Below are 230,686 nucleotides of genomic sequence, written 5' to 3' on the forward strand. Positions count from 1 at the left end.
TAGGACAAGAGATCTAACTTTAAGGGGTGCATTTTTAATAAAACAGGAATTAATTATTGGGGTAGCTCAAAAACGATCACTTTCCGATTTGCTGGGTCTAATATTCATGGTTTTTTCGAGTCTGTTGAAAAGGATGCTGAACCCTCGCATAGTGAGATAGAGGTGTGATTTTGCGCTTTGGACAGTAGCACGACTCGCACTTGGTGTGTTACTGCCGTTGTCTGGGGTGCATTTCTCCGCTAATATTATTTGTATCTATTTTTTTCTAAAGTAAGTTATACGGGCTATTAGAAAGGAATCTTTAAACATGATTTTAATTGTGGAAGATGAAATAGCTATCTCTCGTGTCTTATCTGCCTATTTGCAAAAGGCTGAATTTACGGTGGAACATGCCTATGATGGAGAGGAAGCATTAGCAAAATTTGATCAACTAGAGCCAGAGCTTGTCTTATTAGATGTGATGCTTCCTAAAGGGGATGGGTGGGAAGTATTAAAACAAATACGAAGCAAAAGTCCATGTCCGGTAATTATGATAACAGCATTAGGTAAGTTAGACGAAAGACTTACGGGACTCGATCATGGAGCAGATGATTATATTAGCAAACCATTTGAACCAAAAGAAGTGGTTGCACGTGTACGTGCTGTTTTACGTCGGTATAATCAGATTTTAGAAGAAAAGGATGCTATATATTATGGTGGATTAAAGCTTGATTTTCATGCTCACATCGTTACATTGCATGGAGAAAAACTAGAACTAACTCCGCGTGATTTATCATTACTATTGTTTTTAGCGAAAAATCCCAATCAAGCATTTACGAGAGAACAATTGTTAGATCATGTATGGGGAACCAATTTTGATGGAAGTGATCGATCTGTAGACTTAGCAGTGAAGCGACTACGGAAAGCACTATGCAAGTGGTCAAAAAAAGAAGGAGAAATTGTTACCTTACGAGGAGTGGGTTATCAATTATATGTTCATTCAAAATAATGCAAACGAGAGGCGGATACCCTTAATTAAGCATTGGACGAGACGTTATGTACTCATCTTACTTTTATGTTTAATGATTGTGGGATTGGTTTCGAATTATTGGATGAAATCATTGCAAATAGAAGATCGATTAACTTTTCTAAAGTTTTTTGCTAGAGACCTTGCTGAAAATCAACCTCCGCTGAATCAGACGAAAACTCCAAATAGCGATATAGATGCATCAAATCATAATGACTTTGATGAAAACATTCGCAAGCGAAAAGAAAGATTTATCGATTCAAAAGCACAAGTGATTAATGAAAAAGCATATATCCAAATTTCCAATCAGTATGGCAGTGTTATCTTCCAAAATCAAGAGGTAAAAGATCCTGAAATTGAAGCTATCCTTTCTAATCAAAAATTAGTGACGTCAGAAGCCATCGAAACAATACATACAAAGAGTGTAGGGACGTTGTATCATATTTCAGAACCAATTCGTAAAGGTAACAAGGTAAATGGAAATCTTTATTTGTTTATATCAGAGAAAGATCTTTTGGGGGATATTTCCACAGATTTATGTTTAACTTGGCTCCTTATTATTGTATTACTAGGCATTTCGGGTTTTTTCGTTATTTATTGGTTATCAAAACGATTAACTCGGCCTATCCGTAAAGTAGCCGATGCAGCATCACAAATACGCAAAGGAAATTATCAAGTTACATTATCAGAAGAAGAAATTAGAGAAAAAGAAATATATGAGTTAGTTTCTTCGTTTAAAGAAATGGCTGTTCGCTTAAAAAAACTAGAAGAAATACGTACAGAATTATTAGCAGGTGTAACACATGAATTGAAAACGCCTATTACCTCGATCAGTGGTTTAATACAAGCTGTGAAAGATCGGGTTGTAGATGGTGAAGAAGTCGAGGAATTTTTAGATATTTCGATTGCTGAATCAAAAAGACTAGAAAATATGATCGAAGATTTGCTGGATTTTAATTCCTATGCTGTTGGTGCACTTCAGGTGAAACTAGAAAAGATGAATATGAATGAATTACTTAAAGAAGTGATTCATCATTGGCAAGTAACAAATAGAGATGATTCCACCGAAGTGACTGTTTCCCTACCGGAAAATATACTTTGGGCGCATGGGGATCGTCTAAGAATTCAGCAAATATTATTTAATCTATTGCGTAATAGTCAAGCAGCTTGTAAAGAAGATGGAATGATTAAATTAAAATTATATCAAGATAGTAAGGAAATGATCTCCGTTGATGTAATGGATACAGGCTGTGGAATTTCATTGGATGAACAACCGTTTATCTTTGAACGTTTTTTTCGCGGTGCTGCTAAAAAGGATCGAGTGAGAGGGCTGGGACTTGGTCTGCCTTTTAGCAAAATGCTGGCAAAAGCGCAGAAGGGAATTTTAGTTCTAAAAGAAAGCTCGTCTGATGGAACTATTTTTACGCTCCTACTTCCAAAAGCCAATAAGACATAACAAGGACTATTCAAAAATTATTCAAAAATGTAAATCGTTTGGACATATACCTGACTTATTCCTCTTATATAGTTACTCATGTCTTCAAAACAAGGAGGTTATATATCATGAAAAAACAAATCATCACGATAGCATTAGCAGGAGTTGTATCACTCGGAGGATTAGGTGCTGCTGGCACTTCACATGCAGCGCCCCTTGACCAGCAGCCAGTGAAAAAAGTTGAAGTCAAACATCAAACTCCATTACCAGGGAAGATAAAAACAAAAAAACCAGAGCCAACGCCAGTAAAAAAACATAGAAAACCCGTTCCTGTAAGAAAACATAGAAAACATTTTCCAGCGGGAAAGCATAGAAAACACTTTCCAGTAAGAAAACATAGAAAGCATCATGTACCAGTAAGAAAGCATAGAAAACATCATGTATTAATAAAACATGCTCCAATCCTAACACCTAAAAAAACATCCTAACACCAGTAAATAAGAAGTGAAATCAAAACAGTGCCGAATCAATCAGCACTGTTTTTTTATTAACTTAAGAAAAAAGTTGAGCAACTGACGATGCCTTTTGATTTCATCACAATCCCTCCAATTTGTGAAATATGTTCTTCTTAAAAAATTTTTTGCAAGTCGTAGTAGCAGTTTCTAATTCCTTCTAAATAATGGATTTACTTGATTGTATCGTCCTTTCTTTTACAAATTGAAAGTAATAGAGAAGTAAAATTCCGATATATAGAATAGCAAGGACGAAGAAAATATTGCTGTAAATGAATCCACTAGCATAGTGATTGAAAGGATTCCACTGAACATTTGCATTAAAATCGATTAATTTGCCGTATATCCCAGAAGCCATCCCTCCCGCGATGAAATTTAACATCCCTACTAATCCCATACCAATGCCTGCTTGTTCTTTTGGTAATGTCATGACAATCGAATTAGAAATTGCAATCATAATAAAGGTTTGTCCCACATTTCCTAAAATTAGAAAAAGAGCAAGGAAAATAGGGGATATTCCCGAAAAGGTTGACAGTAATAGAAAACAACTAATAAGCAGCAGAGAGGAAATAATAAAAAGATACGGATTTCCTTTTTTATCAGCCAATTTTCCACCAAAAGTCCCAAGAATTGCAGAAGCTACTGCAGCAGGAACCATAGCAAATCCAGTCCAACTCGAAGACAAATGATGCACATCAGATAAAAATAAGGGACTTAAAAAATAAAGGGAAGTACCGATTCCATTTATGAGAAAAGCTATCATAAGCCCAAGCGTATACGTTTTGTTTTTAAAAATCTTTGGTTGTACAAAAGGTTCGGCTGTAACCTTGATTCTTATGATAAATAATGCTAATGATAGAAATCCTCCTAAAAGGTAACCCCATGCACCAGTAATACCAAGTAAAATAAGCGAAACGCTTGCAGCTAGTAAGGTCCCGCCAACCCCATCGAATTTACCAAAGGTAGTTTGCTTTTCCTCTATTAAATATTTTCGATATGCAGGTAATGTAAATAGGATAAGTAGAGGTATGATAAATAGCCAACGCCAATTGAATTTGCTGACAATAAGTGCAGAAATGACAGGTCCAATTGCACTGCCAAGTGCCAAACCTACAAATGCCATCCCCATAGCTGATCCTCTACGTTCTGCGGGGAAGTACCTGAGTGGTATCAACATAGCAGTAGCCGGGATAGTTCCAGCACCCAAAGCTTGCATACATCTACCCAGCAATACCATCCAAAAAGCTTGTGAAGCAAAACCTGCAAGACATCCAAGGGCAAAAGTGATCAAACCAAATGTTAATAAATTTTTGAGTTGAAAACGATCTGCTAATTTTCCATAGATAGCTGTTCCTATCCCATATATCAAAGAATAGCAGGAGGTAACCCAGCTTACTTGGGCAGTAGTAAGATGAAATTCTTCACGAAGCTGTGGCAGGACAAAGTTGAACATTAAAGCACTCATGGCGGAAAAAGTTAGGGTAAACATCAAGACACGCATTAGTTTCATTTCAGTTTGTGAAGGAAGTTTATTTTCCATGATCACTGACCACCTTTGTAATATGACTGTCAGTAGTGACTGTCATTTTGTTTAAAAAACAACTAGGGTGTTAATGCCCTAGCAAATGTTTGTACACTTGTTTGAATAAATTTGTCCAACGTAACAGTTGGAAAACTTTTATCAGCATCTAAATTGTTTAAAAATGCTCCAAAGTTCATCATCATAAAGGAGATCGCTTGCAGTTCAAAGTCTGTATGAATGATTTTCCCTTTTTTATGCATGTTCTTAAAATAGAGAGTCAATATTTTTAACAGTTGGCGAGGATGCTGTTGTGTTTTTTCTAGGAAACCGGGAAGTGTATTTCCTTCTTTGATCGCGATCATGATCATTTTTCGATTTTGATTCATAATTCGATGATAGGTTTTGCTGATTAATAGTAAGTCTGTTTCTAAATCGCCAGTTAGTTTTTTATGAAAGGTATCCTCCATTTCTTCCGAATAATGAAATCGATCAAAAGCAGTTTCTAGAAGGTTTTGCTTGCTTCCAAAATGCCGAAATAGCGTTTTTTCACTCAATCCAGCCGTTGTTGCGATCTCTTGTGTCGTAACGCTTTTGTATCCTTTTTGTGAAATCAAGTCTATTGCAGTAAGTAACATTTTATCTTTATTGCTGATTTTTATACTGCTGGGCAAGCTATTATCACCACCGCTAGTAATGTCAGTACTGACTGTAATTAATACTAATTCATTTCTTAACACTTGTCAATATAAATGGTGATTCATGATAATTTTTCTCTTCGTAATACAAAAGAATCCTCTATGGATTCTTTTGTACTTTCATCTATTGATTGTTCTGTTTGTCTTCCCACTCACTTCGTAATAACCCCATGATGATTCGGTCATAGCTGCTGCCATCTCGAAGTACAGCTGAGCGCATTCTTCCTTCTATTATAAAGCCAGCTTTTTCATAAGTTTTGATCGCAGCATCGTTATATTCAATAACATCAAGCCCTACACGATTCAAATTAAGTTCGTGGAAAGCATAGCGCAGCATTACCTGTATGGCATCTCTTCCAAGTCCTCTGCGGCGATATTTTGGATCTCCAATGCCAATTGCCAAAAGCCCTGTTTGATTGTTCCATTCAATGGAATGCAAGGCAATGAATCCGATGAGAACATCGTTTTCCAGCGTTCGTATAGCAAATTGAAAGCCATTTGGCATTCGACTTTGCAAGCGGTCTGGAGCTTGTATTTCGTTTAGTGTTTTTGGATAGGCAATATCGGTATCCAATTTCCGAAGTGTATCTGCATCTTCATACCAAGGTAACATTTCCATTGCATCATCTGCTCGAAACGAAGTCAATCGCACTTGGCTGCCATGAAAAAGTGAAGTTTGCTTTAATGTCATCTCTTTATCCCTCTTTTTTTATAAAAATTATCACCTCAGTTGTTGACGAAACGTTAATCCCAATCATTGGCATCCATTCCTTTATGTAAGATGTAATAATTTTAAATCGATTTTCTTTTTATTTCAATGAAAAACAAATATAAGAGAGCCAAAAATATGTTATTCCAAGTCTTGTTTCGTTTGGAATGCTATTCTTGTCTCACTATCTTGGGAAATGAGAGTGAGCAGATCATCTAACTCAAGGAATACTTGCCACTTTTCTTTTTTGGAAATATCACTAATGTGCTGTACTATTTGGTCCTCTAAGTCTGTTAACCGTGTTCCTCTCCATACTTTGTCTGCAAGGCTTACGATCCAATCCTCTATAGTAGTTACTTTGCTTGTCCAAGATGAATGGGTGTAGGTAAATCTAGCAAGAGATGCTTTCATACCCTGTTCGATTAAAAGTTGATAACCTAACTTTTCATGAGTAGAGCCTGGTTTTGTGATCTCATCTGTAGCGATTACTTTTCCAATATCATGTGTAGCAGCTCCAAAAAGAACGGCATTCTCGTCAAACTCTATCTGTGGATAATTTTTGTGAAGCCAAATGGTGATAGTTTTGGCGACATCGTATACCAAGCTTAAATGTGCTAGTAATCGAGGAGGTATTTTGTGTTTGCCAGTAAGCTTAGAAATGATAGGGGAAAGATCAGTAGGATTCATATTTTTACTCCTTAGCAGTTTTCTACATTTTATCTGATATCAAGGATCTGCCATATACCTTTTTGAGCACAACAAAAAAACACATTTAACTTCAGGAATGTGTTGTACACTTTCGATATTTACTCCTAAAACGACGGTGGCGCTCTAGATCACTTCCGGGATTTCCACATACGCTGTGTATAGAAGAGTGATCTCCCAGAGGAGGGAACCGAAGCCTTCGAGAGGAGTCTCAGGGTCGTGGCCTTCGTTGATCTTCTCGATTGCTCCATTGATCTTGGTACATAGAGCGTTTGTCCGATCATAGTCAGGACTTTTCTGGATCAGTTCGATCAAATCCTCACGATTCTACATCACATCGATCTTTGCTTGGTTATCGTCATGAAGCGGCAGAACAGCCTGGAACGCTGGTTCCAGATCGTGCAGGAGAGAGGTCAGCCTCTTCTGGATTTCTGATTCGAGTTGCTCCTTGATCGACTGGAGTGTCGAGTTCTTCTCTTCTGTCCTTCGAATCTTGGCCTTGATCTCTGCGATTTGGGCCACAAACGGACCAAAATTCCTCAAAATTAGCTCCACTTCGTGCAGAAAGGGACATTTGGTTTCATTATAGCCAATCGAATTTAAATATTTCAAATAAAAATATCCATCATACTTGCATGCCGTAATTTTTTCTTTTTCGTCAAAAGAATCAAAAATAGTTAGGCAAGTTTCAACAGACTTAGCAATATATATCTTTTATACTGCTTACGAAGGCCAAGGGAGAGAGGAGAGGGACTAGCTGGTTGTATATGCAGATGTCGTATTTGTTTTAAATGGTTGTATCGACTTTCTCTTACTGTGGCTGACCTCGGGCATACGGAAGGAGAGAACGACGGTACTTCGTTTGTTCTCTGCATCCCTTATCGGTGGTCTGTATGCAACTCTTCACCTGTGGCCTAATTTTACGCTAGCCTATACGCTTCCGGTTAAAATTTTGTCTTCCATCTTGATGATTTGGATCGTATTTGGTTATCGCAATCCGTTTGTATTTCTCCGAACCTTAGGAGTTTTCTACTTTATTTGTTTTGTGACAGGCGGAGCGATGGTCGCACTGCATTATTTGCTTGCAGGGGATGCACAAGTAGCTGGTGGGATATTGTTTACTGAGACAAAAGGGTGGGGATCTCCTGTCTCTTGGGTTTTTATTATGATTGGTTTTCCACTCGTTTGGCTTTATACCAAGTTTTCCTTCCAATCAATGAAAGAACGAGATCAGATTGAGCAGTATATGACTGCTGTTCGCATCCAAATACAAGGCAAAAGTTTTGAGTGCACTGGATTGGTAGATACTGGAAATCAACTGAGGGACCCCATTTCACGGGTACCTGTCATGTTAGTAGAAATGAAGCAGTTGATCGAATTTGTTCCCGAAGAAGTATATCAGATGTTTCTTTCAAAAGATTGGGAGCAGAGTTGGAGTGAGATTCCACCAGAGTGGATGGTCAAAATAAGAATTATCCCATATCGTGCAGCGAGAACCGATAGTGATATGATGATTGCTTTTAAACCAGATCAGGTAGAGATATGGAAAGAAGATCAGTGGAATAATGTTGGGAAAATCCTCATAGGAATAGATGTCGGGCAATTATCTACTGATGGTTCCTATCAGGCGATTATTCATCCTTCCTGTTTATCCATTGTTAGTTAAGGAGGTAGTCATATTGTTAGTCAAATGGAGATTGTTTGCACAATTGTTCTGGTACCGTTTCCTTATACACATGGGACTGCGTGGACGTGAAATTTACTACATTGGTGGAAGTGAAGCACTGCCCCCTCCATTATCGAGAGAAGAAGAAGAGCATTTACTCGTTCGGCTTCCAAGTGGGGATGCAGCAGTACGGGCAATGTTGATCGAGCGAAACTTGCGGCTGGTTGTCTATATTGCTCGAAAGTTTGAAAATACTGGAATCAATATTGAAGATCTGGTTTCGATTGGAACGATCGGTCTTATCAAAGCTGTCAATACATTTGATCCTAGTAAAAAAATCAAACTAGCTACCTATGCATCGCGTTGCATTGAAAATGAAATCCTCATGTTTCTGCGTCGTAATAATAAAATCCGTTCAGAAGTATCATTCGATGAACCTCTAAACACCGATTGGGATGGCAATGAATTGTTGCTATCAGATATTTTGGGAACGGAAAATGACACGATCTATCGTGATATAGAGGACCAAGTCGACAAGAAAATTTTACGTTTGGCGCTCGATAGTTTAACGGAACGAGAACGAAAAATTATGGTTTTGCGTTTTGGATTAAATGGCGGGGAAGAGAAAACACAAAAAGATGTTGCAGATATGTTGGGCATTTCACAATCTTATATTTCTCGACTGGAAAAAAGAATAATCAAACGATTACGCAAAGAGTTCAATAAGATGGTCTAGGGAAATCCTTGTATTCCTTTGTTTTTTATCTGATGACATAAGAGGATGACTACTAACACAAATTAGTTAATTTACATTTTATGTATTTGAATTATATTTTTCCCTCTGAAGGAGATACTTAACATGATTTCATCCTGAGGAGGGACTTTTCTTGGCGCGAAACAAAGTAGAAATTTGTGGAGTAGATACATCCAAATTACCAGTCCTAAAAAACCAGGAAATGAGAGAGCTGTTTCGCGAGTATCAGGCAGGAGATTTGGATTCCAGGGAAAAGCTAGTGAGTGGGAATCTCCGTTTGGTCCTGAGTGTTATTCAGCGATTCCATAACCGTGGGGAATGTGTAGATGATCTCTTTCAAGTAGGCTGTATAGGTCTGATGAAAGCGATTGATAACTTTGATTTAGGTCAAAATGTCAAGTTTTCTACCTATGCCGTTCCGATGATCATCGGGGAAATCCGTCGTTATTTACGAGATAATAACCCTATTCGAGTATCACGCTCTTTGCGAGATATTGCCTATAAAGCACTGCAAATGAGGGACAACCTTACCAACAGGCATTCCCGTGAACCCACCGTTCAAGAAATATCCAAAGCATTAGGTGTTCCCAAAGAAGATGTCGTCTTTGCTCTAGATGCTATTCAAGATCCAGTTTCATTGTTTGAACCCGTCTTTCAAGATGGGGGAGACCCGATTTATGTGATGGATCAAATTAGTGATGAGAAAGCAAAAGATATTCAATGGGTAGAAGAAATCGCTTTAAAAGAAGCGCTCGCTAGGTTAAATGACCGGGAAAAAATGATCTTATCTATGCGTTTTTTTGAAGGAAAGACACAGATGGAAGTTGCCGATGAGATCGGTATCTCCCAAGCTCAAGTCTCTCGCTTGGAAAAAGCGGCGATTCATCAAATGCATCGCTATGTTACATAAATAAAAGTGGATTTAACATAACTTAGATAGATGAAAAACAGCAAACCAGTGCTATATAGCACTGGTTTTAAAATTGACTATTTCGGGGAGGGTCTTTATCCTCTGACCGCGGTCGCTTATGATGTTTTGTTTCGGCGATACATTACTATTCCGATAATGAGGAGAGTAGCTCCAACTACAATCATAAGGGGATAGCTGGTAGCTGTTTTGGGTAGTGCTCCACCATTTGATACAGCTTTAGTCGTATCATTTGTAGTTTTAGTAGGTTGTGGTTTTGTGTCTGTATTTGAGTTACCAGGGTTAGGTTTAGGATTTTCCGTATTGTTATCATTACCTGGTGTTTGAGTAGAAGCGTTTTTTACATTAAACATTTTAGCGTAATCAAATTTGATAACTTCATCGTCATGCATGTGGCCATTAAAATAGAAGGTTACTTTATATGTTCCATCTTTGAAATCGGGAAAAGCATGGGAAAATTTGAATCCATCTACATCTTTCTTACTATACTTGCCAACTACTTTTCCTTTTTCATCTTGTACCTTTATCTTCCAATCTCCGCGCAACTTATCGATATTGGTTACATTAATTTTAAATCGATCTTTTCCTTTGATCGAATTATCATAGGTGATTTTTAGACCAAAGATTTTAAATTGATCTGTCAAGGTCATTTCTTTCCCATCTACTTTACCCGAAAAATCAACCTTCACATTCAACGCGTCCCCAAACTTATATCCTTTTTTCAAAGGAATATTTAGAGAGGTTCCATTATGCTGTTTGGATGCTTGCTGGACTCCATTGTAATAATAAGTCCAAGTTCCTTCTGCTATTGTCGCATTTTCTATTGTTGCTGTTAGTTGTTTTTTCTTTGTATTTATATCGGTAATCTTCAACTTTACATGATCATCTTGTTTTTGCACTTGCTGATTAGAATTTAAATTATCCGTTACATTCTGAATGATGTTGTTATTATTCGTATTGGATTCAGCAAAAATGGTAGATGGAGCATTAGAAATCAAGAAAAAAGTAAAAAGAAAAGTAATCAAAGGAATAGTAAATCTTTTCATGTAGGTACCTCCTGTAGTCCTTATTTCAAATAGTTAAGTATATGATTCTTTTTCTCCCCCTATATGCCTACTATATGTGTAATGAAACGATTGATCTATTGGTAAATCATACATTTTAATAGGAAAATTTGTAATTCCAAAATAATGACACCATTAAAATTCATAATTGGATAACTTTTTGGTTGCTGAGTGCTATCTCTTGTGTCTAGTACGTGATAGGGGATTTATTGAATTCGAAAATATTGTTTTAAAAGTTTTTTTATCGAGCCTGTTGCATTATTCGTCTCAAAAGCGCAGATGTGCACCTCAGACAAGGGCACAAGTCTCGCTAGGTCGCTGTGCTCCTAGTCTCGCTTTGTGTGGGTGGAGCGTCCTTTGTGTTTTTTCAACAACAGACGCGGAAAACACACATCAAGCGACCTTATCCAGTGTTCTTCAAATCTATTTATGCAACAGCCTCTATCATAAAGAGAATAAACACTTTCTAAATTTGATCAAAAGAAGGGAAGAGTGTTTAACGAGAATGTAGCTTCATATATATAATTTATATGGTTGACATTGGGGAGTTGCGGATATGATGAAGATATCAGAGTTACAGGCAAAAGATGTAGTCAATATTGCGGATGGAAAGAAATTAGGGCAGATTCAGGACTTGGAGCTTGATTTAAAACAAGGGCTCATCAAGGCTATTGTTGTCCCGACAGAGCAGAAGTTGTTCAGCTGGTTATCAAGCGGGCAGGAAGTAGTCATCCCATGGAATCAAATTGTAAAAATTGGTTCAGATGTTATATTGGTTCGTTTAGGTAACAGATACCAAGAAATGGATGCTTATACACAAAAATAACAAGATTCCTTAATAGGAATCACTTTTTTGTTTTGGTGTAGTCTCTTTTGAAATGTTAAGATAAGACATAGGAGGCTATCTGCATGGAACCATTTGTATTATATAGTAAAAATCATCCCTATTTGCATTTAGCGCAATGGGAATCAACCTTTCCACACTTGGTTGTTGGTATGAGTACACGAACCGAGGAGAATCGAAATTATGCTTTACATGTTGGAAATGATCCCGAACAAGTAATTACCAATCGGCAAGGCTTGGCAAAGTCTTTATCTTTTCCTTTTGAAAGTTGGACTTGTGGAGAACAAGTTCATCAAGATCATATTGAATTGGTTACAAGTGCTGACCGCGGAAAAGGAAGGGAAACACGAGATTCTGCGTTCGCTTGTACAGATGGACTTATCACGGATGAGTCTGATATATTGTTAGCCTCATTTTATGCAGATTGTGTACCTCTTTTCTTTTATAGCCCTGATCTGGATATGATTGGGGTCGCTCACGCAGGATGGAAAGGTACTGCGGCCAACATTGGTGTGAGCATGATAAAAAAATTTCTCAAGTTAGGAGCGGATAAAAAACAAATTTTGGCAGCAATAGGTCCATCTATTGGCAATTGTTGTTATGAAGTAGATGACCGTGTGATGGAACCGCTTTATCAGTTGTTGCCAAAAGCATTTGAAGAGTCTATATTTATACCTACAACACAAGGACATTATCGCCTAGACCTAAAGAAAGCAAATCAACATTTACTTTTATCTATAGGACTGGCCCATGAGCAGATTTTGGTAAGTAATCGATGTACCCAATGTGAAGAAACTCTGTTTTTTTCTCATCGAAGAGAGGCAGCAAACGCAGGGAGAATGGTTGCTTTTATTGGGAAAAAAAGGAGTAAGGAATGATAGAGATGGAACATTTTTCAAAAAGGATTGCGGAAATTAGGCATCGTGTTGAAAAAGCATGTGAACGTGCCGGTCGTAGTCCTGATGAAGTAAATATAGTAGCTGTTACCAAATATGTCGATACAGAAATAACCAATCAAGTGATGAATGCTGGATGTCTGCATATTGGAGAAAGTCGTGTGCAACAAGCAGTGCCAAAATGGAAACAGCTTGGAGACAGAGGGACTTGGCATTTCATCGGCCATCTTCAGAGGAACAAAGCAAAAGATATTGTTGGACGTTTTGAATATTTACATGCATTAGAAAGTTTACAGCTGGCAGCTGAATTAGATAAAAGATGTGCTGCGCTATCGACTAAGATAAAATGCTTTATTCAAGTAAATGTATCTGGAGAAAAAACAAAATTTGGAATTTCTCCTGCCGAATTAAATGATTTTGCAGGGTCAATGGCGAATTTTTCACATATTGAGCTTGCGGGTCTGATGACTATGGCACCAAATACTCCTGATCGAGAAGAAGTGCGACCCGTTTTTCGGGAGTTGAGACACTTGCAAAAAGAGTTACAGCGCCAGCAATTTGCTGTCCCACATTTATCGATGGGCATGTCGCAAGATTTTGAGGTAGCTATCGAAGAAGGAGCTACTTTTGTGCGATTAGGTTCTATTCTAGTGGGGACAAGCTCTTAGACGCCCGGTAGGGAGGAGAGGATTGTGACAATTATGGGAAGATTTATGAATTTTTTCGGAATGAATGATGATGATGAACAGTTCGAAGAGATGGATCTAGATAGAGAGCCAAACAATAATGCAAAAGGAAAGAGCAACATTGTGTCTCTACATACACAAAAAAATATTCGTTTGATATTGATCGAGCCACGTGTATTTGAAGAAACACAAGAGATTGCGGATAATTTGAAAAGTCATCGTCCAGTTGTAGTAAATTTACATCGGGTAAGACGTGATCAGGCCAAACGTGTAATCGATTTTTTAAGTGGTACTGTTTATGCACTGGGTGGTTCGATTCAAAGAGTAGGGGATCATATTTTCATTTGCACTCCTGCCAATGTTGATGTACAGGGAACGATTACGGAGATCATGAACGACGATACTTTTTAAAATTCTTAGTTGAGGTGACTTTAAGCCATGATTTTACTCGATTATATACCTACTATTATTAAATGGGCTTTTAACGTCTTTGAGATTCTACTCATTATATACATTCTTATGTCTTGGGTCCCTCAAGCTAAAGATTCCCCAATTGGCATCGTAATCGGCAATATAGTAGAGCCATATCTGAGTATATTTCGCCGCTTTATCCCGCCAATTGGTATGATAGATTTTTCTCCAATTGTTGCCATTTTTGCCCTTAAATTTGTACAGATTGGACTACTGACCGTTTGGTTTTGGATTGTTTCTCTCATATAGGAGTTTGGGCTATGGAAGATCATCAACTTTTTACTCATTTTCGCAAAGAGGAACATGCTTTTGTAGAGCGGGGACTCGATTGGATTTATCAGGTATCTAGGAAGCACCAAGTAGTGCTCACTCCATTTTTAGATCCAAGAGAACAGTATATTTTAACTACACTGGTTAATCGAGAGAATCAAGATATTCGTATGGAAAAAGATGGTGGATATATAAATGCTGAAAGATGTCGTGTTTGTATATATCCTGAATATCTCTTTCCGAACGAAGATGATTTTTCTCTTGTTTATTTAAGTTTAGATAGTGAATTTTCATTGGAGCATAGAGAAGTTCTCGGCTCTCTGCTTGGACTTGGTATTCAGCGTTATATGCTAGGAGATATTTTACCTAAATCTAATGGTGCAGATGTCATAATAGCAAAAGAAATGAAAGATTATGTGATTGGTACCTTGACAAAAGTGGGAAGAAAGGGGATTATCATTTCGGAGATTGCTCGTGATCAACTTTGGACTGAGCAACAACAAGAAATGGAGCAACAAACTGTTGTCTCTTCTTTACGCTTAGATACCATCATTGCAGCTGTTTGTCGAATTTCTCGTTCTAAATCTGTTGATTTAGTTCGATTAGGTAAGTGCAAGGTGAATTGGCAAACGATCGATCAAGCTGGTTATATTGTCACAACGGGTGATGTCATTTCCGTTAGAGGTTATGGTAGAATTCGACTGAACGAAGTGCGAGAACCGACGAAAAAAGGGAGGTTTCCTATACGATATTTACGCAATCTCTAGCTGTTTCCAGTTATTTCTACATTGCTAGGTGGTAAATAAGCAGGATATCTGTTAATATTGTCGAATAGGGAAGGCATGCGATAGACCATACAGGAGGTATGCTTAGATTAAGAGAGAGAAATCTTTCTAGTAACTAACTATAATCCTAAGTGGTACTACCTTTGTCTGTGATCGGGACTAATTCTAGAGCATGCAGTTAATTTGGAGGTGCATTCATGCTAACGACGACTGAGATACACAGCAAAGAGTTTAAACGCTCTTTTCGTGGTTATGATGTCGATGAGGTTAATGATTTCCTAGATCAGATTATACGAGATTATGATTTGATTATTAGGGAAAAAATGGAATTAGAACAACAAGTGGAAGAGTTGCAAGCTGAATTAGAGAGAGTTATGGAAGGCGAGTCCATGTACGCTAATTCGCAACAACAACAACCAGTTCAAGAAGTTCCAGTTCAACAAACCCCGTCTCGCTTTGCTGCGGATAATTCTATGAATTCCTTGCAACCAACAGCAGCAGCGCTGACCTCGATGGAACAAAGCATCCATAAGTCGATTCGAGTTGCGCAAGAAGTGGCTGACGAAGTTCGTCTAAATGCGAAAAAAGAAGCCGAACTTATTGTGCAGGAAGCGGAGAAAAATGCAGACCGTATCATCAACGAAGCTCTTACCAAAGCTCGTGCGATACACACTGAATTGCTTGATTTGAAACAAAAAGCTACCATCTATCGCACTCGATTCCGTACCTTGGTTCAATCTCATCTTGACATTTTGGACAACTCCGATTGGAACGCACTAGAAGAAATTGAACAAGGGCTTGACGAACATGATAAACAACTTGAACAATTATCAGAAGTAGACGATAATCAAGACTATATGATTGATAATACACTACCAACTATTCAACATGATTTTAACGATGAAGATGCTTTAGTAATGGATGAAGTTGCAGTTTCTTATATGGAAGAGGAAGAAGAACCTCGCCGTGAATTACGTAGAACTTCACGTAAATTGAAGAAGAAAGCAATGTTCTAGTCAAAGGTATGGATTGGGACAAGTAGCTAGAAATACTCTTTTGACCAGCGAACTAGGGATGGTGCAAGCCTAGTAAAGAGTTTCTATGCTATATCACCCAGGAACTGTTCGCCTGAACTTCAAAAATCGATAAGTAAGGTGAGACGTTTAACTCTCGTTAACGAGTTATGAGGTAGTGGCAATAAATGTCACTATGAATTTGGGTGGTACCACGAGAACCTTCTCGTCCTATGGGATAGAGAAGGTTTTTTATTTTATTGTAAAGGATTGGGAATATGGCCGATTATAGTAAAACCCTCCAGTTACCAAAAACTGCTTTTCCGATGAGAGGAAATTTGCCTAACAAAGAACCAGAACGTCAGAAACGTTGGAAAGAAGAAAAAATTTATCAGCAAGTTTTGCAAAAACGTCAAGGTGCTCCTAAATTCATCTTGCATGATGGACCTCCTTATGCAAACGGAGACCTGCATATTGGACATGCTTTAAATAAAATCTTAAAAGATTTTATTGTTCGTTATAAATCACTTGCTGGGTTCGATGCTCCATATATTCCAGGTTGGGACACACATGGGCTGCCAATTGAGCATGCGATTGTCACCAAGAAAAAAGTAGATAGAAGATCAGTCGATATTCCAACTTTTCGAGATCTCTGTACAGACTATGCGTTATCATTTGTAGAACGTCAAAAATCCCAGTTTGAACGATTGGGTGTACGTGGAGATTGGGAAAATCCGTATATCACACTTAAACCTGAATATGAAGCGGAACAAATTCGTTTATTTGGAGACATGATGGCAAAAGGCCATATTTATCGTGGGATGAAGGCTATCTATTGGTCCCCTTCTTCTGAGACTGCACTTGCCGAAGCAGAAATTGAATATCATGACAAACGATCTGCATCTATTTATGTTGCCTTTCCAGTAGTGGAAACCGCAGGTGTTTTTCCAGAAGGAAGCGAAGTAGTGATCTGGACAACCACTCCTTGGACTATCCCAGCAAATCTCGGAATAGCCTTAAACGAAAATTTTTCCTATAGCCTTGTCGAAACTGGAGATAGAAAACTCGTATTAGCTACTGACTTGGTTCCATCTGTAATGAAAACGATCGAGGTAGAAGATTATAAAATAACGGATAGTTGGCAAGGGAAAGAACTAGCTGGTGTTGTTTGTCGTCATCCATTTTATGATCGAAAAAGCCCTTTAGTGTTTGGAGACCACGTTACATTAGATGCTGGTACAGGTTTTGTTCATACTGCACCAGGGCATGGGGAAGACGACTTCTGGTTAGGTAAGAAATACAATTTAGGTGTGCTTTCTCCTATTGATGGAAAAGGGAAATATACGGATCAAGCACCTGGATTTGAAGGTATTTACTACGAAGATGGGAATAAAAAAGTTACGGAAAAATTAGAAGAAGTAGGAGCTCTATTAAAACTCACTTTTATCACACACTCTTATCCTCATGATTGGAGAACCAAAAAACCGATTATCTATCGTGCTACAGAACAATGGTTTGCCTCTATCGATGGATTCCGAGAAGAGATGTTAGAGCAAATCAAACAAGTAAAGTGGACTCCAGAGTGGGGAGAAGTAAGGCTGTCTAATATGATTGCCGACCGTGGAGACTGGTGTATTTCCCGTCAGCGCGTTTGGGGTGTACCACTGCCGATCTTCTATTGTACTTCTTGTAACCATCCTCATATCAATGAAGAAACGATTGAATTTATCGCTGAGTTATTTGCTAGGGAAGGTTCGAATGCATGGTATAAAAAAGATGTAGCTGAGTTAATGCCAGAAGGTCACGTTTGCGAACAATGCGGCGGTAAAGAGTTTGTAAAAGAAACAGATACGATGGATGTATGGTTTGACTCTGGCAGCAGCCATCGTGCAGTGCTCACTCAGCGTGAGGAGACCGTATGGCCTGCTGATCTGTATTTAGAAGGCTCGGATCAGTACCGTGGCTGGTTCAACTCTTCTCTTTCTACAGCCGTAGCGACAACAGGACGTGCACCATATAAAGGAGTGCTTAGTCACGGATTTACCCTTGACGGGGAAGGACGCAAGATGTCAAAATCACTTGGCAACGTCATCGATCCTGCCAAAGTGATGAAACAATATGGAGCCGATATTTTAAGACTTTGGGTAGCTTCTTCCGATTATCAAGCTGATTTCCGTGTCTCCGATGAAATCTTGAAACAAATCGCGGAAGTATATCGTAAGCTTCGTAATACGTTCCGGTTCTTGCTTGGAAACTTAGCGGACTTTGATCCTAGAGCGCAGCGAGTAGCCGTAGATCAAATGGATGAATTAGAGAAATATGTGCTCATCAAGCTGCAATCATTAGTAGACCGTGTGACCAAAGGCTATGAGAAATATGATTTCAATCAGGTCTATACCAATATTCATCAATTTTGCACTGTATTTCTCTCGCAGTTTTATCTCGATGTACGGAAAGATCGATTGTATGTGGAAGCGCCAAATTCTGTTCCCCGCCGAGCAACACAGACCGTTTTACATGAGCTATTGGTGACACTCGTTAAATTATTAGCACCCATTATCCCGCATACAGCAGATGAAGTATGGGAATATGTTGCTGGTGAGAAAGAAGCAAGTGTTGAGTTAACGGATTTTCCAGTTGTTCAAGAGGATCGGCTGGATACTGCATTAGAAAAGAAATGGGATCAGTTTTTAACCCTTCGTGATACCGTATTAAAAGCGTTGGAAGAAGCGCGTGCCGCTAAGACCATTGGTAACTCGTTGGTAGCAAAAGTAGAGATTACCCCAGGTTTTGAAGCTGCAACACTGCTAAATCAAATTCCAGAACTCAAAGATTTGTTTATCGTATCGGATGTCGAAATGAATCCTGTATCTGGGGATGTAGAAACGATTGAAGTAAAAGTAACTGCTGCATCGGGAGAAAAATGTGAGCGTTGCTGGGTAATTTCTCCTTCTGTAGGTCAAAATGAACACCATCCGACACTTTGTGATCGTTGTGCTCCGATTGTAGAAGAGAATTTTCAAGACTTAGAAGTGTAAAGTGGAAAAGCCATTATCTTTAGTGATAATGGCTTTTTAGTTGAAGTAATTTTAAGGTGAATATAAAAAGGTACTTAAATCATTTTTTGTTTAAGGATTTTGTGGTTCATAAGAATGTTGAACCAAAAGCTAAGAAATCCTAATAGACCTCATTTATATAAAGACTACGTTTATTATCAGCCCCGCTGAGAAATAGTAGACTATTCCCCTAGCGGGGGAGAGGTGGATGAATGATTGTCATCCGCCTCCCCTTGCTGGAGGACACAGGAGGGTCACCATTCCCCGACATACTCGCCATCAACCTCCACCGCCGGAGGGAGGTCGACGTCGTCGTAGAGGTCGACAGTGATGTTCTGTCCTGTGTAGAGTTTGTTGTCTCTGCCCACACTACGGTACTCGGCCGGCTTGTTGGGATCGGTTGATTTGGTGGTGAGTTGGGACCAACCGACCTTGATTTTCTCTCCCTTGAGCGTATGCTTTTTGCTTTTGGCAGAAGCATTACCTTTCAGCCAGATGACGCCATCGACCTTAATGGACTTCGCTTTGCAGTCGTACCCGTACCTCTTCATGTAGGCGAGACGTTCTCCGACACTGGTTATCTCTTCAATGTCTCCACACTCAGAGAACTTTGTCGAGCCCCAGATGGTCGTCTCACAATTCAGTGTGGTGGTCACCTTACCGATGACACTTCTGATTCGCCCATTACGGATGGTGGTGATGTTGTTCGGGTGTTCTGGAACCTCCACCCCAAGTTCTAGGATTTCCACGACATGTTTCGGTTTCCAGCCGATACGATCTTTGCTCCCATAGTAGCCCTTGCAGCTGCCGCGGACAATGATGTCTTCGTCGAACTGGATGGAACCCTCAGCACGCACCCGAAGGTGAGCAAGACTTTCGTCCAGCTCATAGGTCTCATAGGTTCCGTCGATTTTGACGATCTCGTCGCCCTTACGAACGACAGTGCCGCTTGCCTGGACCGTCCCGTCGAAGAACTCGATCTTGGCACCGATCAGTGTTTCCGTGCCGTTTTCGTTCAATCACCGGTCGGTGGCCGTCCACCCGTAGGTGGTGGTCTTACCCTCCAGGACAAGGTCGATGGTAACCATGTCTCCCCCTTCAAGGAATGTTGTGCTCCAGCAGATTGTACAAATATTATACTATTTTGATATAGAAAACAAAATATACCTAGTTTTCGATCATAACGCATCAAATGTACGATTTATTTAGACTCTCGCATTTTCCACGATAAGTGATTATAGTAGAGCTTTTTCTTGCATTATTCATGTAGAACACACGAGATGGATAATATAAAAATAGGAAGGAACGTGAATCAAGATAATTCTAATTTACTAACTTTTACAGTTAAAAGGATTAACTGTAAAATAATGAACAGGTATTGCGGAAAGGAGTAACAAATGGATATTCGCAAAGGAACAATGGATGATCTAAACAAAATCGTAGAAATGTATATTATCGCCAGACGTGACCTTCAAGAAAATGACATTCACCAATGGGATTACAATGATCCCAGTATTCAGATGTTACAAGAAGATATAAAAAAGGGAAACTTGTATGTCGCGGTTCAAAAGGAAGATATCCTTGGTTCTATTGTTTTAGACGAAGAAAAAGAACCTGAACATGAAGATGTCGATTGGGCTGTAGAAGAGGGCAAAGCTCTTTATTTGCATCGGTTAGTGGTTCACTTGGACTTCCAAGGAGAAGGCACGGGAAAAGCTTTAATGGAATTTGCTGATCAGTATGCCAAAGAGCGTGGTTATACTTCTATTCGCCTCGATGCTTATGAAGAAAATGAAGTAGCTAGAGGGTTGTACGAGAAGTTTGGATATAAAGAGATGGGGCAAGTCTATTTTCCAAGAAGGGAAGTACCTTTTTATAGCTATGAAAAGAAAATTAAGTAAAATATCGGACTGAGTTTTTTATGCATTGAAAAAAGGTACCTTTCCAAAAAGGTATCATTCGTTTAAAATCAGAATTGTCGTTTTCCTCTAACAGAAAGAAAAGCTCATGGCAGCGACCAAGCTGTGGACAAGAAAGTTCATACTACTTCTGCTCGTTCACCTTCTGCTCAATTTGGCATTCTACATGATTGCCCCCATTCTTCCGTCTTTCACGGAAAAAGTGAACGCGAAAAACGTACTTTCGATGGCAGTGGTGATCTTTATCATGCCGTCTTACGTCGCTCGTTTGATCACAGGCTTTCTATGTGATCGCTGTAGGAACAAGGGAACTAAGATCATTGGACTGATGGCAATCGGACTGATGATCATTTCCTTCATTGGGTACAGCGAGGTACATAACGGGGAACAGCTTCTCCTCTGTCGTGCGCTTCACGGTATTTCTTATGGGATGGCTATTCCTCCCATCAGTGGATACCTTGCCCGTTTTATTCCGGAAGAGCGGAGTATTTCGGGTCATGCCAGTCAGAGTGCTGCTGGTAATCTTGGTATGATCATCGGCTCCGTGCTCAGCCTCTATTTGGATGAGAAGAAATTTCTGGGGGATACCTTCGTGGTAGGTGCTATGGCAGTCATCATCGGACTTATCCTGATGGTTTTCGTGCCTGTCCCAGTATCCAAAGAGAAGATCGTTTCAGTGGGGAAAGTTATCTCAGTTTCTCACCAAATGAAGACTTCTGAGGTTGTAAAGAAAGTCATGCCGTTTGGCCTGATTATGTGCAGCGTTCTGGTTTACAGTGCAGGAGTGACTACCTACATCCAAAAATATACAAATGAGATGGGGTATATAGGGCGCAATTCATCCTATATGGCTGTCAACACAGCAGTCATCCTGTTTAGTAGCCTGATCGTTGTCTGGGGTGGAAAGAAAATTGGTCATGGCCGTCTTACTGTCATGGCCTTTTTTTGCTTTGCAGTTGGGATCGTAGGCTTGTCTATCAAGAGTCTTACGATGTTTTATTTGGCTGCAATAGCGAATGGGATCGGAACCAGTTTTCTGTCAGCACCGATTCGGGCTCGCGCGATGGAGTCCCTTCCGGATGAACGACGGCCGTTGGGTTCCTCCGTATATTACACGATTTACGATGGTGGAGCTAGTGCCTGTGTTCTGTACGGGATGGCGGGAGATAGGTGGGGCTACCAACAGGCACCACTTTCTCTCTCCATTTTCGTAGCGATTGGCGGTTTTCTTGCAATCCAAAAAATGAGGAAAAAGAATACGCTTCTTACCTTCGGGTGATGTGTAATCGGTAGCCGGTATACAAGTGAAAGCTTGTTACCGGCTGCCTGCGTTTTGAGCGTTAGTACTTTTTTTGTTTTTGGAGATGCTAACAAAAAAAGTGTGGAGGATGTTCGATGAATCAACAACAGCTTGAGAAGTTAAAGCAGTTATTAATAAAGGAAAAACAAGATTTTGAACAGCGTTTAGAACAAAATCATGACTATGGTTTAGAAATGGGAATGAATGACTCTGTAGGAGAACTATCGGGATATGACAATCACCCAGGAGATATTGGTTCAGAGCTGTTTGAAAGAGGAAAAGATTTGGCACTGCAAGATGCGGATCAGCATCATATCGATGCCGTGAATCGCGCTTTATCTCGTATGGAACGAGGGAGTTATGGTATATGTGAGGTATGTCATCAAGAAATCCCTTATGAACGATTAGAAGCTGTCCCATGGGCAACTACGTGCAGTCAGCATCATTCTACCCGTCAAGTTACAGGGCGGCGTCCGATTGAGGAAGAGGTGATAGAGAATTCTATAACGCACAGCTTTAAAGATGACAGCGACTATAATGGCTTTGATGGCGAGGATGCTTGGCAATCGGTGGAGCGTTTTGGTACATCCAATCCAGCTGATGATTTTCAAGATGGTACATCCTACGATGAATTATTAGAAGATAACGATGAGCCCCAAGGTTATGTGGATCTTATTGAAGGGTTTGCTATCACCGATATAACAGGTCACAATGAAGGAATGCCGGAAATCGTTCATAATGAAGCATATTATCGGAAAGAGAGAGAACTAAACCTAGACGAGGATATTTAAAAATGAAGAATGAGGAAGCAGCCGCTGTTCGCTATTTATGAGATGGCAAAGGGTGCTTCCTTTTTTAATAGCAAGAATAAGTGTAATCCTAATCCTTTAAGCAGAAGAAACTTTGGTATCGCACTGTTGACTGGATGGTAGTACACCACTTTTTTGAAACAAAAGCAAAGATGAAAGAAGACAAAGTACAGTAAAAAGACTAACAGAAAGAAAACCACTTGCATTTGCGTAAAGAATTCCTGCTACTGTTGATCCGATAGTACTTCCCAAATACATGGTAGCATTAGCCAATGAGGAGATGGTTCCACGAGACGAAGTAGAAAGTGTTTGTAGTAATCTCATAATGATTGGGAAGACCATACCGATAACTACATAGATGAACGAGTAAAATATCGTAACAACAATAATATTTGGTAAAAACGGAAGGACTATAAATAACAATATAAGAACGATCACTCCCCAAATAAATGAGTTTTTGAGACCGATCTTCTGGACCCAGTTACTACTAAAAAAGCTGCTCAATGTATTTCCTAATCCGAGAAACAAAATGACGCTTCCAATACTTGCTACATCTAGATTAAATCTGTCAGCAAACCAAGTTCCCATGAATGTGAAAGTTGCAAAGTTGCCTAATTGAAAGACAAAGTAGGCAAAAAAAGTGATCTTGGAACGAGATTCTTGTAAAAGTACACGATAACGTTTCAAAATAGAAGGTGACTTTTTCTCAGATAGGATAGGTGGGATGGATGGCAAGAAAAAAACGATTAATATGACCATAAAAAAGGAGCAAGCCCCAACAGCGAAAAAGGGAGTTCGCCAATTAAAAGCAGCAAGATAACTTCCTATAGGAACTCCAATCATTTGTGAAACCGCTAATCCCGCAGTAACGATCCCCATTGCTTTTAAAATCTTTTCAGAAGGAATTAATTGTGGAATAGAAGCCCATACTTGTGGGGTAACAAAAGCACCACTAATTCCCGCCAAAAATCGAAAGAGGAGCATGCCCCAGAAAGTAGTAGCAAATCCACATAAAAGGGTAAAAAGACCAAAGCTCAATAAACCAATCATCATTACTTTTTTGCGATCCCAGCCATCTGATAGTGGCCCAGCTAAAAGAGCAAATAAAGCATATCCAAGTGCAAAAGCAGAAACGATCCAACCAGAGTGTTCAACTGAAATATGAAAAGCTGTTCTAAGTGTAGGTAGCAATGGGGAAACAATAAAAAGATCTGCACCAATAAAAAACATGATAAAGAAAAATAAACATGTTACCTTTTTCAAAGTGGGACCCCCTCTTATTCGTTAGTTCGTGAATTATCGAACAATAGAAATATAACATGACCTATGATATAGTTCAACTATAAAAATTATTTTTTGGGCAGGTGAAATTATTTTGCGAACCCTTTATCAACCTAGCCGGGATGAGCTTAATCTTGCTACTGTTCTTCATGCCCTTAGCGACGAGATAAGGTTGGATATTATCAAAAGTTTAGCGGAAAAAGGGGAGCAATATTGTAATGCACTTGAAATACAAGCACCAAAATCGACACTGTCTCATCACTATAAAGTGCTAAGAGAATCGGGAGTGACACATACTAGGCTAGAGGGAACTCAACGATTTGTTTCCCTGAGATATGATGATTTGAATGCTCGTTTTCCTGGTTTGCTGTCTGCTATTCTTAAAGAATTAGGAGTGAAACAATATCAGAGTTAATGGGAGTAACAGGTGAGTTCAAAAGTCGTTTTCTTCCTTCGGCTCCTTGTGCTACAATCGGGAAAGAATAAATGGAACGGGGGAGTTTAGTGTTACTTTTTTTTATCATCTCGATTTTAGTTATCGCACTTGATCAAGTAAGCAAGTGGTGGATTGTTCAACATATGGAGCTATATCAATCCATCTCTGTTGTACCTGACTTCTTTTACATCACCTCACACCGCAATCGAGGTGCTGCTTTTGGCATATTACAGGAACAGCGTTGGTTGTTTATTATCGTGACAATTGGCGTCGTGATTGCAATTATTGTTTATATGGTGAGGATGAAAAAAGAATCAATTCTAACCAAAACAGCACTCTCATTTGTATTAGGTGGAGCAGTAGGAAATTTGATTGATCGGATTCGCACAGGGGAAGTTGTTGATTTTTTTCATTTTCAATTTGGGAGTTATCATTTTCCTATCTTTAATGTCGCGGATTCCTCCATCTGTGTAGGTGTAGTTTTATTTTTAATTGCGAATTTAATGGATTACAAAAAAGAGCAGTATGATACTTCAGTTGGAGATGCCTAATGGATATACACCAAGTGATTGTTACCGAAGAGATGGCAGGAGAGCGATTGGATAAAGCAATCGCTGGGCTTGAGCCAGATTGGTCTCGGGTTCGAGTACAGGAATGGATATCAAACCATCGCGTTTTGGTAAATGGAAAAATAAAGAAAGAAAGCTACCGAGTAAAGCTCGGAGAAAAAGTGGAGATAGATGTTCCTGAAGTAGTGGATTCCGATATTTTACCAGAAAATATTCCACTGGAAATTTGTTATGAAGATGAGGATGTTTTGGTGGTGAATAAACCTCGTGGCATGGTCGTTCACCCTGCTCCTGGACACTACAGTGGAACATTGGTTAATGCCTTGCTCTATCACTGTAAACAAGAGTTATCTGGGATAGGAGGAGTAGCTCGTCCTGGGATTGTCCATCGGATCGATAAGGATACTTCTGGACTCCTGATGGTTGCGAAAAACGATCTGACTCATCATTCATTAGTAGATCAATTAAAAGAACATACGATAACGAGAATGTACCTTGCCATTGTTCATGGTGTGATTCGCCATGAAAGAGGATTGATTGAGGCACCAATTGGTCGAGATCCAAAAGACAGAAAAAAAATGGCAGTAGAACACCGCAATGGAAAACATGCGATTACTCATTTTACCGTGATGGAACGGTTTGCTAAGGCCACTTATGTAGAGTGTAAGCTTGAAACTGGACGAACTCATCAGATCAGGGTTCATATGAAATCGATTGGTCATCCATTGATCGGGGACTTGGTATATGGGCCTGTGAAAAATAAATATGGGTTTGAAGGGCAGGCTCTTCATGCAGAAGTTTTAGGCTTCACCCATCCTCGCTCAGGAAAGCGAATTGAATTAAAAACGGAACCGCCATTGGCATTTGCCCAGTTAATGGAAAAGTTGCGCTCAGAATAAACCTAGGGAATCCCCTAGGTTTTGCATTATGATAGATAGAATATTTATGATTGAGCATCAAAAGTTTTTGTGTTTTTTAAGGAGTATGACTCTGCTTCCCCGATATATCTGCCACATGTTCCATATGGATTATCCAATATCATCTTTACAATTTCTTTTCCTTCTGTGGTGTTGACCAGCTGTCTGACATCGTCGATAGTTTCATAATAGGTTTCGATTACAAACTTTATATCTTGAAAGCTGGCAGGTATTTCTCTCGTACTTGTGATAAGATGAGTAATTTTCAACTTGATTACTCCAGGAAATTTGATCATACGGGGTAAGATGTTTTCGACATAATATTTTTCAAACTTTTTTTTATCTGTAATTTTTGTATAAATCCCAACTGTTTTATACATGATCAGGAATCCCCTTTACACTCTAGTTGTATTCTCTAAAGGTACATAGTACCTTGGCTATGGTATTGTCTGGTGGAGATTTAGTAAAAAGAAATAGCAGATTTTATCTAACATATCCTTCTTCTTCTAACAAATCCTTGATAATCAAAATATTCTGTAGGGGATCGAAGGAATCCTGCAAGTTTTAAAACATATTTATCTGTACTAAAATATTTAGCTGTGCACAGCTAAATAGGTATCATCAAAAAAGGCATCCTTTCAAAAGGATGCCTTTGTGATGGATAATTTTATTATGCTATTAAGCAGTAGCAACATCATCCGAAACAGAAGTAGATGGAGGACTGATCGTTTCTTGTTCTTTAATGTGCTGGTGATGTTCTGGATAAGCATAGCTGCCATGTTCGGAGATATCTAATCCAAGTTGCTCCTCTTCTTCGGAAACCCGGAATCCAACTACCGCCTTTATCGCAGATAGCAGAACAAAGGATACGATTGCAACATAGAGGATGGTCACAGTGACACCTAATGTTTGCACTCCCAGTTGTTTCAATCCGCCGCCATAAAACAAACCAGCAGAACCGATCCCAACTTTTTCAACTAATCGAGGGGCAGCGAAGAAACCAGTGGAAATTGTTCCCCAAATACCAGCCACGCCATGTACAGAGAAAGCATAGATTGGATCGTCAATTCCTCTTTTTTCAAAGTAGCTTGCAGAAACAACAGTGATAGAACCAGCTATAAATCCAATAACAATCGCTGCCCATGGCTCAACGAAAGCACAGGAAGCAGTAATAGCTACTAAACCAGCCAATAATCCATTTACCATAATCGATACTTCTAATTTTTGTCTGCGTAAATAAGCCATGGACATTGCTCCTAATACACTTGCAGCTGCCCCGAGGTTGGTAGTCAAAGCGACATAACCAAAGAACCCATCTTTTAGTGTCAAGGTACTTCCTGGGTTAAAACCAAACCAGCCAATCCAAATGATGAGAGCTCCTAATACAGAATATACTTGGTTGTGACCAGGAATCGTGTTGACAGAACCATCTTCGTTATATTTTCCTTTACGGGGACGAAGCATCAAAGTAGCAACAAGTGCTGCCACTCCACCTTGTAAGTGAACGACTGTTGATCCAGCAAAGTCTTGTTTTCCTAATTCATGCAGCCAGCCTTCTGTACCCCAAACCCAATGGCCGACAACGGGATAAATAAAAATGGTGAAGAGTGCTCCAAATAATATATATACACTCAATTTGGCTCGTTCCGCAAATCCGCCCCAAGCAATCGCTAATGAAACAGCAGCAAAAGAAAATTGAAATAAATAGGATATTTCTACAGGCATCGAACCTGTTGAAGTCGGTGTAGAAAGGAAAAAGTTATTGGTTCCAATCCATTTTCCATCTCCAAAAGTTAACCCATATCCAAACGCCCAAAAGGCGATAGCTGCGATAGAAAAACTGAGTAACTGTTTTGCTGCAATATGACCAGCATTTTTCATCCGTGTTGAACCTGCTTCTAACAGAGCAAATCCAGCTTGCATAAATAATACCAATACTGCGCTGAAAAAGACCCAGAAGGAATCTGCCAATAGTGATAAATCTGCTAATTTCAAATCCAACACCCCTAAAATTTTATTGATGTTAACTTATCTAACACAAATTTGTGTTCAGAATTAAAATGTTGGATTGATAATAGCACGGAAAGGCAAATTAGGCAATTTTATGTAAGGTTTCTTGACATTATGCTTATAACCTCGTTGAAATCTGAACATTCCCCCTCTTTTATTTCTTATTGATCGAGTTGAATATCGGGTTGAAATAGCAGATGAAGTATCGGATTTTTTCAGGGACATCAAAATTTCAGATCGAGATTTTTATATTTTTATTGGGGTTATTTAGAAATGGTTAGAGGAGAGAAAATGTTAAAGTAATTTTCCTAGGTATGAATTTTCCCTTGAAAACAAATCCTTTTCCTATATGACTTTTAGAAAAGGAAGGTTATTATGGGTCAACGAAATATTTTTGGCTACTTTCAAACAATGGATCAAGCACAAAAAGCAGCAGAAGAATTAAAGGCACAGGGATTTGAAACCGTATCGGTCGACCGATTTTCTCCTATGCTAGGAGGTAATCCATATGATGGAGATGAAGAGGTTACAAGTATTTTTCAAAACCAAAGTAACTCGTTAACTACCACAGCTTTAGGATCACCGCCAATGGATGATGATGCGCGAATACTGGCAGCCACTCATCCAGATGCGAGTGGATTAGCAGGTGGGACAGGTTTTTCTCACCCAGAGGATATATGTGTCACGGTCATAACAGACAATGATCGTTATGAAGAAGCTTTTCAGCTATTGGAACAATATGGAGCGAGAGTATAGGTGATTTTCTCTGTATGGTTTATAACGAATACCATTTTTTAAATCACTTATATAAAAACTACTTGAGTGTGTAGAATTCTCAAGTAGTTTTTGCGTTAAATCAAGCCGATCAAAAGGTAAATAGCAGTTCCCCAAATAAACAGAGCAGAGCATTTATTGAATAAGTTCATTAGATTTCCCTTACCGTCTAGTTTCTTCATAATAGATCCTGTTAGAGTTAATCCAAAAAACCAAATCCAAGATACAGCAATACAAGCGATAGTGAAATAAAGTTGTTCTACTCCGTTATATTTTAATGCACTTGTCCCGATTACCCCAACTGTGTCCAAGATGGCATGAGGATTTAAGAAAGAAACCGATAACGCGAAGATGATTTGTTGACGGATGGGAAGGGCTTTATTCGTTTCCCTTGTTGTGGATTCAGACTTCCAAACTATATATCCCATGTAAAGTAAAAATAAAATTCCAACGATCATGAGAATAAGTCGCAGCCATGCAAATTGCAAGACAATAGCAGATACTCCAAAGACGGCTAGGAGGATTAAAGCTGTATCACACAGTGCTGCTGCTACAGTCCCTGGAAGTGCCCGCAGGAAGCTTGGCTGTGTTGCTCCTTGGGAAAATACGAATACATTCTGCACGCCTAACGGTAAAATGAGTCCAAATGCCAGAATAAGCCCATGGAAAATAGCTTCCATTATATCCACTCCCTTTCCATTACCAATGTTACTATGGTATAAGGAAAAGAAAACAACCAATTGGTTGGTTTTTGATCCACCCAATTCAGGAGGACAACGCTATGAGGTGGCAACCAAATCGTCATTCTCACTTGACGGTGCAATCACAAATTGTAGATTGGATCAAATCTCGTATTGAACAGGGAGACTGGACAGTGGGTACAAAAATTCCAACACAGCGACAACTAGCAACGCAATTTCAAGTAAATCGAAGTACCGTGCAATTGGCACTTGATGAATTAAAGGCGGAGGGATTACTTGAATCCAAAGTGGGATCTGGGGTATTTGTGGCGAATAATACGTGGAATGTTCTTTTGAACAAAGCTCAACCAAATTGGCATCACCATATTGAAACGAGCATACATAAACCAAACTACCATACGATTCAACTGATCAACGAGTATGAACAAAGGCAAGATATCATCCGGCTTGGAACAGGAGAATTGTCACCTGAGTTACTCCCAATCAATCAAATGAAACAGTCTTTAAAATGTATTTCCATTGATTCTAAGGCTATGGGTTATTCTTCTCCTCAAGGCAGCGAAAAACTTCGAGTAATTTTATGCAACTATTTAAAAAAACGCGGCATACAAACAACGCCAGAAAACATTTTAATTGTTTCCGGCGCACTTCAAGCATTGCAATTAATTGCGATGGGACTGTTAGAAGCAGGATCGATCGTCTTCCAAGAATCACCTTCTTATTTAAACTCGGTGCACCCCTTTCAATCTGCTGGCATGCAGATAATCTCCGTTTCACTGGAAGAGAAGCTAAAAGATAAACTGCGGACGCTCAAACGAAAAAGGCAATCTTTGTTTTACTGTGTCCCAACCTTACATAATCCGACTGGACATAATTGGTCATGGAAAGAAAAGCAAAATCTATATCAAGCGTGCAAAGAGCTGCAAATTCCAATTATCGAAGATGATGTATATCACGAACTCTTATTTGATACCCCGACACCTGCCATTAAATCATTTGATACAACTGGGCAAGTGCTTTATATCGGCAGTGTATCCAAAACTCTAAGCCCTGGACTAAGGATTGGCTGGGTTGTCGCGCCTTCACCTGTAATTTCACGGTTGGCTGATATAAAAATGCAAACCGATTATGGTTCAAGTGCTATTTCCCAAGAAATCGTCGCACACTGGATATCATCGGGTTTATATGAAAACCACCTGATAAATCTTCGGGGAAAATTAAAAGAAAGAGCTTTATTTGTAGAAAAAATATTAGAAGAGCAATTCCGAAATATCACAACATGGGAAAAATCAGAGGGGGGGTTCTACATATGGCTTCGATTTCATGAGCCAGTTGTCAATAAAGCATTATTTTTAAATTTGTTAAACAAAAATGTATTGATTAATCCAGGTTATATTTATGACTCAAGCGATTTACATTCCCTCCGCCTTTCCTATGCCTATGCTTCATTGGGAGATTTAAAGAGAGGATTGGGTATTTTAAGGGAACTATGTCAGTAGGAAGACATAGTTCATCGTTTTTTTGTTTTGGATAGGATATCTGGCATCTGGATAAATAGATTCCCGCTCAACGAAAACCTCCGGAAGCGGTGATTCTTTCTCCTGTTAGCCAAGCAGAATCATCCGAGGCTAAGAATACAACCACAGGGGCGATGTCTTGTGGTTTTCCGAATCGACCAAGTGGAGTAACTTTGGCTAATGCTTTTTCTCGATCACTGCCGACAATACCAAGATTCTGAGTTCCTTCTGTATCTGTTCCTCCTGGTGCAACTGCATTGACTCGAATGTTTCGAGCTCCAAGCTCTTTTGATAGTGCTACTGTGAGTGAATCTACAGCTCCTTTGCTAGCTGAATAAATGCTAGAGTTTATGACGGGATTCTTACTTGCAGTTGAACTGATATTGATAATACTGCCGCCATTTGCTGGGAAATATTTTAAAGCTTCTTGAATCATAAGGATAGATCCAAGAACATTTGTGTTGAATGACAAGTGGAACTCTTCCTCTGAGACATTTTCAATCGATTCAAATTTATATATTCCAGCATTGTTCACAAGTACATCGATTGAACCAAAAACTTTGCTCGCTTCTTCAAACATCCTTTTAACGTCCGCTGAATTCGCTACGTTTCCTTGAACACTGATCGCTTGGCCTTCATTTTCAATTATATCTGCTACCACACGATCAGCACCCTCCTTACTAGAGGAATAGTTTACGACAACTGCTGCTCCCGCTGCTGCCAATTCTTTTGCGATCTGTGCTCCAATTCCTTTTGATGCCCCAGTTACGATGGCTGTTTTACCAGATAGTTTGCTCATATGAATTCCTCTTTTCTTGAAGTGATCATGGAATAGTTACATGGTGATAATGGTATTGATTTTTTCTTAAGGGTAGAACCATTATAGCCTTATATCGTTGTTTCTTTTTTATCTAATTTTATAGAAATCCACTTTTTTTCTGCTTTTTATATGAAAATGGTGTCATCTTCATTGACTTTCGAAATTTATCAATAAAATAGCTCGTACTAGCAAATCCCACTTGATAAGCAACATCTGTAACCGTCAAATCTGATTGCAGGAGTAGAACGAGGCTTTTTTGGATTCGATAATCGGTTATGTAATTCATTGGTGTTTGCTTTAACATGCGTTTAGAATACCGGCAACATTCAGATCGGCTCAATTGACCAGCTTGTGCGATGTCGTCTAGCATCACTTTCTCAGCATAATGAGAATGTATCCAATTTAACATTTGCTTCATGCGCTGGTTCCTTAACATTTCTGTCTGCTTGTATTCTAATGGAAAGCCGTTAACAATCAAGTTTTGCCATATTAACGCAAGTTGTACGGTAATATCGATTTCATAGAATGGTGTTTTTTGTTGGATCAGATGATTGATTTCTTTTATGGCTTCTAAAATATTTCTGGTCCAACGCTCTTTTTCATCTAAAAATACGTAAGGTAAATTTGTAGCTCGGATATAGGGATTTACATAAGTAGCGTAGAGTTCTTGTGATAAAACGAAATGTGGAGCGACGTTTAGACAAATATATTTGCAACCAGAATGGTTTTTATCTTCTGCAAAGTGAAGACAGCCACTATTGATAAATAGCCCCTCTCCTTCGCGTAGTACTTGCTTTTCTTCATTTATGTGAAAACATGCTTCCCCTTTTACAATCAAAACAAATTGAATTTCGTCATGCCAGTGAAGTGGTATATATCCATTAACATTTTGATGAATGGTAGTTTCATAACATGCGATTGGTAACTTAACCGTTCGATGCTCTGTTAGTTCCTTAAGTGTCTGGTCCACCATAAAATCTTTCATTTGTGCATCAGCCCCTCAATATCATTATACTTTTTTGTTGGATTTAAGTATTTTTTTATTTATATATGACTTATTATTATTTTGTTATCGTTATATTTTTATAAACAGAGGTGGAAATCAACCATGAGCAAGAGAAAGGGGTTATTTTTTGTTATTACAGGAGCGACGTTTTGGGGGATTGGAGGTACAGTTTCCAAAAAGCTATTTGAACAATATGCAATCGATGTCAATTGGCTTGTAACAACACGTTTACTCATCGCTGGTTTATTACTATTAACCGTTCAACTCATAGGAAAAGATCGTTCTCAAGTATTTGGTGTCTGGAAGAACAAAAAAACCGCTATTCCATTGATAATCTTTGGATTAGTCGGTATGCTGGCTGTTCAATACACATATATGGCAGCGATTCAACATGGGAATGCTGCTGTGGCAACGCTGTTACAATACTTAGCACCTGTATTCATTATTCTTTATTTGGTTTTAAGCAAACAATCTGTTTTGACAAAACGAGATATACTAACAGCCTCATTGGCATTGGCGGGCTGCTTTTTCTTGTTGACAAATGGTTCCTTCTCCAAACTATCTGTACCGACAGTTTCTATCGTTTGGGGTATTTTATCAGGACTAGCGGCAGCTTTTTATACGTTATATGCAGTTCCACTGCTCAAAAAATTTAATTCTCTCGTTATCGTAGGATGGGCTATGGTCATTGGCGGATTTGCATTAAGCTTTATTCATGCCCCTTGGCAAATGGAATTTAAGAGTCTACCATTAGAAGCTTATTTATATTTAATTTTCGTGATCCTATTTGGTACTATGTTAGCATTTTGGTTTTACATCGAGAGTTTGCAAGGTTTGTCCCCGAAGGAATCAAGTCTTTTAGGAAGCCTAGAGCCATTATCTGCTGTTTTGACAACAGTCTTTTGGCTAAAAGATTTGTTTGGTTTATTTCAATGGATCGGGACAGCTTGTATCATTGGGGTAGTGTTTATCTTAGCTTTAAATAAGGATTCTTCTGCGATGACTAGTCAAGAGAGCTAGAAAAGGACAACATCAATGCGACGCGGGGACGGTTCTATATGTCGCATTGCTAGTTTAGAAACGACCTATGGAACAAATGAATTTATCTCTGCCAAATAGATAGTAAGAATAAACGATGAAACCAGTGTTCTTGGTGTATTTTACCAGTGAATATTGGTTTCATTTTTTCTGGAAACTTTCGAGATTGTATCTTGATCATAATTGAACTTTTTCTAACATAAATTAATTTGAAATTAGAGGACAGAGTTTGACAAGCAGTACAATTTTAGAAGTAATGAAAGTGGGAAAATAAGATGCAAAATACTCCGAAAGATGGCAGGATTAATCATAGTCTCTCCAAGTGGAAGATGGATGAACCAGCAGCTTACCACTCAGAAACGGTAGGAAAAAGAGGCCCTGTACTGGAACAAGACAATATTTTGCATGAGACATTGGAAACTTTTATTCATGAAAAGATATTGGAACGTCCTGTTCATGTGAAAGGCTATGGGGCTTTTGGTTACTTTGAAACGACACATTCGATGTCAGCGTATACCAAACTTTGTTTCTTACAACATCCTGGTCAACAAGTTCCCGTTGCAGTGAGATTTTCACTTGCTGTCAGTACGAAGGGCACACCCGATACTTCTCGTAATATCAGAGGATTTGCTACGAAATTCTATACGGATGAGGGTATTTTTGATTTGGTTTGCAATCATATTCCTGTATTTCTTGTACGTGATCCAATGCGTTTTCCTGAGACTATTAAAGCTTTTTCTCCTTCACCAACCAATAATTTGATTGATCCGGAACGATTTTGGAGCTTCGTAGCAAGAGCACCAGAATCTACTCATTTAGTTGTTCGGCTTTATTCCGATGCAGGTACAGTAAAAAGCTTCCGCCACATCCCGGGCCATAGTGTAAATACATATGTTTGGAAGAATGCCCAAGGAATTCGCACCTATGTAAAATATCACTGGATTCCTGCTGCGGGCATAAAGTATATAGACAGTAAAGAAGCAGCTTATTGGAATGGAAAGAACCCAGATATCGCTGGGGAGGACTTATATAGAGTGATAGAAAAAGGAAAAACGGTAGCATATACACTTTATGTACAGCTCATGAACCCTGAGGATGAAACAGTACTGCCTTATGATCCCCTCGATGATACAAAGGTTTGGGATGAACAGCAATATCCGCTGATCCCTGTGGGGAAAATGGTGTTGAATCGCAATCCTGATAACTATGCAGAGCAAGTAGAGAAAATAGCCTTTTCTCCGTCCAATCTGTTAGAGGGAGCAGAACTATCCGATGATAAAATGCTTCAAGGACGGGCAAATATTTACTGGGATTCTCAGCGTCGGAGATTAGGCCCAAATTTTCGTGCGATTCCTATCAACCATCAAAAAGACTGGTCACCCGCTGACCTTGTGACGAGTGGCTGTGGGAGACATATTAAAGGTCGTCTCGTGCGCTGTGGTATACCAAAACAAGATGATTTTACACAGGCTGGTCAATACTACGATTCACTTTCGCAGGTAGAACAAGAACATCTTGTAAAGAATCTAGCTGCGGATCTTGTTGGAGTATCTCCTGAAATACGAGACATTGTCATGCAGTATTTCTATCATGCTTCTGCCCAATTAGGAGAACGGATTACCTATCAAATGGAGTGGAAGAGAAAGAATTAGTGCAATATAGGGACTGAGATCCCTATTCCATTATAGATAAAGCATAAAAGAGGTTTTCTCCTATTTTTGGGAAGACCTCTGTTTTAAGTAATTATATTTTTATTAATCCTCAGTATCATCATCGTGTCCTACCATACTAATCCTTTTAGAAAATGTCATATATCTCATCCTCGATCGTTATTTTTAAGTCATTTTGGATTTCTAGAATCTGTTTCATACACGTTACTAACTCTTCATGTTTGTCTAAAATGTCAAAACATCTTGCTGATCTAGATAAGGCCGTCAATTGGCGATCTTTAAATCTGTGTTTTCTTGTTAGATCTACTGCCTCTTGGTAGCAAGAAAGTGCTTTTTCCCATTTCATTTGTTTGAACAGGATGTCACCTAACACAATTAATGCCCTAGCAGATCGAAAATCATCTGGTATTTCCCGGCTTATCTTAATTGCTGTATTCGTTTGTTCGTTTGCTTTTCCCCATTCTTTTTGCTTTGAGTATAAAACTCCAAGATAGATGTGAGCATCTACTTGTCTACGTGGAAAGTCAAGTTTCTGATCCATTAGTAAAACCATTTGGAAACGTTTTTCCGCTTTATCCCATTTTTCTTGCTCTAGAAAAATACTTCCCATTACATTGATTAGATCAAGATGACGATATTGAATTTCATTTTTACCAGCGAGTCGGATTCCTGCTTTACAGACAGCAATTGCTTCTGAAAACATTCTACGTCTTCTCAGGATAATCGCACGGTACTTGTATAGACTAAGGGCCACACTTGTTCGTTCAATTTTGTCAATTGAATCCCATACTTCATTTAATAGTTGGGTTGCAAGATCATACTGAGATAATTTTATCAAGTAAAGTATTTTGTTGCTAATCAGTGAGAATTTAATGTCAGCTAATGCTAGTGAAGCATCATAAATCTTCAATCCTTTGTTTGCATACTCGATAGCTTCTGTGAAATTATTTTGGTTAAAACTGTAAATACTTAACTGGTTGTAGGAAACTGCTAGTATATTATCAGACGGTTCTAGTTTATGTTGTTTACACATATCTAAACCACGATGAAAATATTTTCTTGCCATTTTCCAGTTTTTTGAACGTCTATAGAAAAGCCCTTTTAGATAGCAGTAGTATGTTATTAAAGGATGAAAGTTTTCAAGCTGAATAGAGTCTAGCTGTTTACTAACCTCATCTTTTAGCTCTTGTTCTAAAAGTGTTTTCACACATTCAAATGTAAATTGTAATTCCTCGATCTCTTCTTTTTCCTTTTCCACACGTTTTTTCAAACTTTCCTGCGTCAACCCAAGCTTTTTTAGCAAATACTCAAACGTACCATCTCGAGTCTTTACCTCGCCTCTTTCCAGATTACTAATTGACCCAGATGAAATATGGTAATCTTCTAAATCCTTCAAGCGAAGTCCTTTTTCTTTTCTCACTTTACGAAGCACATACCGAACTAGTGGGTTATCTGGAAAATATGTTCCAAACCTAGCACTCCCTCTATTATACTATTTGACCAATTATGCCATAAAGTGAATTTATCCGACATAATATTTTGATTTCAATTTGTATTTTGAAATTAGGAGTACTGTTAATTTGAAATAGCGTAAATACCTTGAGACGGGATGGAAGGATGGAATTTATTTTTAAATAGGAAGTTAAATTGGGAGATAGAGGGAATAAAACAAAGTTTAAGGGGTTTTCGAAAGAAACCTCTTTTTTGTGGCTACTATTGTTTGTTTTAATTTATACTTTGAAATTTTGGATTCTTTAATTTTATTATTCTTTCATCTATAGGAGTCAATCTGAATAAAAATGGACGATTTTAAAGGAAAAGTTAAATTCATCCAATGAGAAAAATAACAGGAACATTCAATCTATAATAAACCCATGAACTTAGATTGGATGATCGAAAACAAAACTGTACCCATAGAAGTTACGAATGCCTTACAGGAAATAGCAGACAAATACAACTACACGGTTGACCTCATGCATCAGCATAAGCAGCAAATCATAGATGAGCTGAAGCAGACAGGCAGAGGATATATAGTAAAGTTTCTATTTCCAGAAGGGTTCGATCACCATGAAAAATGGATTCACGCTTTGATTCGGATGGAAATCAGGCGGTTACAAGCGCTAGATAAGGGGAGAGTCAAATGACATTACGATTGCAAGTAGAAGGTTGTCGGGAAAAGGTACGAGAGTTTGTGGATTCGCTTCACTGTCTTCCGCAATGGCGGTTTTATAGTGGTTCGAAAGTGTTACTATCAGAGAAGGCGTATCGGATTGAATACACCTTTGAAGAGAAAGCCTATCAGAAACCTTCCATTCCAACGAGAAATGTAAGTAAGCTAATGATTACAAGTGAGTCAGGTCAGAAATTTGAGTTGGTAATGCTTGATGCGGAAGTAGTTCAAATGGGAAAAGGGATGACATATATACATGGTCGCAGTTATGATATTTTTTGATAACGATTTATAAATAAAGTAAATCAGGAATCGTTTGCAATTGGATGGCCTTTTGGAAAGGATTTTCTATTTCATTCTTTCTGAAATATTGTTAAGGTGATATAAATTATCCTATTAGAATGGAAGATCATCATGACTTATGTAGAACAGTTAGTGGAGTTGATACCGCCACCAGCGAAAGCGAAATCATTTGACTGGCAGAGAGTTGAGGAGAGTTTAGGTGTTATTTTGCCTGATGATTATAAAGAGTTAGTAGAAACATATAGCGGGGGGCAGTTTGAGGATTATCTTTATTTTTTAGAACCAGATAGAGAACATTACGATATTATGAAACACGACTTGGAACGAGCGGAAGCTTATGAAAGTCTATGGGAATATGAACGAAAACCAGATGAGATCGAAGACGGCAAACATCGTTTGATTCCTTGGGCTACTACTGACAATGGAGAATACCTTTTTTGGTTAGTGCGTAAAGGAGAAGAAAGAAATCCAGATAATTGGCCTGTCATGATAAATGCAGCGAAAGAAGACGAGTGGGAATACTTTCCTATGGGATGTGTTGCATTTTTTGTACAGGCTTTGGAAAGAAAAGTGATATCCCAAATTCTGTCATATGCATTTCCTTTAACAAAGCATAAATTTCAGCAGTTCATTGTTCAGTAAAAGTAAGTTTGGACTTTCCTTTCATTTCATGAGAAGAGGGATACAAATGGGAATCAAAACCAATCTGAATATAGATGTTTCTAACTATACCCGATACCTAGATGTAGCTTACCATGGTTGCTGTAAAAAGTGCGGGAAAATGACGAATCTTTATCATGAGTTAAATGAATATAAACTAGATGACAAGGTAGCTTACAAATTAGGTGCAACCCTATGCAAATCATGTATCGATACCGCCAATGTTATCATAAGTGCAGATGTGAAGTACTTGGATTACTTTGAAGATGAGCTGTATCATTATGATATTGAATCAGTTCATGTAAAGTGGGAGTAATAGGATCATGAATCATGATGTTGCACGATTAATGGAACTGATTCCGCCACCAGCGAACAAGAAAACAGTGTGAAGGGTTCTGTTGTATTGGGTATCCATTTGGTGAGGCTAGTGCTTAGCACTAGCCTCAATTGTAAATATCTATTCAAATGTTCGATTGTGATCGTTACTTTAAAAGGCTATTTAAATCGATCGAATCAGCGATCTTTCTGTTTCCCACATCACCTGGGTGGAGGTGATCGCCTGAATCATACTCTGGTAATAGTCGTGTTGGATGTTTTGGATCTTTCATAATCTCATCCAAATCTACTACACTATCAAATTCTCCACTGCGAATCCATTTGTTCACTTGCTGACGAAGTTCATCTTTTTCTTTGCTATAGTAATTATCTAAGTTTGTTCCAGATAGTGCTCCTTCAAATGGAGTTAAAGTTACACCAATGACTTTGATATGATGAGCATGAGCTTGTCTAATAAGTTGGCGGTATCCTGCAACCAATTCATCAAATGTCGGTCTTTTTTCGGTAGGAGCAAAACCGGTACCCGGCCAACTGATATCATTAATGCCGATAAGCACAACCACCGATTTTACATTTGGTTTGCTGAGTACATCTCGATTGAAACGGGATAACACACTTACTCCCATACCATCTTTCAACAAGCGGTTTCCGGAAGTTCCTGAATTGATTACCGAAACATTTTGTGAAATAAGACGATTGGCAAGGAAATTGGTCCAACGGGTATCTGCATCTACGGTTGCTCCATCGCCATCGGTGATCGAATCCCCTATTGCTACAACTGTACCGCTGTTTTTAGGGGAATGAACCGAAATACCGGTTAGATACATACTTGCATCAGTAGTGGAATCAGCTTTCATCTTTGTTGCTGAAGTAACATTTCCATTTGCGATATAGGTTGTTTGACGTGCATCCCAGTGAAAGGTTGTTGGGATCGTTGTTTTTGGTAAATACAAACTCACACTTACTTTGGCCAGTGGATTGACTTTTAAAGGAATGGGATCACTTATGATAGATGATCCTGCTGGAAGGACAACAGATGTTTTCCCGCCGAATTTTATTTTTTGATCTGTATTTTTCACAATATTTGATCCATTATCCGTTAAGGCCACATGCGCTTCTCCGATTGTTAATGGTTCTTTTCCATATTCATTGGAAAAAGAAATACGTATTTGGTTTCCTCCAAGGCTAATTTTGGCGACTTGACGAATGGTTTGGTTTTCAATTTTTGCAGGTAATTTTGTTGGTAAAGGAAAATCAGCTCCCCAAGTTGGTTCAGGACTAGCATTCCAAGTTGTTACCCAGTTTTTATTTATCTTTTTCTCTTTTGTGAGTGCAGTATTATCTTTATTAAAATTTGCAAAGACAGTCGGTTGTATGAAGGTAAAGGCAAAAAGCGCTGCAACAAAAATACCAATGATAAGGGATTTATATCTTTTCATTTTTTTCTCCTTTTTTCTGTCAGTATAAATTGATCGATTATAGTTGTCTTAAGGAACCGCCATTTACCATGTACTCTGATCCTGTGACAAATGAAGCTTGATCGGAGGCGACAAAGGCAATAATAGCGGCTGTTTCTTCAGCAGTTCCTAATCGTCCAAGCGGCAGGGCTCTAACGTTTTTAGCGAAGTGTTCAATAGCAGCTTTTTTTTCCATCCCAAATGTTGCAGCAAGACCATCTGCGAAACCACCCGGGCGATCCCATAATGGAGTTCTGGTTGGACCCGGAGATACGACATTGGAGCGAATTCCTTTGGGACCAAATTCTTGAGCAATCGATTTAGAAAGACTTAACATTGCAGCTTTGGATACACTGTAATCTGGGAGCATGGCATCTGGAAGTTGCCCTACTTCAGAAGATATACTGACGATCGAACCTTTTTGTTGCTGAATCATATAAGGCAGGGCAGCGCGAGTGACACGTACCATACTCATAAAGTTGGTATTAAGAACGACTTCCCATTCTTCATCTTCGATGGAAAGAAATCCGTTGCGAATGGGAGCAATTCTAACATTATTAATCAAAATATCGATTCTATCAAACTCATCTATTGCAGTTTGAATCAATGATTTGGCTCCCACCTGTTTACTTAAATCAGCAGATACAGCTACAAGCTTATCCGTTGAAATCCGCTCCAGAGTATCAATACTCCGACTTGCCCCTACTACTTTATCGGTCAGTTGTAAATCCATCTTGATTACCCCTTACTTATTGAAATGATTTTCTATTTTCGTCCTATGAAAAAGACTGATTTTAATGCAATGTGTTAGGACACTTGTTTCGGTTGATAGCTTGCCTTTTTGGGACTGTAAATGAAAACCCGTAATGCAATCAGGATAAGACTGAGAGTTAGAAATAAGATACCAGCCAATACTACGTAATGGGTTCCCATACTGGAAATAAACAATCCTCCTATAAATGTTCCAATGGTAATTCCCAAGTTAGCAAACGCTACAAACAAACCATTTGAAAATTCAGGTGCTTCCGGTGCAGCAGATGTAATCCAGTATTGGGAGATATTTAATCCAAGGGTAAAGAGGATACCCCAGATGGCGATTAGCAGTATCATCAAACCAGAAAAATCAGCCAAGCCATACACGAGCAATTAGTGAGTGATAGGTGTGGATAACAACTTATTGGCATCAGTTGAAATCAATATTATACTAATAAACCAATATACTAATTTCTTAGTATAAAAGAATAGTAACACGCAAGGGAGAACGGAGTCAACATATTTCCTAAAGTACTAATTATTTGGTACATTAGTAATTTGAATATTAACTATTGATATGTTATCCTTTTCTTATGAGAAAACCATTTCAACCAACCAAAAATGATATTCGTTTATCTTCCGTTTTACATGCTCTGAGTGATCCAAGGAGATTACAGATTGTAATGAGTTTAGGGAAAGATGGAGAGGAAAATTGTGCGATCTACCATGATTTGATGCCCAAATCAACATTAACTCACCATCTAAAAGTTCTTCGAGAGGCAGGTGTGGCACAAGTAAGGATTGAAGGAACACAACATTTCTACTCATTGCGATATGATGATCTACAGGAACTTTTTCCAGGGCTGCTCCAAGCTATTTTACAGGTGAACCTAGAATTGATTGATTAGGTTCTAATTATAAAAAAGTAAGGGTTAATCCTATTTATTGGATTAACCCTTGTTTTAAAAAAAGCCGCTTAAATTTAGCGGCTTAGTCTTTCGTTTCCTAGAATCATTTTATATATATTCAACACTAATTTGTTACTGGGAGGTCTGCTGTAAATATCGAAATTAGATCTCATAGTCAGTAAAAAAATGGAGATATTATGAACCTCTATTTTTTTCATACATTATGTATTTTGAATCCTATTCCATGCTAGTTTATATCTTTCCCTCTGCAATTTCTTGGTTTATGCTAGTTACCGTTTTTATTTCATTTAACATTCGTCTAATATGGAACGGGGTCATGAAAATACCAATAATTGCTGAGAAAACACATGAAGTTGTTGTATAAATAAGATTGAACACTGGATAAGGTTGCTTCATCCACCCAAAGCGAGACTAGGAGCACAGCGACGTAGCGAGACCTGTGCCCTTATCTGAGGTGCACATCTGGCCTTTACGTTGTACTACAGAAGGCTCAGTTAAACTGCACTCTTATGAAAAGATAAGACTTGCTGAATCACTTGGTATTCTAATTCCTCGTTCTTTTCTTCGATTCGCTTACCAATAAAGAAAGCATCAATTAAAGTCCAAATCCCAAAGCCACCACCTGTCAAAGTCATCCCAATACCTATACCAATATCGCCAGCATAATAACGATGTCCGCCGATTAATCCTGTAAACCACCATAAGGCATAAGCTATGCCTTTCGACTTGGCTTTTCTGTTTACTTCAGATTGAACCATTGCTAGTTCTTCAGCTGTTAAATCCTTCTTTAGTAGCAGATTGTTATTCATGTCTTCCTCCAAATTTTAATAAATTAACAAATAAAAATTCCTATATAATCCTTTTCCACAATTGTGACACTGAACCGCAATATCCATCTCGTTGTATTTATAACACTTCATTCTACATCCTACTTACCTCTTCTTTCCTGATTAAATGGAAATGCAAGAACATTATACCATTTATTTCGTTTTGTATGAGTATTCGGATTATTAATATTGGTACAAAATTTCTTCATTTTTTGTCAAAATAAAAAAGCCGCTCTCGATATCTAGAACAAGGATGGAGAGCGGCTTTGATATGATAAATGGAATATTCTACTGCTTAGAACTAACATTAAGAGTAGGCAATTTTCTATCCCAAAGTTTTTCTAATTCATTTCTTGCTTTTCCAATATCTCCTGACTTCCCGGCAAATCATCAAACCATGCAGCTTCATCCGGACAATCCAATACCATAAAATGACCATAAAATTTAGGATTACGAGCTTGATGGTACTTCAAATAGATTTTACCGTTATTTATGGCGAGAATTTCGATTTTTCCAGAGGAGTGACTCATGACATACCGAACTCGTTTTCCAAGTCCAGATGTTTTTGCTTTGGCATTTTCGATGATCTCATAAGCCTCTTTTAGGGTTAAGACAAAGCTGGAATTTCCCTTCACTGGACGGTTTTGAAAAAAATAATAAGGAGTGACACCAGCCCAAGAGAGTTTGTCCAATAATTCAGTGAGTACAGCAGGATTGTCATTGATTCCTTTTAATACAGGAGTTTGATTAACGACTGTAACCTTTGCTTTTTGCAGGGCTTCAATGGCTCTATAAGCTTCAACAGTCAATTCCCTTGGATGGTTATAATGGGCCATAACATAGAGACGATTTTCTAGTGTACTGTATCTCTCTAATATCTTTAGTAATTCTTCGTCTTCATAAATTCGCTTCGGATGAAATGCTGGCAGCTTTGTTCCGAAACGAATAATTTTTACATGTGGTATTTGGCGGAGTGACTGGAGAATCTGTTCGATTTTTCGAGTAGAGAGGATGAGTGAGTCGCCGCCTGTCAGTAATACATTATTGATATTTTCGTTACTGCGAATATAATCTAATCCTTTGCTTATATCTAAGGAAGTCTCTGAAATATCATTTCGAAACAATCGCTTTCGAAAACAAAAACGGCAATAGGCACCGCATACTTCAGATACCAGTAATAATGCAGTAGTTCCATATTTGTGCTGGCACCCAGCAACGGTATAGTTCAAATGCTCATCTGAAGCATCCCAACTTCCATATTCATCAAGTTCTGCTTCTTGAGGAATGATCAGCTTGTAAATTGGGTCGTTTGGGTCATCCCAATCGATGAGCGAAAGATAATAATCGTTTACTCGAAAGACAAATTCGTCTGTAATTGTGCTTAATATTTTTCGCTTTTCCTCTGGAATCCTCTCAAGATTGCGGATATCTGTTATATAGCGCAAAAGGAACCTCCCACCTCTCTGCTAATAGTTCTAATATTAAGTATATTTTATTCTCGATCATTTAACTAGTTATAATTTTATTTATAAAAAACATCACATAGGATTTATGAACTTGATAGAACCTAAACATGTTATGATCTGTACATAAAAAAATTAAGAATTCTTATCTCAGAAAAGGTGAAAAAATTGGCAAGTATCGATGATTTTCAGAAACTAGATATGCGAATTGGTACAGTGATTGATGCGGAATATTTTTCAGAGGCGAGAAAACCAGCAATCAAATTAAAAATTGATTTTGGTGAGATTGGAATAAAGCAATCTTCAGCTCAAATTACCCGCCGATACGATGCCGATCAACTCATCGGTAGACAAGTAGTGGCAGTAGTGAATTTTCCTTCCATGCGAATCGCTGGGTTTAAATCCGAAGTATTGGTACTTGGGGGAGTTCCAGGAACGGGTGATGTCGTTCTGCTAAAACCCGATGAGGCAGTTGAGAATGGTACCCCTATTTCATGATTATTACGTATAAAAAGCAGCTTCACTGAAACTGCTTTTTATACTTTTTCGCACTGTTTTATACAATGTTTTATTCCCAAGGGAAGAGCTTTTTGAGTAACAGAGTTGATTGGACACTTTTACCGATGAGGTACTTTATAATTTGGGACGTAATCCGAAACCGCTAGAGGTTCCTAACAAGGGCGACAGTTGTCCATTCTATTTTTCTTTCTAAGTTTTGGAAAGTATCGTACGGATATATTTTTTTCTTTCGTTCATCCTATATCTTGATAAGAATCTATTCAAAAATAAAAGGAGAACAAAGAATGAGAAAGCAATTAGTATGTTTGATAGCTGCATTATTACTAAGTTTTTCATTTGCTTATCTTACTGAAGCTCATGCTGCTACGATTGGAGATGACAACAATAGTCGGAATGCCCGTCCCAACAACACCAATAATGTACCGAATCAAGACATCAGAAACGACTTAAATAATCGTTACAATACAAATGACATCAATAAGCGTAATACTCCATACAATACAACCAATATTACAAACCCAAATAATAACGATCGCTACAGTCCCAACAACATGAACAACACCAATAATATGCAGCGTCGTGGTACTACTTTTACCCGTACATCTACAACAATGGCTAACCGTAATGTTCCAAGCTATGGATGGTTAGGACTAGTTGGGTTGATTGGGTTTTTGGGTTTATTAGGTTTGAGAAAAAGAACAAACGACTAAGAGATAAAAATTCCCTTTGCACGAAAGCTTTAGGGAATTTTTTATTTATTTTTTTGCAGTTCATAGCTCAGTTTTTGAATAAAAATCGTTTCCGCTTTGGAAAAACGGGTTTCTTCAGCCCGTACCCATCCGAGATAGACGGATTCGGGGTGTGGGATATCTAATTCGATAATCACAAGATCTCCTTTTACCACTTGTGGTAGTTTAGCAAAAGAGAAGTCCAATCCAATTGTGACAATGTTTTCTTCTTGCAGGGCACGGAATATCGCATCTTGGTTATTGGTCGTAAACAAGATATTGGCACGTCCATATTTTTGTTGAAATTGCTCCATATACCACTTGATATAGTCGTCGTTAAAAAAAACAAAAGATTGTGCCAGTAACTCCTGCGGGGTAATGCTGCGTAATAGAGCAAGAGGAGATTTACGACTAACACAGACAACCATGCGTCCTTTTAACAATCGTCCATATGTCAGACGGATGTTTTTTTGTATGAGGTGTTCAAATAAAATAATCAACCCAAGATCAACTTTATTCTTTCGGATATCATCGATGATTTCTTGTGTTCCTTTTTCACTTATCTCCATTTTTATTTGAGGATAAGCAGTCTTAAATTGAATCAAGGTGTCTAAATAGAGGGAAAGTGGTCCTGGAATCGTAGCAAGACGTAATTGACCGCTTTGCGTATCGGAGAAGTCAGACGCTTGATCCTTCAATTCTTGTACTTTACTGATGATTTCAAACGCTTTTTTAATGATTACTTCCCCTTCCGCAGTAGGTACGGTTCCTTGACGGGATCGGGTGAATAGTGTTAAGCCAAGCTCTGCTTCTAGATTAGAGATCGATTGGCTTACAGCAGATAAGGTGATATGCAGGTTTTGCGCTGCATTGGTGAGCGAGCCTGTCTTAGCTACCTCTATAATGCATTCCAATTGTTCTAAGTGCATCTTTCTCCTCATCCTTTACTCATATTAAAGATAACCTTATTTTTATTAAATTTACCTAAAGATATTACTTCGTTAAAATAGGTGCAGGTGTATTTTTTTTATTCCCTTTATCATAGCAATGAATTGCCAATAGCAAAAAAACGTAATATTCCATTTTTATAGAGATACTTTGGGAGTGTACGAAAATGAAATTGTTTCAAGTATTTAAAGATGACCTTAAACATTTTGTAAAGAACCCCATGCTTATGATTACCTTTATAGCTGTCGCTTGTGTGCCCATTTTATATAGTGGTTTCTTAATCAAAGGGACTTGGGACCCATATGGAAAACTAGAGAACTTGCCAGTAGCAGTTGTCAATTTAGATAAAGGTGCGGCTTATGATGGGAAAGAGTTGAATGTTGGGAAAGAATTTATAGATGAATTAAAAAAGAATCCGAAATTCGCTTGGAAATTTGTCAGTCAAGATGAAGCAAAACGAGGAATGGTGGACAATCGCTATTATGCGATGATAACGATTCCAAGTAATTTTTCCAAAAATGCAGCGTCCTTAAACACAGATCATCCTCATCAGGCAGAGATTCAGTATGAGTCCAATAGTTATTACAATTTTATAGCAGGGCAAATAAGTGAAAATGCGACAAAAGAGTTGCGTACCAGGCTTTCTGACAATTTAACACAAGCATACACCAGAAGTGTTTTCGGGCAGTTTACCAAGATTTCCGATGGTCTGCAAACAGCAGGAAAAGGTGCAACAGGTATTCAAAAAGGTGCCGACCAATTGGATGATGGATTAGCAAAAGTGTCTGCCAACCTAGCGAAGTTATCTACTGGTGCAGTCAAAATTCAAGAAAGTACCAAAAAACTATACGATGGTTCTACTGGGCTGGTACAAGGTACAGGCGATTTAAACAAAGGTGCCAGCGATTTAGCGAGTGGAACGAAGAAGCTTGCTGGAGCAGGAAAACAGCTGGAAGCAGGAGCAAAAGAAGCCAAAACAGGTAGCGCTAATCTAGTAAATGGAATCCAGGCCTCGAAGCAAGGAACAGATCGCCTTACGGCAGGACTTCAGTCTTCATTAAAAGGAAGCCAGCAGTTAGAAGCAGGTTTGTCTGCTTCCAGTTCATCAAGTAAAGATTTAGCGGACGGTGCAACGCAAGTTTCGACTGGGTTGCAACAAATGCAACTCACCCATCCGGAACTTGCTTTAGACCCTAACTTTCAAAAATTATTAGCTGCGAGTAAGCAGGTGGCCTCAGGAGCCAATCAATTGAGTGAGGGGCAATCCAGGCTATTAGCAGGAAGCAAATCGCTCACCTCTGCACAAGAGCAATTGTTATCTGGGAGTAAGCAATTAAGTCAAGGAAGTAACCAGTTGTTGCAAGGAGCAAAAAAGCTGCAAACAGGTCAACAACAATTAGCAGACGGTCTGCATCAATACAATACAAAATTTACGGATGCAGTATCAGGAAGTCAGCAATTAGCGGATGGCTCGAAACAATTACAATTAGGAGCAGGAAAATTGCATGATGGACTTGGCCAGCTATCCTCAGGAAGTGGCAGTTTAGTCTCAGGGAGCCAGCAACTGGCATCAGGTGCGAAGAAACTAGAAACTGGGGCTGGAAAGCTGAGTAATGGTTCAGGAGAACTTGCTACGAAGTTAAATGATGCAGCAGACCAAACGAGCAATATAAAAGCAGATGACAAAACCATCAAGCTATTTTCCACACCTGTATCAATCAAAGCAAATGATGATCGGCATATCAGCCTATACGGATATGGGATTGCACCGTATTTTATTTCGCTCGCTTTATTTGCAGGTTCGCTCGTCTTCACGACTGTCTTTTCTGCTCGAACCTCTACGACGAGAAAAGATGCAACTGGTTGGAAGTTATTTGTGAGTAAGACATTGACCTTTGCACTGATGAGTTTGGGGCAGTCTCTCATTGCATGTACCACTTTGATATATGCCCTTGATTTAGAGGTTCAGAACATCCCGCTGTTCTACGGTTATACGACATTAGTTGCATTTACGTTTATGTTCTTCTGTCAGGCAATGGTAACGTTGTTTGACCAAGTTGGACGCTTTATCATTTTACTAGTAATGATTTTCCAATTAGCCTCCAGTGCAGGGACATTTCCATTTGAGCTGCTTCCTAACTGGGCGAAAGCACTCAATCCTTGGCTGCCGATGACATATAGCATTCGTGGATTCCGAGATGTAATTTCCAGCGGTAACTTTGGAGATTTACAAACCGAAGCAAATCATCTCTTGATCTTTTTTGTTATCTTCCTAGCATTGACCATTGGTTACTTTTTTTTAAAACGTCCTAAGAGAAGAAAACCTACAGGGAATTTCGTGCATGTATAAGAGATAAAAAAGAAAAATTAATTTTAAAGTGTAAAAATACCCACCTAACCTAAGGTGGGTATTTGGTATTGTGATCCTAAAAAAGTAATGAAATTGTTGTAATGGATGTGTACTTTATGATACATGTTTAGATTCTTTGATTTTATACTCTTTTTTGATGAAGATAATGATGATATCAATTACTAAGAATAAGCATATCCCGCCTAGCCAGTATAAAAGGTCTGTTTTATCCATAACGTACAATTTCCACTGACCAAATGCGTAAAACATGGTAATAATGTAACTAAGGATAGTAAAGACAACGACTTGAACAAGTGTAGAAATAATTCCCCAATATTGGTTTTGTACTTTCTTCGCAAGAAATTCTATTAACAAAGAGACCGGGATACCAATAAAAAAGATTAATGGAACAAGATAAAGAGTACACAAGAACATTCCTAAACCTAAATCATCTGAACTACCTGCAAAGATAACAAGCAGGCAAACAATAATCCAGAAAAGAATAGATCCAACTAACAATTTTCGCTTTAATGAAGAATACTTATTATTAATAGAATAGTTTTCCTTCGAAGTGCTGGTAAAAAAATGATTAAGTAGCCAAAACAACAATGCAGCTGCAATTATGGGACAATAAAGGTTTGGTCCTGAGACATTTACTATTGGTCTTAATAACAAGGTAGAAACCACACCAATAAACAAAAAATGTAGTAGAGCAGAAAGAGTTTTTATGTTGTTCTGTATCTTCTTTGTGATTTTGTCAATAAACAGGGATACAGGTAAGCCAAAGAAAAAAAGGATTGGAATTAAGAAAACACTCATTTCTGCTGCTAATCCAAAGTTTAAATCCCTTTCAAATAAATAACCATACAAAGCATAATATCCAATCAATAATACATAAACAATGGTGCTGTTAATCAATTTTTTTCTAACCATTATTATCACCTCAGTCGGCTTTTCTTGCTTTAACAATATCAAGTACTTATGTCCCTTTCTATTGATTAAGCTTAAGGAAAACTTACACTTTTGTAAGGTTAGCTGTTATGTTTCGCCGAACGAATCAAGTACTTTTGATTGGTTCTTTTTTGCTGTAAAAAAGTGTTGACTCTCCTGTAAGAGGAGGCATTAAGCTCAAAGAGAAAGGAGAGGTGAGATGTATTTTACGGTAAAAGAAATGGCGGAGATGTCTCATATAACGGTGAAGACACTGCACCATTACCACAAAATCGGATTGCTTTTACCAGCGAAAATAACCGAGGCTGGATATCGGTTGTACAGCATGACGGAACTGGAGCGACTGCAGGAGATTTTGTTTTATCGGGAGTTAGATTTTCCCTTATTGGAGATTAAACGATTATTGAATCAAGAATCCAATCGGCAAAAAGTATTAGCAGAACAGAAACAACTATTACAAACGCGCAGAAATCGGCTAGAGCAGTTATTAGACACCATAAGTAAATCAATAGACTTTGAGAAAAGAGGAGAAACCATGGAAAAACAAGATTTATTTAAAGGTTTTCGGAGTGAGGAAGAGTGGAGAGAGGCACTTAAAGTGCAAGATCAGTATTTACAAGACAAATATGGGTATTCGCTGTTAGATGAACAAAAGGAAATACAAGTGGATGATCTCAATCAAAAGGCAGAGGAATCTGTTCGTTTTACAAACAAGATGATTGAAGCACTACAAAAAGGAACAAAGTTTAACGATGTACAATTGTTAGAGACAATTGGAGAACATGTTTCATATTTAAAAGCACAAAATTTGTTATCCAGTGATGCTCAGTTTGTGGAACAGACGAAATTCTTTTTAGAAGACGATTTCCACCGGACGATGTTGGAGAACCAACAAACAGGACTCGCTTATTTTCTCTATGTTTCAGCAGAAGCTTATGTTAAAGAGCATAAACAAGCGTAACCTTACATTTTTGAAAGAATAGCAGTGAAATTGAAAGATAGATCGATGGTTGATATCATTGTACGCCCCTATACTGAACATAGATTTTGAAAGGGGTGTACAACGATGAGAAAACTATCGAATGAAATTTGGATTTATATGATCTTTACTCTTGGATTAACTACACTTTGCCTATTATCTTCTAACAATCTGATTAAAGCGATCAGCCAAGGAACGCCGATGCTTGTTGCTATTGGTGTGGTGTTATTTGCTAGGCGAAAAGGTAAATGGAAAGAGCTTGGAATGGCTCGGCTTGGAACGGGAAAAGGGTATTTGTTGGTACTACTAGTAGTTGCAGTAGTCATTATAAGTTTCTCGATCGCTTGGATGATGGGAGTTGTCCAATTACCAGTAATCACAAAAATAAATATGACACAGTGGGAACGGTTTGTATTTTTGGTGAAATTATATGTGCAAGTTGGCATTATTTTAGGTCCAATTCTCTTTGCTCTTGGAGAAGAAATCGGTTGGCGCGGGTATTTGCAAACGCGGTTATTGCATGAAGTCGGAGCAAACAAAGCAATTTGGATAACAGCAGGTTGCTGGGCAGTTTTTCACTATCCATTCTTGTTCTTAGCCGATTACACCGATTCGGGTAATATATGGATTAACACACTGTTATTTACGATCATGATTTTTCCGCTGTCCTTTTTATTGGGTTGGATTCGCATCAGTAGTCAAAGCATTTGGCCAGTTGTCTTGTGTCATGGTTTGATTAACTATTTCCGCGGATTTTTAGATACCCTCTTTTATGTGAAAAAACCACATTGGACTTATGTGACGGGTGAAAATGGTATCATAACGATCTTAGCCTGGACGATTTTGGCTGTTATCGTTTATCAGTTTGCAATGCAAAAAAACAAAGTACTGTAATATATGCTAATTCCCTGCTAATAGGGAATTGGCTATTTTTTGATGTTTTGTTACCCTTACATGAGAGAGTAGAGTGTTGTCAGATTACAAGCAAGAGGTGCGGAAAATGGCCTATACGGTATATGTGATTGAAGATGAACGGACAATTGGGGAAAGTATTAAAAACTTTTTGGAACCTTATGGATACACGATCGTGTTAGCAAAAGATTTTACGAGAATTATAGCAGAATGGGAAGAAGTTCAACCTGATCTAATTGTTTTGGATATTAATTTGCCGTATCAAAATGGGTTTTATCTCTGTCAAAAAATAAGAGAAAAATCTAGGATACCGATTTTAATTTTATCGGCACGTGCTGGCCAGATGGAACAAGTTTTAGGAATGGAGCATGGAGCAGATGACTATATGGTCAAACCATTTCATCTAGAAGTACTACATGCTAAAATCAAAGCTTTGCTCAGACGTTCTTATGGTGATTTTGCTGAATTAGCCCAAGCCCAGCAAATTCAGGTGGGAGAATTGGTGTTAGCTATACCGCAAATGGAGATGGTATATCGAGGAGACACCCAGTCTTTGACGAAAAACGAATGGAAGCTGCTCCATCTCCTTTTAGAAAACGCAGATAAAGTGGTAGCAAGAGATACTTGTTTGGAAGCTTTATGGGATGATCAGACATTTGTCGATGATAATACCCTTTCGGTAAACGTCACGCGGCTGCGCAAAAAGCTGCAAAAGTGGGGATTACAAGACCGATTGCAGACTAAACGGGGTATTGGTTATAGCTATACTAGCTCGGAGAAAGCCGATGCATAATATTCTCCTGTTTCTTAGAAGCAAGATTGCTTGGATTGGAATGGTTTACGCTGTTTGGATTTTGGTTTATCTCTTATTTGCACTAGGGTTTTACTACTCTGGTTTTTCTTACTCCTTTGACTGGAACTTATTTGTTTATAGTGGATTGGTCGTTACCTTTCTTTTAATCCTTTTTCTTTTGTGGAGAGGAATGAAAGAAGTTCCATCGTATGCTCTATTACAACAACTAGCAGATCAAAATGTAGTCCAATTCCAAGCATCAAAAGGTAATTCTTTGGAATTTGACCTTTTTTGGCAGGCATATCACAAGTTATATGAACAGATGAAAGCGGATCAAATGCAATTGGAACAAATTCATAAGCGTCATTTGCAATTTATCCATATTTGGGTACATCAGATGAAAACATCTGTATCTTCGCTGTCTTTACTGGCACAGCAATACGAGAGTGAGCAAAAAGCACATGTATTGGAGGAAATTGATACCTTAAATGATGGCTTGGAACTTGCTTTGACGATGGCAAGATTAGACCATTTTACGCAAGATTATCAGATTAAAGCAGTTCGGTTGGTCGACTTCGTCCGGCAAGTGATCAATGAAAAACGAAAGCTTTTTATTCGCCTGCATATTTTTCCAAAAATAGAAATGGAGAAGGAAGATATGGAAGCACTAACGGATCTAAAGTGGATGAAGTTTGTCTTGGAACAACTGATTCAAAATGCATGTAAGTATACTGCTCAAGTAAAAAAAGAAGCAAGGCTGACCTTTCACATTTGGGAAGAGGAAAAGCAAATTCGACTTTCGATCAAAGATGAAGGGCCTGGCATACCCAAACAAGATATACCACGAATTTTTGACCCTTTTTTCACAGGGGAGAATGGACGTCAGTTTGCGGAGGCAACCGGCATGGGCTTGTACTTGGTAAAAAATATAGTCACTTCTTTGCACCATGCTTACGAAGTGGAGTCAGAAGTCGGGGTTGGTACTACCTTTCATATCCTGTTTCAAAAGGTGACGAAAATGTAAGAAAAGAAGACTCAAATTGAAAGGTAAATCGATGCCAGTCTGTAAGGCAGTCAGCTAGACTAGTGGAAGAAAGGGGAATCCAAGATGATTTTAGAAGCAAAAAAATTGAGTAAAATATATGGAAACGCTGCTGCCTACCGAGCACTGGATCAATTTGATTTGATGATAGAAAAAGGTGAATTCGTAGGAATAATGGGTCCATCAGGAAGCGGAAAGTCCACACTCTTACAATTGCTTGGAACCATTGAACAGCCTTCTTCTGGATCGCTTATGATAGATGGACAAGATGTAAGAGGAATGAATCAAAACCAGTTAGCGGATTTCAGACGGGAAAAATTAGGATTTATCTTTCAAGATTTTCAGTTGCTCGATTCGCTATCGATAAAAGAAAATATACTTATTCCATTAGTATTGAACAAAGTATCCAGTGCTGAAATGGAAGATCGTGTACAAAAATTGGCAAGTTATTTGGGAATCGAATCTATTTTACATAAACGTCCCTATGAAGTATCTGGTGGACAAAAACAACGAGCTGCTGCGGCTAGAGCGTTGATTCATAATCCTTCCTTGGTATTAGCAGATGAGCCTACAGGGAATCTCGATTCCAAGTCTGCTAAGGACTTGATGGAGATACTCATCGGTATCAATCGCGAAGCAAAAACGACGATATTGATGGTGACCCACGATCCTGTTACAGCAAGCTATTGCAATCGTATTTTGTTTATTAAAGATGGGAAATGGCTAAGCGAGATATACCAAGGGGAAAAACGAGCGGCGTTTTTTGAGCAAATCCTTCTGATGCAATCCAGTTTAGGAGGAGAGCAGTATGACGCTAAAAACATTCGCTTATAAAAATATTCATCACCATCGCACGAGTTATAGTGCTTATTTTTTGAGTTGTATTTTTGCTGTTTGTGTCTTTTATCTCTATGCTGCGCTATTGTTTCATCCCATGTTAAAAAAAGATATATTTCCTGATTCCTTCCTGTTTCTGATGTACTTGGTGGAGATAATCGTCGCTTTATTTGCCTTTCTTTTTATCGGTTATTCGCAATCTGCATTTTTGCGAAATCGTAAGCAAGATATAGGTCTACTGCAAATATTGGGAATGCCGATTAGGCAAGTAGTAAGGCTCATTTTTTGGGAAAATATCTCCGTAGGCGCACTCGCCCTGCTCATTGGTCTTTTAACTGGGCTCATAGGGAGCAAGTTCTTTTTTTTAGTAGTTTCCTTTGTATTGCAGTTGTCTGATCCTATTCCTGTCCAAATGTCCTTCAAGGCAATTTTGTTTACCACCGGCTTTTTTTTCTGTTTGTTTCTTATTTTATCGTGGGGAAGTAGGCTTACCATTCAGAAACAATCCATCAGCGAAGTGTTACGTGAAAAAGCACAAGAGAAAAGACAACCAATCTTTTCTGTTTGGCTGGTATTTATAAGCCTTGTCTCTATTAGTGTTGCTTACTACCTGTCGTTTCCTTCTTCTTTCGTTGGAGTGATAAAACATCTGATTTTTATCATCCTTCTGCTCTTGATAGGAACGTATCTTGGTTATACACAGTTAAGCGTTGCTGGGATTTCACTGCTTGAAAGGTTTCCTAAATGGTTTTATTGCGGGATTAATATGTTCTTGTTTTCACAGCTTCGTTATCGTCTAAAAGATAATGCTCGTATTTTATTTCTTGTTACTATCTTTACTAGTATCGTGTTAACCTCAGTTGGTGTGAGCCTAACATACTATAATGAGGCAGATATAGTAGGAGAAGAACAAGCGCCGTATCATTTGACTACAATAGATAATCCTCTGAATTCCAAGCAAATAGAACAGAAATTACAAGCATACCGAATGAAAACGAAAGCACATATCCAATTTTTGATTTTAGCTTTGAAAACTGATGATCGTAGGAAGAATGTAAACAATCCCAATGTCTCCATTATTAGCAATGGAACTCTGAATAGCCTACTTAAACAAGCTAAAAAGAAACCCATCTCGATACATGCGAAGCAAGTCGTACAAATATGGAACAGTGGAGTGTGGGAAAGCGGTGAGCAAAAACAAGCCGATTCCTTTACGGTTCAACAAGGAAAACAATCCTTTTCCTTACAATGGATAGCGAGTATAAAAGGTGTTTTTTTCAATGAACATGATCTGACGCGTGTGATGTGGGCTGTTTCTGATCAAACATTTCGAGAACTTCAACAAGCTGGGCAGTCACCTGTTCATATGGTAGATGGGTATCAATTTTTCAATCCAAAGCAGAGTATGCCGTTATTGGAAAGTATTCAACGATATTATCAAGCTCACCATTTAGCTGGAAAAGATGTATCTGGTACGATTTTGGTTCAGAAATTTTTTCGTGACTTATTTTCTCCCTTGTTGTTTGTCAGTGTGTTCATTGGGATGCTTTTTTTCTTAGCAGCAGGAAGTATTTTGTATTTTCGACTTTACATCGAACTGCCAAGTGAGCGAAAACAAGTGAAATTGCTCCACAAATTAGGTTTACAACAAAAACAAGGCGAAAAAATAGTGGTGAGGCAAATTCAGATTCTATTCATGCTTCCGTTTGTTGTAGGAACTATTCATTCTTTGGCTGCTTTGAATCTGTGTAGTTTTCTGCTGCATCGTCCCATTTATACAAGTTATTTTGGCTTATGGGTGAGTTACCTTCTGCTGGGCATCATCTATTATGTTTGGACCAAGCGGCAGATACTGCGAGCTCTGTAGTTTGTTGAAATAGTTCGACTTTATGTTTTCCATTTGACAAAAGTAACATAGATGAGGGATAATACTCCTAGTTTAAAAAGGAACCTTTAACACAGTCCTGTGAGGCTGGCAAGGATACGGAGATAGTACTATGACGTACTTCTTGTTCAGTGTGGGCAAGAAGTTTTTTTATTATCCACAAAGGAGCATTCCATTGTCCACAAAATTAATTTTGGATGAAGCGGCGGTTCGCCGAGCACTCACCCGCATTGCGCACGAAATAATTGAGCGCAACAAAGGGGTAAAGAACACAGTGCTAGTAGGAATCAAAACACGTGGGGTTTTTTTGGCAAGGCGTTTGCATGAACGAATCTGGCAAATTGAGGGGCAAAAAGTACCAATTGGGGAACTAGATATCACATTATATCGAGATGACCTGACTGAGAAAAACGATGAACCTCAATTGCGTGAAACCAATGTTCCTGCCATTGAAGGAAAAAAGGTTGTGCTGGTTGATGATGTGCTATACACTGGTCGGACGATTCGAGCTGCGATGGATGCGTTGATTGATCTGGGAAGACCAGAGATGATCCAACTTGCTGTGCTCGTAGACCGTGGACACCGTGAACTGCCGATTCGACCAGATTTTGTAGGGAAAAACGTTCCGACTTCCAAGCGGGAGATCGTTCAAGTTTCCCTTATGGAAGCAGATCGTCAAGCCGATGAAGTTTCCATTAAGCAAAATAAGTAAATAATTCCTTTTAAAGGCAGTCCTGTGAGGCTGACAAAGGCAAACTTTTGAAGTACCAAAAGTCTCTTTGTCATGCAGGCAAAGAGACTTTTTTTTGAGTAATCACTAGGGGGAGAACAGATGGCTAAAATACTTTTGAAAAATGGACGTATTTTGGGAATGGCAGGAGATGAGTTGGTTACCCGTGACATCTTGATCCATGAAAATCAGATTGAGGAAATTGGGGAAAACATAGTAGATAGTGAAGCTACGATAATTGATCTAGCTGGGAAATTTGTTGCTCCAGGATTTGTTGATCTGCATGTTCATCTGCGCGAACCTGGATATACCCATAAAGAAACGATTGAAACAGGCGCAAATGCTGCCGTTCGTGGTGGTTTTACAACGATCGCATGTATGCCAAATACACGACCAGTTATCGATACAGTAGAAGTAGTCAAAGAAATCCTCACCAAAGCAAAAGCAGCAGGCAAAGCGAGAGTATTACCAATAGGAGCCATCACTACCCGCCAGCTTGGAACCGAACATACTAATTTTGAAGCATTACAAGAAGTAGGGATATTCGCTCTCTCCGATGATGGAGTAGGAGTTCAAAGCAGCCAAATGATGAGGGAAGCAATGCGCAGGGCGAAAAAGCTCGGATTACCTATTATCGCCCACTGTGAAGATGACACATTAGTCAAAGGTGGAGTAGTTCACGAAGGGAAGTTTGCCGCAAAACACGATCTGACAGGGATGCCAAGTCTGTCCGAATCCATCCACATCGGACGGGATATTTTACTAGCGGAAGACACAGGTGTGCACTACCATGTTTGTCATATCAGTGCAAAAGAATCAGTGCGCTTAGTCAGAGAAGCCAAGTCGCGTGGTCAAAAGGTAACAGCAGAAGTAACTCCTCACCACTTGCTGCTCTGTGAAGACGATATTCCAGATGTGGATGCGAACTGGAAGATGAATCCACCGCTTCGGGCAAAAGAAGATAGAGAGGCATTGATTGCAGCACTTCTTGACGGCACGATCGATTTTATTGCAACTGATCATGCGCCGCATAGTGAAGAAGAAAAAGCAGCAGGAATCGAACTTGCTCCATTTGGAATTGTAGGATTGGAAACAGCATTTCCTCTTCTTTATACCCACTTGGTAAAAACAGGGCAATTTACCTTGCGTCGACTGGTGGAGTTGATGAGTACCAAACCAGCAGAACGATTTAACTTACCATATGGAAAGTTAGAAGCAGGACAGCTTGCTGATATTACGGTGATCGATTTGGAACAAGAACAAGAAATTGATCCAAAAACCTTCTTATCCAAAGGGAGAAATACACCTTTTGTCGGATGGAAAACGCAAGGTTGGCCAACACTCACGATCGTAGACGGTAAAGTGGTTTGGTCGGCGTAAATAGAACAAATTGCATAAGCGGAGGGTGAACTTAGATGAAAGCACGATTACTTCTCATTGACGGGACAGTATTTACAGGTACATCATTTGGAGCTACTGGGGAATCCATTGGAGAAGTCGTATTTAATACAAGTATGACCGGGTACCAAGAGATTGTCACAGACCCATCTTACTGTGGGGAATTAATCACGATGACGTATCCGCTCATCGGAAACTATGGGTTCAACCGTGAGGATAACGAAGCTTTAAAACCTCACTGTCAAGGGTTAATCGTCCGGGAGCATGCAGAGTATGCAAGTAACTGGAGAAATGAGATGCCGATCGACGAGTGGCTCGCCATGCATCATATCGTCGGAATTTCGGATATTGATACACGGATGTTGACGAGAAAAATTCGAATTCATGGGACGATGAAAGGCATGATTACGACAAGTGAGGAGCCAGTTGAAGTTCTTTTATCTCGCCTGCAAGATGCTTCATTGCGTACAGACCAAGTCGCACAAGTGAGCACGAAGAGTGTACAAATTTCTCCTAACAATGGAAAACGTGTGGTTTTAGTAGATTACGGGGCAAAGCACAACATTCATCGTGAATTAATGGAACGAAATTGTGAAGTAGTAGTAGTTCCTTACAATACAACTGCGGAAGAGATTTTGAAGTATCAGCCTGATGGCGTGATGCTTTCCAACGGACCTGGAGACCCAAAAGATGTTCCAGAATCTGTCCAAGCGATTCAAGGATTACTCGGCAAGGTTCCGATCTTTGGCATCTGTCTCGGACACCAGCTCTTGTCACTGGCATGTGGAGCAGATACAGAGAAGTTAAAGTTTGGTCATCGTGGAGGCAATCATCCAGTAAAAGAGTTAGCATCCGGACGCTCCTACCTTACGGCGCAAAATCACGGTTATGTTGTGCGTGAAGAGTCGCTGAAAAATACAGCACTAAAAGTTAGTCATGTCGCGTTAAATGATGGAACAATTGAAGGTGTCGAACACAAAGAATTTCCTGCTTTCTCAGTACAGTATCATCCAGAATCAGCCCCAGGACCATTGGATAATGGTTACTTGTTTGATCGATTTATGACAATGATGGAGGGAAAATAATCATGCCAAAAGATACATCACTTAAGAAAATCCTCGTAATAGGTTCCGGTCCTATCGTGATTGGTCAAGCAGCTGAATTTGACTATGCAGGTACACAGGCTTGTCAAGCATTAAAAGAAGAAGGCATGGAAGTTATTCTTGTCAACAGTAACCCTGCAACGATTATGACCGATACCAATATGGCGGATAAAGTGTATATTGAACCGCTGACAGTCGATTTCCTCACCCAAGTCATTCGCAAAGAACGACCTGATGGCTTGCTTCCTACTCTTGGAGGTCAAACTGGGTTAAACCTTGCAGTTAAACTAGCAGAAGCAGGTGTTTTAGAACGGGAAGGAGTTCGCTTGCTCGGGACAGAACTGCGTGCAATTACTTGTGCCGAAGACCGTGACCAGTTCCGTGCTTTGATGCACGAATTAAACGAACCAGTTCCTTCAAGTGATATCGTACACACCGCTGATGAAGCTGTCGCATTTGCTAATAAAAATGGATACCCAGTTATCGTCCGCCCAGCTTACACTTTGGGAGGAACCGGCGGCGGTATCGTAAACAACGAAGAAGAATTACGTGAAATTGTGGAGAACGGTCTGCGCCTAAGCCCTATCACCCAGTGTCTTATCGAACAGAGTATCGCTGGTTTTAAAGAAATCGAATACGAAGTAATGCGGGATGCCAATGATAATGCGATCGTCGTTTGTAACATGGAAAACTTCGATCCAGTTGGTGTGCATACAGGAGATAGTATTGTTTTCGCTCCAAGTCAAACTTTATCCGATAAAGAATACCATATGCTGCGTTCCTCCGCGTTAAAAATGATTCGAGCACTAGATATTCGTGGCGGATGTAACGTTCAATTTGCACTAGACCCAGACAGCTTTCAATACTATGTGATCGAAGTAAATCCACGGGTAAGCCGCTCTAGTGCCCTAGCATCCAAAGCGACTGGCTACCCAATCGCCCGAATCGCCGCCAAAATCGCTATGGGATACACCTTAGATGAACTGATCAACCCAGTGACTGGGCAGACCTACGCTTGCTTTGAACCAGCGTTAGACTATGTGGTTAGCAAAATTCCACGTTGGCCTTTTGATAAATTTTCTTCCGCTAACCGCCGTCTTGGCACGCAGATGAAAGCAACTGGGGAAGTCATGGCGATCGGCCGTAATTTAGAAGAATCCCTGCTCAAAGCTGTTCGTTCTCTAGAGATCGGTGCAGACTACCTCTACTTAGCAGAAACAGCTGAGATGACTCGCGAAGAATTAGAAAACAGATTGGTACGGGTAGATGATGAACGTCTCTTTTTACTAGGAGAATGGTTCCGTCGCGGTTACACCGTAGAAGACGCTCACATGCTCACAAAAATCGATCGTTTCTTCCTAGTCAAACTGGAGAGAATCATCAAGTTAGAGCGTGAGCTAAGGGACACAAGCGAATTGACAAGAGACTTACTCTTGACTGCAAAACGGATGGGCTTTACGGATCGAACGATAGCAAGACTTACAGGAAACAAAGGAAAAGCTATTGCCAAAAAACGCAAAGAGCTTGGTATTACCCCAGTTTACAAAATCGTAGATACTTGTGCGGCTGAGTTCTCTGCTTCTACTCCTTACTATTACTCGACTTATGAGCAAGAAGATGAAGTGGAAAAAGGCGATAAGAAAACGGTTCTCGTCCTTGGTTCCGGTCCGATCCGCATCGGGCAGGGGGTAGAATTTGACTACGCTACCGTTCATGCAATCTGGGCCATTCGCGAAGCTGGATATGAAGCAGTTATCATCAACAACAACCCAGAGACGGTATCTACCGACTTTAACACATCTGACCGCCTCTACTTTGAACCGCTTTTCAAAGAAGATGTGATGAATGTGATCGAACGAGAAAATCCGATCGGTGTAATCGTGCAGTTCGGTGGTCAAACAGCTTTAAATTTAGCGAGAGACTTACGCGAAGAAGGGATTCCAATCCTCGGTACTTCGTTAGAAGAGATCGATCGAGCAGAAGATCGGAAAAAATTTGAGAAATTGCTCAGCGATGAAAATATCGCTCAGCCGCCAGGAGCAGCAATCACTTCGATTGAGGCAGCAGTCCAAACCGCTACGGACTTGGGATATCCAGTGTTAGTCCGTCCATCCTATGTCCTCGGCGGGCGTGCGATGCAAATTGTCTACAACGAAGCCGAACTTCGCGATTATATGGTAGAAGCGGTAAAAGTTAATCCAGAGCATCCAGTGTTAATCGATAGATACCTTCTTGGAAAAGAACTTGAAGTAGATGCGATTTGTGATGGGGAGCAAGTGGTGATCCCTGGGATTATGGAGCATATTGAACGAGCTGGTGTTCACTCTGGTGACTCCATCGCGGTTTACCCGCCACAATCGATTACGGGCGAGCAGAAACAACGTTTAGTAGAGATTACGACAAGCATTGCCAAAGCACTGAATACAAAAGGACTCATCAATATCCAGTTCGTCCTCTTCAAAGACCAGATGTATGTCTTAGAAGTAAATCCACGAGCATCTCGAACAGTACCATTCTTAAGTAAAGTTACAGGTATTCCGATGGCACAAGTTGCTACAAGAATTATGCTTGGTGAAAGTTTAGCTGACCAAGGTTACACAGGAGGTTTATGGCCGGAAACTCCTGAAGTAGCAGTAAAAGTTCCTGTGTTCTCCTTTGCAAAACTGCGTCGTGTAGACATCATGCTCGGCCCTGAAATGAAATCTACTGGAGAAGTGATGGGTCGAGATCGTGATTATGCTAGAGCGGTGTACAAAGGTTTGATTGCAGCGGGAATTTCCTTACCTCGATTTGGCACAGTCGTCGCAACGATCGGAGATAAAGAGAAAGAAGAAGTAATTCCCTTGATGGAACGCTTTATCCAACTAGGCTATCGAGTTGTCTCTACCGCTGGAACAGCAGATGTGCTAGAAAAAGCAGGTATTCCTGTCCAACGAGTAAACAAGCTAAAAGATGGTTCCCCACATATTCTTGATATGATTCGCAAAGGGGAAGCGGATTTAGTTGTGAATACATGGACGCGTGGAAAAACCCCAGAAAGAGATGGATTTCTCATCCGCCGGGAAGCAGTTGAACATGGGGTAGCATGTCTCACCTCTCTCGATACGGTAGAAGCATTACTGACAACCATGGAAACCATTCACCTGTCTGCTCTGCCGATTGGTGAGGAAGCGAAAGTCGCCAGAAAACAAACAGTTATGGTGTAGGAGGGAATCATGAGTAAACAAATAATCGTCGCTTTGGATTATTCCTTGCAAGAAGCAGAAGCTTTCTTACGTTCCTTTCCACCTGCGTTTATCAAAGTTGGTTATCAACTGTTTTATGAAGCTGGTCCAGCATGGGTTGCCAAAAAGAAAGAGGAAGGCTACCAAGTCTTCCTCGATCTTAAGCTTCATGATATCCCTAACACGGTTTTTGAAGGGGTAAAAACGGTGAGTAAACTTGGAGTTGACCTTCTGACGATCCATGCTAGTGGCGGGAGTCAAATGATCGGGAAGGCACGAGAAGCAGTGGAGCTAACAGCTGCTGCAAATCACCGCACCAAAATTTTAGCTGTCACGCAATTGACAAGCACAGATCAAGCGATGTTGAACGATGAACTACAGATTCTAGGAAATGTGTCTGACTCTGCGATTCACTTGGCACAGTTAGCACAGCGATCAGGCGCAGATGGTGTTATCTGTTCTGGTCAGGAAGTAAGTGCGATCAAACAAGCAACTGCTTCAAATTTTCTTGCTGTAACACCAGGAATTCGTCCGAAAGAAGCCGGGGTAGACGATCAAAAACGAGTCGTTACTCCTGTAGAAGCTATTGCTCGTGGAGCAGATTATTTGGTCATCGGCAGACCGATAACCAAAGCGAGTGATCCAGTACAAGCGTATGAGAACATTTTACAATCGATCGAGGAGGCAACGGCATGAGTGATTGGACATTAGAAGCAGCGATTGAACGGACAGGGGTATTGAAAAAGGGTCATTTTCTCTTATCATCTGGTCGGCACAGTGACCAATATATGCAAATGGCACAATTACTCCAATATCCTAGAGAAGCAAAAGAAGCTGGAGATGCTGTAGCAAAACTGTTTCTTGACCAAGAAATTGATCTCGTAGTAGGACCGGCATTAGGTGGAGTCATCATCGCTCATGAGGTAGCAAGAGCCCTTGGAGTCCGCTGTATCTTTGCCGAACGCAAAGAAGGCGAAATGCAAATCCGCCGCGGCTTTGAAGTAAACCCAAGAGAACGCGTCTTGGTCATCGAAGACGTTGTGACCACTGGCGGTTCGGTAAAAGAAGTTATTTCACTGTTGGAAGAAAGAGAAGCGGAGATCATCGGTGTAGGTTCCTTAGTCGATCGGACAAAAGGTGAAAATCCTTTTGATGTTCCATACAAAGCACTAAAAGCAGTGCAAATTGAAAGCTACTCAGCAGAAGATTGCCCATTGTGTAAAGATGGTATTTCTGTGGTGAAACCTGGAAGTCGTCATAAAAAATAATGCAAAGTTGTCCTCTCTAACAGGTTAGAGGGGATGTTTTTTTTGATTATGCTAATTATAATGAAATTAGGGAACTATAGAGAAAAGAGAGACAGATGTTTGTACTCGAGAAGAACCCTAACCCGATTCAGATTCACGACGGAAGCAATGTCTTTGAGTTGATGGATCTTGTCGGTGACGCTAGGCTCCTTATCCTCGCAGTTGGTGTACCTGGATCAGGTAAATCCACTATCCTTGGAGAAATGAAGAGGATTTTGGAAGAACACTATGGTCTTTGTCCAGCAATTTGCGATCTGGATGATCGTCAATCGAAGTTCTGGAAAATTCCTTCCATTCTCCAGTATGTCTTGCCACGACGAATTTTTCGGTATTTGGTATCGAAAAAAATCGTTGATCCTGGAGGAAGCGACGAAGCGATGCAAACCACTTGGAAGTGGATTTTGGATCAAATCTCACGCGACTCCAAAGATCCGATCATCGTCTGTGATGCAGGTCCCAATTACTGGATGCGCTTTCAGCTTGTCAGTGCAGCGAAGGCAGTTGTGGCTGCTAGGAATAACGAGAAGGCCAAACTAGCTGAATGGAATATGCCCGAAGAAAGGTTCCATATCCATCAGGTCTTTATCAATTGTCCTTGGTGGCTAGCCTTTTTCCGTAACCTCATGCGTGAGAGGGTTGTTCACCTGAAGCCTTTCTTCAACGCAGTGCGGGGAGTAAAGAGTGCGTCCCGCAAAATGCTTCAGTACTGCGATTCTTGGGGAATTGTTGAAAATGGTTGGAAGAGTCATCGGAAAGATGCATAACCATGTGAGGAGTTCTCGCACAAACAATCCCCAGAGAGCGGCGGTGTTGACATTTTGTTGACACCGCCGTACTGCATTTTTGGATAGCCAGTATGAAAAGAAGGTAGTACAATAGAAAGTAGTACAATAGAAAGTAGTGTTGGTCACCCTAGAGAGAAGAGAAAAATGAATAAGGGAGCAAAACTACGAAAAAATCTTCAACGTTGGATTTCTAGTTATGGTCTCTTCCAAGACGTTGCATTTTCTGACGAACAAGAGTTCGCGAGGTTTTTTGGTCTCGATCCTATGTCGGCTTATAGGAGGTTGAAGGAGCTAAGACTCGCTGGATTCTGTCGTACAAGAGAGGACGGCAAACTCATCGTCGCTGTCCAAGATTGGTCCCGAACGGCGGAACCTCTCGTCGATGCCATTCCTGTTGCAGTGAACGAAGCATTTCAACAGGAGGACGTGACGATCAACATAGAGGCATTCACAGGGGAAACCTTCTTGGAAGCTATGAAGGAAGAATTGGAGAAGTTGAAGTCAGGAAAAACAAGACTTCGATCGCTCCATATTCGCTTGCTAGTGCCCAATTTCAAGAAGCCAGTAGCTGTTCCCAGTGTCGTTGGTGACCCTGATGATCTGCGTGCCCGTGAACGACAGGATGAGATCAGTCAAGATGTGATCACCTTGTTGCGGGATATCAAGAATCTTCAGACAGATGACTATGGCCGCTACATCTTCCGCGTGACAGTGGAGATTGGGAGGCTTGACTACTTCACCCCTTGGGATAAGATTTTTGTCTTTAACGGGCGCAAGGTTCTAAAAGGTAAATACGAAGTAGTCCAAGTTCAAGAAGAGTACAGAGGCAAACTCATGAAAATCAATGATTTTCGCGGGTTTGATGTGCCGATGAGTACTTCGGAGGAAGAAAGCCTAGTGTGGGAGACGATCAAACAATTCGAAGATAAGTGGAAACTCGCAGAGGTAGTAGAACTCTGATGATGTTGCCACAATTTGGTGGGTTAGGGATAACAGATCTCTGACCCACCAGGCGTATATGTCAAGTAACTTACATAAAATCGAGTGCGGCGGTGACAAATAGCTGATGTCACCGCCGCTGCTTACAAACAGGTCACCTCTTGCGGTTACGAAACAACTGAAGTGTTTGACTTTCAGCTTTCACATATGCAAGGGCTCTTTCTGCTTGCTTAAGGGCTTTGTTAATCGTGAGATCGACGTGGTGTTTTACATCACTTGTGATCACATGCCCCCATTTTTCTGGATCTTCGATTTCGGACCACGTTTCGCCAATGTGGCGTCCACTATCCGGTGCTTCCCTTTTCTTCAAATCCGTTGAGGTGGATTCCGTGAAAGTTACGATGCTAGTTGCCATGATTCTGACGAGATGTAGAGCATCTTCAGCCGTATCAATAGCTTCCTGGGCACTTATTCCAGGATCTCTGGGAAGTACTCTTTCCCTAACCAAAGCTACCTTGGACTTGGCGTCCTCTTCAGCAGATTGAAGGTTCTGGACAAGTGAGTTTGCCTGATTCGCAGATTGAAGCAGTTCTGGAATAATGGGTGAGTTTGTTTCTCTCGATCCCCAAAACTCCCAGACCTCAAGCTGGGCTGCTTCAAGGCTCTCCAACTCTTCAACAATTCCAGCAGAAGAACCAACCCATACATCCAGAATCTTTTGCTTCTTCAGAAGTAGGTTCCGAAGGGATGGGTAGAGCTTTACCACTTGAGAGGCGTCTTGCAGCCGGATCGCTTCTCTCACTCGGGTGGAGGTGCTCACGAGATGATCCAAGTTCAGATCTACAGTGTACTCGCGTACTCTGTTATCTGAAACAGGAGGGTCTCGCCAAACTTCGGCAAAGCTATCACCGCGTTCACGGATTTTAGACCATTCACTCCGGAATTTATCCAGAACTTTATAGTCCGCTCCAGATGATTCACCCATAAGAATGGCATTTCGCAGCTCGTAATAATCGATATAGATCTGATGAACATATCGATTGTGCAAATTCGAGTATTTCTTGATCATTCCTGGGAGTAGTGTGTTACCCCAAGGGTTCATGATGATGATGACTTTGTTTGAATCCGCTTCTTCCATGTAACGCAAGGTGATATCTCCGAGTACTTCGCCTTCCGATTCTCCATCGAGAGCTTGCTCGGACAGTTCCATGGATACATATTCCAACGGACCACCATAAACCGATCGAACGGTTGCAGGCTCCGACTGATTGAAGTCTTGGATGCACCAGATCGTCGAGTCCACATACTCTTCAAGGCCATAACGATTCCCAGTTGCAACAATCGTAATCGCCTTACCGCCACATACTCGTGTGAGGACATCAAGAGTCGCATGTTCCAGCTTAGCCACGGTATTCTCTTTTCTCTTTTCTCTTTTCTCTTTGACATAGGCCTAAGCTAATTATACGGGATGGAGAGAAGAACTGCTAGAAAAAGTATATGAAACGCACGCGGGCTAGAGACATTGTGTCCCTAGCCCACGCCTACCTAGGAAAAGAAAGACTACTACCTTGTCGTCTCGTTCTCCCAAATAGAAAGGTATGAAGCGAGTTCTTCTTTTGCAAACGGGTCTCTCCCTGAGTAGGAAAAGAGGCGAGCCTTCCAACCGAAAGTATCTACAACCTTCCGACCATCCCGCAAAACAGCTTCTCGCTGGTACTTTCCATAGAGAACCTTACTGCCAATCATTCGCTGCTCTTCGTCGCTCCACTCCAGGTAATAGAACTTTGACCCCGGAGTACCAGAAACAGTGCGAATTTCCGTCTTCAGTTCCGGTACCAAGCCATCTTCCTTGAGGATGGCGAGGTCGTCCAAAAGTTTTGGAGCTCTTTTGATGAGCATGCGAAGCCTCTCTCGTGCTTCCTCATCATCTCGATCATCGACGTAATACGGGATATCTAGTTTGTCGTCTGAGGCTGGAAGAAGAAGCTGAAGATCAAGCGACTTCGGTCTCTTCCCTCCAGACGCCCGAATTCCGCGGATGATGAGTTCAAGCATCGAGATGAGGGTTTCCGCAGTCAAGCACTGAACCCTCATTTTGATATGTCCTTCACAATCGAACATTTCCAGCAGGTTGAACGCCAAGCTGATAGGAGCAGGAAGGGAAGGAATTTGTGTATGTGTTTCGGCGACGACTGGTCGACCGTCCTCAAAAACGATTAGACCGTCCTCTTTCAAATGGAGGAAAGCAAGTTCCATTGTTGGCATAGCTACACCGTGATCCTGTGCCAACTCGCCAAGAGAAGGGAGAACATCTCCAGGATCCAGATCTCCATTTTGGATCATGTTTGCATAGCTAGTTCTGATTGTTTGGACTCGATCTGTCATCTCTATCCTTAAAGGTTGAAGGATACCACTAACTTTATTATACTGGTGATCTTTTGTTTTTTTCAATCGGATGTAACATTAATTACACAAGTTTGATCTTAGTTTTATAACTAGAATACTTAAAAATTTTCGCTTATAATTGATTAAGAACCTGTAAACTCAACGAGATAGAGAGAAAGATGTCACAGGAACTAGTACCAGAAGAGGTAGTGGAAAGAAATGGAGTGGATTGGGGATATCGCCCCTTTCACAAGCTGCTCCGCAGAGCAAACGGTCGTCCGATCGTAATCTTGGCTTCTGGCAATGTCGGTGGAGGTAAGAGCACAGCGATTAAGCATTACATCGAACTAGTCAAGGAGTTCAACCGTACCAATGCAAAGTGGGTCAAGAAAAAGTACGGAGCTCCTTTCGAGTGTGTCGAGCTGGATGCAGATCCTAAGGGATTTAAGGGACGTTTCCCAACGAATAAAGTACCCCTGTTTATGGATCCAGTAGTGCAACGGTTCTATCGTCTACTTTTTGATCAGGATCAGCAGAGGCATCATATTCTTATCGTTGCTGATTCTGGTGTGAATGTGGATCAGCGTATGGGAATGGTTCTTCCTGCAAAAGAGATGGGGCGTTTTGTCTTTCAATTCCTCATCGACACCAGTTTTGTGGATGCGGTGAATGGAAATGAAATTCGAGATCGTCAGATGGAAGAAGTCGTCGTATTTCGTGTTCACGATGGTCTTCCTAAGACGTGGCCGAAGATGAAGGGCCTCGGGCACTTTTACAGTGAGTTCAAGGTTAAGCACACTGTAGATGACAACCAAGTCGGTTCTGAGGTTGTCCGAAAGGTAAAGCTCAAGAAACTCCGAGCTCTGCATACCAGACTTTCGGCAGCGATCGAGCTTAGTCGAGAAAAGAAGCATCTGGCTCCGTTGGTAGAGCCCTATAAGGATCTCCAGAAGCTTGATGTAGAACCTCTACTTGCTAAGTGGGGCGATTGTCCTGAAATGCAAGAGGCTGTTGAGAATTTGGAGAAAGTCAGGCTGGAAACTTGGAGTACTTTCGGTCAGTTGGCTGGCTGGGAAGCCATGCGAGATTTCTTGCGAATGATCGAAACGATTCGAGGAAGCGTCCAGCCTATGGATGATCGTCTTCAGCATTCCAAGGGAGCGGGAGAGATTTTCGCTGAAGCGGAGATCAAGCTAAACTGGAGTTCACCTGGAGTAAGTCAGGATGTGTTTCAGACGGCACTAGGCGCTTTTGAACAGGCAGTTGAAGGCGTATACGAAGCCGTTCAAGGAATCGAAGACCTCTCTTTGAACATTGCGACCGAATTGAAAGAAATGGAAGACCAAATCGGTCGAAGGGTGTTTGATGAAGTGAGAAATCATTGGAAGAATAAGGACTTTCTTCCGATTTTGATGACTGCTCATGTAGCTGTGTACGATGCTGCGGAGTACGTCGACAAGATCAGAAAAATGGCTCTTTGCAGGGCTAGAGATGCAAGTAAAATTGCAGACCGCCTAAAGCAGAGGGTTGAACGAGTCCGAAATGCGTGAACCAGGTTCATGCTAGCGGCGGTGACAGTTTTTTGTCACCGCCGCGCTGCGTTTACTCGCTGTTCTGATGTTATTTATCATTTTGTACTGTATGTGTATCCATTTGATGAATCTTACTTTGAGAGAATGTCAAGAAATTGATGTAAGATGAGGTCAGTCGCTGTATTCTCTGTTTTGTGTCAAAGTCTGAAGTTTATTTGATAGAACGAAGAGATGAACTTCTTGAAAAAAGTGGGTTGAAAAGCACGCGGGCTAGGGACACGATGTCTCTAGCCCGTTACTACGTTTCCGCAGTCCCTATCGCTTTTTGAAGTCAGATTTCCTCCAGTGGTGTTTTTTGATCAATCGACGCCCATTCTGAATCGAACATAGTCCGGTTCTGTTTCATTTGTTCCGTTCCTGCTGGGTAGTAAATGAGGGGCATGTCTTTACTGACCACATCCAAAATTCTCATCTCTTCGCCGTTGTGGGTGACAGTGTGCTTTCTCTTGTGATAGAAACCAAACAAGGATTCCTCACCGTTGAGATAAAATCTCCCTGGAGGCAAAGTGGGGGATTTCTTTATCCAGACTTTTACGACATGCCCAGGTGCCTGCAAAGACTGAATTTGTCGAACCATCGGAATGGCAAACCGTTTGGCGATTCCCCTCATTCTATTTTGTGGACGCGGATCGGTAGGGTCATCTAGTGACCTCGGTACACCAAGAGGAACAGAATAGTCCGGAAGAATCAATCGGATGGTGATCGATTCAGGACTGTAGCGATTTCCATTTCGAATATCGGTAATGATCGGAGTCAATACCGGAAATAGGAACTCTGTCGTAAAACACCAGACTGAAAGTTCTGCTCTTTGTTCTAGGAATGTTCGGTTCAGAAAGTTGGACAGTTTCACAGAAGAAGGGAGACTAGGGTCATAGTCCATGTCCTTTCCCATTTTGGATGGGATGATGACCCACTCTCCATATCGTTCTTCGTAAACAAATCCCTTTTTTTGTAGTACGAATAGAGCCATCCGCATTAGGGAAACAGATACATGGAATTTTTTTGCTTTCTCAGCCTGCTTCCATCGCATTCCCGAAACGTAACTGTGACGGATCTCAGTTTCCAACGCTTCTGCAAGCTCTACGGCGAGCTCGAGCGGTACGGTTTGTTCTGTCTTCATCTTTACTCCAAAAGCTTTAGGTTACAATATTAATTATACTGTTTTTTTAAAAATCTGCTATTTAAAATAGGTATTATTACGGGAGGAATTTGGTTAATAAATTATTTAAGTACATTTGAAAACACATAGGATTAGAGATAAAAATGATATAAAATAAATTTATCCAATGTTTCAAAGAGAAAAGAGAGAAACGGTGGAAATCAAGCATCGTCCTGTTGAACTTTCTGGTGCCAGTGCAAAAGTTCTCTTTGAGCTCAGTGCCGCATATGAAGCCATTGTAGTTGGCCTGTCCGGTCTGCCTGGTGTTGGCAAAAGTGTGGATGCTGAAGCCTTGAAATGGGATTTCCTGCAAGAAAATATGAGCAGAGTCTTTAGCCCTTACGAGGTTTTTATCTTGGATACAGATAAGAATCTTCCCAAGGCACAGCAACAGGGGAAAGTGGCTGTCACGCCAGAAGTTGCCGACAGGGCATGGCAAAAGACGAAACGTCAATACAAAAAAATCCTTGCCCCAAAAAGGGTCATTATTTTTCCTGATGCTGGTGACAATGTAAAGGAGAGAACCAAGGTTTACGAAAGAGCACTAAAACGTAATGCTTATCTCTTCCTCAGGCATCACCGGGCCACTTTTGATACAGCTGTCATTTCAAATGCAGGCCGCCTTCGTAAGGTTGATCCTTGGGTTATGTGGCGTGTATTTGAGGTTATGGAGGAAGCTTGGAAGGTCCTGCAACAGTTTGCTCATGGGTATGAAGTCATCGATGTTGAGCGTGCTTCTTTCCAAGAAGTAGCACAGAACACATCTTTGCAGGATCTCCTTCTTTACCTAGGCGAGAATATTGAAGTACTCCAAGAGCGAGCCAACCAAGCCATGCGAGATGAGGATGCTCAAGCCGCGCGTTTGGTTTGGAAGGCAGCTAAGGATTTGCACGCTTGGCGTGCTCCCATCGTTAAGACTTACCGAACTCGAAAGGGTTTGGAAGTGGTCGAGCGTAGTTTGGCTACTTTGGGAGATGTCGTGCAGACATCATGGGCAACATGGCGAAGCCTAGAGTCGAAGCAGAATTCATCTGTTTTGGTTGCCATGGATCAGTTTCAGGCGGCGTGGAGCGCTACTGATAAGGTAACCCAAGCCCTTGAGCAGCTTCGAATTGCTATTCCCCAAGCCCTTGAGTTTGCTGACAGGGCTAGCATTCTGCAAGTGCCCAAGAGTTCCTTGCTTCAAGAGGTCATTAGGTTCAAGCGAATCATCCGTGCAGCTCTAGATGTTGCTGAAGAAGCCGAGCTAGCACGTCGGGAAGCTTGGCATCTCTTTGAAGAAAGTAAACGAGCAGATACTGGCCGTGAGATTCCAGTAGACTTGGATCTCTATGAAGCGGGGCTTAAAGCAGGAAAAGCATCCAAATATTGGGCGGATTTGGAATGTAGTGAGCTTCTTGAGTCATGGAAGGCTGCACTGAAACAACAACAAAGGGTTCTCGAAAAGTGGAATCAAACACAAGTCTGGAATGACGACCAGTGGAATAGGGCAACGCAGAACTTGTATGTAGTCTTGACAGAGCTCAAAAATAAGGTCTGTTAGCTCTGATCCACATTTGCGGCGGTGACATGAAAACTGTCATCGCCGCACTGCATTTACTTATAGTTTTGATATTATTCACCATTATTAACTTCCACCCATCTCAATTTACTTGGAAATATATGTTATAATCCATTTGATAAAACTTGCCATGAGATAATGAGGTGGATAAATGTTCCCAAATAACAACAGAAATATTTTCTTACTATTTCTATTATTATGTTGTATTTCTCTTCTTTTCTATTTTGGACAGAAAGTAGAGGCGAAAGAAGAGAATCAAAAAGATATATTCATAGATTATGGATCAATCCATCAAGAAAGCTATATTGCTTACCTTCGAAAAATCGGAAAAATTACCGCCTCTGCAACCCCTGAACAAATCGATAAAATCATCAAAAACGAACTATACTTAAAGCAAAACCCTTTTCCATTTACAAATGGGATTGATACGACAAGTATATTTGGCAAACAGGTATATTCCCAGCAGCAAAGGCTTTTGCAAAAAACGATCGAACGTGTTCATCACCTTTCAGAACAAACAACTCTGCCTGCTTTGGCTCATCAAGATAATGCGGTGATTGCACTAATAGAGTTTCCCGATCAAAAACATAATCAGATTAAACCAACAGAAAAAAGCAGCTTTTGGACCAAAGATTTTAACCCTGCACACTATCGTCAACTCATCTTTGGAGTGGCTGGTTTAAAGCATAATGGCAAAAGGCTGATCACTGCCAATCAATATTATAAACAACAATCTGCTGGCTCTTGGTCGTTGGCTGGAGATGTGACGGATTGGGTTGTTGCCAAGCACGATGCCGCTTTCTATGGAGCTCATCATAAAACGGATGAGTACGACCAAAATGATGTTAATCCAACAGAACTTATAAAGGAAACGTTGCAGAGTGTAGCAGCTAAAATCAAAGGGAAAGAAAAGTTGTATGATCAGCGTGATCCTTATGATCTTGATGATGATGGCAACGTGATGGAACCGGACGGATTGCTCGATAATTTATTTGTTGTGCATGCTGGTCTTGGAGAAGAGGAAGGCGGCGGGGATAATGCGATCTGGTCGCACCGATCTGTCATTGGACCGAAACCTGTAGAGATTCCGGGAACGACTTTAAAAGCATATGATTACATCATCCAGCCAGAAGACGGGGCAACTGGTGTTTTCACTCATGAGTACGCGCATAATCTGGGTTTACCTGATGAATATGATACTGGATCAACAGGTACCGGTTCACCAGTAGAAGCTTGGTCCTTGATGTCCTATGGCAGTTGGACTGGAAAAATACCCGGAACAGAACCATCTGGCTTCAGTCCATGGGATAAATTGTTTTTTGCCAGTTTGTATGGAGGAAATTGGTCCGTTCCCAAAACAATCAAACTGGAAGACTTAAAATCACCAAAAACGCTTGCCTTGAAGGAAGCAGTGGCACCTGTGAAAAATGGAAAAATGATCAAAGTAGATTTACCTGATAAGATCGTTTCTCCGCCGCTGCGCCCCTTAGGTAAAAAGTCCTACTATTCTACGAAAGGAAATATGCTGGATACTAGATTGTCCTCACCAACAATTGATTTAACCAATAAAAAATCATCTTCTTTGAATTTTGATACATGGTATGACATCGAGCCTGGATATGATTTTTTATATGTGGATGTATATGTAGATGGGGCAAAAGAACCAAAACAGCTTGCTTCCTATACGGCTAAAACAGGTGGAAATTGGGTAAAGAAACAGCTTGATCTATCTTCCTTTGTCGGGCATCAAATTCGCATAGAATTTCGATATGTGACAGATGTTGGGGCGGCACAAGAAGGCTTTTATGTGGACAATATCCAAGTTGTCGCAGATGATAAGCAAATGTTTATGGATGATGTAGAAGGGGAACCACTCTTTACACAAGAAGGCTTTCAAATTTTCGATGGTTCACCAATCGCCTATCCAAATTACTATTTGATCGAATGGCGCACGCATCATGGACTCGATCAAGGTCTTGCTCATATCCGCCGTAACAATAGTATTTTGAGCTACGATTCTGGTATGCTCGTTTGGTACTATGACGCGAGTTTCGGAGAAGATAATCAGACAGGATTGCATCCCGGAGAAGGATTTTTAGGTGTAGTGGACAGCCATCAAATGGGACACTTTTGGAGTGATGGGAAAGTAGGATCAACTCGTTATCAAATCAACGATGCAGCATTTCATTTTAAACCGACAAGCCCGATGAATATTCTGTATCCAAAAGTGGAAATGAAATATGACAGTGCCCCTGGGGTTCCTTATTTTTCTGATAAAAATGACTATAGTAGCCCATTTAATCCACCAGGTGGGAAAATACTGCCAAAACATAACCTTACGATCAAATTAGAAAAAGTAAGTGATGACGAAAGAAATGCTTGGATCACCTTTTCAGTCCAATAAAGCATCCGCCCCCCAGGGTTCACCTGAGGGGCGTTTTTGACTACTACAGCAGAACATGTGCCAATGGCAGGGCATAAGTAGTCAGATGAAGACAGTACTTGTGAAGCGCTTGATCCACATAGGGGGCTCCTCCTCCATCTTTGAAGTAGGATTCCTGTCCCATGTGAATCATTTTAGCTTTCACGGGCCAGCGCCGGTCGATAAACCCGTGGAGAACAGCATTCACGATCAGCCAGAAGAGGAAATAACTCCACCCGATTCGCTCTACAGGATTGAATTCGACTCCACGTTTGTGAATCATCGCGTAGTTCAGCATGTAACTGGTCGATACGAACAGAACGTAGATGCTCAACGCATAGACAAATACGTGGAGGAAGTTGTACCACAGGCTTTTCAGGTAGTCTTTTCGCTTTTCACCATAGCTCTTTCGGTAGTCGAACAGCAGACAGAGGGCTTCTTGCCAAGTCCATTTCTTCTCTTTGGTTTCTCGGTGGAGCGCGCCCTTATGTTCATCCATCTTGTCTGTTTGGAGAAGGTAATCCCCCACGACATGACCGATAGAGGCACAGTGCCATAGGATCACTAGTGCGAGGATGTCGAATACCACGTCCTGCATGTGCTTGTCTCCAATTTGAAGCGGGAGTAACCCATTTCGTTCCATTCTAGTATAGAATAAAACAGAGACAGTGTTAACAAATAAAAACAAACTATCATTTTTGGAGGTGACTATGCAGTACAAGACAATACATACCTTCCCTGTAGAGGAAGAGAAAAAAGAATCGATACAAATAGATTTAAGAAAACAATTAGTTACTACTCCTTATTTTCATTCCCCAAAAATCGTATGTGGGATCGATCTTGCTTATAAAGAAAATCTAGCAGCAGCAGTTATTGTAGCAATGGATCATAGTACTCATGAAATAGTAGAGTTGGTCTACCATGTGGAAGAAGTGATGGAATCATATGTGCCGGGAATGCTCGCTTTTCGTGAACTGCCTCTTATATTAAAAGCTTGGGAGAAGCTGACGATAGAACCTGATGTTGTGTTTTTTGATGGAAATGGAATGCTGCATCCAAGAAGAATGGGGATTGCTTCCCATGCGTCTTTTTTTCTGCAAAAACCGACAATAGGGATAGCAAAAACATATTTATTGGGAGACCATAAACCTCTCGGCTTAAAACAAGGAGAATATGAGTTCATGGAGGATCAAGGGGAGGTAATAGGGGCGATAGTCCGAACACAAACAGGAGTGAAACCTGTTTATGTGTCCATCGGTAATTATTTAGCCTTAGAGGATGCGATACGGCTGAGCATGGAACAAGTAGGAAAGATAAGCAGACTGCCTGAGATTGTCAGGCAGGCAGATATTTATTCGCGAAAAATATTGCGTGAATACATGCAAAGTCCAAAAACGATATAATAATAAAGTCCGTAGAAACAACAGAAGGGAACCCCATGTTTTCTCGATATCTCAAAATGTTCCCCGCAGCTTTTTACCCTTTCATAGGGGTAAACTTCTTGTCCTGTGGCATGATGTACTTGGGGAATATGTCCGTTCCATTTCTCTCTGATCACCGTGGCTGGGAAAAAGAAATGGGGCAGATCAGCGCCCTGTTTTTGTTCGGCATGGTGTTCGGACGAGTGCTAGGGGCTTGGCTGCTCAGCAGGGTGAATAACTTGTATGCCCTGCATATTTGTATGGTACTGCTGGTTATCACGACATTTCTGTATGGATTTGTCGTACAAGCTGCTGTCGTTATCACGCTTCGATGGGTCCAAGGATTGGTTCTAGCAGTAACGCTGTCCTTGAGCGATATCATGGTAATGCGTGTCCTTAACAGTCCGCCACTAGGTAAATCAGAAGTACCCCGACAGCAATATGCCAAAGGGATGGGGTATTACTCCGTTGCGGGAACTATCAGCTTGTTCCTCTTTGGCACCAGTAGCCTGTACCTGATGCAAGATGTTCCGTTTCCTATTGTTTTTGGGATAGTAGCGGTACTCATCACGCTTCTGTATGTTTGGATGACTCGATTCATGTCGAAGAATCCAGCATTTATCATGCCCTATGAAAAACAAGAGAAGGGCTGGAGCGTTTTTGTCCTAGCAGCTATTCCGCTTGGATTGTCAGCAGGCGGAGTATCAGCTGTGTTTACTGCACTCAACTCCTATAGCCAGCCGATTTCGGCTGCCAAAGGTTTGGTGCTGTGGGCGGTTACAGGTGGGATCACACTTGCCATTCTGCTTGGACGATCACTAGCAGGATGGTTTGCTGTTCGGCCTCAGGTGAGTATTGTCCTAGGAATATGTGTCATCTGGCTTGGAGTCGTGTTGCTGTGGAGGACAGAGGGCATTTTTGCCTATATGGGCATCCTAGCGATTGGGTTTGGATTTGGCATCACCATCATCTTGTTCTTTGATGTTCTTCAACGTCAAATGAATCCTCAGACGATCGGTGCTGCTTTTTCCACCTTTTCGATCATTTGCTTTGACCTTTTGCCAGCTCTTGTCAAGTGGCAATATGGGAAAGCATCTGTGGAACATGGGTATGAGAATGTTCTGGGGCTCCTAGTATGGTACCCTGTGGGTTCTCTTGTACTGTTTCTGCTGTATATAGGGATCAAAAAACAGAAATAGTATCCCAAATATGGCTGGTGCAGATGTGCCAGCCACCCACATCATAAATGAATTCGAAAATAGATAATACAAATCGATAGGAGAGATAATAGATGAACATTCAATTGATTCGCCATGCGACATTATGGATAGAATATGCAGGGAAGAAGTTACTGATAGATCCAATGTTTAGTAAGAAAGGAGAGCTTGCTGCTACTCCTAATACACCAAATGAACAACGAAATCCATTAGTAGATTTGTCTCTAGAAATCGAATCATTTCTGCAACCTGATGCAATTTTGCTCACTCACTCCCATCGAGATCACTTGGATGAGGCTGCTATACAACGTTTATCAAAAAATCTGCGTATCTACTGTCAGCCTGCAGATGAGCAAAAATTAATCGATCTGTCCTTTACAGATGTTCAAGTAGTAGAAGATCAAATAAATTGGGATGGTCTAAGCATTATTCGAACAGGTGGTCAGCATGGAAGAGGAGAAATCGGTAAACAGATGGGTGCTGTTTCTGGATTTATCCTTCAAGCCGAAGGGGAAGATTGCCTATATATTACCGGAGACACTGTTTGGTGTGAAGAAGTAGAACGGGCAATAGAAGTATATCGTCCAGAAGTAATCGTCGCTTTTTCAGGTGCAGCTCAATTTCTTACTGGTGGAGCGATTACGATGGATAAAGAAGATTTACGACAATTGTATGTGTCATCTCCGGAAAGCAGCATTGTCGCGGTTCATCTCGATACATGGAATCACTGTCTCTTGACCAGAAAAGAACTAAGTGATTATTTAGTGAAAGTGGATATGTTTGATAGATTTCATCTTCCGCAAGATGGAGAGGTTTTATCATTTTAAAAGATAGCCCAGCTTTTTAGTTAGCTGGGTTTTTTGATGAGTTCTTCTTTTTTTATCGAAGGAATCTTCATTTCTTTGATATGAGAGAAAGTAAAGACAATGAGAGCTAACCAGATGAAGCTAAAGCTAATAAATTCGATCGAGGTAAAAGTCTCATGAAAAAAGAAAACACCTAAAATCAGATTAATCGTCGGTGCAATATATTGTAAAAAACCCATCGTGAACATGGATACTCGCTTTTGACCAATACCAAACCAGAGCAAGGGAACCGCAGTAAGTATCCCTGAAAGGATGAGAAGGATGATTATAGTGGTGGAAACATGACCGAGAGAGCCTGTCCCATTGCTTTCTTCAAAAAATAAGTAAGCAATTGCAAATGGGGTGAGAAAGATTGTTTCCAATGCAAGGGAAAGGATAGCATCTACCTGTACCAATTTTTTGAATAGTCCATATAGAGCGAATGTAAGAGCCAAAGAAATCGAAATCCAAGGAATTTGTCCATAGTTAATGGTTAGAATAATCACACTTATTAATGCAAGACATAGTGAGGTGGTTTGCCATTTATTTAACCGTTCTTTTAGAAATAACATCCCAAAAGCGATACTGATCAAAGGGTTAATATAATATCCCAAGCTAGCTTCAATGACATGATCATTGGTAACAGACCAAATATAGATAAACCAATTGGCACTCATAAAAATAGATCCTGCTAAAACAAATAACATCGTTTTTTTATTAGATAAGATTTCTTTTATTAAATGCCATTGTTTTCTAACTGTGATAACGATTGCAACGAAGACAAAGGACCAAACAAAGCGGTGTGCTAGTATCTGAAGGGAAGGGATTTGTTCCATATAGTGCCAATATATAGGCAGTATTCCCCAGGAAATAAATGCGAAAGAAGCATAAATCATACCGGCTTTATCATCTTTTAAATGGGATGACATAATGATAACCTCATTTCTAAAATATTATTTATATATTATTAAGGAAATATTGTAAAAAAGAATCAAAATCATCCTTCAAGATAGAATTATTATGGATATCCTATCACATTTAATAGTCATTATATACTAAATTATAATATTTCATTATTTTATCAAAATAATATAATTCACATTTGTGCTCTCTTTTCTGGTTACTTATAATGATGCGAATTAGAAAGGGAAATGGAAACAACGAGTGCAAGAAAGTTGCTGCTGGTTTACTTCACAAGGTACTTGGGATGTAGGAAATTGGAATTCCAACTTAATACCAATACTTTTGTTACAAACATAACCGAAAGAAAACCTCAAAGCTGACTAGTTGAACAGTCAATTTTGAGGTTTTCTTTCTAAAATGGATTGCAGTTTTTGTTCCTCTGGAGTGACATAGATGGTTTTTTGATCCCCATAAATCACAAATCCAGGTCGTGCCCCAGAAGGTTTTTTTACATGTTTAACCAGAGTATAATCTACGGGAACCTGACTCGATTCTCTCGCTTTGCTAAAATATGCTGCGAGCATGGCTGCTTCTGTCAGGGCGGTTTCGGATATATGATCTCCTCTTATGACAACATGGGACCCGGGAATATCTTTGGTATGGAGCCATGTATCTGTTTTTCTAGCTATATGATGGGTGAGTTTTTCATTTTGTTTGTTGTTTTTGCCGACTAAGATAGTGGTGCCATCACTGGCGATATAGGAAGTAGGAGTTGGAGAAGAAGGTTTTTGTCGCCCTTTTTTTACCTGCTTCTTGATCCATCCTTCTTCGGTTAATTCCTCGCGAATTTGTTCAACTTCTGCTAGGTTTGCGATAGCTAGTTGAGATAGAACAGATTCTAAGTATTCGTTTTCTTCCTTAGCGATTTGAATTTGTTCTTCATTATATTTTTTACCTGCTTTTAACTTTTGATATTTTTTAAAATACCGCTGTGCGTTTTCATTAGGAGTAAGTGCTTCATTGAGCGGGATCGTAACTTCTCCAGCAGATTCATCATAGTAATTAACAACGGTAATCGATTTATCTCCGCGATTTATTTGGTGCAAATACGTAGTGAGTAACTCTCCATACAACCGAAGTGTCTCGGCTTTAGAGGAGTTTTCGATTTCTTTTTGCAATACTTTGATCTTTCGTTTGTTTTTCTCGACATCTCGTGTCAATTTGTGAACCAATGCTTGTGTTTGCCCAGCGACACGGTCTCGCTCTGCTTTATTTCCATAAAAGGCATCTAGGCATTGACTCATTGTAGCGAAAGAGCGATGTTCTCCTTTTTTATGAGATAATGAGCAAGAGGAGTAAAAGATTCGGCTTTGGTCAGTGACAATCTCGGGTTCATAGCGATGCGCCAGCATATTTTGCTGCCAGCGAAAGAAGGATTCCCATAGTGATTCACGATCCCCTAGTCTTGCTTGACTGAGTATTTCTTCTGCCGGTAATGGTCCTAATCCCATAAAGCAATTTACCAATTGTTTTGACAGCTGCCCTGCATTGTAATCCAAGCTGGAAATAAAAGTATCGTGCTGAGCAGTGAGAGGATTTATTTTTCCTTGATCAGGAGGGGAAACATATATGATCCCAGGAAGTACTTGTCGATATTGGCTTGTTTGAAATCCGACACGACGCATTGCGTCTACGATCTTGTTTGTTTCTGGATTCAATAAAATCACATTGCTATGTCGACCCATAATCTCGATGATGAGTTTTCTTTCCACCATATCCCCGAGCTCATTTTTTCCTTTTATCCAAAAGTGAATGATTCTCTCCATTTCGACTTGTTCAATTTTATCGATTATGCTTCCTTCTAATTGTTTACGCAGCAACATGCAGAACATTGGCGGTTCTGCTGGATTTTCATAGCTAGCTGTTGTCAAGTGACATCTAGCGTATACCGGATGGCACGAAAGCATCAATTTATGATTTTTTCCTTTTGCCCGGATGGTGAAAACGATCTCCCATTGGCTGGGCTGATAGATTTTTGTGATGCGGCCATTCGTTATTTCTGTATGTAATTCGTGCGCTACCGCACGAGTAACGGTTCCATCAAATGACATAAAACTCCACTCCCTTATCTTACTCATTGTACATGATCATCGATTTGAACACCATTCTTTACTTCTAACCTGACTTGTCCTGCATAACATGAAAAGAGAAGGTTGTGGGGACAAGGGGGAAAGTCATGACGGATTCATCGCGTTTTGTTGGATGGACAGCTCAGCAGGTTACCGATTACTTTGGTGTGAAGAAATCAGCTGGCTTATCAGAAAAAGAGGCGAAGAGCCGACTTGCAAAAGTGGGAAATAATCAACTTTCTGAAGGGGAAAAAGTCTCTCTATTTGCTGTATTTTTTAGCCAGTTCCAAGACTTTATGGTCTTAATTTTACTTGTGGCAACTCTGATATCAGGCCTTTTAGGGGAATACGTGGATGCTATTGCCATTCTGAGTATCATTGTGCTTAATTCGATTCTTGGCTTTGTGCAAGAAGTGAAGGCAGAACGTTCATTGTCAGCATTGAAAAAGTTATCTGCACCAATGGCAAAAGTATATCGTGATGGCGGATGGAAGCGGATCGATGCATCCCTGCTCGTGCCAGGAGATGTCGTTTCACTCGTGACTGGAGATCGGATTCCGGCAGATATACGTTGGGTTGAAACTACTGGATTAATGGTGGAGGAATCCGCATTAACAGGTGAATCATTACCGATAGAAAAGATAGTAGAACCGTTGACACAAGCTGATTTGACTTTAGCAGATTTTCGCAATATGAGCTTTATGGGAACAATGGTGGTCAAAGGATCTGGATTAGGAGTAATCGTTAACACTGGAATGAAAACGGAAATGGGTAGAATTGCTCATTTGATTCAAAGTACAGAGCAAAATATAACGCCATTGCAAAGACGGCTAGAACAATTAGGAAAGATTTTGATCATTGTCGCGCTTTTTTTGACAGCTTTGGTGGTGGTCACAGGTGTCATGCATGGGCAAGATTTGTATAAGATGTTTCTTGCTGGAGTTAGCTTAGCAGTTGCTGCTATTCCTGAAGGACTGCCTGCGATCGTGACGATAGCATTAGCGCTTGGTGTGCAACGAATGATTAAACGAAAAGCAATCGTAAGGAAGTTGCCATCTGTCGAAACGCTTGGCTGTGCTTCTATTATTTGTTCAGATAAGACTGGTACTTTAACAGAAAATAAAATGACTGTCACTCATGTTTATACCAATCAGCAACTTTTAACCCTTGAAAAGGATGAGTTAGTTCAACAAAATCCGACCTTGCAGCAACTTTTGCAAATAGCTGTACTCTGTAATAACGCGACTTTGGTACAAAAAGGAAAAAAAGTTAGCTACGAAGGTGATCCGACTGAAGGAGCATTGATGGTGATGGGAGCCCATGGGGGTGTTACCCGTGAGGTTTTGGATAATAGTTGGGCAAAAATAAAAGAACATCCATTTGATTCAGAACGGAAAATGATGTCTGTGGTGGTCGAGAATAAGCAGAAACAAAAAAAACTGCTTGTCAAAGGTGCACCAGATGTACTGATTCGCGATTGTACCCATATTTTACAAAATGGAAGAGTAGAGCCCATAACGGCAAAAGTCCGTCAGCAATTGCTAGCAAAAAACGAAGAATTAGCTTCCAATGCATTGCGAAATCTTGCATTTGCTTATCGTGAAGTGAGTGGTTCTGTTCATACTCAATCGGAATCTCAATTAGAGCGCAATCTTATTTTTGTCGGTCTAGCAGGGATGATTGATCCTCCGCGTAAAGAAGTGAGGGAGGCGATACGTTTATGTCGCAAGGCAGGTATTCGTACGGTGATGATTACAGGCGATCATCAAGCAACTGCGGAAGCTATCGCCGTTCAGCTGGGTATCAAACGACCAAATGGTTTGACAGTGACTGGACGGGATATCTACAATATGAAAGACAATGAGTTTGAGCAACAAGTAGAAAACATTGATGTGTATGCACGCGTTTCCCCAGAGCACAAACTTAAAATTGTTTCTGCTCTTCAACAAAAAGGACATGTCGTCGCAATGACAGGGGATGGAGTTAACGATGCACCTGCGATCAAAGCGGCAGATATCGGAATTTCGATGGGAAAATCCGGTACCGATGTATCCAAAGAAGCGTCCTCGCTCATTTTAGCTAATGATAACTTTGCAACGATTGTGTCTGCTATTGAAGAAGGCCGTCACATCTATGATAATATACAAAAGTTTATCAGTTACTTGTTAGCGAGTAATGTTGGAGAAATTTTGGTTATGTTTTTTGCCATGTTGATGGGATTACCTCTGCCGCTCATCCCTATCCAAATACTATGGGTAAACTTAGTTACAGATGGGCTGCCAGCTATGGCTTTAGGAGTGGATCCAGCAGAAGAAGACAGCATGTCAAGGTCGCCGCGGGACAGTAAAGAAAGTATCTTCGCTCGTCGTGTTGGCTGGAAAATAGTCACTCGCGGTTTGCTCATCGGTCTTTGCTCTCTGCTCGCTTTCTGGGTTACTTATCAAGAAGCAGGTCAATTGGAACTAGCACAAACAGTAGCATTTGCCACGCTTGTATTTTCACAGTTAATCTATGTATTTGACTGCCGATCTACCGGGACGATTTTTGAACGGAATCCATTTTCCAATTTGGCACTTTGTTTTGCCGTTCTCATCTCAGTTTTACTTTTAGTGGTGGTGATCTACTATCCAGCCTTCCAACCTATTTTCCATACTGTACCATTACAGTTGCATGAGTGGGTATTGATCACAGTAACTTCGACACTGCCAGTAATATTGGCGGGACTAATGGATCAACTTCGCAAACCGATCAGAAAAACAGTTGTACAATAGAAAGGAAAGCACATCATGAAATTTCATAAAATGCATGGGTTAGGAAATGATTTTGTTATTGTTCAAGCAGAAGACCAAGTGCCGGATCATGTGTCTGAGTTAGCGGTACAAGTCTGTGATCGACATACAGGTATCGGTGCAGATGGACTTGTATTTATCTTGCCTTCGGAAAAAGCAGACTTTCAAATGCGCATATTTAATGCTGACGGCACCGAAGCGCAGCAGTGTGGAAATGCTGTCCGCTGTGTTTCGAAGTATTATTACGAACGAATGGACAACAGCAAAACGAATATTTTGGTAGAAACCAAAAGAGATGTTCAACCGATTGTTTTACAAGTAAAAGCAGGGATCGTGACACGAGTGCAAGTAGACATGGGAGAACCCATTCTCGTACCTTCCCAGATTCCGGTGAAGTCTCAAACCATTCATGATCAAGTGGTCATAGGAGAAACCATTTATGATCAAGTTGTCATAAAAGAACAAGCTTATGCATTTACTGCTGTTTCGATGGGAAATCCTCATGCTGTGATAGAGGTAGATACATTGTCTGATGAATTGGTTAAGGGCATTGGACCAAAGATCGAGAGAAGTGAAGTTTTTCCAGAAAAAGCAAACATCGAATTTATCAACATCGTGTCTCCCGAAGAAATCACGATGCGAGTATGGGAACGCGGCGTTGGCGAAACCATGGCTTGTGGTTCGGGTGCCTGTGCAGTACTGGTCGCTAGTCACCTCAATGGAAAAGCAAGTCGTAAGGCAACCGTCCACCTACTAGGTGGAGATTTGCTGATAGATTGGAATGAATCCGATAATCATGTCTATATGACTGGTCCTGCGGAGTTTGTATTTGCAGGAGAGTTTTTCACTGCTTCATAAAAGATTTTCGTTACCAAGAAAGTGTTTAAAACCACAGCGCCCCTCCATCGGCCGATAGAGGGGTGCTATTTTTACTGCGAGAGAGCACAGTCTTTGGAGGGACAACGGCTCCATCGCATGGAGTAGAACCTAGCCATGATAAGCAATCCCCGAAGCGTCTCAAAGAGAACTTTGGAGATCAACACAGCATCCAGACCCCAGTTCCTCACCACCCAAAGGGAGGCGATCCAGAGTGAAGCTGCGATGATGTTGCTGTTTTGGCTGCCTTTACGGTCTTCGACAGAAGCAAGAGCGCCCTTGTAAAAGACAAAATAACAGGTAAAGGGAACAAGCCAAAATACAGCGGCTAGGGAAAACTTGTGTGATACCTGGATGGTGATTGGATCGTTTGTATATAGAAGAATGATCCAACTCCAAGCCAAATATTGGAGAACTACCAAAGCCCCTGTAAATAGACAGGTTAGTCCGAGGAAGCCAGTGACCGTACGCACTAGTTCTTTATCTTTTTCTACTAGCGCTCGAACTTTTCCTTGCTTCTGACTATGATCTTGTTGAATGCCATGAAGATTGCTGTGCAAAGCTGTGCGCTCACCATACCGCACACTAATGGCAGTGGTCATGACCAAGACGAAGGCATCCTGCACCATATAGGTGATGGAAAGAAATCCATCTTGGATGATCATACTGGCATATGCCTCTGGACTTACAGAGAGAAGCGCCATACCATAGGCGATCATAGAAACTCTAGTGAAAATTCCCTGTGCCATCGAGAACTTGGATAGGATGAACATATCCTTCAGCATAGTCCACTCCAACTTCCAGGGAACCTCTGTTTGAAAGGCTTGCTGCTTGAGGCGTCGAACCAAGAGCAAAAGTCCAACCGCTTGACTGACTGCCGTTGCCCATGCAACACCCACAATCCCAAGGTCGGTGAAGAGAACGACACCAAGCGCCAAGACAAAGTGACATCCATTCATCCAAGCACCGGCCTTCAAAGGAGACTCGAAGTCGTTCATCCCTTGCAGTGCATCTGCGCAAAGCTTTCGCAGGCTCTCGAAGAGGTAGAGACTGCCAAGAATCCTCAAATAAGGAGTGCCTTGTGCTACCGTCGCATGATTTGCTCCGCTTATCGCAAGCATTTGCGGGGCAAAGATGAGAGCGATGAAAGAAAGCAGAAGGCTCAGAGATCCGACAAGGTAAAAGCCTTGGACAATGTAGACGCCTTTTTGGGAATGCGTGCTGCCTGTAATCTGCTCCTGCCCTATCGACTTACCTACTTTCGTGTTGGTAACACTGGTCAGCGAACTGATCAGGATACCGAAAGTCAGGAGGATCATGTTGGATACACCAACTGCCGCCACCGCGCCTAGGCCAAGCTTGTTGGAAACAAGGAAGCTATTGGAATAAAACACCAATAGGTCGAGAAATCTCTCTGTAAATGTTTTCCACAGTTGGTGTTTGATCTTTTTCAGTAGCTTCCAGTACATGCGTTCTCTTTCTTGAGGTCGATTTCTAACTTTTCTAATTCCTATCATACAGGACTGAGTTAAAAAAGAGAATATTTCGGTTTGAATGGATTACCGGATAACAGGAAAAATCCCCTTCTAAGTAGACGTTTTGTGTCCATGATTAAAGGGGATTTTACCATTTGTTACGATTGTTACGATCCAATTATCCAGTGAACAGTTGCGTCCAGTAGCTGCCATAGCTGCCGCCAGCTACATAACCGACTCCGATTTTTGTATAAGCTGGATTTAATATATTGGCACGGTGACCTGCGCTGTTCATCCAACCTGTCACAACAGCTTGTGCAGTAGGATAACCAGCAGCGATATTTTCCCCAGCGGTGCGATAGGAGACGCCAAATTGTTTTAACATATCAAATGGGGACCCATAAGTAGGGGATTGGTGAGAAAAGTAGTTTTTGTCTACCATATCTTGAGATTTTTTGCGAGCAATCGAACTCAACTTGCTATCGAGCTCTAATGGTTTCAATCCTTGTTTTTCTCTCTCGATATTTACTAGGCGGACTACTTCTTTTTCAATTGGTAGTACATTTGAATCAGAGGTAGATGTATTGGTGTTAGAGGTGCCATTGTTCGATGATCCACTACTAGAGGTTGAAGGTGCCTGATTGGAAGAAGTGGACGGTTTTGTATTTGTTTGATTGGAAGATGTGTTACTTGTCGGTTTTGTCTGGTTATGAGACGTGTTTGAATTTGCAGTATCTTTGTGGTGTGTCTTTTTCTTGGTCGCTTTTGTTTTCTTTGCTTTTATCTTTTCATAGGCTACTGTTTTAGGGAAAGAAATCTTGATAACCTTAACAGGTGTTGCTTTCGGTGCTAATTTACAAATATTTGCTGGTGTTGATGATTCTCCTGCTGCTTGTCCAAATGTAGGAAGCAAAAAAAGTGCAGGTATGATCATCACATATATCCACCGCATGATATCCCTCTTTTCTAAAAGATTTTAATTTGGTTACCAGTATATATGATTTTTTTGTGGATAGAGTTGCTAATTTAAGGAAATAGAAAACGGAGACAAAGGATTTGTAAGAGCAAAATATTCTATAAAAACAATAATATTGCTGAGTAGAAAGAAATTCGATGTCAAATTTCCCTTGAAAACTACTCGTGTTCTATGAAAGTTGATCTATTCAAATAACTTGTTTATACCTTTAGATGAATGTCTAAAAATATAAAGAAAAATGTAATATATTACCTTGCGAAAAGCGAATTATGTTTATTTACACGGAATTGGGCTTTATCGTATTATGATAATAATAAAAAATATTTGAGATTTACATTTTCTTCTACCTCTTTCGTTTTTTTTCTGTATCCATCATTTTCTTTGGAAACATATAAGGGAGGTTTTTAGTGTGAAAATGTATCGTGTAAGTTTTGCGGTAATGTTTGCATTTGCCTTGGTTGTCTCTAGTCTTTTTGTTCAAACAAAAAGAGCTGATGCTTTATCGTATGACGGATCTAATCCCTACACAACTGGTTGTGCCTACAAAAGCTCCTTTGTGTACCAAACCAAGTCCATTTATATGACGACCGCAACTGGAAGCAAAGTAATACTTGGTTACTTACAATTATGGGGAAGCGCTTACTGTCATACAGCTTGGGCTGAAGTGCATTTGTATGGCGCAGCTCCTTACAATGGCTACGCAAATGCGATGATTCACAGAAGTAATGGTACAGAATCGAATTGTTGGAGCTCAGGTGGAAACGGAACTGTGGATGAGGGACAACATTCCTGCCACACAGGACAACTATGGGATAAAGATCCATATCAATCTTGGAGTGCAGGTGACATTGATAATTGGGGTGCCTACACAGATTGGTTTTGATGATCTGGAGAAATGAAAAATGCGAGTATATTGAAAGCGCTTACATTTAGGTTAGGGAATTGAAAAATAATACTCCTTCATTAGTAAAATCTTTAGATGAAGGAGTATTTATGTTATTTATCATCCCGAATATTTTGTGTTTTGATTTGTCTAGTTTCTATTTGGGTTATTTACTAATCAATGGCACATATTATAAATTCCTTGTTAAGTCAGATGAAATTATTTTCTTTTGATTGTCATTATATTTACGAAAATGATGCTATCTATTGTTTTTAGAAAAAAATATAATAGAAATACGTTTAATAATTATCTTGAATGAGGGAGTTGGGTAGGTTGTTACACAAATTGCGTATCGGTCTGTCCGTCGCTGTAATCGCTGCATTAGGATTTGTATTGGGGACTGCTCCAACATACGCAGCTAATTACTATGATGGGAAAAGCCCTGTTGGAACGGGTTGTAATAAATCAGGCGTCGTCAAATCGACAAAATATTTTAACTCACATAACCTCAGAGGTACAATCCAACTGATGTACAGCACCAAATGTAAAACAGCTTGGGCGTATGTTAAACTATCAAAACCTTACCCTTCCAAATATGGTTACGTCAACGCAGTAATCCATCGCAATAACGATAAAAAATCTTATAGCTGTTATTCCAGTGGTGGAAATGGTCGCATTATAAGATATCAAAGCACATGTTATAGTGCGATGGTGTATGATTACAAACCAAATACTTCTTATGCAGAAGGAACCTATAGTCCTGGGGAAGCAGATGTCTATAGCCTAGGTAGAACTTCTTCTTATTAACCAACCGAAAAGCCCTGCTGAATGAAAGCAGGGCTTTTTTCTTCTGTCATTGGTGAAGGAATAGGTCTTGAAGGTGTATCGCCAAAAAATTGGAATTTTTAGTGAATCACTATACAATTAGACTTCAAATATAAGATAGATTTTAAATGGAGGAGTTTATGAATAGGAAAGATATATTTTTGCAGCAACTCACCGCATGCTTTGATCAAAATCATTGGTTTGTCTCGATCAAAAATGCTTTAGATGGGCTTACAGAGGAACAAGCTTTATGGAAATCAGGGGATAAAACCAATTCCATTTGGGAGATCGTCAATCACCTTAATTTTTGGAATAAGCTGTATTACGATCGCTTTCAAGGGGTTTTTCCAGATAATGTTGATGATAACTACAACACCTTTCAAAGCGTAGACGGGTCAAGTTGGCAGGAAACTGTGGATCGCTGCTATCAAATTTTATCGGACTGGCGAGAAGCATTAGAAAACAGCGAGGAAGTAAAACTAGACGCCTTGCCAAAAGAGAACTATCAAAATAATTGGGCTGAAATTTTATCTAACGTGATGATTCATAACGCTTATCATCTTGGGCAGATTGTCCACATTCGAAAAGAGCAGCATGCTTGGGATGCAAAGCAAGGTGTTAAGGGATAAGTTTAGGTAAGAGAAAAAGGATGAGGATTTCTCATCCTTTTTGATCTATATGGTTTCTTGTAAACTGTTTAATAGGGAGTTTACCACTACTTCCTTATAGGATGAAATTACCCGCCTCCAGGTGGTCCAGTCATCCTAATTTCCCCCATTTCATTTCAGAGTTTAATTGGAATACTCTATTTCTATATTCTTCAAATAATTTTTGATTACCCAATTTTCGATAACAAAAACCTAAATTAATGGCAATTTCACATTTTTTTTGGCTAGTTTTACTTGCTTGGAGTAATTTTTCAGCTTTTTGATAAGGTTGAATAGCTTGTGCAAACGCCCCTTGTTCTACTAAACAGTCACCTAAAGAAACGAAACCATCAATCAAATTGATCATATCATGATTTCTTTCGCTAATGGTGATAGCTTCTTTTAGTGCTTTTTCAGCTTTTTCCCACTTATTTTGTTGCATATAGAGTTGACCTAAATGAATAAATGCAGTAATTACATGAAATTCATCACTAATACTTTTCTGTAAATTAAGTGCTTGAAGAAAACATTTCTCTGCTTTTGGAAGGTTGCCAAGTTTGAAATAGATGGTACCAAGTGAAGCTCGTAAAGTCAATAAATAGTCTAAATATGTCCCATTTTGTGCAATTTCCAATCCTTGATAGGCATAGTCGAGTGCTTTTTCGTATAGTTGAAGTTCAGTTAATATAACTGCATACATGTTATACATTTCCATAATCGTATCATGGTGGACTGTAGAAAGAACAGATTTAGTACTAGGTAAGCCATCGATTGAAGTGTTCAATGTTTCTATCGCCTCTAAAGCTTTCTCAGGATGCTGTAATCGTTTTAAGTAAATTCCTTTATTTAATAAAAAGTGAAATTTGAATCGAAGTCGCTCTCCATCAGGCTGAAAAATCTTTAGTCCATCTACTGTATACTGCAAAGCATCCTCCAGTTTATTTTCGAAAAATGCAACTCTACTGAGTTCATTATAACAAGCAGCTTTTAAATTGGTTTTGTCTAGGTCTGGTTTCTGCTTAAATAGAGTTAAAGCTTCATGAAAGTACGCTTTTGCTTTTTTCCATTTCTTCTTTTCATAAGCACATCGTCCTAATAAGTAGATATAAAAAGGGTAGAGGTTGTCACGTTTGCTGATTTGATACTTCTCTTTTATTTCTTCTAGTTTTTGTAGTGAATCATCGCTATCTACTGCAATGACGTTTTCGATTTCCTTTAATTCCTCATTCGCCTCTTGTTCCAATTGTTCTTTTTCTTCCACTATCCCAAATAACGAACTCCCCAAGCCTAGTTTTTCGGCATAATAAATATACATGGACTCCGTGACGTTTGGTAAGCCGCGTTCGGCATTGCTGATCGTCGATCGTGAAATATTTTCATCGACCATATCTTCGATTCGTTTCCCCAGACGCTGACGATTGTCTCGCAGAATCGCTCCGATTTTCTCCAATGGAAGTGCCATTTCTTTCACCTCTAAGAAAACTTTTATTTTCTCTTAGATTTCCTCTTCATTTTGCTAAATCCTGCTTCTAAGAGCATAAATATCCAAGAAAAATGAGAAATAATATAATTATTGATAAAATTACAAATATTATTTATTGTTTTTATAGAAATAACAAGTTTGATCATTCCAAGAAGAATTAGGTATTCCATATGACCTTAGACTGGATATTGGAAAATCGATCGACACCATTAGAAGTTACAAATTCGCTCCAAGAAATAACCGATGAATTTGGGTACACAGCAGATCAGATGCACGTCTACAAACAGCAAATCGTCGATCTGCTCGATGAGAGTGGAAAAGGATACATTGCCAAGTTTTTGTTTCCAGATGGTTTGGATGAGGATGAACGATGGATTCATGCGTTGATCTGTATGGAGATAAGACGATTATATTTTTTGACAAGAGGTGATGAGCATGGCTTTACGGTTCATGGTAGAAGGATGCATAGAAAAGGTAAATGAGTTTGTAGAATTGGTCAAAAGCATACCTGGATGGAGGTTTTATCAGTTTTCAAAGATGTCCATTGGTGGAAATGAACTGAGAATGGACTGTTACTTGGATAAAAAGGAACATCAAAAGATTAAGCCTTCTCTAACGGACAAGCCGATCAGTAAGTTAAGCATTACCAGTCAAACCGGAGAGACAATGGAGATCACTTTACTGGATGCAGAGGTAGTGCATATGGGAAGTGGGATTACCTATATTCATGGGAAAAGTTATGACCCGTTTTCAGCCAGTGTAGGGGAAGGAGGCGTTTGCAATGAGTAAACCAAAATGTCCAGATTGTGGGAAGTCAGATCATGTTGTAAAGTCTGATAGTGGCCTGCATTATTCCTGTCAAGAATGCGGAGATATTTTTGATAAAGATGGCAACAAGTTAAAGAAGTAGGAAATGAGCTATAATGAGAGAACTACTCTATGAAGAGTGGTTCTTTCTCTTGTATGTTGTTGTAAGGAGATGATCGTTTGGTTGATGTAGATGCTTTTCTACTAGGTATGAAGCCTGCCTTATACGGAAATACCGGCTCTCCCACTCTTATGAAAAATATTGATGATCTCATGAAGTATCCATATATAACCCAAGGTATTGATATTTTTGATGGAGAAGATTTTTTTCTCTTTTTTCAAGATGAGAAAAAAATGAATGAGTTTGTAATTCAGTTAGAACAAGTTGTTTCACGATCTCCTGCGTTTCATGAAATATTAGGGGATGTACTTGGTTATCCGCCGCTGGCAACTCGATTTTATGCAAAATGCATGGAAGATGAAACTTTGAACCACTATAGACTCTCTATTCGTTATGCTGGAATTCGTTGTACAAGCCATGTGGCAGAGTTAACCCAGAATGCTATTTGGCTTTGGGATCGTTATCACGAGAACGAAAATATGAAAATACTAATAGAATCGAAATTTTATACAGTGGATCGTGGAGATATTCGTAGATTAGAAGAGATTCAAAAGATAAAGTTGGCATGAAGGAGCAATAATCTTTCATCTTTTTAAAAAACTTATATGTTTCGATGGGCAGAACAATCCAGAAGTGATATGTATTTCATTTTTGGTTTATTTGTATTTATAGTCCATAATCTTGATGCGACAGAAGAACCGTCCCCTTGTCGCGCTTGTGAGATAAAAGGAGTTACGTGAATGACATCATCGATCAAAAAGATAATCAAAAGAAGCAGGCTTACTCTTTTTTAGGTCGGAGAAAAAATTGTGCAAAAATGCGAACAAACCAAAATAATGCCCTGCTAATCTCTGTGACCTACTAACCTAGACAGCTTTTTTAGCTTTAGATAACTCTAATTTCAGTCCCACATAGAAAACAGCACACTTGTGCTGATGATGATAAATTGGGATTCGCCTATGTGGGACTATTCTTATATTTCTTTTAATCGGTATTATCAGATTTCCCGTATACTCCCGTTATTTTCCTGATCTTTTGTTGTATGAGGTCAACTGCTTTTTCAGGCTCTAATATTTTTGCCTCTTCACCCAAACGCCAGACTAAATCTACAAAAAATGGGAGATTATCAATCGGGATACTTAATCGAGCAAGTCCAGTTCCATCTTCTCGAAACTCAAGAGAATCTCCAAACCAGCCGTCATTTTTAAGAGTACGCAAACCAATTAAAGTTAATTGAATAACTAAAGTAGTTTTCTCCTTTTTTCTTAATTCAGGAGCGTTCCATTCTTCCACTGACCTTTGGTCTACTTCTTTCATAAATACAACAGATGGATTTAGTTTTACGGAATGGATTCGATCAGCTCGAAATAACCGGTAATCCTTTCGGGAGAAGCAATAAGCTGGGCAATACCAATATCCTTTGCTCGCATAAAGTCCTATTGGTTGAATATCTCTAGATGATATACCATTACTAGAATTGTACTCAATCGTTACACAACTTTTAATCATAATAGATTGCAGCAATGCTTTAAGACATTTCGTTGACATGGAACGGTATGGATTCCAGATCACTACTTTGTCCCTTAAACGATCGATTTGTTCTTTCACATCACTAGGCAAATAATGATAAAACTTTTGGAGAGATGTAGCAGCCCCATCGTCAAAAGGTAAAGAACCGAAATATTGTAAGGAATGGCAGGCAAAATAGATGGAAATGGCTTCACTTTCGGAAAAGGTAATGGGGGGAAGTAATCTTTCTTGCAACAAGCGATATCCACCACCTCTTCCCTGGACAGAGTAGATTGGAACCCCCAATTGACTTAGTTCTTGCAAGTCTCGTGTAATAGTGCGTGTCGATAATCCAAATTCGGCAGCTAGTTCTGGAACAGTAAAAGATTTTTTAGCATTAATTAGCATGATAAGCTGAATAAGCCTTTGTGATTTTAACAATTAAATTCTTTTCCTTTCACTTTTTTTTACTATAGCACGAAAACAAGACATGATCTGTCTTGTTTTCGTGCTACTGTTATTTTTGCCAACAAAAACTGTGAAGGATTGATAAATATCATGAATGAAATTATTAAATTCACTAATAACTGTACAGCAATTTGGATTACAAATGATGCAATTTCACTGAGGGAAAACAGTGAGCTTAGGGAGGTTTTATAATGTCGAATCGTTTCTTAATTATTCTATTGGCAATAGGAGCTTTCATAGCTGGAACTGGAGAATTGGTCATCTCTGGTATTGTTGATTTGATAGCCTCTGATCTTCATGTTTCATTGGCGGTGTCCGGTCAGCTTGTCACGATGTTTTCCATTTCTTTTGCAATAGGTTCCCCTATTGTTATTGCACTTACTTCTAAGATGAATCGCAAGAAATTACTGCTAGTTACTCTGATCATTTCTGCATTAGGCGGTACTATGGCGATGTTAAGTGAGAACATTATACCCATGATGCTGTCGCGTATCATTCTTGGAATTTGTTCAGGTGTTTTTAACAGTATTGCTTTCGCTATGGCAGCTGGCCTTGTCACACCAGATAAACGTGGCAGCGCGATTGGGAGTATACAAGTGGGGTTTAGCTGTTCACTTATAGTAGGAGTTCCAATTGGCATCACCATTACTGCGCATTTTGGTTGGCATACTATTTTTGGTCTGCTTGCCGCGGCCAATATGGTTATCTTACTTTTGATAGTTAAATTACTTCCTAATATCGCTAGCTCTGAATTAAAGCAGAGTAAAATTCGGAGCAATTTGGGAAATTTCAGAGTAGCAGTTACGCTTTTCATTGCATTTCTCAATGTTCTAGGTTACTCCATATGCTTCACCTTCATCACACCGTATTTACAAACTTTGGCACACCTTAGTCACTCAGCAATCAGTGGAATTCTGTTACTCATGGGGGTATGCGGAGCAGTAGGATCACGTTTAGGCGGTTATGGAACGGATAAATGGGGAGTAACAAAAACATTACTGATGATGCTGGCCTTTCATACTGTATCGTTACTACTGTCTCCGTTTATGGCTACAACCCTAGTTGGCATCATTGTTACAATCACGATTTGGGGAATATCCGTTTACGCTACTGTCCCAACAATTCTGTATTATCTGATATCATTAGCCCCTGATGCAGCAGAAATGGTGATTAGTCTAAATACGTCTGTATTTCAGATCGGTATCGCAGTTGGTGCTGCCGTTGGTGGTATCATAGTAAATAATTTATCCGTTTTCCATGTTGGTTGGATCGGCGGAATTACTGTTGCAGTTGGATTGATAGTGGCAATATTTTTCTTATCCTTAGAGCGTAAAGTAATTCCGCTTCATGAGCGTCAAAATTGACTCCAAAGTTGCAATAAATTTTTATAATGAAATCAGAGGAAGGAAAGTCACAAAAATAGGAATATGGTAAACTATTGGAAAGCAGCCCATACGAATAGTTAGGGAGCACCTACTATGGCTGAAGAGAATAACTATGCTGTTTTCCTCGTTCCTGTTGCCTGGGAGCCTCGGTACTGGTCGTTCCCTCCTCGTGAGCTAGAGATTTGCATGCTGAAGACAGAGGGAGGGCCAGACGAGTGCGAGTACCCTGGAGGGCACCAGAAGAAGGGGGAAACCCTGTTCCAAACGGGAATCCGCAAAACTCAGGAGGAAACTGGTCTCGAAGTAATCGAGGTTATCCCTCATCAGATCTACCGCGAGATCTTTGGGAAAACGGTCGTAGTGGGCTACCCTGCGCTTGTTAAGCCGAAGAAAGCGGCAGAGATCACAGCGTTCATCCAGAAGAAAAATGAAGTGGAAAAAGCAACGAAGAGGAAAAAGAAGCATGTGTCGGCTGGGTGGTATTCGAAGCCCGAGGACGTTCCTTGGACTGAGGGTGCTCCTGACTCCCTGTTCGAAGAGTTTGCAAAGACTTCGGCTGCTGTTGCTGCTTATCGAAAGGAGAAGTTGGGTGCATTCTTCTTGAAAGTCAAGGAGGGGTAACCCTCATAGTGATAGCGAATGATCCTATGTTCTTTAGGGTTGTTGCTGTCATCTCCCTCCTGCTTCGGTGGGAGGGCAAATTACTATAAAAAACAAAAGTGACAAAAATGTGTCTTTTTTATTTCCTTATATGAATTTATCTGTTAAAATAATAAGTAATTAATTTTGCTAATACTTTTTCATTATCGTATGAATCCGTTTTCAAAGATATGGGGTGTTGACATGGAAAGAAAAATTGATAAACAACTATCGCGTATTTTGCCAAATGGGCTTCCAAACTATCCTGGTTTGCCAAATCGTTGGTATTTATATCCATACGGGCTTCTTGTCTTTTTACTGGCAGTGCCTAGCTGCATTTTCTATATGGCTTACAAAGCAGTCATGGAGTATAGTGAGAACTCCATCAAAGTCTCAATTATTTCTTCTGCTTACTTAGTTATCTTATGTGTAGCATTTTACTACATTCTTCGTTTCAATTATCGTTACTGGTTCACTTCGGTACCAAACCCACATACTTTTGAAGAATTTGTCGCTTTAGCTCAATTTGTAAAAGAGAGAGGGAACAACTGGCAAGTCATTTTGATCCTTGAGTATATTCTGAATACATTTCCTAATGAGAATGTAAGCGCTGTCGAAGTTGACTTAGGTATCGCTTATCTGAAGAGCGCAGGGCGGAAATCTTTATATGATGATGCAGAGAATGTAAACATAGAAAAAGGTATAGAGTACGTAAAGAAAGGTCTTGATGCAAAAGATGATCACGTGAGGCAACTAGCTTTAGAAACGTTAAGAGATCACTATTTATTAATAGCAGAGCAGGATAGATCTAAAGAAATGAATGATTTACTTAGGAAACTAAAGATGGATAAGGTAGCTTTAGGATAATGCATATAGAAAACGAGGGTACGCCGGTCTCATTGAGACCGGCGTTTTTTTACTTATTTGAAGGAATATTTAAGATAAAGACTACTCTAATGCTTTCTTGAGATTTTCTAAATTTTGCATGGAAATCGAAAAATAATCTTCTCCCTTTTTCAGTTCATCCGTTGTTAGTCCTTCTATAGGGTCCAGGATCAGTGCTTTGGCATGAATTTCATCGGTCACTACCTGTGCTACTTTTGGATTGACAAGTTTTTCGAAAAAGATATAGTGTATTTTTTCTTGTTCTGCAAATTGGACAATCTCTTTCAGCTTTTTGGGACTTGGTTCCTCATCAGGTGATATGCCAGAAATAGCAATCTGCTTGAGACCATAACGCTCTGTCAAATAATGAAAAGCAGCATGGGATGTGATTACATTTTTATTTTTTACTTGAGATAAAACCGAGCGGTAAGACTGATCCAATTGGTTAAAACGTTTCGCTAGCTTTTGGTAGTTTTGTTCATAGAGGGTTTTATGCTTTGGATCTTTTTGGATCATTGCCTGCTTGATATTTTCAGCTTGTTTTTTGGCAAGTATGGGATCTAGCCAAACATGAGGGTCTTTGTTTATAGTCTGGCTATCATGAGCGTGATCTTCTTCTTGTTCTGTACTGTCATGCAGAGCAATATTTTTTGTTGATTCGACAATCAAGATTTGTTGACTATCTAAATTTGATCGTACCCGATCAATCCAACCTTCTAAGCCTGCACCGTTATAAATGAGCATATCGGCTCGGTTAAGCTCGATGAGATCTTTTTGTGTGGGCTCATAATCATGTGGTTCAGCTCCTGGTGGTGTAAGGTTATGAACGGTTACCTCTGTTCCTCCTATTTCTTTTGCGAAGAAAGCTAAAGGATACATACTTGTGTAAATTACTAATTTATTATTCTCTTTTTGCTCGAACTTCTTGGGATGATCAGCATGGCTGTTGGTACAGCCGATGAGTGATCCAAGTAGAAGTATTAGAAAGCCAAACATAAAGTATTTTCTCAATTTTATTTACACCCTTCCCTATAAATCGTAATTATTATTATTTATCTCTTTGCGATAACTATTATATCGATTCGACTACTTTGTGTCTATTACTATTTATAAAAAATATAAAATCATATAAATTCGCGCATAAAAGCAGACTCATCGCTTATAATTTATCCTTTTAGCATCTTCTGTTTTTTCTATTTCAATAGGGTGATCACATTTACAAATTAGAACAATTACGATATAAGTAGTGGGGTAATGAGAATTTTGTTTCTTCTCGGTCGTTTGATTGCGGAGAAGAAGGATCATCTTATATAGATGGAATGAGGAGTGAGTTGGAAAATATCATGCTTCGGTTACTTAAAAATTACTATGTAGAAATTTTGCTTGTCTTTGTTTTAGCAAGCTTTATTCTCTTTTTTAGTTCAGATCAATTTTTAGCTTTTGAAATGGATATCAGTTTCTTGACTTCTTTTACAAAAAATCCGCAGTTGCAAAGTCTGTCTACTATTTTTCTAAGTATTTTTTTAGAAGGATTGCCTTTCATTTTATTTGGGGTGTTTATCTCGAGTTTTATTCATGAGTTTGTAAATGAAAATGGATTGTGGAGATATGTTCCCAAAAATCCATTTCTATCGATTCCGATGGCGATTGTATTAGGTTTTGTACTGCCGATCTGTGAGTGTGGAATTGTGCCGATAGCTAGACGTCTAATTGAGAAAAAATTGCCTGTTTATACTGCATTTACGTTTTTATTGGCAGCACCTATCGTAAATCCGGTTACGATCTTTTCTACTTATATCGCTTTTGGAAATGATTGGAGTATGACGATCGTTCGAGTGGCTTTGGGAGCAGGTATTGCGATTGTAATGGGGGGATTGTTTTATTTGTTTTTTCAAAATATCCCTGTTTTAAAGGAAATTCCTAATACTTGTGATCATGATCATGAGTCTTGTTGTACTACTGATCAGGCAGGACATGAGCATTCTCATACAGAGAATTGGAGAGAAAGGGTGGAATATGCCTTACATCACGCGATTTTTGAGTTTTTAAATATGGGAAAGTACTTCGTTTTAGGGGCTTTTTTAGCAGCTTGTTTTCAAACTTTTATTGGCTTTTCTGCCATTCAATCGACAGGAAAGTATGAGTGGCTATCGATTGTTTTATTGATGGGAATTGCTTTTGGTTTATCCATTTGTTCTTCTTCTGATGCCTTTATCGCTGCTTCTTTTCGCAATGCGGTCGGTGCTGCACCCCTCTTTGCGTTTCTCGTCTATGGTCCGATAATGGATTTGAAAAATCTGTTGATGATGAGCGGTAGTTTTCGACCTACAGTCATCTGGTTTTTTTGGAGCGGGACCACTGTGTTGACGATTGTTTCTGTTGTGTTTTTTTTATAGTCGAAAGGAGAGATAACATGGCTGTATTGTTTCGCATCACTATTCTGTTTGGATTCGCCTTGGTTTTATCTTATTTGATCATATCTCATGATCTTGATTATTTTATAAATCCTCGTCTGCAATACCTCAGTGTTATCAGTGTTTTGTTTTTGCTCACACTTGGTTTAGTTCAGTTGAAAAATGTTGGAAAAAGAGCAGCGCATCCAGTGGGAGTATGGGGTTATTTGATGGTCTGCTTACCCATTTGTTTTTTTCTCCTTTTTCCTAGCAAGCCAGCTGAAACGAGTTTGGCAGATAACAAGATGTATACATATGTTCCAAACCAAGTGAAAAAAACAAATCCCTCTCCAAACCAGTCCACAGACGCTCCTCAAGAACTAACCGAAGAAGAGTGGGAACTTCCATATAAAAAGAAAGCTGCTGAATTAAAGAAACTGCCGGTTATCATTTTGACAAGTGAAAATTATATCGATATATCCAATGTGTTGATGATGTATCCGGAACAATTTATCGGGAAAAAGATTCGCACCATTGGCTTTGTTTATCGAGAAGAAGGATTTAAGGCAGATCAGTTTGTGATAGCTCGTTTAGCGATTACATGCTGTGTCGCAGATGCAGGTGTGGTTGGATTTTTGCTTGATACTCCAGAGAGTAATCTGTTTAAAAATGATCAGTGGTTTCAAATTGACGGGACATTTGGATTAAAGAAAAATGAGTCAGGGGATGTACCAGGTTTAAAGATGAAGAGTTATAAAAAAGTACCTGCTTTAAAAGATTCCTATGTATATCAGCAGTTTTAAGATGATGAAATAAGTGATTTGCAAAATAATAGAGAACAGAAGAGGATATAAAAATAATAATGATTACGATTTATTAGGTGGGGTTATTTGCGTTTTGACATTTGAATTGGATGAATATACGATTGTACGGACATTTAAATCAAATTCATTCCTATTTATAGGAGTGGAACGATGCTCTCTGGGGTAAGCATAATAAAAATAAGCTGCCCAGAGTAAAATGTCATTCGATGGAACCTACTAACGGAAGATAGAATTATGCATAAGCATCTAGTCGAGTCTCGTGACCCGCGTCGTAGTCGTAAGATCACAGGAATTCTCCTCATCCTGTTGCTCGTTGGATTTCTGATCCAATTTGTGGGTAGCATCAGTTCGCACTCATCTAGCGTTATGAGCGACTCTTTTCATATGTTGGTAGACGGTTCGAGTCAACTGACATATTGGTTGGTGCTCGCGATTGCTATCTGGAGCACCCAAACGCCAAAGTGGATTAAGAAGCGTTATCCATCTGCCGCAAGCAGGTTGAAGCAGGTCAACGTTTCCAGCCTTTGGATGATCGGTGATTTTGCTAGCGCTATTTTCCTCTTTGGTGCAGCATTCACCTCGATCACTTTTTCCTTGCGGCGTTTGGTTGACCCACAAGAAGTTCATGTGGAAGTCTCCATCAGTGTTGCAGTGATCGGGCTAATGATCAACCTTCTCAGTCTGTTGGTCATCCTTGCAAGCAATACACAAGACGATCTCAAAGGTGTATTTCTCCATGTAAAGTCTGATCTTTACGATTCGATCACCGTTATCGTAGGACAGGTTCTCGTGTGGGTGTGCGGACCCAGTTTCCAATTTATCGATTCGCTTCTTGGCTTGTATTTGGGGAAGAAGATGATCGAGTGGGCATGGGGTCTTCACAAAGCTGCACTCCAAGGAAAGACCTTCCATGTGAAGGGTATCTTTATTCAGTATCCGGCACATGTTAGTCATGGATGCTCTAGCCATGGGCACGGATCAGGAGAAGACGAGCATAGGCATAGTTGTAATCATCACTGAGGTATAGAAAAGAGGAGCGAAGGACTACTTAAGAGAGAGACATAACGTCCTAGTATAGCTCGACTGTTCGATAGGAGGTTCTATTAGTCCCAAACCGCACAGGTGTGCGGCGTTGGGACTATCATTCTTTTTTAGAAGGAGATAGAGTTATCTTTGTCGTTCAAAAGCAAGCTGTGTTCATACACTTGCCATTAACCAATGTTGTTTCTAAAGACAAAGCTAAACACCCAATAAATGAGGATTTGTAGCGTGTTTTTATCTTTGATCTTCATTTAATGGGAATATTCTTCAATAAAAAACTGGGATTCTCCAAGCTGTACTTGATAAATTTGATCAAATCCTTCTGAGTAGCTGGGAGGCTCCCATATCTTACAGGTACTTTTGATTGCAACGATCGGGACTTGTTCTGCTTTATCTCTCGCTTGATTGCGAGCGAGAGATGATTCGACATCAGGAGGAAAGAAATAACCGATCACTCGAAAGTCGTGTTGTTTTGCTTTGGGAATATAACGCAGCCGATCTTTTACTGTTGGATTGGTATTATCTACAATAAATGGCTGTTTTGCGTGTAGACAAGCATCTACTAAGTAATTTTCCCGATATCTCGTTTTCAGCATATCGAGATTAATACGAATATGAGTACGGAAAAAATATTCTTTCACAAACGTAGATTTTCCTGATCCTTGTAATCCCATCAAAATAATCGCTTCCATTTGAGCACCTACTTATCCTTTGGATACACATATTGTTCGATATATCCTCTATCTTGCGAAAAGATCGGTATTTCCTTATCTACCACCCAGCGGTGACGAATAGCATTATCTTTTTGATAAGACTGCTTCGTTATACATACTCCTCGTTTTTGCCAAATCGGCAAGTCGTTCCAGTTTATTTCCTTTTCTACCATCAGTTTTTCCTGCATCTGTTTTCCGCTTAGCCCATGCAGTTGTTTGGCAGAAAAGTGACTTTGCGCCACCATGGAAACGCTGTTTTTTATTGCATCCTGTTGACGCCATAAAAAGTAATTGACGACTTCCTCTGGGGGCAATATCCAAGCGCGACAATCAAAGGTGGCAAGATTTTGGTCGGCTAAAATCTTTTTGATCTCATCATTAAATTTTGCTGTCGTCAGAGATGCGGCAACAGAAGTGATTTTTTGTAGGTTGTTATCAAACCATGCTTCTGTCGTAAGTTTGTCATTATTTGTCAGGAGAAGGGAGATTTCATCACTTTGATGATAAACAAGCTTACAGCCCATTATTTCACTTGCTAAAAATTTCCCTGTTTTCCAAAAGGTTTGGACAAGTCGTTCATCAAATGGCTTTTCTAGTTTTTTGGTATAGCTGTGAAAATGACAGCCATCGATGCGGAGTAATACAGGTAAGCGTTTAGGCAAGTAACTACGAAACGCAAATTCATACGTTTTCATACGGTTGCCAAACTCATCGGTTTTTTTCATAGTTATCTCATTCCCCTTTTTTTATTAACTGTAGTTTCTTACAATCCCAATGAAAATAATGAAATAAATGGCCAGCTTCAAGATTATTAAGATTTTTCATTTTTATACTATCTGAACGTTAGCAGATCAGCTTCATAGATGTAAAAATCACTTGTAAGTGTTTTTTATTAATGATTGACTGCCCAGAAAGAATATGATTTGCTTTATATAGAGCAATGACTGAATAGTCTGTTGAGTGTGTAGAAGGAGAACTTTCCTTTTCCTCAGTAGATGTAGCCACCAATCTGTGAGAGGATTGGACTTCAGTCTTGTTATTCCGCACATACACCTATTCCTGGGAGGAAAATCCTCATGGAAGACGAAACAGGAGAGAGCAACACCTCTCCGCAGGTGGTGCTGCAGGTCAGCAACTCCTGCAATTGTGCCTGCGGGCACAGCCCCAAGTGCTACGAATGTGCCAATGGGGCTGCATCTAGTCGAGCTCTTGGGTTCACTAGTTTCAACTTGACGCTGCATCGCGTCTAAAAATCAGTCACCCTTGTTGTCCTTACGGACAAGAGGGTGGCTGATCCAGCTTTTTCGCATTGAAAATCAATTGTAAAAATACAGAAATCTACACTATCTTTGTATATTTTGACAATGAATTATTTTTATTGCTATGAAGAAAAGGTCGATTTGCTTGAAAAAAATAACTGTTCCGAGGGTATTTTGATATTATACCATCCAGCAAGCTGTTGAACGGATAAAGAAAAAACCGAGTTATAAATAATTTATATTTTTTCTGTGTATGTCTTGGGGTATAGTATAATAATTTTCGCAGCAAACCCTTAAAGATTTATGATAAAAGTTGAGGTGTTGAAGTGTCTTTAGATTCCACAGAAAAGAATAAATTATATGAAGAGAGTCTAGGGGAAAAGAGGAGAGTCTCTCTAATTCCCACTGTAGCAGCACAGCTTCGCAATGCAGGATGTGTATTTGCAGAGGAAGAAGCTAAGTTGCTACTAGAAGCTGCACAGGATGAATCTGGGCTTATCAAAATGGTACAACAAAGAGCTTCTGGATTGCCAATTGAGCATGTTATTGGGTGGAGTGAGTTTTGTGGTCATCGAATAGCAGTTGATAAAGGTGTCTTTGTACCACGGAAAAGAACCGAATTTCTAGTAGAACAAGCGGTGAAACTAGCAAAGAACGGAGATATCATACTAGATTTATGTTGTGGTTCGGGTGCTTTGGGTATTGTGGTAGCTGCATCTTTAGACGAATATCAGTTGTACGCTTCAGATTTGGACCCAAAAGCGGTGCAATGTGCCAGGAAAAATGTCACACCTGTAGGAGGTAAGGTATATGAAGGAGATCTATTTTCACCACTACCAGATTATCTACAAGGCAGGGTGAACATTTTGCTCGCCAATACACCATATGTACCTACCGATGCGATTGAGTTCCTTCCTGCTGAGGCCCGTGAGTATGAAGCATGGATGGCACTTGATGGAGGGGAAGATGGGTTAGAAATCCAGCGGCGAGTAGCCTCAGTTGCACCACTATGGCTCGCTCCAAATGGACTTCTATTCGTTGAATCAAGTGAGCAGCAAGCCCTGCAAACTGCTGAAATTTTTATACAGAATGAGTTACATCCGCAAATCGTGAGATGTAATGATTTAGATGCTACTGTTGTAATCGGGATGAAAAAAGAGAATGAGATACGAGTAAAAAAGCCTACCTAGTCATGAAACAACTAGGTAGGTTTCCTTTTGCGAAGCAGGCTACGGATCAAGTAAATGATAATAACAAGGCACGCTAGGATTAGCAGTATCCATTCTAATGTGAGTGTCCAAAAATCAGGGACATATTGTGTCAAGTTATTAGTTGCTGAAAGCAATAAGATGATAGGTGTTGGAACATCGATCCCCAATACGATGGGGTTATTTTGTCCAAGTTTCAAGTTCCATGTTAACGTTTTTCCATCTTTACTCACAGTATTGGCATTTTGTTTCGTTGGAGCGATTGGTAAAGTCAGGAGAAAACGGAACTTGATCCGATCCAACAAGCCACTCAAATAAGGAGCAAAAGGCCCTAGTAAATTTACAATGTTTTTTTGCATATTAACTTGTGTTTGATAGAGCAGGGTTGTTTTCCAAAATCCACTTTTTATGCTTAATTCTTTTATCGGTTGAAATGATTGAGGATTAGTGTTTGTAGAAAGGACCGTTTTTGATTGGCCGCCGCTTGGTATTAGCTCTGTGGGGATAGCAGCATTTATTTCTTTGTTTAATGGTTCTTTTGCAATATTTTTAACTGGTTTCGTAGCTAAAAAGCCAACTTGATTTTTTTCACGTATAAACTTAGCTTCATATCCTTTTCTTGAATAGAGTGTTGTAATATGTCGTATATACTTTTGTGCTTTAGCATTTGTCAACACTTTCCACTGATAGATTCCAGAACCATCTTTGTTTATCGTTACATGTAAATTTCCTTGGATACATCCTGTGAGAAAAAGAAAAGGAATAACAAACGAGATAAACCGTTTCCACTTCTTATTTTTCATTGGGGGACTCCTTAAAAAAAGGATATATCATTAGTATAGGAAAAAAATGGATATTTAGTCATGCTCAGAAGAGATATTCGTATTTTCGGGGCAGAGCTCGATCCTCATATATAAAAAATATTTTCTGATAATAAGAGATCCATATTTACTATTATTGTGAAAAATAATAAAATTAGGTTGTAAGGGGAATTACATTTTCAGGAGGGGTATAGTGAAATTTTTGGAGCTTCCAGCTTGCTCTTATGAGAAATATATCGTTAAACTCAATGTAAATCGGGTAAAGAGGGATCAACCTTCTACTATGGATCGTTTTGTCTTTGTGTTTAGTCGGTGTATCGAAGAGAGTTCCACTTATGGAGATGTGGACATTGAGTTAGTACCGGAAAAAGAAGTTCCAATTTTTCATGATGCACTGAAAAATGCCCAAAAGAGAGAAATCAAAGATCAAGACTTTGAAGATAATGGTTTATCCTTGCAAATCGGGAATGATATCAAAATTATAAAAAACATAAGTGATTTCGCCACGAATTATATTGCTGTGGTACACAATCCAAACAATGGACAAGACAAATACCATTGGCTGCTGACAAGAAATCGTGGTCATATAGGAAAATTAGAAAACCGTCCATTTACTTCCTTTTCTCCTGAGTTTCATTATCAGATGTGCAAGTTTCAGGACGAACAAGAAAAATCAGAAATAGAAAATAGTGTGAAAAATATTAAGGATTTAGAAGGACTGGCAGGTACATTTGAAGAGATCGTTTCCCAATTAGAAGCGAGAAAGTCGAGAGTGGAAAATCGGACAACAGGAGATTGTCTTAGATCATTCTACCAGCCGAGTGACTGTTAAGGAAAAGATACGGAGGATATGGGAAAAAATAATTTTTTGGAGATAATAATAAAGAGAATCATCCTTTTTTGACAGGATGGTTCTTTTTCCTTCTTGCCAAGAAGAAAAACACCTGCAAGTGCAGGTTAAGATGATTTAAAAGTTCTGCTTGATCACATCACAGATTTCCAGCATTTTTTGATTTGCTTCCTTTTGGTTTTTTCCCACAGCTTCCATGTATATTTTGACCTTTGGTTCTGTGCCTGAAGGACGGATAGCGATCCAACTTTTATCAGGAAACCAAACTTTCCCCACCTCCGCTTTTGGTAAATGATCCAATCCGGTTCGATAATCAAGTTTTTCCCCTGCATCATTCCAAAGGTTGAAGAAATCATCGATAATATCTCGTTTTGTGGTGATTGGAAGAGAGATAACTTTGCTGACATGGTAGCCATACTGACGATAGATGTCATCTAATACATCTAAGAAGGTTTTTCCTTGTTTTTTATAGTAAGCAGCAACATGACATAAGTAAAATGATGTTTGAATCCCATCTTTATCCCGGACAAAATCATCTAGGAGATATCCGCAACTCTCCTCAAATCCAAGCAATAAATCTTGATTTTTTTCAATTTGTTCTGCTATATATTTAAAGCCAGTTAACGTTTGGGCAGTTTTTCTTCCATAATGATGGGCGATTTTTTGTGCCAAACTTGTGCTGACAATGGTAGAGTAAATAGTGCCTTTTTTTTGCTTTACCGTAAGTAAATAATATAGTAATAGGGTACCAATTTGGTTTCCAGTCAGGTGTATGTAATCGTTTTGGTATGGTATCATTATGCCGACCCGATCTGCATCTGGATCGGTTGCCAGGATCAGATCAGCATTCACATTTTTGGCAACTTTTTTTGCCAAGGTAAATGCAGCTACATCTTCAGGATTAGGAGAGGAAACAGTAGGGAAGTCAGGGTGGGCTTTTCCTTGTTCGGTTACGAGATAGGTAGAGATAAAGCTTTCTTTTTGGAGTAAGTAGGGAAGCGCTACCTGTCCAGTTCCATGTAAGGGAGTGTAAACGACGCTCAGAGATTGATCGCTAGAAGAGCATGATATGAGGGATTGTACGGCATGGTAGTATGTTTGATCGACTTCTTTAGGTACTTCTCTTATTTTTCCAATCTGTTGTGCATGTACATAGGATAGGGTGGGAATGGTAAGAACATCTGCTATAGCATTCATGTGTTGCTCAATTAATTTTGCACAAGCTGGTAATAATTGTGCTCCGTCTTTTCCATATACTTTGAAGCCGTTATCAGATGGTGGATTATGACTAGCTGTGATCATAATTCCTCCGATGGCTTGAAGATGACGGATAGCATAGGATAGCATAGGAGTAGGGTGTATATGAGAATAAAGATAGACCGGTACCTGATGATAAGCAAATAAACAAGCAGCCTCCTCAGCAAATAGTCTGGAGCAATGTCGATTATCATACGCTATGACGATACCTCGATGCAAATTGGAAGGATTGGTAGCTAGTAAATATCGATAAAATGCTTCTGATACTTGGCGAATGGTAAATCGGTTTAAGCGATGCGGTCCTAATCCCATTGCACCTCTTATGCCTGCTGTTCCAAAGGAAAGTTTCTTTTCAAATTCCTGTTGTTCTTTAAAAGTATAATTTTGTAATTGAGCTCTTTCTTTTTTGGTGAGCACAGGGGCATGCAGCCAGTCAAAATAATGACTCACTTTTTTATACCTCCTCCAATTTGTATTTGATAAAGTAGGTGAGAAGCATGACACATCAAGATTTTTTGCAAAAAGCTATTCAATTGGCTGTCGATAATGTCAAAAACAACCAAGGCGGACCATTTGGAGCTATTGTGGTAAAAGATGGAGAGATCGTCGGTCAAGGGGTAAATCGAGTAACAACTCATAACGATCCCACTGCTCATGCAGAAATTGGGGCGATTCGCGACGCCTGTAAAAATCTTCAACATTTTCAATTAGAAGATTGTATTATTTATACGAGTTGCGAACCCTGTCCTATGTGTTTTGGGGCAATTTATTGGGCGAGACCAAAAAAAGTCTACTTTGCTTGTACAAAGCAGGAGGCGGCTAAAGCAGGGTTTGATGACCAATTTATTTATGATGAATTGGCTATTTCTTATGAACAAAGAAAAATAAAAATGGAGAGGTTATCTTCTCCAGAGAAACTATCCCCATTTCAGACTTGGATGAAATCATCGGAACGAGTTGAGTATTAAAAATATAAAAGAAATAAGGTGTGTTTTTAATGGTGACTTCTACTCAATATGATGTATTAAAAGAAATCATGTTAACCCGTGGTAGTGTAAAAAGTTATGATGCTACTCACGTAATGCCGGAAGAGGAAATCAATGAGTTGTTAACTCTTGCTTCCTCTGCTCCTTCATCTTGGAATTTGCAGCATTGGAGATATCTTGTAATCTCCAAGCCTGAACAAAAACAAAAGATGCTTCCTGTGGCCTATGGGCAAAAACAAGTAGTAGAAGCATCAATTGTTGTAGCGATTTTAGGAGATTTAGAGGCTTATCGGACTGCTCATCAAATTTATGGAGATGCAGTGGAACAAGGTATTATGACAAGAGAACTCAGGGATAACTTGGTGTCGCAAATCGAAGGAGCTTACGCAGATAAATTACGTGCTCAGATGGATTCAACTTTAAACTGTGGGTTAACTGCAATGCAATTAATGCTGACTGCTAAATCAATGGGCTATGATTCTTGTCCAATGGGTGGGTTTAATCCACAGAAACTAATCCAAGAGTTTAACGTACCTGAACGTTATTTCCCTGTTTTGTTGGTATCTATTGGAAAAGCAGCACAACCTGCAAGACCATCCTCCCGATTGTCTTTAAATGAATTGGTAATACGTGAATCATTTTAAATGTAAAACGTCTTCTCATCATTCAATTGAGAAGACGTTTTGTTATTACAACTGAAACCGTTTTATGATCTATTTTGATCATTACTTGTTCCAACTTCAATCCAAAGATGTTCTAATCCATAGGTAAAATGACTTTTAACTGGTTCTAATTTCATTGGTTGTTGGAACTTTATTTGTGGATATCTTACAAGTAATTCTTGTAATGCTATTTTAGCTTCCATTCTTGCTAAAGGTGCTCCAAGGCAAAAATGAATTCCTTTACCAAATGCTAAATGAGGATTGGATGAACGGTGTATATCAAACTGATCTGGATTATGAAATTGACGTTCATCGCGATTTGCAGACCCAATCCAGACGATAATTTGAGAGCCTTTAGGTATAAGTTGTTTTCCTAAAATAATATCCTCTTTGACTATTCGGTTGAAAGATTGTAAAGGAGATCGAAAACGCAGTACTTCTTCTATTGCTTTTGGTAATAGCTGTTGATTTTGTTGAACTTCCATAAATGTTTGATAATTGTCAAGCAAACAATAAATACTATTTCCAATTAAATTTGTGGTTGTTTCATTTCCTGCCACCAACAAGAGAATACAAAAAGATAAAATTTCTTCATCCGTTAATTTCTTTTCATTTTGTTTCGCTTGGATAAGTATTGATAGTATACCTTCATCTTCCTTATTATTCTTTCGTTTCTCGTCTATTATTTGAAAAAAATACGCTCGCAATTCTTTCATAGTTTCCCAAAATTTTTGGCTATGCAATCGAATGGCTTCTTCTGTATGATCAGCTGGCCCAGATACAATTATATCTGACCACTTTTTAAACTGATCTCGGTCAGTTGATGGTACACCAATGATTTCTGCGATTACTATCATAGGAAGAGGATATGCAAATTTTCTGATTAGATCAAATGAGGACTGTCCGTTTACCTCATTTAATAATTCACGTGCAATCAACTGAATTCGGCTATACCAGTTATTTAGTACTCTTGGTGTAAACGCTTGATTGACCAATGATCTCATCAAAGTATGTTTAGGGGGATCTAGACTGATCATACTTTGAGAGATAGGGTCATCCCCTTTTCGATTTGAAGAAAACACACGGCTATTTTCTAATACCTGTTTCACATCATCGTATAAAAATACATCCCAAAATTGTTGTTCTTTATCATAGAAAACTGGGTGGTTATCTCTCATATATCGATACCAAGAAAAAGGTTCATATAAATTTTTTTGCAGCTCATGATTATGGACTCTCCGACTAAAAAATTCTACCCCTGTTTGTTGTTTCATGAGATCACTCCTTATTTTTTGTATTTCTTTCTCTTTCATATAGTTCGAGAACCTGTGACAATTCAAACTGCCAAAAATTTTTATAGTAGTTGGCTGTATCTTTACTCCCTGCATTCATATACCCCTGTTTGAGTACGTCTGTTTGCTTTCGATCATGATAGATATGTGTTTGACAATAGTGAATATAATGTTCAAGCAAATATAACCGTTCTTCACCAGTTATATAGTTAAAAAAAGCAACTTTTTGCCAAAATAGTTTTTGGTATTCTCCTAAATTAGTAGAAGTATCTAGCATTAACTCATGAAAGTGTGCTCGTCCTTTTTCCGTGATGCAGTATGTTTTCTGATCACGTTTATTTTCTTTTTCTACATTTACTGGAATAGGTACAATTTCAATCATCTTTTCTTGCTCTAATTTCGTTAAGAGTGGATAAAGGCGCCCCTTGCTGAATTTTGCAAAAGGACCAATGATCATATTAATTATTTTTGCTATGGCATAGCCATGTGTAGGCTGGTGAAATAAAAATCCTAGAATGATGAGTTTGTACATGAGACTTCCTTCCTTTCTTTTTGAATAGGTCATAGTGATCTATCATAATGATACATTAATTTTGTTCTTTGAACAATGCTAATTAACAATCCATTTTGTTTATTGGAAATTTATATTATACAAGAGAGTATTCTATTCAATAATAGCCAGAAGTTAGAATTCATCATTATAATTTATCAAAAAATATATATCTTAATATAAATTCTATGATTTATTAGTAGAATTATTATGTATATTACTGCTATGATAGAAGAAATCGAATAGTATGAAGGTAGTAGGTATATGGACAGCAGGAGTGATGACATGCAAGCATCGATACAACAGTGGTCCATTTCTCAATTTCGTTTACTTGTTGTACTTATGATAATAGTTGGTGCCACACAAGGCTTAGTATCTCCTCTCATATCTACTATGTTGGAACAAAACCATGTATCGGCCAGTACAAATGGTATAAGTGCTGCTATGTTATACATGGGAATGTTTATTTCTATGTTTTTTTGCGCAAAATTGTTGAAACTTATTGGATATCGACAAACGATATTAATGGGAATAGGCATTATGTTTGTTTCCATAGTCGCCTTTCCTTTTACACAGGGGATATGGTGGTGGTCGTTGCTTCGTTTTTTATTGGGGATAGGGGATAATATAACGACATTTGCTGTACAAATTTGGGTGGCAAGGCATGTGAGCAAAGAGGAAAATGGTAAACGGTTTTCGCAATTTGGTTTATCTTATGGACTGGGCATGGGTCTAGGTCCATTGGGATTAAATTTAATTTCCTTTGGATTTGCAGTTCCATTTGTTGTATTAGCTGTTGCTCTTGTGATAGCGGTGTTATTTTGTTTTGCCAAGCTTCAGAAGGATGTTCCTATTCCGTCATTAGAAAAAAAACATACAATAGGACAAGCTTCTTATAGAATGGTATATAGGATGGGTTTCTTAGCAATGTGGTCTGCACTTATTTATGGGTTTATCGAAGTAGCAGTTGCAAGTAACTTTCCTGTTTATGGACTGAAAACAGGGTTTTCTAAAGTAGAAATATCTTTATTGATAACAGCTTTTATCTGGGGGAGTTTATTATTCCAATTACCATTAGGGATATTGGGAGATAAAATGGGTCGTCATAAATTGTTATTGATTATATGTTCTATTGGTGGATCAGGAATGTTAGCAATTCCATTTTTTCATTATCATGTTAATGCTATGGTGTTTATTCTTGGTTTTATGGGTGGTATTATCGGTTCTATGCTCTCACTGAGTTTAGCTTTTCTAAGCGATTTGTTACCTGAATCGATGATTACAAAAGGAAATCTCTTGGCAAATTCTCATTTTACTTTTGGGAGTATCATTGGGCCATACATAGGAGGTTTACTGATGCAATATATCTCAATTGTATCCCTTTTTTATTTTCTGGGTATTTCCCTGTTTAGTTTTGTGTTATTTAGTTTTCTGATTCAACAAGCAAAAAAGGAAAAAGTGATCATAAATGACATAAATATGCATTAGCTTTTTCTTGTACATCCTTAATACGATAGAATAAAGTCCCTCGCCAAGTGTTGGTGAGGGTGTTCTTGTGTGTAAAAATAGAGAGGTGAAATCCGGATGCAAACAAGTGTTGATAAATGGTCGATAACTCGCTTTTATACTTTTTTATTTCTTGTAACGGTTTTTGGAATTACACAAGGATTTTTAATTCCTGTTATTTCAACGATGTTGGAGCAAATGCATCTAACTCCTAGTGTAAATGGATTCAGTGCTGCCATGCTTTACGTGGGTATGCTGTTTTCTATGATGTTTTATTCCAAACTGATATCGAGGTGGGGATATCGTAATACAATCATCGTAGGGATCTCCATTTTATTGATATCTTTTGTTTTATTTCCTTTTACATATGGGATTTGGTGGTGGTCAGTTCTACGTTTTCTCGTTGGAATAGGGAATAATATTGCGCTTTTATCTTGCCAAGTGTGGCTGATTGCTACTGTTGATCCTGCACACAAAGGAAAAAGACTTGCCCAATTTGGTTTGATGTATGGACTCGGATTTGGAATAGGTCCATTGGGATTAAATCTAATATCTCACGGTTATTTGATACCATTTATCGCATTGATCATTCTGCTTGTCGTCAGTTTGATTGTCAGCTTTCGTTTGACCAAAGGATATGCTAACTTTGCGAAAACAAATGATAAACAGCAGGAAGTATCTGCTTCGTATAAAACTGTATACAAAATAAGTTTTCTGGCGATGATCCCCATGCTGTTGTATGGGATATTGGAAGTGGCGTTATCAGGTAATTTTCCAGTGTATGGTTTGAAACTAGGGCTGACAAAAGGTGAAATTTCCCTTTTGATCACTGCTTTTATCTGGGGAAGTCTTGTATTTCAATTACCATTAGGCATGTTAGGTGATAAGATCGGAAGAAAAAATCTTCTCCGCATTTTATGTTCCTTAGGCGGCTTTGGTATGCTATTTGTTCCTTTAGTAGGAGATAGTTTTCTTGGTTTATTTATCATTCTCGGTCTATCAGGCGGTTTTGTGGGATCATTATTCTCTCTAGGACTAGCTTTTATGGATGACATTTTGCCTGCTCATCTATTACCAAAGGGCAGTGCATTGTGTTCGATGCATTATAGTGTAGGGAGCATAATTGGACCATATTTAGGTGGAACCTTGATGCAGTATATGGGGATATCATCTCTCTTCTATTTTCTTGGATTAGCTTTGATCGGATTTGTAGCATTAACCTTTGTATTTCGGTCTTATGGGATTACGAAAAAGGAAGCCATTATCGAAACAACTTTCCAATAGGTAGTTTATTTCACATCAGTCCCCTTTGGAGAAATTTCTAAAGGGGATTATTTTGTTTTTATGCTCTCCTTTTCATGGTCATACTTTTTACAGATGTCAGCCATAAACGAAGTTCAATTGTTCAGACGCTGTATATGTCGGAAATTTCCTCCTTTTTCTTCTTTTTTCTTCTGTTATACATAAAATGGTGGTAAGACTTTTTGTAGGAGGAGTTGTGTTGAAAAAGCGCAAACCTAATCCATATCGTGATCAGTACCGAGTATGGTATCCCTTTCACAGCCCAGATGATCCATGTCCCCCTATTGCAAAACAGTATGTGGTGCCACCCAATCAATTCTTGGGGTTCCAACCGCCTAATTTGCCGCAGTTTTCGAAACATGAGGCATTGATAAAAGGAACTTTATGGCCTATTTTTTATAGTCCATATCCTCCTAAAAAGTGGAGGGACAAAGATGGAACATGAAAAGCGGAGAGCATTACTTCGAAAATTACAGGAAGTTGATTTTGTCCTGGTAGAGCTAAATCTTTATTTGGATACACACCCGAGTGATCTAGATGCTCTTGACCAATACAACCATTGTGCATTGGAAAGGGAAGCAATACGCTCTGAGTATGAGGAGAGATATGGTCCATTGATGCATTTTGGCCACTCGAGTAATCGTTATCCTTGCGGTTGGAATGAGGGGCCTTGGCCATGGGAAATATGATTTATCCTAGATAACCATAGAATGCTTTTAAACGATCATACAAATGATCGTTTTTTTATATAAAAATTCAAATATTAGGGGTGAATGTATATCCCGATTTCTAATAATATTTGATATATTTATTTATCGACAGGAGGAAAACTTACATGAGAAAAGGTTTTATTTGCGTTTTTATTGTTTTTATTACTATCTTTTTAACGGCTTGCGGATCCGGATATTCTGATTCTAACAAAAACACCAATTTTTCCGGCCCAAATCAATCCACTTCCAGCCATCCGCAATCTGATGATTCATGGGTCTCTGATCAACAAAAATGGGCTGAACAAAATATGTCCGTTCCAGAAAAATTAGTAAACGATATTATGCTTTCAGCAGAGAAAGGAACCATGTACCCAGATTCAAAAGTTGCTTTAGGAGACACTTCTCAAACCGTAATAAACGCATATGGTTCTCCAGAAAAAAGCGATGGAACTTATATGGATTATAGTCAATCACATGCTGTTTCTTTTGGTTTGGAAAACGGTACTGTCTATCAAATCGGCTCTACCAATCCACAATTTCAATCTTTAACGCAAAATGATATTACCAATATACTTGGAAAGCCTACGAAATCAGCTTTTGAAGGCGGTAGTGAGTATTATGAATACCAATTAAAAAATAATTATCGATTGTTTTTTAATTTCGATGGAAATAAAGTATATTCTGTTTCCGTGCAGTAAGAACAACCTATTTCTATACATATCAAAGGACAAGCCTTATTCTCTTCCTATTGGAGAATAAGGTGTTTTTATTTTAAGGTCGGATAGGTGCAGCATGAAATAGGTATTTCTCACATATATTTTCGTATTCGATTCTATTGAGGTGGGGATATCTTTTGTGGATATACGAAAAAAAATTGCAGTATCCAGTGAAAGTAAGTCAATGCAATCCACATCTAGCAAAGCTGCTGATTGAACAATATGGTGGAGCTGATGGAGAGTTAGCAGCGGCACTTCGCTATTTGAATCAACGCTACACCATACCAGATAAAGTAAAAGGATTGTTAACCGACATTGGTACCGAGGAGTTTGCACATTTAGAAATGATTGCAACGATGGTATATAAACTGACAAAAGATGCAACGAAAGAACAGATCAAAGCAGCGGGATTAGAAGAACACTATGTCAATCATGATTTATCATTGTTTTATCAGAGTGCAGCTGGAAATCCGTTTACTGCCACATACATACAATCCAAAGGTGATCCGATCGCGGATCTGTATGAAGACATCGCCGCTGAAGAAAAAGCGAGAGCTACCTACCAATGGTTAATCGATCTATCGGATGATCCTGATATCAATGATTCACTCAAATTTTTGAGGGAAAGAGAGATAGTTCATTCACAGCGTTTCCGCGAAGCAGTAGAGTTGTTGAAGGAATACCAGGGACAGAAGAAGTTTTTTTAATAAAAGGATAACTTTTATTGTTTAAAATCATAGATGGAAAACAACTGGCTAAAGCTATAAACAAAAAGAGATCCATTATGGATCTCTTTCTTTTGGTTAACCGTTTCCTAGTTTTCCTCCAACCATGCGGATTTCCTACGATTGGTGGATGTCCGATGTTCAAAAACGGGTCCAAGAAACAAGAAGACTAGCAGAGGAACTTGGATATAGTCAAGTAGTGAAACGAACATAATTATCTCGAATACCTAGAAGAAAATGGTGACGGTTGATACTTCCGAACCTCGTTTGAAAATGGTGGATACAAAGGAATGCACGTGCTAAATGGTCTTTCTAGAACGCTAGAAGGGAAATCAAATGATACTTATCCATCATTAAATCATGTAATCGAGATTTGAGGAAGTATTATGAGACATTGGTACAAATACAGATTACGAGAATTCAGTCTTGGTTATCAGCCAGACGGTTTTGTATCGCATGATCGATTGATAGAAAAGTTTGGTGTGTGGCATATGACAGGGAATAGACAGAGGAAGAGATACGAGGATATGAATGGGGCCTGAAAGATGGAGGATAACGAATGACAGATAAACATTAGTGGTTCAAGTTGATGAAAAATGAAGATTAGGATGACGAGTTTTATAGAGTATAAATTGGAGCCGGGTGATCCCTCTACTGAGAGAGATCACCCAATCATTCCGAGCACAAGGTTACTTTACCTTGCGGTACTCCATGATGCCCAATATAAATAATTTAACATTCATTGATTTGAATAGGAAGCAGCCTAACATAGGTGGTTTTTTTACGATCAAAATTCGAAAGGATGATTACAATGGGACCAGCGATATTTTTTATCCCCCATCAGGATGATGAAACCCTACAAGCAGCAGTAGATATATTGAATCACTTAGGAGCAGGAAGAGAGGTAATTGTAGTCCTCTATACGACTGGTAAAGGCTCCTTTGTTCAAGGTGTATTGAATGGTGACGGAACATCTGCATATTGGGGAACTGCTCATAATCCATACTTAGAAGGTTATGAGTCACTAACAGATGATGATTTTTCTACCGCTCGTAACCGTGAATTTTGTTCAGCCTTAGGGCAATTAGGGGTGACTCCTGAGAGTATTCATATACAGCCAGTAGATTTAGAGGGTGGGCCAGTTAATAAGGATACAGTCAAAGCTCTCATGATGGAATATGTAAATATTTATGGACTAACAGCTTCATACAAAGCAATGAGTTATTACGATACAAGCGACTCGCATAAATACAGTGGACAGGCTTTGTTAGAGCTGTATAACGAGGGTATTGTGACAGATGCCAGATTCTACATTGCTCGCTCAGATTGGGCATTGAGTCGACCAGGTACAACATATACAGCTACATCAGCACAAAAGGATAAGATCAAAAAGGCGGCTCGGTGTTATGAAGCTTGGAATCCCGTGAGTGGCGCATTCGCCATTGGATACCACAGTATTTATGCACAGTTCAATGCGTATTTAGCAAATCCACAAAACAAGATCCATAAGCCGAATGAATAATTGATTGAATTTTTGATTTAAATTATACTTAATGTTATGAGTAAGAGGACAAAAGGTTTTATAGCATTATTGATTGTTTGTTTAGGTTTGCATTATCTATCACAATATTTCCATTGGGGACGGCCTATTAGTATTGTTTTATTGATAATAGGAATAATTCTAGTGGGTGTTTTCTCAGGAGCATATAAGGAAGAAGCAGAAAAAAGGGAACAAAAAGAGGAGTCAGAGAATCAGGGTCAGTAGTCCCTGATTTTTTATTTTGTAATCGGAGGTGGGTGATTGATGTGAAACTGACACCCAAGCAAAAGAGATTTGCTGATCTATATATCAAATCGGGTAATGCTACACAAAGTTATATTGATGCTGGATACAAAGCTACCAAAAGACCAGTTGCAGAAGCCAATGTAAGAAAATTACTCGGAAATAACTCGGTGAAATTTTATATAGGGATGGCACAAAAGGATAAAGAGCAGATAGCATCTAAAAATGAGGTCCTAAAATTTCTTACAAGGGTATTACGTGAACGAAGAAACTGAAGAAGTACCAGTATCTATGACTAATAAATTTGAACTGGCTGATAAAAGACCAAAGTAAAGTCTATCAACTTCCAGCATGTCAAATTGACATGGATTTGGGTGGAGGAAGCGGAGATTCCTCATTTTTCAGTTGCGAGATATGAAGATTTCCCTCACTTGATTTTGAGACTTGTGAGAATTGGTGAGAACCACCTTCAAAATTGTTTGATGATTTGAGATTTAAATTTTGAGTATTTGAGACCTCATTTATATGGTTGCGAGAAATTTCAAATTCATTTGATGTGTTATTTGAGAAATTTTGAGGCTCCTCAAATTTTTGTGAGACTTCATGAGATTTTGAATTTTGTTGTGATATCTCAAAAATGGGTGTGAGAATGGTTTGAGTACTTTTTGAGATTGGTTCATTTTTTGTGAGTATGTTTTGAGGTTGTGAATCAGTTTCGATAATTTGAGATTTGATTTGTGGTTCTTTTTCTTCCTCAAAATCTTGTATGATAATTTGAGAATTTCCCTCCATCAAAGAATGACTTACAACAGCCTCGGCAATTAACATCAAAATAGGAATGGCCACCCGATTCCAATAGCCTCTGGACCTTTACCGAAGCCAGATGATATGTTCGAATATCCCACAATTGCTACCCCTGCATATAACGCAATTCGTGGAGCAGAATACCATTTCATTTCAATACGTTTGATTTTGGAGTGGAAAATATTAATTGTTCCCAGTGCAAAGATTCCTTCACCTAGAAACGTCCCTACATGTGCGGAGTAACATACATATGATCCTCGTTCAAGCAGATCATAAGAACTTATGAGAAAATTAATCAATGAAGATTATTCGAATTCAAGAAGAATTTTAGAATCTACTGATTGTGTTGAGATAAAATTGAAAAAATTACTTGCATCCAAGATTAATTTTTTTACAAATTTTTCAGTACATTTCTCATTGGAATCTGCGGGGGGAATGAAGGATTTCATAGAAGATATGAATTATCGTGATGCAATGCTTAACCTTATAGAAGAGGGAAAAAAAGAAGGAATTTTTATTGATTCTATTACAACAAAGACAATGATGGCTTATTTGGATATTATTCGATATTACTTTATTCATAATGTAGATAGTATCTCCATATTTGATAACAATTCCGAAACGGCCGAGGAGCTGTACTCTTTATTTTTTAACGCTCTTTTAAAGAAATAAATGCGTTCTAAAGTAACTTTGAGGAAGTAGAGTTGATGAAGGAGTATCAGGAGGCAGAAGTAGTTTTTAGATAATATATTTTTTTCATATACAGAATGTGTGTATTTTAAGAGAAAAGCCAACATGGAACTGTTGGCTTTTTTTAGTATCTTTTCAATTGATGTTTTGCTTAGTGAATGATTACATTGTACTCCTTCATCCATTCATTGATTTGGCATAAGTATGCAAATAGATAAGTTGGACCATTGTAAGAAGATGAATCTTCTGTTGGGTTATGGATGATAGCATGTACTTTCTTCGCATTGATCAATTCCAAAATAGGGGATTGTGGATTCATTACAACTTCTAACATCCTTTGGCGCATTGCTCTTGCATAAGAAGGGTTTTGTGTCATGGGATATGCACTTTTTTTGCGATACAAAACGTCATTAGGCAGAAGGCCCTCCATTGCTCTGCGCAAGATGCCTTTTTCTTGTCCCCCGATATTTTTTAACTCCCAAGGTATATTCCAAACGTATTCGACTAATCGGTGATCGCAAAAAGGAACGCGTACTTCTAAGCCAACTGCCATGCTCATGCGATCTTTGCGATCTAGTAAGGTTGGCAGCCAGCGGGTTAAAGTCAAATAAAAGATTTCACGAATTCGTTTGTCTTCTTCGCTCTCTCCAGTCAATTGTGGTACTTCATCAAGTGCCTCACGATAACGACGATCCAAGTATGCTTGAGGATGAATTTTATCAGCCCATTCCTTGGATAATATACCTTCTATGCTGATATTTTTGGATTGTGTGAATGGGATCCATGGAAAAGTATTCGCGTCTAGAGAAATTTTGGAATGAAACCAGGGGTAACCCCCAAAAACTTCATCTGCCGATTCACCAGAAAGCGCTACGGTCGCATATTTTTTCAACTCTTTAAAAAGAAGATATAGGGACATATCAATATCTCCCATGGAAGGAAGGTCGCGAGCACGTAACGGAACAAGGAAATTTTCAATAAGATCGGGTGTGTCCAATACAATATTGTGATGATTTGTATCGACATGATCGACTACCTTTTTTACCCAAGGAGAATCTAAACTAGGGTGAGCAGGAGTTGCTTGAAAGTGTTTTTCGCTATCTTGGTAATCAACCGAAAACGTTTGAACTTTCCCTTTCTTTTGCCTGTTTAAAATCTCTGCGGATAATGCTGTGATGCTGCTAGAATCAAGTCCACCAGATAGTAAGGTACATATAGGTACGTCCGAAATAAGCTGACGCTGTACGATATCATATAACAATTCGCGTATTTTCATTGCGGTTGTTTCGGGGTCATCTTGGTGTGGATGGCTTTCCAATTTCCAGTATTGTGTCGGATGACTTCCGTCCCGATTAAACCGGAGAGTATAGCCTGGACGAATTTCTTTCACATCTTTGAAAATACCATGTCCTGGTGTTCGAATGGGAAATAAAGCGAATATTTCAGATAGACCTTCTCTATCGACAATTGGCTGAACCAAAGGATTTGCCAGTAATGCTTTCAGTTCAGAACCAAAGACAATAGCTCCATCTCTTATAGCATAGAAAAGCGGCTTGACACCGAGTCTGTCTCTGGCTAAGAAAAGTTCTTGTTTGTTTTTGTCCCAAATACCAAACGCAAAAATTCCATTTAAGTGTTCCACACAAGAGGCTCCCCATTCGATATAGGAACGCAAGAGAACCTCTGTGTCAGATTGGGTTTTAAAAGAATGTCCACGGGATTTCAACTCTTTTGTTAATTCGATATAGTTGTATATTTCTCCACTATATGTGATAACGTAGTCATTTTCTTCGGTTTTATTTGCGATCATCGGTTGGCTGCCGCCTTCAAGATCAATAATTGCTAAGCGACGATGAGCAAATGCAGCATTGGTGGATAGCCATATCCCTTCAGCATCGGGTCCACGACACTCTAGTGTATCAGCCATCGCTTGTAAAATATCTTTCTGTTGGTTTAAATCGGTGTTCCAATCAACCCATCCTGTAATTCCACACATTGATTTTCGACCGCCTTTCCTATCCATATTTCATCATTCACCTTCAATTTTAAATCTTAATATATATTTACACAAATTCATTTTTGTTTATAATAATATTGACTAAGAGGAATGAGAGGGGTATGCATATTGGAACTTCTTCAGCTGGAGTACTTCCGTACAGTAGCTCGCTTGGAACATATGACCGAAGCTGCGGGGGTATTACATGTAACGCAATCATCATTGAGTAAGACGATTCAACGATTGGAAGAGGATTTGGGTGTTCCCCTGTTTGACAGAAGCGGACGCAAGTTGCGATTAAACGAGTTTGGTCGTTCTTTTCTTCAACGTGTAGAAAGGGCTTTATTTGAATTGGAGGAAGGAAAACGTGAAATCGCTGATTTGACTAGTAGCAATTATGGTAAATTGGCACTGGGTGTCAACACGGTTTACATGTTGGCAGATATCCTTTATCGATTTCGAGAGATTCGACCACAAGTCCAGTTTCATGTACAGCAGTTAGGAACCCATGAAATGGAAATTCAAGTTAAGAAAGGTGAGGTTGATTTTTGTTTGTCTTCCCCGCCAATTCAAGGAAGTGAACTAGTTTGTGATATCGTTTTTCGAGAACCGATTTGCGTGACAGTTCCAATAACTCATCGGTTTGCGAATAGAAAAAAAGTTCGTTTATCTGAGCTTAAGGAAGAGCGGTTTGTCAGTTTAAAAAAAGGTTATGGAATTCGTGATTTAATGGATTTTTATTGTAAGGAAGCTGGATTCGTACCGGAAAACGCGTATGAAGGGGATGAACCAGGAGCATTAAGCCCTCTAGTTCAAGCAGGACTAGGAATTTCCTTTGTACCCAAATCTGCACAAGCCCAGTCCCCAGAAAACGTAGTTTTCTTGCAAATAGAGGAACCAGTGTGTATACGGGAGGTTGGACTAACTAGACATCAGAATCGCTATTTATCGAGTGTAGCAAAGGAATTCCGCCAATTAATCATCGAGCACTTCCAAAAAAATCCTCAAAGTGGAGATCTGTAGTACCTTGTTTCCGGTTTATATGGAATTGATGGATAGAGTATCTTAAAAAAATGACTATCCCATTTTGATGGAACAGTCCTAAAATTTGTTGTTCAATCATTTATTCTGGCTGGTTGGCTGTTTTCTTTCCTGTTTCAAAAGGAGTAGTGATTCCTTCATAGGACAAGTGCATTGTCATTCCCATGGCTGCATGCTCTAAATTATGACAATGATCCATCCATATCCCAGGATTATTTGCTTTAAAAGCAACTTCATAAACTTCACCGGGACCCACATCTAGTGAATCGGTCCACCAGGGGCTTCCTGTAGTTGGTTTTCCGTTCCAACTGAGGACAAGCATAACATGACCATGAAGATGCATCGGATGATGATCCATACCGCGATTGATAAAAGTTGTTTTTACCAGATCCCCTTCTTTCACCTGTAACATAGGAGTATTTGGGAAAACTTGTCCATTAATCGTATATAAAAGTAGTAATTTTCCGTTATAGAACCCTGCTCGACTATCTAAGACGATCTTGAAGTTGCGGTCAAATTTACTATGGAGACTAAAAGGTGCTTGTTGTTTTTTTCCATATTTGCTTGGATCAAATACTGGATTGTTTTCATTTATAGCTGGGATTGAATTTGTTTTCTTCTCACGAAAGACGATCCCAGGAGTTACACCTGCATCACTTTGGCTAGCGAGCCTTACGGCTGTCTTTGGCATGGTGAATAGAATATCATATCGTCCACCGCCAGCGATAAATAGTTTCTGATTCTTTATCAAGCTGGGCGAGTGAATATCATTCCCATCAATTGCCACCACTTTAAAAGGAGCTCCTGCCAATTGGAAAGATTGTGGGGAGTTTTGAGCATTAATTAGTCGCAATTTGACAAGTGTACCCGATGGAATCGTTTGATGATCGAGTGTATCTTTTAACCCATACGAGGGAGTTAATGATCCGTCATTTGATAGTTGCCAAGCGTGACTTAATACGGTAATGTCTTTTGTTTTAGGCTGTGGTTTATCTTTTGGTTCTACAATGAGGGAACCGAATAATCCTTTTATTAGTTGTTTTGACGATTGCTGATGAGAATGGTACCAATATGTTCCTACTTGTTTTGCTCGGAAACGATAAATGTATGTTCCCCCAGGTGGTACGGAATTTTGTGTAACTCCCGCAACCCCATCTTCTGCATTTGGTACATTATAACCATGCCAGTGAAGCGTAACCCCGTCTGCAATATCTTTATTTTTCAAAACAACTTCAACAATGTCCCCTTGCTTCACCCGTAATTCTGGACCAGGAGTGATCCCATTAAAGGTCCAAGCTTCCATGGTCTTACCAGAACTCAATTTTACCTGCTTTTTTTGAGCTACCAATTCAAAATGATGGTCTGCTTTCTTTGTTCGAGGACCTGTTAATGCTGTTACACTTATTTCTTTCGTGTTCATAGAATGGTTCATCGTTTGCATATTCATTTCATTATGATGCATGCTTCCCATATTCATATGGTCAGGAAGAACAGATGCTTTCATAGATAAGTAATACCAGCCGCCAATGAGGATGGCAAAACAAGCAATGGAGATTACAGTGGGTAGTAGTTTTGTAGATGTAGTTATGACATAATTGGTTTCTATTAGTTTTACACTGCGACGTTTTTGTCGAAACCATAAAGCAGCTAAAATCAAGGCGAATGCAAACCATAGAAGAATAGCATTGAAAACATTTAGCTCAAATGGATAAACAAAATAATAAGAATAACAATCTATGATAGAACTGATCAGCATAGCTTGAATAGGAAGAACAAATTTTGGTGAAGTAAGTAACATTTGATGCTTTTCATCTACAGCTGATTGTAAATTGTCTGTAATGTGATTGTTGATCTTTCGCAAGAGCGAAAAGGTTACAAGTGTTGAGAATGCAGATGGGATGAACAGTGGCATGGAAAGTAATACCTTTTCCCTCGTGAATTCCCACCCGTAAGTACCGAATAAGCCTAAGATGACTAACTCTGCGATTACCATCATTTGAGCCAAAACGTATAGAATCGTAAAACGTTTTATACTTTGTTTCAACTCATTTTTTGTTGATCGGAAGGGAAGACGACTCAAGCGATTGGCTGCAGTCGCCCATAACACAACCAGTAAGAATAAAACTGTAAAATCAGTCAGATATAGTTGTTGGTACATGATAAGTACTCCTTTCTCTGTATAAACAGCGAAAAAATTGATTTGATTTCAAATCAATCTTAAGGAATAAAATACATTTATTCAAACGCATTTAAATCTATAAAATGATTGACTCAAAGGAATTAATTATTGTGAGGTTACTAAAATATGCTTTAATTCGATGATCTGCTAGAGAATCACGACAGTCTCTCAAGAGTGAAATTGTGCCTGCACAATGCTTTCGCGAAGCAATGAAGTTCATGAAGGAGTATTAGAGCAGAAGAAGGGTTATTAAATCGAGGGGTATTTTATGCTTTATATGAAGAAAATATATATTGATAAATTGTGTTTTCATACTAAAATAGTATAGGTCAGATAAAATGAATTATTGGCAGTGTTTATTTCCTCTGTTTTTATTTTACAAGGAAATGAACTTTTTTGATCGTTTTTCAGTCTTAATATATAGAAGGCTAAACATCACTAGGTGAAACCATGGGGAATAAGAAGCAAACGTAAGGAGAAAGAAAAATGGGAAAATGGATTGCACGTATATTAATATTCACTTCCGTTTTTGGTATTTGTCTTTTTATAACCAGTTATTTAGATATAAAACATGGAGGAAAAGGTCATGTATCAGCTAGAAGTAGCTCTCAGAAAATACTTTCAAATGAAATAGATAGTAGTCTCAAAAAAATTAGACTTGAAGCACAAACACAAAAACATAAACAAATCTCTGTCTACTATGTTCCTCATCCAGATGACGAACTTTTGACTTATGGAGTTCCTATCCGCAACGATTTGCATGCAGGAAAAATTGTTTATCTTGTGTTATTTACCCATGGGGAAACATCTTCTATCATAAAAAAATTAAACCTTATGGTTTATCCAAAACTAACTCCATATGAGCTTGGTTTGGCACGGGTGAAAGAATTTAATCACTCTAGCCAAGATTTAGGAATAGATAATAACCATAAAGATATCTTTGATCCTCAGAAAGAGCAAGCAAGAATCGAATTGATTCGTAAAATAGCGCTCTTTTTTGAACAAACGTTTCCTCATGTTACCCAAAATGGCCTTAGTAAGTATGATGTTATACCTGATCACGCTATTACCGGTATGGTATTGGATCAATTATATAAAGAAGGTAAAATCAAGCATAAGAGAATTTATGCATCCATCTACATGTCACGTTTTGCTGAACATCGATTGACAGGAAAACGGATTTACCCTAAAAAAGCAAAGGACAACTCTGTTTTTAATAAAGCGATCCATGATTATGACCGTTGGGATCCCCAGCATAGATGGTACGCATGCGGCTATATGAGTGTACGACCCCAATTCAACAGTTTTCATAAGCATAAGTATTCTGTTCTCGTAAAAGAGTAGGAGCTATTAAATAAAAAGTCTTGGAAACTAATCCAAGACTTTTTTATATACAATTAAATTCGTCCTTGTGAATTTTCATTTGATGGCATAATTCCTTTTAAGACAACCTTGAGGACCTTCGTCAAAGGATAAATAAGGTATTTGCCTAACATATACCCTCTATGGATTAGGTATACCGTTGATGATTTACATAATAAAATTATCTAGATGATACTTTATGGTTTATCAGATATAAGATGAAAACCACTCGTGCTTGAAGCAGCATCTTAATGAAGAAGAAGCGAAACAATTAGTAAAAGCTTGTTGACAAGGATCTTGATCGTCAACAAGCTTTATATATTTAAGCTATTTTTTGTCAGGTACACTTTCAGGCATGTCTTCATCACTTACCACTTGATAAGTTGGCAGTGCACTTTTGATACCCCAGAAATAAAAGATCAAAGAGCAGACAGAAATTAAGAGCATATCCCACCCATAATGGATGACATTGATTCCGCCAAATTTTTCGCTTCCAAGGTAAGATATTCCAATCATAAAGATTAAGTAGATAAGAAGCCATAGACCTGCTTTAAAATTTGCTCCGAAACCTTGCCAATTATTTTTGGCTTGATAGTAAAAGTAGATAGGCAGACCGATAATCATGATGAAGGTAACTTCACCTGTCAAAGGCCATTTTGCCCAGTAAAGAATAAGAGAGGCAATGATAAACGCAATTGGAGCAATAATAGACATGCCTTTGATCTTGAGAGGCCGTTTTAATTTATCATCTTTTATGCTGCGAAATGCCATGACAGAAACTGGCCCGGTAACATAAGAGATGAGGGTAGCAACAGAAATGACTTCCGCCAATGTTCCCCAACCTCGGAACATAAACATGAAAATAAAAGAGATGACTAAGTTGAACCACATAGCGGAACGAGGCACTCCATATATGGGATGAAGTTTTCCAAAAATATGAGGAAAATAGCCATTACGCTCCATTCCATAAATCATTCGTGCTGTTGTTGCGGTGTACGTAATTCCAGTACCAGATGGAGAAATAAACGCATCTGCAAATAATAAGATCGCTAACCAATTCAAGTTTATTGCTAGTGCTAAATCAGCAAATGGAGAACTAAAATTAAGTGCACTCCAACCGTGGTGGAGCATATCACTTGGAACAGTACCAATATAAGCAACCTGCAGCAAGACATAGATGATCCCTGCGATGATAATAGCCCCTGTGACTGCCAGCGGGACAGAACGACTTGGATTTTTTGCTTCCCCTGCCATATTGATAGGACTTTGAAAACCATTAAATGCGAATACAATACCAGAAGTAGCAACAGCCGTTAACACGCTTGCCCAACCATTAGGTGCAAATCCACCTGGAGCATGAGTGAAGTTATCTGCATGAAAACCAGTAAAGATGAGTCCAGCGATGGTTAGACCAGGAATGAGAAATTTAAAGACGGTAATGGCAGTGTTGACTTTAGCAAATAATTTAACAGTCCAATAGTTGATAAAAAAGTAAACAACAACGAGAATAGCAGCGAGAAATAATCCAGTAGTAGTAAGTACTTCTCCATTATACAGTTTTTTTGCCCATTCCCAAGGCCAAGAACTCATGTACTGGATAGAAGCAATTGCTTCAACTGGAATAACAGACACAATCGCTATCCAGTTTGCCCAACCCGAGATAAAACCGACAAAGCTGCCATGAGAGTAATGTCCATAGCGCACCATTCCACCGGATTTTGGAAACATCGCTCCAAGTTCGGCATAGGTTAACCCAATAAACAAAATAGCGATCATTCCTACGACCCATGCCCATATCGCAGCTGGGCCTGCAACTTTAGCAGCTTTCCAAGCACCAAAAAGCCATCCTGATCCAATAATAGATCCTAATCCTGTCATCATAAGAGCAAATGTACCGATATTTCTCTTCATTTGTCCCATCTTTTCAACTCCAATTCTTAGTTGTTTCAATTTCACACACATTTATGGCAGCGATTTCCTTTTGAATGGATCAAAAAATACTTAAATCACATTCACTAACGAGGTGTTCAAGCAACTTCACTCCAGCTACACTATTTCCAAGATCATCAATGGCTGGACCATAGATTCCAATGCCACATCCATCTGGAAATAGGGCTCGTTTTCGCGCTGGTGAAAGTGCCACGATTCCCCCAGATACACCACTTTTAGCTGGTATTCCAACAAAAGCAGCAAATTTACCAGAAGCATTATACATGCCACAAGTGAGCATTAAACTTTTTGTCAATCTAGCTACTTTTTTTGGGATGATTTGTTCACCTAAAATAGGATTGTATCCATCATTCGCCAATACTAATCCTATTAAAGAAATATCCTCTACGGTCACTTCTATCGAACACTGTTTTAAGTAAACCTCCAGTGTCACTTCGACCTCAGATTCTAAATATCCCATTTCTTTTAAGTAATAGGCGAGTGCCCTATTTCGATGAGCCGTATTCCATTCTGATTGAAAAACAAGCTCATTTATGACAGGACGTTTTCCAACCAATTTTTCTAGTAACTTGTACAAAGATTCTAACTTTGTTTGGGGAGAATCTCCAATGAGAAGGGATGCAACTGTGATGGCCCCAGCATTTATCATGGGATTAAATGGTTTTCCTGGTTTATGCATTTCTAAACGAATAATGGAGTTAAAGGAGTCGCCAGTTGGCTCAACATCTACTCGTTCCATGACATAGGAAATACCATGTTCGATACATACAGCGATAAAGCTGATGACTTTGGAGATGCTCTGCATCGTAAAAGGAATATTGCAATCTCCTGCTTGTATCTTTGATCCAGTGGGTTCTATGATCGAAATTCCCAAATGTGATGGATTAGCTTTTTCAAGAGCAGGGATATAGCTGGCACAGTTTCCTTTTGAAGTATAGGTCTTAAAATGCTTGATTAAGTGATCTAAATATTGGGAGGTAATTTGGTTATGATTTGCCTTTTTTTCTACAATAATAGGTAGCACCTCCTTTTCATTTGAGATGATTTTTATTCATTTTGGGCTTAAGATTCATGAAATGAAAAGGTTTTCAACTTGTTATTTAGAGGCATATGTCTTATTCTAAAACATGATCTATGTAATCAGACAAAAAACTACAAAAAACCCCACTGAAAAAATTTTGTTGAGTCAATGAAAAAATAGAAATGGACCGGGTAGTGAAGATGATGAATATCAGTGGATTATTGAAAAAAGACAACTTTATCCTCATTCTTATGATCGTGACAGTTCCATTAGCAAGCGAATTGAATTTTTATCCATTTAATGAATCGTTCCGCATTAGTTTTGCAGCGCCAACCTTTTTCTTCTTTTTGTTATTGTTCCGCAAAATGCCTGTAATATTACCAGGGTTATTAACTGCTATATTAATAGTTGGATTTAGGATTGTTATTGATTCCATGACCCTGCCACACTTTGATTGGACATCATCTTTGCAAAATCAATTCTCTGCTTTTTTCTATTACTTTACTTACTCCTTACTTTTTTATTTGTTTAAGGTAAATCGTTTTTATGAACGCCCCTTGGTTGTTGGGGTGATGGGATTTTTCATCGAAATTTTTTCTGATTTATTCGAGATGACAGTACAGTATATTGTATTAGGCACAATGATTAGTTGGATAGCATTTTATCAAGTGATGATTATTGCTATATCCCATAGTTTTATGGTTCTTAGCTTTTTTAGTATGTGGAAGTTATACGAAGCACAAGTAAAAGCCAAACACATTGCAAAACAAAATGAACATATGCTCATGCTTATTTCCAATTTATATGAAGAAGCGATTCATCTGAAAAAAACATTGCAAACGATCGAGAACACAACCAAAAAATCATATGATCTTTATAAAAGTCTTCATAATTTGAAAGAAGAGGGCAATAAAATCCAAGTGGAGGAATGGAGGAGACAAGCTCTAAAAATAGCGGGAGATATTCACGAAGTAAAGAAAGATAACCAACGTATTTACGCAGGTCTTGCGAAACTAATATCTGATGAAGGCATGACCGATTTTATGCATGTTCGGGAACTTCTTGAAATTATTATACGGATTAATAGGAAATATGCAGGATTGAACGAGAAAAGCATTCGATTTGATTACCAGATAGAAGGGAAACATCCTCGCTATCATGTCTTTACAGTTTTATCCATTATCAATAACCTCATGGCCAATGCAGTGGAGGCGATCCTTAAAAAAGGGAGAATCACCCTCTGTGTAAGTCAAGATGGTGAGTTTGTTGAATTTCAAGTAATCGATAATGGACCGGGAATAGCTCCAAAGCATTACAAATTGATTTATAAGCCAGGGTTTACCACCAAATATGATGATCTAGGAAACTCCTCTACAGGTATTGGATTATTTTACGTGAAGGAAATGGTAGAGGAATTAGGTGGTTCGATTGATGTTCAGTCGGCCCAGGGATGTAACTTTCATATAAGATTACCAATATACCGTCTGATAAAGAAAGGATAATCCTATGCTATTTTATATTGTTGATGATGATGAGGCTATTCGATCAATGTTGGATCAGATTATTGAGGATGAGGATCTAGGGAGATTGGTTGGAGAAGCGGAGGATGGCTCTCAGATTGATGGGCCAGCACTAAACGCAAAAAATATTGATATTTTAATCATTGATTTGTTAATGCCAAATCAAGATGGTATACAAACCATTCGAAAAGTAAAGCCTTCCTTTAAAGGAAAAATCATTATGCTTTCCCAAGTGGAGTCAAAAGAGTTAATTGGAGAGGCTTATTCACTAGGACTTGATTACTATATAACGAAACCAATCAACAAAATGGAAGTAGTGTCCGTCATTCAAAAAGTGATGGAGCGTATTAGACTAGAAAAGTCCATCCAAGATATCCGTAAATCCCTTGGTGTTTTAGACATAGGGCAAGTACAAGTTCCAAAAGCTGATTTGAGAGTTTCTGGAAATATACTCTTATCCGAACTGGGATTAGCGGGTAAAAGTGGTAGTACTGATTTACTCGATATCATCGATTATCTCTTTTACAACCACAAGGATGAATCATTGAAACAAGGATTTCCAGCTCTTAAAGAAATTTTTTTTCATGTAGCGAAACAGAAGCTAGGGGATGCTTCTTCGGATCAAGATATCAAAAAGGAAGTCAAAGCTTCTGAACAAAGGGTACGCAGGGCTATTTATCAATCTTTAAAGCATATAGCATCTTTAGGTCTTACTGATTTTTCAAATTGGACATTTGAAAACTATGCTTCCAAGTTTTTTGATTTTGCTAGTGTACGGGAGATGATGACAGCAGAGCAAAAAGGTCAGACGTTATCGAATTCGACTGTTCGAGTGAATACTAAAAAGTTTATCCAAGTTTTTTATTTCGAAGTGGTTCGTTTACACACCGAGAGCTGATTGAACGTAGCTTAGAACTTGGTTTAACTAAGGTTAGAAAAGTCAGGGGTAAAAGTAATGATAGTCTCCTGCACAGAATTAGGAAGCAAAGAAACAGGATATAAGTGACCATCGATCGCAAAAGTAATTTTTCCCGTTTCTTCCGATACAACCAGAACGAGAGCATCACTTTTTTCTGTCAAACCTAGAGCAGCTCGATGACGGGTTCCAAGTTTTTTCCCATTTCCTTTTCTTCCAGATAGAGGTAAAACATTTGCCGCAGATACAATTTGATCAGACTGGATTAGGATTGCGCCATCATGAAGAGGGTTCCCTGGATAGAATATAGATTCAATCAAAGTATGATGGACAGATGCACCTACATGGATACCAGGTCGAATGAGGGAATTGAGTGCATCTTGGCGTTCGATAACAATGAGAGCCCCATGTCTTCGCTTTGCAAGATTTTGAATGGATCGAGATATATCTTTGTAGTTTTTTGTATAGGGTGACAGATAGCAATTTAAATAAAAAGTAGCTGCTAATGTTTCGATTTGTAAAAATCGTTCTCTTAAATCCTCAAGATGCCCCAAAAGACAATAATTATCTGCATCCAGTAAATGGATGCCTTTCTGTATATCCATCGTAATATTTTGTAATTCATCGGATAACTGATGTTTTAATGGAGAGAAATCACAATTTGTCTCTTGCATGAGCGGCGCCTTCTTTCAATGAGATATTCCTTTTTTGTATTGTTTCCATGAATAGATGTATAAATTCTACTTTTATAATTTGCGAATAGAGAGCCTGACAACGAAAGAAGTTTGCAACAAAGATGGGAATCATCTGAGAGAAAGTAACTTCTCCGATGAGATTAATATCTTTATAGTGTGATGTACTATTTCCATTTGTAATATTTTTCTTATATCTTCTTCATAGTAGGAAGATATATAATTATTCTAATCGGAAGTAATAACAAAATCATATGAATATTTTATTTCCGAGAAAAAATTATATGGTAGTGGAGGGGTATGAATGAATCTAAAGAAATTAGGTGCTTCTCTTTTGCTTTCTGCTGTTGGAATTGCAATTCCTTTTTCATCTGCATTTGCAGGTTCATGGGATTATAAGGGAAACTATTCTTTCCATTATAATTCCACGCATGGGTATGTTACCGATATAGTATATTCTACAGGAGGATATATTAAATTTTGCCCAAGTCAATGGGGTACCTCAGTAAAATCTTATACGGTGTGGGAATATGATCCAGACAATCCAGACGATAAAATCGCTAGTTTTGACTTTGTGTCAAATGGTGAGTGTAAAACGGTTTATGTGAATAATTACGTTGATGGTAGCAATAATAGAGCAGAAATTTATATCGCGACAGATGGTTATCTTGCAAGCTCAACTTATGTTGATATCTGGGATTGATTATATACTACACTAGGAATGACAGCGCTCTCATGAGCCTGTCTTTTTATGTTGAGCAAATTTGAAGATATACAATTATTGTCTAATTAAAAATTAAGACATTATTTAGTTTCTTGATTTCACAAAAAATGAGCTCTTTACAAGATAGATTTTTCTTCCAGAATGCTAGATTCATTAGCATTCTGGAAGTGCCCAATCTTAGTTAAATCCATCTAACATCAGATATTATTCACTAACGACTTTTGTTCTTGTACCTCCTTCTCAGGATGAAAATCATTTTCACTTTTAGAAATAATGATGGTAGCGATTCCATTTCCAATCATATTGACGATTGCTCTTGCTTCTGACATAAAGCGGTCTACTCCTAAAAGCAATGCCATACCTTCTAGTGGGATGACTTTCATGGCAGCTAAGGTGGATGCTAACACGATGAACCCACCGCCTGTTACCGTTGCTGCTCCTTTTGATGTTAGCATCATAATTCCAATGATGGTTAGTTCCTGTTCAAGGCTAAGATGCACACCACTTACTTGAGCCAAAAAGACAACAGCCATTGTTAAATAAATAGATGTACCATCCAAATTAAAGGAGTATCCTGTTGGTAGAACTAAGCCTACCGTTGATTTAGAGCACCCATATTCCTCCATTTTTTTCATCATTCTCGGCAGGACAGATTCCGATGAAGAAGTACCTAGTACAATTAATATTTCCTCTTTAATAAATTTAAGATAATTCCATAGACTGAAACCATAAAATTTACAAATAAGATTCAGTACAACGAATACAAATAAAAACATCGTAAGATAAACGGAAAGCATTAATTTACCAAGAGGCAGAAGCGAGGATAAGCCAAATTTACCAATAGTAAAGGCCATAGATCCAAATGCACCGATTGGTGCTACTCGCATTACCATATTCACAATCTTAAAAAACACTTGGGAGATTTGATCGAAAAGATCAATGATTGGTTTTCCTTTTTTTCCAAAGGAAGTCAACGCGAATCCAAATAGTACTGCGAAGAAAACAATCTGAAGAATATCTCCTTTCGCAAAAGCATCCACGATATTGGAAGGTACAGCATGAATCAAGAAATCAAAAAGCCCCATTTTTTCTCCTTGGCTTGTATACTGAGCTAACTGATCTTTCCATTGAGATGTATCAAGATGCACACCTACTCCGGGTTTAACCAGATTAGCAATAATGAGGCCAATAATTAAGGCAAAAGTGGTAACGATTTCAAAATAAAGCAGAGCTTTACCTCCCACTCTCCCTACTTTTTTCATATCTCCCATTTTGGCAATACCAAGGACAATAGTGAAAAAGATAATAGGAGCAATCAACATTTTCACCAAATTAATAAAAGTATCTCCAAGAAATTTCATATTTTTAGCTATCTCAGGGAAAAAAGCCCCTAAAAGTACACCAATGGCAATGGCCGTTAATACTTGAAAAGTAAGATTCTTAAATAATTTCTTCATTTGTTTTACCCCCTACCGTTTTTGAAGGATTAGTTAAGTGAGGTATATGCTGAAATCGCTTTCAATTTCAAACAGACCAATCTCAAAATCAACCCTGAAGGTGTTTTAACATATTACTTTATGTTGAAAGATTTATGTACCATATGAAAGTAACAAAGTAGTTTTGTAAGTAAAAAAAGCAATCGATTATTTATTGGTCGCTTGTAAATAGGGGTTTATTTTACTAATGTTCCTTTTGTTTACATAATATCGGTGAACAGGGCGTCCAGCCGTTTTGTAATTTAAGTCAAAGGATAAGAACTCAATCTCCACTAAAAAATGCAAATATTTTCGGATGGAGACACGCGAGATGCCTAGCATATCAGCTAATTCTAAAGTGGAGAATCCTTCTTTAATCTCGAAAATCTGATTTACCACACGTTGTAATGTCTCTTGTGTTAATCCCTTTGGTAACTTGAGGTTTGGTGATTTTTTTTGAAAAAGGAATTGTTCATCAAGCTCCTCTTGACTTATTTTTTTCTGTGTTTTTATAAATTCATATTCTTTTTGGTATTTCGTTAATGCAGCGATAAATCGTTCGAATTGAAATGGCTTAATTAAGTAGTCAACTGCACCGAGTCGCAATGCTGTTTTTATATTCTCTATGTCACTCGCAGCAGAAATTATGATGACATCGATTTTTTTCTCTTCTTTTCGTAGCTTGGTAAAGAATTGCATACCATTCTCATTCGGCATAAAAATATCCAACAAAATCAGATCTACTCTATTTTTTTCTAAAAAGGTCCACGCTTCTGATGTATTAGCGGCTGTTCCCACACACTCAAAACCTTTTACAGATTCTAAATAGTGCTTGTTAATCTCCATCACCATTGGATCATCTTCTATAATGAATACCTTTATCACGGATTTCATTCCTTACTTTGATAGGGAAGTTTTACAATGAAAAGCGTTCCTTCTTCATTGGAGGAAAAACTAAGAGTTCCATGTAAGTTCTCTACATTTCTCTGAACTAGAAATAATCCATAACCTCGGTTTTCTCCTTTTGTAGAGAGACCTTTCTTAAATATATTCTCATGTAAATCCTCTGGTATTCCTCCACCACTGTCTTTAACAGTAATAGAAAAGATCATTCCATCATATTCGAGAAAAACATCCACTTCTTTTTTGGAGCTGTTTTCAGAAGACTCAATTGCATTATCAATCAAATTTCCAATAATCGTGACGATATCATCTATTATTTTAGGATTTTTTGAGAGTGGTAAGGTACCATCTCCGAAAATAGTAAGCTTCACACCATGTTCTCTGGCATAACTTAGTTTACTTAGGAAAAAACCAGCCAAGATAGGTTCTTTAACAAGCTTTGAAACGGAGTCTATCTCGAGTTGATAATGATCTGTAATGTTCTGAATGAAAGAAGTCAATCTATCGTACTGTTTCATTTGCACAAGTCCTAGAATAACATGTAATTTGTTCATAAACTCATGTGTTTTTACTCGAAGTGCTTCTGCATATAATTTGACTCCTGATAATTGAGTCACTAATTTTTTTAATTCTGTTTTATCTCGGAAGGTAGCGATGGCCCCAATTACTTGATTGTCAACTTTTATTGGAACTCGATTTACCACAAAAACCATTCCGTTTAATTTATGTTCTTGGTCATATTCTGGAATGCCACTTTTTAAAACATTACTCAATCGGAAATCAGGCATGTAATTTTCTACGTTTTCTCCTATAGGCCTATCATGATATCCTACCTTTTGGAACATACGAATAGCTTCCGCGTTTGCTATGACAATGTCCCCTTGTCGGTTAATCGCTAGAATTCCCTCTCTCACCGATTCTAACATAGCATTGCGTTCCTGTAATAAATTGGCTATTTCAAATGGTTCCAAACCAAACAAAATACGCTTCACTTTTCTTGCCAGACCCAATGCACCTACTATACCGATAAGGAGCCCAAAACCTATACCGATATAAATAATACGAGTGCTTTGTGCAATGGCTGTTTTTACCTGGTTTAATAGAATTCCAACAGATACAACGCCAACTTGTTTTCCTGTGGAATTTCGGATAGGTACAAATGCACGTAGAGATCTTCCTAACGTTCCTTTTGCAATAGAAATATAAGATTTTCCATTCATTGCTTTTACTTCATCTTTACCTACAAACCTTTTCCCAATTTCTTTCTTATCAGGGTGAGATTTTCTGATGTGATGCATATCCATCACAACAATGAACCGTACTCCTGTAATTCTTTGGATTTCACTCGTAAAGGACTGGATATCTGCATCTTTTCGTTTTCCCTCTAAAGCCTCGATGACTACTGAGGAATGTGCAACAATTTGTGCAGTAGTCATTGCCTTTTCGGAAAGTGTTTTTTCCGTATGATCGCTTATTTTCTTCCCAATTAAGATTCCAGTTACAGATAATGCCATGGTGAGTACAATACTGACAAAAAGGGCAATCATAAGCGCAAGGTTTATAGGTTTCTTATTAGAAGTCATATTTTAATCCTTTTAGAAAGTTGTTTGTACGATAATATGATGTCGCTTTCATTTCTAGTTATATATCAATCATAGTGAACTAAGTTCTATAATTTATATATTATTTTTTATTTAAATCAAGAAAATACTAGCGAAAGTTTTTAAATACAACCCATTGCACGATATAAAGACCATGCATCATCAACCCAATGGTATAGTCACCTGTTATATAATTCAGTATCCCACCAAAAAATAAAGTTAATTTTAAAATTCCTTCTGCAATAAATCCTAAAATCCAAACCCTTCGTAGTTGAACTCTGGCCATGACAAGGAAAACTATTGCAAATAGAATGTAGAAAAATTTTGAATGAAAGAAGTCCTCCATAGAATTACTCCTTACTTTATTAACTAGCCTTACATTTGAGAATAACACAGAAGTCAAAACTATTTTGCTGGCAGATGCCATTATCGGAAAATATTAGCTAAAAGAAAAAGGCCTGCATTTTTTGCAAGGCCTTTTTCTACATGCTTTCTACTTGTTTTAGCAATTTTACTTTTTGAAAAAACCGAACCAATTTATTGCCCATCGGCAGCATACGTAGTTCACTATGGCTGACGGTTTTGGTTAGGAGCAGTAAAATAAAGTAGACGATGATCGCGATCAAAATGTAGATGAAACTAATCCACAAATAACCCCAACGATCAAAGTGCTCTGCTATAAACCAACCTCTCATTGCCTGATAAGATACATATACGACACCCGCCATCAAAATCGAGGCAAACAATGGTTTCATAAATACATTTTTCATCGAAACCTTGATATTTGTTTTGCGGAAAACCATCCAAATATTGAGCATACAAACCACGATGTAAGCAATAACCATAGCAATTGCAGATCCAGCGATTCCATAGAATGGGACAAAAATGAAGTTACAAATGAACTTGACTGCTGCTCCGATTAACAGATGACGAACAGGCAGTTTGTTGTATCCCAAACCTTGCAGTATGCCTGAGCTTGTAACGGCTAGGGTACTAAAGACTGAAGAAAAAGCCAGAATAGCTAAAGTAGAAGTTCCTTTTGCATCCAAATACATCGCGATATTAAAGGGTTCTGCTAAAATACTTAAGCCTAGACTAGCTGGTAGACTAATAACAAGTGTCATCATCCAAGCTTGGGAAATCTTGTTGTTGACAGCTTCCATATTATTTTTTGCAACATAAGCACCGATTGCTGGAATCAATGCAAGGGTAAGAGAGGACGAAAAAGTAGAAATGATATTTACAAAGGGTTCTCCTCTTGCATATATTCCGTACAGGGTACCTGTCATGGAAGCATTATAGCCCATCTCCATTAATATTCTAGGGATTGTGAGAGAGTCTACTAATCCGATCAACGGAAGAACAAGTGTTGCTAATGAAATAGGAATAGCATAGGCGATGATAGATTTTGATAAATCCCACAAGGATTCTTTCGATGATGGTGCTACTTGGATAGCTGGTTTTTTTTCTTTGGCATTGTACCAAAGTACTACGATCAATCCGGCAATTGCACCAAAGACCGCTCCAGCAGTTGCACCAGCAGCTATTATCTCAGCTCCAAAGCCAGTTACTTTTAACCAATAGACTAATCCGATAACAGTGACAACGCGGATAACTTGTTCGATCACTTGAGAAATACCAGTAGGCATCATTTGCTGATGTCCTTGAAAGTAACCACGGTAAGCTCCCATTACGGGAACAAAGAGAATAGCGACAGCTAATACCTGAATAGGCAGTGTATTTTGTGGACTTTCAAGCATCACATTTGCTACAAAATGTGCACCAAAAAATAAAATAAGTCCAGAGACAATCCCTGTCAGCGATAATATGATAGCAGCAGCTTTTTTTACTTTTTGGGCACCTTCATAATCATCTCGTGCTAATCGTTCTGCTACAAATTTGGAAACAGTAATTGGTATACCAGCAGATGCGATCATCAGAAGGATGGAGTAAAAAGGAAAAGAAATCCGATATATCCCCACGATCTTATCGCCAGCGATGTTTTGTAAGGGAGCCCAAAACAGACTACCCAGTATTTTGGTGAGTAGTGTTGCAACACTGAGTATCAGGGTTCCTTTAACGATTTTGTTTGACATGAATCAAGCTTCCTTTAACCCGTTTTTACAATATCGTATTTAGTTTAACAGGAATGAATAGAAAAAACGACCTAACAACGTGAGGAATTCATGACACTAAACAAAGCGGGAACATAAAATCTTTGTTAACTGAATTCGTTTTGTTGCGTCTTACTGAAAAACAAACTACAATAGCATAGAGAGATTTATAAGCGATATTCCCAGCATGGGTGAGGAGGAGCAATATTTTGGGCATTAAATTAATTAATATAGGTTTTGGTAACATCGTATCAGCAAATCGTATCGTGTCGATTGTGAGTCCTGATTCAGCACCAATTAAAAGAATCATACAAGAAGCACGAGATCGAGGTGTATTGATCGATGCTACATATGGACGACGAACCCGTGCAGTAATCATAACAGATAGTGATCATGTCATTCTTTCCGCTGTACAACCTGAAACAGTAGCACAGCGTCTAGCAAATGTCACCAAAGAGAGTACAGAAGAATTAGTAGATTAGCTCCGGTATAAATTGGTAATAACTACTAAAAGATGTTAGAGTAGGAAGGTATACGATACATGACTAATGCCAGTTATCAAGAACGAGGTCTTCTTATTGTCGTATCTGGTCCTTCAGGTGTGGGAAAAGGAACGGTATGTGGGTTGCTGCGAAAACGTAACCCAAATCTGATCTACTCCGTTTCTGCTACTACGCGTTCCCCTAGACAAGGTGAAATCCATGGGGTAAACTATTTCTTCCATACAAGAGATGAATTTTCCGCCATGATTGAACAAGGAGAACTGATCGAGTGGGCAGAATACGTGGGAAATTATTATGGAACGCCCCGCCAGTTTGTAGAGGATAAATTGAATGCAGGCGAAGACGTTATTTTGGAAATTGAAGTTCAAGGAGCAAAGCAAGTAAAAGAACAATTCCCTGAAGGGATTTTTATTTTTCTACTGCCACCATCGATGGATGAATTGAAGCGGAGGATCATGGGCCGTGGTACAGAAACGGTATCAACGATTCAACGTCGTCTTCATGTGGCTTCAAGTGAGTGTAGAGAATTAGCAATTTATGATTATGCTGTGATTAATGATAAACTGGAAAATGCTTGTGAAAAGATTGAAGCTATTTTGATTGCAGAACATTGTCATACTTCTAGAGTTATTATTGAAGATTAACGAGATGGACAGGAGGAATGGATAGGTGCTATATCCATCCATTGATAAATTAATGGCAAAAGTAGACAGCAAATATTCATTAGTAGTACTTGCTGCAAAACGCGCACGTGGACTTTTAGAAGGGCAGAATGCCCATATCAAACCAAAATCACACAAGTATGTTGGTGTGGCATTAGAAGAAATTTCTTCGGATATTGTCGTTACACCTGTTCGTGCAAGACGACAAGGATAAAGTTTGTAAGATTTCAAATAAACAACCTGGTATAAGGTTGTTATTTTTTTAGTGGGATATCCCATACATTGCGAACAAACCTGTGTTTAGTGAGGGATAGAGATGGAGAGAAAACGCATCTTATTGGGGATTACTGGAGGAATTGCAGCATATAAAGCAGCAACTATTGCGAGTAAACTTACTCAGCTAGGAATGGATGTACGCACGATTATGACCAAGTCAGCAACCGAATTTATTACTCCTTTAACTTTACAAACTCTCACCCGTAATCCAGTAGCGATAGACACCTTTGATGAACGTGATCCCTCTCGTGTCATGCATATTGATTTGGCAGATCATGCTGATTTAGTACTAATTGCACCAGCGACAGCGAATCTAATCGGAAAAATAGCAAATGGTATAGCGGATGATATGTTATCCACAACTATATTGGCAACCCAGGCGCCTATTGTTCTTGCACCAGCGATGAATGTACATATGTACCAAAATAAAATTGTCCAAGAAAATATGCAGAAACTAGCATCCTATGGTGTGACATATATGGAACCTGATGAAGGTCAATTGGCTTGCGGTTATGTAGGAAAAGGGCGTCTCGCAGAACCAGAAGAAATTGTCGCATGGGTTCAGGCTTTTTTTGCATCAAAACGTTTGTTAAAAGGAAAAACAGTCCTGCTAACAGCTGGTCCTACCGTGGAGGCCATTGATCCTGTTCGTTATTTGTCGAATCATTCGTCAGGGAAAATGGGGTATGCATTAGCAACAGCAGCCTTGCAGGCAGGTGCAAAAGTGATCTTAGTCAGTGGACCAGTTTCTTTGACACCTCCTGCTGGAGCAGAAGTTATTGCTGTAACAGGAGCACAAGAGATGCATGATGCAGTTCTCGCAAATCTAGATAGAGCAGATATTGTGATAAAAGCAGCAGCAGTCTCCGATTATAGACCAAAAGAAGTATTGCCACAAAAACGAAAAAAGCAGACAGACAGCTGGGAAATAGAATTGATAAAGAATCCCGATATTGCATATGAAGTAGGCAAGCGTAAACGAGAAAATCAACTATTAATTGGTTTTGCTGCGGAAACACAGAATATCGAAAAGTATGCAAGGGAGAAGTTGGAGAAGAAGAATATGGATTTTATTATCGCCAACGATGTGCTTCAAGAAGGAGCAGGGTTTTCTGTTGACACAAATGCAGTAAAAGTTTATGGAAAACAAGGTTTTATCCATTCCTATCCAGTGATGCCTAAAAATCAATTGGCAGAAAAATTAATTCATTGGATTGGGGAACAGCTATGATTCAAGTAGCAAAAGTAGTGGTGGATGTTCCAAGCAAAGGAACAAACCGACCTTTTGATTACTTAGTACCCGAAGAGTTAATCGGTGAGGTTCAAATAGGAAGCCGAGTGGAAGTTCCTTTTGGACCACGGAAAATACTAGGATATGTAATCGGGCTAACTCTGTCCTCTCCCGCCCAAAAACTAAAGAATATTTTAGATGTAAAGGATATTTTACCACCGCTTACTCAAGAATTAGTTCAACTAGGACAAGCGATGGCAGAAGAATATTTTTGTCATACCATTACCGCATTTCAATCGATGATTCCTTCCGTGTTAAAAGGGAAATATCAGAAAAAAGTTTATTTGGGCTTAGAAAGTAAAAGCTTTGACAAAAAGATAGAATCCCTGTACCAACTGCTAGAGAAGAAGATATCGTGCAGTTTTGAAGAAGCAGAGCGATTAGTTGGCAGACAGGCACTGCGAAAATCGATTCAAGATGGAATTCTCAAGGTGGAAGAGCATGTGGGTGACCGAGTGACAAAAGAACGAATATCTTGGGTGAAAGTGAAAAGTGCAGATTTGCAAGAAATTCCCAAAAGGGCAAAAAAGCAAGTCGAAGTAATGCAATTTTTACTCCAAGATCATCCCGAGGTACCGCTTTCCACGTTATTGGCTCAGACGGGAGCGAACAGGCAAACGGTCAAAGCACTAGCTGAACGTGGATTGGTACTGATCGAAGAAAGGGAGCAATATCGTGATCCGTATCGAGATGCCACCTTTGAACCTACTATACCGTTAGAATTGACTGCAGAACAACAACAAGCATTTAACACAATTAAAAAACCTATTCAAGAAGAGCAATACGAGTCGATTCTCTTACATGGGGTAACAGGCAGCGGAAAAACAGAAATTTATTTGCAATCGATTGAAGAAGTGTTACAGCGAGGAAAAGAAGCAATAGTACTGGTTCCAGAAATTTCGCTTACCCCACAGATGGTAGATCGATTTAAAGGGCGATTCGGAGAAAAAGTAGCAGTACTTCACAGTAGACTTTCAGCTGGGGAACGGTATGATGAATGGCGCAAAATTCGCCGTGGCGAGGTTCAAGTGGCAATAGGTGCGCGTTCTGCTATCTTTGCTCCTTTTACCAAACTGGGTTTGGTTATTATCGACGAAGAACATGAGTCATCCTACAAACAAGAAGAAAGCCCACGTTACCACGCAAGGGAAATTGCCAGATGGCGTGCACAATTTCACCAAGCTGCTGTAGTTCTTGGGTCTGCTACCCCTTCACTGGAAAGTTATTTTCATGCTCGAACAAATGCTTATTCTTGGGTAACATTAAAAGAAAGAGTAAAAAGCAGACCTTTTCCAACAGTAGAAACAGTCGATATGAGGGAAGAACTGAAACAAGGAAATCGAACGATGTTTAGTAGGGCACTAACCACATCGATTCAAGAAACCATTGCACGTGGTCAGCAGGTTGTTTTGTTTTTAAATCGCCGGGGATATGCTACGTTTGTGCTATGTCGTTCATGCGGAGAAGTAGCAAATTGCGAGCATTGTGATATTGCCTTAACCTATCACCATACAAATCGAACCGTACGCTGCCATTACTGTGGCTATACGGAAAAAGTGCCCACTACTTGCCCCAAATGCCAGAGTGAACATATTCGTCATTTCGGTACCGGAACGCAAAAGGTCGAGGAAGAGTTGACGAAGCATTTTCCTGGAGTTCGTGTCATACGGATGGATATGGATACGACAAGTAAAAAAGGTTCTCATGAACGGCTATTGCGCTCCTTTGGGGAAGGAAAAGCGGATATTTTACTCGGTACACAAATGATTGCCAAAGGGCTGGATTTTCCAAAGGTTACATTAGTAGGAGTTATTGCTGCAGATACGATGCTAAATCTTCCAGATTTTCGAGCAGTCGAACGAACTTACCAATTGCTGACACAAGTGAGTGGCCGTGCTGGCCGTCATGAACAACCTGGGAAAGTGATCATTCAAACCTATCAAGAAGATCACTATAGCATTCAAATGGTTTCTCAGCATGAATCAGAGGCATTTTACCGCAAAGAGTTATTATTAAGGAAACAACATCACTATCCCCCGTTTTGTGGATTGTTTACGATAACAGTCAGTCATATCGATCGTGTTTTAGCCATGAAGCGGGCCGTGGACATCTCCAATGTTTTGAAAGGAAATCCAAATTATGAGGTGTTAGGACCAGTAGCACCATCTGTATCGAAAATAAAGGATCGCCATCGCATTCAAGTAATGGTGAAATATCCGAACGACCATGAAATTATTGGGGAAATCCAATCAAAGTGGAAAATTGTTGAAGGATGGCCTAAAGATAAAGAATTACGTATACAAATTGATCGTGATGGTGAAATAGGAGTGAACACAAATGTCTATACGCAACATCGTGAAGTATCCCGATCCCATTCTTAAGGAAAGGGCAGTAGAAGTGACAAGATTTAATGACAGGTTAGGCAAACTGCTCGATGATATGGCTGAAACCATGTATGATGCTCATGGTGTAGGATTGGCAGCTCCTCAAGTGGGAATTGGAAAAAGAGTCATCGTGGTAGATGTTGGAGAAGAATTAATCGAAATGGTAAATCCAGAGATTGTGGAGAAGTCAGGAGAACAAATAGAACCACCAGAAGGCTGCCTTAGTATTCCTGGATTACTTGGTTATGTAAAAAGAGCAAACGTAATTCGGGTGAAAGGGCAGGATCGAAACGGAAATGCAGTGGAGATCGAAGCTGAAGGCTTTTTAGCCCGGGCATTCCAACATGAGATTGATCACTTAAATGGTGTATTATTTATTGACATAGCAGAGAAAGTGTTCCGCCCGGAGGAGGAAGAGAACCGATGAGAGTGATATTTATGGGCACCCCAGCTTTTGCGGTGCCTTCTTTGTTAACATTGATAGAAGAAGGATACAATATTGTTTCCGTCATAACGCAACCGGATCGTCCTGTTGGCAGAAAACGAATTTTAACCCCACCGCCAGTCAAAGAAGTGGCGATTGAACACAACATTCCCGTCTACCAACCAGATAAGATCAGACTGGAAGAGGGCATTCATTATGTTAGATCAATGGAGCCTGATTTGATTGTTACAGCTGCATTTGGGCAAATCTTGCCGAAAGAAATATTGGAGATACCGAAGTTTGGCTGTATCAATGTCCATGCTTCCCTATTGCCCAAATATCGAGGAGGAGCCCCCATACATCAAGCATTGATCGATGGGGAAACAGAGACAGGTGTTACCATTATGTATATGGTCGAAGCCTTGGATGCTGGGGATATGATCAATAGCAGGAGTATTCCGATCACAGATAACGATCATGTTGGCAGCTTATTTGAAAAACTTTCCCAAGTAGGTGCTGAATTAGTAAAAGAGACTTTGCCAGCACTGATTCAAGGTAAAATAACTCCGGTTCCCCAAAATGAAGAACAAGCTACCTTTGCACCAAACATTAAACGAGAGCAGGAAGAAATTGATTGGAGCCGTTCTGCTGTAGAGATTCGCAATCAAATACGTGGTATGCACCCTTGGCCAGTTGCGTTTACTTACTGGAGAGGACAAGCATTTAAAGTTTGGTGGGCAGAACTGGCAGAAAATACTCCTGAAGGAAAAGAGCCCGGTGAAGTGTGGGATCTGACAGCAGAAGGTATCTTTATTGCTACTGGATCTGGTTCTCTTCGCTTGACGGATATCCAACCAGCAGGAAAAAAACGCCTAGCAGCAAGTGATTTTGTTCGAGGTCGACAAATGAATATCGGTGAATTTTTAGGTGAAAAGAAATCGGAGTCTAGCACACTTTTATGAGAGTTTGCTAGACTCTCTCTGCTTAGGTAAGGGATGAGATAGGATGAAGAGAAAAGTCATTTTATATATCGCCATGTCAATTGATGGGCATATCGCTGATGATGAGGATGGATTGGATTGGTTACATACTACCCAAGGAGAAGGAGACAATGGGTATAGTGATTTTATCGAGCGGATCGATACCGTTGTCATGGGAAATAAAACCTACAAAGAAATTCAAGCATTTGATGTCCCGTTTCCATATGTTGATAAAGAATGCTTTGTTTTTTCCAATCAGGAAACAGGGTCAGATGAATATGTCCAATATACGAATGAAAATGTAGTAGATTTTATCGAAAGACTAAATCAGAAAGGAAAGAAAGATATTTGGATAGTTGGTGGAGGGAGTTTAATCAAGCATTTTATGCAGTATCAATTGATTGATGAGTTGATACTGACCATTGCCCCTGTTACGTTGGGCAAAGGAATTCGCCTCTTTCAAGGAGAGAGTATTGAGACGCGGTATCATTTGCAATGTATTCAGCTTGTTAATGAATTTGATCAGTTAATTATATCAAGAAGTGAATGAGATATCCTCAGATGTTAGTAAAAAGCTTACGATATAAAAAAATCCCTTCATCCTATAAGCATAGGTAAAAAGGGATATGTCCTATTTATGGAGGATCACTTTCAAATCTCATAGGAAGTCACCTCCTTTTCATGTTTATTGTTATTTGCGTTTATCTAGAAAATAGGGAACTATAGCCTCCTGTTTTGATTAAATGGTTATTGGTTTTCTCTTAAATGATTTTGGAATTCATCTAGAGATGCATAGTAATTTTCTTTATATCCTGCCCGTTTCCAACATTCCGAAATATCCACTAATATGCTTTGTAATTTATTGCTCAGTTTGTATTGCCTTGCTAATTCTTTGGCTTTTTTGTAGTGTTCTATAGCATTTATGTATGATTTTTGATCTAGATAAAATTTAGCCAAAGACATTAGTGCATAACAATACCGCTGTGCGTCTTTTGCTTGCGATCCTTTTTTGACTGCCAACTGTAAATGCCGTTCAGCTTCTTCGAATTGCTTCATTTTTTTATAAAGAAGGCCAAGTTCGGCATACGTTGAGACAAGTAAATCTTTACCTGTTTTTTCTTCGAATGTTAACGCCTCTTTATAACAATTCTCTGCACTCCAATGATCTTCAAGGTTCACATAAATATTCCCTAAAATAGTTAATAACTCTTGAGAACGACGATATTTCTGATTTCTTACAGCGATAGAGAAGCCATGTTTTGCATAAGAAAGAGCCTCAGTAAACCGATTTTTTTTATTTAGTAAAGCAGCCATGATTTCATACATATTCAATTGAATCTCAACATCGGTTATTTCTGGTAAAGAAGACCACATTTCTTTTAACAAATGGAGGGCTTCATCCGTTTGATTCAATTTTTCCAGGTAGGAAACTTTCCCAATCAAGAGATAATATCGGATCTCATTTTTTTCTTCATCAGGGTCATAGTATTGTAATCCTTCATCAACTAAAACCAGTGAATGTTGAATATCATTTCTTTCGTAAAAGCTGATTCTTGCAAGTTCTTTATAGGAAGTAGCAATGAGATTAAAGCTGCTATTGTTATTTTTTTTGCAGATTTCAATTACCTTTTCGAAGTGGGCTTTTGCTTGGTCCCACTTTCTTTTTTTTAAATAGAATTTTCCCTTTAAATATTGGCTATATTCTTTAGGGACTTCTTTCTTATTCTCCATTTCTCTGATTTCTGGCATAACTTTTGAAAGCAAATTTAATTCAATTTTAGACTCTAAAAGCATAAAAGTTAACTTTAATTGTTCGGAGAGCTTTCTTTCTTTTTTGACAAGGTCAAATAACGAGTTTCTTTTTAATCCTAGAATTTCTAACTTTGAGAAGTAAGCCTCCAATGTTCCTTCGCGTACACGGTTGCCTTTTTCGATGTTGCTAATACTGGATATGGAAAGATTATCATCAGCCAAATCTTCTAGTCGCAATCCTTTATTCCTACGAAACGACCGTAAGGCTTGCCGTTCTTCCTCCTGTAATTGCAAATCACTCTACCTCCTCTTAACAAATATATTATATTTTTTTTCTAAAAAAAAGTCATCATAATAAACAAAATAGGTGAAAAATACAAATTATTTAAGAATGAACGTAGAAAAGGAAGGGTATTATGGTGGGGAATGATGTAAAGATAATGTTTTTTTAAGAGGTAAAGGGTTAATTCTGAAAAAAATGCAAATTTGTCAGTAAATTCTAAGAAATATATAATCAAAACAAGAAGTTTGATAGGTTTTAGAAAAACATTACTAAATTGGTTTTTAAGCCGTTTTAATCCTGAATTGTTATTAGTTTCAAATGGGCAGAAAGATGTTTCTTATTTCTGCTAAAAGAACAGGAGACTAAATCTTGTTAAAACAATGGATTTACTTTGGGTCATTGATAACAGAACAATTCCTCATGAAGTCACGCGAGCTTTACAAGAATTAGCAGACAAGTACCATTACACTGTTGATCTCATGAATCAGCATAAGTCGCAGATTATAAATGATCTTGAACACTCAGGAAAAGGATATATTGTTCGGTTTTTGTTTCCTAATGGTATGAGAGATACAGAAAGATGGATTCATGCCCTAATTCGCATGGAAGTAAGGCGATTACATGATTTAAAGAAAGGATGAGGCAAAATGTTGAAAATAAGTTTGGAAGGTAACAGGGATAAAGTTAAGGAGTTCTTGGAATTTCTTAAAATAAGTCCACAATGGCGTTGTTATAGCCAGTCTAGGCTTTCAATGGGGACTAATGAATTAAGAATGGATTATTTTTATGATGAGAATCCGTATGTGAAACCAACGGTCTCGAACAAGAAAATAAGTAAAGTAACCATTACCAGTGAGGATAGAAAGACGATTGAATTTACTTTATTGAACGCTGAGATCACAGATATGGCGAATGGTACAACTTATATTCACGGTAGGAATTATGACGTTTTCACTACTCCAAAACACATCAGTTAATATATTGTAAGCGTTTTTTATGTAAACACACAAAATCCAATTGATGATAGACGAAAGGAAACAAAATGAAAGCTTCTATGGTATATAGTGCTGAAAATTCTTTTGTTGCTCCTGCTTACGGTAAAAATTGGTGTGATTACATCCGCGATCCTGTAACCGGATTCATTTCCTTTCCAAGTTTCTTAAAAAGTTATACTCAGGAATTCCCTGCTCTCTTGAAAAACTATGGAGCAGTAGGAATTGCAGTAGGAGATGTAGATAATCTAAAATCTTGTTTCCAGTCGATGAATGAAAAAAACCCTTGGTCTTTTGGTCACCTTGCTGGAAATGCGTTCATGTCTCAATTGGGGGAAATTAGTTTATCCGCATTTAAAAAACTAGAATATCCGTGGAGTGCATTATCTACTTTCGGTGGGGATGAAATGATACTCGTCTGTGCAGGAAAGACACAAGCTGATTTTTACCTTTCTGTGGAAGATTTCCATCATGAATTAGCCGATCAATTACCATTAACTGTTTCATTTGCCGCAGGGTGGTTTGCAGTAGAGAAAGACATTGAGCTTCCCACCCAACAAGATTTTGCCTATTTAAGTGCTTCTGCGCTTTCTCTGGTAGATCGTGCGTTATTAGATGGAAAAAACCATATCAAGGAAATGAACTCCACTAATAACTGTACTTTTATCAAAAAAATGCAGACAAAATGGCTGAGGGAGAAAGAATGGTGGAGTTGTAACTAGTAGCTCCAATTTAAATCCTACTGTATCCAAATTAGTGAGGTGATCGAATGAAGATTTTTTTGACTAGTGAAACACGAGTCAATTCATTGATTGAGTACGGAGAAAACATGGGGCATGAATTTTATCTGGTGAAAAATACAGAAACCATCTCATCTACATATCCTGGAATTCGCCTTCACTCCCATGACGATTGGGGAAGCATTATTTCATACCTTCAAAGTACTCCGATTGACGCTGTGATCTCAATTTGTGGGAATACCCCCGAACAAATTGCGTTAATCAGAGATGGAATGATCAAGCATTACTCTGAAAGCGTGTTAGGAATTCCCATGATCGGTCATCCACTACAATCGGCAATGGTTGGAATTGACAAAGGGATCATGCGTCAAGTGTTGCGTAAGAATAGTGCAATCACAGTTGCGCCTGGAGATGTGGTAACCAATAAGGACGAGGCCGCAAAAATAGCAGATCAAGTTGGGTATCCCATCATCTTAAAAGATCCTACCGGAAGTGCTGGAGCTAAAACCGCTTATTGTGTAACCCATATGGAGATAGATCGTTATTTTGAAATGTATCGACCTTCCAAAGTTTTGATTGAAAAACATATAGAAGGGATCGAAATATCGATTGAAGTTTTGAGTTACAAAGGGGTAACTGTTCCTTTTGTCCCGATTTACAAAGGATCAACGTTAGCAGGTGGACATCCCACCGAACGCCTTAAAATTGCACCCTACCACTTACCAGAATCACGACTAACAGAATTACAGGAGATCATTCAACAGTTAGGAAAGCTGTTTCATTGGGAAGGAATTACTGACATCGATCTGATCATTCCTCAAAAAGGACCGATCACCGTCTTGGAAGTAAATACTCGATTTGGTGGAAGTACTGCCCTAACGAATTTAACAGGAGCACCAAACACTTATCATGAGTTAGTGAAAATGGCTATGAATAACTGGAAGCCACCGGAGATTCATACTAGATATCTTTCATTGCAAATACCCGTCTTACAACACTTTACACTGCAACAAAGCCAACAAATCTCAGATGAATTTGCAACGGTACGACGAATTGCAAATAAAATTTTGCCTAGTCCAGTTAAGTCGATTCTCACTATGTCGGGACCGACAAACCAAGTTATTCAAGATATAGACAAGTTGGTTTCGTTGATTTCCATAAGAGAAGCCTGGAAAGAATTCCATGAAGTAATGCAGTCATCAACATATTACCAAGAATTGAGGGGATAAAAATGGAATTTCATACTACTGTTTCTTCCATTGGTGATCTCTTAATCATTCGATTACCAGGTGAGATCCCTGTGGATTTTCGTAGTCGTAAATGCAAGGGGTCAATCAATGAGACTCCTTTTACAGGAGTAATCTTGCGAACAGATGAACAACCTCCATACATTCCTTTGTCTAAGAAAACAGAATGGAAACAGGGAGATGCGGTTCGAGTTCAGTTAAGCCTTGTAAATATTGGGCTTCCAAAAATGAATGTTCCTGACCAACTTCAAAAATTATTAAAAGAAGCTGAAACTACCATTGATCGACTTCCAGTTTATGAACGACAGCAACTATTGAGTACGATCTATGAAGCTAAAACCGATGAGATCCGTCTCATCCGAATGAAAGCGATTGTACAAGCTTGTTTGGATAAAGAATAGGTTGGCTTATTTCAAAATAACGAAAGGGATGTGTACGATATGAAAAGCAGTTTACTTGCTCATGTGGATGAAAAATGCGTGTTGGAGTTAGAACAAAAATATAGTATTTGTGTGGAAGATATCATGATGATTGCCTTAAATACGTTAGGAGTTAATTCGGATTTCGATTCACCTAGAATGAGGATGAAAATCCGTTTAAAAAGCCGTCCCGAATATCTACTTCGATTGATTGTACCGCCTAATCGAAAAAAATCACCATTTTTCCTTACGCCTACCCAACTACTATTTCATGGGAAGCCTTTTGCAGATGTATTTGAACTTGAAAATGATGATGTTGTAATGGGGTATTTCCGAAAAGGTGGAGATGTCCTTACCATGAACTCCAATGCTAGAAGTGTCTGTACAGGATGTGTCTTCTGTTATAATAGCTTGGAAGTTGCAGAGGACCCCAGGTTAAAAGTTTTAGATGATCTTGATCAATACTTTCACATCTTGGCCAATCAACAAGGTTGGAAAGATCTATCTTCTTTGGAGCAAGTTTGCCTTTCTACTGGTTGTTTTCTTTATGAACATCTCGCCATTCAACACCTAAAAAACGTGCGTCATACTCTGAATAATCATAATTTTAAAGGTCAACTGAATTTTCTAGGTTCTGTTATTCGTTCCAATGAAGGGTTCCAAGAGCTGAATCAATACACAGCACCTTTTAAGTTAACACTAACCATTGAGTGCTTTACCAAAAGAGATGTCATATTGAAAAGCTCGAAAGCAGATCTATTACCTGAACAGATGCCTGATTTATTAGCTCGTGCAAAAGCTCAGGGATTGGATACGACATGGACCTACATTGTAGGGCTGGATGACCTTGAATCAGCAATGGAAGGGATAAAATCGATACTTCCACATACAACTAAAATGCCTTCCATTAATCTGTTTCAGTCCCATAATGAGTTCATGCAAGTTTTTGCAAGTGGGGAAGTAACCAATCTAGAATGGTACTTAAAATTCCGTAAAGAAATAGAAAAACTCCTTATTCCTACCACACTTCGTCCCACAACCTGGGAATGTTACCGAACACTCTGGTACTTTACTTTCGATGGAAAACCAATGAATGAGATAGGATGGTAAAAAATGAACAAAGATATGGGGAATTCTTCCGTTGTGTTTACAGGTTTGGCAGATGAATATGTACAATTTCGCCCTAGATACCCGAAAGCATTTTTGAATCAGTTATTAGATTTCTTTCATGTAGACGGTTCTGGTAGACTTCTTGATCTGGGTTGTGGACCAGGTACGGTTACGCTAGATATGAGGGATCGTTTTCAAGAAGTGGTTGGATTAGATCCAAATGAAGACATGTTCAAAGCAGCATGTCTTCAGAAGGAAAGAGAGAAAGCTGGCAATGTTCAGTTTCAATTAATGAGAGCAGAAGATATCAGTGAAAAGTTAGGATCATTCCAACTTGTTACCTGTGTTTCCTCCTTCCATTGGATGGATCGTAGACTGGTATTACAAAAAGCTTATCAGCTCCTAACAGATGGTGGAGGAATTGCTATTTGGGGGATGGGAAGCTTTTGGGCAAGACGAGAAAAATGGCAAGAAATCATGATTGATATTGTAAAAAAATATCTAGGACCGGAACGACATGGATCAGAAGCAATGAATCGTAAACCCTCCCATCAAATTGTTGTAAAAGAAGAAGGTTTTAAAAATGTGGAGATGCAAAAGTATCCGATTGTTCAGACCTGGGATCTAGAAAGAATCATGGGTTACTTGTACTCTTCTTCCTTTGCTGCAAAAGAATTATTTGGGGACCGATTACCAGAATTTGATCGTGAAGTAAGAGAAGCATTACAAACATTTAGCCCAGATGATCATTTTGAAGATCACATCACAATAAAGGTGATAGTTGGATGGAAGTAAACGGTATTAGAATCACTGATTTGTTCATTGATTACGTCACGGTACCGTATGAGGATCAGTTTATATCAGCGTATTTTCTGGAAGTGGCCACGAATAAGGGAATTTTGGGATTCTATGGACCAATACGACAATCCTCTGTTGCAGTCCAACTAGCGACCATGAGAGAGACAATTAAAGGTTTGAATCCCATTGCTACGGAACGAATTTGGAATAAAGTATTTTCTTCGACTCAATTTGGCGGAAGAACAGGAATATGGATGATGGCTTTAGGGGCGCTTGATTGCGCCCTTTGGGATATAAAAGGCAAAATATTTCAAGTTCCAGTGTTTGAATTATTAGGAGGACCTTGTCGGGAGAAAATCCCTTGTTATGCGAGTTGCATGGGATTTGATGAGGAGGGTGCAGAAGTTCCCAAAATAGTAAAGCAGATGGAGAATGAAGGCTACCTCGCCCAAAAATGGGCACTTCGCAAGAAAGAATCGGGTGATTCTCTTTCCAGAAACATCCAAAGCGCAAAACGAATTTGTGATTCCTCCAGTCAAAAAGTGATGTTTGAAATCCTTGGATCGTGGGCTATTTCCCAAACAAAAGAATTTTGCAATCAAATGAAGTCCTATTCTATTGGTTGGATCGAGGAGCCAATTCCATCTGAAATGTTGCTTTCTAGTTTAATAGATCTAAAGGACATTAATATCCCAATAGCAGCTGGAGAGCATATCTACAATCGATTTGAAGCATATTCCTTGCTGACATCAAAATTAATCGATTATTTCCAATTGGATATTGGATGGTGTGGAGGTATTACCGAAAGCATTCGTATTGTGGCTATGTCGTCTACATTGGGAATACCCCTGATACCGCATGGTCATAATTTCCTTCCAGGACTTCATCTTGCGTTTGCTTATGCTCCAGAAACCATTCCCATGTTGGAATATCACATTACTATAGAACCAAGAAGACAGATTTTTTATAAACACCCTGTAAAACCGAAAAACGGTAGTATTTCTCTTCCTGAGCAACCTGGTTTAGGAACGGAATTAACTCCTCATTTCCTAAAAAGAGAAAAACTCATAGAACCAAAAGTTTCTAAGTAGGTACAAGGAGTGGGAAATTTGAATCGCATAAAAGTGGAAATTAGGAATCAGATTGACAGTTATGTAAGAACGGCAAACTATTTAACTGTATCTCAGTTGTATTTATGTGACAACTTTCTACTTACGGAACATCTTCAAAAAAAAGATATAAAAGCTCGATCCTTTGGGCATTGGGGCAATGCTCCAGCTATTAATTTTATTTTTGGCCATTTGAATTATTTGCTCACTTGTAATCCAGAATTGAACATACTTCCAGTAGTAGGTACGGGGCACTCAGGTCCTGCGATCTTGGCCAATCTATTTTTAGAAGGTACACTTAGTGAATTTGATCCTTTTTGTACACCAGATATACAAGGAATAGCTCATCTATCTCGAACTTTTGCAACGCCCAGCGGATTTCCTACCGAGTTATCTAGCAAAATTCCTGGTTGTATTCATCCTGGAGGTGAACTAGGGCATGCACTTAGTGTTGCTTTTGGAGCTGTATTGGATAATTCTGAAACGTTGGCGGTATGTATTTTAGGGGATGGGGAATGTGAAACGGGACCAACGGCTGCTGCATGGCATGGAGCTAAATTTCTTAGTCCAACACACTCTGGAGCGGTTTTACCCATTATCAATTTAAATGGTTATAAAATGTCTAGTCAAAGCCTACTAAGTATGATGTCAGAAACGGAAATAGAGTCTTATTTTTTCGGGTTAGATTATGAGGTTCAATTTGTCAGTGGTACGCATACATCGATGGAACAGGCTTTAGATTGGGCTGTTACTCAAATAGCTTATAAAAGGAAAAACCAAAGTAGGAGTAGGTGGCCACTCCTGATATTACGTACACCCAAAGGTTGGACAGGTCCAAAATCAGTTGATGGAAGGCAAATTGCGGGAACAGCCAAAGCACACAAAGCCCCACTTCAACCATTGGATAATCCCGCAGATTTCATTGCTCTAGAAAGTTGGTTACAAAGCTATTTGCCTCATGAATTATTCGATGAATGGGGACAAGCTAAAAACTTAAAAAAGATTGTTCCTCCACAAGAAAGAAGATTAGGAAAAACGCTGGATACCATTCAAAGGGCTAACCAAAAGATACAAATACATTTTCCTGATCCCGTTTCATTATTAGGGAATGCAAAAACATCTAGAAGTCCAGCAAAGCATTTTGGACAGTTTTTATCTCAAATACTAGTGAGAAACGAAGCAAAAAGAGCAATAAGAGTGTTCAGTCCAGACGAATTAAATTCAAACCAACTACATTCTTTATTGGATGTAACCATGCGTAATAATGGATCTTCACAGAATAGAGATGGATCTGTTCTGGAAATTTTAAGCGAACATGTTTGTCAGGGATGGTCCCAAGGTTACGTTTTGAGTGGAAAACAAGCATGGTTTACTTCCTATGAGTGCTTTATATCGACTGTTACCAGTGCCTTGAGCCAATATATAAAATACTTAGTGGAAGCACCTGATTGGCAAGGGAGTTGGCCATCTTTAAATTATTTTCTTACGAGTTTAGCCTGGCAAAACAATTATTCTCATCAAAATCCTGAGTTTACTCAATTGCTAATCGCAAAATATGGATCTAAGGTTCGATTGTACTTTCCTCCTGATACGCTTACTTTGCTAGAATGTACAAAAGTTTGTATGCAATCAAATAATCTAGTGAATGTAGTAACCGCAGGTAAAACTGCATTACCGAGTTGGACAACTTCTACCCAAGCCAAGATGTTAGCAAGTAAAGGTGTGGCTATTTTAGAGGAATTTAGTCATTCTGAATCTCCTGATCTTATCTTTGCTGCTAGTGGTGATTATGTAACAAACGAAACCATCAAAGCCATTCAATTGTTAAAAGAGTATCTACCAGATATCTACGTTCGCTTTGTATCGGTGTGTGAAATCACTTGTTTAGGTTCATCGGATCACTTTACTCATGCTCTTGCATCCAGTGAATTTGAGAATCTTTTTACAGAACAGATGCCTGTAATATTTGCATTCAATGGCTATCCAGCAACCATCCAAACTCTTTTGTTTGAAAGACCTAATCCTTCCAGATTTACAGTACTAGGATACAAAGACGAAGGGACAACTACCTCTTTTTTGGGCATGTGTATTCGTAATGGAGTAAGCCGATATCATTTAGTCATAAAGAGTATCGATATTCTAGCCAAGAAGGGAATCATCACTTCCAGCACCAAAGAAACGATTCAAAAGAAATGTAATCGACGGATTCAAGAATATCTTTCTTCGGGTTAATGATCGAATATTTCGTTAATTAATGGGAGGTATTTGGATGGATAGAGGGATACAATCATTTTTAAATGTCAGTACTTGTCACTGTCCCAGTTTTTCACCTGATGGGAACCAGGTTGCTTATTTGTCTAATCAAACGGGAACCAATCAGATCTGGGTGATGAATGTACAAGATCAATCTACAAAACAAATAACTACTCTTGAATGTGCTGTTAAGAAAGTTTCCTATTCTCCCATTGAGCCTATTTTGGCCTTTACAATGGATAAGGATGGAGATGAAAAGTACCAAATTTTTTTATTAAATGATCAAGGGGAGCATCAACTCCTTACAGATGGAGAATCGGTTAACTTTTTTGGTGGTTGGTCACCAGATGGAAATTACATCTTATATTCAAGTAATCAAAGAAACCCAAAGTATTTTGATGTTTATATTCAATCCATAAAAAATCTCAAAGAAAAATCAATGATATTGGAGTCTAATGAGTATTGGACTCCTCTTCAATGGAATCCAAATGGGAAAAGTATATTGCTCATGCGCCGATCCGAAGGATCCATGAATAATGATTTATTTTTGTTTCATCTAGAACAGGGAGATTTGGAACATCTTACTCCACACAAGGGACAAGCCTATCATTGGAGTTGGGATTTTCATGGGAGTGGAGAGAGATTACTTGTTGCTACAGATGAAAAGACGGACTATGCCGAGCTTATTTGGCTTGATTTAAGAAGCAAAACACGTACTAGGATTGCATCTTTTCAAGATAAAGGAATTGATCTTTGTAGGATAAGTTCCAATGGAAAGTATTTATTATATGGTATTCGGAAAGATGGTCAATCCATCCTACGTCTTATAGAGATAGAAAAAAACAGAGAAATTCCACTGCCTCCTTTACCATTGGGTTATGTTTGGGATGCAACTTGGGCAAATGATAAATATCTCGCAATCACATTGGATGGTGCACAAAATCCCACCAACCTTTGGATATTAGATATAGAACACAATATCTGGATCACCTCTTACTTACCGGAATCTGCATATGTTCAGCCTCAATTAATTCACTGTCCTAGTTTTGATGGTTTAAATGTTCCTGGATGGTTGTATCTTCCTACAAATGTAAAAATAAATAAGTCATTACCTGTTCTTATTCATGTTCATGGGGGACCTGAAGATCAAGCCCGACCTATATTTAATCCAGTCATTCAGTACTTTGTAAGTAATGGATTTGCTGTACTGACACCCAATATTAGAGGATCAACAGGTTACGGGAAATCGTATACAAAGTTAGACGATGGTAGAAAACGACTGGATGCTGTTGCAGATCTTCATGCATATTATCAGTATTTAGTCAGATCAAAATGGATAAATCCACTTCAAGTCTCTATCATGGGTCATTCCTATGGAGGTTTAATGGTTCTATTAGCAATGACTACTTATCCTGAAATTTGGGCTAATGGTGTTGCTATTGCTCCAATTTCTGACCTAGAAAGCTACTTAGAAAATACAAGTATACACCGCAAACGCTTCCGTGAAGCGGAATATGGATCATTGAACCTTGATAGAAATTGGTTTCGTGAAGTCTCTCCTATTCATCATGTAGAAAAGATTACATCACCACTTTTGCTGATTCATGGAAAGAATGACACACGTATTCCCTATCAAGAAACACTAACTTTTTTTAACAAACTTAAAGATGTACACTCAAAAGTTAATTGTATTCTTCTATCCGATGAAGGACATGAGATCACGAAAACAAAAAATAAAATTCATATATATAAGGAAATTGTATCATTCCTAAAATAATTAAATTAGTAAAAGTCATTATAAATACTTTTAATTGTTAATGAAACAAGAAATTTTTAAAGATCAAAAGGCTACAAATGAAATATTCGAGATGGTACAGTCTTTATTTTCCAAGTTCATATATCATATCCACTTGATCGACTCAGGAAGATTGCTGTAGTCCTCGAACGTTCAAAATTGTGAAGGACGAATAAGTTTAGATGGTGTGGTTGATTGTCATTCAGAATAACCTCATAATATACATATGCAAATGTATGTTTGATGAGGGGGTTTGCGCAGTGAGGAAAATACTACATATGGATCTGGATGCCTTTTTTGCCAGCGTGGAGCAACTGGATAATCCTTCACTGCGAGGCAAACCGATAATTGTAGGAGGAAGAGAGAATCGTGGGGTAGTTTCTACCTGTAGCTATGAAGCTAGGGCTTTTGGGGTGCATTCTGCGATGCCCGGGGTTGTTGCGAGAAGAAAGTGTCCCCAAGGGATATTCGTTCCTCCTAGATATGATCGATATAGGGAAAAATCAGCAGAAGTACGAAATGTTTATACAAGCTATACGGATCGTTATGAAACGGTAAGTTTGGACGAAGCTTATCTCGATGTTTCTCACTATCCGGATGCTGTACCGATTGCGAAAGAAATCAAAACGCGAATAAAAGAGGAAACAGGGCTAACATGTAGCATCGGGCTCTCCTATAACAAATCGTTAGCAAAAATAGCAAGTGATCTTAGGAAGCCGGATGCACTCGTGATTATTCGCCCAGAAGATGCTCTATCTATCTTGGAAAACCTCCCTATAGGTACGATTCATGGAATCGGAAAAAGATCAAAAGAACGTTTGGCACAAAAAGAAATTTATACGATCAAAGACTTTTGGCAACTTTCTCGTGAGGAAGTAATCGAGATGTTTGGGAAGTTTGGCTATGATCTCTATGATCGAGCCAGAGGGAGAGATGATAGAGAGATTGTCACGAATCGGGCTACTCGATCAGTCAGCAGAGAAACTACTATGCCTGTTGATTTGTATGAAAGAGATGAGATAGCTCCCATTGCAAGAGAACTTCTAGATGAAGTCATCGAAGTAGTAAAAAAGAAAGAACTATATCCACAAACATTGGCTTTGAAAATCAGATATGCAGATTTTACAACCCATTCCAAACAACAAACCATGTCTTCAAACATAGATTGGTATGTCTTACTGGAGGAATTGATAGATGCTTTTGACTATACAAGTGGGGTTCGTCTCGTATCCGTCCGATTTTCTAATTTTAGCTCTGAACCGATAGGTCACAGTTTTGAGCAGCTCTCTCTTGATTGGAATGAAAACATCACTAAAAGACACTTCTAAAAGGAGTGTGATTTTCTTTGAGACAAGACAGTCTGTATATAAACAAGAAAAACGCCCATCGTAAAAAGATAATTATGATGGGCATTTTCATCTAATCAAAAAATTTATTATTTTCAGCAGCGTGCTACCTTCCGGTGGCACGCTTTTAAAGTGCTTAGGCTCATTTCAGAGCTTGCCTACTTTGCGAATGCTACTAGTGTTTCGGCTTCGCTGTCAAGCCATTCGTAGAAGAAGGGACGGGAGAATCTTCCCTTTTCAACCCAGAAGTTGTCAGTTCCCTCTACTGTGAAGAAACTGATCTCCACTTCATCAGAGATTGAAGAAGTGTCGAGGATGATTTCTTCCTCTTTTTTGATCAGAATCCTTTTGATTTGATGGACTTTTACAACATCATTTGAGGGGTTGTATCCCTCTTCCTCTGTCCAGATCGAGAGAGAGAAACCTCCATAGGAGACGGTGAGCGGGTTTCCTTCTCCCGAAAACTGTGCACTTTCCACGATCCCCATAACATCTCCTTGCAGTGCGAAATGGGTGACAAAATAAATCTACCACATTAAAAGGATGCTTATATTTTCGTAATATTAAGCTTTTGTAAATCATTTTTTAATATCACCCTATTTTTTCTATTTATGAGAATTTTATTTTTTTATGAGATTTATAATAATATTATTTACAAACAAAATATTAAACGTTTATGCTAAAGAATATAAAGTTCCTAACTGTAAAATATCTCAGAATGGGATGAAAGAAAAAACGAAAGTTCCATTTTACTAAATGCAAAAGGAGCAAAAATATGAAAAAGATTCTGTCTATTGTGATAGCGCTCTCATTGATATTGACTCTTACCGCATGTGGATCGAAAAAAGATACCAAAAAGATAGCGATCCTCACCCCTTATCTTTCTTCTGTGACAACAAATCAAATGGTGAATTTACTTAAGAAGGAATCGAAGGCAAATGGCTGGGATGCCAATGTCGTAGATACCAAAGGGGATGTTGGCCAGCTTGCAAATAGAATGGAAGATGTGATCGCTACCAATGTCGATGCTATCGTATTGGTGAGCACAGATCCAAACCAAGTAAAGGCTCAAATTCAAGCAGCGAAAGAAAAGAATATTCCAGTATTTGGCTGTGATTCGGCTTATATTGATGGAATGGCCATGAATGCAACAAGCGACAACACAGCAATGTCCAAAATGATCACAGAACATTTGTTTCAACAACTCGGAAACAAACCGATTAATCTAGTTGTATTAACTTATCGTCCGCATCCTGGTGTATTGAAAAGAACATTGGAGTTAGACAAGCTTCGCAAACAGAATCCAAATGTGAAAAAAGTGATCGAACAACAAGTAAATGTGCCTGGACCGATTGAAAATTCACGAAAACAAATGGAAAATTTACTACTTGCCAATAAAGAAGATGGATCGATAACAGCAGTATGGGCTGGGTGGGACGAACCTGCAATTGGTGCAACTCAAGCAATCCAAGCAGCTGGCCGCAAAGGGATTATCGTAACTGGTATCGATGGAAACAGCCAAGCAGTTGATTTAATAAAAAAAGGATCGCCATTAGTAGCAACCGTAAAACAAAACTTTACTGGTATGGCGGAACTCGTCACTAAACAAATTGAGCAAGTCTTACAAGGAAAGGCAGTAACCGAAAAAGAACAATATGCTCCAGCTACACTCATCACCAAAGAAAATGCTGGGAAATAAATAGGATGCAGCATTTGCCTGCATCCTCCTTCACATATAAGGAGGGGGATGAATCTTGTTACAAGTTAAACAGCTAGACAAACGATTTGGGCATCACTACGCTCTTTTAGGGGTATCTCTTGATATAAAAGATGGAGAAATTCATGCGCTGGTCGGAGAAAACGGTGCAGGTAAATCTACGCTCATCAAAATATTGACTGGAATATATTCATCAGATGGTGGAAACATCTTGTTGCACGATAAAAAAATAGAAATTACGGAACCTAAAGTTGCTAGGAAAATCGGCATACAAGTGGTGCACCAAGATCGACAATTGATCAATAGTTTTACTGGCTATGAAAATCTATTTTTAGGTTTGACCTATCCAACATATAAAGTAGGTTTTAAAATCCGTTGGAAAGCGATGAAACAAAAAGCGGAGCAATTAAAAACGAATCTTGGAATATCGTTAGACTTAGGAAAATTAGCAGAGCATATGACCCCGTCGGAAAAAACGATGCTGGAAATTATGCGGGCGGCAATGCTCGATTGCAGGTTGCTGATCTTGGATGAACCTACAGCAGCATTAAATGATGAAGAATCAGAACTCCTATTTGATCTGATCAATAAACTTGTTGCCAAAGGTACTTCCATCCTCTATGTTTCTCATCGGATGAACGAAATTTTGCGTTTGTCTCATCGTGTCACTGTCATGCGAAATGGCAAAGTGGCAGGAACGTATTTTACAAAAGACATGAGTAAAGAAAAATTGGTGCAACTGATGACGGATCAGACTACAGCGGCAAATAAACATATCAAAAGATCAGTAAATAGCAGCAAATTGGATGTTCTTCAATTGGAGGGAGTCTCCTCTTTCGATCAGAAGGTACAAGATGTTTCCTTGCATGTCAAACAGGGAGAGATTGTAGGTATTTTTGGGTTAGCTGGTTCTGGCCGTACAGAATTGCTAGAAACTATTTACGGCACAAGGAAGATACGTAATGGGAAACTTGTGATAAAAGGAAGAAACATTACTTCTTTTTCTCCTAAAAAGTCTCTGAGTCGTGGTGTTATCCTTATACCTGAAGATCGGAGAGCAGATGGATTGATCTTAAATATGTCGGTAAGAGAAAACATGACATTGTCTACCTTACCTAAATTTTCTTCTATTTTCCGAATGAAAAAGAAAAAAGAACAGGCTGTAGTCCATACTTGGATGGGTAAATTGCAAGTTAAGGCAGTGAGTCAAGAACAACCTATAACGGAATTGAGTGGGGGAAATCAACAGAAAGTAGTGTTTGCGAAAGCTTTGCTATCTGATCCCATCCTATTTTTGTGTGACGAACCTACTCAAGCAGTCGATGTAATGACCAGAGAAGAAATTCATCGTTTATTGATAGAACAAGCAAAGAAAGATGCTGCTGTTTTATTAGTATCTTCTGATGTACAAGAAGTACTAGATATTGCAGATCGGATATATGTCCTGCACGAAGGTAAAACAGTGGCAGAATTTCCAAATAAAGCAGTCACTTCAGAGCAGATTTTGCAAGTATGTTACAACCAGAGAAAGCAGAGTGATGTCATAAATGAATAGGATGCAAACAACATACGCTGTTTCGTTGCGGAAATGGTTTCGAGTGTACGGGACACTTTTTGCAGGGATACTTATCATTTTATGTTTCAGTCTTCTTAGTCCAGATTCTTTTGCAACAGTGGATAATGTGATCAATATCAGCAGGCAAATCTCTTTCTTGGTGATCATCTCGCTTGGAGCAACATTAGTCATGGCAGTCGGTGAATTCGACCTTTCCATTGGAGCGATGGCAAGCTTAGGAGGGGTAGTGGCTGCAAAGTTAGCAGTAGCTGGACAGCCGATGTGGCTTTGTATTTTGATACCTTTGGTGGTTTCCGTTGTTATTGGTTATATAAATGGTTGGATCATCACCAAATTTAAAGTTTTATCTTTTATCACGACATTAGGAATGGGGACCGTTTTAGGTGGGATCACCTTTTGGCTCACTGATGGGGCTACCATTTTTGAAAATATACCAGATTCGTTTCGCTATCTGGGGCAGAAGATGTGGTTTACCGTCCCCATTTTATCGTTTATCATGCTATTTTTAACGATTGTGTTTTGGTATATCATGTCACATACGGCATTTGGCAGAAAGCTATACGCTATCGGAGGTAACGAATCTGCTTCCCGAAATGCAGGTGTAGCAGTGGCACAAAATAAAAATCTCGCATTTGCCTTTTGTGCGCTGCTGGCTGCACTCGCAGGGATACTTATGGCTTCTCGATTAGGGTCTGCACAGCCAACGAGTGGGGATGGTTTATTTTTACCTGCATATGCTGCGGCTTTTCTAGGAATGACGTCTTTTAAAGAAGGAGTTCCTAATATTTGGGGTACTTTTGTTGGGGCAGCCATTATTGGGATACTAGCAAATGGTTTGACCATGTTGGAAGTTCCCTCTTTTTTGCAAGATGTAGTAACAGGCTGCATTGTAATCGTTGCAGTGATTTTGCAAAAAATAGGGCGTGATGCCTCATGATATTTTATAGCCAGCGAAATCAAAAAATATGGCAACAGATGAAAGAACAGTATGAAGCACTATTAATTGGTTATTTGATAGCAGGGCACCCAAATGTTATGCAGTCAACAACAATCATTGAAAATGCCCTTTTAGCTGGTTTGGATATTTTGGAACTAGGGATACCGAGCAAAAATCCCCATCTAGACGGTCCTGTTATTCAAGAAGGACATGCGAAAGTAAAGGAAAATGTAGACCAATGGTTTATTCCCTTTGTGAAGGATATTCGACAAAGAATACAGAAGCCAATTTGGGTGATGAGTTATCAATCTGATTTGTTTCAATCCGATATATTTGAACAGTTAGTTCGAAATCAACTGATTGATGCTTTGTTGATCCCGGATTGTTCGATAGAAGAAAGAGAGGAAATAGGGCGAGATATAAGGGATTACGGAATAGATATAGTGCATTTTGTGGGGCCGAATATGACAGATCAAGAAATTGCCACTATCTCTCAAAAGTCTTCTATCGTTTATGCGCAAACCTACTCAGGAAGGACTGGATCATCAACTGCTACTTTTGAAAATCTGCCAATATATTATGAGAGGATAAAAAGGCATACTTCTTCTTTGGTTGTTGCAGGATTTGGGATAAAAAAACCTGATAACGTAAGAATGGTAGTGGAGAGCCATTTTGATGGAGCAGTAGTGGGCTCAGCTTTGGTAGAGTGTTGTAATGAACAACAACTGGACAAGCTCTATGATTTGATCACAGAGATGAAAAGCAAGACAAGTCTTTATGAGATAAAAGGATGATGTACCATGAGTTTTATCGCTTCCTTTGACATAGGAACGACACAAGTCAAAGGTATCCTTGTTTCAAAAGATGTCAAACCTTATTTGGAAAAAGATATATCAATTAGGACAGATTATCAAAATGGGAAAATGGAGCAAAATGCAGATCATTGGTATCAAGCAGTTATTTCGATTTTATCCTATTGGTTTACCCAAGGAATTAGAGCGAAAGATATAGAACTCATCACTTTTAGCGGACAAATGCAAGACTGCATTCCAGTGAATAAGGAAGGTACGCCTTTATGCCCTGCTATTTTATATGGAGACAACCGGGCAGCAGAACAAGCTGTGTTGTTAGAGCAGAAGCTTCCTATACAAGCGATTACAGGTAATCATATGGATGGAAGCCTAACTTTTCCCAAAATACTGTGGTTAAAAGAGCAGGAGACAGAAGTCTATCAAAATACTGCCTGTTTTTTGATGGGTTCTAAAGACTATGTAATCCGGCATTTGACGGGAAAGTGTGTAATAGACCCAACAACAGCAGCTACCAGCGGAATGATGAACATCAAGACCAAAAAATGGCAAAGTAAGTGGCTAGAAGCTTTTGGGATAGATCTAAATAAACTTCCTGAAATCTTGTCTTCTGATCAAATAGTAGGAACGGTAACAAATCAAGCATCCAAAGCAACTGGACTTCTTGCTGGTACCCCAGTTTTATGTGGAATTGGGGATGGTGGGTCCGCTTCTATAGGTGCAGGAGTATTTCGAGCTGGAGAAGTCTATGGTTATATTGGTACAACGGGTTGGATGGCTACACCTGTTCATGAGGTTTTGCAAAGTACAAAAGGTTTGTTTCATCTTCCTTATATAGATGACAATCAGTTTCTTGCCATTGCTCCATTGATGAATGCCGGCAATGTTCATAAATGGGCAGCCCATACGTTTGACAGCTCATATGAGAGTTTTGAACAGTCTGTATCTAGTACTGATCGGTCCAGCAATGAGCTTTTGTTTTTGCCTTATTTAAATGGAGAAAGATTTCCCATACAAGATGTTAACGCTTCAGGTTGTATGATAGGCATGCGCTCTGATACGCTACCTGCTGATATGGGTTGTGCTGTCTTAGAAGGCGTAGCAATGGCGATGAGGCAAGTAATGGAAGCCATAACGGATGAAAACAAGGGAGCTTTGTCTCTTATTGGCGGAGGAACCAAAAGTAAAGTTTGGAATCAGATCATGGCAGATGTGTGGAATAGGGTAGTGAAAGTCCCGGCAGAATCGCAGTTTTTCCCAGCTATGGGGGCTGTAGTACTAGGAGCAAAGATACTTGGTTGGGGAATAGATGCTACCAAATTTGCCAAAGATTTTCCTTTTGAAATATATATGCCAAATAATATTATGGTAGAGCACTATAATAAGAAATATAAAAAGTTCGAGCTTTTATATACACAGTTAAAATCTATTTTTTAAAGCAACTTGACCAGAGATGTTCTGGTCTTTCTTTTATCTTATCAATAAGCTCTATCAATCTAATTTGCTAAGATAATCACATAATATTTGTCATCATACTGATCTATACTGTATCATATATGTTCAAATAAAGAAGTAAGAGGTAAAAAAATGCATATCAGTAAGACTGCACGCGCTTGGGCTTTGGATACATTGCAAAAATGGCAGCAAGAAAGTGCTTTTAGTAATCTTCTCTTGCATCAACAACTACAAAAAAGCAGCTTGGATAGTCGAGATAAACGTTTAGTTACAGAGCTTGTATACGGAACGATACAACGCCTGAATACATTGGATTATATTATCGATCAACTTGTAAATAAGAAAACGTTGGACGGATGGGTAAGGCAGCTGTTACAACTTAGTCTCTATCAGTTTTTGTATCTGGACAAGATACCGGAGAGAGCAGTTGTACATGAAGCAGTAGAACTCGCGAAATGGCGAGGAAATATAGGGATAAGTAAGTTCGTAAATGGAGTATTGCGCTCTTTTTTGCGAAAACAAAAAGAGTTTATTTTTTCCAAAGATGCTACGCAATTAAAACAGCGTTCGCTAGCCTATTCTTTTCCAGAATGGATCGTAACGAGTCTATCCGATGCTTATGGAAAAAATACGGCAAATCTTGTAATGGAAGCTTGTAATCTTCCGCCCAAAGTCAGTATTCGAGTAAATACTTTGCGAGCAGATCGGGAAACTTTTTTAGCTGATTGGCGTACATCGGAGTCTTCTGCCGCCAATGCCTCCAAACTGAGTGAAGATGGGGTAATCCTTTCAGGTATCGGCAATGCTGCAAATCTAGCAGGATTTGGGGAAGGAGCTTATACGATTCAAGATGAGAGTTCGATGTTAGTAGCGTCACTCTTTGATCCGAAACCTGGTATGCATATACTAGATGCATGTGCTGCTCCTGGAGGAAAAACGACACATCTTGCTGAAAAAATGAAGAATCAAGGAGAAATAACTGCACTTGATATCCATAAACACAAAGTGAAATTAATTGACTCCAATGCAAAAAGACTAGGGATCTCTATTATCTCTGCTAGAGCACTAGATGCTCGTAAGTTAGAGGATCAAGTGCAGTATGATGGAGTATTGCTCGATGCACCGTGTTCAGGGCTTGGAGTAATTCCTCGTAAACCAGATATCAAATGGCGAAAATCAGCTGAAGAAGTTGGACAACTTATGTTCATTCAGCAACAACTGTTAGAATCTGTAGCAGCGAAAGTTAAGCCAGGTGGTATACTGATGTATAGCACTTGTACATGGACACAGGAAGAAAATCAGCAACAAATGGCTCATTTTTTAGCGAATCATCCAGAATATGTTCCAGATGAGGAGTTTTTAACCCTATTGCCAGAGAATGTGAAACAGACAGCTATTATTGGTGATGCTTGGGTTCAGATTCTACCCCATCATTTTCAAAGCGATGGCTTTTTTATTGCAAAGTTGAGAAGAAAATCAATCTCTGCATGAAAATCTATAATGGAATCTCCGGAAAGATCTGCATAGAAATGCCTATTGTCCCAAAAAAATGGGGAAAATCCTTGTAAGTACGGAGATTTTTCGAAAGCATGAACGGATACTTCCCATCTGGCTTTTTTCTTTGATATAATAGGAAATGTTTTTCGTTTGATAAAGTTGCGGTTTGTTGGAGCGATAGATATGAAATCATTTGTATACGACTATGGAACAGAAGATTGGACGAAATGGATAAAGAGTCAAGGCTATCCAGCCTTTCGATCAAAACAAATAATGGAATGGATTTATTCCAAACGTGTTGCTTCTTTTGACGAGATGACCAACTTACCAAAAACACTCCGAGAAGAACTAACAACATATTTTGAATTTGAAACTCTAGAAACCATCACAACGCAAACATCGCAGGACGGAACAGTTAAATTTTTATTTGGTCTTCATGATAAAAATGCGATTGAAACCGTTATAATGCGTCACCAATATGGAGTAAGTGTTTGTGTAACCACACAAGTAGGTTGTCGGATCGGTTGTACGTTTTGTGCTTCCACTCTTGGAGGATTAAAACGAAACTTGACAACTGGGGAGATCGTCGCCCAAGTGGTAAAAGCACAACAGCACTTAGATCAAACAGGAGAACGTGTGAAATCTGTTGTTATTATGGGATCAGGTGAACCATTTGAAAATTATGACGCAACTATTAAGTTTGTGCGTATCATCAATGAGGAAAATGGTCTTCATATTGGTCAGCGACACATCACAGTTTCCACAAGTGGAGTAGTACCAAATATTTATCGATTTGCGGATGAAGATTGGCAAGTACGTTTAGCCATATCCTTACATGCGCCAAATCAAGATTTACGTTCACGGCTTATGCCCATTAATCGCCGTTACCCTTTAAAAGAATTAATGACGGCATGCTGGTATTACCTTCAAAAGACAGGTCGAAGGCTTACGTTCGAATATGCATTGATCGGTGAAAAAAATGATCATGATGAACAGGCTCATGAATTAGGTAAGCTTTTGTCTGGAATGAATTGTTTGGTCAATCTCATTCCTGTCAATTTTGTCCCTGAGCGAAATTTCGTTCGTACTCCAAAGAAGCAAATCTTTGCTTTTCAACGTATTTTAGAGTCTTATCATGTCTCAACGACAATTAGAAGAGAACAGGGTCATGATATTGATGCAGCCTGTGGGCAACTTCGAGCTAAGCAACAAGGTTTACTAGAGAAATAAAGAAAGTATGGAGAAAGGGGTAAGCCGGCATGGAGATAGCACATCGGACTCACATTGGCCTTGTTCGTGATCTCAATGAAGATAGCATTCATCTATTCCGTTCCAAATGTAGACGAGTGGTAGCCATAGTCGCAGATGGAATGGGTGGACACCAAGCAGGTGATGTTGCTAGCCAACAGACAGTTAAGATTATGGAACGTTACTTAGCTCCGATTCAGTTTCAGCATACGACAGAAGATAAGAGCAATCACTTGCTGCAAGCAGTTGGAAAAGCAAATGAGCAAGTTTTTTCACTTGCCATGCGCAATAACCAATACCAAGGAATGGGAACAACAGTAGTTGGAGCTGTAATTGATCTAAAAGAAGTGGTTTTGGCACATGTTGGAGATAGTAGAGCATATATGTTACATGATGGAGGTCTGTACCAACTCACAGAAGATCATTCCTATGTAAACATGCTCCAAAAACATGGACAAATCACAGCAGAAGAGGCAAAAAATCATCCACAACGCAATATGATTGTTCGTGCGGTAGGTACAAGTGATGAAGTGGAAGTAGATTTGATCACAACACCATGGGAAAAAGACGATATTTTGCTTTTATGTTCTGATGGTTTGACCACGATGGTAAGTGAGAGAGAAATAGGCGAAGTGCTGTCTCAAGCAGGAGAGACGATGGATGAAAAAGCAGATCGTCTCTTGCAGATGGCATTAAATGCTGGTGGAAAAGACAATGTTTCTCTGATTTTGTTGAAACATAGAGGAGCGTCTAGCCCATCTTAAGTGGGACTTAAGGAGGAGCGAGGTGACCATGCAGATGGAAGGGAAGAAACTTGGGGGACGTTACGAGATTTTGAGTAGAATCGGCGGCGGCGGTATGGCTGTTGTATATAAAGCAAAAGATATATTATTGCATCGAAACGTAGCGATTAAAGTTTTAAGTGAATCCCTAAGTAATGATCAAGAATTTGTTCGTAGGTTTGATCGCGAAGCACAAGCAGCTGCTAGTTTATCTCACCCGAACATAGTCAATGTATATGATGTTGGGCAAGATGGTTACATTCATTATATTGTGATGGAATTAGTGGAAGGTCCAACATTAAAACAAATGATATTAGAGCGAGGACAATTAACAACAGCAGAAGCAGGTGATATTGCTGCTCAAATCTGCGATGGTCTCCAACATGCACACGATAATCAAATTGTGCACAGAGATATAAAACCACATAATATTTTGATAGGAACAAATGGCCGAGCAAAAGTAACGGATTTTGGGATTGCAAGAGCCGCAAGTTCTTCTACCATAACCCAGACTGGTTCTGTAATGGGATCTGTTCATTATTTTTCTCCGGAGCAAGCTCGTGGAGGACAGATAGGATCAAAAGCGGATATCTACTCTCTTGGTGTTGTTTTATATGAAATGCTGACAGGTGAATTGCCATTTGATGGAGATTCAGCAATCAGTATTGCATTAAAACATTTACAAGAACCGGTGATAGATCCAAGAGAATTAAATGATAAAATTCCTGAAAGTATGGTTAATATCGTCATGCGTGCTTTGGAAAAAGATCCAGAGATGCGTTATACATCGGTAAAAGCGATGATGCAAGATATTAATTATGCGCTGCAATTTGATAGCCGTCGTGAAAATCGGTGGGAAAGACCTACAAAAACGAGCGATATATTTCAAACCATTCCGATTTCAGCAGATGAAGAGACGGAAGTTCATAACGTTTTTCAGCCAAGAAACAATAAAACATCTAGTTATCAGTCGCCTGTACAACGAGAAGAAGTTCGGTCGCCAAGACGATCCGAAACGAAACATGCGACTAAAGTGGGGCAGGAAACCATGGCAGGGTTGGAACGTTTCCGTAACGTCTCCAATGATAAAGATAAAACTGTTTTTCAACGGACAGTCATCTGGCTTGATAATGTGCAAGCAAAGTTACCATGGTGGCAAAAAGCATTGTTTAGTTTACTTACCATCGGCATCATCGTATTTTTAGCAATCTATGGATTTACTCTTGTCTGGGGTTTGATATCTAATCCAAATGATGATCCAAATGCTCAGCAAACACAAAATGTCAGCATGATTGATTTTACTGGTAAGACACAAGACGAAGCTAAACAGTGGTTTGAAACTCATGGCCTCAAGGAACCGAGTTTTGTCTATGGAGAAAGCTCAGATGAAAACAAAGATAAAGTGATTAGTCAAAAGCCTGAAGCAGGTACAGAAATGAACTCGGATACCGCTACTAAACTCACATTAGGTGTGGGCGGTGCAAGTGATAAATTAAAAGTAATGGATTTTACTGGTATGTTCGAAAGTAACTTATCTAAGTACACCAACTCTGACGAATTAGGATACAAAGTGGATTACTCCAGAAGCCGTTGCTATAATAAAAATACGACGGATAAAAACTTGCAGCAGGGTCAAATCCTTGAACAAACACCAAAACCAGGAGATACTATCGAAAAAGGTGGAACGGTATACCTCTGGATATATGCTCCTAGCAGTAGTGGATGTAATGATTTGCCTCCTTCAATGGGAGGACAGGCAAAAAATAAAGACTCCAAATTATTGGCATACAGAAATCTAGATATAGCTAGATTCGAAGATACTAAGTTACTAGTCTAATAAAAAGGAAAGGAGGATGTGTGGATGCCAAGTGGGCAGATCATCAAAGCAATAAGTGGTTTTTACTATGTGCGAGCAGATGAAGGGGAAGTTATTCAGTGTCGTGCCCGCGGCATATTTAAATTTGAAAAGAGAAAAATAAAACCATTAGTTGGTGACATGGTAGCTTGGGAAAGTACGGGGTTGGATCAAGGAGTGATTACTTCTGTCCAGCCCCGCTCTACTGAGCTCCTGCGCCCGCCAATTGCCAATGTCGAACAAGCAGTCGTAGTTTGTGCCCTTCGGGAACCAAAGTTTCAATCCCTTCCACTGGATCGTTTTTTGGTTCATGCAGAGAAAGAAAAGCTGCGTATTGTAATTTGTTTAACAAAAAAAGATCTTGTGGATGAGCCTGAAGATATTGAGGCAATTCGAGACATGTATCGAAAAGCGGCTTACCCAATAGTGACTACCAGTATTCGTACAGGAGAAGGTATAGCTGAACTATTGGATTTGTTACGAGGAGAAACCACTGTATTTGCAGGTCTTTCTGGTGTTGGAAAGTCGTCTTTACTCAATCACATTTTGCCAGCGAGCACCCAACAAGTAGGTAGTGTTAGTGAAAAAATTGGGCGCGGCCGGCACACTACCAGACTAGTAGAATTGCTATCTTTAAAAGATGGTGGACAAATAGCGGATACCCCCGGTTTTAGTCAACTAGGACTCAAAGGCATGACAGCGGAAGAGTTGACTTATGCATTCCCAGAGTACCTTCCATATCTCGAATCATGCCGTTTTCGTGGGTGTTATCATCAAAATGAACCAGGATGTGCAGTGAAAGAAGGCGTAAAATCTGGAGAACTCCATGCAACAAGATACGAACATTATTTGCTCTTTCTCCATGAAATTCAGCAAGAAAAGAGGTATTGATCCACATGGTTAAAATAGCACCATCGCTTCTTTCAGCCGATTTTTCTCGATTAAAGAAAGAAGTACAGGAAATTGAGCAAGCAGGAGCAGATTGGTTGCATCTGGATGTGATGGATGGCCACTTTGTCCCTAACATTACTTTTGGACCTCTTGTTGTCGAGGCGATTCGCCCGCATACGCTGCTTCCCTTCGATGTTCATCTGATGATAGAAAAGCCAGATACATATATCGATGCGTTTGCAAAAAGCGGTGCGAATTATATTACGGTGCATCAAGAAACATGTCCTCATCTGCATCGGACGGTACATCATATCAAAGGTTTAGGTGTCAAAGCCGGAGTTGCGATTAATCCTGCTACTCCTATCTCTGCAATCGAGCCTATTTTACCTGATGTTGACCTTGTTTTATTGATGACAGTAAATCCAGGTTTTGGAGGACAGTCATTTATCGCAAGTGTACTTTCGAAAATAGCTGATTTACGTACTCTCATCGACCGACAAGCTCTTCAAGTGGAGATAGAAGTAGATGGTGGAATTGCTCCAGGAACAGCAAAGCAGGTAGTCGAATGTGGGGCAACTGTTTTGGTTGCAGGATCAGCTGTTTTTGGTCAAGCTGATCGAAAAAAAGCAATTGACTTAATCCGTCATGACTATCGTTTGAAACAAATATAAATTTTGATTTAGCCATGTGCTTGATGTTATCCTTGAAATATAGGCTTTTCCATCAATCCATGGCTATTTTTTGTTTAAAAAAAGACATAAACTCGGTTTCTGCCCGAAATATTTTGATAAAATGGTAGAGAATTATGTACATATAAAAGATGTATTTTGAGGAGGAAGAAGTTTGAATCAACGCACGAAAGTCATCACACTAGTAGAAACAGCAATTCTTGCCGCTTTAGCCATTGTATTAAATATGTTTACTCCTTTTCATTTATGGCCAAATGGAGGTTCTGTTACGTTAACAATGGTACCTATTGCTATTTTGGCATTTCGAAGAGGTGTTATCCCAGGAATTACAGCGGGTTTGATTACTGGACTCATACTACTTGTCTTGCCGGGAGCCTTTTATGCACATCCTATACAAGTTATTTTAGATTATCCATTAGCATTTGCTCTTTTGGGATTTTCTGGTTGGTTGTCGATTAAGAACACCACGAAGCAAAGCAGTCAAATCATAAGAGTGGTGATTGGACTATTTAGTGGTGGAATTTTAAGGCTAGTATCGCATTTTCTCTCAGGTGTGATCTTTTTTGCCGATTATGCTCCAAAAGGACAGTCTGTTTATGTTTATTCGCTTGTTTACAACGCCAGCTATATTTTACCGGAAATCATCATTTCTATTATCGTAGTAATCGTACTGTTGTACGCTGCTCCTAAATTATTTCGCCCTTAAATGACACATAAGCGTGTGATAGTCGTTGCTGGCGGGGCTGTTACAAAAAAATTTTTACAAGCAAATATTGAAGAAACAGACATTGTCATTGGTGCAGATTATGGTGTGATTGCATTGTTGGAGGCAGGTATTATACCACAAGTGGCAATAGGCGATTTTGATACTGCTGGAGAAGAGAAATTACAGAAATGGCAAACGCTTGGAATAAAGATTGTCCCGCTTCCAAGTATGAAAGATGTAACAGACACCCATGCAGCAATAGAAGAATCATTATCCTATGATCCTCAAGAAGTTTATCTTTTTGGTGCATTTGGTGGGGGCAGAATGGATCACACGCTTGCTAACATAGGACTATTGGAATGGTTAGCTTCTCATGGGGTACAAGGGATTATACAAGATGAGACCAATCGCCTAAGTTTGTTAGTCGGTCCAGCCGAACTCCAGCTCACCCATTCAGGTTATACCTATGTATCCTTAATTCCTGTAAGTGAAAAGGTGGCTGGTATATCGACTAATGGATTAACTTATCCGTTGAAAGGTGAGACTTTGATCCGAGGAGAGACGAGAGGAATCAGCAATGAAATGAGAGGAAAAATGGCAACTGTTTCGATTAGCAGTGGAAAATGTTTGGTTTCTTTGAGTAAAGATAAGTGTATAAAGCACACTTGATGGATTCCTCAGCCATTGAATTCGAAAATAGATAAATTTTGTTCCCCGTTCTAGGTACAAATACCTATGGGTAGAATATATATAGGATGACAAACAGGAAATGTACCGAAGAAGAAGGAGGGAACTCAGTTGCGTTTTTATACATTGAAACTTCCTAAGTTCCTTGGTGGAATGGTGAAAGCAATCTTACATGTCTTTAAAAAAGAATAAAAAATGCGACTCCAAAAATGGGTCGCTTTTTTTGAACAAGACTAGTTAGACACTGCATAACGTTTACGGGATGCTGAGGAAGCAATCCCCATTTTTTTTCGATACTTTGTGACTGTTCGACGAGAAATGGGAATTCCTTCTTCTTTTAGAAGATCGGCTAGTTTCTGATCGGATAATGGCGATGTCTTTTCCTCTTGTTCGATTAATTGTTGCAATTTATTTTTTACGGTATGAGAAGCTAATTCTTCATCTAAACCTGACGGAAAAAAGAAACGAAAGGAATACAGGCCATGTGGAGTTTGGATATACTTGTTTTGTGTCGCTCGACTAACAGTCGACTCATGCAGATTGATGTCTGCGCTTATTTGCTTTAGAGTGAGCGGTTTCAAATAAGAAATACCATATTGAAAAAAATCCTTTTGCCTCAAAAGGATGGCTTCGGTTATCCGATAGATAGTTTGTTCCCTTTGTTCAATCCCTTTTATCAACCATAAAGCGGAATGATAGTGATTTTTCAGATATTGATTTACTGCTGGATCAGCAGGAGGATGTTTTATCCATCCGAGGTAAGCCTTGTTGAGCTGAATTTTTGGAGCTGCTGCACTATTTATTTGGATTTGAAAAGTATTGTCAACAGATTGGATGATTACATCAGGATAAATATAAGGAGTAGGAGTCGTCTGATAAAAAGTATTTGGCCGCGGATTGCATTGTTTGATGCGATCAACTGCACGCTGAACTTCCAGCAAATCTACTTTTAGCAGGGAAGCGATTTTTTTCCATTTCCCATCTGCTACTTCTGGTAAAAAGTGTTTTACAATCTCGACAGCTAGTAGATTGCAAGGTTTTTGGTTGCGTAGCTGGATTTCTAAATATTCAGCTAACGTTCGTGAACCAACACCAATAGGGTCTAGAGATTGAATAAGGAAGAGGCAATTTTCCAGCAATTGTGCATTTATCTGAAATCGCTTACAAAAAAAGGGGATGTCTAAATCTAAATACCCCTGATCATTCAAACTACCGATGAGAGATAGACAAATTTCTTTCTCCCATTCACTTAAGGTATGAAACATCAGCTGTTCTTCTAAGTGTTCCGATAAGCTTTTTTGCTGGTATGCTGAATTTTCCCATGTCGGGTCTGCATGATCATGATGAAGAATTTCAGCTTTTCTTCGATTTCCACTAGTTATGTGCTTTAGCCAAGCTTCTATTTTATCAATTTTAATAGGATTCGTTTCCTCTGTCTCTAATATTGGGTTTTCCATTACTTGTTCTTGGATGTAATCAGCTAGTTCTTCGGTCGATAACTGTAAAATTTTTATTGCCTGATACATTTCAGGAGTAATAGCCAGTTTGGTTTGCTGCTGTTGTTTTAATTGGTAACCAATATGTAGACTCATCGTATCACTCCTTCTAAGTCTATCTTATCATAAATAATTTTATATTTTTAAGTGGTCCTTTCTTATTGGAAAATAAATAATTTTCATTTGATGGGGGATCATTGTAAGTTTCATATTTATTCTGCACGCATTCTATCTTTATTTTGCGTGTTACGTGATAAAGGGAGTAGAACCAGCGAAGGAACGGAGATCTGGTTTTCCGTTCTTTCGCTTCTGATAACCAAATAAAGCTGTACCAAGAGAGTCACTGAAAATACAATTTATAAGGAAAAATATGTGTTGATCTTTGATATTATTTATTCATAATTAAGAAAACATAGTTATTTGAATGTGAAAATATTGAGACTGGAGTTGTTCCAATGAAAAAGACTCTTTCTGTTTTGTCTTCTTTAGCCCTCGCTTGTACATTAGTCATACCTGCTACCGCGTTAGCAGCACCTCATCAAAAATAGAAGAAACATTCTTGTATCACCTTATATGAACACGTTCATTTTAAAGGTCGTTCCAAAAAATTCTGTTCGAACGACAAATCACTAGTTAATGACGGTTGGAATGATCGTGCATCGTCAGCAAAAGTGTCTTCTGGAGATGGAGTCATAGTATATGAACATACAAACTACAAGGGGGAAAAATTTACTATGGGACCCGGTGGATACGGTGACCTTACTAAATGGCACTTTTCCATTTACACTAGCGACCCAAAAAGCAAACGCACGTGGAATGATGTTATCTCCTCCCTCCGTATAAAATAAAACTTTCAACAATAAACATTTGATCTCTAAAGCCTAGAGTTCAAGCGTAATTTTTTTCGGCTTGGTATAATCTCGAAGCTCCTTCGCTTTTAACGACTTCGCTTCAGCTGCAAAATGCTTGATTTTTGCAATGGGAACGTCTTGTACATAGGCTTTCATATCACCAAAAGACTGTAACCAAATCAGGTGATCGATTAAATCCTTTAAATTCCCTAGGGTTGGGTTTTTCGGAAGCTTCTTGAATCGATTGAAGTCGCTGAAATCGCTGTTTTCGTTTTTGAAAAGGATCTGATCAAATTTTTCTTGCTCTATGTCTGATAACCGATCTAATATTTGTTGAAAATAACTTCGATTCACTACCATCCTGACTCTTTTTGTTAACCGATCCAGGGTACTAAATGCAGGTAACTCCATACGAGAATGAATCATCTCATCGATGGTAGCATTGATGATGTCTGCTGGATTATCTTTTACGATGGAGATATTATATATGATTTTCATGATTTGTTTGCGGTTGGTTTCGCTATAGGGAGAAACCTTTAAAAATTCTCGAATGGCTTGGTGATGACGATATAGCGTACGTTTGTGATCATATCGAGGAATGGTATCTTTCTTTATATGTAAGCAATCTCGAATATAGGAAACCAGAGATTCAGGGATATCTTCTAGTTTTGGAAAGTATCCCAATCGCTGAAAAACTTTTAACAGAAGAGTCAAATTTATTACGTTAATGGAACCGCGGGATTGAGCATAAACAAAACTTAATTCTTTGGTGGTAGGTGTGTATATGCGACGAAGCTCGTCATTGGTGAATTTTTTCTTCAGTCTCGGATAGGCTGTTCTCTCAATAGATGCCATCTATCACTTTCATCCTTTTCATCAAGTAATAACCGATCATTTTTGGGGTTTTTTAACCAAATACTTTTTCTACTGTTTGCTCCAGGTCTTTCATCGATGGAGCTGCATATCTCCGTGTGACGTTCACATCACTATGTCCCATTAACTCTGCAACGGTAGCAATATCTACTCCAGAGGAAACGAGTTCCCTTCCGTAAGTATGGCGTAACATATGAGCATGAAGGCCCAACTTCTCAAAAATTCGTTGAGTAGACCGTATCGATATACGATTCTTGTAATTGGAGAGAAGGAGTGCCGGATTATCATCTTTGCGACTTTCCAAATAACGACGGAGATGATGTCGTGCTTCAGAAGGCAGTGGAACAGTACGGGCAATTCCACCTTTTCCATCACGAACAATCACGCTACCGTATCGCTCTAATTCACGAAAGAGACGGTTACGGTCACTTCGAGGTAATGATTTGGGAGATATATGCCTCGTATGGCGAATTTCTGGACGCTGGATATTTTCAATGAGATAAGGTTTACCCATGTATCGGGCATAGGCTACCATAGCACTATATTTTGGATTCAGAGTGGCTGCTTTATTGCCCTTGTTTTGTAAATGTTGATATATTGTTGAATGTCATAACGAGTAACGTGTTCCAGACTACTTCCTTCTGATCGTATCCACTTTTGAAAATTGTTTACATGCCTTACATAATCCTCGATTGTTTTCTCTCGATTTCCTTTTTCACGAAGATAGATTTCAAACCCATCGAGTTCTATATCACTTTTTTTCATCCTTAGCCCCCTCTATTTCAGATCTTTTTCTCTGATTATAACTATAAAGTGACGCAGAAGACTTCTTCTGTGTCACTTTTGGGCTATAATTGATAACTGTTGTTTGTATTTTTTATATAAATTGTAACTAACAAAAATAAAATATAGTAAACTATGAGTAACACTGAAACTGTCACGTCTTACGCTGAGGTGAATGATGATCAAGTCCTTCGTGATCGAGCAGCAGGAGCGGACTGAGGTCCGTAACTTTTGGGGGCGACGCAAGAACGTTGTCCGACTGACCATCGGGCAGTCCCCTGAATTCCAGAGTTGGCTTGAGCAGCTCTCGGAGCAAATCACCGAGTTCCGTGGTCGGCCTGAGTTGAGCGAAGACCCGTGGAATACCCTCGAAAAGATCGAGAAGTACTTCAGGGAAATCCAGAACCTCCTGCAGGATTCGGCCAAGCTCGAAGTGGTCGTGCCGATGAAGCAGCTCGCCACTGTACTGGAGTACGTGGAAGACGGATTCCGCAAGTGGTGGATTGACCCCAAGCGTTTCATGGGGAAGAAGATGGGAGCTGCGGTTGAGCAGTTCTCCTCACACTTCTTCAGTCTTAAGTACAATGCTGAGTTTCTGGAGATCAATGTGCACAATGCACGATTCATCCTGAAGCAGCTGGGCTGAAAGTGCAGGCGTGGCAGTAACTCGTGTGAGAAGGAATCCTTTAGATCCCCCTTCTCACACGAGGCCATTTTTATTTTCTGATTTGCATGTAGTTAATACTTAGAATCTATTTTTAGATTAATATCAATATAATAATCATAATATTGAGAATATATAAGGAGCCCTTTTGTACTTGGAAATACACTGTTTTTCTTTTGTAACCACAGAAAAGAACTGCATTTTTCCATTTTTTGGTCAAATTGCACTTAGTCGTTCAGTTGCTGGTTCTAGCCCTAGTAGAATAAGATTAATCGTTTCTTTTGAGCAGGAGGTTGCCTTGAATAGCGTGGATATGGACGCAGCACTCAACCAGGTAATTGGCGCTATGAAATCTGGTGGTTATAAGCCATCAGAAGAACAGATTCAGCAACTGAAGGAAATCCTTGAACAGGCGACTACTTCCTCAGAGGAACAGAAAAAAAAGCAGCTCAAGCAGCTCCTTACCCGAATCGAGACCTTGCGAGTTCATGGAACCAATGTAAAGTTGCGAGAAGAATCCATCAAGAGGGTCAGAGAAGCAATTGCTAACGCCGAATCTCTGGAAGCTGATACGGAAGCAGTAGAGCTACTTATCTACTGTTTTCCATGGTTGGACGTTTCCATTGAGATCCGTGAAGCAAGAGGGAAGATGGAAAACCTCCTTCGGCAGCTGGAATCTGGTAGGACCTTTAACACGCTTACTCCGACACTAAACAGCATCAACGCTCATATTCGGAGGCTAACTTCTAGTTTGAGGAAAGCCCTTTATTCTTGAGTCCACTTAGCATTAATGGACTTCTAGAAGAACTCGAGTCTCTGGTCATTCTGACCAGAGACTCGACCTACTTTGAAAAGAGAATGTTATTTGTTTAATTCGGAAGATGTTCAATTCATAAGTCCTTACTTGACCAGTCATATTAAACATTTTGGAGATTACATCATTGATTTGAGGGAGTCTCCAAAATCTTTTGAAGGTGCACTGGATTTCACAGGTTAATACATTAGCCCAACGTTTGTTGAGTTTTCTATGTTCATTGGTAAATATTCCTGGGTTATGTCCTATTTTTACACGTATCTCCCAGGTACCCCTTATAAAAAATGATCTAGTAAATCCTGTGTTGTACCTTCTTTAAATGTCGTCTTCACCAATTCCATGAAAGCATGGAAAACACTTTCTATAGGAGGAAATCGGTTTTCAATGACCAGTTAAATAACCCCATCTTTTTTACTGAACATTAACTTAATTTGTAATTAATTCCCAGAGTGGCCCCTCAATCCTTGAATCGGTTCCTTACCCCTAGAAGGGTCGCTGCAGTACGATGACCCTAATATAATTTAAATGTCTATCTGAATAAAATAACAGAAAGAGCTTTTTCTAGAGACAGTTTTGGATCATTCACCGTATCTGAACTTCTCCAACCTATGATTCCATCAGGCCTTACTAAAACAGCCCCGGTAGTGTTTATTCCATAGGAATCAGAGAACTGTCCATTCCAATCAGTAGAATCTGCCCCGATTTGATGAATGGATAATGGGAAACTCCATTTTTTTGCCACTTCATTTGCTGCTTGAATCCAATCTGTCCCATCTACTCCAACCATCAACACAAACTGTGTACCAAATAAGTCGAGAATAGAAATTTGTTTTCCATTTTTCTCTAAAACAACATGGGGAGCACGAGTTCCAGGTTGCCCTTTCCATTGACTAGGAAGTTTTATGAGTGTGATGTCTTGCTTTTCTTCTGGCACCAATGCACCTTTTACATAACGATAACCCATATTGACCATCAGTGTATTAACTGTGATCTGATCAATCTCTTCTGTAGCTCGCTGTTGAGATAAAACGGTAGCTTGTTCGACAGTCAGATCAGCAATCGGTAAGCGTTCCACTTCATAAGTGCGAAGTAAATCATGATCTGCATGACCATGAAGAACCGCAACCAATTTCCAAGCTAGATTTTGTGCTTCTGCTATTCCTGTATTCCCACCTAGAGCACCTGCTGGAGGTTGTACACGAGCAGCATCACCAACAAGAAATACGCGCCCTTGCTCCAAGCGATCAGACACACGAGCAGCCATTTCCCATGAAAGTACTGTCTTTAACTTCACTGGGATATCAGGTATTCCAATAGCTGCACGTATAAGTGGAATACACCGTGATTCTGGATAGTCCTCAATGGATTCTTTTGTTGGATCATACCAAATATCTAGACGATAGAGATCAGGACGTACAGAAGTACCAGGATATGGTACAAAAGCTCCCATTACGGTTTCATTTCGAACAAAGCCCATGACAGCATCCCGTTTTGCAAATAACTCTGCGATATCTGCTTCGAAAACCATGCTCATATTATGCATGATCGTCCCCGCTCCATGCTGGTCTATACCAAGCTGTTTCCTAGTACCACTCTTCCCACCATCAGCAGCTATCAGGAAGTCAGTTCGGATTTGTCGAGTAGTATTATCTGCTCGATTGCGAATAATAGCGGAAACCCCATCTTGATCTTGCTCAAATGAGATCATCTCTGTATGGTATCTAAGATCAACTCCATTTTGCTCCGCATGTTTTCGAAGGATGGGTTCTAGTATATCTTGTGCTATGCAGCTACCTTGTGCAGGACTATCATCTGTAAAGAAAGCACTCATTTCTTCAATCGTTTCATTAGACACTTGTCCCACAAGGCTCTCCGCTTGAAAAACCTTGCTATCTTTCGAGAATGGTGGTTCTACGTTTCGTATATCATCTTCAATTCCCAATGAACGAAAGATCTCCAATGTTCGAGCGGTCAAACCTGCTACACGTGGATGGATAGCCGTATTTGGATGACGCTCTACTACCATAGAAGTAACCCCTTGCTTAGCAAGTAGAAGGGAGAGAGACAGACCTACCAAACTTCCTCCAACTATAAGAACTGGAACTTTCTCATCATACTGAACTGAGCTTATTGGTTTATTCATATTATGGATCTACCTTTCTACTTGAAATATTTAGTTAAAGGTTTATATATGGAGAATAATATATTTCAATCATTCCCCTTTATCTGAAACAATCGCATAATAAAACAACTCATAATTACCATAATTTTATTTTATAATTAATTAGTTTTCCCTATCATTATAGATAATTTTCTATTTCATAACCATACTAAATTCTTTGAAATCACATAACTTACCTCTATTCAATATAGCCTACTTAATCATTCATAGCCTGTTGATGTTCCACAGATGAATTCAAGCGTTCTTTACTCATCATTATCGCTGCAATAAATGCAAGAGCAACTGGAATAAGTGCCCATATAAACGTTTGAGTAATGGAAGAAGAAAGGGCTGACGTAATCTTCTCTAAAACTGGTGCTGGAATATGAGCACGAGCTTCTGGCGAAAGCAGAAAACGCGGGTCTTTAAATGCTTGATTGTTGAACATCTTCTCTTGTCCCATACCCACCAACATATCTTTCAGTCTGGTAGAAAAATCATTTCGTTGTATAATCCCAAAAACAGTAATTCCAAGCGTCATGCCAAGTGATCGAACAAAAGAAACAGTAGAGTTGACCGATCCCCGCTGTGCTGGTCCAAAATGGTGAATCGCTGCGTTGCTAAGGACAGAAAAAGTCGCTCCAATACCTAGTCCAGTGAGAATCATATAGATAGTAACCATGAAACGGCCAGAATCCGGTGTTAACGTTGTTAATAAGAACATACCTGTTGCTAACATCAAAACTACAACAATCATAATAGTCCGGTAACTCCATTTATTCATTAGAAATCCACCGAGTGTAGCCGAGACAACAGAACCTAGCATCATCGGAAGTAAAACAAGACCAGAATTTGTCGCTGTTCCTCCAAGTACTCCTTGGATATAAATCGGAATATAGACAGAAGCAGTAACAAATGCGGTACCACTAAACAACCCTAAAAGATTGCTAGTTGTAAACAAACGAACTTTGAACATCGGAAAGGAGATAATCGGTTCTGCCACTTTTCTTTTTGTAAAAAGAAATGCACAGAAAAATAAGGCAAAGACTGCAAACAAACCTAAAATAAAACCAGAATCCCAATCATATTTATTACCACCTAGTTCTAACGCAAACATTAAACTAACAACTGCTCCAACTAGAGTAATCGCACCCCACCAGTCAATTTTTTGTTTGGAGTGAACAGGCGACTCTTTATAGAAAAATGCAATGAATGCCAATGCCAAAAGACCTAGAGGAATATTTACATAAAATACCCAATGCCAACTAATATTGTCCGTAATATATGCACCCAATAACGGACCAAAAATACTGGATAAACCGAACACAGCCCCGAATAATCCTCCCAACTTACCACGTTGCTCAACAGGAACCGTATCAAACATAATGGTAAACGCAATAGGGATCAGAGCACCACCACCGATTCCTTGAATCGCTCGATAGATGCTAAGTTGTGTAATGCTCCCCGCAGTTCCACACAAAATAGAACCTATCAAAAAGACGATTAATCCAAACACAAAAAACATTTTCCGCCCAAACATATCCGATAATTTACCGAAAATCGGCATCCCTGCCATCTCTGCTACCATATAAGCAGATGTAACCCATACAAACTGATCCAATCCGCCGAGCTCACCGACAATTGTTCCCATAGCAGTAGCGACAATCGTATTGTCCATCGATGCCATCAAAATAGCGAGTAATAGACCTGCTACTACCACTTTTACATTGCTTTGTTTACTTTTCATCTTGAGTACTCCTCTATGATTGTCTATCCTAGTAAAACCTGTCCATATCCAGATTACCATCGAATCTTTTGCTCACGGTGCCACAAATTGATTTTAAGCAACTAACTCATAAACAAACACACTTTCTATGAAATACTAAGTGGTTGTTTTTTCTTTTTCTGAAGCTACATATTCTGCTCTATCTCTCTTAACCAATCTTTGTCCCAGTAAATTTTTTTCGTTTGTATCTCATCAACAATGGATCGAACCCACTCTAATTCAGCTACTACTAAAGTCCGTTGGAATTCAGTCTCAAGTAAAAATAAGCGAGGAATTTCATTTCTTACCATTTGTAACTGCATATCAATTTGGTTTAACATATCCTCCAAAGCGCTTGCTCTTTTTTTTAAATCCTCCAATACTTCTTTAGGTTTTAAAAGCATGAGAAACGAAATAGCAGCAGGAAATTCTAAAAACTCCTTTTTTGGTACAGAAAGCATTTCTCGTGTCCATGTGTACGCAGCTTTTCGACCTTCCTCTGTGACTTCATAAACGATCAGATCTGGTTTTCCTTCATTAGATTTCTTGCCTTGGACGGTGATAGCTCCGTCTCGATACAAACGATCGATCGTTTGATAGATACTTGTCCGGTGACGGACATTAATAACTTCTTCTTTTCCCCTCTCTTTAATAAGCTGCTGCATACGATAAGGATGCATAGGTTCTTCGATCAGAAGACAAAGTATAGCTAATGCAATGGGCGACTTTTTAATTGTGTTTTTCATAGTAATGATATTACTATTAATAATATATCTATGTCAACATGGAATATTCGTACTTCGGGGCATTTTTATTGGAAATCATATCCATTATTACAATAACAAACGGATAGGGGTATGTTATATTGCCCTTTTTAGTCACTTTATTCCTTGTGGGGTTTGGGAAGCGGTATACATTATTGAGGGGCTTCTTCAAAATAAATCGGATATCCAACCAGATACTGTTCATACAGATACACGAGGGCAATCCTATCCTGTGTTTGCTCTAGCTCATCTGTTAGGCATTAAACTCATGCCCAGAATTCGAAATGTGAAGGATCGAAGTTTTTTTCGTCCTACAGCCGAAACTACTTATAAACATATTGATTCCTTATTTAAAGGGACGATCGATTGGGATCTGATTGAAACGCATTGGGCAGATCTCATGCAAGTGGTTCTATCTATTAAACATGGGAAGATATCCTCTTCGATGATTTTAAGAAAATTAGGGAATGAGAGTAAGAAAAACAAATTATATCAAGCTTCCAGAGAACTTGGGAAAGCGATTTGTACCCTCTTTTTACTTCGATATATTACGGATATTGAGCTAAGACAACAAATTACAAGTGAAACCAATAAAGTGGAAGCATTTCATGGTTTTTCTGGGTGGCTATGTTTTGGAGGCGATGGAGTTATTTTAGATAACGATCCAGAGCAGCAAGAAAAAGTCATCAAGTATAATGAACTTGTCAGCAATGCTGTGATTTTTCAAAACGTTGTGGATATGACAGCTATTCTGAGAGAATTAAAAAAAGAAGGTTATGTGTTTGATTCGGAAGATGTTCAATTCATAAGTCCTTACTTGACTAGTCATATTAAACGTTTTGGAGATTACATTATTGATTTGGGGCAGTCTCCACAACCTTTTGAAGGTGTACTGGATTTCACATGTTAATACATTAGCCCAACGGTTGTTGGGCTTTTTGCGTTCGTTGGTAAATATTCCTAGCTTATGTCCTATTTTTACACGTATCTCCCCGGTATCCCTACCATGCATCATTTAATTCAGGTTGTAAATGATTTGAATAATCGCGGAGTGAGCTTTCACAGTCTTCAGGAAAATATTACGATGGATCGCTCGAATTCTACAGGATAATTGATGTTTCATCTATTTGCATTCTTTGCCGAGTTTGAACGAAACCTGATTCGAGAGAGAACAGAAGCGGGACGAGCTGCAGCTCGTGCGAGAGGACGGTTAGGTGGCAGACCTGAAAAATTAGGAAAAAAAGAGGGGGAGATGATCAAAACACTAGCAGCAAATAAAAACCCGATTAAAGATATTGCTGAAATGATGGAGATCTCCCGTACCACTGTTTATCGTTATTTAGCAAAGTAAAAACAACAGCCACTTTATAATTATGTAAGTAATTTCCAGAGTGGCCCCTCAATGTGCGAATCGGTGCCTTACCCCAACATGGGCTGAGGTAAGGACGATATTGGGTGCAATGAAAAACCCAGTTCCAGGACGCAGTTGTTTACCAAGATCGCCAAAAATCCTACAGATGGAACGGTGCTCTTTTGCGGGCTTAAGTTGATCGATCTGAGGGTCAGCAGGAAGATAAGTAGTCATGATGGCCCCTGAATGGAGAGAAAGATTGTGGTGACACTCTAGTACCTTAAATTATAGCAGATACTACCGCTTTTTTAATCGTTCGTAAAAGTGCACTTTTACGAACGGTTGGCAAATTTCTTAAATCTATGAAATCAAAAGTTCGTAAAACACCAAAAAACCCATTACGAACGTCCACTGTTTTCTATATACATTTACGAACGAACAAGGGTATATTTGGAAGAAAAGCAGATGGAAAGAGAGGTCACCCCTCAAATGGAGAATCGGCATTATGGATACATACGAGTGAGCAGCAAAGATCAAAATGAAGAACGGCAGATTGTTGCAATGAAAGAACAAGGAATCAACAAACGTGATATTTTTATGGATAAAGTGAGTGGTAAGGATTTTCAACGGGAGCAGTACCAGCTCTTAAAACGAATCCTTCGCCCTGGGGATGTGCTATACATTCATTCCCTCGATCGTTTCGGTCGGAATAAAGAAGAAATCGTGCAAGAGTGGAATGCAATCACGAAAGAACTTCAAGCTGACATTGTGGTGTTGGACATGCCCCTACTCGATACCACCCAATACAAGGACAGCATGGGAACCTTTATCGCTGATCTTGTTTTGCAAATCCTTTCTTGGATGGCACAAGAAGAACGGGATCGAATTCGAAAGCGACAGCGCGAAGGAATTGATGTCGCTATAAAACAAGGAAAAACTTTTGGTCGTCCCAAAGCGCAAATTACAGATGAGTTTATGGAAGCTTATGATGAATGGAAGAAAGGCGAGATAACAGCGACACAAGCTATGCAACAAGCTCAGGTCAAAAAAACAACCTTTTATAAGTTAGCCAAACAGGTAGAAGAGAACTTTGCATAACTCATTTGTTATAAAGTGAATGGTAAATAACATTCGTACAGATAAAGGAAGTGCGAAATTCATGAATGAGAAATTTCCATCTCTTACTTCTTTTTCAGACCAAAAGAGATTAGAGGCAATGAAAAAGTATGAAATAATCAAGCCTCATATTTTAGATCAGAAGTCGATCCGTTTAATTTCAAAAGATAAGAATATACCAATTCGAACCATTCAATCATGGGTCCAAAAATATTCACTCCATGGGTTAAAAGGCCTTGTAAGAAAAGAGCGATCTGACCTTGGTAAGGTACGAATAAGGAAAGAAGTTACCGATGAGGTGGAGAGGTTGATTTTAGCAAACAAGAATGTCTCTATCACCTCTATTCACAGAAAGATCTGTCACTCTTGCAAAGAAAAGAAAATAGAAAAACCTAGTTATTCTCAAATTTTCTCCGTAGCAAAATCGATTGCTCCAGCATTAAAAAAATTGGCCCACGAAGGGAAAAATGAGTATCAGAATTCATATGATATGGTTCACCGAATGGAGGCAAGTAGACCAAATGAAATTTGGCAAGCAGATCACACTTTACTAGATATCGTCGTATACAATGAAAATAACATGTTAGAACGTCCTTGGTTGACTGTTATTATGGATGATTATAGTCGTGCAGTAGCAGGATATTTTCTCAGCTTTCAGGCACCTTCTGCTATTCAGACATCGTTAGCATTACATCAAGCGATATGGCAGAAAAGAAGAAAAGAGTGGGAAATTTGTGGGATACCTGAAAAGTTTTACACGGATCATGGCAGTGACTTTACGTCCCATCATTTAGAACAGGTAGCTGTTGATTTGAAAATAAACTTAGTCTTTTCAACCGTTGGTGTACCACGTGGTCGTGGAAAAATTGAGAGATTCTTTTTAACTATTAATCAGCTACTCTTGCAAGATCTACCTGGATATATTGAAAATACTTCTGTTAGAAACCATCTGACCTTCCAAAAGTTAGAAGATAAACTAAATGAGTTTATTATAAACGTTTATCACCATCGTTCTCATGGAACGACCAAAGTAGCACCTATAGACCGTTGGAGCCAGTCTGGTTTCTTATTAAATATGCCAGAAAGTCTAGAAGATTTGGACCTTTTATTATTGAACGTTGCCAAAGCAAGAAAGGTGCATGCGGACGGAATATACTTTCAAGGACTTCGATATATCGATACCAACTTAGCAGCGTATGTGGGTGAAACGGTTATCATTCGATATGATCCTAGAGATCTTGCTGAAATCCGTGTCTTTTATCAAGATAAATACCTATGTACCGCCATCGCTCCAGAAATCTCCGATTATACAGTTGATTTAAAGGATATCGTTGCAGCAAGAAATCAGCGAAGAAAAAACTTAAATAAGGAACTCACGAATAATCAAACGCTAGTTGATAGCATTGTATTAACGAAGCAAAACGAACGGGAGGAAAACGTAGAAAAAAGTAAACCGAAAAAGTCAAAACTGAAGAGGTATTTCAATGAATAAACCCAAAAAGTTTATTGAAACCAAAGAATATAAACGGTTTGCTGAATTTTGTGATGCTTGTATAAAGTATAAGTACATTGGTATTTGTTATGGTTTACCTGGTGTGGGTAAGACCTTGTCGTCTCGATACTATTCGAATTGGGATTATATAGAAAAACAAATTGCTTATAAAAGAGCAGATGATATTGGAATACATGCAGATTCCAGAATACTAAATAGTCGAACTCTCTTCTATACAGCTCCTGCTGTCAAAGCTACAAAGATGACAAGTGATATCACTCTCTTAGGTAGTAAATTTGGTGTGGTGAAGACTAGCTATAAGGCTAAATTTTTGAATCAAGAAGTGAAGTATTCGATGGACTGGGCAGAAGGTATAGATTTAGTAATAGTAGATGAAATAGACCGATTAAAAATGCAGAACTTAGAGCAATTAAGGGATATGTACGATCGAAATGATATTGCTATGATTTTAATTGGTATGCCAGGGATAGAAAAACGTTTAGCGAGATATCCTCAATTGTATTCTCGAATTGGCTTCGCACATGAATTTGATAAATTAAGTAAAGATGAAACCCACCACATTTTACAGTATAAGTGGGAAGAATTAGGTTTCTCTATTAAAATGGAAGACTTCTCCGATTATGAAGCAATTTCAAGTATTATTCGAATTACAGGAGGAAATTTTAGACTTATTCAGAGGCTTTTCTCCCAAATTGAAAGAATCCTTGAAATAAACCAGTTAGATACCATCACTACAGAAGTAGTGGAAGCAGCACGGGATAGTTTAGTCATTGGAATTAAATAAAATTAAAAAGAGCTATCAACAGTCGTTTGATAGCTCTTTTTACGCAAAATAAAGATGAAAATAAGCGCAAAATAAAAATTGAATTGATAGGGATCATCTCCGCAAAATTGGGTTTTCCTAACAATTTTTTTATGTTAATTTTATATAATAGCAAGTTATATCATGATATTTTTAGGGGCGGAGTAAAATGGACAGACGGATTGTCTTTTTGTTCCTTTCGTTTTTGATCATCTTATCCACAACTCCTAGTTATGCAGATAATGAGGGCAAAAAAACAATTCGTATTGCGGGTGATCGTAATTTTCCACCTTATGAATATTTGAGTAAAACAGGAGTTTACTCAGGGTTTAATGTGGATGTGATGAATGCTATTTCGATTCAAACCGGCATAAAGTTTGAGTTTGTCCCTATGCCTTGGAATCAAGCGATACAAGCATTGAATGATGGGAAAGTGGATGCGATTCAAGGAATGAAATATAGTGCAGCACGGGATAAAATTTACGATTTTTCCAAGTCATACTTTACAAGTGTACAAGCAATATTTGTTCGTAAAGACAATGTTCGTATTCGAGCGTTACAAGATTTAAAAAATACTCGAGTCGCAGTGCAAAAAGGTGATATTGCCCAAGAATTATTAAAAGAAGACCGAGGTATAAAGTTGGTTGAAGTAAATAACCAACAAGAAGCAATTTCATTGTTATCTGCCGGAGAGGTGGACGCGTTTGTCGGCAATCAAATTACAGGACAGTATTTTGCTCAATTGATGGACAAGCAAGACAATATCAAGATCGTGGGTGAACCCTTGCATCCTGAGGCGTATGGAGTAGTGGTTTTACCAAAAAATAAACAGCTTTTGACCACAATTAATGAAGGAATCGATGCGATAAAAAAAGATGGTACTTATGATAAAATTCAACGTAAATGGTTTGGGGAAGAAATTTTGTCATGGTCTACTTATTTAGAAAAGTGGTTGTTTTGGATTAAGATAGCTGTTTTGATTGCTGGTAGTTTGTTTATCGGAATATTGTGGTGGAATCGTCAATTAAAGCGTGAAGTAGGTAAACGGACATTAGAAATTGAAAAAATAAATAAACAATTGCAGGAAAAGATGCTTTTGTTACAAGAAAACTTATCTTTTCAACAACAGTTAGTAGATAGCGCCTATAGTTGCTTTATGACTTTGGATCAAAATGGAAACATAGCGATGTACAACCAAAAAGCACAAGAATTGTTGCAAATGGATACAGCGTTAATTGGTCAGTCCTATCAAATGTCTCCGATTGTCCAATTTATTCCAACAAAACAAATCGAGCAAACCTTTCATCAAGTAGATGTCTACTTGCAACAAGAAGTAAAGTGGAGGCGGAACGGGGAAAAACGAATGATTTCGTACAGCCTCTTTCCCCACAAGAATCAAGCAGGGGAAAGTATTGGTGTCATTTTAAATTTTTCCGATATCACTGGTCGCAAAGAATTGGAAAGACAAATGGCTGAAAGCAATCGCTTACGAGCCTTAGGACAACTTGTGCTCGGCATTGCGCACGAGATCAGGAATCCACTTACTTCTATATTGACATATGCTCAACTATTACCAAAAAAGATGGATAACAAGGAATTTTGCCAGCTTTTTTCAGAACAGATAACGGTTGAAATCACCCGCTTAAATGACTTAGTTGGTGACCTACTTAACTTTGCGCATCCGCGCCGGTCTACACCAACATCCTTTCGTCTTCTGGGGCTTGTTGAAAGTATTCTCCTCTTACTCAAACAACAGTACACACAAAAAGAACTGATTGTGAGTACAGAGATTCCACCGGATTGTGAGGTGTTTGCAGATCGTCAGCAATTGCAGCAAATTCTGCTCAATATGATTATCAACGCTATACAGGCGTTGTCTGCTGGAGGTCATTTAATCATTCGGGCAAAGAGTGAAGGTTCACGAGTGCTTATTGAGATTGAAGATGATGGATGTGGGATGGAAGAAGCGGATATGGAGAAAATATTTGAGCCGTTTTATACAAAGAAAAATGATGGAGTCGGTTTAGGGTTAGCGATTTCTTATCAATTGATCAAAGAAAATAATGGAACAATCCAAGTAAAAAGCCAGCTTGATGAAGGAACTACCTTCTCTCTATTCTTTCCAAATACTTCAACTAAAAAGGATGGTATTACACATGTATCCAGTCATGATTATTGATGATGAAGCAGCAATTTGCCAATCCTTAAAATTTGCCTTAGAAGACCGGTATCATGTTTATACATTTACTGATCCTGAACAAGCGCTGCCTTTGTTTAAAAAAATGGATATATCGATTGTGCTGTTGGATTTAAAAATGGGTCAACATAATGGATTGGATATTTTGCAAGCTATCAAGCGTATTTCCCCGAATACTATTGTCATCATGATCACTGCGTATGGCAGTATTCCATCTTCTGTAGAAGCGATGCATAAAGGGGCTTTCTCTTATGTGACCAAACCGATCCATCTCGATGAACTCATGGTGCTGCTGGATCGAGCAGAAGAATATTTCCATCTAACTTCCAAAGTACAGTGGCTCAGCGAAGCTCTGGAAAAAGCACATAATGAGCACGGTTTTATTGGGAAAAGCCCTAAAATGCAAGAAGTATTTCGGATGATGGATAAAATTCGCGATGTTGATTCCAATGTCTTAATTACTGGTGAAAGTGGAACAGGAAAAGAATTAGTTGCGAAAATCATTCATTACCAAAGCAGACGCAACCAAAAAAGGTTTCAAACGATCAATTGTGCTGCGATTCCAGAGAACTTGTTGGAATCTGAATTATTTGGTCATGAGAAAGGATCTTTTACTGGTGCTTTTGAGAAAAAGCAAGGTCTGCTTGCTGTCGCAGATAAAGGAACCGTATTTTTGGATGAGATTGGGGAAATGGAACTGACTTTGCAAGGAAAGTTACTTCGAGTCATTCAAGAGAGAAAAATAACACCAGTTGGGGGAACAAAAGAAAAAGCAGTTGATTTTCGTTTAATTGCAGCGACAAATCGTGATTTGCTAAAAGATGTGCAAGAAAAACAATTTCGCCAAGACTTGTTTTATCGTCTCAATGTGATTCCTATCCATCTGCCTGCACTCAGGGAACGAAAGGAAGATATTCCACTGCTGGTAGAGTTTTTCCTCAATAAATTGAGTCATCGAATGGGAAAACCAGTAGAAGGTATCTCTCAAGAAGCATTACAAGTTTTGCTTGATTATTCTTATCCGGGAAATGTACGCGAACTGCAAAACATCATGGAAAGAGCCATCGCCTTGACTTATTCGTCTGTTATTCAAGTATCTGATCTCCCTGAAGAAATGACGAAAGAGCAGCAAGTTTTTTCCGATCATACCCTGATTCCTATTTATATAGGAGAGAAAATGGAGCAGGTTGAAAGGAAAGTCATTCAATATAATCTCTCTGCGATGAATGGAAATAGGCGAAAGACAGCACAGTTGATCGGAATAAGTGAACGTAATCTCCGGGATAAACTGAAAAAATATGCAACGGAATAAGCAAAATCAGATAGGCAAAAACCGCCGGGCGGCAAAATCTGCCGCTTTTTTGGTAGATAAGAAAGTATAGTTTTGTCTTATCTACAAAGCGAGACTTGTGTCCTAGTCTGAGGTGCATAAGTGCAACTAAGCCCCTGTCTGCCTTGAAAGGCAAGACACATCGGCAAGTTTTCTTTCATAGTCAAAACCCTTTTGATAAGGGTTTTTTCTTTTGGCACACTTTCTGCTTCTTTTATATAGGGACAAACTTTAGGAGGGAAAAGAGATGAAATCTTTTCGTAAAACGTTATTTGCTGTGATTGCGTTTGCACTTGTTTTTGCGTTAGCAGGTTGTGGTTCTAGTCAAACAACATTGGAAAAAGTGAAACAAAATAAAGTCCTTATTGTCGGAACCGACCCAACGTTTCCACCATTTGAATTTAAAAACGATAAAAAAGAATATGATGGCTTTGATATCGATTTGATTCATGCTATTGCCAAAGAGATGGGGATTCCAAAAGTTCAGTTTGTTGATACCGAGTTTAAAGGCCTTATTCCTGGACTACAAGCGAAAAAATTTGATGCCATTATGTCTGGCATATATAAGACGGATGAACGTGCAAAAGTGATCGGCTTCTCGGATACTTACTATCCAGGTGGACTAGCCATTATGGTCAAAGAAAATAACAACAAGATAAAAAGCATCGAAGATCTCAAAGGAAAAGAAGTTTCTGTGCAGATTGGTACAAAATCAGTGAAATTCCTTAATGAGAACTATCCACAAGTAAAAACAAAAGAAGTAGAGAAAAACTCTGATATGTTTTTGGAACTCGAAAGTAACCGTGTAGAAGCGGTAGTCACAGGTCAGCCAGCAGCAAAAGCATATGCCAAAGAAAAAGGCGGAGTAAAAGTACTCGATCACTTGCTAACGCATGAAGAGTATGCCATTGGTACCCGAAAAGAAGATGGAGACTTAAACAAAGAATTTAATGCTGCTCTAAAGCGTCTAAAAGATAACGGTGAGTACGCAAAAATCGTGAAAAAATGGTTCGGAGAATAAACAGACAGAGAGGTCAAACTCTCTGTCTGTATGAAAGGAAGGACAAAAGATGACATTAGATTTTGGGGTTTTGATGCAAGATGGGAATTTACCTCTCTTGCTCCAAGGTTTATGGGTTACGATCCGTATGACATTTTTAGCACTCATCCTCAGTTGTTTTATTGGTCTTGTTGTTGGACTTGGAGGCATGTCCAAAGGGAAAATCATTTCCAGTTTGAGTGCCGTGTATTTAGCTTGGTTTCGGGGAACTCCGCTATTAGTACAATTGATGTTGCTATACTATGGTCTGGCAATTAGTTTGAACATCGATTTCTCTGCTTCTGTAGCAGGAGTATTAGGGCTAGGTATGTATAGTGGAGCTTATGTTTCTGAAATTGTACGCGGAGCGATTCAGTCGATTGATCGAGGACAGATGGAAGCAGGCCGTTCCCTTGGTCTGAGTCATTGGCAAACGATGTTTAAAGTCATTCTTCCACAAGCAGTTCGTCGGATGTTACCACCACTTGCAAATGAATTTATTGCATTGACTAAAAATTCATCGCTTCTTTCCGCTATTACCGTTGCGGAGCTGATGAGGGCAGCGAACACGATCGTTGCAGATAATTATCGATACTTTGAAATTTACTTGACGATTGCTATCTTTTATTTTGTTGTGAACTTTATCATTTCAACCTTGATACGTATACTCGAACGAAAATTAAATGTGGAGGGAGCCCGCTCATGATTGAAATTAGACACCTCGATAAATATTATGGCTCTCATCATGTGCTCAAAGATATCAACTTGAAGATTGAAAAAGGAGAAGTAGTTGTCATCATCGGTCCTAGTGGTTCAGGAAAAAGTACCTTACTTCGGTGTATGAATTATTTGGAACCAATTCAGAGCGGACAGATTCGGATAGAAGATCAACCAATTGGGATGATCGAACACAAGGGAAGACAGCAGGAAATGCCGCAAAAAGCACTCAATAAAATGAGGGAAAAAGTGGGCATGGTATTTCAAAACTTTAATCTTTTTCCTCATCTGTCTGTACGTGACAACATTACCCTTTCGCCATTGACACTTGGGAAAATGGATAAGAAAGAAGCAAAGGAGACAGCACTTTCATTATTGGCAAAAGTAGGACTAGCAGATCGAGCTGCAGCTTTTCCGGATCAACTTTCTGGGGGACAAAAACAACGGGTTGCGATAGCTCGTGCCTTAGCAATGAAGCCGCATGTCATGTTGTTCGATGAACCGACATCAGCACTCGATCCAGAGCTTATCGGTGAAGTGCTTGATGCGATGAAAGAACTAGCTAAAGAAGGAATGACCATGGTCGTAGTTACTCATGAGATGGGCTTTGCAAGAGAAATGGCTGATCGTGTTGTCGTAATGGATCAAGGTCAAATTATTGAAATAGGCTCACCGGATGTCATTTTTAAAAATCCAGCTCAAGAACGCACGAAAGTATTCTTGCACAAAGTATTAACTCATTCTTAAGCAAAGGAAGATCCTTATGAAGCCAGCGAAACATTTGAATCCTCCAGCTCTGCAATATGCGGGAGGGAAAGGTGATCCCTATGTTACCACCATTGCCGAGTGGATCGAAAAACCACAAGCTGACATGTCCTATGATCTATGTGTGTTAGGTGTACCGCTTTCCAAAAGCTCCATCTCTTTTTCAGGAGCTCATCTTCATCCTGCGACGTTTCGAAAACTTTGGTCGAACTTTACGACTTATCATTGGGATTTAGATCTTGATTTTACTCAGCTTCGGGCTGTCGACTTTGGGGATATCGCAATGCATGTGACTGATATTGCTACCTGTCATCAAAATATTCAAGAGACGATGCAAGAGGTAACTACGACCTATCCCGAGATTTTCCCTATCACGGTTGGTGGCGATCACTCGATCACAGCACCGCTCATCAAAGGCAGAAAAGCAGCGAATGGAAAGCGCATTGGTATTATTCAATTTGACGCTCATCTCGATGTACGCGATATGAGTTACGGAGGCCCATCCAATGGTACACCAATTCGGAATTTAGTGGAATCCAAAACAGTAAAAGGCGAAGATATTGTGACAATTGGGATTCGAAACTTTGTCAATTCCCGCCTTTATCGAGATTACACAGAAGAGAAGGGAATCCATGTCATCTCATCCAAACAAGTTCATATGAGAGGGATAGAAAGCGTCATCAAAGAAGCAATGGAGCGCTTAGAGGCATGTGAAGAAGTATATGTCACCTTTGATATCGATGCCTTGGATCAATCTTTTGTTCCAGGTGTTCCTGCGATTGGACCACAAGGATTGACTACTGATCAACTATTTTCAAGTGCATCTACATTAGGAGCATGGTCAAAAGTAACCGCAATGGATATGGTTTGTGTTGACCCCTCTGTTGACTTACGTGACATAACAAGTCGTGTTTCCCTCCATTTATTTCTGCATTTTGTCTCCGGGCTATGCCAACAATAGTACACTACAGACACAATGATTTTGTAAAAAGAGATACTTATCTGGATTTAGGATATATGCCATACAAATTTATAAATAAAAGGCAAAACCTTAACAGAGTTTTGCCTTTTCTGTATCAATTATCTCTATCCTAGATGATCTAATAATTTAAATCTCTTTTACTGAATTTGTATAATATGACAAATCAATTACAAATTAAATAAATTAATGTATAAAATCATAATTGTAACAATTTGATCATTGAATTTCATTTATTATGTGTTGTTAAATAAGGAAGTCGTTTCAAACCTCCGAAATACATAGAAAAGAGGGGTATGGATTTTTATCCTAAAGCGGCTACTCCAGCAGAGGCTGAGGAGTTGATCAGTCTTTTGCCGAAGCTTGAGCAAGCTGCAACGACAAACCATACACTTCCAATTCAGCATTGGAAGTTTGTAAAGGTCATGGTACAACGGTTGTTGTTCTTGACCGATGCGGAGTTGCGTGAAGTTCTCGACTACTCAAGTCTAGCCGACTTCTACAACATCGGCCTTCTGGGGGTCACTGGTGATCTCCGTGACCTCCAGTTGCGACTCAACATCTACCCGGATTTTCCAGGTGATGTGGAATTTCACACACACCGAACACGCGTGTCCAGTCTTGTCTTGGCAGGTGCGCTGACGAACAGTATGTTCGACAGTAACACTATAAACCAAGATGTAGCGGGCGATTATCGCATCGTCAAGCCGACACGTACGTCTGGTAAGAGCAAACTCTTTGAAACCGGGTTTACCGGATTCAAGCCAGAGGTAACTACTCTCACTCACAGGTGTGGAGTAGCCTACAGTATCCCTGTGGAGCACTTTCACAGTGTGACTACCACACCGAACACGGTGACACTTTGTTTGTTCCGTAAGGATCTGACAGGGTTCCGCGACTCGCTTATTCTCAAGAAGCGTGGCGCAACCTTGACGGAAAGCCAACCGCGGCCTCTCAGCCCCAACGTACTGGAGCTCGTCCGTGGTTCTCTCAACTCAGTACTACACTGAAAGGAAGAACATGAAGCGTTTCACTCTCATGGAAATGTTCCCGGCGTTCGATAGCCCTGAAGAGCTGGACTATCGACAGATCGCTCTTCTTGAGCTTTGCGCTCAAATCGGAATCCCGTTCCCTGCCGAGCGCAACAAGGAGTACGGCAACTGGTGGCACAGCCTCCACGAAATCGGCCACTGGGCAGTAAAGCCTGACTGGTACATCCAGTACGCGGAGTACCTAATCGACGAATTGGCCACGACATGGGGATCTTTGGAGATTCCTGCCGGTAGTGTAAAGGGGATCGACCGTGATATCGTCCTGCCCAAGATTGGACGATACGTGGGAGGAAACGATGTCATCCCGGAGATCGGTCTTTACATCGATCCCACGCCAGGAGAACATGAAACCCGAGTGTGGTCGCTCCAGTTCATCCAAAAGATGGGATGGAACCACCCGTTCGACGACAACACCGAGTGCGTTGCAACAGGAAATCATTTCTTCCACAAGCCCGCATCGGCGCGGGTATGGGCAACACCACTCATCAACAACCTGAAAATCCGGAAGAAGATGGATCGTTGGGGACTGGATGTGGAAAAGAGTAGATTCCGTGCGGTGGATGGATTCTCCCTGCCTCACCTCACACCTGTAAGTCATCAGGAGATGGTGGACAACATGGATGCCATCTACCAGTACTTTGAAGTCGATTCTTTGACTGCCGAAGAGCGAGCCTACTGGCTGAGCTTCCTCCAGAGGCGATGGCCAGACAGCAACCTCAACGAGCGGGCGAAGCATCTGCTCCAAGCGTAAACATCAACTGCTTTCCTTTAAGTAGCAGGAGATAATCCCGAGTTTTATGCAGTTAGCTGAACGCAGCTAATTGCAGTCTGAAAATGTCAACCCGCTTTTCGTGAAATCGCGAGAGCTCTAACGTTAGGATTTGTCCATGCTTAGCATGCTGATAATATTCAATTCCCCAGTTAGTAATCTTAGATAGATATCTAACTGGGGGCTAAAACAAAAAATTCGGAAAATTACCTATTTTAACATTTCATTTGGATGTAATGAAAAATAACCGCCGACAGGCGGCTGGTTAGGACTCCCAAGGTTATGATTTAAGTGTTTTTGTGTTTCCTATTATTTTGTTTTCTTTCTCTTTCCTCACGTTCATTCGATATCCCTACTTGTCCATAGGATTCCAAAATAGAATTAGTTACAGGTTGGTTTGGACTCCTCATACGCAAATAAGATTACTGTTCTTTCCAAAAAACCTTTTCTGGAAAAGTAAATACTTTGAGCTTTTCTATGAGCACCTGAGGGTCTTCTTCGATAAGTAAAATCCGTTCATAGTTTTCGCGAATGAATCCATCTTTTGCTCCACGTGCAATCATCTCGATGAGTGGATCATAAAAGCCGTTAATATTTAATAATCCAATTGGTTTCCGATGTATGCCGAGGTATCCCCAACAAACGACTTCCATAATTTCTTCAAATGTACCATAGCCTCCTGGCAGGGCGATAAAAGCATCACTTAATTCAGTCATTTTTGCTTTCCGTTCATGCATGGTGGCCACTTCATAGAGCTCAGTCAAGTTTTGATGAACCACTTCCACTCGGGATAAGCCTTTTGGGATTACTCCAATTACTGTTCCATGATTCTCCAATACGCTATCAGCTGTTATTCCCATTAATCCTACTTTAGCGCCCCCATACACTAGTTCAAGCTTATTTTCAGCGATAACAGTACCAAGTAATTTGGCGAGGTCGATATAAGTTTGTTGTTTGCCCAGACTAGAGCCGGAAAAGACACATATTCTCTTCATGATAGCTACTCCTTGTTGTTAAGAATAACTCTAGTATAATTTAATAGTTTTATATAGTTTATGCTTTTCTTTTGTAAAATAGAAAAGTTTTTCTCAATGGGATAGTATATTATTATCGTTTCGTAACATGTTTGGCTTATTGTGTATGGTAAAGGAGGAAACATATTGGATAAAGGAGATTTATTGATAGATTTTTTTTCCAGCGAATTTAAAACACAAGCACATGCAATCTATGCAAAGTTAAGAGAACAACATCCTATCTATCCCATAACGATGCCAAACGGAAAAACGGCTTGGGTTGTAACACGCTACGATGATGTCATAAAGGTACTGAAAGATCAACGATTTTTACGAGATTCTACCAAGTTTCATTCTGCTAAAAATCGTGATATTGCTCCAAGTTTAGAGAGAAGAGTTTTGTTGACAAATATGTTAAGTTCCGATCCTCCTGATCATACCCGTTTACGATCGATCGTCCAAAAAGCATTTACGCCACGTATAGTTGCTGAATTACATGGAAGAATTCAAAAGGTAGCAGATGCACAAATCGATCGTGTGCTAGAGCAAGGAGAAATGGATGTCATCCAAGATTTTGCTATTCCTATCTCTATCCATGTCATTTGTGAAACACTAGGTATATGGGATAAAGATCATAAATTGTTTCGTGAATGGTCTCAGACTTTTAATGAAGCATCCAATGATCCTGAGAAAATGGAACTACTTCGCTCTACTACACTCGCCTATGTATCTTATATGAAAGAACAGTTTGAGTTTCGAAAGCGAAATCCGCAAAAAGATTTATTGACGGAATTGGTGCAAGTCAAAGATGGCGATGGATTGACAGAAGATGAATTGTACTCGATGGTATTTTTATTATTATCAGCAGGCCATGAAACCACTGTAAACATGATTGGCAATGGAGTATTGGCTTTGTTGGAAAACCCGCAGCAACTTTCATTACTACGAACAAAACCTGCTTTAATGGATACAGCGTTGGAAGAATTACTTCGATATTATAGCCCTGCTGAGGTTGGGACCAATCGCTATGCAGCAGAAGATATTTCCTTTTATGAAGTTACGATAAAAAAAGGAGACATTGTGCTAGCTGTTTTAGCATCTGCCAATCGAGATGAACGGAAATTTCCCTATCCTGATCAGCTAGATATTACACGGAAGCCAAATCATCACATTGCCTTTGGATATGGGATTCATTATTGCATCGGTGCTCCAGTGGCTCGTTTAGAAGGAAAAATTGTTTTTCCAACTCTGCTAAAACGGTTATCAAATATACAACTACAAGAAAAAATAGAAAAATTAGAATGGAATAATACTTTTATCATGAGAGGCTTACGTTCGCTGCCTGTCTCATTCCTGTAAATAATGGGATAAATTGATTTTTGGAAACTATGTTTCTAATAATATTAGTAAATTAATTTAAAATCACTATTGATTTTAGAATAATTCCATGCTATATTATCAACAATAAACAAAAACAGGACTCAAAATCCCAAAGGACTCAAAATCCCAAAGGACTCAAAATCCCAAAGGACTCAAAATCCCAAAGGACTCAAAATCCCAAAGGACTCAAAATCCCAAAGGACTCAAAATCCCAAAGGACTCAAAATCCCAAAAGACTCAAAATCCCAAAAGGACTCAAAATCCTAAAAGGACTTAAAATCCCAAAAGGACTCAAAATCCCAAAAGGACTTAAAATCCTTATACCTTTGCCAAAAGGGTCGATCAATTGATCGGCTTTTTTGTTTGTCTTTTTTATCCAAAAAGTAACATCGTCTTTTCCATCTTCTAAGTAGAAACCTTTCCTACAGTTGTGGTAAAACAAGTATGTAGGATTTTCCCTGTAGTAGCTAGAAAATAATGATGGTACGGTATCAATTTTTATAGATTTGCGAATCGGAAAAACATAGTAGTCTTAACAAGATAAAAGGAGATTTTTTTTATGTTAAAAATAGGGTCGCATGTATCATTTTCGGGTAAAGGACTTTTAAATGCAGCAGAAGAAGCTGTTTCATACGATTCAAGTACATTTATGATCTACACAGGTGCACCTCAAAATACAAGGCGCAAAGCAATTGAGAAGCAATTTGTTGAAGAGGGAAAAGCAGTGATGGCCGAGCATGGAATCGAAGAAATTGTAGTTCATGCGCCTTATATCATCAATTTAGGAACCTATAAAGATGATAAGTTTGAATTTGCAGTTCGGTTTTTGCAAGAGGAAATTCGCCGAACGAGTTACTTAGGTGTGAAAAATATCGTTCTTCATCCAGGGGCTTTTACGGAAAAAGATGTAGAATACGGGATTGCCCGTATAGCTGAAGGTTTAAACCTCGTGTTAGATGGGGTGAAAGATACCGAAGTAAATATAGCGTTGGAAACAATGGCAGGAAAGGGAACGGAAGTTGGCCGCAATTTTGAGGAGATTGCTCGAATAATCGACAGAGTGGAAGACAATCGAAGATTAACTGTCTGCATGGATACTTGCCACTTGCATGAATCCGGTTATGATATCATTCATGATTTTGATGGAGTCTTGGAGCAATTTGATAAAACGATTGGCCTTGACCGCCTTGCTGTCGTCCATCTCAATGATAGCAAAAACTTTCGTGGAGCAGGAAAAGACCGTCATGCACCAGTTGGTGCGGGAATGATTGGGTTTGACGCGATGAATTATATCGTTCATCATGAAAAAATCCGTCATCTTCCTCTAGTACTTGAGACACCATGGATAGGTAAAGAAAAAGGAAAAGAACGTCCGATGTACAAAGCGGAGATCGCATTGCTCCAAGGAGATGTGGAAAAACGTTTAGGTGAGGATTTTCTGGATCATGTTGATCATCTAGAGTTCTTCTTTCGAAAAAAAGAAATTGATGCTCGCGATTTCGTCGTACAAACTTGGCAGACATTAAAAACAGATGCGAAAGCGAAAAAAGAAGATGGTCGTGAACCGATCGAGCGTCTATATGACTTGGTAAAAGAAGACAGATTGTTTCCAGACTTGAGTGAAGAAGAGATCAACCATCGTTTAATTGCATGGTTTGCTGGAAAGCAAGTACTCCATACTTAATTGTATAGTTAAACAATAAATCCAGTTCACTAGACTGGATTTATTTATTACAGAAAAACTTATTGAATAAGGCCAACTAAAAATTTCCATATAATTGAATGATAATATTTTTAAATAAGGAAACGCTATTAATCGTAAAATTTATTTCTAAAGGATGATGGATATGAAGGGAATTTTGGGTGGCAATCCGCAAAAGGAACCATTGCACTATGGGGAAGTATTTGATTTGTACACTGCTTTAGCGACTCATCAAGGGGCAGTTGCAGGTTATCAAGTGTATTTAAATCATACTGGCGACAGTGACCTGCATAACATTTTAGAAGACAAGATTGAAAATATCTTAAAACCAAACATTCAGCAGCTTTCTGAAATTTTAAAAGCAAATGGAATAGCATTGCCTCCTGCTCCTCCAGAAAGGCCGAAAGCAGACTTGGAAGCAATTCCAGTTGGAGCTCGAATAAATGATGCAGAAATAGCAGTTGCAGTTTCAGCAGACACTTCTGCAAGTCTTGTCACATTTTCACAAGTAATTGGAAAATCAATCCGTGAAGATATTGCGATGATGTTTGGTCAATTTCATATGGTGAATGCACAATACGGCGCTAAGTTATTGAAATTAATGAAAACAAAAGGTTGGTTAGTCCCACCTCCGCTGCATATTCCTCAAGGTACTCCAGAAGAGGTATTAGTATAATACAGATAATTCTTCTTCTTGTTTTTCACGTATGTAAGAAAACACTTCTGAACAATTCAGAAGTGTTTTTTATCAATACAATTCATCATTTGATCAAAGCTGTTCTATCGAAAATTCTTATGTCGTTGCCAGATTTTCTTCGCATACTCTGCAAACGAAGGAATACATTCAGGCTTGCAATCGATAGCCCACCTCAGTTTGTCACATGCATCTAGTAGTAATAAGGTATTTAAAGTAGGGAGCATGGTTTGAAAATCAGAAGCAGTGATACCATAACCTTGTAGAAAAGCGTGCATTTGCTCTGTATTCGGAGCTCCGATGTCTACTTGAGATTTCAATAATTGAATCAATTCCCAATATGGGATGATATGGACTTCGGCACATCCCCAATCTAAAAGTGTGACGTTTCCTTTTTTATCGACAATCGTATTTTTTAAGGAAAGATCACCATGTGTAAGACCAAATGCAAAGTTCAGCTGGAGGAGGCCTTCGAATTTTTGTTTTATTATTTTCGTATGTTCTAACGAAAAGACTCCAAATAAGATCAAAGGATCGTCTTCTGTTAAACAATTGATATTGTAACGAATAAAGCCATGCCAAGTACCATTGAAGCCTTCATGGGTTGATGCTGCGAAAGTGTGATGGATTGGATTAAATAAGATTTCTCCAAAACCATTTACAGGAATAGAATGAATTTGCTTCGTATATTCCCCTAATTTTCTCCAAATCATTTCTTTGTTCCAAGGACTATATTTGCCATTTTTTCCTTTTATGAAAGTCTGAACCATATAGGTTACTTGTTCCATATTTCCAATCGCAAGTACATCGGGTCCTGGAACGCCTTTGCGTTTTGCCTGTTCCATACACCATTTTTCTTTCTCATAAATAGCTAAAGTGTTTGGAGCTTCATTCATTCTTATGATAAATAGGGAAGTGTTTGTTTCCACTCGATATACCTGATTTACAGTCCCATTTCCGATAATAGGATGGATAGATTGGATCTTTTCTCCAATTATTTGGGCACAGATTCTCTTTGCTACATTTTTGTAATCATTTGAAATGGTCATGTCTATCTCCTGAAATCTATTTAATACGAAGTGAAAATAGTTTAGGTAAGAATCCTAAAAAGTCTAGGTCAAGTAGAAATCCTAACTGGATTTACTTTGGATTTGATAATGTAATTTATCAAATAAACAGTTTTTTAAATTCCTATTATAACATTGCGAGCGAGAAAACCCTCGATTTTAATCGTGGGATAAAAGCGAGCATGAGGCAAGGGTTAACTTTGTGTCCTCACACAAGCCTGACTATTTTTTGGAAACACTTGACAAAAAGAAAACATACGATCTACAATATTCGCAAGATTTCGAACATGGGGGGTGATCCGATGCATAAAGCATTTTCCTACCGTCTTCAACCGACCAAAGCACAAGCAGCTTTGATCAATAAATCCGTCGGTTGCAGCCGTTTTGTGTTCAATCATTTTCTTGGGGAATGGAACAAAGTTTATCAAGAGACCGGGAAAGGGCTTACCTATTCCACTTGTTCCCGTGTTCTGACCGAGAAAAAACGTGAATTAGGGTGGTTGAAAGAAGTGGATTCCACTTCCTTGCAAAACACATTGAAACACCTTGCGGATGCCTTTCAGCGCTTTTTCCAAAAACAAAACCATGCCCCGCGATTCAAAAGCAGGAAAAATCGAGTGCAAGCGTATACCAGTCAGTGTAACTATCCCAAACATAGCAGACCGACCATCGAAATAGAGGGAAACAAAATCAAATTACCAAAATTAGGCTGGGTAACGTTTGTCCCCTCACGAAAAATAAGTGGTCGTATTTTGTCCGCCACGATCCGTCGAACATCAACAGGAAAATACAAAATATCCATCCTTTGCGAGGGATGCTACTTGCGATCCGTTCCCGCGAGAAAAGAAGCCATTGGCATCGATTTAGGGCTGAAAGACTTTGCCATTTTTGATGATGGAACGAAAATAAATGCGAACCGATTTTTTCGCCAATATGAACAAAAGCTAGCAAAAGCGCAGCAAACGACGGCGCGTAGAAAAAAAGACGGTTCCAACTGGCACAAAGCCCGCATCCAAGTGGCTCGCATTCATGAAAAAATCACCGATGCCCGCCATGATTTTTTACATAAACTATCGACGAAACTGGTGAACGAAAACCAAGTCATCAGTATCGAAAGTTTGCAAGTGAAGAATATGGTGAAAAATCATAAGCTGGCAAAATCGATCACGGATGCTTCGTGGTCGGAATTTGTTTCGATGTTGGAATACAAAACGAAAGAATACGGAAGACAATTGGTGAGAGTAGGAAAATCCTTCCCATCCAGCCAGCGTTGTTCGAGTTGTGGGTATAAAAATAAAGAAGTGAAACAACTACAGCTGCGAGAATGGACATGCCCGGAATGCAGCGAGCACCATGACCGGGACATCAATGCAGCCAAAAACATTTTGCAAGAAGGTAGAAGATTACTTGCCGTGGGGCTCACGGTCTAAGCTTGGTAAATTTCCTTGTAGGTTGGAGGATTACCCAAGAATCCCACGGCTTTAGCCGTGGGAGTTGTCAAAAATGAGAATAAATGAGCACGAAAAAAATAGTATATACTACTCGGGTAATATCTTTGCTCGTATTGAGCATAAATAAGATGTATTCAGTCGGAAAAATTGATCAAAATGAGCATAGTCAATCATTTCCAATCAAAAATAACTAGAAATGATAAAGAAATATAATATAATGTGTAATAAGTATAGTATTTCATTTTAGGAGAGAATCATGTTTACAGAGGAAAGACATCAGCAAATTTTATCTTATTTAAACAAGTATCATCGTGCTTCTGTTCCCGAATTAAGCCAAACGTTCCAAGTATCAGAATCTACTATCCGTAGAGATTTAAGTGAACTGGAACAAAAGGAAAAGCTGCGTCGAACACATGGTGGGGCTGTCTGTCTTGATTTTGTTCGCATGGAGCCAACAGTGAAAGAGAAGCAGACAACAAATTTATCAGAAAAGGAGAGAATAGCGAAAACAGCCAGCGAATGGATTAAGGAAAAAGAAACGATTTTACTTGATTCTGGTACCACAACGCTGCAACTTGCAAAACAACTTCATTCTTTGAATCTTACCATTGTCACTAATTCTGTAAGCGTTTTAACAGAATTACAGGATGCCCAAAATATAGAGTTACTCAGTACAGGAGGGACTGTACGGCCACAGATTGGAGCTATGGTTGGTCCTTACGCAGAGGGTTTTATAAGAAGGATAAAGGTAGATAAATTGTTTTTAGGTATGAATGGTGTAGATGGGAGAAATGGATTGAGTACTCCCAATGTGCTGGAAGCGCAAATGAAAAAAGAAATGATTTCAGCTGCTAACAAAGTTATTTTGTTATGTGACCACAGTAAAATCGGTAAAATTACACTTCATCAGGTGGCTTCGTTATCTGAGATCGATATGATCATTACCGATAAGAGCGCGCCTTTATCCTTTCTAGAAGACTGTGAACAATTAGGAATCGATGTGATTACGGTTTAAATTTGTGAAAGAAGGTTCTTTATGATGAGAATCGCAACAGTATCTTTAAATCCCGCAGTTGATCAAACCATTACGATTGAAAAACTATACATCGGACAAAAAAATGTGGCGATGAATACTCGTTATGACTTTGGAGGAAAAGGCATTAACGTTGCTCGGGTGCTGGCTCATTTTGACATACAGCCGACTGCAACAGGATGGCTGAGCAGAGAAGCTGAGCAATACGAAAAGAAATTACATGATATGGGAATCCACTCCTCTTTTGTTTTTACGAATCAACCAATTCGGACAAATGTAAAGGTTTTAGAGCAGCACTCCGGTAAGATGACAGAATTAAATGAAGCAGGATTTCCCATCAGTGGAAAAGAGAAAGACCAATTTATCAAGCACTATATTGGACTGCTTTCTGAGGTAGATGTCGTTATTCTTGCAGGAAGTTTACCTCCAGGCATAGACCCAGCCTTTTACAGCTTTTTGATCGAACAAGCCAATAATCATCAGGTGTTGACTTTCTTAGATACAAATGGACATTTACTAAAATACGCCTCAAAGTCTTTACCATATGCAATAAAACCAAATCAAGAAGAATTAGAAGAATATTTAGGTTACAAAGTACAAAAGGAACAAGATGTGATCGAGGCGGGTCTTTCGCTTATCGACCAAGGAATTTCATTAGTATCGATTTCTTTAGGGGCGAAAGGTGCGTACTTTTTCAAACAGGGACAAGTAGTGAAATCAAAACCTCCTCATATAGAAGTGAAAAGCGCTGTAGGTGCAGGGGATTCCATGTTTGCCGGAATGGTTATAAGTGTGATGAACAGCTGGGAGCTGGAAAAGATTGCGAGATTCTCCACTGCTTTAGGATCAGCCACTGCTTCGAAAGCTGGTACACAATTAGGCACACCAGAAGATGTAGATAAATTACTGGATTTAGTTGAAGTTGAAGGAGTGAATGGGAGATGAAGAAAAAAATACTTGCTGTCACCGCCTGTCCTACTGGTATTGCTCATACCTATATGTCAGCAGAGGCACTACTAGAGGCTGCAAAAAAGAAAGATATTGATTTTAAAGTCGAGACACGTGGAGCTTCCGGAATTGAAAACCAACTGACCAAAGAGGAAATTGATCAAGCAGATGCAATCATTATTGCTGCTGATGTGGATGTAGAAGAAGAGCGTTTTCATTATAAATCAGTGACAAGAGCAAAGCTAAGTGAGGCGATAAAAAAGCCTGAGCAAGTGATTGACCGAGCATTGGAGGAAGCTCAGAAGTTTGAACCAAGCAAAATAAAGCAAAACGAAGTTCCACCAAAAGATAGCAACCAAGCAAAAGGTTTGTATAAGCACTTACTCAATGGTGTATCTTACATGTTGCCACTGGTTGTTGTAGGCGGTATTTTGATAGCGATTTCATTTGCCTTTGGGATTAAAGCGTTCGAGCAAAAAGGAACACTAGCTGCTGCACTGATGGACATTGGAGGTAATAGTGCTTTTGCATTAATGATCCCTATTTTAGCTGGGTTTATTGCTTTTTCGATTGCAGAAAAAGCTGGATTAACCCCTGGTCTTATTGGTGGGATGCTAGCCTCTAAAATTGGAGCCGGATTTCTAGGCGGGATACTTGCAGGTTTCCTAGCTGGATATGTGGCCAAAGCGTTAAAAGATTATATTCGTCTGCCAAAAAACTTTCAAGGCATTCATACGATTGTCATTATCCCTGTTGTTTCTTCGCTTATTGTGGGTTTACTTATGATTTTTGTCATTGGTACACCAATCAAATTGATCATGGATGGACTTGCAGCTTGGTTAAAGACATTAGGTACCACAAATGCCATTTTACTCGGTCTCCTCTTGGGAGCAATGATGGCAAGCGATATGGGTGGTCCAATCAATAAAGCAGCCTACACATTTGGAGTAGGACTGCTTGGAAGCGGAGTCTATGGACCGATGGCTGCAATTATGGCTGCTGGAATGACGCCGCCTCTTGGAATTTGGCTGGCTACGCTATTAGCTCGGAACAAGTTTTCTACGGATGAACGAGAAGCCGGAAAAGCAGCTGGAATACTAGGTCTATCCTTTATTACAGAAGGTGCGATACCATTTGCGGCAGGTGATCCTATTCGTGTTATTCCTTCTCTCATTGCTGGATCAGCTATAACAGGCGCTTTGTCTATGGCATTCCATGTGACATTAAAAGCTCCACATGGGGGGATTTTTGTTCTCGCTATTCCAAATGTAGTTACCAACATAGGTGGATATGTGATTGCAATCGCGGTAGGTACGATTGTGACAGCTGCTTTACTCGCACTATTAAAAAGAAATAAAGAAACGGAGATAGCAAAATGATAGCAGAGTATTTACTTCCAGACTTAGTTCAGTTGGATGCACAGGTAACATCTCGTGAAGAATTGATGGAATATCTAGTAGACTTAATGGCATCCAAAGGGTTGGTAACAGATGCCAAAGTATATTTAGAAGATTTGTATACGAGAGAGAAACAAGGCTCCACCGCAATTGGTTTTGATGTAGCTACCCCGCATGCAAAATCCAAAGGAGTTTCTAAACCAGCAATTGCACTAGTGCGTCTTGTCCAACCCATACAGTGGGACGAAGAGGAAGAAGTATCATTGGTATTTTTAATCGCTGTACCAGAAGCACAAGCTGGGGATGTACATCTGAAAATAGTAGCAAATCTTTTCCGTAAACTGATGCATGAAGATTTTCGTCAGTCATTAAGAACAGCAAATTCAGTGGAAGACATCCTAAATACCATTCAAGATTAAGGGGAATAAATCCATCGGAAAGGATATAGAGAGATGATAAAAAAAGAGATAAAAGTAAATCTGGAACATGGATTGCATATTCGACCTGCGAAAGAGTTTGTGCAAGTAGCAACCAAATTTCATAGTGATATTGATGTGATCAAAAATAGCCAAACTGCAAATGGGAAAAGTATTTTAGGGATCGTATCATTGGGAATTCTAAAGGGAGAAACCATCACCTTGAAGGCTGATGGTTCAGATGAAAATGAAGCGATAACTAGTTTGGAGAAGATCTTTATCGAAGGTGAAGCATAATTCAACTTTCATCTCATTTGAATGATTTGGCACACAATAAAAGGATATGGTGATAGAAAACAAATCTAGGGATAGAACCTGCCTGGATTTGTTTTTTGCACTTTTCTTGAGTTACATAAATGTGACAAAAGAGCCGTCCCCTTGTCACATTTATTTGTCATTTTCTTGATGTTCTTTTATCATTATATGTAATATTGTACGAAAAACAATGGTTGTATAGAGTAGACATAGGAAGGATAGAGGCAATGTACTTACCATCTTTTGATCTAACGGGACAAATAGCAGTCGTAACTGGAGCTGGTAGAGGAATCGGAAGAGCATTAGCAATTGGATTAGCGGAAGCAGGTGCAGATGTAGCGATTTTTGCCAGGACTATGGCGGACTTGGAAAAAGTAAAACAGGAGATTGAACAAATAGGACGTAAGTCATGGCTGTTTGCTGTTGATATCCAAAAAAAAGAAGAAGTAGAAAATGCAATACAGGAACTGATTACTCAAACGGGTAAAATCGATATATTGGTCAATAATGCTGGATTGAATATTCGTAAACCAGCCTTGGAAGTAACAGATGAAGAATGGGATACTATTTTGAATATAAACTTAAAATCTGCTTTTATGATGTCTAAAGCGGTAGCTAATAGCATGAAAGAAGCGCGGCGTGGAGTCATTATCAATATCACTTCGGTCGCTGGTCATGTAGCCTTGCGTACAGGTGTACCGTATGGTGCTTCCAAAGCCGGATTAGTCCAAATGACAAAAACTCTAGCACTGGAATGGGCTAAATACGGTATTCGAGTCAATGCGGTCGGACCGTGGTATTTCAAAACAGAATTAACTAATAAATTGCTTAATAACCCAAACTATTTGGATGAAATATTAGCCCACACCCCTATGAAACGAATCGGAGAATTACAAGATTTAGTTGGACCTGTAGTTTTTTTGGCGTCTGATGCAGCTAGTTATGTAACAGGACAAACGTTATTTGTAGATGGTGGAATGACAATTTATGGATTTTAATTTTTTTGATCTTGGCAAAACAAGATAGAAATAAAGAAGTATCTTCTGAATTTTTTTCTTTACATTTCAGGAGATACTTCTTTTTTTACAAATCACCTTCTAGTTTGCCATTGGATTAAATGCAGCATCTGGAGAATAGACAGATATATGATCAATGGTGGGATCATCTTTTGTTAAGAGAAAGATCAACTTAAACTCATAGCCATTTGCATGATAAACATAGATAGATTGACCTTTGAGTTTCCGGATATGGGTTGGTTCACCTAGAACTTTCTTTACCTCGGAACGAGTTATATTGTGCAGATAGGGATCATAAGAACGGACGTCATCAAGAATATCTCCTTTCCCTACATGAAAAGAAAGGTTACGACTTTTATAGATATAATAAGCATACGTGTTATCTGGCGTGTCTGGCTGCCCATATTTATCTTCAACGGATTCTATATCATTTTTGTTGGCAGCAAATTCACTTCCGATTACTTTCCCTTCATTCGCCAAATCATAGGATTGTTGTAAATAATTTCGATGCTCTATATTCACGGATGAATCGGTATTGGAAGAAGTATTTTGGTCTGTAGAATTAGTATCGGATGAAGAACTGGTTGGATTTGTTGAGTTTGATTTAGAAGAAGGAACATTAATTGTACAACCATTCAATATCAAGAGTCCTAATATCGTGATGATTGTAAGTTTGATAGATTTCATGAAAACAACCTCCTCATAGATGAGAATCAATTGTGTAAGGTTACCCATTGTCTTGTTTTTAGTATAAAAAACAGACTATTAGATAAAAAGTGAAAAAAGAAGAATATTATTTCCCCTTTTCAACCGAGTATGAGTGCGACAAGGGGACGGTTCTCATGTCGCACCATACAAATAATGAAATCAGCTTTAACTAATATACTGAGATTTCATTAACTCGATCTTCCTCTTTAAATAGTTTATTGCTCATTTTTGGATCTATCATGTTAGCCACAGAAGAAGAAAGAAGGCTGAAAACAATGAGTAATAACGATGGCTATATGAGATTTTCTCATCGTTTCACTTCCCTTATGAAAATGAAAAGCTATAGGAACCTTCAATGGATTGCTACGATACTTTGGTTGGTAAAGTTAACCATTAGGAAATCACGTTGGGACAAGAATAAGGATGGAGAATAGACTGTCTTTTATTTCATTTTTGCAAGTTGTATAATATAGGAAGCCAGATCAAAGCACGGGCAAGAAGGAGTGGGTCATGGCACGTATTCGAGCACGCGACGGGCGCGATTATCTGCTCAAGTTGGCAAAAAAGCTTGGGGTACCGTTCGATCCTACCGATTCGAACGAACGGCTGAGGAACCTCATCAATGATGCTGATGCCACCAAGGAGCAGATGGAGGAAATCGCTGATCTCTTGAAGCGGGTGGATAGGAAGTGCCCTGAAAAACTGAAATATGGTCAGGCGGAAGATGTCCTGAAGGCCGCCAAGGAATTTGTCAACCAACACACCATCAATGCGATGGGACTCGAAGAGCGTAAAGTCATCGAGTGGCGTCAGGTGTATTTCTACATCAAGAGGGTGTTCGGTCAAAGGAAGCAATACAGGATCGTCCTCCAAAGAGTTGCTTTGAGCCGCCCATCAGGAGAAGAAAACGTAACTTTCACCCCCATCGGTGATAGTTTCGTAATCAACCCGAACAGATTCCTCTATCTTGCCAACGTAGTTGATCTGGACAAGTGGAAGCCCGACGTCGACATCTGGGCTTCATCAGAAGAAGAGCCAGACTGGCTCGCGGCAGAAATTGAGCCGGACTGGTCTTCATCAGACGAAGACCCGCCTTTCTAAGGCTTGACGCCGACACGGGTTACGCCCGGGGTTAGTACCATACTAACCCCGGGCGCGTGCGTTTTTGGGCACTACTTTTTTTCACGTTAAGATAATGAAAAAATAGAAGTAATGTATGAGAAGATGCTTAATCAAATAGATGAGTAATCAGTAGAAAAAAGGATAGATCAAGTATCTGTCCTTTTTTGTTTGGGATGGATGAGAGAAAGAGTATATTTATATTTTTGCTTTATTCAAAGTGAATAACACAAAATTTCATATTTTACAATTAACTAATAATTTGATATTATTTGGAATAGAGGGGTATTTATTTCATATCCCTTATTTTTTATGTCTATGATAGGAGTGAGAGAAATGGCTGTTGGAGGAGAACTAAGTGTTAGCGTTGATGTTTTAGGTATAGCAAACGCAATTGCAGATGCTATCAAAAAAGATACGAATCGCGATGGATTTGTAAAAAACTTGATGGAACAAACTTTTTATGCTGTGGGTCAGCAGTACAATGTGATGGTTTTTAACTTGAGCCAAGACTATGAAGATCATTTTAATGGGGTTAAATTTTATGGTTCTGCGACATATGATAGTGTCGTTTTTGGAATTTGGGCATTTGAAGATGGAGAATTTACCAATAAAGGTGATGGCGGATGGATTAACTGGGCATTTCGAGGCTGGTTTGACCGTGATGGCGGTCATGTAACGTTTCACCGCCCATAAATATGTGCAATGAGGGGACAGGCTCTTATCTTGCAGTAGAGTGAGATGAACCAATCCAGTCAGGATGAAAGCCTAGACTGGATTGGTTGATTGGATTAAATATAAAATACAAAAAACAAAACAGAACTACATCTTATCTCACCACATGTCTATTCTTATGTTATTAAAGTTTTGTCTGTTTCATAGTAGCTGATCTTTCCGGTGAAGAATCATAATTTTTCAGCATCCTATATAAATTATGCGTCAGGTGGTTCAGCTTTTAGATGCTTAGGATTTCCATAGCTTTGATGAATAGTCATACTTTTTTCGCCACTTTTCCATAATTTTTAATGATAGTTGATGGAATTGTTCTACATATTTTCCATAGAGATACTTCAATTGTATTAATAAAAAAAACTAATCCATTGGAGGTTCTGCATCAAGATGCAATTTAAAAACATTTAATCTTTCGTTGAAAGTCATTTTTTTCTTTCCACCTTTCCATAATTTTAATGACAGTTGATGGAATTGTTCTACATATTCTAGGTAATGATCAGGTTTACTTTGTTTACATGTTGCCGCAAGTTTCATTAAGATATCCCATTCGTGTTGATTGTACGAGTGAGTCTTGGCGATAGCAAGCGCATTTTCATACTGGTGATGTGCTTTATTCATTTGTTCTTGATGAAGGTAACAATCTCCTGATGCAATTAAGGCATTCATTAAGCGAACATTATCTGATGTCTCTTCTCCTAATTTAACTGCTTGTTTCAGGGTTTCCAGTGATTTCTGTAAGTCATTTAATTCTAAGTATAACAAACCCAGTTGGGTATAAGTATCAATAGCCAGTGGACTATGATTAATTTTGTCTTTTAATTTTAAAGCTGTTCTGAGACAGTGCTTTGCATTAGAATACTCTCCTTTTTTTCGATAGCTTTCCCCTTTAGTGGTCCATAACTCTAATGACCGATCATATTGCTTATCAAGACGAGCTAATAGTAGTCCTTCTTCTGTATGATAAATGGCCTGATCGTAAAGACCAAATTTGTTGTATAGGGTAGCCTGTAATTGTGAAAGGTTGGTTTTTGCTTCTGAGCTGGCGAGTTTAGTTCGATTTTCTTGAAGCTGTTTGGTAATTCGGAACGCATCCTCATTTTGATTTAACTTTTCTAAGTAAATCGATTTGCTAAGAAGTAAGTTATATTTAACATAACTTCTGTCATCTGTCTCTACAAAAAATTTTCCCCCTAATTCGACTGCTTCTAAGGCTTGATCTAAATGATTTTGACGTTCATATATACGACTTATTCCATGATAAGAGACTGTTTTAACATTGGTATTTTTTAGATTTGGAAATTGATCAACATAACGGATTGCTTTCCCATAAAATTCTAGTGCCTTGACCAAATTTCGGTTAATCTCATAAAGTTTTCCTTGTAAATAATAGTAATCCCCAAGCATTGGATCATCAGGTTCCAATTTAATTTTTTGTAATTCCTGCCAAGCCTCATCCGCTCCAACCAAGTGAATATCATGTTCAATCGTCTTCAATAACAACCGAATATCAACTTGTTCATTTCCATCTTCCTTTTTCTCCTCTAAAATCTCCCCAACTTCCAACTCCAAATAATCACAAATTGCTACTAAGTTATCTTCTGCCACTTGATATGTCCCGCGCTCGATTTTACTCACCAAAGAAGGGGAGATGTCGAGGGAGAGGGCAAGGTCTTCTTGGGTGATCTGCCGTTTTCTCCTCGCTCTGCGGATTTTTTCTCCTTGTTCATACGAAACAAATACGGTTGCTTTCATGGGATTTCACTCCTTCAATCACGAAAAATTGGAATCAAGTTTCTTTTATTTAAGTAGAAAAGGATAATTTCTATAAATAATTATGAATATTGGTAAAAATCATTGTACTACCTTATGCTTATGAATGAAAGAGGTTTAAATGGGAAAAGGAGGAAAACACATGGATTTATTGCTGAAAATCGAAGGAAAGGGAGAAGCGGTACGGGATTTTATTACTTTTATGAAGACAGATGACCGCTATGCTATTTATACGAGTGCTAGATATACGTTGTCCCAAGAGAAGGATGTCGTAGAGTTTGTGTTTGAAAAGGGAGGAAGAAGTGGGGGAAATGCAGATTTTTCAAATTGGGAGAGAGATTGCTAGACTTGTTGTTGCTTATGGTGAGGGAAAACAACTTATTTCCTTGATAAGGCAGTTTCAGCAAGCAAAAACACGTAACCTGTTAATTGAAGTAATCTATCAACTTATTTATCTGGGAGAAGCAGTCAAGGTTCATCAAAAGCGATTACAAGTATCTCCGATTAAATGGGAAGCACTCATTCGTTTTATTGAAAAAGGTAGTATCTCAGATGTCCGCAAGCTGCATACATCGATGATCGAAAGTATGGCGAGGTTACAGGTAGATAAAGTACTAAAACTAGAGAAACATCTTGAGGAATTAAAAAGAAAATAGGAGGGAAAGGTATGCTAACCATGCACTTAAAAGGCGATTCTTACTACATAGAGGCATTTGTTACCCATCTTAAAACACAGCCGTTTTTCACATTGTTAACAGAAAATCGAATAAAAGAAGGGGAAGTTGAGCTAAATTTTACTACCAATCTATTTAAGCCAAGTCTATCACCTCTATCAGTAGTAGAATTGGTGACTGTGGATGAGCGGGTGATTCAAATCGAACTCCTTCACCCTGTAGAAATAAGGGTAGATGAACATATCCGGCAAATCTCCGGTTTCAGCTACGACATATTCGCTGCCCCACAAAGATAAAACAAAAAATCTAAAGTTATCGCTAGCAGGTGAACAATGAAAAAGAGAACATCTCAACAGATGTTCTCAAGCTATAAAACAATTAGGAAACTTCTGAGCAGACTTTGCCCACACCTTTTTGTTTATCTTTTGAAACAAAAGCTGGATATGCCTCAGGTTTTAAGTGGCCATTTTGGTCAAACAAGGATGCTTCATATTGGAGCAATTGATCTCTTTCTTCTTCTGTGAGTATTCCATCTTCGAAGAATCGGTGTACATACTTGTATTGATAATCATAGTGATCATGTGTAGGGACAATGACCATATTTGGCAATGCCTTACGGAGTTCGCGAATCCGTTTTATCGTATCTAAGTATATGTGAAAGTCTTTTTTCGGTCCTGGTACAAATGCACATAAGTGTTCAAAATCGAGATGCCGTAAGGTATACAGACTATCTCCTGTAAGAAAAACATGTGTCTCCTCATCTGTACGCACGAGCAGACTAGCATGCCCTTTGGAGTGCCCTGGTGTTGGCAAAAAGATCAGGGAACCATCACCAAAGAGATCTTGGCTGGCATCAAAACTATGAAATGCTCCAGATGTAAAAGAAACAAAATCCCAATTTTTAATAGATGAATAGGAAGGAGGATAGTAAATGGGACGAAAACCAAATACTTTATCATGTCTGGATTCCCATTCTTTTAATGGAACCATAACTCTTGCATGGGAAAAGCGATTGAGTTCTCCTACATGGTCTTCATGAAGATGAGTTAACACAACTGTTTGAATATCCGAAGGGCAATAACCTAACTTATCCAATTGAGCGGTCAGCTCCATGTTATCCTCTAAAACATATTCATCTTCATCCGTTGTAACCCCGAAAATTCCTTTGTAATAAGATTTGTGTTCGCGCGCTTGTTCCATCGAGATACCTGTATCGATGAGGATCGGTCCGACATGTGGATGCTCGATGAGATAGACATGAATCGGCACATTGATAAAGTGACTTTTGTCAAAAATCATATTCCAAACTGCACGATTGCCAATCCACCCATTTAATCCACCATAAAATTGTCCAAAAGGTACTTTTGTATAACCCGTTTGCAGAACATGAATTTTCATAAATAACTGCTCTCTTTTTGTTAACGCAAGTTTTATAGCTTTAATATACCAGTATGAAAATATAAATGCAAGTTTATTTGCGTTTAGATTGGAATTTTTTTATGATAGAAGTATGAAACCTATAAAAAACCCTAATTCCAAACCAGATACAAACAAAAAAACACCCAAAAAACGATTGGGAGGTCGAAGTGCTCGTATACGGGAAGCTGTGTTTCAAGCTGTTTTAGAACTATTAAATGAGAAAGGTTATGACGCACTTAGTATTTCAGAAGTTGCCAAAAAAGCAGAAGTACATGAAACATCGATTTACCGTCGATGGGAATCGAAATCCAACTTGGTAATCCAAGCAGTAATGGAGAAGTCCAATCAAGAGATCCCCATTCCTAACACTGGTGCATTGCGAATGGATTTACTTGAATTGTTGAAGTATGCAAGTGACTATCTCCAATCTGCGGATGGTAACTCGGTTATTCAAATGGCTGTTATGACAATGGGAAATGAGGAAATGGCATTAAGCAAACATTCATTTTGGAAGGAGAAAAATGTTCATTTATCTATTATTTTTGAACGAGCAGTAACAAGAGGAGAAATACATGCAAACCTGGATTGGTCTTTGCTCATAGAACTTCTTTTAGGTCCCCTGTATTTTAGAAAGATAATGAGCGAGAAGGAGTTAAATGAGGAGATGATTACATTTATCGTGGATACAGCACTCCATGGTATTGAAATATAGAAAAACAAAATCTAGTAAGCAAAATGGATAGTGAAATGAACTAGTTTTCATACAGATTTGGAAATAGAGATCAAATCGTGGTTTTACCCCCATAGGAAGTAAGCGAGAAAGAGAACATCTTAAAGATGTTTTCAAAATCTACTTGGGGGTTTTTCTATGTTTTCTTGAACGAGTTATGGTTATTGGTTTTTATGTACTCTCCTTTGCCGGCTTTTTTGATGAATGGATATCGGATAATCGTGAATTTTCGTGGCGCTGTTTCTCAATGCACTAGCCTATTTTCTGTTGTAAACGATCCAGTCCCAGCTTCTGTTTCGGCATATGAAGCAAAAGACAGGTGCTGTAGGTGTGGTGCAATTGATGAATGCTGTCGTTTATCTGATGATGTTTGTTCTCGGATGGGCGACACAGCGATTCGATTTGCCATATAAGGCGATTTGGGGTTTGCAACTGGTGTTGCTCCCAGCTGCCGGTATTGCACTGTACTATTTGGTACAGTATTTTCGGATCCAAGAGGAACAGACATGGAAGGAGTGCCGAGATGAGCTGATGCAGCCAGTCGTCAATTTCATTCGTACTTTTGGTACTCGCCATGGTGATCTACACAAGTCGACCACTGGTATCTCCGATGAAGAAAATCTAGCCTGACTATCCCTGCTAAGGGAGAATAAATCCCCTGTCATGTGTTCCGACATGACAGGGGATGGCTGTTTATAAGGATTCTCCGATATCAGGAACATTTGTAATTGATATTACCCATGGTTTCATTATGATCCAAATAATATGCGGTTTTCCTTCTATCTTACTTTCCTTGGTATGCTTTTTCTAATTCAGCAAGATCAAACTTTTTCATTTTTAAAAACGATTTCGTAACACGGTTTAACTTTTCTTTATCGTCTGTCTGCATTATTTCTTCCATTCTTTGTGGTGATATCTGCCATGATAATCCGTATTTGTCCCTTAACCAGCCACATTGCTCTGCTTCTGGCACTGCCGAAAGTTTTTCCCAGTAGTAGTCGATATCCGTCTGATCTTCACAAAGAACTAAAAAAGAAATCGCTTCATTAAATGAAAATCCATGTTCATAGCTGCTATCCATCGCAGAAAATTTTTGACCTTCCAAGGTGAATGCAGCAAACTTTAACATCCCCTCTGCATCAGGGTCTTCTTCTTTTTCGTAACGTGCCTTTGCATCAAAAGTGGCATGGTGAAATACAGAGACATAAAAGTTAATCGCTTCTTCGGCCTTCCCACAGATGTCACCTGTAAACATGAGGGCAGGAGTGATCTTTTGAGTGAACTCCTGGGCATTATACATGATTTGCCAACTAAGTCCGTATTTGTCCTGCAACCATCCATATCGCTCGCTGAACGGATAGGAGGCAAGCGGCATCAGCGCTGTTGCCCCTTCAAACAACTTGTCCCATAATGAATCGACTTCCTCTGCTGTATGGCAATGAACCGTGAAAGATACAGAAGGATTAAACTGGAAATGAGGTCCAGCACTGATCGCCATAAATTTTTGTCCAGCGAGCACAAAAGAGACTATATCGCAGTTCCCTGATGGAGTACCTTCAATGGTAGTGATGTTCGTGATCCTTGAGTTCTCCCCAAACGCGGATATATAAAATTCAGCAGCTTCTTTTGCTTCTTGATCAAACCATAAATGTGGAATAATTTTTTGCATGTTTTTTGCTCCTTTCTCTTCCATATTATAGCAAATAGATGGTGGAATATCGAACATAATTTCGTGATAAATTCCTATCGATCAAATCGCAAGTTTGAGATGGGAGTTTTTGAAAAGTCAAATAAAAGTGATATACTTTGTACGAAAGAGAGAAAAAATCGATCAGTAGGAGATACTGGTGAAAAACAGATTCGGGATCGCCTTCACCATGAGTGTCATGGTAGGAATGATGTCAGGGTTCTTCTGGACTCCGGTGGCGAGGGTGTATGAGACAGCAGGATTTGAGGAACTAGTCCCTTATATTCCACTGGGTTATGGTGTAGGATCGTTGTTTTTCATTTGGGTGTATACCAAGAAAGACCTTGATCCTGAGAAGTGGATTTTTCTTTCTTCTCTAGGGCTAAGTGGAATCATTTGGGGTATGGCTGTTGCTTTCAAATGGTCATCCTCTATGCAATCTTTTCTGCTCATTGTCTTTCCAGCATTGTTTGGCGGGGTGTCAGGCATGCTCTTTATGAGCACGAGTACCTTCTATCGATCACAATTGGGCCAGAGAGCGAAGGTACACCAAAGGGGAGCAGCACTTCTAACTACTGCTTTTCCTCTCATTTACCTGATGTTCAGTTCGCTGGGCTTTTGGGTATTGAATAGCATGCATTCCGTCTATGTGTGGGCAGCAATGGCTGCCTGTACACCACTCATGATTAGTATCCCAGCTTGGTTTATTTTTCCAAGGAATCAAGTAAGGGATACTGCCCGTCAACGGCAGGATTCTGTACAGAAAAAGCAGGCAGAGGAGAGGCTGTCAGATAAAAAAACAAAGGAGCCTCTCTTGCCGGTCCTTGTACTGGTAAGCGGTCCGTATATGATGGCTGGATATGTTCTAGGATACGGCTTTCTGCGGAATGTTGTCCTCTGGGCATGTCTGGCAACACCAGCAATGATTGTGTTTTGGTACTTCTGGATTCGATTGTTTCGGCAGAAACAACAAATTCAGAATCAAAAAGAGATCGTCCTGACTCCTCGGTTGTTTTGGCTTGTACTGCTGAGTAATTTGCCAAATCAAATCCCTTCGAGTGTAGGTACTCTATATGTACCATTGCTGCTGAAAAACGTAGCCTCGGTCAGTTCTGTTCTATCAGGAACAATCGTCGGTACTGTCGTAGGGGGATGGATTGCTACTCTGATTCCTCCTCAGTATAACCGTGAGACACTCACATTTAGTTATATCCTGACTGGAACAGGATTGACAATGGTTGCAATGCAGACAACAGTCACTCCAATTGTTGTCTTCCTGTCACTGTTTCTGATTGCTGTTGCTAGTTTGCTGTTGGGCACGATTCAATCCCAGCTTTTATTTCAGCATATGAAACAAAAGACTGGTGCTGTTGGGGTAGTAAAACTAGTTTCTTCCATCTCCTTTGTGATGGTGTTTGTCCTCGGATGGATGACGCAGCGATTCGGATTGCCATATAAGGTGATTTGGGGCTTGCAACTGGTTTTGCTTCCTGCTGGTGGTATCGCACTGTACTATTTGGTACAGTATTTTCGGATCCAAGAGGAGCAGACATGGAAAGAGTGCCGTGATGAGCTGATGCAGCCAGTCGTCAAGGGTATTCGATCTTTGGTACGCATCATAGTGATCTACACAAGTCGGCTGGTATCTCCGATGAAGAAACCTTACTAACCCTACTAAGGGAGAACAAATCCCCTGTTCATGTCTCATGGCATGACAGGGGATAGCTGTTTATAAGATACAAAGATGTTGTATTGGGAATATTTGTAATTGTGATAAGAAGAATATCATTCCATACGTTTTCTGTTCATTACCAGCTTTCCTCATATCTTACTTTTCTCCACACATACGAAAAAGAGCCATTATTTTGATGGGAAAAAACCATGAGAATAATGATGACCAAAAAAGTGATGGAAGTACATATAGCATGAAAACGGATTTTTTTGATCCATGATGGAAACTCGGATGGGTCAGAAGTTTGAAGAAAATGACGAGTGTAATATCCAAACATTCCGCCAAAAGCACCGATTGCTAAAAAGATAATCATCATCAAAAAGGTCCAAAGCATGGAATATGTTACCTGAGAATACAAGTAACCGCCAGTAAATAACTGTGCTACTAGAATCCATTGAATTACAAAGTTTGCACGATACAAGAGTTGAAGAATAGATGTTTTTTGAAGAAATGCTTCTTTTAAACAGAAAGGTAATATCAGATAAAATCCCATTCCAATAGCTCCAAGGATATGAGTTAAGAGAATAAACTGGGTCAAATTACTTTTCCTCTTTCTCTTCTATAGTCTGTGATCAATCCTAAGTGTAGAGGAAGTAATGTTGATATACAACTAGCCAATATATAAACAGGGATTATAGGTTATTATAAAAATATTAGAATTGTTTTAGTGGTTCTATCAATAATTAGAATTTCTAGAAATGATTGCCGTTTGTATCAACAGATAATTCGATATAAAACTTTATATTTTTAAGGAATCCGAAAGATAATTTACAATTTCATTACAATAACAAAATCATTTATTAATACTAAATATCATTTTGTTATTTATAATTTGAATAATCCTATTAGATTATTACATATAATCCATAGGATAAATAATAGGGAGGTGTATGGAAGTGAAGAAAGGGAAGTTGAAGTTGTTAGGATTGACCTTTATTTTTATGCTTTCAATTTTCGCCTCAGGATTTGCTGATATATTAGGGGACACGGTAAGCGCAAAAACGGGAGCATATTAATAACATTGGAGATTAAATTGGTTTAAATGAAAACGAATTCAATATGTAAAAGAGCGTCCATTGGTCGCTCTTTTACGTTGTCAGGAAGTGTAAATTTGTTGTTAGAAGCACATTTGCTTTTAGGAAGGGTCTACTTCGTCATAGGATAAAGTGACGACTCTTGTATAATCCCCTTTAGTGATTTCTTCTTTGGATGCTTTTTGATCTAATTCTTCTTGATCATCCATACCGTTTGCAATCGTAGGTTCTTTCTGTTTGTCATTTTTCTCCATATAAATCACTCCTTTTTTGTATTATTACCAGTTGACGTAATTTATATGGATTTAGAGATTTTTATCAATCTCTTGGCTCTGCATTATAACCCTTTTGTCCATAAGGTTGTAATTTATCCAGCCACTTTCTCTTTAATTTCTTGAGTTCCCAGCGTTTATCTAAAACTTTTTCTGCATCTTTTTGTTCTAGTACCTCATATTGAAATGCTTCACTTCCAAGTTCCTTCCAATCTTTTTGCAACGCAGCATTTGCAAATTTTCCCATATCTAATTGCCACTGAATGGTCATCCATTTATTTTTCAGGTTGGGATAACTATTGATGAAGATTTTTTCGTTATTTTTATTTGTTATTTGAATGACACCCATATATGTTTTTATCTGTTTGTATTGCTCTTTTAACTCTTTGCGCTTGTCACTATCCATGTATATAGTGCTCCTTTTCAGATAGTCCGATTTTAATAGCCCATCTCTTTTAAAATTCTGGCTAGAACACGCAATCTTTCTCCAATTATTTCATCATCTTCACTAAGGACTTGGTTAAATAACTTAATATCTTCCTCAATCATTTCATTGTCTGTACAGACTGCTACCGTCATAGCATCACCTTGTAGCCCAACCCGATCAATAGTAGGTTTTTCTTTATCGTATAGGTTCTCATATCGATAAGCTTCGCGAAAGTGAAGCTTTGCTCTGCATACTAAAATGGCAAGATCCAAAACACGATGCAGGGGTAGTTCTTCCGATTGTCTAGACCATTTTCCTCCTGTATGCCTCCATACTTTTGCTGAAACATCTACTTTCCCTCGATCATTCCACTGAGCTAGCCCCAAAGATAGTCCTTTTGCATCAGAATGGTAAGCGTTTCTACCATCTATATTTTCGTAGTTATCAGAAACGATGACTGGTTTATGTTTTAAAGCAGTTGGTATTTTCATGTGTTTTCCTCCTAGGATATTTAGTGATTTAGTAAACTACTAAATTACCAAATAGACAATTCAATCTAACATTATTCAAAAGATACTGTCAATCATTTTTTTGCTTTCGTTATTGAAAGAGAGGGAAGGTGGTTGGAGCAGGACGAACAAGGGTTTATAAAGTACGGGCAGTTTAAAATGTATAAGCCGGCTGAGGAAAAATATAAAGGCAGCCCACTAAGCTTGAGCATGCCTCTTCTTTAAGGGTATAACCTTTGGCGATATAGGATGAAGGTACTTAGAAATCAGCTTTGGCGCTATCCCATGGGGAGATGTTTGTATCGATACCTTTGCCAGATTCGATTTGATCTTCTATTCCTTTTCCATCTTGCCATTCGGTTACCTTTTCTCCACCTGATCCAGACCAAGGATTTTTCAGAATATCATCAGAACTACCCATAAGGAAACCTCCCTGAACTAAGATGTTTTAATATGTGCAGTGAACCTCGAAAAGGGAAGCGTAAAAGGCGGAGTAATCCCGCTACCAAAGAAAATGGATAAGATTATTTGCCTGATTTCTTAATGTCATAATTTCGAAAAAAGGGATACATTGATATACTTTTCTAAAAAGCAGCAAGGGTGAAAATACATGAGAATTTTAGTTGCGGATGACGAGAAGAACATCACGGATGCGATTGGTTATGCATTGCGTCGAGAGGGATACACGGTTGAAGTGGCTTATGAGGGAGAGGAGGCCGAACAAAAAATTGCTGCTTTCCAGCCTCATGTAGCTATTTTGGATATCATGATGCCAAACCGGTCAGGCTATGAAATTTGTCGGAAGTACGAAAATCGGGATAAAATGGGGATTATTTTAGTGACTGCCAAAACAGATATTTCGGACAAGGTTCTTGGTCTGGACTTAGGTGCGGATGATTATATTACAAAACCTTTTGATATGCGGGAATTGCTCGCACGAGTGAAATCGTTACTTAGACGATTTCAAAAGTTTGACCAAAATGAAAATGAAATGATCCAAATTCATGATCTGCAAATCGAGCAAAAAAAGCGAAGAGCCGAACTGAATAATCAACCTCTTGAGCTAACTCCAAAAGAGTTCGATTTATTAGTATTAATGACCACGAATTTGGAACGAGTATACTCGAGAGAGGAACTGCTTGATCTCATATGGGGAATGGATTACATTGGCGGGACCCGTACAGTCGATATTCACATTCGTAGGTTGCGGCAAAAGCTAGGGAGCTATAAGGAGTTAATCCAAACTGTACATCGAGTCGGATACAAGGCAGTAGGGAAAATAAAATGAGAAGCAGTGTAAAAGTAAAATCTAGCATTTTTCTTGCGATCCTTTTGCTAGGAACGATATTTTTTATAACCTTGAGATCGAAAAAACCCACGGTTTTAATAGTGGGATGAAAAGCGATCGCAGACGAGTGTTAACTTTTTCCACAAGTCTGACTATTTTTGGATATACTTGACAAAAAGCAAACATACGATCTATAATATTCGCAAAATTCCTAACGAGGAGGTGATCCTATGCATAAAGCATTTTCCTACCGTCTTAAACCGACCAAAGCACAAGCAACACTGATCCACAAATCCATCGGCTGTAGCCGTTTTGTATTCAATCACTTTCTTGGCGAATGGAACAAAATGTATCAAGAAACTGGGAAAGGGCTGACCTATTCCACCTGTTCCCGTGTCCTGACAGAGAAAAAGCGGGAATTAGCGTGGCTGAAAGAAGTCGATTCCACTTCCCTGCAAAATACACTGAAACACCTTACGGATGCCTTTCGGCGCTTTTTCCAAAAACAAAACAATGCTCCGCGTTTCAAAAGCAGAAAAAATCGGGTGCAAGCGTATACGAGTCAGTGTAACTATCCTAAAAATAGCAAGCCGAGCATCGAAATAGAGGGAAGCAAAATCAAATTGCCAAAATTAGGTTGGGTAAAGTTTATCCGATCTAGAGAAATTTGTGGTCATATTTTGTCCGCAACGATCCGTCGTACACAGACGGGAAAATATAAAATATCCATCCTCTGCGAGGGATGTTACTTGCGATCCGTACCTGCAAGAAAAGAAGCCATTGGAATCGATTTAGGGCTGAAAGACTTTGCCATTTTCGATGATGGAACGAAAATAAATGCGAACCGATTTTTTCGCCAATACGAACAAAAGCTAGCAAAAGTGCAGCAAACGATGACACGAAGAAAAAAAGACGGCTCCAACTGGCACAAAGCACGTATCCAAGTGGCTCGCATCCATGAAAAAATCACCCATGCCCGCCATGATTTTTTGCATAAACTATCCACGAAACTGGTGTATGAAAACCAAGTCATCAGTATCGAAAACCTGCAAGTGAAGAATATGGTAAAAAATCATAAGCTGGCGAAATCGATCACCGATGCTTCGTGGTCGGAGTTTGTTATGATGTTAGAATACAAAGCGAAAGAATACGGAAGAAAAGTGGTGAAAGTGGGAAAAACCTTCCCCTCCAGCCAGCTTTGTTCGGGTTGTGGCTTCAAAAACAAAAAAGTGAAGCAACTACAGCTACGAGCATGGACATGCCCAGAATGCAACGAGCACCATGACCGAGATATCAATGCAGCCAAAAATATTTTGAAAGAAGGTAGAAGATTACTTGCCGTGGGGCTCACGGTCTAAGCTTGGTAAACTTCTTTGAAGTATGGGGATTACCCAAGAATCCCACGGCTTTAGCCGTGGGAGTTGTCAAGAGTGTATTCATCTTAAATGGAATTGAAAAAGATCAGATGAAACGAAACGAAAAAGATTTGATCGAACAAAGCGAAGAAGCTAATTTTTATATGCTGTTAAGTGGGAAAAATAACCAAAACCATTGAACAAAACTAAATCCCTCGTCTAGTTTGAATAAATGTGGGATTCACTAAGTTTTACAAATTGTAGGACGAAATCCTTTTGTATATTGTTAATGGTGCTTCATGACGGAAAAAAACGGCTAACTAGTATAAATTAGCTTTCTCTACAAAATTCCTCAATAATCTGCGCCTTTATCTCCTTAATAGGAAACTGCTTTGGATAAGTAGATATCATCAACATGATACCTTGAAGGGTTGAAGAAAAATATAATGATCGTTTTCTTGGTTCTATGAATCCTAATTTCTCAAATATCTCACATTGCAATTGAAATTGTTTGGAGTATTCATCGATCAGCATTTTCCCATATCTGGCTACAACTTCATCTGATTCAGGGTGAGTTTGCAAATGGAGATAGAACCGAAATGTTTCAGGTTTTTGATGTACATTATCGATCGCTCCTTCGATGATGTATTTCAATTGTTCAGTGGGCGATTCATAAAGCATTGCTTTTTCCATCACTTGAACTAATTCACCGATCCGATGTTCAATCATAGTAGCTAGAAGTTCTTCTTTACCTTTGTAATAATTGTAAAGAAGTCCTTTGGAGATACCAGCGTGTTTGGCAACGTCGTTAATAGAGGTAGCGTGATATCCTTGCTTCATGAATAATTCCATTGCTGCGGTTCGGATTTTTTCTATGGATATTTGCCGTATTCGTTCATTTTCTTTCTGTGTTCGTGGCATAACGTTATTCCTCCAAGAAGCGGGTAATATGATGAGTCAGTTCATTCGGATGGGTTAAGGTTACCATATGATCGGCATCAGATAGGAGCACAAAACGAATATCTGGAACCCTTTGGAAGTGTTCTGCAACGCGCTTGTTATCAGGGAGTTCCACTTCACCAATGATAAATAGCGTTTTGACGGATAGGTGCTCTAATCGTTTGATTGCAGGTTTTGGCCAAACGGATTCAAATGTAGTCCATTCCCCGATTTTCTTTAAATGATGACGAAGCATCTCTTCGATTAGTTCACGCTGAGGACTAGCCATCGTGATTTGATATAAAGGGGCACTTAGTGAAAGCTCTGCAACTTTATCCATATCAGGTAAAGCTGAATTGACTTTTTCCATCCAGTTTTTGAATTCTAACGAGCGTTCAAAGCCAGATAATTCAGGTGCGATTAATATAAGTTCTGATACTCTTTCTGGATATTCCAATGCGAAGTCGGTGGCGATTTGCCCTCCCATGGAATGTCCGACTAGGGTAGCTTGAGGAATTTGAAGATGATCAAGCAAATCGAGTAAATCTTGTATATAGTTAGCAGGCTTCACAGGTGATGGAGATCTACCGGCACCGCGTCCGTCTACTGCGATCACTTTATAGTTTTCGGCTAAAAGAGGTGCGACAAACGTCCAGTCCCGCAAATCAGCACCCCCACTGTGAAGAAGAACGATTGGTTTTCCAGTACCAGTTACTTCATAATACAAATCCATCACAATCACTCCATTCGATGATTACTCGTTGGGCTACTTATCATTTTATTATCGGTTGGACGTTTGGTCAATATAAAACCGGATCACTCCTATTTAAAATATCAAAACTCATAAAAGAAGCTCATCATCTCTTATGCTTGATGAGCTTCGTTCATGTATTCCTCCACTTGATCGAAAAACTCTCGAAATTCCAAAGCCATGTCATTCCATCCATTCTTTTTCATCCATTCGATCATATTTGCCATATGAGGACGTTTGGATGGAAAGTCTTCGTGATAGCCTAATTCCAGCAGTGGCTTCATTCGACCGATCATCTGAAATCCAAGAGTGATAAAATCAAACTTATTTTTTGCAAGCGGTGTCAAATATTGCAAACTTCTGTATTCCTTTTCCCAAGACTTCAATATACGACGTTTGGTGAAAGTTACTTCTTGTGTTTCGTATACCATTTTAAACCTCTTTGTATGTATTTTGGAAAATATTATAGCATTTCAGAAAGTGGAATTGTTCTAGTATTCTGTTTTGTAACAAAAAAATAATTTACGTATTACAAGTTAGTAATCTTGCTATTTCTGTATCGCCTAAGTTGATTTCGTTCCATAAGGTGAAGGAGTAACAAACTAGGAATTTATTTTTTATCTTGTAATATATGAAATATTGTGCATATTCTATAACTAGAATCAACCTTCTGTCCCACTATAACAAAGAAAAAGGGATAGAGAAGTTGATAAGGAAGAGTTTCCGGCTCGTAGAAAGGCAGATTCATGTGGAAACCGGACCCGGACATCTGGAATAGAAAAACGATCCTCACGGTCACTGTTCTGCTCATCATCGCACTCAATATCGATATTTATGGCAGTGCTTACACCTTGTGGATGAGCCTTCATAAAATGTCCTCCCTGATCATCGGAATGGCAATGATCACGACGTTTGTCGAAGTAAACGGGTGGACCATCAGCGGGGTACTGATTGACCGATATGGGACAAAGAAAGTCCAGTTTTTCTCCCTGCTGATTCTGCTCATCTCCGGAGCGACAGGGGCGATGTTGGATGGACTTGCCGTCTTGTGTTGTCTTCTCGTCCGATTTATGGTCTGTCAGATTGCATTGACTGCAAATACGATTCAGATCAGAGATCTGCTGCCAGAGGAAAAGCAGGGCAGGGGCTTCGGTCAGCTGTTTATGGTGGGTTTTTTTGGCGGAGTAGTCGGTGCCGCCATCGGGTCTTGGTTGGCAAGTGATTATCAGGCTGTATGGAAATGGGTTGGGCCCATTCTGACGATCTTTGGGATCGTAGTCTTGATGTATACACAGCAGTCTAATCGAGTACCGGAGAAAGCCTCCATTCGCCCTCATCCAGAAGTAATCCGGCTGAGTGTTCCATTGATTGGCATCATGGCCATCCAAAGTGTGTTTATCACTTTTGTGGTGATCGATTTGGGTGTCGAAAATGGAACCTTTGTCAGAGTGGGCAGCTATGCTGGCAGTGGTTTGGCTGGCTTGATTGTTCCCTTTCTGTTGAAACATATCAAGGAGAATGAGAAGGCGTTCATTCGATATGGTGTAATCGTTACATCAGCATCGTTGCTCTTCCTTTATTGGCCAAATGTGGTGGGGCTAATCGTAGCTTCCTTTGTTATCGGGATCATCTTCAATGGGATTCAAACCCAAATCCTAGGGACAAAGGTTTATCTCCTCACCGATCAAAAGGGAAGAGCTGCTTCGACAAGCCGGCTGGTTCAAGGGGCGGGTAGGATTATCGGTATCTATGGCCTTGGGATGATTCGAGATCATATCGGAAAATCCATGTGGCTCGTTCTGCCGATCATTCTCCTGGCCTCTCTTCCTGTGTTTGAGTGGACTTTTCGCCACTGTCCTGCATGGAAGAAATAGAGTCGGAAAGCTTCTAAAAAACGATCACTTCTCAATTCTTTATGGATTGGAAGTGATCGTCCCCTTTTGTAGAGAAAATTCTACCTTCGTGTTTCATAAGGTTCCCCTTATTATCTTAAAGATAAAACAAAAATCCAGTTCCGGTTGCCCGATCTGGATTCGTTTGCATCTATCCGATTATACACGAGTTACTTTGCCGGATTTGAGTGCTTTGGTGCTGACGTATACACGTTTTGGTTTGCCATCGACCAAAATACGAACTTTTTGTACGTTTACGCCCCATTTTTTGCGGGTTTTGCGATGGGAGTGACTTACATTGTTACCTGCATGTCCTTGTTTTCCTGTGATAAAGCAACGACGAGCCATTGTTACACCTCCTAACACTAACGTTTGCCATTGTAGCATATTCTGAGGGCTTCTTGCAATCCACTTTCCTTCTTCTGCTCCTTTATTGTACAATGAACAAAAGCCATTTTAAAATATCAGGCCATATAGTCTCTAATTAATATTCATTGGACAAAGAATACTATTATATCTGAGTCATATAAGGAAGGTTGATGAAATGAGTTTACAATTTTCAAACAAACTCGGTCACATCAATGTTGCAAATGATGTAATCGCAACTTTGGCCGGTGTTGCCGCACTTGAATGTTATGGTTTGGTAGGTATGGCTTCCCGTAGCCAACTAAAAGATGGGATTACAGAATTGCTAAGAAGGGATAATTCTTCTAAAGGAATAGAAGTACATACGGATAAAGATAATGTCACGATCGATATGCATATTATTGTTGGTTATGGTACAAAGATTTCAGAAGTAGCCAAAGGTGTACAATCAAGAGTGAAATATACCTTAAATGAGTTACTGGGCATTCAAGTAGAACATGTAAACATTTTTATTCAAGGCGTACGCCTAGTTAACGAAGATTAAGGAGGTCCTCGGTTGGAAAAAGCAACGATTAATGCACCTCTCTTTCTCTCGATGATGAGAGCTGGAGCGATGGAGTTGACGAATAATGTAGAACGAGTGAATGCGCTCAACGTCTTCCCAGTGCCAGATGGAGATACTGGAACGAACATGAATCTGACGATCACGACTGGCGTTGCGGAAATGGAAAAAAAA

The 230,686-nt window shown here is 39.1% G+C and carries 230 protein-coding genes, 3 pseudogenes and 1 other annotated feature (1 of these 234 running past the window's edge); of the genes and pseudogenes, 158 read left to right on the forward strand and 75 right to left on the reverse strand.

Features of this window, described 5'->3' with window-relative positions; genetic code table 11:
• Positions 1-307: 307 nt before the first annotated feature.
• The 3 genes from MK805_RS06995 to MK805_RS07005 all read left to right on the forward strand — a co-directional run bounded on the left by MK805_RS06995 (position 308) and on the right by MK805_RS07005 (position 2,929).
• The gene (locus tag MK805_RS06995) at positions 308-988 is read left to right on the forward strand and encodes a response regulator transcription factor (protein ID WP_240874872.1); all 681 of its coding nucleotides are present in this window, start codon (positions 308-310) and stop codon (positions 986-988) included.
• Positions 972-2,462, forward strand: a complete 1,491-nt coding sequence (locus MK805_RS07000; RefSeq protein ID WP_240874873.1) for a sensor histidine kinase — start codon at positions 972-974, stop codon at positions 2,460-2,462. Before MK805_RS06995 ends, MK805_RS07000 begins: the two co-directional genes overlap by 17 nt.
• Before the next feature lie 107 nt (positions 2,463-2,569).
• Positions 2,570-2,929, forward strand: coding sequence for a hypothetical protein (locus tag MK805_RS07005; RefSeq protein WP_240874874.1), 360 nt, complete (start codon positions 2,570-2,572; stop codon positions 2,927-2,929).
• Between the two features lie 184 nt (positions 2,930-3,113).
• Here MK805_RS07005 and MK805_RS07010 read toward each other — a convergent pair whose 3' ends face one another.
• The 5 genes from MK805_RS07010 to MK805_RS07030 form a co-directional block, all read right to left on the reverse strand.
• The gene (locus MK805_RS07010) at positions 3,114-4,493 is read right to left on the reverse strand and encodes an MFS transporter (protein ID WP_240874875.1); all 1,380 of its coding nucleotides are present in this window, start codon (positions 4,491-4,493) and stop codon (positions 3,114-3,116) included.
• Positions 4,494-4,555: 62 nt separating this feature from the next.
• Positions 4,556-5,110 (reverse strand): TetR/AcrR family transcriptional regulator, encoded by a 555-nt coding sequence (locus MK805_RS07015; protein WP_240875153.1) that lies wholly within the window; start codon positions 5,108-5,110, stop codon positions 4,556-4,558.
• Between the two features lie 184 nt (positions 5,111-5,294).
• Entirely contained in the window at positions 5,295-5,861 is a 567-nt protein-coding gene (locus MK805_RS07020; protein WP_240874876.1) for a GNAT family N-acetyltransferase, read from the reverse strand.
• A 159-nt stretch (positions 5,862-6,020) separates the two neighbouring features.
• Entirely contained in the window at positions 6,021-6,566 is a 546-nt protein-coding gene (locus tag MK805_RS07025) for an HD domain-containing protein (protein WP_240874877.1), read from the reverse strand.
• Positions 6,567-6,942: 376 nt separating this feature from the next.
• Positions 6,943-7,158, reverse strand: a complete 216-nt coding sequence (locus tag MK805_RS07030; protein WP_240874878.1) for a hypothetical protein — start codon at positions 7,156-7,158, stop codon at positions 6,943-6,945.
• Positions 7,159-7,341: 183 nt separating this feature from the next.
• Between MK805_RS07030 and spoIIGA the strand changes: the two genes are divergently transcribed.
• The 3 genes from spoIIGA (at position 7,342) to sigG (ending at position 9,914) form a co-directional block, all read left to right on the forward strand.
• On the forward strand, positions 7,342-8,250 hold the full coding sequence (gene spoIIGA, locus MK805_RS07035) for a sigma-E processing peptidase SpoIIGA (RefSeq protein WP_255724558.1): 909 nt from the start codon (positions 7,342-7,344) through the stop codon (positions 8,248-8,250).
• 13 nt (positions 8,251-8,263) lie between these two features.
• Positions 8,264-8,986, forward strand: a complete 723-nt coding sequence (sigE, locus tag MK805_RS07040) for an RNA polymerase sporulation sigma factor SigE (protein ID WP_240874879.1) — start codon at positions 8,264-8,266, stop codon at positions 8,984-8,986.
• A 151-nt stretch (positions 8,987-9,137) separates the two neighbouring features.
• Complete coding sequence (sigG, locus tag MK805_RS07045) at positions 9,138-9,914, forward strand: RNA polymerase sporulation sigma factor SigG (RefSeq protein ID WP_240874880.1); 777 nt, start codon at positions 9,138-9,140, stop codon at positions 9,912-9,914.
• A 116-nt stretch (positions 9,915-10,030) separates the two neighbouring features.
• Here sigG and MK805_RS07050 read toward each other — a convergent pair whose 3' ends face one another.
• The gene (locus MK805_RS07050; RefSeq protein WP_240874881.1) at positions 10,031-10,978 is read right to left on the reverse strand and encodes an LPXTG cell wall anchor domain-containing protein; all 948 of its coding nucleotides are present in this window, start codon (positions 10,976-10,978) and stop codon (positions 10,031-10,033) included.
• 574 nt (positions 10,979-11,552) lie between these two features.
• On the opposite strand from MK805_RS07050, the gene MK805_RS07055 reads away from it, so the two are divergent.
• The 8 genes from MK805_RS07055 (at position 11,553) to ileS (ending at position 18,999) form a co-directional block, all read left to right on the forward strand.
• Entirely contained in the window at positions 11,553-11,822 is a 270-nt protein-coding gene (locus tag MK805_RS07055; RefSeq protein WP_240874882.1) for a YlmC/YmxH family sporulation protein, read from the forward strand.
• 83 nt (positions 11,823-11,905) lie between these two features.
• On the forward strand, positions 11,906-12,718 hold the full coding sequence (pgeF, locus tag MK805_RS07060; RefSeq protein ID WP_240874883.1) for a peptidoglycan editing factor PgeF: 813 nt from the start codon (positions 11,906-11,908) through the stop codon (positions 12,716-12,718).
• Positions 12,715-13,404, forward strand: a complete 690-nt coding sequence (locus MK805_RS07065; RefSeq protein ID WP_240874884.1) for a YggS family pyridoxal phosphate-dependent enzyme — start codon at positions 12,715-12,717, stop codon at positions 13,402-13,404. The genes pgeF and MK805_RS07065 overlap by 4 nt, the downstream gene beginning before the upstream one ends.
• 90 nt (positions 13,405-13,494) lie before the next feature.
• Positions 13,495-13,833, forward strand: a complete 339-nt coding sequence (locus tag MK805_RS07070) for a cell division protein SepF (RefSeq protein WP_420833060.1) — start codon at positions 13,495-13,497, stop codon at positions 13,831-13,833.
• Positions 13,834-13,941: 108 nt separating this feature from the next.
• A complete protein-coding gene (locus MK805_RS07075) occupies positions 13,942-14,142 on the forward strand; it encodes a YggT family protein (protein WP_338057489.1) in 201 nt (66 codons plus the stop codon).
• An 11-nt stretch (positions 14,143-14,153) separates the two neighbouring features.
• Positions 14,154-14,930 carry a YlmH family RNA-binding protein gene (locus MK805_RS07080; protein ID WP_240874887.1) on the forward strand — a complete coding sequence of 259 codons (777 nt, stop codon included), beginning with the start codon at positions 14,154-14,156 and terminating at the stop codon, positions 14,928-14,930.
• Positions 14,931-15,145: 215 nt separating this feature from the next.
• Positions 15,146-15,964, forward strand: a complete 819-nt coding sequence (locus MK805_RS07085; RefSeq protein ID WP_420833055.1) for a DivIVA domain-containing protein — start codon at positions 15,146-15,148, stop codon at positions 15,962-15,964.
• Positions 15,965-16,198: a binding site (T-box leader), on the forward strand.
• A gap of 41 nt (positions 16,199-16,239) precedes the next feature.
• Positions 16,240-18,999 (forward strand): isoleucine--tRNA ligase, encoded by a 2,760-nt coding sequence (gene ileS, locus MK805_RS07090; protein ID WP_240874888.1) that lies wholly within the window; start codon positions 16,240-16,242, stop codon positions 18,997-18,999.
• A gap of 272 nt (positions 19,000-19,271) precedes the next feature.
• On the opposite strand, the gene MK805_RS07095 is transcribed toward ileS, so the two are convergent.
• Entirely contained in the window at positions 19,272-20,036 is a 765-nt protein-coding gene (locus tag MK805_RS07095; protein ID WP_240874889.1) for a hypothetical protein, read from the reverse strand.
• A gap of 378 nt (positions 20,037-20,414) precedes the next feature.
• On the opposite strand from MK805_RS07095, the gene MK805_RS07100 reads away from it, so the two are divergent.
• From MK805_RS07100 to MK805_RS07110, 3 genes are all read left to right on the forward strand, one after another.
• Positions 20,415-20,918: a GNAT family N-acetyltransferase gene (locus tag MK805_RS07100; RefSeq protein WP_240874890.1), complete on the forward strand. Its 504-nt coding sequence runs from the start codon at positions 20,415-20,417 to the stop codon at positions 20,916-20,918.
• A 106-nt stretch (positions 20,919-21,024) separates the two neighbouring features.
• Complete coding sequence (locus MK805_RS07105; protein WP_240874891.1) at positions 21,025-22,215, forward strand: MFS transporter; 1,191 nt, start codon at positions 21,025-21,027, stop codon at positions 22,213-22,215.
• 116 nt (positions 22,216-22,331) lie between these two features.
• A complete protein-coding gene (locus MK805_RS07110; protein WP_240874892.1) occupies positions 22,332-23,027 on the forward strand; it encodes a TraR/DksA C4-type zinc finger protein in 696 nt (231 codons plus the stop codon).
• Between the two features lie 96 nt (positions 23,028-23,123).
• Here MK805_RS07110 and MK805_RS07115 read toward each other — a convergent pair whose 3' ends face one another.
• Positions 23,124-24,308, reverse strand: coding sequence for an MFS transporter (locus MK805_RS07115; protein ID WP_240874893.1), 1,185 nt, complete (start codon positions 24,306-24,308; stop codon positions 23,124-23,126).
• Between the two features lie 112 nt (positions 24,309-24,420).
• Between MK805_RS07115 and MK805_RS07120 the strand changes: the two genes are divergently transcribed.
• From MK805_RS07120 to MK805_RS07130, 3 genes are all read left to right on the forward strand, one after another.
• Positions 24,421-24,741, forward strand: a complete 321-nt coding sequence (locus tag MK805_RS07120) for an ArsR/SmtB family transcription factor (protein ID WP_240874894.1) — start codon at positions 24,421-24,423, stop codon at positions 24,739-24,741.
• An 89-nt stretch (positions 24,742-24,830) separates the two neighbouring features.
• Positions 24,831-25,313: a signal peptidase II gene (gene lspA / locus MK805_RS07125; RefSeq protein WP_338057485.1), complete on the forward strand. Its 483-nt coding sequence runs from the start codon at positions 24,831-24,833 to the stop codon at positions 25,311-25,313.
• Entirely contained in the window at positions 25,313-26,230 is a 918-nt protein-coding gene (locus MK805_RS07130) for an RluA family pseudouridine synthase (RefSeq protein WP_240874896.1), read from the forward strand. The genes lspA and MK805_RS07130 overlap by 1 nt, the downstream gene beginning before the upstream one ends.
• A gap of 44 nt (positions 26,231-26,274) precedes the next feature.
• Here the strand turns inward: MK805_RS07130 and MK805_RS07135 are convergent, their stop codons facing one another.
• Positions 26,275-26,628, reverse strand: a complete 354-nt coding sequence (locus MK805_RS07135; protein ID WP_240874897.1) for an EthD domain-containing protein — start codon at positions 26,626-26,628, stop codon at positions 26,275-26,277.
• A 298-nt stretch (positions 26,629-26,926) separates the two neighbouring features.
• Positions 26,927-28,249, reverse strand: a complete 1,323-nt coding sequence (locus tag MK805_RS07140) for an ammonium transporter (RefSeq protein ID WP_240874898.1) — start codon at positions 28,247-28,249, stop codon at positions 26,927-26,929.
• Between the two features lie 384 nt (positions 28,250-28,633).
• On the opposite strand from MK805_RS07140, the gene MK805_RS07145 reads away from it, so the two are divergent.
• Positions 28,634-29,014, forward strand: coding sequence for a Rossmann-fold NAD(P)-binding domain-containing protein (locus MK805_RS07145; RefSeq protein ID WP_240874899.1), 381 nt, complete (start codon positions 28,634-28,636; stop codon positions 29,012-29,014).
• 95 nt (positions 29,015-29,109) lie between these two features.
• Here the strand turns inward: MK805_RS07145 and MK805_RS07150 are convergent, their stop codons facing one another.
• Positions 29,110-29,712, reverse strand: coding sequence for a LysE/ArgO family amino acid transporter (locus MK805_RS07150; RefSeq protein ID WP_240874900.1), 603 nt, complete (start codon positions 29,710-29,712; stop codon positions 29,110-29,112).
• A 101-nt stretch (positions 29,713-29,813) separates the two neighbouring features.
• Here MK805_RS07150 and MK805_RS07155 point away from each other — a divergent pair, with 101 nt between their 5' ends.
• On the forward strand, positions 29,814-31,232 hold the full coding sequence (locus MK805_RS07155) for an aminotransferase-like domain-containing protein (protein WP_240874901.1): 1,419 nt from the start codon (positions 29,814-29,816) through the stop codon (positions 31,230-31,232).
• Positions 31,233-31,299: 67 nt separating this feature from the next.
• On the opposite strand, the gene MK805_RS07160 is transcribed toward MK805_RS07155, so the two are convergent.
• Together MK805_RS07160 and MK805_RS07165 are read right to left on the reverse strand one after the other, a co-directional pair.
• Positions 31,300-32,049 (reverse strand): SDR family NAD(P)-dependent oxidoreductase, encoded by a 750-nt coding sequence (locus tag MK805_RS07160; RefSeq protein WP_240874902.1) that lies wholly within the window; start codon positions 32,047-32,049, stop codon positions 31,300-31,302.
• A gap of 118 nt (positions 32,050-32,167) precedes the next feature.
• Complete coding sequence (locus MK805_RS07165) at positions 32,168-33,055, reverse strand: AraC family transcriptional regulator (protein WP_240874903.1); 888 nt, start codon at positions 33,053-33,055, stop codon at positions 32,168-32,170.
• A 123-nt stretch (positions 33,056-33,178) separates the two neighbouring features.
• Between MK805_RS07165 and MK805_RS07170 the strand changes: the two genes are divergently transcribed.
• Positions 33,179-34,096, forward strand: coding sequence for an EamA family transporter (locus tag MK805_RS07170; RefSeq protein WP_240874904.1), 918 nt, complete (start codon positions 33,179-33,181; stop codon positions 34,094-34,096).
• Between the two features lie 293 nt (positions 34,097-34,389).
• On the forward strand, positions 34,390-35,766 hold the full coding sequence (locus tag MK805_RS07175; RefSeq protein WP_240874905.1) for a catalase: 1,377 nt from the start codon (positions 34,390-34,392) through the stop codon (positions 35,764-35,766).
• Positions 35,767-35,911: 145 nt separating this feature from the next.
• Here MK805_RS07175 and MK805_RS07180 read toward each other — a convergent pair whose 3' ends face one another.
• Positions 35,912-37,216: a tetratricopeptide repeat protein gene (locus MK805_RS07180; RefSeq protein ID WP_240874906.1), complete on the reverse strand. Its 1,305-nt coding sequence runs from the start codon at positions 37,214-37,216 to the stop codon at positions 35,912-35,914.
• A gap of 442 nt (positions 37,217-37,658) precedes the next feature.
• On the opposite strand from MK805_RS07180, the gene MK805_RS07185 reads away from it, so the two are divergent.
• The 4 genes from MK805_RS07185 (at position 37,659) to MK805_RS07200 (ending at position 39,233) form a co-directional block, all read left to right on the forward strand.
• Entirely contained in the window at positions 37,659-37,928 is a 270-nt protein-coding gene (locus MK805_RS07185; RefSeq protein ID WP_240874907.1) for a hypothetical protein, read from the forward strand.
• Positions 37,925-38,236, forward strand: coding sequence for a hypothetical protein (locus tag MK805_RS07190; RefSeq protein WP_240874908.1), 312 nt, complete (start codon positions 37,925-37,927; stop codon positions 38,234-38,236). Before MK805_RS07185 ends, MK805_RS07190 begins: the two co-directional genes overlap by 4 nt.
• 132 nt (positions 38,237-38,368) lie before the next feature.
• Positions 38,369-38,899, forward strand: a complete 531-nt coding sequence (locus MK805_RS07195; RefSeq protein WP_240874909.1) for an SMI1/KNR4 family protein — start codon at positions 38,369-38,371, stop codon at positions 38,897-38,899.
• Positions 38,900-38,945: 46 nt separating this feature from the next.
• Positions 38,946-39,233: a hypothetical protein gene (locus tag MK805_RS07200; protein ID WP_240874910.1), complete on the forward strand. Its 288-nt coding sequence runs from the start codon at positions 38,946-38,948 to the stop codon at positions 39,231-39,233.
• Between the two features lie 166 nt (positions 39,234-39,399).
• Here the strand turns inward: MK805_RS07200 and MK805_RS07205 are convergent, their stop codons facing one another.
• The 3 genes from MK805_RS07205 to MK805_RS07215 all read right to left on the reverse strand — a co-directional run bounded on the left by MK805_RS07205 (position 39,400) and on the right by MK805_RS07215 (position 41,856).
• Positions 39,400-40,692, reverse strand: a complete 1,293-nt coding sequence (locus MK805_RS07205; RefSeq protein ID WP_240874911.1) for an SGNH/GDSL hydrolase family protein — start codon at positions 40,690-40,692, stop codon at positions 39,400-39,402.
• A gap of 37 nt (positions 40,693-40,729) precedes the next feature.
• On the reverse strand, positions 40,730-41,443 hold the full coding sequence (locus MK805_RS07210) for an SDR family NAD(P)-dependent oxidoreductase (RefSeq protein WP_240874912.1): 714 nt from the start codon (positions 41,441-41,443) through the stop codon (positions 40,730-40,732).
• Between the two features lie 74 nt (positions 41,444-41,517).
• The gene (locus tag MK805_RS07215) at positions 41,518-41,856 is read right to left on the reverse strand and encodes an MFS transporter (RefSeq protein ID WP_240874913.1); all 339 of its coding nucleotides are present in this window, start codon (positions 41,854-41,856) and stop codon (positions 41,518-41,520) included.
• A gap of 200 nt (positions 41,857-42,056) precedes the next feature.
• Here MK805_RS07215 and MK805_RS07220 point away from each other — a divergent pair, with 200 nt between their 5' ends.
• Positions 42,057-42,371, forward strand: a complete 315-nt coding sequence (locus tag MK805_RS07220) for an ArsR/SmtB family transcription factor (RefSeq protein WP_240874914.1) — start codon at positions 42,057-42,059, stop codon at positions 42,369-42,371.
• A 515-nt stretch (positions 42,372-42,886) separates the two neighbouring features.
• Here the strand turns inward: MK805_RS07220 and MK805_RS07225 are convergent.
• The gene (locus MK805_RS07225; protein ID WP_240874915.1) at positions 42,887-43,201 is read right to left on the reverse strand and encodes a TM2 domain-containing protein; all 315 of its coding nucleotides are present in this window, start codon (positions 43,199-43,201) and stop codon (positions 42,887-42,889) included.
• A gap of 359 nt (positions 43,202-43,560) precedes the next feature.
• Entirely contained in the window at positions 43,561-44,664 is a 1,104-nt protein-coding gene (locus tag MK805_RS07230; RefSeq protein ID WP_240874916.1) for a KamA family radical SAM protein, read from the reverse strand.
• Between the two features lie 186 nt (positions 44,665-44,850).
• On the opposite strand from MK805_RS07230, the gene csaA reads away from it, so the two are divergent.
• Both csaA and MK805_RS07240 read left to right on the forward strand, forming a co-directional pair.
• Positions 44,851-45,180, forward strand: a complete 330-nt coding sequence (gene csaA, locus MK805_RS07235) for a chaperone CsaA (RefSeq protein WP_240875155.1) — start codon at positions 44,851-44,853, stop codon at positions 45,178-45,180.
• A gap of 266 nt (positions 45,181-45,446) precedes the next feature.
• Positions 45,447-45,911, forward strand: a complete 465-nt coding sequence (locus MK805_RS07240) for a hypothetical protein (protein ID WP_240874917.1) — start codon at positions 45,447-45,449, stop codon at positions 45,909-45,911.
• Positions 45,912-45,952: 41 nt separating this feature from the next.
• On the opposite strand, the gene MK805_RS07245 is transcribed toward MK805_RS07240, so the two are convergent.
• Positions 45,953-46,858: a LysR family transcriptional regulator gene (locus MK805_RS07245; protein ID WP_240874918.1), complete on the reverse strand. Its 906-nt coding sequence runs from the start codon at positions 46,856-46,858 to the stop codon at positions 45,953-45,955.
• 185 nt (positions 46,859-47,043) lie between these two features.
• Here MK805_RS07245 and MK805_RS07250 point away from each other — a divergent pair, with 185 nt between their 5' ends.
• Positions 47,044-49,227, forward strand: a complete 2,184-nt coding sequence (locus MK805_RS07250) for a YhgE/Pip domain-containing protein (protein WP_240874919.1) — start codon at positions 47,044-47,046, stop codon at positions 49,225-49,227.
• A gap of 114 nt (positions 49,228-49,341) precedes the next feature.
• Here the strand turns inward: MK805_RS07250 and MK805_RS07255 are convergent, their stop codons facing one another.
• Positions 49,342-50,196, reverse strand: a complete 855-nt coding sequence (locus MK805_RS07255; protein WP_240874920.1) for a hypothetical protein — start codon at positions 50,194-50,196, stop codon at positions 49,342-49,344.
• A 181-nt stretch (positions 50,197-50,377) separates the two neighbouring features.
• Between MK805_RS07255 and MK805_RS07260 the strand changes: the two genes are divergently transcribed.
• The 14 genes from MK805_RS07260 (at position 50,378) to MK805_RS07325 (ending at position 66,133) form a co-directional block, all read left to right on the forward strand.
• A complete protein-coding gene (locus MK805_RS07260) occupies positions 50,378-51,139 on the forward strand; it encodes a MerR family transcriptional regulator (protein ID WP_240874921.1) in 762 nt (253 codons plus the stop codon).
• Positions 51,140-51,244: 105 nt separating this feature from the next.
• Positions 51,245-52,051, forward strand: coding sequence for a CPBP family intramembrane glutamic endopeptidase (locus tag MK805_RS07265; RefSeq protein WP_240874922.1), 807 nt, complete (start codon positions 51,245-51,247; stop codon positions 52,049-52,051).
• 106 nt (positions 52,052-52,157) lie between these two features.
• On the forward strand, positions 52,158-52,862 hold the full coding sequence (locus tag MK805_RS07270) for a response regulator transcription factor (RefSeq protein WP_240874923.1): 705 nt from the start codon (positions 52,158-52,160) through the stop codon (positions 52,860-52,862).
• Positions 52,855-53,886, forward strand: coding sequence for a sensor histidine kinase (locus tag MK805_RS07275; protein WP_240874924.1), 1,032 nt, complete (start codon positions 52,855-52,857; stop codon positions 53,884-53,886). Before MK805_RS07270 ends, MK805_RS07275 begins: the two co-directional genes overlap by 8 nt.
• A gap of 84 nt (positions 53,887-53,970) precedes the next feature.
• Positions 53,971-54,738 carry an ABC transporter ATP-binding protein gene (locus MK805_RS07280; RefSeq protein WP_240874925.1) on the forward strand — a complete coding sequence of 256 codons (768 nt, stop codon included), beginning with the start codon at positions 53,971-53,973 and terminating at the stop codon, positions 54,736-54,738.
• On the forward strand, positions 54,713-56,608 hold the full coding sequence (locus MK805_RS07285; protein ID WP_240874926.1) for an FtsX-like permease family protein: 1,896 nt from the start codon (positions 54,713-54,715) through the stop codon (positions 56,606-56,608). The genes MK805_RS07280 and MK805_RS07285 overlap by 26 nt, the downstream gene beginning before the upstream one ends.
• A 193-nt stretch (positions 56,609-56,801) precedes the next feature.
• Positions 56,802-57,338, forward strand: a complete 537-nt coding sequence (gene pyrR, locus MK805_RS07290; protein WP_240874927.1) for a bifunctional pyr operon transcriptional regulator/uracil phosphoribosyltransferase PyrR — start codon at positions 56,802-56,804, stop codon at positions 57,336-57,338.
• Positions 57,339-57,458: 120 nt separating this feature from the next.
• Positions 57,459-58,736: a dihydroorotase gene (locus MK805_RS07295; RefSeq protein ID WP_240874928.1), complete on the forward strand. Its 1,278-nt coding sequence runs from the start codon at positions 57,459-57,461 to the stop codon at positions 58,734-58,736.
• A 35-nt stretch (positions 58,737-58,771) separates the two neighbouring features.
• Entirely contained in the window at positions 58,772-59,839 is a 1,068-nt protein-coding gene (locus MK805_RS07300) for a carbamoyl phosphate synthase small subunit (protein WP_240874929.1), read from the forward strand.
• A gap of 2 nt (positions 59,840-59,841) precedes the next feature.
• The gene (gene carB, locus MK805_RS07305) at positions 59,842-63,063 is read left to right on the forward strand and encodes a carbamoyl-phosphate synthase large subunit (RefSeq protein ID WP_240874930.1); all 3,222 of its coding nucleotides are present in this window, start codon (positions 59,842-59,844) and stop codon (positions 63,061-63,063) included.
• Positions 63,064-63,072: 9 nt separating this feature from the next.
• Positions 63,073-63,777 carry an orotidine-5'-phosphate decarboxylase gene (gene pyrF / locus MK805_RS07310; protein WP_240874931.1) on the forward strand — a complete coding sequence of 235 codons (705 nt, stop codon included), beginning with the start codon at positions 63,073-63,075 and terminating at the stop codon, positions 63,775-63,777.
• Entirely contained in the window at positions 63,774-64,349 is a 576-nt protein-coding gene (gene pyrE / locus MK805_RS07315) for an orotate phosphoribosyltransferase (RefSeq protein ID WP_240874932.1), read from the forward strand. Before pyrF ends, pyrE begins: the two co-directional genes overlap by 4 nt.
• Before the next feature lie 95 nt (positions 64,350-64,444).
• Positions 64,445-65,152 carry a TGBp1 family protein gene (locus MK805_RS07320; protein ID WP_240874933.1) on the forward strand — a complete coding sequence of 236 codons (708 nt, stop codon included), beginning with the start codon at positions 64,445-64,447 and terminating at the stop codon, positions 65,150-65,152.
• A gap of 165 nt (positions 65,153-65,317) precedes the next feature.
• Complete coding sequence (locus MK805_RS07325; RefSeq protein WP_240874934.1) at positions 65,318-66,133, forward strand: hypothetical protein; 816 nt, start codon at positions 65,318-65,320, stop codon at positions 66,131-66,133.
• A 133-nt stretch (positions 66,134-66,266) separates the two neighbouring features.
• On the opposite strand, the gene MK805_RS07330 is transcribed toward MK805_RS07325, so the two are convergent.
• Together MK805_RS07330 and MK805_RS07335 are read right to left on the reverse strand one after the other, a co-directional pair.
• Positions 66,267-67,520 carry a hypothetical protein gene (locus tag MK805_RS07330; protein ID WP_240874935.1) on the reverse strand — a complete coding sequence of 418 codons (1,254 nt, stop codon included), beginning with the start codon at positions 67,518-67,520 and terminating at the stop codon, positions 66,267-66,269.
• A 155-nt stretch (positions 67,521-67,675) separates the two neighbouring features.
• Complete coding sequence (locus tag MK805_RS07335; protein WP_240874936.1) at positions 67,676-68,563, reverse strand: GntR family transcriptional regulator; 888 nt, start codon at positions 68,561-68,563, stop codon at positions 67,676-67,678.
• Between the two features lie 113 nt (positions 68,564-68,676).
• On the opposite strand from MK805_RS07335, the gene MK805_RS07340 reads away from it, so the two are divergent.
• Entirely contained in the window at positions 68,677-70,047 is a 1,371-nt protein-coding gene (locus MK805_RS07340; protein WP_240874937.1) for a hypothetical protein, read from the forward strand.
• A 313-nt stretch (positions 70,048-70,360) separates the two neighbouring features.
• Here MK805_RS07340 and MK805_RS07345 read toward each other — a convergent pair whose 3' ends face one another.
• Positions 70,361-71,209 carry a hypothetical protein gene (locus tag MK805_RS07345; protein WP_240874938.1) on the reverse strand — a complete coding sequence of 283 codons (849 nt, stop codon included), beginning with the start codon at positions 71,207-71,209 and terminating at the stop codon, positions 70,361-70,363.
• Positions 71,210-71,603: 394 nt separating this feature from the next.
• Between MK805_RS07345 and MK805_RS07350 the strand changes: the two genes are divergently transcribed.
• Together MK805_RS07350 and MK805_RS07355 are read left to right on the forward strand one after the other, a co-directional pair.
• Positions 71,604-72,791 carry a hypothetical protein gene (locus tag MK805_RS07350; RefSeq protein WP_240874939.1) on the forward strand — a complete coding sequence of 396 codons (1,188 nt, stop codon included), beginning with the start codon at positions 71,604-71,606 and terminating at the stop codon, positions 72,789-72,791.
• 169 nt (positions 72,792-72,960) lie between these two features.
• Positions 72,961-75,213, forward strand: a complete 2,253-nt coding sequence (locus tag MK805_RS07355; RefSeq protein ID WP_240874940.1) for an immune inhibitor A domain-containing protein — start codon at positions 72,961-72,963, stop codon at positions 75,211-75,213.
• Positions 75,214-75,256: 43 nt separating this feature from the next.
• Here MK805_RS07355 and MK805_RS07360 read toward each other — a convergent pair whose 3' ends face one another.
• Positions 75,257-75,829, reverse strand: a complete 573-nt coding sequence (locus MK805_RS07360; protein WP_240874941.1) for a hypothetical protein — start codon at positions 75,827-75,829, stop codon at positions 75,257-75,259.
• 112 nt (positions 75,830-75,941) lie between these two features.
• Between MK805_RS07360 and MK805_RS07365 the strand changes: the two genes are divergently transcribed.
• The 3 genes from MK805_RS07365 to MK805_RS07375 all read left to right on the forward strand — a co-directional run bounded on the left by MK805_RS07365 (position 75,942) and on the right by MK805_RS07375 (position 78,696).
• A complete protein-coding gene (locus tag MK805_RS07365) occupies positions 75,942-76,634 on the forward strand; it encodes an endonuclease V (protein ID WP_240874942.1) in 693 nt (230 codons plus the stop codon).
• A gap of 98 nt (positions 76,635-76,732) precedes the next feature.
• A complete protein-coding gene (locus MK805_RS07370; RefSeq protein ID WP_240874943.1) occupies positions 76,733-77,851 on the forward strand; it encodes an MFS transporter in 1,119 nt (372 codons plus the stop codon).
• Positions 77,852-77,943: 92 nt separating this feature from the next.
• Positions 77,944-78,696, forward strand: coding sequence for an MBL fold metallo-hydrolase (locus tag MK805_RS07375; RefSeq protein ID WP_240874944.1), 753 nt, complete (start codon positions 77,944-77,946; stop codon positions 78,694-78,696).
• Positions 78,697-78,716: 20 nt separating this feature from the next.
• Here MK805_RS07375 and rarD read toward each other — a convergent pair whose 3' ends face one another.
• Both rarD and MK805_RS07385 read right to left on the reverse strand, forming a co-directional pair.
• The gene (rarD, locus tag MK805_RS07380; protein WP_240874945.1) at positions 78,717-79,643 is read right to left on the reverse strand and encodes an EamA family transporter RarD; all 927 of its coding nucleotides are present in this window, start codon (positions 79,641-79,643) and stop codon (positions 78,717-78,719) included.
• Positions 79,644-80,009: 366 nt separating this feature from the next.
• Positions 80,010-81,728, reverse strand: coding sequence for an Rqc2 family fibronectin-binding protein (locus MK805_RS07385; protein WP_240874946.1), 1,719 nt, complete (start codon positions 81,726-81,728; stop codon positions 80,010-80,012).
• Between the two features lie 125 nt (positions 81,729-81,853).
• Between MK805_RS07385 and MK805_RS07390 the strand changes: the two genes are divergently transcribed.
• Together MK805_RS07390 and dapF are read left to right on the forward strand one after the other, a co-directional pair.
• A complete protein-coding gene (locus tag MK805_RS07390; protein WP_240874947.1) occupies positions 81,854-84,517 on the forward strand; it encodes a calcium-translocating P-type ATPase, SERCA-type in 2,664 nt (887 codons plus the stop codon).
• Positions 84,518-84,532: 15 nt separating this feature from the next.
• Positions 84,533-85,393 carry a diaminopimelate epimerase gene (dapF, locus tag MK805_RS07395; RefSeq protein ID WP_240874948.1) on the forward strand — a complete coding sequence of 287 codons (861 nt, stop codon included), beginning with the start codon at positions 84,533-84,535 and terminating at the stop codon, positions 85,391-85,393.
• 71 nt (positions 85,394-85,464) lie between these two features.
• On the opposite strand, the gene MK805_RS07400 is transcribed toward dapF, so the two are convergent.
• Complete coding sequence (locus tag MK805_RS07400) at positions 85,465-86,880, reverse strand: MATE family efflux transporter (RefSeq protein WP_240874949.1); 1,416 nt, start codon at positions 86,878-86,880, stop codon at positions 85,465-85,467.
• Between the two features lie 184 nt (positions 86,881-87,064).
• Positions 87,065-87,838, reverse strand: coding sequence for a CAP domain-containing protein (locus MK805_RS07405; RefSeq protein ID WP_240874950.1), 774 nt, complete (start codon positions 87,836-87,838; stop codon positions 87,065-87,067).
• Positions 87,839-88,277: 439 nt separating this feature from the next.
• Here MK805_RS07405 and MK805_RS07410 point away from each other — a divergent pair, with 439 nt between their 5' ends.
• From MK805_RS07410 to MK805_RS07420, 3 genes are all read left to right on the forward strand, one after another.
• Positions 88,278-88,745 (forward strand): DUF2690 domain-containing protein, encoded by a 468-nt coding sequence (locus MK805_RS07410; RefSeq protein ID WP_240875156.1) that lies wholly within the window; start codon positions 88,278-88,280, stop codon positions 88,743-88,745.
• Between the two features lie 333 nt (positions 88,746-89,078).
• Positions 89,079-89,552: a DUF2690 domain-containing protein gene (locus MK805_RS07415; protein WP_240874951.1), complete on the forward strand. Its 474-nt coding sequence runs from the start codon at positions 89,079-89,081 to the stop codon at positions 89,550-89,552.
• A 158-nt stretch (positions 89,553-89,710) separates the two neighbouring features.
• Complete coding sequence (locus MK805_RS07420; protein ID WP_240874952.1) at positions 89,711-90,199, forward strand: DinB family protein; 489 nt, start codon at positions 89,711-89,713, stop codon at positions 90,197-90,199.
• Positions 90,200-90,329: 130 nt separating this feature from the next.
• Here MK805_RS07420 and MK805_RS07425 read toward each other — a convergent pair whose 3' ends face one another.
• Positions 90,330-91,679: a tetratricopeptide repeat protein gene (locus MK805_RS07425; RefSeq protein WP_240875157.1), complete on the reverse strand. Its 1,350-nt coding sequence runs from the start codon at positions 91,677-91,679 to the stop codon at positions 90,330-90,332.
• Between the two features lie 209 nt (positions 91,680-91,888).
• Between MK805_RS07425 and MK805_RS07430 the strand changes: the two genes are divergently transcribed.
• From MK805_RS07430 to MK805_RS07440, 4 genes are all read left to right on the forward strand, one after another.
• Entirely contained in the window at positions 91,889-92,182 is a 294-nt protein-coding gene (locus tag MK805_RS07430; RefSeq protein ID WP_240874953.1) for a hypothetical protein, read from the forward strand.
• The gene (locus tag MK805_RS07435) at positions 92,136-92,489 is read left to right on the forward strand and encodes a hypothetical protein (protein WP_240874954.1); all 354 of its coding nucleotides are present in this window, start codon (positions 92,136-92,138) and stop codon (positions 92,487-92,489) included. Before MK805_RS07430 ends, MK805_RS07435 begins: the two co-directional genes overlap by 47 nt.
• The gene (locus MK805_RS17820; protein WP_255724538.1) at positions 92,482-92,610 is read left to right on the forward strand and encodes a hypothetical protein; all 129 of its coding nucleotides are present in this window, start codon (positions 92,482-92,484) and stop codon (positions 92,608-92,610) included. Before MK805_RS07435 ends, MK805_RS17820 begins: the two co-directional genes overlap by 8 nt.
• A 77-nt stretch (positions 92,611-92,687) precedes the next feature.
• Positions 92,688-93,197, forward strand: a complete 510-nt coding sequence (locus MK805_RS07440) for a hypothetical protein (RefSeq protein ID WP_240874955.1) — start codon at positions 92,688-92,690, stop codon at positions 93,195-93,197.
• Between the two features lie 415 nt (positions 93,198-93,612).
• Here the strand turns inward: MK805_RS07440 and MK805_RS07445 are convergent, their stop codons facing one another.
• Positions 93,613-94,578 carry a helix-turn-helix transcriptional regulator gene (locus tag MK805_RS07445; RefSeq protein ID WP_240874956.1) on the reverse strand — a complete coding sequence of 322 codons (966 nt, stop codon included), beginning with the start codon at positions 94,576-94,578 and terminating at the stop codon, positions 93,613-93,615.
• 218 nt (positions 94,579-94,796) lie between these two features.
• Between MK805_RS07445 and MK805_RS07450 the strand changes: the two genes are divergently transcribed.
• The 3 genes from MK805_RS07450 (at position 94,797) to MK805_RS07460 (ending at position 97,496) form a co-directional block, all read left to right on the forward strand.
• On the forward strand, positions 94,797-95,969 hold the full coding sequence (locus MK805_RS07450; protein WP_240874957.1) for an MFS transporter: 1,173 nt from the start codon (positions 94,797-94,799) through the stop codon (positions 95,967-95,969).
• 114 nt (positions 95,970-96,083) lie between these two features.
• Positions 96,084-96,611: an NUDIX domain-containing protein gene (locus MK805_RS07455; protein ID WP_240874958.1), complete on the forward strand. Its 528-nt coding sequence runs from the start codon at positions 96,084-96,086 to the stop codon at positions 96,609-96,611.
• A 222-nt stretch (positions 96,612-96,833) separates the two neighbouring features.
• Positions 96,834-97,496 carry a hypothetical protein gene (locus MK805_RS07460; protein WP_240874959.1) on the forward strand — a complete coding sequence of 221 codons (663 nt, stop codon included), beginning with the start codon at positions 96,834-96,836 and terminating at the stop codon, positions 97,494-97,496.
• An 81-nt stretch (positions 97,497-97,577) separates the two neighbouring features.
• On the opposite strand, the gene MK805_RS07465 is transcribed toward MK805_RS07460, so the two are convergent.
• Positions 97,578-98,525, reverse strand: coding sequence for a metal ABC transporter solute-binding protein, Zn/Mn family (locus tag MK805_RS07465; protein ID WP_240874960.1), 948 nt, complete (start codon positions 98,523-98,525; stop codon positions 97,578-97,580).
• Positions 98,526-98,857: 332 nt separating this feature from the next.
• Here MK805_RS07465 and MK805_RS07470 point away from each other — a divergent pair, with 332 nt between their 5' ends.
• From MK805_RS07470 to MK805_RS07480, 3 genes are all read left to right on the forward strand, one after another.
• Positions 98,858-99,910, forward strand: a complete 1,053-nt coding sequence (locus MK805_RS07470; RefSeq protein WP_240874961.1) for a permease — start codon at positions 98,858-98,860, stop codon at positions 99,908-99,910.
• Between the two features lie 17 nt (positions 99,911-99,927).
• Positions 99,928-100,710: a TIGR03943 family putative permease subunit gene (locus MK805_RS07475; protein WP_240874962.1), complete on the forward strand. Its 783-nt coding sequence runs from the start codon at positions 99,928-99,930 to the stop codon at positions 100,708-100,710.
• A 255-nt stretch (positions 100,711-100,965) separates the two neighbouring features.
• On the forward strand, positions 100,966-101,751 hold the full coding sequence (locus MK805_RS07480) for a cation efflux transmembrane domain-containing protein (protein ID WP_240874963.1): 786 nt from the start codon (positions 100,966-100,968) through the stop codon (positions 101,749-101,751).
• Between the two features lie 272 nt (positions 101,752-102,023).
• Here the strand turns inward: MK805_RS07480 and MK805_RS07485 are convergent, their stop codons facing one another.
• Positions 102,024-102,464, reverse strand: a complete 441-nt coding sequence (locus MK805_RS07485) for an ATP-binding protein (protein WP_240874964.1) — start codon at positions 102,462-102,464, stop codon at positions 102,024-102,026.
• An 8-nt stretch (positions 102,465-102,472) separates the two neighbouring features.
• Positions 102,473-103,210, reverse strand: a complete 738-nt coding sequence (locus tag MK805_RS07490) for a tRNA(His) guanylyltransferase Thg1 family protein (RefSeq protein WP_240874965.1) — start codon at positions 103,208-103,210, stop codon at positions 102,473-102,475.
• Positions 103,211-104,142: 932 nt separating this feature from the next.
• On the opposite strand from MK805_RS07490, the gene MK805_RS07495 reads away from it, so the two are divergent.
• Positions 104,143-104,934, forward strand: a complete 792-nt coding sequence (locus tag MK805_RS07495) for a putative protein N(5)-glutamine methyltransferase (protein ID WP_240875158.1) — start codon at positions 104,143-104,145, stop codon at positions 104,932-104,934.
• Positions 104,935-104,945: 11 nt separating this feature from the next.
• Here MK805_RS07495 and MK805_RS07500 read toward each other — a convergent pair whose 3' ends face one another.
• Complete coding sequence (locus tag MK805_RS07500) at positions 104,946-105,755, reverse strand: hypothetical protein (protein ID WP_240874966.1); 810 nt, start codon at positions 105,753-105,755, stop codon at positions 104,946-104,948.
• A gap of 211 nt (positions 105,756-105,966) precedes the next feature.
• Between MK805_RS07500 and MK805_RS07505 the strand changes: the two genes are divergently transcribed.
• Positions 105,967-106,605, forward strand: coding sequence for a hypothetical protein (locus tag MK805_RS07505; protein ID WP_240874967.1), 639 nt, complete (start codon positions 105,967-105,969; stop codon positions 106,603-106,605).
• Between the two features lie 135 nt (positions 106,606-106,740).
• Here the strand turns inward: MK805_RS07505 and MK805_RS07510 are convergent, their stop codons facing one another.
• Positions 106,741-108,330, reverse strand: coding sequence for a phospho-sugar mutase (locus MK805_RS07510; RefSeq protein ID WP_240874968.1), 1,590 nt, complete (start codon positions 108,328-108,330; stop codon positions 106,741-106,743).
• A gap of 47 nt (positions 108,331-108,377) precedes the next feature.
• Between MK805_RS07510 and MK805_RS07515 the strand changes: the two genes are divergently transcribed.
• A complete protein-coding gene (locus MK805_RS07515; RefSeq protein WP_240874969.1) occupies positions 108,378-108,848 on the forward strand; it encodes a nucleoside deaminase in 471 nt (156 codons plus the stop codon).
• A gap of 29 nt (positions 108,849-108,877) precedes the next feature.
• Entirely contained in the window at positions 108,878-109,510 is a 633-nt protein-coding gene (locus MK805_RS07520; RefSeq protein WP_240874970.1) for a nitroreductase family protein, read from the forward strand.
• Positions 109,511-109,572: 62 nt separating this feature from the next.
• Here the strand turns inward: MK805_RS07520 and MK805_RS07525 are convergent, their stop codons facing one another.
• Together MK805_RS07525 and MK805_RS07530 are read right to left on the reverse strand one after the other, a co-directional pair.
• Positions 109,573-110,802 (reverse strand): cytochrome P450, encoded by a 1,230-nt coding sequence (locus MK805_RS07525; protein ID WP_240874971.1) that lies wholly within the window; start codon positions 110,800-110,802, stop codon positions 109,573-109,575.
• A 4-nt stretch (positions 110,803-110,806) separates the two neighbouring features.
• A complete protein-coding gene (locus MK805_RS07530; RefSeq protein WP_240874972.1) occupies positions 110,807-111,352 on the reverse strand; it encodes a PadR family transcriptional regulator in 546 nt (181 codons plus the stop codon).
• 303 nt (positions 111,353-111,655) lie between these two features.
• Here MK805_RS07530 and MK805_RS07535 point away from each other — a divergent pair, with 303 nt between their 5' ends.
• From MK805_RS07535 to MK805_RS07570, 8 genes are all read left to right on the forward strand, one after another.
• Positions 111,656-112,858 (forward strand): MFS transporter, encoded by a 1,203-nt coding sequence (locus tag MK805_RS07535; RefSeq protein WP_240874973.1) that lies wholly within the window; start codon positions 111,656-111,658, stop codon positions 112,856-112,858.
• A 96-nt stretch (positions 112,859-112,954) separates the two neighbouring features.
• On the forward strand, positions 112,955-114,160 hold the full coding sequence (locus MK805_RS07540) for an MFS transporter (RefSeq protein ID WP_240874974.1): 1,206 nt from the start codon (positions 112,955-112,957) through the stop codon (positions 114,158-114,160).
• A 217-nt stretch (positions 114,161-114,377) separates the two neighbouring features.
• Positions 114,378-114,623: a spore coat associated protein CotJA gene (locus MK805_RS07545; RefSeq protein WP_240874975.1), complete on the forward strand. Its 246-nt coding sequence runs from the start codon at positions 114,378-114,380 to the stop codon at positions 114,621-114,623.
• Positions 114,613-114,867 (forward strand): spore coat protein CotJB, encoded by a 255-nt coding sequence (locus MK805_RS07550; RefSeq protein ID WP_240874976.1) that lies wholly within the window; start codon positions 114,613-114,615, stop codon positions 114,865-114,867. Before MK805_RS07545 ends, MK805_RS07550 begins: the two co-directional genes overlap by 11 nt.
• Before the next feature lie 146 nt (positions 114,868-115,013).
• On the forward strand, positions 115,014-115,586 hold the full coding sequence (locus tag MK805_RS07555) for a DUF4309 domain-containing protein (RefSeq protein ID WP_240874977.1): 573 nt from the start codon (positions 115,014-115,016) through the stop codon (positions 115,584-115,586).
• 155 nt (positions 115,587-115,741) lie between these two features.
• Positions 115,742-116,311 carry a manganese catalase family protein gene (locus tag MK805_RS07560; RefSeq protein ID WP_240874978.1) on the forward strand — a complete coding sequence of 190 codons (570 nt, stop codon included), beginning with the start codon at positions 115,742-115,744 and terminating at the stop codon, positions 116,309-116,311.
• A gap of 829 nt (positions 116,312-117,140) precedes the next feature.
• Positions 117,141-117,851, forward strand: coding sequence for a PIG-L family deacetylase (locus MK805_RS07565; protein ID WP_240874979.1), 711 nt, complete (start codon positions 117,141-117,143; stop codon positions 117,849-117,851).
• A gap of 284 nt (positions 117,852-118,135) precedes the next feature.
• Positions 118,136-118,387 (forward strand): terminase small subunit, encoded by a 252-nt coding sequence (locus tag MK805_RS07570; protein WP_240874980.1) that lies wholly within the window; start codon positions 118,136-118,138, stop codon positions 118,385-118,387.
• 79 nt (positions 118,388-118,466) lie between these two features.
• Here MK805_RS07570 and MK805_RS07575 read toward each other — a convergent pair whose 3' ends face one another.
• Together MK805_RS07575 and MK805_RS17825 are read right to left on the reverse strand one after the other, a co-directional pair.
• The gene (locus MK805_RS07575; RefSeq protein WP_240874981.1) at positions 118,467-118,940 is read right to left on the reverse strand and encodes a hypothetical protein; all 474 of its coding nucleotides are present in this window, start codon (positions 118,938-118,940) and stop codon (positions 118,467-118,469) included.
• Complete coding sequence (locus MK805_RS17825; RefSeq protein ID WP_255724539.1) at positions 118,940-119,068, reverse strand: hypothetical protein; 129 nt, start codon at positions 119,066-119,068, stop codon at positions 118,940-118,942. Before MK805_RS17825 ends, MK805_RS07575 begins: the two co-directional genes overlap by 1 nt.
• Before the next feature lie 130 nt (positions 119,069-119,198).
• Here MK805_RS17825 and MK805_RS07580 point away from each other — a divergent pair, with 130 nt between their 5' ends.
• On the forward strand, positions 119,199-119,588 hold the full coding sequence (locus tag MK805_RS07580) for a hypothetical protein (RefSeq protein WP_240874982.1): 390 nt from the start codon (positions 119,199-119,201) through the stop codon (positions 119,586-119,588).
• Positions 119,589-119,757: 169 nt separating this feature from the next.
• Here MK805_RS07580 and asnB read toward each other — a convergent pair whose 3' ends face one another.
• Positions 119,758-121,602 (reverse strand): asparagine synthase (glutamine-hydrolyzing), encoded by a 1,845-nt coding sequence (gene asnB, locus MK805_RS07585; protein ID WP_240875159.1) that lies wholly within the window; start codon positions 121,600-121,602, stop codon positions 119,758-119,760.
• Between the two features lie 129 nt (positions 121,603-121,731).
• Between asnB and MK805_RS07590 the strand changes: the two genes are divergently transcribed.
• The gene (locus tag MK805_RS07590; protein ID WP_240874983.1) at positions 121,732-122,625 is read left to right on the forward strand and encodes a LysR family transcriptional regulator; all 894 of its coding nucleotides are present in this window, start codon (positions 121,732-121,734) and stop codon (positions 122,623-122,625) included.
• A 100-nt stretch (positions 122,626-122,725) separates the two neighbouring features.
• On the opposite strand, the gene MK805_RS07595 is transcribed toward MK805_RS07590, so the two are convergent.
• A complete protein-coding gene (locus MK805_RS07595) occupies positions 122,726-124,801 on the reverse strand; it encodes a multicopper oxidase family protein (protein ID WP_240874984.1) in 2,076 nt (691 codons plus the stop codon).
• Positions 124,802-125,308: 507 nt separating this feature from the next.
• On the opposite strand from MK805_RS07595, the gene MK805_RS07600 reads away from it, so the two are divergent.
• Complete coding sequence (locus MK805_RS07600; protein WP_240874985.1) at positions 125,309-126,166, forward strand: PIG-L family deacetylase; 858 nt, start codon at positions 125,309-125,311, stop codon at positions 126,164-126,166.
• A 345-nt stretch (positions 126,167-126,511) separates the two neighbouring features.
• Here MK805_RS07600 and MK805_RS07605 read toward each other — a convergent pair whose 3' ends face one another.
• Together MK805_RS07605 and MK805_RS07610 are read right to left on the reverse strand one after the other, a co-directional pair.
• Positions 126,512-128,104 (reverse strand): APC family permease, encoded by a 1,593-nt coding sequence (locus MK805_RS07605; protein WP_240875160.1) that lies wholly within the window; start codon positions 128,102-128,104, stop codon positions 126,512-126,514.
• 70 nt (positions 128,105-128,174) lie between these two features.
• Positions 128,175-129,149: a glutaminase gene (locus MK805_RS07610; protein WP_240875161.1), complete on the reverse strand. Its 975-nt coding sequence runs from the start codon at positions 129,147-129,149 to the stop codon at positions 128,175-128,177.
• A 200-nt stretch (positions 129,150-129,349) separates the two neighbouring features.
• Between MK805_RS07610 and MK805_RS07615 the strand changes: the two genes are divergently transcribed.
• A complete protein-coding gene (locus MK805_RS07615; RefSeq protein WP_338057486.1) occupies positions 129,350-130,657 on the forward strand; it encodes an ATP-binding protein in 1,308 nt (435 codons plus the stop codon).
• 4 nt (positions 130,658-130,661) lie between these two features.
• Complete coding sequence (locus tag MK805_RS07620) at positions 130,662-131,573, forward strand: response regulator (RefSeq protein ID WP_240874986.1); 912 nt, start codon at positions 130,662-130,664, stop codon at positions 131,571-131,573.
• Between the two features lie 23 nt (positions 131,574-131,596).
• Here MK805_RS07620 and cdaS read toward each other — a convergent pair whose 3' ends face one another.
• Positions 131,597-132,265 (reverse strand): sporulation-specific diadenylate cyclase CdaS, encoded by a 669-nt coding sequence (gene cdaS, locus MK805_RS07625; protein WP_240874987.1) that lies wholly within the window; start codon positions 132,263-132,265, stop codon positions 131,597-131,599.
• A 322-nt stretch (positions 132,266-132,587) separates the two neighbouring features.
• Between cdaS and MK805_RS07630 the strand changes: the two genes are divergently transcribed.
• Positions 132,588-132,986, forward strand: coding sequence for a hypothetical protein (locus MK805_RS07630; protein ID WP_240874988.1), 399 nt, complete (start codon positions 132,588-132,590; stop codon positions 132,984-132,986).
• 218 nt (positions 132,987-133,204) lie between these two features.
• Here MK805_RS07630 and MK805_RS07635 read toward each other — a convergent pair whose 3' ends face one another.
• The 5 genes from MK805_RS07635 to MK805_RS07655 form a co-directional block, all read right to left on the reverse strand.
• A complete protein-coding gene (locus MK805_RS07635) occupies positions 133,205-134,464 on the reverse strand; it encodes a dicarboxylate/amino acid:cation symporter (protein ID WP_240874989.1) in 1,260 nt (419 codons plus the stop codon).
• 186 nt (positions 134,465-134,650) lie between these two features.
• A complete protein-coding gene (locus tag MK805_RS07640) occupies positions 134,651-135,367 on the reverse strand; it encodes a response regulator (protein ID WP_240874990.1) in 717 nt (238 codons plus the stop codon).
• A 5-nt stretch (positions 135,368-135,372) separates the two neighbouring features.
• Positions 135,373-136,968 carry a DcuS/MalK family sensor histidine kinase gene (dcuS, locus tag MK805_RS07645; RefSeq protein WP_255724540.1) on the reverse strand — a complete coding sequence of 532 codons (1,596 nt, stop codon included), beginning with the start codon at positions 136,966-136,968 and terminating at the stop codon, positions 135,373-135,375.
• A gap of 127 nt (positions 136,969-137,095) precedes the next feature.
• Positions 137,096-137,332 (reverse strand): hypothetical protein, encoded by a 237-nt coding sequence (locus MK805_RS07650; protein WP_240874992.1) that lies wholly within the window; start codon positions 137,330-137,332, stop codon positions 137,096-137,098.
• A gap of 136 nt (positions 137,333-137,468) precedes the next feature.
• On the reverse strand, positions 137,469-139,082 hold the full coding sequence (locus MK805_RS07655) for a putative polysaccharide biosynthesis protein (RefSeq protein WP_240874993.1): 1,614 nt from the start codon (positions 139,080-139,082) through the stop codon (positions 137,469-137,471).
• 227 nt (positions 139,083-139,309) lie between these two features.
• Between MK805_RS07655 and remA the strand changes: the two genes are divergently transcribed.
• The 8 genes from remA to MK805_RS07695 all read left to right on the forward strand — a co-directional run bounded on the left by remA (position 139,310) and on the right by MK805_RS07695 (position 146,170).
• A complete protein-coding gene (remA, locus tag MK805_RS07660; RefSeq protein ID WP_240874994.1) occupies positions 139,310-139,582 on the forward strand; it encodes an extracellular matrix/biofilm regulator RemA in 273 nt (90 codons plus the stop codon).
• A 59-nt stretch (positions 139,583-139,641) separates the two neighbouring features.
• Entirely contained in the window at positions 139,642-140,247 is a 606-nt protein-coding gene (gmk, locus tag MK805_RS07665; protein WP_240874995.1) for a guanylate kinase, read from the forward strand.
• Positions 140,248-140,272: 25 nt separating this feature from the next.
• A complete protein-coding gene (gene rpoZ, locus MK805_RS07670; RefSeq protein WP_240874996.1) occupies positions 140,273-140,479 on the forward strand; it encodes a DNA-directed RNA polymerase subunit omega in 207 nt (68 codons plus the stop codon).
• 102 nt (positions 140,480-140,581) lie between these two features.
• Positions 140,582-141,772: a bifunctional phosphopantothenoylcysteine decarboxylase/phosphopantothenate--cysteine ligase CoaBC gene (gene coaBC, locus MK805_RS07675; protein ID WP_240874997.1), complete on the forward strand. Its 1,191-nt coding sequence runs from the start codon at positions 140,582-140,584 to the stop codon at positions 141,770-141,772.
• Positions 141,769-144,213, forward strand: coding sequence for a primosomal protein N' (gene priA, locus MK805_RS07680; protein WP_240874998.1), 2,445 nt, complete (start codon positions 141,769-141,771; stop codon positions 144,211-144,213). Before coaBC ends, priA begins: the two co-directional genes overlap by 4 nt.
• Positions 144,170-144,643 (forward strand): peptide deformylase, encoded by a 474-nt coding sequence (gene def / locus MK805_RS07685; RefSeq protein WP_240874999.1) that lies wholly within the window; start codon positions 144,170-144,172, stop codon positions 144,641-144,643. Before priA ends, def begins: the two co-directional genes overlap by 44 nt.
• Positions 144,640-145,602 (forward strand): methionyl-tRNA formyltransferase, encoded by a 963-nt coding sequence (fmt, locus tag MK805_RS07690; protein ID WP_240875000.1) that lies wholly within the window; start codon positions 144,640-144,642, stop codon positions 145,600-145,602. The genes def and fmt overlap by 4 nt, the downstream gene beginning before the upstream one ends.
• A 43-nt stretch (positions 145,603-145,645) precedes the next feature.
• Positions 145,646-146,170, forward strand: coding sequence for a dihydrofolate reductase family protein (locus MK805_RS07695; protein WP_240875001.1), 525 nt, complete (start codon positions 145,646-145,648; stop codon positions 146,168-146,170).
• A gap of 197 nt (positions 146,171-146,367) precedes the next feature.
• Here MK805_RS07695 and MK805_RS07700 read toward each other — a convergent pair whose 3' ends face one another.
• A complete protein-coding gene (locus MK805_RS07700; protein WP_240875002.1) occupies positions 146,368-147,666 on the reverse strand; it encodes an XRE family transcriptional regulator in 1,299 nt (432 codons plus the stop codon).
• 369 nt (positions 147,667-148,035) lie between these two features.
• Between MK805_RS07700 and MK805_RS07705 the strand changes: the two genes are divergently transcribed.
• The 11 genes from MK805_RS07705 (at position 148,036) to dinB (ending at position 159,446) form a co-directional block, all read left to right on the forward strand.
• A complete protein-coding gene (locus MK805_RS07705) occupies positions 148,036-148,296 on the forward strand; it encodes a hypothetical protein (protein WP_240875003.1) in 261 nt (86 codons plus the stop codon).
• A 132-nt stretch (positions 148,297-148,428) separates the two neighbouring features.
• Complete coding sequence (locus MK805_RS07710; RefSeq protein ID WP_240875004.1) at positions 148,429-148,632, forward strand: hypothetical protein; 204 nt, start codon at positions 148,429-148,431, stop codon at positions 148,630-148,632.
• Positions 148,633-148,697: 65 nt separating this feature from the next.
• Positions 148,698-149,369, forward strand: coding sequence for a GGDEF domain-containing protein (locus MK805_RS07715; RefSeq protein ID WP_240875005.1), 672 nt, complete (start codon positions 148,698-148,700; stop codon positions 149,367-149,369).
• 47 nt (positions 149,370-149,416) lie between these two features.
• On the forward strand, positions 149,417-150,616 hold the full coding sequence (locus MK805_RS07720) for an ATP-grasp domain-containing protein (RefSeq protein ID WP_240875006.1): 1,200 nt from the start codon (positions 149,417-149,419) through the stop codon (positions 150,614-150,616).
• Between the two features lie 2 nt (positions 150,617-150,618).
• Positions 150,619-151,035, forward strand: a complete 417-nt coding sequence (locus MK805_RS07725; protein WP_240875007.1) for a DUF1905 domain-containing protein — start codon at positions 150,619-150,621, stop codon at positions 151,033-151,035.
• A gap of 39 nt (positions 151,036-151,074) precedes the next feature.
• Positions 151,075-152,163, forward strand: a complete 1,089-nt coding sequence (locus MK805_RS07730) for a hypothetical protein (RefSeq protein WP_240875008.1) — start codon at positions 151,075-151,077, stop codon at positions 152,161-152,163.
• Positions 152,164-152,166: 3 nt separating this feature from the next.
• On the forward strand, positions 152,167-152,958 hold the full coding sequence (locus tag MK805_RS07735) for a class I SAM-dependent methyltransferase (RefSeq protein ID WP_240875009.1): 792 nt from the start codon (positions 152,167-152,169) through the stop codon (positions 152,956-152,958).
• Entirely contained in the window at positions 152,949-154,052 is a 1,104-nt protein-coding gene (locus tag MK805_RS07740; protein ID WP_240875010.1) for a mandelate racemase/muconate lactonizing enzyme family protein, read from the forward strand. Before MK805_RS07735 ends, MK805_RS07740 begins: the two co-directional genes overlap by 10 nt.
• Before the next feature lie 18 nt (positions 154,053-154,070).
• Positions 154,071-156,302: a phosphoketolase family protein gene (locus MK805_RS07745; protein ID WP_240875011.1), complete on the forward strand. Its 2,232-nt coding sequence runs from the start codon at positions 154,071-154,073 to the stop codon at positions 156,300-156,302.
• A 37-nt stretch (positions 156,303-156,339) separates the two neighbouring features.
• Positions 156,340-158,100, forward strand: coding sequence for a S9 family peptidase (locus tag MK805_RS07750; protein WP_240875012.1), 1,761 nt, complete (start codon positions 156,340-156,342; stop codon positions 158,098-158,100).
• A gap of 278 nt (positions 158,101-158,378) precedes the next feature.
• Positions 158,379-159,446: a DNA polymerase IV gene (dinB, locus tag MK805_RS07755; RefSeq protein ID WP_240875013.1), complete on the forward strand. Its 1,068-nt coding sequence runs from the start codon at positions 158,379-158,381 to the stop codon at positions 159,444-159,446.
• Between the two features lie 176 nt (positions 159,447-159,622).
• Here dinB and MK805_RS07760 read toward each other — a convergent pair whose 3' ends face one another.
• A complete protein-coding gene (locus MK805_RS07760) occupies positions 159,623-159,952 on the reverse strand; it encodes a hypothetical protein (RefSeq protein WP_240875014.1) in 330 nt (109 codons plus the stop codon).
• 287 nt (positions 159,953-160,239) lie between these two features.
• On the opposite strand from MK805_RS07760, the gene MK805_RS07765 reads away from it, so the two are divergent.
• The 14 genes from MK805_RS07765 to spoVM all read left to right on the forward strand — a co-directional run bounded on the left by MK805_RS07765 (position 160,240) and on the right by spoVM (position 174,505).
• Positions 160,240-161,163: a sugar ABC transporter substrate-binding protein gene (locus MK805_RS07765; protein ID WP_240875015.1), complete on the forward strand. Its 924-nt coding sequence runs from the start codon at positions 160,240-160,242 to the stop codon at positions 161,161-161,163.
• A 55-nt stretch (positions 161,164-161,218) separates the two neighbouring features.
• Positions 161,219-162,736: a sugar ABC transporter ATP-binding protein gene (locus tag MK805_RS07770; protein WP_240875016.1), complete on the forward strand. Its 1,518-nt coding sequence runs from the start codon at positions 161,219-161,221 to the stop codon at positions 162,734-162,736.
• Between the two features lies 1 nt (position 162,737).
• Positions 162,738-163,694 (forward strand): ABC transporter permease, encoded by a 957-nt coding sequence (locus tag MK805_RS07775; protein ID WP_240875017.1) that lies wholly within the window; start codon positions 162,738-162,740, stop codon positions 163,692-163,694.
• Positions 163,691-164,488 (forward strand): tryptophan synthase subunit alpha, encoded by a 798-nt coding sequence (trpA, locus tag MK805_RS07780; protein ID WP_240875018.1) that lies wholly within the window; start codon positions 163,691-163,693, stop codon positions 164,486-164,488. The genes MK805_RS07775 and trpA overlap by 4 nt, the downstream gene beginning before the upstream one ends.
• A 6-nt stretch (positions 164,489-164,494) precedes the next feature.
• Positions 164,495-165,940, forward strand: coding sequence for a xylulokinase (locus tag MK805_RS07785; protein WP_240875019.1), 1,446 nt, complete (start codon positions 164,495-164,497; stop codon positions 165,938-165,940).
• A 150-nt stretch (positions 165,941-166,090) separates the two neighbouring features.
• Positions 166,091-167,449 carry a 16S rRNA (cytosine(967)-C(5))-methyltransferase RsmB gene (rsmB, locus tag MK805_RS07790; RefSeq protein WP_240875020.1) on the forward strand — a complete coding sequence of 453 codons (1,359 nt, stop codon included), beginning with the start codon at positions 166,091-166,093 and terminating at the stop codon, positions 167,447-167,449.
• A gap of 189 nt (positions 167,450-167,638) precedes the next feature.
• Complete coding sequence (gene rlmN / locus MK805_RS07795; protein ID WP_240875021.1) at positions 167,639-168,685, forward strand: dual-specificity RNA methyltransferase RlmN; 1,047 nt, start codon at positions 167,639-167,641, stop codon at positions 168,683-168,685.
• Between the two features lie 29 nt (positions 168,686-168,714).
• A complete protein-coding gene (locus MK805_RS07800; RefSeq protein WP_240875022.1) occupies positions 168,715-169,467 on the forward strand; it encodes a Stp1/IreP family PP2C-type Ser/Thr phosphatase in 753 nt (250 codons plus the stop codon).
• Positions 169,468-169,501: 34 nt separating this feature from the next.
• Positions 169,502-171,322 carry a Stk1 family PASTA domain-containing Ser/Thr kinase gene (gene pknB / locus MK805_RS07805; RefSeq protein WP_240875163.1) on the forward strand — a complete coding sequence of 607 codons (1,821 nt, stop codon included), beginning with the start codon at positions 169,502-169,504 and terminating at the stop codon, positions 171,320-171,322.
• A 24-nt stretch (positions 171,323-171,346) separates the two neighbouring features.
• A complete protein-coding gene (gene rsgA / locus MK805_RS07810; RefSeq protein WP_240875023.1) occupies positions 171,347-172,231 on the forward strand; it encodes a ribosome small subunit-dependent GTPase A in 885 nt (294 codons plus the stop codon).
• A 5-nt stretch (positions 172,232-172,236) separates the two neighbouring features.
• Positions 172,237-172,902, forward strand: coding sequence for a ribulose-phosphate 3-epimerase (rpe, locus tag MK805_RS07815; protein ID WP_240875024.1), 666 nt, complete (start codon positions 172,237-172,239; stop codon positions 172,900-172,902).
• A 172-nt stretch (positions 172,903-173,074) separates the two neighbouring features.
• Positions 173,075-173,626 (forward strand): energy-coupled thiamine transporter ThiT, encoded by a 552-nt coding sequence (thiT, locus tag MK805_RS07820; RefSeq protein WP_240875025.1) that lies wholly within the window; start codon positions 173,075-173,077, stop codon positions 173,624-173,626.
• On the forward strand, positions 173,627-174,295 hold the full coding sequence (locus MK805_RS07825) for a thiamine diphosphokinase (protein ID WP_240875026.1): 669 nt from the start codon (positions 173,627-173,629) through the stop codon (positions 174,293-174,295).
• A gap of 129 nt (positions 174,296-174,424) precedes the next feature.
• Positions 174,425-174,505, forward strand: a complete 81-nt coding sequence (gene spoVM / locus MK805_RS18130; protein WP_420833061.1) for a stage V sporulation protein SpoVM — start codon at positions 174,425-174,427, stop codon at positions 174,503-174,505.
• 41 nt (positions 174,506-174,546) lie between these two features.
• Here the strand turns inward: spoVM and rpoN are convergent, their stop codons facing one another.
• A complete protein-coding gene (gene rpoN, locus MK805_RS07830; protein ID WP_240875027.1) occupies positions 174,547-175,905 on the reverse strand; it encodes an RNA polymerase factor sigma-54 in 1,359 nt (452 codons plus the stop codon).
• 467 nt (positions 175,906-176,372) lie between these two features.
• Here rpoN and MK805_RS18135 point away from each other — a divergent pair, with 467 nt between their 5' ends.
• Positions 176,373-176,657, forward strand: coding sequence for a beta/gamma crystallin-related protein (locus MK805_RS18135; RefSeq protein WP_420833062.1), 285 nt, complete (start codon positions 176,373-176,375; stop codon positions 176,655-176,657).
• Between the two features lie 33 nt (positions 176,658-176,690).
• Here the strand turns inward: MK805_RS18135 and MK805_RS07840 are convergent, their stop codons facing one another.
• Genes MK805_RS07840 through MK805_RS07850 form a run of 3 tightly spaced genes read right to left on the reverse strand, consistent with a single transcriptional unit; the run spans position 176,691 to position 178,298 of the window.
• Entirely contained in the window at positions 176,691-177,515 is an 825-nt protein-coding gene (locus tag MK805_RS07840; RefSeq protein WP_240875029.1) for a DUF4158 domain-containing protein, read from the reverse strand.
• Between the two features lie 52 nt (positions 177,516-177,567).
• Positions 177,568-178,047, reverse strand: a complete 480-nt coding sequence (locus MK805_RS07845; RefSeq protein WP_240875030.1) for a tyrosine-type recombinase/integrase — start codon at positions 178,045-178,047, stop codon at positions 177,568-177,570.
• 38 nt (positions 178,048-178,085) lie between these two features.
• The gene (locus MK805_RS07850) at positions 178,086-178,298 is read right to left on the reverse strand and encodes a site-specific integrase (RefSeq protein WP_240875031.1); all 213 of its coding nucleotides are present in this window, start codon (positions 178,296-178,298) and stop codon (positions 178,086-178,088) included.
• A 193-nt stretch (positions 178,299-178,491) separates the two neighbouring features.
• Here MK805_RS07850 and MK805_RS07855 point away from each other — a divergent pair, with 193 nt between their 5' ends.
• Positions 178,492-178,962 (forward strand): hypothetical protein, encoded by a 471-nt coding sequence (locus MK805_RS07855; protein WP_240875032.1) that lies wholly within the window; start codon positions 178,492-178,494, stop codon positions 178,960-178,962.
• A 316-nt stretch (positions 178,963-179,278) separates the two neighbouring features.
• Positions 179,279-179,755 carry a hypothetical protein gene (locus MK805_RS07860; protein WP_240875033.1) on the forward strand — a complete coding sequence of 159 codons (477 nt, stop codon included), beginning with the start codon at positions 179,279-179,281 and terminating at the stop codon, positions 179,753-179,755.
• Positions 179,756-180,323: 568 nt separating this feature from the next.
• Here the strand turns inward: MK805_RS07860 and MK805_RS07865 are convergent.
• From MK805_RS07865 to MK805_RS07875, 3 genes are all read right to left on the reverse strand, one after another.
• Positions 180,324-181,937 (reverse strand): FAD-dependent monooxygenase, encoded by a 1,614-nt coding sequence (locus MK805_RS07865; RefSeq protein WP_240875034.1) that lies wholly within the window; start codon positions 181,935-181,937, stop codon positions 180,324-180,326.
• A 235-nt stretch (positions 181,938-182,172) separates the two neighbouring features.
• Positions 182,173-183,702 (reverse strand): MDR family MFS transporter, encoded by a 1,530-nt coding sequence (locus MK805_RS07870; RefSeq protein ID WP_240875035.1) that lies wholly within the window; start codon positions 183,700-183,702, stop codon positions 182,173-182,175.
• A gap of 164 nt (positions 183,703-183,866) precedes the next feature.
• On the reverse strand, positions 183,867-184,466 hold the full coding sequence (locus MK805_RS07875; protein WP_240875036.1) for a PadR family transcriptional regulator: 600 nt from the start codon (positions 184,464-184,466) through the stop codon (positions 183,867-183,869).
• 115 nt (positions 184,467-184,581) lie between these two features.
• On the opposite strand from MK805_RS07875, the pseudogene MK805_RS07880 reads away from it, so the two are divergent.
• Positions 184,582-185,394 (forward strand): annotated as a pseudogene (locus MK805_RS07880) (transposase); the annotation flags it as partial.
• A gap of 96 nt (positions 185,395-185,490) precedes the next feature.
• Positions 185,491-185,835, forward strand: a pseudogene (locus tag MK805_RS07885) (recombinase family protein); the annotation flags it as partial.
• Positions 185,836-185,883: 48 nt separating this feature from the next.
• Here the strand turns inward: MK805_RS07885 and MK805_RS07890 are convergent.
• Entirely contained in the window at positions 185,884-186,069 is a 186-nt protein-coding gene (locus tag MK805_RS07890) for a hypothetical protein (RefSeq protein ID WP_240875037.1), read from the reverse strand.
• A gap of 255 nt (positions 186,070-186,324) precedes the next feature.
• On the opposite strand from MK805_RS07890, the gene MK805_RS07895 reads away from it, so the two are divergent.
• The 11 genes from MK805_RS07895 (at position 186,325) to MK805_RS07945 (ending at position 198,096) form a co-directional block, all read left to right on the forward strand.
• Positions 186,325-186,933: a recombinase family protein gene (locus MK805_RS07895; protein WP_240875164.1), complete on the forward strand. Its 609-nt coding sequence runs from the start codon at positions 186,325-186,327 to the stop codon at positions 186,931-186,933.
• A 61-nt stretch (positions 186,934-186,994) separates the two neighbouring features.
• Positions 186,995-188,443, forward strand: a complete 1,449-nt coding sequence (locus MK805_RS07900) for a Mu transposase C-terminal domain-containing protein (RefSeq protein ID WP_240875165.1) — start codon at positions 186,995-186,997, stop codon at positions 188,441-188,443.
• The gene (locus MK805_RS07905) at positions 188,436-189,248 is read left to right on the forward strand and encodes an AAA family ATPase (RefSeq protein WP_240875038.1); all 813 of its coding nucleotides are present in this window, start codon (positions 188,436-188,438) and stop codon (positions 189,246-189,248) included. Before MK805_RS07900 ends, MK805_RS07905 begins: the two co-directional genes overlap by 8 nt.
• Positions 189,249-189,435: 187 nt before the next feature.
• Entirely contained in the window at positions 189,436-191,445 is a 2,010-nt protein-coding gene (locus MK805_RS07910) for a transporter substrate-binding domain-containing protein (protein WP_240875039.1), read from the forward strand.
• A complete protein-coding gene (locus tag MK805_RS07915) occupies positions 191,423-192,775 on the forward strand; it encodes a sigma-54-dependent transcriptional regulator (protein WP_240875040.1) in 1,353 nt (450 codons plus the stop codon). Before MK805_RS07910 ends, MK805_RS07915 begins: the two co-directional genes overlap by 23 nt.
• Positions 192,776-193,040: 265 nt before the next feature.
• Positions 193,041-193,814 carry a transporter substrate-binding domain-containing protein gene (locus tag MK805_RS07920; protein ID WP_240875041.1) on the forward strand — a complete coding sequence of 258 codons (774 nt, stop codon included), beginning with the start codon at positions 193,041-193,043 and terminating at the stop codon, positions 193,812-193,814.
• A 49-nt stretch (positions 193,815-193,863) separates the two neighbouring features.
• Complete coding sequence (locus tag MK805_RS07925; protein ID WP_240875042.1) at positions 193,864-194,538, forward strand: amino acid ABC transporter permease; 675 nt, start codon at positions 193,864-193,866, stop codon at positions 194,536-194,538.
• Complete coding sequence (locus MK805_RS07930) at positions 194,535-195,296, forward strand: amino acid ABC transporter ATP-binding protein (RefSeq protein WP_240875043.1); 762 nt, start codon at positions 194,535-194,537, stop codon at positions 195,294-195,296. Before MK805_RS07925 ends, MK805_RS07930 begins: the two co-directional genes overlap by 4 nt.
• A 16-nt stretch (positions 195,297-195,312) precedes the next feature.
• A complete protein-coding gene (locus tag MK805_RS07935; protein WP_240875044.1) occupies positions 195,313-196,275 on the forward strand; it encodes an agmatinase family protein in 963 nt (320 codons plus the stop codon).
• A 314-nt stretch (positions 196,276-196,589) separates the two neighbouring features.
• A complete protein-coding gene (locus MK805_RS07940; RefSeq protein WP_240875045.1) occupies positions 196,590-197,303 on the forward strand; it encodes a hypothetical protein in 714 nt (237 codons plus the stop codon).
• 10 nt (positions 197,304-197,313) lie between these two features.
• Positions 197,314-198,096 carry a hypothetical protein gene (locus tag MK805_RS07945; protein ID WP_240875046.1) on the forward strand — a complete coding sequence of 261 codons (783 nt, stop codon included), beginning with the start codon at positions 197,314-197,316 and terminating at the stop codon, positions 198,094-198,096.
• A gap of 440 nt (positions 198,097-198,536) precedes the next feature.
• Here the strand turns inward: MK805_RS07945 and MK805_RS07950 are convergent, their stop codons facing one another.
• Complete coding sequence (locus MK805_RS07950) at positions 198,537-199,109, reverse strand: LOG family protein (protein ID WP_240875047.1); 573 nt, start codon at positions 199,107-199,109, stop codon at positions 198,537-198,539.
• Between the two features lie 165 nt (positions 199,110-199,274).
• On the opposite strand from MK805_RS07950, the gene MK805_RS07955 reads away from it, so the two are divergent.
• The 3 genes from MK805_RS07955 to MK805_RS07965 all read left to right on the forward strand — a co-directional run bounded on the left by MK805_RS07955 (position 199,275) and on the right by MK805_RS07965 (position 202,885).
• Complete coding sequence (locus MK805_RS07955) at positions 199,275-200,486, forward strand: cytochrome P450 family protein (protein ID WP_240875048.1); 1,212 nt, start codon at positions 199,275-199,277, stop codon at positions 200,484-200,486.
• A 580-nt stretch (positions 200,487-201,066) separates the two neighbouring features.
• Positions 201,067-202,191: a deoxyribonuclease IV gene (locus tag MK805_RS07960; RefSeq protein ID WP_240875049.1), complete on the forward strand. Its 1,125-nt coding sequence runs from the start codon at positions 201,067-201,069 to the stop codon at positions 202,189-202,191.
• A 163-nt stretch (positions 202,192-202,354) separates the two neighbouring features.
• Complete coding sequence (locus MK805_RS07965; RefSeq protein WP_420833063.1) at positions 202,355-202,885, forward strand: DUF3231 family protein; 531 nt, start codon at positions 202,355-202,357, stop codon at positions 202,883-202,885.
• 104 nt (positions 202,886-202,989) lie between these two features.
• Here MK805_RS07965 and MK805_RS07970 read toward each other — a convergent pair whose 3' ends face one another.
• Positions 202,990-203,952, reverse strand: coding sequence for an aminoglycoside phosphotransferase family protein (locus MK805_RS07970; protein ID WP_240875050.1), 963 nt, complete (start codon positions 203,950-203,952; stop codon positions 202,990-202,992).
• Positions 203,953-204,272: 320 nt separating this feature from the next.
• On the opposite strand from MK805_RS07970, the gene tnpB (MK805_RS07975) reads away from it, so the two are divergent.
• The 7 genes from tnpB (MK805_RS07975) to MK805_RS08005 all read left to right on the forward strand — a co-directional run bounded on the left by tnpB (MK805_RS07975) (position 204,273) and on the right by MK805_RS08005 (position 210,528).
• Positions 204,273-205,400 (forward strand): IS200/IS605 family element RNA-guided endonuclease TnpB, encoded by a 1,128-nt coding sequence (tnpB, locus tag MK805_RS07975; protein WP_240875051.1) that lies wholly within the window; start codon positions 204,273-204,275, stop codon positions 205,398-205,400.
• Between the two features lie 277 nt (positions 205,401-205,677).
• The gene (locus MK805_RS07980; protein ID WP_240875052.1) at positions 205,678-206,436 is read left to right on the forward strand and encodes a DeoR/GlpR family DNA-binding transcription regulator; all 759 of its coding nucleotides are present in this window, start codon (positions 205,678-205,680) and stop codon (positions 206,434-206,436) included.
• Positions 206,437-206,457: 21 nt separating this feature from the next.
• The gene (pfkB, locus tag MK805_RS07985) at positions 206,458-207,399 is read left to right on the forward strand and encodes a 1-phosphofructokinase (protein ID WP_240875053.1); all 942 of its coding nucleotides are present in this window, start codon (positions 206,458-206,460) and stop codon (positions 207,397-207,399) included.
• Entirely contained in the window at positions 207,396-208,781 is a 1,386-nt protein-coding gene (locus MK805_RS07990) for a fructose-specific PTS transporter subunit EIIC (RefSeq protein WP_240875054.1), read from the forward strand. Before pfkB ends, MK805_RS07990 begins: the two co-directional genes overlap by 4 nt.
• Positions 208,778-209,218 carry a PTS sugar transporter subunit IIA gene (locus tag MK805_RS07995; RefSeq protein WP_240875055.1) on the forward strand — a complete coding sequence of 147 codons (441 nt, stop codon included), beginning with the start codon at positions 208,778-208,780 and terminating at the stop codon, positions 209,216-209,218. Before MK805_RS07990 ends, MK805_RS07995 begins: the two co-directional genes overlap by 4 nt.
• Positions 209,219-209,251: 33 nt before the next feature.
• Complete coding sequence (locus MK805_RS08000; RefSeq protein WP_240875056.1) at positions 209,252-209,512, forward strand: HPr family phosphocarrier protein; 261 nt, start codon at positions 209,252-209,254, stop codon at positions 209,510-209,512.
• Positions 209,513-209,757: 245 nt separating this feature from the next.
• A complete protein-coding gene (locus tag MK805_RS08005; RefSeq protein WP_240875057.1) occupies positions 209,758-210,528 on the forward strand; it encodes an SDR family NAD(P)-dependent oxidoreductase in 771 nt (256 codons plus the stop codon).
• A 99-nt stretch (positions 210,529-210,627) separates the two neighbouring features.
• Here MK805_RS08005 and MK805_RS08010 read toward each other — a convergent pair whose 3' ends face one another.
• A complete protein-coding gene (locus tag MK805_RS08010; protein WP_240875058.1) occupies positions 210,628-211,233 on the reverse strand; it encodes a YjgB family protein in 606 nt (201 codons plus the stop codon).
• A gap of 531 nt (positions 211,234-211,764) precedes the next feature.
• Between MK805_RS08010 and MK805_RS08015 the strand changes: the two genes are divergently transcribed.
• Complete coding sequence (locus MK805_RS08015) at positions 211,765-212,355, forward strand: hypothetical protein (RefSeq protein ID WP_240875059.1); 591 nt, start codon at positions 211,765-211,767, stop codon at positions 212,353-212,355.
• A gap of 372 nt (positions 212,356-212,727) precedes the next feature.
• Positions 212,728-213,069 (forward strand): annotated as a pseudogene (locus MK805_RS08020) (stress protein); the annotation flags it as partial.
• A 396-nt stretch (positions 213,070-213,465) separates the two neighbouring features.
• Here MK805_RS08020 and MK805_RS08025 read toward each other — a convergent pair.
• Positions 213,466-214,857, reverse strand: a complete 1,392-nt coding sequence (locus tag MK805_RS08025; RefSeq protein WP_240875060.1) for a helix-turn-helix domain-containing protein — start codon at positions 214,855-214,857, stop codon at positions 213,466-213,468.
• Positions 214,858-215,017: 160 nt separating this feature from the next.
• Here MK805_RS08025 and MK805_RS08030 point away from each other — a divergent pair, with 160 nt between their 5' ends.
• From MK805_RS08030 to MK805_RS08040, 3 genes are read left to right on the forward strand one after another with little or no spacing between them, the layout of a single operon-like run.
• The gene (locus MK805_RS08030; protein ID WP_240875061.1) at positions 215,018-215,221 is read left to right on the forward strand and encodes a hypothetical protein; all 204 of its coding nucleotides are present in this window, start codon (positions 215,018-215,020) and stop codon (positions 215,219-215,221) included.
• Positions 215,187-215,531, forward strand: coding sequence for a hypothetical protein (locus MK805_RS08035; protein ID WP_240875062.1), 345 nt, complete (start codon positions 215,187-215,189; stop codon positions 215,529-215,531). The genes MK805_RS08030 and MK805_RS08035 overlap by 35 nt, the downstream gene beginning before the upstream one ends.
• An 11-nt stretch (positions 215,532-215,542) precedes the next feature.
• Positions 215,543-215,845, forward strand: a complete 303-nt coding sequence (locus MK805_RS08040) for a hypothetical protein (protein ID WP_240875063.1) — start codon at positions 215,543-215,545, stop codon at positions 215,843-215,845.
• Between the two features lie 82 nt (positions 215,846-215,927).
• Here the strand turns inward: MK805_RS08040 and MK805_RS08045 are convergent, their stop codons facing one another.
• Positions 215,928-216,947, reverse strand: coding sequence for an N-acyl homoserine lactonase family protein (locus MK805_RS08045; RefSeq protein WP_240875064.1), 1,020 nt, complete (start codon positions 216,945-216,947; stop codon positions 215,928-215,930).
• 112 nt (positions 216,948-217,059) lie between these two features.
• On the opposite strand from MK805_RS08045, the gene MK805_RS08050 reads away from it, so the two are divergent.
• Complete coding sequence (locus MK805_RS08050) at positions 217,060-217,680, forward strand: TetR/AcrR family transcriptional regulator (protein ID WP_240875065.1); 621 nt, start codon at positions 217,060-217,062, stop codon at positions 217,678-217,680.
• Positions 217,681-218,001: 321 nt separating this feature from the next.
• Positions 218,002-218,328: a hypothetical protein gene (locus tag MK805_RS08055; RefSeq protein WP_240875066.1), complete on the forward strand. Its 327-nt coding sequence runs from the start codon at positions 218,002-218,004 to the stop codon at positions 218,326-218,328.
• A 154-nt stretch (positions 218,329-218,482) separates the two neighbouring features.
• Here the strand turns inward: MK805_RS08055 and MK805_RS08060 are convergent, their stop codons facing one another.
• The gene (locus tag MK805_RS08060; protein ID WP_240875067.1) at positions 218,483-219,367 is read right to left on the reverse strand and encodes a VOC family protein; all 885 of its coding nucleotides are present in this window, start codon (positions 219,365-219,367) and stop codon (positions 218,483-218,485) included.
• A gap of 178 nt (positions 219,368-219,545) precedes the next feature.
• On the opposite strand from MK805_RS08060, the gene MK805_RS08065 reads away from it, so the two are divergent.
• The gene (locus MK805_RS08065; RefSeq protein WP_240875068.1) at positions 219,546-221,054 is read left to right on the forward strand and encodes an MFS transporter; all 1,509 of its coding nucleotides are present in this window, start codon (positions 219,546-219,548) and stop codon (positions 221,052-221,054) included.
• A gap of 139 nt (positions 221,055-221,193) precedes the next feature.
• Here the strand turns inward: MK805_RS08065 and MK805_RS08070 are convergent, their stop codons facing one another.
• The 5 genes from MK805_RS08070 to MK805_RS08090 all read right to left on the reverse strand — a co-directional run bounded on the left by MK805_RS08070 (position 221,194) and on the right by MK805_RS08090 (position 223,780).
• Positions 221,194-221,655, reverse strand: coding sequence for a hypothetical protein (locus tag MK805_RS08070; RefSeq protein WP_240875069.1), 462 nt, complete (start codon positions 221,653-221,655; stop codon positions 221,194-221,196).
• A 597-nt stretch (positions 221,656-222,252) separates the two neighbouring features.
• Positions 222,253-222,405 carry a hypothetical protein gene (locus MK805_RS08075; protein WP_240875070.1) on the reverse strand — a complete coding sequence of 51 codons (153 nt, stop codon included), beginning with the start codon at positions 222,403-222,405 and terminating at the stop codon, positions 222,253-222,255.
• A gap of 64 nt (positions 222,406-222,469) precedes the next feature.
• Complete coding sequence (locus MK805_RS08080) at positions 222,470-222,829, reverse strand: GIY-YIG nuclease family protein (RefSeq protein ID WP_240875071.1); 360 nt, start codon at positions 222,827-222,829, stop codon at positions 222,470-222,472.
• A gap of 32 nt (positions 222,830-222,861) precedes the next feature.
• Positions 222,862-223,341 (reverse strand): DUF6530 family protein, encoded by a 480-nt coding sequence (locus tag MK805_RS08085; RefSeq protein ID WP_240875072.1) that lies wholly within the window; start codon positions 223,339-223,341, stop codon positions 222,862-222,864.
• A 277-nt stretch (positions 223,342-223,618) separates the two neighbouring features.
• A complete protein-coding gene (locus MK805_RS08090; protein WP_240875073.1) occupies positions 223,619-223,780 on the reverse strand; it encodes a hypothetical protein in 162 nt (53 codons plus the stop codon).
• Positions 223,781-223,969: 189 nt separating this feature from the next.
• Between MK805_RS08090 and MK805_RS08095 the strand changes: the two genes are divergently transcribed.
• From MK805_RS08095 to MK805_RS08105, 3 genes are all read left to right on the forward strand, one after another.
• Positions 223,970-224,647, forward strand: coding sequence for a response regulator transcription factor (locus MK805_RS08095; protein ID WP_240875074.1), 678 nt, complete (start codon positions 223,970-223,972; stop codon positions 224,645-224,647).
• Between the two features lie 230 nt (positions 224,648-224,877).
• Positions 224,878-226,005 (forward strand): IS200/IS605 family element RNA-guided endonuclease TnpB, encoded by a 1,128-nt coding sequence (gene tnpB, locus MK805_RS08100; RefSeq protein ID WP_240875075.1) that lies wholly within the window; start codon positions 224,878-224,880, stop codon positions 226,003-226,005.
• 2 nt (positions 226,006-226,007) lie between these two features.
• Positions 226,008-226,202 (forward strand): hypothetical protein, encoded by a 195-nt coding sequence (locus MK805_RS08105; protein ID WP_240875076.1) that lies wholly within the window; start codon positions 226,008-226,010, stop codon positions 226,200-226,202.
• A gap of 130 nt (positions 226,203-226,332) precedes the next feature.
• Here MK805_RS08105 and MK805_RS08110 read toward each other — a convergent pair whose 3' ends face one another.
• The 3 genes from MK805_RS08110 to MK805_RS08120 form a co-directional block, all read right to left on the reverse strand.
• Entirely contained in the window at positions 226,333-226,923 is a 591-nt protein-coding gene (locus MK805_RS08110) for a TetR/AcrR family transcriptional regulator (protein ID WP_240875077.1), read from the reverse strand.
• 4 nt (positions 226,924-226,927) lie between these two features.
• Complete coding sequence (locus MK805_RS08115; RefSeq protein ID WP_240875078.1) at positions 226,928-227,674, reverse strand: alpha/beta fold hydrolase; 747 nt, start codon at positions 227,672-227,674, stop codon at positions 226,928-226,930.
• Between the two features lie 131 nt (positions 227,675-227,805).
• Positions 227,806-228,123 (reverse strand): hypothetical protein, encoded by a 318-nt coding sequence (locus MK805_RS08120; protein ID WP_240875079.1) that lies wholly within the window; start codon positions 228,121-228,123, stop codon positions 227,806-227,808.
• 315 nt (positions 228,124-228,438) lie between these two features.
• Here MK805_RS08120 and MK805_RS08125 point away from each other — a divergent pair, with 315 nt between their 5' ends.
• Complete coding sequence (locus MK805_RS08125) at positions 228,439-229,566, forward strand: MFS transporter (protein ID WP_240875080.1); 1,128 nt, start codon at positions 228,439-228,441, stop codon at positions 229,564-229,566.
• Between the two features lie 177 nt (positions 229,567-229,743).
• Here the strand turns inward: MK805_RS08125 and rpmB are convergent, their stop codons facing one another.
• The gene (rpmB, locus tag MK805_RS08130; RefSeq protein ID WP_240875167.1) at positions 229,744-229,932 is read right to left on the reverse strand and encodes a 50S ribosomal protein L28; all 189 of its coding nucleotides are present in this window, start codon (positions 229,930-229,932) and stop codon (positions 229,744-229,746) included.
• Positions 229,933-230,128: 196 nt separating this feature from the next.
• On the opposite strand from rpmB, the gene MK805_RS08135 reads away from it, so the two are divergent.
• Both MK805_RS08135 and MK805_RS08140 read left to right on the forward strand, forming a co-directional pair.
• Complete coding sequence (locus MK805_RS08135) at positions 230,129-230,494, forward strand: Asp23/Gls24 family envelope stress response protein (protein WP_240875081.1); 366 nt, start codon at positions 230,129-230,131, stop codon at positions 230,492-230,494.
• A gap of 12 nt (positions 230,495-230,506) precedes the next feature.
• A protein-coding gene (locus tag MK805_RS08140; protein WP_338057487.1) for a DAK2 domain-containing protein crosses the window boundary here: on the forward strand, positions 230,507-230,686 show its start. 1,500 nt of this gene lie beyond the right edge of the window; 180 of the gene's 1,680 nt are visible here — the first part of the coding sequence; the start codon lies at positions 230,507-230,509; the stop codon falls past the right edge of the window.

This window comes from Shimazuella soli (assembly GCF_022511585.1).
Taxonomy (GTDB): domain Bacteria; phylum Bacillota; class Bacilli; order Thermoactinomycetales; family Thermoactinomycetaceae; genus Shimazuella; species Shimazuella soli.

Excerpts from the sequence above, each read along its gene's own strand:
- MK805_RS07360 (WP_240874941.1), bottom strand. The coding sequence starts at position 75,829 with ATGCAGGACGTGGTATTCGACATCCTCGCACTAGTGATCCTATGGCAC.
- MK805_RS07190 (WP_240874908.1), top strand. The coding sequence starts at position 37,925 with ATGACATTACGATTGCAAGTAGAAGGTTGTCGGGAAAAGGTACGAGAG.
- MK805_RS07225 (WP_240874915.1), bottom strand. The coding sequence starts at position 43,201 with ATGAATAACAATCTGCTACTAAAGAAGGATTTAACAGCTGAAGAACTA.
- MK805_RS07145 (WP_240874899.1), top strand. The coding sequence starts at position 28,634 with ATGGGTCAACGAAATATTTTTGGCTACTTTCAAACAATGGATCAAGCA.
- MK805_RS07015 (WP_240875153.1), bottom strand. The coding sequence starts at position 5,110 with ATGTTACTTACTGCAATAGACTTGATTTCACAAAAAGGATACAAAAGC.
- MK805_RS08005 (WP_240875057.1), top strand. The coding sequence starts at position 209,758 with ATGTACTTACCATCTTTTGATCTAACGGGACAAATAGCAGTCGTAACT.
- MK805_RS07980 (WP_240875052.1), top strand. The coding sequence starts at position 205,678 with ATGTTTACAGAGGAAAGACATCAGCAAATTTTATCTTATTTAAACAAG.
- carB (WP_240874930.1), top strand. The coding sequence starts at position 59,842 with ATGCCAAAAGATACATCACTTAAGAAAATCCTCGTAATAGGTTCCGGT.
- dapF (WP_240874948.1), top strand. The coding sequence starts at position 84,533 with ATGAAATTTCATAAAATGCATGGGTTAGGAAATGATTTTGTTATTGTT.
- MK805_RS08040 (WP_240875063.1), top strand. The coding sequence starts at position 215,543 with ATGCTAACCATGCACTTAAAAGGCGATTCTTACTACATAGAGGCATTT.
- MK805_RS07970 (WP_240875050.1), bottom strand. The coding sequence starts at position 203,952 with ATGACCATTTCAAATGATTACAAAAATGTAGCAAAGAGAATCTGTGCC.
- MK805_RS07295 (WP_240874928.1), top strand. The coding sequence starts at position 57,459 with ATGGCTAAAATACTTTTGAAAAATGGACGTATTTTGGGAATGGCAGGA.
- MK805_RS07175 (WP_240874905.1), top strand. The coding sequence starts at position 34,390 with ATGCAAAATACTCCGAAAGATGGCAGGATTAATCATAGTCTCTCCAAG.
- MK805_RS08125 (WP_240875080.1), top strand. The coding sequence starts at position 228,439 with ATGTGGAAACCGGACCCGGACATCTGGAATAGAAAAACGATCCTCACG.
- MK805_RS07405 (WP_240874950.1), bottom strand. The coding sequence starts at position 87,838 with ATGCGGTGGATATATGTGATGATCATACCTGCACTTTTTTTGCTTCCT.
- MK805_RS07245 (WP_240874918.1), bottom strand. The coding sequence starts at position 46,858 with ATGCACTTAGAACAATTGGAATGCATTATAGAGGTAGCTAAGACAGGC.
- MK805_RS07025 (WP_240874877.1), bottom strand. The coding sequence starts at position 6,566 with ATGAATCCTACTGATCTTTCCCCTATCATTTCTAAGCTTACTGGCAAA.
- MK805_RS07520 (WP_240874970.1), top strand. The coding sequence starts at position 108,878 with ATGGTGACTTCTACTCAATATGATGTATTAAAAGAAATCATGTTAACC.
- MK805_RS07720 (WP_240875006.1), top strand. The coding sequence starts at position 149,417 with ATGAAGATTTTTTTGACTAGTGAAACACGAGTCAATTCATTGATTGAG.
- MK805_RS07250 (WP_240874919.1), top strand. The coding sequence starts at position 47,044 with ATGAAATTGTTTCAAGTATTTAAAGATGACCTTAAACATTTTGTAAAG.
- MK805_RS07870 (WP_240875035.1), bottom strand. The coding sequence starts at position 183,702 with ATGAAAAGTAAACAAAGCAATGTAAAAGTGGTAGTAGCAGGTCTATTA.
- MK805_RS07080 (WP_240874887.1), top strand. The coding sequence starts at position 14,154 with ATGGAAGATCATCAACTTTTTACTCATTTTCGCAAAGAGGAACATGCT.
- MK805_RS08090 (WP_240875073.1), bottom strand. The coding sequence starts at position 223,780 with ATGGGTAGTTCTGATGATATTCTGAAAAATCCTTGGTCTGGATCAGGT.
- MK805_RS07300 (WP_240874929.1), top strand. The coding sequence starts at position 58,772 with ATGAAAGCACGATTACTTCTCATTGACGGGACAGTATTTACAGGTACA.
- MK805_RS07200 (WP_240874910.1), top strand. The coding sequence starts at position 38,946 with ATGGGAATCAAAACCAATCTGAATATAGATGTTTCTAACTATACCCGA.
- MK805_RS08115 (WP_240875078.1), bottom strand. The coding sequence starts at position 227,674 with ATGGATTTGTATTATGAAGTAACTGGTACTGGAAAACCAATCGTTCTT.
- MK805_RS07195 (WP_240874909.1), top strand. The coding sequence starts at position 38,369 with ATGACTTATGTAGAACAGTTAGTGGAGTTGATACCGCCACCAGCGAAA.
- MK805_RS07265 (WP_240874922.1), top strand. The coding sequence starts at position 51,245 with ATGAGAAAACTATCGAATGAAATTTGGATTTATATGATCTTTACTCTT.
- MK805_RS07340 (WP_240874937.1), top strand. The coding sequence starts at position 68,677 with ATGTCACAGGAACTAGTACCAGAAGAGGTAGTGGAAAGAAATGGAGTG.
- MK805_RS07740 (WP_240875010.1), top strand. The coding sequence starts at position 152,949 with ATGGAAGTAAACGGTATTAGAATCACTGATTTGTTCATTGATTACGTC.
- MK805_RS07875 (WP_240875036.1), bottom strand. The coding sequence starts at position 184,466 with ATGAAAAACACAATTAAAAAGTCGCCCATTGCATTAGCTATACTTTGT.
- MK805_RS07165 (WP_240874903.1), bottom strand. The coding sequence starts at position 33,055 with ATGAAAGATTTTATGGTGGACCAGACACTTAAGGAACTAACAGAGCAT.
- MK805_RS08120 (WP_240875079.1), bottom strand. The coding sequence starts at position 228,123 with ATGGTATACGAAACACAAGAAGTAACTTTCACCAAACGTCGTATATTG.
- MK805_RS08075 (WP_240875070.1), bottom strand. The coding sequence starts at position 222,405 with ATGGAGAAAAATGACAAACAGAAAGAACCTACGATTGCAAACGGTATG.
- MK805_RS07005 (WP_240874874.1), top strand. The coding sequence starts at position 2,570 with ATGAAAAAACAAATCATCACGATAGCATTAGCAGGAGTTGTATCACTC.
- MK805_RS07455 (WP_240874958.1), top strand. The coding sequence starts at position 96,084 with ATGGCTGAAGAGAATAACTATGCTGTTTTCCTCGTTCCTGTTGCCTGG.
- MK805_RS07845 (WP_240875030.1), bottom strand. The coding sequence starts at position 178,047 with ATGGGTAAACCTTATCTCATTGAAAATATCCAGCGTCCAGAAATTCGC.
- MK805_RS07410 (WP_240875156.1), top strand. The coding sequence starts at position 88,278 with ATGTATCGTGTAAGTTTTGCGGTAATGTTTGCATTTGCCTTGGTTGTC.
- MK805_RS08080 (WP_240875071.1), bottom strand. The coding sequence starts at position 222,829 with ATGGATAGTGACAAGCGCAAAGAGTTAAAAGAGCAATACAAACAGATA.
- MK805_RS07365 (WP_240874942.1), top strand. The coding sequence starts at position 75,942 with ATGCAGTACAAGACAATACATACCTTCCCTGTAGAGGAAGAGAAAAAA.
- MK805_RS07055 (WP_240874882.1), top strand. The coding sequence starts at position 11,553 with ATGATGAAGATATCAGAGTTACAGGCAAAAGATGTAGTCAATATTGCG.
- MK805_RS07530 (WP_240874972.1), bottom strand. The coding sequence starts at position 111,352 with ATGTACAAACTCATCATTCTAGGATTTTTATTTCACCAGCCTACACAT.
- MK805_RS07400 (WP_240874949.1), bottom strand. The coding sequence starts at position 86,880 with ATGTACTGGAAGCTACTGAAAAAGATCAAACACCAACTGTGGAAAACA.
- priA (WP_240874998.1), top strand. The coding sequence starts at position 141,769 with ATGATTCAAGTAGCAAAAGTAGTGGTGGATGTTCCAAGCAAAGGAACA.
- MK805_RS07960 (WP_240875049.1), top strand. The coding sequence starts at position 201,067 with ATGTTAAAAATAGGGTCGCATGTATCATTTTCGGGTAAAGGACTTTTA.
- MK805_RS07800 (WP_240875022.1), top strand. The coding sequence starts at position 168,715 with ATGGAGATAGCACATCGGACTCACATTGGCCTTGTTCGTGATCTCAAT.
- MK805_RS07280 (WP_240874925.1), top strand. The coding sequence starts at position 53,971 with ATGATTTTAGAAGCAAAAAAATTGAGTAAAATATATGGAAACGCTGCT.
- trpA (WP_240875018.1), top strand. The coding sequence starts at position 163,691 with ATGATATTTTATAGCCAGCGAAATCAAAAAATATGGCAACAGATGAAA.
- MK805_RS07725 (WP_240875007.1), top strand. The coding sequence starts at position 150,619 with ATGGAATTTCATACTACTGTTTCTTCCATTGGTGATCTCTTAATCATT.
- MK805_RS07345 (WP_240874938.1), bottom strand. The coding sequence starts at position 71,209 with ATGAAGACAGAACAAACCGTACCGCTCGAGCTCGCCGTAGAGCTTGCA.
- MK805_RS07995 (WP_240875055.1), top strand. The coding sequence starts at position 208,778 with ATGATAGCAGAGTATTTACTTCCAGACTTAGTTCAGTTGGATGCACAG.
- MK805_RS07555 (WP_240874977.1), top strand. The coding sequence starts at position 115,014 with ATGAGAAAAGGTTTTATTTGCGTTTTTATTGTTTTTATTACTATCTTT.
- MK805_RS07595 (WP_240874984.1), bottom strand. The coding sequence starts at position 124,801 with ATGTACCAACAACTATATCTGACTGATTTTACAGTTTTATTCTTACTG.
- MK805_RS07065 (WP_240874884.1), top strand. The coding sequence starts at position 12,715 with ATGATAGAGATGGAACATTTTTCAAAAAGGATTGCGGAAATTAGGCAT.
- MK805_RS07705 (WP_240875003.1), top strand. The coding sequence starts at position 148,036 with ATGGATTTACTTTGGGTCATTGATAACAGAACAATTCCTCATGAAGTC.
- MK805_RS08045 (WP_240875064.1), bottom strand. The coding sequence starts at position 216,947 with ATGAAAATTCATGTTCTGCAAACGGGTTATACAAAAGTACCTTTTGGA.
- MK805_RS07355 (WP_240874940.1), top strand. The coding sequence starts at position 72,961 with ATGTTCCCAAATAACAACAGAAATATTTTCTTACTATTTCTATTATTA.
- MK805_RS07620 (WP_240874986.1), top strand. The coding sequence starts at position 130,662 with ATGCTATTTTATATTGTTGATGATGATGAGGCTATTCGATCAATGTTG.
- MK805_RS08010 (WP_240875058.1), bottom strand. The coding sequence starts at position 211,233 with ATGAAATCTATCAAACTTACAATCATCACGATATTAGGACTCTTGATA.
- MK805_RS07710 (WP_240875004.1), top strand. The coding sequence starts at position 148,429 with ATGGATTATTTTTATGATGAGAATCCGTATGTGAAACCAACGGTCTCG.
- MK805_RS08035 (WP_240875062.1), top strand. The coding sequence starts at position 215,187 with ATGCAGATTTTTCAAATTGGGAGAGAGATTGCTAGACTTGTTGTTGCT.
- MK805_RS07085 (WP_420833055.1), top strand. The coding sequence starts at position 15,146 with ATGCTAACGACGACTGAGATACACAGCAAAGAGTTTAAACGCTCTTTT.
- MK805_RS08110 (WP_240875077.1), bottom strand. The coding sequence starts at position 226,923 with ATGCCACGAACACAGAAAGAAAATGAACGAATACGGCAAATATCCATA.
- MK805_RS07890 (WP_240875037.1), bottom strand. The coding sequence starts at position 186,069 with ATGACTACTTATCTTCCTGCTGACCCTCAGATCGATCAACTTAAGCCC.
- MK805_RS08025 (WP_240875060.1), bottom strand. The coding sequence starts at position 214,857 with ATGAAAGCAACCGTATTTGTTTCGTATGAACAAGGAGAAAAAATCCGC.
- MK805_RS07540 (WP_240874974.1), top strand. The coding sequence starts at position 112,955 with ATGCAAACAAGTGTTGATAAATGGTCGATAACTCGCTTTTATACTTTT.
- MK805_RS07865 (WP_240875034.1), bottom strand. The coding sequence starts at position 181,937 with ATGAATAAACCAATAAGCTCAGTTCAGTATGATGAGAAAGTTCCAGTT.
- MK805_RS07635 (WP_240874989.1), bottom strand. The coding sequence starts at position 134,464 with ATGAAGAAATTATTTAAGAATCTTACTTTTCAAGTATTAACGGCCATT.
- MK805_RS07910 (WP_240875039.1), top strand. The coding sequence starts at position 189,436 with ATGGACAGACGGATTGTCTTTTTGTTCCTTTCGTTTTTGATCATCTTA.
- MK805_RS07765 (WP_240875015.1), top strand. The coding sequence starts at position 160,240 with ATGAAAAAGATTCTGTCTATTGTGATAGCGCTCTCATTGATATTGACT.
- pyrF (WP_240874931.1), top strand. The coding sequence starts at position 63,073 with ATGAGTAAACAAATAATCGTCGCTTTGGATTATTCCTTGCAAGAAGCA.
- MK805_RS07920 (WP_240875041.1), top strand. The coding sequence starts at position 193,041 with ATGAAATCTTTTCGTAAAACGTTATTTGCTGTGATTGCGTTTGCACTT.
- ileS (WP_240874888.1), top strand. The coding sequence starts at position 16,240 with ATGGCCGATTATAGTAAAACCCTCCAGTTACCAAAAACTGCTTTTCCG.
- MK805_RS08060 (WP_240875067.1), bottom strand. The coding sequence starts at position 219,367 with ATGCAAAAAATTATTCCACATTTATGGTTTGATCAAGAAGCAAAAGAA.
- MK805_RS08085 (WP_240875072.1), bottom strand. The coding sequence starts at position 223,341 with ATGAAAATACCAACTGCTTTAAAACATAAACCAGTCATCGTTTCTGAT.
- MK805_RS07900 (WP_240875165.1), top strand. The coding sequence starts at position 186,995 with ATGAATGAGAAATTTCCATCTCTTACTTCTTTTTCAGACCAAAAGAGA.
- MK805_RS07020 (WP_240874876.1), bottom strand. The coding sequence starts at position 5,861 with ATGACATTAAAGCAAACTTCACTTTTTCATGGCAGCCAAGTGCGATTG.
- fmt (WP_240875000.1), top strand. The coding sequence starts at position 144,640 with ATGAGAGTGATATTTATGGGCACCCCAGCTTTTGCGGTGCCTTCTTTG.
- MK805_RS07185 (WP_240874907.1), top strand. The coding sequence starts at position 37,659 with ATGAACTTAGATTGGATGATCGAAAACAAAACTGTACCCATAGAAGTT.
- MK805_RS08030 (WP_240875061.1), top strand. The coding sequence starts at position 215,018 with ATGGATTTATTGCTGAAAATCGAAGGAAAGGGAGAAGCGGTACGGGAT.
- MK805_RS07325 (WP_240874934.1), top strand. The coding sequence starts at position 65,318 with ATGAATAAGGGAGCAAAACTACGAAAAAATCTTCAACGTTGGATTTCT.
- dcuS (WP_255724540.1), bottom strand. The coding sequence starts at position 136,968 with ATGACTTCTAATAAGAAACCTATAAACCTTGCGCTTATGATTGCCCTT.
- MK805_RS07905 (WP_240875038.1), top strand. The coding sequence starts at position 188,436 with ATGAATAAACCCAAAAAGTTTATTGAAACCAAAGAATATAAACGGTTT.
- MK805_RS07160 (WP_240874902.1), bottom strand. The coding sequence starts at position 32,049 with ATGAGCAAACTATCTGGTAAAACAGCCATCGTAACTGGGGCATCAAAA.
- tnpB (WP_240875051.1), top strand. The coding sequence starts at position 204,273 with ATGCATAAAGCATTTTCCTACCGTCTTCAACCGACCAAAGCACAAGCA.
- MK805_RS07565 (WP_240874979.1), top strand. The coding sequence starts at position 117,141 with ATGGGACCAGCGATATTTTTTATCCCCCATCAGGATGATGAAACCCTA.
- MK805_RS07275 (WP_240874924.1), top strand. The coding sequence starts at position 52,855 with ATGCATAATATTCTCCTGTTTCTTAGAAGCAAGATTGCTTGGATTGGA.
- def (WP_240874999.1), top strand. The coding sequence starts at position 144,170 with ATGTCTATACGCAACATCGTGAAGTATCCCGATCCCATTCTTAAGGAA.
- MK805_RS07730 (WP_240875008.1), top strand. The coding sequence starts at position 151,075 with ATGAAAAGCAGTTTACTTGCTCATGTGGATGAAAAATGCGTGTTGGAG.
- MK805_RS07750 (WP_240875012.1), top strand. The coding sequence starts at position 156,340 with ATGGATAGAGGGATACAATCATTTTTAAATGTCAGTACTTGTCACTGT.
- MK805_RS07155 (WP_240874901.1), top strand. The coding sequence starts at position 29,814 with ATGAGGTGGCAACCAAATCGTCATTCTCACTTGACGGTGCAATCACAA.
- pfkB (WP_240875053.1), top strand. The coding sequence starts at position 206,458 with ATGATGAGAATCGCAACAGTATCTTTAAATCCCGCAGTTGATCAAACC.
- MK805_RS07925 (WP_240875042.1), top strand. The coding sequence starts at position 193,864 with ATGACATTAGATTTTGGGGTTTTGATGCAAGATGGGAATTTACCTCTC.
- MK805_RS07050 (WP_240874881.1), bottom strand. The coding sequence starts at position 10,978 with ATGAAAAGATTTACTATTCCTTTGATTACTTTTCTTTTTACTTTTTTC.
- MK805_RS07110 (WP_240874892.1), top strand. The coding sequence starts at position 22,332 with ATGAATCAACAACAGCTTGAGAAGTTAAAGCAGTTATTAATAAAGGAA.
- MK805_RS07070 (WP_420833060.1), top strand. The coding sequence starts at position 13,495 with ATGGATCTAGATAGAGAGCCAAACAATAATGCAAAAGGAAAGAGCAAC.
- MK805_RS07535 (WP_240874973.1), top strand. The coding sequence starts at position 111,656 with ATGCAAGCATCGATACAACAGTGGTCCATTTCTCAATTTCGTTTACTT.
- MK805_RS07485 (WP_240874964.1), bottom strand. The coding sequence starts at position 102,464 with ATGGAAGCGATTATTTTGATGGGATTACAAGGATCAGGAAAATCTACG.
- MK805_RS07425 (WP_240875157.1), bottom strand. The coding sequence starts at position 91,679 with ATGGCACTTCCATTGGAGAAAATCGGAGCGATTCTGCGAGACAATCGT.
- MK805_RS07390 (WP_240874947.1), top strand. The coding sequence starts at position 81,854 with ATGACGGATTCATCGCGTTTTGTTGGATGGACAGCTCAGCAGGTTACC.
- MK805_RS07105 (WP_240874891.1), top strand. The coding sequence starts at position 21,025 with ATGGCAGCGACCAAGCTGTGGACAAGAAAGTTCATACTACTTCTGCTC.
- MK805_RS07775 (WP_240875017.1), top strand. The coding sequence starts at position 162,738 with ATGCAAACAACATACGCTGTTTCGTTGCGGAAATGGTTTCGAGTGTAC.
- rlmN (WP_240875021.1), top strand. The coding sequence starts at position 167,639 with ATGAAATCATTTGTATACGACTATGGAACAGAAGATTGGACGAAATGG.
- MK805_RS07950 (WP_240875047.1), bottom strand. The coding sequence starts at position 199,109 with ATGAAGAGAATATGTGTCTTTTCCGGCTCTAGTCTGGGCAAACAACAA.
- MK805_RS07100 (WP_240874890.1), top strand. The coding sequence starts at position 20,415 with ATGGATATTCGCAAAGGAACAATGGATGATCTAAACAAAATCGTAGAA.
- MK805_RS07895 (WP_240875164.1), top strand. The coding sequence starts at position 186,325 with ATGGAGAATCGGCATTATGGATACATACGAGTGAGCAGCAAAGATCAA.
- rpoN (WP_240875027.1), bottom strand. The coding sequence starts at position 175,905 with ATGAGTCTACATATTGGTTACCAATTAAAACAACAGCAGCAAACCAAA.
- rpmB (WP_240875167.1), bottom strand. The coding sequence starts at position 229,932 with ATGGCTCGTCGTTGCTTTATCACAGGAAAACAAGGACATGCAGGTAAC.
- MK805_RS07630 (WP_240874988.1), top strand. The coding sequence starts at position 132,588 with ATGAATCTAAAGAAATTAGGTGCTTCTCTTTTGCTTTCTGCTGTTGGA.
- MK805_RS17820 (WP_255724538.1), top strand. The coding sequence starts at position 92,482 with ATGAGTAAACCAAAATGTCCAGATTGTGGGAAGTCAGATCATGTTGTA.
- MK805_RS07735 (WP_240875009.1), top strand. The coding sequence starts at position 152,167 with ATGAACAAAGATATGGGGAATTCTTCCGTTGTGTTTACAGGTTTGGCA.
- cdaS (WP_240874987.1), bottom strand. The coding sequence starts at position 132,265 with ATGCAAGAGACAAATTGTGATTTCTCTCCATTAAAACATCAGTTATCC.
- MK805_RS07825 (WP_240875026.1), top strand. The coding sequence starts at position 173,627 with ATGACACATAAGCGTGTGATAGTCGTTGCTGGCGGGGCTGTTACAAAA.
- MK805_RS07855 (WP_240875032.1), top strand. The coding sequence starts at position 178,492 with ATGATGATCAAGTCCTTCGTGATCGAGCAGCAGGAGCGGACTGAGGTC.
- MK805_RS07490 (WP_240874965.1), bottom strand. The coding sequence starts at position 103,210 with ATGAAAAAAACCGATGAGTTTGGCAACCGTATGAAAACGTATGAATTT.
- MK805_RS07460 (WP_240874959.1), top strand. The coding sequence starts at position 96,834 with ATGGAAAGAAAAATTGATAAACAACTATCGCGTATTTTGCCAAATGGG.
- MK805_RS07170 (WP_240874904.1), top strand. The coding sequence starts at position 33,179 with ATGAGCAAGAGAAAGGGGTTATTTTTTGTTATTACAGGAGCGACGTTT.
- MK805_RS07470 (WP_240874961.1), top strand. The coding sequence starts at position 98,858 with ATGCTTCGGTTACTTAAAAATTACTATGTAGAAATTTTGCTTGTCTTT.
- MK805_RS07075 (WP_338057489.1), top strand. The coding sequence starts at position 13,942 with ATGTCTTGGGTCCCTCAAGCTAAAGATTCCCCAATTGGCATCGTAATC.
- pgeF (WP_240874883.1), top strand. The coding sequence starts at position 11,906 with ATGGAACCATTTGTATTATATAGTAAAAATCATCCCTATTTGCATTTA.
- MK805_RS08015 (WP_240875059.1), top strand. The coding sequence starts at position 211,765 with ATGGCACGTATTCGAGCACGCGACGGGCGCGATTATCTGCTCAAGTTG.
- MK805_RS07575 (WP_240874981.1), bottom strand. The coding sequence starts at position 118,940 with ATGTTAATTGCCGAGGCTGTTGTAAGTCATTCTTTGATGGAGGGAAAT.
- MK805_RS07760 (WP_240875014.1), bottom strand. The coding sequence starts at position 159,952 with ATGGGGATCGTGGAAAGTGCACAGTTTTCGGGAGAAGGAAACCCGCTC.
- MK805_RS07525 (WP_240874971.1), bottom strand. The coding sequence starts at position 110,802 with ATGAAACAACAAACAGGGGTAGAATTTTTTAGTCGGAGAGTCCATAAT.
- MK805_RS07550 (WP_240874976.1), top strand. The coding sequence starts at position 114,613 with ATGGAACATGAAAAGCGGAGAGCATTACTTCGAAAATTACAGGAAGTT.
- rsgA (WP_240875023.1), top strand. The coding sequence starts at position 171,347 with ATGCCAAGTGGGCAGATCATCAAAGCAATAAGTGGTTTTTACTATGTG.
- MK805_RS07580 (WP_240874982.1), top strand. The coding sequence starts at position 119,199 with ATGAGAAAATTAATCAATGAAGATTATTCGAATTCAAGAAGAATTTTA.
- MK805_RS08095 (WP_240875074.1), top strand. The coding sequence starts at position 223,970 with ATGAGAATTTTAGTTGCGGATGACGAGAAGAACATCACGGATGCGATT.
- MK805_RS07785 (WP_240875019.1), top strand. The coding sequence starts at position 164,495 with ATGAGTTTTATCGCTTCCTTTGACATAGGAACGACACAAGTCAAAGGT.
- MK805_RS07930 (WP_240875043.1), top strand. The coding sequence starts at position 194,535 with ATGATTGAAATTAGACACCTCGATAAATATTATGGCTCTCATCATGTG.
- MK805_RS07940 (WP_240875045.1), top strand. The coding sequence starts at position 196,590 with ATGGATTTTTATCCTAAAGCGGCTACTCCAGCAGAGGCTGAGGAGTTG.
- MK805_RS07990 (WP_240875054.1), top strand. The coding sequence starts at position 207,396 with ATGAAGAAAAAAATACTTGCTGTCACCGCCTGTCCTACTGGTATTGCT.
- MK805_RS07130 (WP_240874896.1), top strand. The coding sequence starts at position 25,313 with ATGGATATACACCAAGTGATTGTTACCGAAGAGATGGCAGGAGAGCGA.
- tnpB (WP_240875075.1), top strand. The coding sequence starts at position 224,878 with ATGCATAAAGCATTTTCCTACCGTCTTAAACCGACCAAAGCACAAGCA.
- MK805_RS07655 (WP_240874993.1), bottom strand. The coding sequence starts at position 139,082 with ATGTCAAACAAAATCGTTAAAGGAACCCTGATACTCAGTGTTGCAACA.
- MK805_RS07965 (WP_420833063.1), top strand. The coding sequence starts at position 202,355 with ATGAAGGGAATTTTGGGTGGCAATCCGCAAAAGGAACCATTGCACTAT.
- MK805_RS07715 (WP_240875005.1), top strand. The coding sequence starts at position 148,698 with ATGAAAGCTTCTATGGTATATAGTGCTGAAAATTCTTTTGTTGCTCCT.
- pknB (WP_240875163.1), top strand. The coding sequence starts at position 169,502 with ATGGAAGGGAAGAAACTTGGGGGACGTTACGAGATTTTGAGTAGAATC.
- MK805_RS17825 (WP_255724539.1), bottom strand. The coding sequence starts at position 119,068 with ATGAAATGGTATTCTGCTCCACGAATTGCGTTATATGCAGGGGTAGCA.
- MK805_RS07450 (WP_240874957.1), top strand. The coding sequence starts at position 94,797 with ATGTCGAATCGTTTCTTAATTATTCTATTGGCAATAGGAGCTTTCATA.
- MK805_RS07210 (WP_240874912.1), bottom strand. The coding sequence starts at position 41,443 with ATGGATTTACAACTGACCGATAAAGTAGTAGGGGCAAGTCGGAGTATT.
- MK805_RS07840 (WP_240875029.1), bottom strand. The coding sequence starts at position 177,515 with ATGGCATCTATTGAGAGAACAGCCTATCCGAGACTGAAGAAAAAATTC.
- MK805_RS07010 (WP_240874875.1), bottom strand. The coding sequence starts at position 4,493 with ATGGAAAATAAACTTCCTTCACAAACTGAAATGAAACTAATGCGTGTC.
- MK805_RS07135 (WP_240874897.1), bottom strand. The coding sequence starts at position 26,628 with ATGTATAAAACAGTTGGGATTTATACAAAAATTACAGATAAAAAAAAG.
- MK805_RS07030 (WP_240874878.1), bottom strand. The coding sequence starts at position 7,158 with ATGTCCCTTTCTGCACGAAGTGGAGCTAATTTTGAGGAATTTTGGTCC.
- MK805_RS07220 (WP_240874914.1), top strand. The coding sequence starts at position 42,057 with ATGAGAAAACCATTTCAACCAACCAAAAATGATATTCGTTTATCTTCC.
- MK805_RS07435 (WP_240874954.1), top strand. The coding sequence starts at position 92,136 with ATGGCTTTACGGTTCATGGTAGAAGGATGCATAGAAAAGGTAAATGAG.
- MK805_RS07850 (WP_240875031.1), bottom strand. The coding sequence starts at position 178,298 with ATGAAAAAAAGTGATATAGAACTCGATGGGTTTGAAATCTATCTTCGT.
- MK805_RS08055 (WP_240875066.1), top strand. The coding sequence starts at position 218,002 with ATGAAGCAAAAGACAGGTGCTGTAGGTGTGGTGCAATTGATGAATGCT.
- MK805_RS07500 (WP_240874966.1), bottom strand. The coding sequence starts at position 105,755 with ATGAAAAATAAGAAGTGGAAACGGTTTATCTCGTTTGTTATTCCTTTT.
- MK805_RS07935 (WP_240875044.1), top strand. The coding sequence starts at position 195,313 with ATGAAGCCAGCGAAACATTTGAATCCTCCAGCTCTGCAATATGCGGGA.
- MK805_RS07695 (WP_240875001.1), top strand. The coding sequence starts at position 145,646 with ATGAAGAGAAAAGTCATTTTATATATCGCCATGTCAATTGATGGGCAT.
- MK805_RS07480 (WP_240874963.1), top strand. The coding sequence starts at position 100,966 with ATGCATAAGCATCTAGTCGAGTCTCGTGACCCGCGTCGTAGTCGTAAG.
- MK805_RS07915 (WP_240875040.1), top strand. The coding sequence starts at position 191,423 with ATGTATCCAGTCATGATTATTGATGATGAAGCAGCAATTTGCCAATCC.
- rarD (WP_240874945.1), bottom strand. The coding sequence starts at position 79,643 with ATGTCATCCCATTTAAAAGATGATAAAGCCGGTATGATTTATGCTTCT.
- MK805_RS07605 (WP_240875160.1), bottom strand. The coding sequence starts at position 128,104 with ATGGGACAAATGAAGAGAAATATCGGTACATTTGCTCTTATGATGACA.
- MK805_RS07650 (WP_240874992.1), bottom strand. The coding sequence starts at position 137,332 with ATGGAGGACTTCTTTCATTCAAAATTTTTCTACATTCTATTTGCAATA.
- MK805_RS07945 (WP_240875046.1), top strand. The coding sequence starts at position 197,314 with ATGAAGCGTTTCACTCTCATGGAAATGTTCCCGGCGTTCGATAGCCCT.
- MK805_RS07150 (WP_240874900.1), bottom strand. The coding sequence starts at position 29,712 with ATGGAAGCTATTTTCCATGGGCTTATTCTGGCATTTGGACTCATTTTA.
- pyrE (WP_240874932.1), top strand. The coding sequence starts at position 63,774 with ATGAGTGATTGGACATTAGAAGCAGCGATTGAACGGACAGGGGTATTG.
- gmk (WP_240874995.1), top strand. The coding sequence starts at position 139,642 with ATGACTAATGCCAGTTATCAAGAACGAGGTCTTCTTATTGTCGTATCT.
- MK805_RS07320 (WP_240874933.1), top strand. The coding sequence starts at position 64,445 with ATGTTTGTACTCGAGAAGAACCCTAACCCGATTCAGATTCACGACGGA.
- MK805_RS07000 (WP_240874873.1), top strand. The coding sequence starts at position 972 with ATGTTCATTCAAAATAATGCAAACGAGAGGCGGATACCCTTAATTAAG.
- rsmB (WP_240875020.1), top strand. The coding sequence starts at position 166,091 with ATGCATATCAGTAAGACTGCACGCGCTTGGGCTTTGGATACATTGCAA.
- MK805_RS08000 (WP_240875056.1), top strand. The coding sequence starts at position 209,252 with ATGATAAAAAAAGAGATAAAAGTAAATCTGGAACATGGATTGCATATT.
- MK805_RS07420 (WP_240874952.1), top strand. The coding sequence starts at position 89,711 with ATGAATAGGAAAGATATATTTTTGCAGCAACTCACCGCATGCTTTGAT.
- MK805_RS07270 (WP_240874923.1), top strand. The coding sequence starts at position 52,158 with ATGGCCTATACGGTATATGTGATTGAAGATGAACGGACAATTGGGGAA.
- MK805_RS07375 (WP_240874944.1), top strand. The coding sequence starts at position 77,944 with ATGAACATTCAATTGATTCGCCATGCGACATTATGGATAGAATATGCA.
- coaBC (WP_240874997.1), top strand. The coding sequence starts at position 140,582 with ATGGAGAGAAAACGCATCTTATTGGGGATTACTGGAGGAATTGCAGCA.
- MK805_RS07260 (WP_240874921.1), top strand. The coding sequence starts at position 50,378 with ATGTATTTTACGGTAAAAGAAATGGCGGAGATGTCTCATATAACGGTG.
- MK805_RS07515 (WP_240874969.1), top strand. The coding sequence starts at position 108,378 with ATGACACATCAAGATTTTTTGCAAAAAGCTATTCAATTGGCTGTCGAT.
- MK805_RS07385 (WP_240874946.1), bottom strand. The coding sequence starts at position 81,728 with ATGTCATTTGATGGAACCGTTACTCGTGCGGTAGCGCACGAATTACAT.
- rpe (WP_240875024.1), top strand. The coding sequence starts at position 172,237 with ATGGTTAAAATAGCACCATCGCTTCTTTCAGCCGATTTTTCTCGATTA.
- MK805_RS07205 (WP_240874911.1), bottom strand. The coding sequence starts at position 40,692 with ATGAAAAGATATAAATCCCTTATCATTGGTATTTTTGTTGCAGCGCTT.
- MK805_RS07600 (WP_240874985.1), top strand. The coding sequence starts at position 125,309 with ATGGGAAAATGGATTGCACGTATATTAATATTCACTTCCGTTTTTGGT.
- MK805_RS08135 (WP_240875081.1), top strand. The coding sequence starts at position 230,129 with ATGAGTTTACAATTTTCAAACAAACTCGGTCACATCAATGTTGCAAAT.
- MK805_RS07475 (WP_240874962.1), top strand. The coding sequence starts at position 99,928 with ATGGCTGTATTGTTTCGCATCACTATTCTGTTTGGATTCGCCTTGGTT.
- MK805_RS06995 (WP_240874872.1), top strand. The coding sequence starts at position 308 with ATGATTTTAATTGTGGAAGATGAAATAGCTATCTCTCGTGTCTTATCT.
- MK805_RS08050 (WP_240875065.1), top strand. The coding sequence starts at position 217,060 with ATGAAACCTATAAAAAACCCTAATTCCAAACCAGATACAAACAAAAAA.
- MK805_RS07285 (WP_240874926.1), top strand. The coding sequence starts at position 54,713 with ATGACGCTAAAAACATTCGCTTATAAAAATATTCATCACCATCGCACG.
- asnB (WP_240875159.1), bottom strand. The coding sequence starts at position 121,602 with ATGTGTGGAATTACAGGATGGGTTGATTGGAACACCGATTTAAACCAA.